A 230,686-nucleotide genomic window follows, 5' to 3' on the forward strand; every position below is an offset into this window, starting at 1 on the left:
GCCCCGGCCATTACACCGGGGACATTCCATATCCCTGACCTGCTTGACCTCCTTGTCACTGTATTTATCAGGAATTAATATTAATGTATGCCTTAATACGCTCATGCTACAGGCGATTAAAAGATGGTTCCAGCTTCTTCCATACGCCCAGACTATTTTTCTCGGAAAAGTAGAAGTTCGTGGAAGTCCCTTCAACCAAATGCGACTCCTTGAATAACGTCATGATAGCTGAATATTCCGGATCATTGAAACGTTCTTCCAGTTCATACAACTTACTGATTGACTTATAATCCAGATCACCGTACTTATTACGCTCCAGAAGTGTCATTGCTAACTGGTACATCGGATTATTCTGGCCGTCTTCCTTGCCTTCAATCCATGCCTGAAGGAACTCGATCAGCCGGGAGGCGGCGGCATCGGCACGTTCATCAAACTTTTTCACTTTACAGGATTTTACCTCAATACAAAAATTACCTTCCTGAATTTTGAAGTTCATCTGCCCGGAGTTACGAAGCTGTCCATATTCGGCCAGTACTTGGCGAAATGCCTCCAATTCGTCCACGCAAAAATCATGTAACCCTTTTACTTCTTCACACACGGAGCGTACCTTGTTTTCTACTTTCTGAACCAATTCTGCTCGGATACCTTCATAAGCGGCACGTTTTTCGAGTGCGGCCTTATGTTCTTCCTCTCTCTTTTGAGCCAATAGAGCTTTCAGCTCTTTACTGGATAATTTACTAATGTCTGTCATAACTATGTTTTTTATTGTTAATGAATTTATCTCCTAAAATCCTCATTCACCTCCAGCGCGCTTTCACCTTTAAGGTCGAGTACTTTTTTATCTATCCAATTCAGACGACTAATCAGCTTGCCATTATCCTCTGTCGGATGGTCGAAAATCCAATCCAGGATACCATCGCTTTCGGTCTCCAGGGATTTAACCTGTTCCTCTTCCTCCGGAGTAAGGATTTTTACCGGTTCTTGCTTCATTCGTCCCATTAGTTCTTCGATATTATGTAATCCAATGCCGGGTCACCGTTTATATCGATGCTGTTTTTCTTGCAATACAAGCTGTAAATTGCCGTTAGCCGGCTTTCGGGAATCTTGTTAAAATTTCCGCAATTGGCCGCCCGGCAGGCAATGGCCATCGCATACCGGATTTTGTCGGCAGGGGTATCGAACTTATATCCCAGTTTGTCAATCCAGGCACAGATTGCAGCTATGACACGTTTGGCAGCTTTGTCGCGCTCTTCGTCATAGCGCGCCAGACGTTGGTGGCTGTCTCCCTTCATCGCCTCAATCATCATGCTGTAACGTTCCGGATACTTCCGATACATTTCCGTAAGCGAACAGGTAAGACCATCGCTGTATTGGCTTACCAAGCCTTCCTTTATCACGTCCTTGTATTGTTCCTTATAACCGGGAACATTACGAATAAGCGTCCAGAACAAAGAGTGAGAGATACGTTGTGTTGTTTTCTTTGTTGCCATAATAATTCTAAATATCTGGTTTATCAATGCTTAAACACTCTTTTAACTGTACCTTTGCCATAGCTTTCTTCAGGACTCCGGAGGTGTTTAACTGGATACCCGCCTTGGGTTTTCCGTCTTTATCTTTCCTTATTATTGCAGAAAGGGTACAAAAATCCGTAATCTCTATTTTGGAACCATCTGCCAACATTGGGGTAATCTCTTCAAAGAAATTCCATAGGACACGCATGGTATCAATGGCGGATACGTTTCGCTTCGTTTCTATCCGTTTTGCAACCTCGCGTAAGCTGACCGTTTCTTTTTGTACTAAATAATAGCGCGTACTCTCGTTTGTAGACGACTTTACTGTTTCTTTTCTGTATTTCATATAATTATGCTTTAGGTAAATCGTGTATGATGCGGAAAAAATCTTCTGTAAGCATGACGCCTTTTTCATCGGCCTTGCGAAGTGCCGGCTCCATATAATCGGAGAGGCTGCGATAACTCCTACATATTTTCAATACCAGTTCCTTTAATCCCGGTTCGAGCGTAATGGTGGAAAGAAATTCCGAATAAGTACGGTCTATCGGTCGTAAATACCGCAATCCGCTACTGAACCTGTCGTAAAATTGCGGCATGCCCTCTTTGTTTTTTTTACTCAACACCTCAAGCTTGTCCAATAATTGGTCCGTGCCAATCAATACAATTCCACATTGTCCTTTCAGATAATCATAGATTGATTTTACAGCCTTGAATGTGGGCAGTCTTAAATTCTCGGCTTCATCCAGGATAATGAGTGGTTTATCACCTGCAAGTTGCCGGTTTCTGATTTCTGCGGATATCCTATCCAAGAGAAAATCACAATTACCTTTGCAATCCATTCTTAAGGCCTGTAAGATTCTGCGGATTAAAGAGCTTTGGCAGGTCTGCCCACTACAGGTTATCACGTATGTTCCCTTGGGATTACTCTTCCGGAAACGGTCGATAGAATAACTTTTGCCGCATCCTGTTTCGCCTATTATCATGCGGATACGCGCATCTTCCTTGGCCCCTTTCAGTTCCGCCACGATTGTCTTGAATTGAGAAGTCAATACCGTTGGCCAATAGTCCTTTTGTATTTTATAGCCAATGTAATCGGCCAGCTTCTGAAACCATTTGTCCGGAATGTTTCCTATATCACCCGAACGGCTGTTTTTGTAAGTGTAAACACCGTTCATCATGGTACTTAGGTAGGATACCCCCGAACGGCTTTGCAATTCGTTCTGTGAGATGCCTTTTTGAGCCATATAGATACGGGCAGCTTCAACTACGCAATCTTTGATCTCTTTTGTCATGATATTTGTTTTATAAGTATTCGTTAAAATCGACTTCACTTTCCAGATAGGCAGCACGCGCTTTTTCAAACTGCACACGCTCTTTCCTTTCCTCTTTTTTCTGCTGTTTAACCACCGTTTGAGCAGTTTTTAATGAGAGTTTTTCAGCTATTTCAGCGGCTAAATCTTCCTCCGACTTTATTAGGGAGGAATGTTGTAACCAAGCTTTCTGTTGTCCTCGACTGTCGGAGAGCATGGTTACCGTATTTCTGCCTTCCAATTCACGGGGTTGTATCATCATATTGGAAATGATTTCTTCATCTTTGGCGACCGTCTCGACAACAAATGGTTCCAACTTTTTCTTATTGAACTCATCAACCTTACGCAAAGCCTCGAAATCACCTTCTTTCCGTTCGTACAGAGCCATCGGTTGTTCATATACAGAGTTGAGTAGAAACCGTTGTTTTTCAGTATCATCGACAACAAGGATAGAACTCAGGTCTCGTTCATCGTAAATTACAGTCCAGCTTTTAAGCGGATTTTTGCGAAAATCGAGGTCAAATGTATCGTATGCCCGTTTAGTACCCATGATTGTTGGTTCCAAACAACCGGCTTCAAGACGTTTGGTCCGTTCGTTTCGGTAACCGAAACGGAGGAGATATGTTTCCCGGTCCATAAGAAGGCGGTTTTCCGTTGGCATGTTATTCCAAGCCTGTATCCAAGTGGCGTGTTTCTTTTTTCGTTCTTCCCGAATAATCCAGTCGACCTGTTCTATAACGCCGTCCTTATCCGGGAAATGTGTCTTATTATGGTTCAGAACGTCGATATTCGGCTGGTTTGACCGTTTGGATGTGATACCGAAGCCACTCCAGTTGAAATTGCCGAAATGCTTCTGGCAGTATTCACGGTTTAAGTGGAGAAAGTAACGCTCAATCGGTTTCGATTTGGCATTCTTTACCCGTGCAGGAGTAAAATACTCGGCCAAATCTCCGTAGATTGTACCCATTGACTTGATACCGAAATGGTCACTTTGTATCTGATAAGGCCGATAATAATCTCCCAACATATCCTGGCAATGGTCTATTGCATTCTTGACAGCTGTCCGGATTAGGGATACGCTTTCATTCTCACCGATGGCATACCCTACCGGGTAATTGCAACTTGCATCCAACACGACGACTGCCGTCAAACGGTTTTGATAAGTACGAATAACCTTCCCTTTACTGTCTTTTACCTCTTTTTGGTAATACAGTTCAACGGTCCAACCGTCGAGCGTCCAAAAAGATAGCGCGTGTGAAGGGCGTTTACGTCGAATTTGCATTGACAGTTTGTTACGAAATGCCTCTGAACCGTCACGTCCGGCTTTAATAATCAGATGGTATTCATTCTTATAATTAAGTGCGCTCCGACGGCTGATTTTATCCCACCCCCGAGCCTCCGCTATTACATTGTAGAAGTCAGCTATCTGCTGGCTGTTGTAACTTGCACCTTTGCCACAAATGGTACGTAGAACGGCTGTTTGCTCTTCATCGTAAACTTTGGCCGCATTCTTATTGCCCTGTCCACGAAGGTCCAAGCAACAGGCTGCTCCGTTCGTCATATAATCACGTATTTTTTCTCGCAATTTGCAGTAAGCTGTAGGTAATTGTATTCCTTTGTTTTTGATAAGGAATACCACGTCATCATAAAGCTCCTTCGATGTCTCATATCCTAATTGCTTGATATCTGTCTTTTTCTGGAATCGTACGAAGAAAGATAACCATCGGCATGCTTCACGGCCTTTTTCTTGCTCTTCAAGCGGTAATTTGGCCCCATTGGGGTATTTGGCCGTATCGAAATACACCTCATCTTTTGCTGAAAGAAACAGGTAAGGTTCCAAGCGCTCCGTTATGTGTTTGACCCGTCCGTTCCTGTCATACCAGGCATCAGGTGTAAGTCCGTCCATCAACACGGCTTGAATTGTTGCCTGATAAGTAGGTTTCAACCCTTCATAGTGCAGATAGATAGTTTTACCTTCCTTGTGGTGGGGCCAACAGGAATAAGAACCTTCACGATGACCACATAAAACTTTCCATAAATATGTTTCTGATACCCCACATTTCACCATCTCCGGAACTGTCAGGCACAGCGTCCGTTCTCCCGGCCTTGCCACCGTTGAGTAGCAAGCCGCATCTATCGGTATATTTCTATATTCAGGCATCGTATTTCTATTTTTTATTTATTGTTCCCGGACCAGGCTTCGAACCTGGGACTATATCGTAAGTAGTTACCGACGACTGTTCTGCCAACTGAACTATCCGGGATACCCTCGTGCCGCGGGTCGCGTACCGTGAAAACCAAACCAATCTTTTCTAAACCTTTACCTGATTGTTTATCTTGTATTTCCGAAAGTCCGCTCAAACCAATGGTCAAATTCATCGGCTGCTTTATCTGCTTCTTTTTGGTATTTAATCACTAAGAGGCAGAAAATCACAAACACCATAAACATGAACAAGCCCAGAATAAACACTGGTTCACCCGTTTCCATCGCCCATTCCATAGTGCCTAGTCCACCAATCATCAGAATCCAGCTTAACAGCCATCCGTAAAGGATTATCCTGCCTTTCATATCATTCGCCCTCCATTAATTGTGCCTTTGCCAAAACTTTTGTCTCCAATATCAGTGCCGGATCAGCCAATTCCATCCAGCCGAACCTGTTCTTCAGTAGTCTATCCAGTACCGCCCAGTTTTCTAAGCTAACGCAGTCGTTATAGTTATACCATTGGCTTTCCCCTGTCTCCGGATCAAGTCCAACAATCCCCCAAAACAGTTTTCCAGCCGTCCCGATCCTGACCTTGCAGCAATCTGTGGCATATACCATTTTAAATACCGGACGTTCCTCTTCCTTCTCACCCGTATAGACCAACATTTTAAAATTGATACCATACGAAGAATCCATTTCGAACGGGGCTTCACACAACTCTTTGTAGTTCATTTTTTCGACCATCATGCCAATTCCTCCTTATTATAAAGTTCATATATAAATCCATTCACCTTTTCCGTCAGCTCCTGCTTACTATTCCAATAAGCCTTAACCACCTTCCGGAACAACCCCGTACGTTTACGCTTGTTATGAAACATATAGTTCACATAGACCGAACAATACACCCCCTTAAGAGCTTCCCTGATTGCTAATCGGTCATATTTTGTTAATTCGTTTATAATTTCTTGCGTATTCATATTGAATGACTACTTTTGTTTTTGTTTACGCAACAAAGATATGTTACATTTGTTCGCAAAACAAATAAAATGCGAAATATTTTCACATAACAACTTACATTTATGGAATTACATCTGATTATTAAGGGAATAAGAAAGCATCTTGGATTATCACAAGAAGATTTTGCGAATAAACTTAGCATGACTCGTTCAAATCTTTCCCAGATGGAGATAGGAAGAAATACTCCAAGTGTGGCGCTCCTTAATGATATTGCGAATATATTTCACATAGATATCCGTATCATATTTCAGATGATTAATTCAGACGAAAGTGTTTTTTCTTCACTTTTACCACTATTATTAATCGATCTAGATGATGGTAAGGAGAATGGTAAGGAGAATGGTAAGGAAAACATTAATTTGCCTCCTGAATCGTGCAAATCAAAAAGTACATCTTTTGAAAAAGAGAAAAACGATGCCCCTCCTTTTTTACCCAATAGTGGCAAAACGACAAGTACAAATATCATAGAACTACCAGTGCCTGCAGGAGACGATTCCTCAATGACTAAGATACCGGTAGTTGACATATCCGTAGCGGCCGGCAGTGGCTTCTATAACCCTGACCAGCTTAGCGAAATCGACTGTATACACTTTCCTAAGTCAATGATTAAAGGCAATTACACCTATCTTTGCGTGCGTATAAAAGGAGAAAGTATGGTACCAACATTACAGGATGGTGGGTATTTAATTATTCGCTTGTTGGATCGTTGCGAATGGCAAGATGCACGAGATGAACATGTATATGTAGTTTCCGATACAGAAGGTCGTGCCTTTGTAAAACGATTAAAAAACAGACTTAGAGAACATGGTCTCATCATTTGTAAATCCGATAATCCTGACCCGATGGGCTACCCTGACTTCAATCTACTGGAACATGAGATTAATACAATCTGGCATGCCGAATGGTATGTAAGTGCCAAGATGCCCAATATCCATGCAACCTATTATAACAAGGTCAGTGAAATGGAAAATGAGATTAGTGATATACGCAGAACTTTTACCGAAGAACTCCGGCAGGTAAGGAAAGAAATAAAAGGTTTACTGCAACCTTCATAAATAAACAGCGCTTAAACATGGACGTTTTAATGTTTAAGCGCTGTTTTTTGTATCAATACTGAACCTTAATTAAAATAATCCGTCAAAACTCATCTGAACACAGGCTGTTTATTAAGCCTCAATTCAAGTAAATTATACTTTTTGTTTTGCATGTCCTCATTAGTATTGTATGTTTAACTTGTTGACATCTAACACATTTACTATCATACTTGTCTATTCGGTATTTATACTTCTGGTTCTTCCCCCCATACACCTAATCCTTTCCTCTTTTCTTCCTTATCTATTATCTCTTTGCTACCTATCTATTAATCGTCCGCCAGTTGGCGAACGAACGTTCGCTTGCTGGAGAACGACCGTTCGCCAATTGATGAACGACCGTTCGCCAACTGGCGGACGATTAATAGGTGGGGACGGAATGGATAAAAGATTGGGAGGAAATCAACAAAAGATTGGGAGAAAAAGAACAAGCTTGCTTTTTCTCTCTGATGCGGATGTGTTGCCGTGAACTTCCGTTGTCCGTGAAGTAGGATAGAAAGGTATTAACCCAATAGGGCTTCTATGTCGTCTAATAATGCTACCCTTTCGAGCGAAAAGGTGTTGTCGTGTACCTGTATGTATTGGAGCAATTCTTTTGCTTTCAATAGCATATCCCTTTGTTTGTCAGGATAAAGATAACTTTCTTCAATCAGTGTTTTGATAGCTATTTCAAGGCGTTGGATACCACCGTCGTCATCTTGGTCCAAGCGGCTGACGAGCTCTTCGGGAGTGGAGTTCATCAACGTTTCCCGGTCGAGTTTCAGCGAAACATAAACCGTTTGTATCATGGCCGGAATTTTGCGGGCCGCACCTGTATGGCGGTTCAGGATTATTTGAAGAACTACTTTGGCCAGTTCCTCTATCTGAACCATAATGAAATCTCTTTTTAGCATCTTATATTACTTTTACTCTGATGATGCAATACTTTTTCTCATCGTTTTTATTCTTTCGCGGGTAAAGATATAATATATGTTGTAAAACACAAACTAAACCGTTATCTTTGTAGCCTTTTTAAAACAAGATAGAATATAAACTACACATAGTATTATGAATTGGATCAATGATTTGTTGTGGGGGGAAGGTATAGGCCACTCCATACTTTTACTTTCCTTTGTGATTGCAGCTGGTATACAATTGGGGAAAATAAAGGTTTTCGGTGTCTCTTTGGGCATTACTCTGGTATTGTTCGTCGGTATTATTCTCGGACATTTTGGTTTTACGATTAATCACAATGTGATTCACTTTTTCAAGGAGTTCGGGTTGATACTCTTTGTCTATTCGGTAGGTATGCAAGTGGGACCAGGTTTCTTTTCTTCTTTCAGGCAGGGAGGAATTACGTTGAATATGCTTGCTTGCGGGATTGTCTTCCTAGGGGTCGCAGTGGCAATCGCATTGCATTATATTACCGGTATTCCGATGCCGACAATGGTGGGCATTTTATCTGGCGCGGTAACGAACACTCCGGGGCTGGGTGCCGCTCAACAGGCTTTTTCCGATATGCATGGTGTAGCAGATAATACGATTGCTTTGGGATATGCGGTTGCGTATCCTTTAGGTGTGATTGGCATTATTTTGGCTATTATTTTTATCCGTTATGCTTTTCGGGTGAACTTCGATAAAGAGAATGAACAATTGAATAACGAGGAAGCTTCCCATACAAATGAAGCGAAGCCTGTCTCGCTGGTTGTGAAGAACCCGGCTATTTTTGGCAAGACGGTGGGTGAATTGTCTAATTTGCTGGAACATCGGGATTTTGTAATTTCCCGTATCTGGCGCGATAGCGATAAGAAGATAGAGATAGCTTCTGCTAATTCTGTTTTGCATGAAAATGATAAGGTTTTTGTTATTACTACGGAAACAGATGAAGAAACGATAAAGACTTTTATCGGAGAGGTTATCGATATGGAACGTAAACAATGGATTCGCATGGAGAGCCAGTTTATAAATCGCCGTATCCTGATTACGAAACCGGAGTTGAACGGCAAGCATCTCGGACAATTGCAACTCCGCAGGCTTTATGGCATTAATATTACTCGTATTACTCGTGCCGGAATGGATTTGGTAGCGACTCCGGGGTTGACTTTGCAGGTGGGTGACCGCGTGAATGTAGTGGGAACGGAGACTGCTATCTCGAATGTGGAGAAGGTATTGGGAAATTCGATGAAGCGTCTGAACGAGCCTAATCTGATTACTATATTTATAGGTATCGCATTAGGTATCATTCTGGGAAGTATTCCTATTACTTTCCCCGGTATTCCGCAGCCGGTTAAGTTGGGATTGGCCGGAGGCCCGTTGATTGTTGCTATCCTAATCAGCCGCTTTGGATATAAATATAAGCTGGTCACTTATACAACGCAGAGTGCAAACTTGATGTTGCGTGAGATAGGTATTACCTTGTTCCTGGCTTGTGTGGGCATTAGCGCGGGTGACGGCTTTGTCGATACGATTGTGAATAATGGCGGTTTTGCCTGGATTGGTTACGGGTTTATTATTACGGTTGTTCCCCTGCTGATTATCGGTTGTATCGGGCGTTATTTCTATAAAATCAATTATTTTACATTGATGGGGCTTATAGCCGGTAGCACAACCGATCCGCCAGCGTTGGCATATTCCAATGCTACAGCCGGAAATGATGCGCCATCCGTAGGATATGCAACGGTTTATCCGTTGACAATGTTCCTGCGTGTGTTGACGGCTCAACTTCTAATATTGTTCTTTGCTTGATAGCTTTATTAATTATCTCTTGAAAGAACGTTCTGTCTTTTCTTTCAAGAGATAATTAGTAGATATTAGCCATACTCACCAACGGTTCATATAGCATCTCTATGTCTTGTGCGTCCAATTCGATTGTCAATTGGTCTCCCGCCTGAATAGTCATGCCTGCCGGCGGGAAATCCTTGCGACTCCGGTGGACATTGATAATATCGCAATGATTGGGGAGCTTTAAAGTATCAATTCCCTTCCCGTCAAAGTAAGCTCCTGCCATTACTTCGACGTTCAGTATGAGTCGTTTTTGTTCTTTAAATAACGGCTTGTTTATCATCTCTTCGTAAAACATGACATTGAATGGCTTGATTTCCAGCAATTCGGTGAAATAGTAGGTCAATCCTCCTACCACAATGGAAGGGTAAAAGACTTCGAAATGTTCTGTGATTTCCGTAATCAGGATGATTGCTGTGATGGGAGTGCGTACCACCGCAATCAGAAAAGCTGCCATGCCGATTAACATGACATAACTGATATTTTCAGGAGCGATGACTCCTTGTTGCACTAAAATCAGCGCACACAGCTTTCCTATTAGCCCGCCTGTCACCAGTGTCGGAATGAAACTGCCTCCCGGCAATCCGGAGGAGAAAGAATAGACCGTGAAAAACATGTGCAACAGCATCATACTGCCAATCCAGTATAAACTGTTATTACCTCCCAATGCCTGCTCGGTAAGGAATTGCTCGCCACCTCCGGTCAAATCGGTGACGGTCAGTGAGATGACATAAGCCATCGTCACTAATCCCAACAGTTTGATATATTCCGGCTGTTTGATGGCCGGGTATAACCGTTTGACATATAGCATCAGCAAAGAATAAAACTTGCCGAAAATAGAGACGATAACGGCAAATATCAGAAACAGCTTTATTTGCAGGGGAAATGGAATATCCGGAGCTATAGCCTGTATCTGATTGTAAGGATTGAAAGGGTACATTATACTGGCAATAGCTCCGGCTACGACACCGGCCAGTATCGTGGTAATAGCCGTCTTGGGCGCGTCAAACCGCTCGATTGATTCGATTACCAGAGTCGCGGCAGCCAGAGGAGCGGCAAAAGCGGCAGCCAGACCGGCCCCTGCACCGGCAGCCAACAACTGTTTGCGCTCTCCGCTCAGGATATGCCCCCATTTGCTTATTAAATCGCCGATGTAGGAACCCATCTGGACGGATGGGCCTTCACGGCCCATCGAGAGCCCGCTACTGAGTGTCAGGACGCCACCTGCAAATTTAGCCAGCAATTGCCGGAACGAATGAATGTATTCGATTCGTCCGTTGATAGCTCCGCGTGTTTGGGAAATTCCTCCTCCCGAAATATATGGCCATCGTTTCACCAACCATGCAACGAACAGCAATATGCCCCAAAGCACTAAAAAGAGTAATATATGTAGATACCAAGGAGGAGAAGAATCGAAAAAGCTTTTTCTCAGGCTATAAAAAAACTGTAATAAATAGTGATAGGGGACGGCTACAATTCCGGTCAGCAGTCCGACAATAAGACTCACAAAATAGAGCCTTGCATCTACCAGTTTCAGCTTTAATATGTTCTTGTCTACTTTCATAAGCTCGTTTAAAACAAGCCGGAAAGTAGTTTGGTTGACATCTGCCGGTGTGTTTATTTAGAAACAGCGTGTATAGCCCAACGAATACGATTCATACAAACGGTCCTTCATTCCGTGAGTATACCGGAAAGAGAGGATATTCTTTTTCAATTCGTAACTGAGTTTGTTCCGCCAGTGGATGGGACGGTCACCGTTATTCTTATATCCGCGGATACCGGAGATGTCGGAACTTAGCGTGAAACCTTTGTAGGTCCCGGTCAATCCTCCTCCGTATGCCATCGCATCGTTTTGGCGGTGTACCAAGTCATTTGTCATCCAGCAATAGAATCCACCTAAAACCTGCATACGAAGCGAGGCTTTTCCATCTGTACTTTTCCATAAGTTACGGGCGATATTGAGGTCGAACCAGTAAGCCGCCGCATCCGTGTAACGGGCATCGCAAAGTCTACCTCCGCTGGCTGTCCTGATAGTACCGCTTAGTACGATATCAGCCCATTTCTCGCTTCTCAAGACTTGAAAAAAAGAGGTGAAGATAACATCACCGGTACATCTGATAGGACTTTCCGTAGCTACGGCAAAACGTTCGTCGCGCGTCTCGGGTGTCATTTTATATTTTTCCAATACAACCAAGCTTACTTCGACGCCGGCACGTCCTTTAACGAAAGGGACCAGGACGCGGGCATAAAGGTCTTTTGTCTTGTCTCCTTTATAATAATGATATTCACCTCTGACTTCAGCCTCGATGCGCTTGCTGACATCCCCGTTCCTCATTTCAGGCAGAGGAAAAGCGTTCGGTCCGAAATAGCGGGGAGAATATATTAATAGTTTTGTCTTGTCTCGCCAATCTTCCGCATGTAGCAGGGGAATTGTAAAAAACGAAAAAAGGATACAAAACAGGGAAATATAGGCAATATGGACAATTTTCATGAGATATACTTTTTTCTTAAGCGAACAAAAGTACATAATTCGTATGAATTTATTACATTTGCCTCTACAAATCTTTAAACCATACAATACCATGAAGCATTTATCTGTAGGGAAATTGTTGTTTATAGTTCTTTCCCTGTTCTTTACATGTACAGTTTCGGCGAAAAAACCGATTAAAACCTTGTTGATTACCGGTCAGAATAACCATAATTGGCAGGTAAGTCATGTCGTCTTAAAACAAATTCTTGAAAATTCGGGCCGTTTTGATGTGGATTTTGCCATTTCTCCTTCCCAGGGAAAAGATATGTCCGGTTTTGTGCTCGATTTTACTCCTTATCAATTGGTAGTCTTGGATTATAACGGAGATTCCTGGCCGGAAGAAACGAACCGCCGCTTTCTGGATTATGTAAATAAAGGTGGAGGCGTACTTATTTATCACGCAGCGGATAATGCTTTTTCCAAATGGGTGGAGTTCAATAAAATCTGTGCGTTAGGCGGCTGGGAAGGCCGGAATGAAACTTCCGGCCCGTATGTTTACTGGCAGGATGGCAAGCTGGTAAAAGACAGTTCGGCAGGTGTGGGAGGTTCTCACGGACAACAGCACGAATATGTGCTGAACGGACGCGATAAAGTACATCCGATTGTAAAAGGATTGCCGGTCAAATGGCGTCATGCCCAGGATGAACTTTATGACCGTATGCGTGGTCCGGGCAATATAAAAGATTGTCTGTATACAGCCTATTCCGATAAGTCGACAAACGGTTCGGGACGTGAAGAACCGTTAATCTTTACGGTTGATTACGGAAATGCCCGCATTTTCCATATCATGATTGGACATGCCGGTCCGACACCTGAGGACAATACGGCTATGCAGTGTACGGGATTTCAGGTTATGGTGCTTCGTGGAGCCGAATGGTGTGCAACGGGAAAAGTGACGCAAAAGGTCCCGAAAGACTTCCCAACGGAAAGCCAGGTGTCTTACCGAAGAGATTATAAGGAAAAATAAAGAAAACTTCAGGAAGGTGTTGCATAATTACCATATCTTTGCAACACCTTCATTTTTATGAGTGAAGTGGCACCATTGATACTGATGGTGATTAAAAATAATAATGATGCGTTTACGCCGGTTAGGAGTTATAGGGGGAATAATCTTGGTAGGAGTTGCAGTTATAGCTCTTTTCGAGAAGTATAATAATGCAGTAAGTTTTGTAGAAGATGTATCAGAGATAAAGAAAGATACATCGCTCTATGCAGATATTTCACTCCGTTATTCGGATGAATATAAGTCATGGAAAAATACGACAGATACTACATTTCAAAGTCTTTATAATGGAAATCAATCCGTTGATGTTTTGGAAAGCCATCCGGAAATGGTTATTTTGTGGGCCGGTTACGCATTTTCTAAAAGTTATCAGACTCCTCGCGGGCACATGTACTCCATTCGTGACCTCCGTGAAAGTTTAAGAACCGGAGCTCCTTCAGGGTCAGATGATGGGCCTCAAAGAGCCGCTTGCTGGGCATGTAAAAGTCCCGATGTATCCCGTTTAATGGAAACGATGGGAGAGGACGCTTTTTATCGTAAATCATGGGCGGTATTGGGAAGTGAGATAGTGAACCCTGTCGGGTGTGCCGATTGCCATAATCCTGAAAATATGAGTTTACGGATTTCCCGTCCGTTTTTTTCAGAAGCCTATAATCGTCTGGGAAAAGATATCCATAATGCATCTGAGCAGGAGATGCATTCGCTGGTGTGTGCCCAATGCCATGTCGAATATTATTTTGAAGGAGAACAAAAAGCAGTGGCTTTACCTTGGGAACGCGGCTTGACTGTTGAAGATATAGAAGCTTTTTATGACCAATCAGATTTTTCGGATTTTACTCATAAACTGAGCCGGACTCCTTTGTTGAAGGCGCAACATCCTGATTACGAACTGGCGCAAATGGGGATTCATGCACAGAGAGGAATTTCGTGTGCCGAATGCCATATGTCTTACATCGGAGAAAAAGAGAGACGGTTCAAAAATCATCATATCCAAAGCCCATTGGCGATGATTGACCAGACTTGCCAGGTTTGTCATCGTGAGACGAAGGAAACCTTACAGAATAATGTGTATGAACGCCAGGAAAAGGTAATGGAAGTGCGGAGTCATTTGGAAAAAGAACTGACAAAAGCGCATATTGAAGCAAAGTTTGCATGGGAGCGTGGTGCTTCGGCCGAACAAATGAGAAAATCCTTACAGCTTATTCGTCAATCCCAATGGCGTTGGGATTTTGTCACAGCCTCGCATGGTGCATCTTTTCATGCGCCATTGGAGGTTTTGAGGATTTTAAGTGACGGTTTGTATAAGGCTCAACAGGCCCGGATGAATATAACGAAAGTGTTGTTCAGCCTAGGATATAACCAAGAAGTTCCGATGCCGGATATTTCAACGAAAGCGAAAGCTCAGAAATATATAGGTCTGGATATGTTCTCCGAAAATGAAGCCAAACGGAAATTTCTGGAAACCGTGATTCCCCTGTGGACGGAAGAAGCAAAAGCAAACCATCGTTTTAATGAAGAATACGAATGGTGATTATATCTTAATTTCTTCTTTTTCAATCAGATTGGGGGTGTAAGGTAATGCAATTGTGAATGTGCTTCCTTTTCCTTCCTCCGATTCTACCTGTATCGAGCCGTTGAATGTCTGGATGATACTTTTGCTTATGGCTAATCCTAACCCAGTTCCTTGTGCAAACTCATTCAATTTTTGGAAACGTTCGAATACTTGTGCCTGTTTTTCTTTAGGAATGCCGATACCGGTGTCGGCAATCATAATCAAGATATATTTATTGTCCGGACTATAATCGTAACTGACTTCAATGTATCCACTATTTGTAAACTTTGTCGCATTATTAATGAAGTTTGTCAGAACTTGTGTCAGTCTGAACCAGTCCGTATGGATGATGGCGGGAGTCTCCGGCATTTTTTTTCGCAACTCCACATTTTCCGGCATAAGCAGATGATGAGTATTGTATACATCCTCAATTAATTTGCTTAGGTTATGGTTTTCGAAAGTGAATGATATGCGTCCGGACTCAATACGGGAAAGGTCCAGTATGTCGTTGATTAATTTCAATAACAAGTCACTGTTTTTACTTATCAAATCAGTGAATTCCGATTTTTCCTCCGGGTCAAATGCCATATCCGAACCTAACAATTGAGAGAAGCCGACTATGGCATTCAGTGGAGTACGTATTTCGTGACTCATATTGGCAAGGAATAACGATTTCATGTGATCTGATTCTTCTGCCTTTTTACGAGCTTCAATCAGACAGGCTTCATTTTCTTTAATTTGCTGTATATTCAGACAAAGACCGCTCACTTTAATATCCTGTTTTTCCGATGTATCATCATTTAGAGTTTGGGCATAACGGAATTCCCACCAGGAATATCCTTTTTTGTTGAAATCATATCTACGTCTCGTTATTTGCCGTGAGGGGAAACCATGATCCAACTTATACCGGTTTTTGATAAAATCGGCTTGTTCGTCAGGATGGATAGCTTCTTGAAATTGTTCGGCGGTCATTGGCTGTTCCGGGATACCTAATGTATGGTAAAACTCTTTGTCAAATTCAAAAATACCGTTTTTGTAGCGGAAAGCGAAAATGTTGCCGCTTTCTAGGGCGAATGACAGGAATTCTTTCTCTTGTTTGAGTCGGTTTTGAGCCTCTTTTTTGTAGGTAGCTTCCCGTTTATATTGTTTGCGTTGGTAGATGATAGTAGCGGTGATTAACAGGAGTGCTAAGATTATAAGCGTAATCAGCCCATTTTGATAACGTATATAAAAAGGCATATTGAGATATACGGCACCTACCGGTAGATTATTGCTGGGTATATGCCATTCTTCCAAAGCTTTGTAATTGAATATATAGCTTTTGTTTGTCTCCGTGATTTGCGGAAAACCGGTTACCGGCATTCCATTTAATATATCAGCAACCCGGTTAGCTGCCAGCTGTACCTGCTCGTGGACGGAAGTAATGTAACCACCGACAATCCGGTTGTCATATCCCACCATTTCGTTAATTGTAGAAAAGCCTGGAAAAGCACAAGTTCGTCCGAGGGTTGCAGTAGCATTATTTCTTTGCGTGGCCAAGTAAGCTTTGTTATAATAATTTTCTCCTGTCCCTTCCATGATAGAGCGAGCGCATTGTGCATCGATAGTACTGATGTACGTAGATTTGGGATGTATTTTAGGAATATTGGCAAGGAAGGTTCCAGGCTTACCGGACAGACGGACACGGTCCGGTGAAAAAATATCGTTGGTAGGGCAAATATCTTTAATCTGTTCGTCCATATCCTCAACAATAAGCTTGTCTACCAATGTATTATCCATAATTCTGACTACAATACATTTTCCGATAAGCTGTTCGATAAGCCGGATATTCGTTTTGTAATCCGGCTTGTCGTGAAATCCTGTTATGTTTGGATACTTTTGAATTTGAGAAATATTTGGATAGTTTACCCCCATAAACACAATCGGCAAGCTATCCAGAGCCGGATGTTTGGAAGTCAGCAAGGCTTCAAGAGCTTCATCGTCATTTACTAAGATAAGATCCAGGTTGCGTGAAGAAAATTTTTCCAGCTCATTATAGATGTTCAATCTTTGATTTTTTACCGGATTTTGCAGAGCATCCAGATAGAACATATAGATGTCAGCTGCAATCTGTCTTTGATTTAAATTCGCCGCCAGCATTTTTTTTGTTTTATCATAAACAGGAAATCCCGCTTCATAGGATTGAATGAAGAGAATTTGTTTTTTTATTGTGCCTGTAGTACAAGCGGTTAACGTTCCCAGTAAATATAAAATAATAGCAACATAACGGATTGTACTCCCCCAACAATGTGACATTACACCTATACTTGTTTAAATTAGTCCTCAATATTACTCATTTTTTTTGAAACGGACAATTGAAACCGAAAAAACAGTTTGATTTTCAATACTACTATAGTTCAATTAATATAGTAGTCACTCCGGTCGGTATTGTACCAACAGTCGAATTTCAATACTACTATAGTTCAATTAATATGGCATTATTTGTGTTGGACCCTCCATATCTTTCCACATTTCAATACTACTATAGTTCAATTAATATTCCGGAATGTCTTTTCGAAGAAACATTCCGTCTAAACATTTCAATACTACTATAGTTCAATTAATATCTTTCAATCGGGCATACAACTTATTTACATCTCCTATTTCAATACTACTATAGTTCAATTAATATGTAATTGCATGGACAAGTAAACATCTGTATATCCCTATTTCAATACTACTATAGTTCAATTAATATATTCATATCAGAGCAATTAATGTCGAGATTTACATTATTTCAATACTACTATAGTTCAATTAATATTCATCAATTTGCAGGCCGTTTGCATCTGCATACTTATTTCAATACTACTATAGTTCAATTAATATATATCCAATATGATTAAATACACTATTGTTAACATAAATTTCAATACTACTATAGTTCAATTAATATACTATCTTTAAGTTATATAAGTGCATCAATATCCCTATTTCAATACTACTATAGTTCAATTAATATTTATCAGGTTCGATGTCCACATACAATTCATCGTGATTTCAATACTACTATAGTTCAATTAATATGTATATACGGAAGATACCGTATGCCACGCTCGTCAATTTCAATACTACTATAGTTCAATTAATATTCATAAAAATTCGTTAAGAAACTATTGGCCTCTTGTATTTCAATACTACTATAGTTCAATTAATATGCGACATAAACGTCTGTTATATTGTGCCCAGACTTAATTTCAATACTACTATAGTTCAATTAATATCTGGATAAAGCCGGTTCCATCATAGACATACTCTGATTTCAATACTACTATAGTTCAATTAATATCTGTGTTCACCGAAAAAAGTTCACTATCCCGAAAAACATTTCAATACTACTATAGTTCAATTAATATTCAGACTTCCCGGTGTGACAGAAATAGTTTGATTAAATTTCAATACTACTATAGTTCAATTAATATCATTACATCCTAAATCCTTTTTCAACCTCTTTATTCATTTCAATACTACTATAGTTCAATTAATATGACTCTACCGGCCAATTTGAAGTTCCTACCCTTTAATTTCAATACTACTATAGTTCAATTAATATTCCGCAGATGCGAGAACTCATGTGTCCGCTCCTTAAATTTCAATACTACTATAGTTCAATTAATATTTCCGAATCAACCCATGATCTACCTTGTAAATCAAAATTTCAATACTACTATAGTTCAATTAATATAGAACGCGACAACGAACAGGTCGGGGGTAAAATCGTATTTCAATACTACTATAGTTCAATTAATATATTATATCTGTATGAAAATACATCCAACGTATCCTTATTTCAATACTACTATAGTTCAATTAATATGATGAAAAAGCGAAGGTGGCCGAGGAACAAGCTGCATTTCAATACTACTATAGTTCAATTAATATAGTGACATAAGAGAATTTTCCGGATTAGTTATTACCATTTCAATACTACTATAGTTCAATTAATATAATCGACGAAGGTCACCATCCATCCTTTATATTTGATTTCAATACTACTATAGTTCAATTAATATCGTACAACACGACGCTTATCTATTGTCAGCCGCTCTATTTCAATACTACTATAGTTCAATTAATATCCGTTCATGTATTTTTTATAATTATCAATAAATCAATTACTTAATAGATTTGGATTTTGTTTTTTTATAACTGTTTGCAGTCGACCTCTAATTATGTGATATCCCTGGGAAGTCGACTGCAATATCTAAATGTCTTATTATCAATATGTCAAAGAACTTTTTTAATTAGTTTTCTTTACTATCATCTTCTGAATATTCGAAATTCTCAAAGGTTGACGCTACAGGAAATTGGATACACTGGCTTTTTCGTCTCCGATTATTTCTTTCTCCAGCCACTTTTCTACTCTGCTCTTGAAGAGGATCAAACTATCTTTTTCCTTCATTATATCCTGAGCTTCTATAGTTAACTGCTTTAATTGAACCTCCGATATTTCTCCTTCAAAGACACTATTATGTATCCAAGAAAGGTAACGGCGACATAATTTTAGCATCTTTGTAGTTCGCTTCTGATCTACATCATACATTAAAATTACATACATTACCACCACATTTTTAACGGTTTATACTCTTCCATTCCAAGTAAATGTTTTGTCAGTTTATAACATTCTAACTTAATTAAATGTTTATAACTCACACTTCGACCCAATTTCCGATGTTTAATCGTTTCTTTTGTTCGTTCCTCCCATTCATGTACTACTTTTTTCATCGAAGACTGCTTAAGAAGGCAACCATTCAAATGACTGTCGAAGTCGGAACTTCGCAATTGTTTTCGGTTAAACATGCTAAATATTAAACGGTCTGCCAATATTGGTTTAAATATTTCAGCAATATCTAAAGCTAATGAATAACGTCGCTCACCAGGTTCATGTAGGAAACTAATCGTAGGATTGAGTTGTGTATGGTAAATAGCATCTAAACATATTGAATAACACATACTGTTGACAAAAGAAATCATTGCATTTACTTCGTTGGAAGGTGGCATTTTACTTCGGTTTCCCATAATAAATCCATCAATAATAGTATCAAATGCCTCATAATAGGTTTGCCGTATATTTCCTTCTATCCCCATAAGGGTAGGGATATCGTTTGCTGTGGCAATCAGAGGAATATATTTCTCTATCCGTTCTATCTGTAATGAACTATCTTTGCCTCTATTTGTATAATATTTCAAATTCTTCAACATGTTGAATGCTGCCGCATCAATAAAACTTCGAGCAATTGTCATACGTTTATCAAGGCGAATGTGATGTTTCATTTGTGCAATCTGCATTTTTCCAGAAAGTAAGTATTCTTTGGGCATAAATGAACCTGTATAGTGTTCATAGTAATCAAAAAAATGAACACTAATCTGGTTCTTACCTAAAAAATTATACATTATAGAATTCGCATCCAAGTTTCCAAAAATAAACAAATTATCTACCGTCTCTATCGGTATATAACGCGGTAACCCTTCCTGTCCATCTTCATTCACAGGAGTAAATTTTAGGGTATTATCCTTTCGGTTTAACCGACCAGGATTAAATAGATAATAACTCCGTTTCATATATTTATTATTAAATCAATTCTTTTTTCAACTTATCTCATCTTCTCCTGCATAACAAAATTCATAATAGGAACAAGCAGTACATTTACTCTTTGATAAAGCCGGAGGACACTTTTCTTTTTCAATTATTTCTCGTATTTCGCTCTCCAGTTCTAACAATTCTTTCCTGTCTCTGTCTTCCAAATTTATCTGCAATGTCTCTCTCAGCAATGGATACTCCAAAACTCCCTTTACATTTTCAATTCCTTCCCGTTCGAATAACAGGATGTAATATTTAACCTGCCAAATATGTGCATTTTCTTTAGACGATGATTTTTTGATTTCATGAATCACTTTTTCCCGTGGATCATAAAAATCAATGACTGAACCGCCGACTCTAACCTCCTCATATCGTGCAGCCCGGTTTGGATATGAACTTTCATGTACCAATTTCCCTTCCGTCACTAGGTCAGAGGTATGTTCCATCCTTACTCCATTGGCATGTAGCCACATCTCCCGCTTACAAATCCAGTAAAGCCCTATTAAAGTTCCTGTAATATTCATCATATGAAACCAATATCTTTAAATGCTTTTGTATTTATTCCCATTTTATAATCATAAATCGGACCATCATCTCCCTCTTCAGACCAGTGAGAGAAATAGAAGTACCCTAGTGTTTCTTCCCCCATACCACACCTCAATTGTTCAGAGTCGCGGGAATGATACATTAGAGAGAAAGTAAACCAAGACATAATACGCTGAATAATTTTAAAATTGATTTGTCTATCAAGATTGAATCCTTTTCCGGATGAATTAATTATTAACTGTTTATACACATCCCATACCTTTTTACCATCCAACAGTCCCTGTTCAGGTACAAGTCCGAAGCATTTCAGAAATTCTAGTTCTGTATCGGAAAACAATTTTTCTTTTACTCCTTCCTCGTCAGAATCAATCTCTAGAGGGATATTCAAGGGTACAAAAATGGATATATTGTTTTGCTCTTCTATAATTTTAAATTCCTTATCAACATCAGTAAAATTTAATTTTTTCAGGTTTTGTAAAAAATTTGAATATAAATTCCGTATCCAATCTGACTGATTTGTGAGATCAATTTTCTCAAATACTAATTCATATACCCGGGCAAAATTCTTGCAAGTCAGAATCTGTTCATAGTCAGCAAATGATATTTCTTGCATAATTTTGAATCTCTCATCTTTTTCGTACAATACTCTGGCTTCGTCCAGTCGGAAAATGTAAACTTCGCATTCTTTTTTTAGTGAATTTCGATTGACCCGACCGGCTAATTGTTCATCACTGTCTACTAAGGAACTATTCTTAAACCCCAAATCCATGTCAATATCTACGCCTGCTTCTACCACTTGAGTGGTTATGAGCAGAATATTTTTATTACGATTGCAAGGATTTTTTAAATAATAGATAACTTCTCTTCTTCTGGATTCTAATATTGTTCCCGATAGAACCAACACCTCATCAAAGAACGCATCCATTTCTTGTATTTGAGAATAAAATTCCGATGCTGTTTTTTTATAAATAAATTCTACAATTGTATGTACGGTACCATGAACTGATTTTGTTATGGCATACTCTTTTGATTGTTCAATGAGAAATTTAGCTAAATAGGCAATATCTATTTGTTTCTCAAACAAATCAAAACGAAATTTCACTCGTTCTGCAAAATTTGAATTTAAAATATACTTTCTGGCATGTGGCAACAAGTTCACAAACTCAGTTTCAGCAGGCATCGGTATATTCAATTGTCCGATTTTAGGTAATGTAGCTGACATGACAATAAAACGCATATTGAACAAATGAGCATATTGTCCTATCATGTAGTACATTTTATCCCATAAAAGCGGATTGTATGTTTGCAACTCATCAATTATAACAACTGAATTAGCGAGTCTATGAAACAGATAATTAGCCTCTTTCTTATTCGTTTTCAGTATATCGAAGAATTTCACATGTGACATAACGCAGACCGGATAAAGAGCAAATAGTCGATCAATGTAATTTTTTCTTTTTTCATCATACAAGCCATCATTTACACTCTCTTCCGATTCATCGAAAGCTGCTTTAGAATGAAGCTCAGCTAACTCTTCAATTGTCAATCCTAAAGTCTTCTGAAGAGTTTGAAATGTTTGTGTAATCAAAGTCGTAAAAGGGAAAACATAAAATATTTTTTGGATATCCAAATTTTTCTCTAATAACTCAGTCACTGCGATCATTGATAAATTACTCTTTCCTCCACCTGTTGGTGCTTCTATATAAAATAACCGTTGCGCCGGATTATTCCGAATCGTTTGTATCACTTCTACTGCCATTTCTGTACGTAGATGGTTTAAATTTGCACCGGATTGCTTAGTTGGATGCCGAAAAATAAAACAATCCAAATTGTCATAAACTATTCGGTTATGTTTATATTGTCTCAAATGGTTGATTATTTCAATGATTCTTTCACGTTCCTCAAATAGTCCCCAATTTTCAGGAAGACTTCCATTTATATACTCGTAAGTAGCAAAGTAATCAGCTGTGGTTAATAAGGATGAATTCAGCTTAACTATTGCATATAATGAAACAGAAGCCCGTCTGTTTGCTTCTGTTTCCTTACGAATACCAATTATATTTATGAATAGTTTTTTTATTCGTTTCCAATCTCCTTTATATCCCCAAACTGTCAGATAATCTTGTAATTCGTCAAAAGAATTTGCAAATGATTTAAAGAAATTATCTTCATTTGCATATCCTAATGCGGAAGCATGATGCTGTTTGATGACATAAGAGAAGAAAAAAGCATATATCCAAAGTTGCTTCTTTTCATCATCAGACAGATAAGGATCATCCCAAATCTGATCCAAAATAAAAGAGAGATACAACCATGAACCCAGAAAAGAGTGGCCATGGGGTGGTTGCAAAACATCAGTCTTCCGTTTATGAAATGCTTTATTGGACATACATTGTGATTGAAAATTTTCATTTACTTTGCCACTGTCATGGAACACAAAAGTGTTTATGAACATTCGTTTCACCCAACAACAATAGAGCTCATTCTCATTACCTATCCAATCTGTAATTAATTTATCAATTATGGAGTCAAGATGATGTTTTCTAACCAGTAAGCAAGCGCAGTTGATTACGCGGACAATGTGTTCCTTTAATGTCTCCGGTTTTTTCCCTTGGCAAATATGTGCTCTATAAGAGTTGTTGTTCAGATTTCTGAACAACAACTCTATTTCTTCACGGGCGATATTTTCAAAAGTACGCATTCTTTAAAAAAATTGAATGATCTTTTCTTCCTGTTTATAAGCTATTTGATATAAACTGCTGATTTTTATATTTGCATCCAGCCACCAATCCATAAAAACAAATTCAGCCAATTCATATTGCATCAGTTGAATGTCGAAGCTTTTCGGCAAACGTTCGAAATAAATAAAATTTCCTTTATTTTCCATTTCCCAGCTGGTCATTGAAAAACTTTCGTTTACAGTTTTCTCTTTGACAATGTCCTCTTTTATGAATAAAGATGATATTCTGAAGTTACTGAGGGGGTGAAATTCTGTAAATTCATATTCACGAAAAGATTCACCAAACCAGGCCGGATATTCATTTTTCCCCAGATACGGAATATATTCCGCCCACCCACGTCGTAGATACTCATACAACTTCAGGTGATCTTCATTTTCTTCGGACAATAGTAGATAACAACGATAGGCCGGTTTTATCAGCAAACTCTCTTCAATGAGTAAATTGCCATCCTGATTTGCATATCCAACCGTGTTCGTGTACTTTACTACTGACTTCCTGAAATTACCTTTGTCATGGTAGGGAGACAAAGGCTCTATTCCAACCTGCAGAGTCGCCAAACGCTGATAATATTCAGGTAACTCTCTTTTTTTCCTGTATCCTTGCAAGCCGATCACTGCACCCAACAAACCCAGTAATGCCGGTTTATGAATCATATTATAGCTTAATAGTATTCCATCATTATAATCCGGCTTTTTGAAAAATGCAAAATCAGCATGCAAATCAAATGAAATCAGTCGTTGACCTCTCATAACTACCTCCCATTTAACTCTAGTTCCACAGTCCCTTCCGGGAGATGTGTTACTTTCGTGATACCTTTATTGTAATAAAGTTCAATCTTTGCAATTTCCTCTTTTATATACTCTTTCTGCAATAGCAAACGTATTTGATTAAAATCAATCTCACGTTCTTCGTTTACACTGATTAGTTCAACAAACGAGGGCAATACCAGTTTTGATCCTTCTTTCAGTTCCACCCATAATAATGCTTCATTTTCCGTACCTGCTTTAGCAGAAGAATCGTAGAACGTAGCACCGCAGCACAGAGCTTTTTTCAGTTTCTGAATATCTTCTACCGAAACACCTTCATTTGCAATAAATTCTGTTATATCTCGTAAATTCCCGGGGTTTACAGAAAAATGATGCACATAATGTCCCTCTTTCAGCTTGAACTGAGTACCTAATGTTGTTTGCATTGATTCTGTACTTTTGTTATTAGAGTTACGGAATGGGGAGGCAATCTGTTCCGAATAAATAATTCCTTCTACAAAACGATTTATCCCATGAGTAGGCTGCACTACTCCATGAATAGAAAAGTTAGCATTTTTACTGGCAAATGTACCTCCAAACAAACGAACATCCAGACAACTCATCAGATTTTCCAAAATAATCTTTCGTCCTTTCATTTCCTCTTTTTTGTCCATTTTGGGATATTCTCCGAAAAGCTGAATGTAAGTTTGATCCAGATCTCTCGGTTGCATGTCTTCATTCAGACTTTTAAAATAGAATACTTTTTCCTCCGGCCACACTTTATCCATGTAGTTACGAACGGTATATTTCAATGCTTTATCTGTTGCATATACCGTACCATCAGGCAAAGTTCTGGGCTGATGAGAAAAATCTGCGTTGTAATTCGAATTTGCGGATTTGATAATGGCACAGCCAAATACTCTGTTTTTAAATAAATTGTTCATAATTGTATTATATTAATTAGTTTTCATCATCGTTGACTACATCTGATTTATCTTCTGCAAAGAGTTGATTTTCCGAAAAGAAACCTGCAAGCATCATAGGCATATATTCCCGCATATTCACTTTTGTTTCGTAAGCCATAACCGAAGCGAAAGGATATTTGAAATTTGCCGAAAAATTCTCATGCTTGTAAGTGTCAAAAAGTCGCGCAATAGCTTTATTCAATTCGGATGCATGTACCTGTTGCAAGAATGGTTCCAGCCGTTTGTAACTTTTATCACTTGTTTTACTTTTACTCAACAGATAATAAATTACCTGTCCGACAGCGAAAGCATATTGTGCATCATTCTGCAATTTTACTTTTCCTTTCTTTAAAGCTGTCATTAATTCTCTGTTTTCTTCCAATTTATCAGCCATAGTATCTTTATTTTTAGTTTGTAAGTCAAATTTTTCAGCTAAACTGAACCATATATTCATTTTAGCCAGAATATTATATCTCTCATCTTGTCGAATGTCATCTAATATTCCTGAAAGGAGGATTGATTCAAATATAGAACGCGTAATCGCTTGTGTTCTTGATTTATAAATATAATCGTAAAAGGCTTTCCGGTATTTTAGTATCAAAAGATAATTATTTTCTGATTTACAGTATTTCGCATCTAGTTCATCAAAATACTTACATAACAGATCTCCTGTTTTTGTTGTAACTATCAATGAATTGTTAAACAGGATACGTAATACTTTCTCTTCCAGTTCGAACACATTATATATCTTTTCTCTGAAAGATATATTGAAATGATCTTTTATTTCCCAATACTCTTGTTCCTTGCTAAACAATCGATAACGGAATTTTGAAACAAAATCAAAATCACAAATTGTTCCTCCGTAATAATAAAGCAGGTAATAATTTTTTAAATCTTCCTGATGATTGGTATATAGGCTGCGAATAATATCCCGATATCCAATCCGAGTTCCTTCTTTCAAAGATTTATCAAAAATCCTGATATATTTTTCCTGTAACTCATCTTGATAGATAAATAGGGGTAAGGGGCGAGGTAATATATTCCTTCCCATGAGATCTTGAAATTCATATAAGTTACGAGCCATTTTTCCTGAAATACGTCCAGCAATATTGAAACTGGCCGATTGATGTGATAAAAAAGGCTTTTTCGTAGGAAAACCATTCAAGAAATCACTGGTTCCAAAAATCTCACCATCGACTTCAATATTATATTCATTGGTATTGAAAAGTTTATCACTCAAATACCGCTCATTTACCCGGTTGTATTTATCGATTTCTTCATCCAGATACAAAATGATATATTCTTTATCCTTGATTTCATTGAAATCAATTTCTGACTTTCTTAACAGATTTTCCAGTTTTTCTTTTGAATTAATGAAATTCTGAAAGACTTTTAATCTTTCTTTTTCAGAATCATCCTCTACAAGAGCCAAAGCATTTGCAAAATAAGAATTGATACGATCATATATTTTTGTCTTGTCTTTCGTATATTTTCCTCCGCCTTCTAAAGATTCTCGTTTTAACGCTACACAATAAGGGGAACAAGAATGAATTCCTTTTGCCGGCAAATCAAAACATTTATTGGTATTTACACACCAAGCTACTTGTACCAGTTTTGCACATTTTTGCAAAAACGCTCCATCGAACTCTGTTGCTTTTCGTGTTAAACATACTTTTTCAACAGAATTCTGGTCCATAAAAATCCTCCCATCTTTTTCCTGTATTTTTAACAGAACATGCAATCCCTCTTTTGCCTTCAGTCCTATTTGTTTCAAATCGGGAGAAAGAGCATTCATAAAATTGTTAATTTCTAGAATCATATTATTATTGTGATTTATTTTATTTCTGTATTCTTTCTATGATTTTCACACATCCAAATCCTTGGCTGTTCAATCGTCCGAATCCACCCGCATAGCCGAGGCGTAAAAGTTCCGGTTCACTTTCCAATCTAAAGGAGAACAGATAACCTTTCATGCGAATTTCCTGAGGTGTTCCTGCTTTAAGAGTTATTGTTTTAGATTTGGGAGGCGACAATATGGCTAAATGAGACATTGACCAAGAAGGATTTGGCTCCAGATTATAGAAAGCACGATATTTATCCAGCAAATTAAGATGTAACAGTTCTATAAACTTCGGATCAGAAGGGGACAAATGAATTGTGCGATTACTATCAGGAAATTGTTCCTCTATAAATAAGGGTGAGATGGTTTTAAAAGTCATGCAAGAAGTAAACGTAGGTTCTGTCTCCTGCTCCACGGCAGTAACTTCAAATACCACATGTGACTTTTTGTCACCAATCTCTAATCTGCGGTTTCGGAAGATACCTAACACAAAGCTCTCTATTGCTTTGATAGGAAAGAAGGAGACTGTTAGCTGGACATAATCCGCTAATAGATGAATCCGGTCCTCTTCAATCTGGAAACGAGGAATGTGTAAATGTGAAAATGTGAATAATTTAAATGCTTTCTTTTCTTTACAAAATCCTGTATCATGTAACCAAGTTGCAAATTCAGTATTCCCTTCGTTTAATACTCTGTATAAGCAGCTTGACAATTCGTACATGTAATTGCAAGGTAGTGTATTTCCTGTGACTAATTGTAATGTTAGGTTTAATCTCATATTGTACTAAATTTAGATTGGTTGTTTATACTTGAACGCTATTATGATTAAAAATTCTTCACTTTGTGAAAAAGAATGAGAAATTATAGTTCCTTATATAAGGATAAATCAGATATAAACAAAAATACTATTATATCCACAAAGTTAAAAGAATAAAATAATATATCCAACAGATTGAGCTGATAAATTACAAAGAAATGATTTTTATTTTTGATCCATGTGGTTTTTTAGTTTAAATTGCTGTTCCTTTGATTATTATAGGTGAAAGACTCTGTCATGACTTTCTTTCGGAAATGTTGGTTGGGAGAAAAATAATATTTTAAGAATATCTGTTTCCCGGATTAATTGAAAAATTAAACTCCTCCAGAACTACATAAAATAAAGTAATCTGAAGGAGCGTAGAGAAAATATAGTTTTCGTAATTCTTTTTTACTTTTCTGCAGGGAAAAGTAACATGAGTGCCGGAATACCTGAAGCTGAATAGCTCTCGATTTTAGCTCCGTTCTCCCATTTTTTAGAATAGTCGCCACCTGTCAGGTTCCGACTTTCGTCACGGTTCATCCAACCGTAATTTATGGTGCGATGGATGAAAGGCAGATATTGTGACTGTCCGCAATCATAAACTAACATAGCGATGTATTGAGAGAAAATAGTCGTATAAATACCTTGTTCGACGCCTTGCTTGAAAGGTAGCAAACCTAATGGGGCTGAAAGAACATTGAGGATATGGTCGGCTGCAAGAATTGCATTCTTCAGATATTGTTCCTCGTCGGTAGCCTTATATAACAGGACGGAAGCTCCGATAAAAGTTGCTTGGTTATACACCAAACAATGTCCCCATGCTGGTTCGCCATTCCCGTGACGACCGTCGGCTATAATGCCTGTATGAGGGTCGAACAGATTATCGACACCCCATTTATAGATGGCTTTCGCTTTTTCCAAGTATTGCTCTTTTGTCTGATATTCCGGACGGGGGGAACCGGTGATTGCTTTTCTACCTTTGGGGACATTGTTGTATAAGGTCATGGCTGCCACTACTGTCGGGAAATTGATACAAGCACTTTGATAGTGACCGGTATTGTCTCCCGGATTTTTCTGGTCCCAATCCCAAAACATACCGCCGGTTTTTGAATCGTACGAACCATGGTCGCCTATGCCGCCTAATTCTTTCGGGGAACCGTACCATACGCGGGCGAAACTCCTTTCCGAGTCTTCCAAGTAACTTCTATCGCCTAATGTTTCGTATGCGCGTGCCAGTGTAATGGTCCACCACATGATATCGTCATAAATGAACCATCCTCTGGGTATGTTTTGGTCGTCGAAGTTGAAGTTTACGTAGTGTGCTTTATTACCGGCAAGCAAATCTTTCGAAAATTTCTTATATTTCTTGGCTAGTTTCCTGTTGCCTTCTTTCTTGGCCCGTTTATAGGCGTTTAGTGCCATATCCACGTACATCGGTTGCGTCCAGATGGCGGCAGCTCCTTTCAGGCGTTCAACTGCGGCTGCGTCTGTTGTGAATTCCTTGTAGATATTCTTTTCTGGGTCAAGCAAATAGGTGTTGAATGCCTCATAAGCCGCCCATGTATCCGCATTTGTGTAAGAGGGTACGCTCTCCGGCATGTTTACTTTGTTCTGAGCATTGCCGGATGCGGATATACAAAAGGTGGTGGCGAGGCATAAAGCTGAAAATATAAGTGTCTTCATTTTTTTGTTATATGTTTATCTTAAAAACAAATATGAGGAAATATTAGAGAGGGTATTCTTCAAATGCGTACAAAACTGTCGATAAGTATCTCTCGCCTGTGTCAGGAAGTAATGCTACAATCGTTTTTCCTGCATTTTCCGGGCGTTTAGCCAATTCCACAGCTGCGTAAACGGCTGCTCCGGAAGAGATACCGACCAACAGCCCTTCTTTTTGTGCCAGTTCACGGGATGTACGGATGGCGTCGTCGCCTTCCACTCGGATAATTTCGTCGACTACAGTTCCGTCATACGTTTTCGGTATGAAACCTGCACCGATGCCTTGTATCTTGTGCGGGCCTGGTTTCCCGCCTGAAAGGACCGGTGAGTCGCTGGGTTCTACCGCAACGATTTTTACATTAGGATTGTGTGCTTTGAGTCCGCGGCCAACACCGCTGACGGTTCCGCCCGTACCGACACCAGCAACGAAAATATCGACATTGCCGTCTGTGTCGCGCCAGATTTCTTGTGCCGTTGTTTTCATGTGTTTGGCCGGATTGGCCGGATTCTCAAATTGTTGAAGGATAACGGAGCCCGGAGTTTCATCCCGTAAGGTTTCTGCTTTAGCTATGGCTCCTTTCATTCCTTCGCTTCCTGGGGTTAGGACAAGGTTTGCACCGAGTGCCTTCAGCAGATTACGACGTTCGATACTCATCGTTTCCGGCATGGTTAATATAAGTTTATATCCTTTCGCTGCTGAAACAAAAGCCAGCCCTACACCTGTGTTTCCGCTGGTCGGTTCAATAATAGTTGCACCTGGTTTTAAGAGTCCATTTTCTTCCGCATCTTCAATCATGGCTAAGGCAACACGATCTTTTACGCTGCCTGCTGGGTTAAAATATTCCAGTTTGCCGATTACTTTTGCCTTCAGCCCTGTGCCGGCGTTGAAATTGGAAAATTCCAGCAACGGTGTGTTGCCTACCAAATCGGTTAATTTTTTTGCTATGTTTGCCATAATCTTTATTTTTAGCTGTCATTTATTGTTTTCCTCATACAAAGATACAACTTAAAAAACTTTGTAGTCTTTGTCTCAATCGAATTAACTTTTCATCGATATGTTTTTTTCATTTCTTTCCGTTATATTTGTAACAATTTAAATGAAATATTTTATGAAGACGCGTCTGCTTATTTTTCTGTTATTTCTTTGGGCTTTCATTCGTCCGGATGCTGCAGAACTTTTTGTCGAAGCTGAAAGTTTTGAGCACAAAGGGGGATGGGTGGTCGATCAACAGTTTATGGATTTGATGGGGTCGCCTTATCTGATGGCGCATGGGATGGGGGTCCCGGTAGAAGATGCTCTGACAAAAGTGATTTTTCCCGAAGCGGGTATCTATTATGTATATGTACGCACGTTTAATTGGACTTCTCCCTGGAAGAAAGGGGAAGGCCCCGGAAAATTCAGTTTGACGGTCGGTAATAAGAAATTGCTTTCTCCTTTGGGTGCAGAAGGAACGGCTTGGATGTGGCAACTTGCCGGGAGGGTTTCGATAAAAGATTGTCAGACTGTTTTGAAATTACATGACCTGACAGGTTTTAACGGGCGCTGCGATGCTATTTATTTTACAACGGAAGAGGGAAAAATACCTCCGTCGGATGTGGCGGCATTGGATATTTTTCGCAGAAAAGCCTTGAACATGCCGGAAAAACCGGTCGATGCCGGAAAGTTTGATTTGGTGGTCGTAGGGGGAGGAGTTGCCGGTATCAGTGCGGCTGTATCTGCTGCACGTCTCGGCTGTAAGGTGGCTTTGATAAACGACCGTCCTGTTTTGGGAGGAAATAACAGCTCTGAAATACGTGTACATTTGGGGGGCAGGATTGAAACTGGCCCTTATAAAGAATTAGGTAATCTTCAGAAGGAATTCGGCCCGACGAAAGGAGGAAATGCCCAGCCGGGTGATTATTATGAGGATAACAAGAAGGCCGAGATAGTGGCTAATGAAAAAAATATCACTTTGTTTTCCAATTACCGTGCTATCGGCGTTGATATGGACGGACAAGCAATTCGTTCCGTGATAGCCCGGCATATAGAGAGTGGGGAGGAACGAAGTTTTGAAGCACCGGTCTTTTCCGATTGTACGGGCGATGGGGCGATTGGTTATCTGGCTGGAGCCGACTACCGGATGGGACGCGAAGCCCGTGATGAATTCGGTGAAAGCACAGCTCCTGAAAAAGCCGATAAAATGACGATGGGGGCTTCTGTTCAATGGTATTCGGAGGATGATAAGAAGCCTGTACCGTTTCCATTCTTCAATTACGGGGTGGAGTTCAATGATAAAAACTGCGAAAAGGTGATGATGGGCGAATGGACTTGGGAAACCGGCATGAATTATGACCAGATAAAAGATTTCGAACGTATCCGTGATTATGGTTTGCTGGTAGTTTATTCCAATTGGAGTTTTTTGAAAAATGGATTGAAAGAAAATTTGCAATATAAAAATCGTAAATTGGGTTGGGTCGCGTATATCTCCGGTAAGCGTGAGTCTCGTCGTTTGATGGGGGATTATATATTGAAGGAAGATGATATTCGTAAAAATGTTGCGCATGAAGACGGTACGGCGGCTTCTACCTGGAGCATCGATTTGCATTATCCGGACCCTAAAAATACGGAGAATTTCCCCGGTGAAGAGTTTAAATCGATAGCTAAACATATTGATATTTATCCATATCCAATTCCATACCGTTGTTTGTACTCCCGGAATATAGATAATTTGTTTATGGCAGGCCGGAATATCAGTGTGACGCATGTTGCTCTCGGTACTGTCCGTGTGATGCGTACAACAGGTATGATGGGCGAAGTTGTAGGAATGGCAGCATCTTTGTGTAAAAAATACGAGGAGACTCCCCGCGGCATTTACCGTTCTCACCTGAATGATTTGAAGGAGCTGATGAAGGAAGGAGTCGGCAGGAAGGGACTTCCCAACAATCAGCAGTACAATGAGGGTGGAACGCTTACAACCAAGCCGGTTCTGAAATAAAACGGGTAAAAACGGATTATTTTTTTAATTGCAGGGCCAGGAATGAAGCTCCCGGTATCAAAATAATCCCGGCAGACACCAACAGAGCCATTTGTAACGAATACATATCATTCAGCCAACCGATAAACGGAGCAATAGCGGCAAACATCAACCGGATGATGAAATTACGTATGGAGAGTACTGTTGCTCGCATTTCCGAAAAAGTCATCTGGTTGATATAGCCTTTCAAAATGGGCGTTGCGAAGCCCCGGCAGACATAAAAAATCATCAGAATGCCTAATCCGGCATACGATAGATTGTAAGCCAGAGCAATATATCCGCCTACGATAACCGTTAAAATCAGAATGCCCATCTTTTTCGGTCCGAAATAATTGTCAACCCGGTCCGACCAGAGAGCGGCCAGACCTACCGTCAGATTTAGTACGGTCCAGATAACCCCGTACCAAGAAACCGGGGTTTTCAGATACATTAAAACGGGCTGTACGAACCAAGCCATAGTCAAAGTCGCAGCTCCGATAATACCTGAAAACATAATATTATAACAAAGTTTTTTATTGGTGACCAGTGAATATTTAATAATCCGGATGATTTCGTTTATCGGATTTTGTATTTTATTGTTTCGGTTTACTTCTTTTAGTGCAAGCGCGGCCGGAATACCGGTAAAAGCTATAATAGCTTGTCCATAAAAAGGCAGGCGCAGAGAATATGCAGCCAGCAATCCGCCGAAAATACCGGCAATTGCTTCGGCAAAATTACCAATCATGGTGATACGTCCTTCATAACGAAGATAAAGGTTCTCTTTTTTATATTGTGCCGTCGTATCGTAAAGCAGGGCGGAGTCGGCCCCGTTCACTAAAGTTTGACCGGTACCCAACAATATTTCCGCAAATAAAAAAGCTTCGAATGTAGAAGTGAAAGAGTAGCAAAGATACCCGAAAAAGAAGAGGATACAACCAAGTATCAGGCACTTGCGTCGCCCCCAAACGTCCGCCAGGTAACCGGATGGTATTTCCAGTGCGACGGCTGCTACCGAATAGACACTTTTCAAGATAAATACATCCTGTAATCCTAATCCGTGTTTTTCATAGAAAAGCACGATAATAGGCATTACCAAGGTGAACCATTTGGAAAGCTTTATCAGGTAAAGTGCCAATATATTTCGTTTCATAATGTGTCTTTTAAACTACAAAGGTATTAATCCTTTGGGTTTAGTGTTGCAAAAAGAACCTTATTCATTGCCAGTTTCTAAAAAAGTTATTACTTTGCAGTTGATTTAGACTACTAACAATTAAAAGATAACAGACTTAATACCATGATTTGGAATGAAACAATTGAATGTATGGACCGCGAGGAAATGCGGAAACTACAAAGTATTCGCTTAAAGCGAGTTGTTGAACACGTTTACCATAATTCTCCATTTTATCGTAAGAAAATGCAGGAAATGGGAATTATACCGGACGACATTCAATCGATTGACGATATTGTTAAGCTCCCGTTTACCGTTAAACAGGACTTACGAGATAATTATCCCTTCGGACTGATGGCCGTGCCTATGTCTGAAATTGTACGTTTGCATGCCTCTTCGGGTACGACAGGAAAGCCGATTGTGGTAGGATATACCCGGAAAGACTTGTCCATTTGGTCGGAAGTCGTGGCACGATGCCTGACAGCTTACGGTTTGACTAAGAATGATTCCGTACAGGTTTCCTATGGATACGGCCTGTTCACCGGAGGTTTGGGTGCACATGGAGGTGTGGAAAATATCGGAGGAACCGTTATCCCGATGAGCAGTGGAAATACGCAGAAACAAATACAATTGATGCATGATTTCGGAGCGAAAGGTTTGGCTTGTACGCCTTCGTATGCGCTGTATCTGGCCGAAACAATTCATTCATCGGGTATTCCTTTGGAAGAATTCCAATTGCGTGTCGGAGCCTTCGGAGCCGAACCTTGGACGGAAAATATGCGGAAGGAACTGGAAGCAAAGCTTAATATCAAAGCTTATGATATTTATGGTTTGACGGAGATATGCGGTCCCGGAGTAGGTGGAGAATGCGAATGCCAGAATGGTACGCATCTTTGGGAAGACCACTTCTTTCCGGAAATTGTAGATCCGGTAACTTTACAGCCGGTAGAACCTGGACAGGAAGGAGAATTGGTATTTACTACGCTGACAAAAGAAGGTATGCCGATGATTCGTTACCGTACGCGCGACTTGACGCATCTTGTCTATGAAAAATGTACCTGTGGCCGTACGGCCGTACGTATGGGACGTATTCTCGGACGTAGTGACGATATGATGATTATCCGTGGCGTGAACGTGTTCCCGTCGCAGGTAGAATCTGTTATTCTGGAAATGCCGGAGTTCGAACCGCATTACTTGATTGTAGTGGACCGTGTAAATAATACGGATACGTTCCAGATACAGGTGGAAGTTCGTCAGGAATATTATTCGGACGAGATAAACAAAATGCTTGCACTGAAAAAGAAAATCGCAAACCGTATGCAGAGTGTTATCGGCTTGCAACCGGATATTAAGATTGTCGAACCGCGTAGTATCGAACGTAGTATGGGAAAAGCCAAACATGTAATTGACAATCGTAAATTAGTATAAACCATTAAAGATTAGAATGCTATGTTAATCAAACAATTATCAATCTTTCTTGAAAATAAGAAAGGCCGTTTTACGGAAGTGGCAAAGATATTAGGTGAAGCCGGCGTGAATATGTCTGCTTTCACAGTTGCGGAAAACTCGGATTTCGGTATCTTGCGTTTGATTGTGTCGGATACAGATAAGGCTATCAAAGTGCTGCGTGATAAATTATATGCCGTAAGCATAGCCGATGTCGTTTGTTTGCATTGTCCCAACCAGCCGGGCGCGCTGGCTAAAGCAATGGATATCATAACTTCGGCCGGTATTTTTATAGAATATATGTATGCGTTTTCGCAAGGAGAAGCTGCAAATGTAATTATCCGTCCGGATAATGTGGAAAAGTGTGCGGAGGTTCTAAAAGCCAATAAACTGGAGCTTATTGCTGCCAGCGACTTATATAAGTTGTAAATATTAACGTTAAGCGCTTCGTTTATTTGTTGGAAAACCGTAACTTTGCGCGCTAAAAGTATGTGAATGAAAAAGGTTGTATTTTTATTGATGATGATTGGTGTCTTGTTGACTTCCTGCGGGGAGTATAATAAGATATTGAAAAGTACAGACTATGAATTGAAATATTCGTATGCGAAGAAATATTTTAATGCTAAGCAATATTCAAAGTCTGCCACTTTACTGGATGAATTGGTTCCTATTTTTAAAGGAACAGCTTTTGCCGAAGAATCATTGTATTTGCTGGCGCAAAGCTATTACGGCCAAAAAGACTATCAGACTGCTTCGCAATATTTTAATACTTATTATACAACTTATCCGAAAGGTGAATATACCGAAATGGCACGTTTCTACTCCGGATATGGTTTGTATTTGGATTCTCCGGATCCTCGGCTGGACCAAGCACAAACGTATGAGGCTATTAATCAATTGCAGCTTTATCTGGAATATTATCCGCAGAGTGAACGGTCCAAACAAGCCCAGGATATTATGTTCGAATTGCAGGAAAAACTTGCATATAAGGAATTACTGGCTGTCCGTTTGTACTTTAACCTCGGTACTTATATGGGTAACAACTATTTGTCGTGTGTGATTACCGCGCAGAATGCTTTGAAGAATTATCCCTATTCCAAGTATCGTGAAGAGTTTATGTTTTATGTCATTCGCTCGAAGTTTGAATTGGCTGTTGTCAGTGTGGAAGAAAAGTTACAGGGCCGTTATCGTGATGTTGTGGATGAATATTACAATTATCTGAACGAGTATCCTGAAGGTAAGTATATAAAACAGGTGCAGAGGTTCTATGACTATGCCAATAAAAGAATAACAGATACGTATTAACGAAATTAATCAATAAAAGTAAGTATGGATTACAGAAAAACTAACGCTCCGTCGAATACTGTTACCCGCGACATGATGAAGCTGTCGGCTGATACGGGCAATGTGTACGAAACAGTTGCAATTATTGGTAAGCGTGCGAATCAGATTTCTGTTGAGATGAAACAGGATTTGGAAAAGAAGCTTCAAGAGTTTGCTTCTTTCAACGATAACTTGGAAGAGGTTTTCGAAAACAGAGAACAGATTGAGATTTCACGTTACTATGAGAAGCTCCCGAAACCAACTTTGATTGCTGCTCAGGAGTATGAAGAAGGGAAAGTCTATTATAAGAACCCTGCTAAAGAAAAAAATAATTTCTAATAATTGGAATTTTAGAGTTGAAAATTGAAAACTAAACGTTTTGGTTTTCTATCAGACATAAAGAGCAATTGCATGGCAAGCAGTAATTTAAAAACCGGCTTGGTTTGGGCAATTGCTCTTTTTTCAATTTCCGACTTTTGATTCTATACTTTCAATAATAAGTATATGTTACAAAGAATACAAACTATTTATTTGTTGATAATCGTGGCATTGTCTGTCGCCATGTTGTTTTTGCCTCTTGCAGTGTTACAGATTGGCGAAGAGTTGTTATCATTCGATGCTACCGGGCTGAGCACGATGGCTGTCCAGCCGGAACTTGTTTATCCCACTTGGGGACTGTTTGCTCTGACTGCCGTTATCGCTTTACTTGCACTTTTGACGATTTTCCTTTTCAAGAAAAGAATACTTCAGATTCGTCTGTGTGTGTTTAATGCCATTTTAATGTTGGGCTTTTATGGAATGTTTGTTTTTTTCGTTTGGACGATTAAAGGAGAGATGGATATTACTTTATCTGTAAAATTTGCACTCTCATTTCCTCTTATTAGTTTGATATTAGATTATCTGGCTATCCGGAATATTGGAGCGGATGAAGCTTTAGTCCGTTCGTTGAACCGTTTGAGATAAGGAGTAAGCAATAGGAGGCTATTTTTTATTTGAAGAGAGGCAACATATAAGTAATTTTGGCAGATATCACTTGGTTGGATGATTTTGCAAAATAATCTTCATTACGGCTATTGAAAATATCTCCCAATGCGTAATAATAGCGCCCTTCCAGTAAAAAATAGCCGATACCTGTACGTAGTTCGATACCCGGTCCGCCGCACAATCCCCAATCGAATTTTTTCTCGACAGGTATTCCATGTTGTGTGTTCTCATTGTTGGGAGTAGCTCCGTTCAAGTTTTCATCCGTACTTTCGCTAAATGCATAGCCTATTTTGGGCCCTAAGTTGACAAATACTTTAAAACGTTTGCTGCCAAAATAAATATGGGTAAAAATGGGAAGTTCTATATAGTTAATCGTACGTGTATATTTATATTGCGGGTCGTCGAATTGTTCATCCCAACCTTGTTGAGTGAAATTTAGTTCTCCTTGTAATCCCAAATTCTTTTCAGTATTCCAACGAAGGGTCAGACCACCGTTATATCCGAGCTTCATTTTGGTATTGACCCGTGTCTGGGCAAAGCTCACGGTCGAAAAGTTCATGCCGAAAGAGGCTCCGAGAGCCAGTTCTTGTTTGAAAGTATTATTTTGTGCCTGGATGCCGGCAATAGCAATCAGGCAGATAATAGCTGTTATAAAAAGTTTCTTTATCATCTTACTTCGCTTCGGGTTACGTTATAGTCGCTCTGATAATGAACAATAAAGATATTCGTGTTTATAAAACCTCCCCAGTTGTTGACCCGTTGGAAATCAAAACCAGTTTGGATACTTTTGTAATGAATTTTATCCAGATTGTTTTCAAAGTTTGAGCCGTATTTCTGCATGGCACCGAGGAAAAACATTCCGGTATCAAAACCGAGTATACCATATTTCGGGTATATGTTAATCAGATTTTTGCTGTACCAAGTTTTATACTTGGTGTAAAAGTCGGATACTTCTTTCGAAAGATTGTCCGCATAGAAGTTGCTATAAATATAAGTGTTTAATGCATAAAAGTCATCGAGGCATTCACGCGTGTAAGTTTGCCATTCCGGATAGCCGAACATTGTCAGTGTATATTCCGGTTTTGTTTCAGTCAACATCCGTAGCGGTGATTTGATTTTGTTGAGTGCCTCCAGTGAACTGGAAGTCGGGACAATGACGTTCCGCTTGTCTGTTTTCAGCATTGCTTCTATGTCGGTCGGGAAAGTCTCGCCTTCATAACTCATTTCTGTAAATGAAATATTACGTTGTTTCATTTCGGCCTTAAAAGCTTTGATGAAATCTGTTTTTTCTTTATCATCTTTGATATTCAGCAAAATGATATTATCATTGGCGAATAAGTCGCATCCGGCCTGTGAAGCTTTTGCATACAGATAGGAGTGAGGCGTATTTACCTGATAAACATACGCATTTGAGAGCACATCATCATTTTTCGATGTAAAAGGTATGATGTATTTGATATTATTTTTTTGTGCGAAATCAGCAACTGGTCCAATCTGGTCGTTTTGTACGGCTCCAATAATCAGGTTTGCTTCTTTCAGAGCATCTTCCTTCAGAATTTCTTTTACTTTTTTTGTACCGTTTCCGGTATCGTATACAGATAGGTCGATGGAACATCCCTGATTACGCAAACTGTCTATCGCCAACAAAAATCCTTCGTAATATTCGATAAAACGAGCCGTTTCCGGTGATAGTTGGGATTCGTTTGTCATGAAAGGCAGCAATATGACTACTTTAATCATATTTACCTGTTCGATGTTTTTGGGTGCGGAGAGTAATGCGTTTACGTCTCTTTCGTTTGACTGGTGAATCACCGGTTCGGTTGTAACGCTTTCTTCCGTTTTTACAGGAACCTTAATTACCATACCGGCTTTCACACCTTCCTTCAGTTGTGGATTCCGCTTGATGAGCTCATAGCTGGAAATATTAAACTTCCGGCAGATACGATACATCGTTTCCTTTTTTGCGATAGTATATTCAATTTCTTTCTCTTTTGTGACTGTTTGAATTTCCGTAGCCGGGAGTTCTTCAATATGAGTTGTCGGGATACGAATGATTTTACCGATGTTGAATGTCGATGTGGACAAACCCGGATTAGCTTTTATTATGGCAGTACCCGGAACATTATATTTTATGGACAATGAATACAGTGTCTCTTTCGGTTGAATAGTATGGAAAAGATAATTTTCATTGTTTTTTCCGGTTGTTACTTTGGTCGCTTGATTTCGTTGCGGGATTTTAAGTGTTTCTCCGGCTTTGATGGATTCTTTACTACCCGGATTTAAGCGATAAATATCGTCAACGCTGACTCCGTACATAGTGGCAATCGCGTAAACGGTCTGTCCCCGTTCGATTGTATGATAAAATATATTATTGTCTTGTCCGTTACTAATAATAACCCGCGACTGATTATTTTGTGCATAAACAGACGTACAGGCTAAGCTTAGGAAGAACATTAATATGTATGTGCTAATCTTATTCATTTGCTGATTTGGATTATTTTCCGGACAAAGATAGAAATAAAAACTGAAAGTATATCTAGTATAAAATAACAAGGGTGACAGGATGTTCATGATTTGAGTGTTTTGCAATCGAATTGATATGTTAAAAAGGGTTACATGTGCGGGTAATTATTTTTACCTGCCATATTAATCCTGATTTGCCGCTATACTAGTGTCATTTTGATATTCGACTCTTTTTCTTTGTGGCAGGAATAGTGTATATAAGTATAAAGTATTAATTTTGTAAACTAATTGGTTCATGTATATGCGAAGGAAAAATGTAAGAAGATTGGGTGGGGTACTCTGTTTCCTATTTGTGATGATGACAATCCATGCACAATATACGGTGTCGGGAGGGCAGGGAACGCCTTTGCTGGCAATAACGGAAAAACCTTTGCAGGTCTATCTGGTGAACGGTATGGAAAATGTTTCAATAAGTTACACTTCTACCTCTTCTTCCCATCAATGGTACCGATATAAGACGAAAGCGCTGGAACGTGAACCGGTCACTTGTGAACAGAACGGTACAACATCTGTTATACGTAATATAGAGGATGGCTATGGTTATTATGTGGAGGAGCCCGGAATGAATGGTTGGTATGTCTGGATTATCGATTATAGTAAATATATATTTAATCCGCAGAGCCTGACCGTGAAATACGGAGATTGTTCCAGTGTCCGTCTGACAGTTTCACCGGCAGTAGCAAGTATGTCATATCATTTGCCGGCCAATGGATTAACAAGAAATCTGACACGTCAGTTCGATGTCTCTTATCAGACCTTGAAATGGATGGAAGACAGTAAGCAGTTTGTACCCGAGACGAAACAGATGACCATAGAGGGTGCAACGGCTGATAATTTACTTATCCAGGATAAAGGCAGTGAAAGAAATGTTCCTCTTTGTGATACGGAATTCACTTTGACCGGTGACCAGTTTGCCCGGCATTTTGGTTTGGAAAAGAGTATTACGAGCGATATTTATACGGCGGTCGCTATCGATGTGCATGCGGATACGACGTTAATTGCCGATCAAGTAGCAGAAGATGGGCGTATGTCTGCACCGGTGGAAGTTCATTTTGCTGCGTATGCCAACGAACCTGTGGCTTCTATGTTTATCTGGAAAATATATCGCTCTGCCGATGAAAACGGTCCGGAAAATCCTTTAGTGCGTTTCCCTGGTGAGGAGGTAGATTATACATTTAGAGAGTTTGGAAAATTCACCGTGGAGTTGGAGGTGAGCGACCGGTCCGGTGTATGTACAGACAATTCGGTCTCATATGAATTAGATATAATGGAATCAGGTTTAGAGGTTCCGAATGCATTTTCTCCCGGGACTACTCCCGGTATTAATGATGAATTTCGGGTGTCCTATAAGTCCATTGTAAATTATAAGTGTTGGATATTCAATCGTTGGGGCGTGGAAATGTATCATTCTACTAATCCGGCAGAAGGATGGGACGGAAAAAAAGGGGGGAAATATGTACCACCGGGCGTTTATTTCTATATTATAGAAGCAAAAGGGTCTGATGGTTATAAACACAATAAAAAAGGTTCAATTAATATTCTTAGACCGAAAACAATAGACGATGAAATTATCGAAAAATAGTATAATAGGTTTTTTAGCAGGTAGTGCTATATGCCTGACAGCTTGCCTTTCTATCGGCTCGGCCGATTCTGAAAAAGTGAAAGAAGAACGTCCTCTTATTCCTTCGGTGACGATGTCGCCGGATGTTCCTTCATCCGTATTTTTTTGTGGAAAGGAAATGGATATTACCCGGTATAACATGCATGAAGGTTTAGATAGGGAATTGAGTAGTTTTACCTATTATCATTCGACCACTATGCTGCTGCTGAAGCGTGCCAACCGTTATTTTCCTGTAATAGAACCAATATTGAAGGAAAACGGTATCCCCGACGATTTTAAATATTTGGCGGTTATCGAAAGTAATCTGGACCCGCGCATCGTTTCGCCGGCACGTGCTGTAGGAACTTGGCAAATGTTGGAAGGTACGGCGAAGCAATATGGACTGACGGTAACATCGACTGTCGATGAGCGTTGTAATGTGGCAAAAGCAACCAGTGCTGCTTGCCGTTATCTTAAAGACGCCTATAATAAATATGGTGATTGGGCAACGGTTGCTGCTTCTTATAATGCCGGTATGGGACGTATCTCTGGTGAGCTTTCCAAGCAGGACAGTGACAATGCGCTCGATTTATGGCTGGTGGAGGAAACATCCCGCTATGTATATCGAATCTTAGCAATCAAGCAAATTTTTGAAGCTCCGTACAAATATGGTTTTGTTCTCCGGGCCAGTGATTTGTATAAACCGATAGATTGTGAAGAGGTGACCATTTCTTCCGATATTCAAAATCTGTCGGATTTTGCAAAGAAAAACGGCGTGACTTATGCCGATTTAAGGCGTTTCAATCCTTGGTTGCGCGACCGTCAGTTGCTGACCGGTGGAAAAACATATAAGCTTCAGATACCAAAAGAAAATGATATGTATTATAAGATTCCCAATACGTATGTTCACAATCCGGATTGGGTGGTAAAATAAGTTTTCGTACAAAAATAAAATGAAAAACGATAAAAATGCATTGGAAGGCGGCCGTATTGCTGTTTTAGGGGCTCGCGTCCATAATTTGAAAAATATAGATATCGAGATACCCCGTAATAAACTTTCCGTTATAACAGGAATGAGCGGCAGCGGTAAATCATCGCTGGCATTCGATACAATCTTTGCGGAGGGACAACGTCGTTATGTGGAAACTTTTTCTGCTTATGCCCGTAACTTCTTGGGGAATATGGAGCGTCCGGATGTGGATAAGATTACGGGGTTGAGTCCTGTTATTTCCATCGAGCAGAAAACGACTAATAAGAATCCCCGTTCAACAGTCGGTACGACTACTGAAATATATGATTTTTTTCGTTTGCTGTATGCTCGTGCCGGAGAAGCTTATTCATATTTGAGTGGTGAAAAAATGGTGAAATATACGGAGGAACAGATACTAAACCTTATCCTTGATAAATACAGGGGAAAAAAGACTTATTTGTTGGCTCCGCTGGTTCGTAACCGTAAAGGGCATTATAAAGAATTATTCGAACAGATACGTAAAAAAGGATATCTGAATGTTCGTGTGGACGGTGAATTGAAAGAGATTTTCCACGGAATGAAGTTGGACCGCTACAAGATGCACAGTATCGAGGTCGTTATTGATAAAATGGTTGTTTCCGAAACAGATGAACGCCGTTTGAAGGAAAGTCTCCGGATTGCAATGAAGCAAGGGGACGGTTTGGTACTCATTTTGGATGCCGAAACAAACGAGGCCCGCCATTACAGCCGTCGTCTGATGGACCCGGTTACCGGACTGTCGTATAGTGAACCGGCTCCGCATAATTTTTCGTTTAATTCTCCGCAAGGGGCTTGTCCGAAATGTAAAGGGTTAGGACAAGTTAATTTATTGGATATGGAGAAGATTGTACCAGACTCTTCGTTAAGTATTTACAACGGTGGTATCGTTGCTCTTGGAAAATATAAGAACTCGCTTATTTTCTGGCAGATAGAGGCTATTTGCGACAAATACGGCGTAACTATCAAAACGCCTATTAAAGATATTCCCGAAGAAGCCATAGACGAAATCATGAATGGTACGGATGAACGTTTGCAAATAAAAAATGATTCGTTGGGGACTTCCAATTATTTCTTGTCTTATGAAGGAGTTGCAAAATATATCCTAATGCAACAGGAGGGGGAAGCTTCCGCTTCTGCACAGAAATGGGCCGGACAATTTATCAAGATGGCAGCTTGTCCTGAATGTCATGGTCAGCGGCTGAACAAAGAAGCTTTGAATTACCGGATTGCCGGTAAAAATATTGCGGAGATTTCCAATATGGATATTTCCGAATTGTATGAATGGGTGAACGGGGTGGAAGACAAATTGGCTCCGAAGCAGAAACAGATTGCTGTGGAGATTCTGAAAGAGATACGTTCGCGCCTGAAATTCCTGCTGGATGTGGGATTGGATTATCTGGCTATGAGTCGTGCCTCGGCTACTCTTTCCGGAGGAGAGAGTCAGCGTATCCGCTTGGCTACGCAGATTGGGAGCCAATTGGTGAACGTGTTGTATATTTTGGATGAACCGAGTATCGGTTTGCACCAACGTGATAACGTCCGTTTGATAAACTCTTTGAAGGAATTGCGTGATACGGGAAATTCCGTTGTAGTGGTGGAGCACGACAAAGATATGATGTTGAATGCCGACTATATCGTAGATATGGGACCGAAAGCAGGGCGTTTGGGCGGTGAGGTCGTGTATGCCGGAACACCTGACGATATGTTGAAAGCGGATACTTTGACTTCGGCTTATCTGAACGGACGGATGGAAATAACCGTGCCGAAGGAACGGCGTAAAGGGAATGGCTTGTCTATCACCATTAAAGGGGCTAGTGGAAACAATTTGCAGGATGTGGATGTGTCGTTTCCCCTTGGAATGTTTATTTGTGTGACAGGGGTGTCGGGGAGTGGTAAATCCACTTTGATAAATCAGACCTTACAGCCTATCTTAAGCCAGCATTTCTATCGTTCATTGGAGGACCCGATGCCATATAAGTCGGTTGAAGGTATTGATAATGTGGATAAAATCGTAAATGTGGACCAATCACCTATCGGTCGGTCGCCACGTAGTAATCCGGCAACTTACACCGGTGTTTTTTCTGATATTCGTAATTTGTTTGTTGAATTGCCGGAATCGAAGGTAAGGGGATATAAGCCGGGGCGTTTCTCGTTTAATGTTTCAGGCGGTCGTTGTGAAACTTGTAAAGGAAACGGTTACAAAACGATTGAAATGAATTTCTTGCCGGATGTTTTGGTTCCGTGCGAAGAGTGTCACGGTAAGCGCTATAACCGGGAAACACTGGAAGTCCGTTTTCGCGGTAAATCCATCGCTGACGTATTGGATATGACAATCAATATGGCTGTTGAATTTTTTGAAAACATACCATCTATTCTTTCCAAAGTAAAAGTTTTACAGGATGTAGGTTTGGGTTATATTAAACTGGGACAACCCTCCACGACATTGTCTGGCGGTGAAAGCCAACGTGTTAAGTTAGCTACCGAGTTGGCTAAGCGCGATACGGGTAAAACGCTTTATGTACTGGACGAGCCGACTACCGGATTGCATTTCGAGGACATACGCGTCTTGTTGGGTGTTCTGAATAAGTTGGTAGAGAAGGGTAACACCATCATTGTTATCGAACATAATCTTGATGTTATTAAATGTGCTGACTACCTGATTGATATGGGGCCTGAGGGGGGGCGTGGTGGCGGTAAAATTCTCTTTACCGGTACTCCGGAAGAGATGATAAAGGCAAAAACGAAGAGTTATACTGCTCAGTTTTTGAAAGAAGAATTAAAGAGCTTGAAGTAAGATTGCCGGATATTATAAATTGAAAATTATATAAAAAGAGAAATTAGAGGAAATGAAGAATCCGATTCAAATGATTAAGCAGTGTGTAGAGAAGGAGGAACCGTATTTTTTGCTTCGTGGACAGGATATATGCGCTTTGGCTGCTATTGAAACCTACTACGAAGAGGTAAAGAAGAAGGTGAAAGATCCCTATTTCATTGAAGAAATCGAAGAAATAATGAAAGACTTCCGGGCTTTCCGTGAAGAACAGCAAACTCATATTCCTGATTGATGAATGGCAGACGACAGTTACAAAACTATTAAGCAAGTAGCCGAAGGGTATTATACGGAAAAGCGTAGTCGTTTTATTTCGTATGCTATTCCGGTGCGTACGGTCGAAGAGATAAAAGAACAACTGGATAAATACCGGAAACAATATTATGATGCCCGCCATGTGTGCTGGGCTTATATGCTGGGGCCGGAGCGTCAGATTTTTCGTGCGAACGATGATGGCGAACCTTCTTCGACTGCCGGTAAACCTATTCTCGGGCAAATAAATTCTAATGGATTGACCGATATATTAATAGTGGTAATCCGTTATTTTGGAGGCATAGAGCTGGGAACCAGTGGACTGATTGTGGCCTATCGCACAGCTGCAGCCGAAGCTATAGCCACTGCTGAAATAGAAGAAAGGACTGTTGATGAAGATATCACAGTCGCTTTCGAATATCCTTATCTGAACAGTATTATGCGTATTGTAAAGGAGGATAATCCGACAATTATATCTCAAAAATTTGAAATGGATTGCGAAATGACGCTCCGTATCCGTAAAGGAGAAGCCGAACGGTTGAAGGCTCGATTGTTAAAAGTGGAAAGCGCTTATTTAGTTTCTCAAGCTTGATTCAATAAAAATAAAATGAACTTGCTTTAGGGGGGCTGTTCTATGAAGAGAAAAGTAACAAAATCATTTAATAGTTTGTTATATATTATAATTCTAAACAAAAATAATTTGTGAATAATGAAGAAGATTCTTTTGTTTTCTTTTTTTCTGATGCTGGGGTTAATCGTCTCCCAGTTCCTTCCGGCAATAGTCGGTGAAAGTTATTCTTTAGTGAAGACACTATCTAATGCATTATTGTATATATGTTTGGCATTTATTATGATTAATGTCGGACGAGAGTTTGAAATGGATAAATCTCGTTGGCGTTCATATACGGAAGATTATTTTATCGCTATGGCTACAGCTGCTTTCCCGTGGATATTTGTAGCTTTATATTATATATTTATCCTTCTCCCCGATATATATTGGACAAGCGGAGAAGCTTGGAAAGAAAACCTGTTGTTAAGCAGGTTTGCCGCACCGACTTCTGCCGGTATCCTGTTTACTATGCTTGCCGCTGCAGGTTTGAAAGCTTCTTGGGTATATAAAAAAGTACAAGTATTGGCTATTTTTGATGATTTGGATACAATTTTATTAATGATACCTTTGCAGATAATGATGGTTGGACTGCGTTGGCAATTAGGTGTTATTATTTTAATTGTAATGGTTCTTCTGATAGTAGGATGGAAAAAGATGGGTATTTACAATATGCGTCAGGACTGGAAGGCTATCTTATTATATTCTATTGTCACATTGGCTATAACTCAAGGTATTTATCTGATTTCCAAATATTTTTATGGAGAAGATGCCAGTATTCATATAGAAGTGCTATTACCGGCTTTTATTCTTGGTATGGTAATGAAGCATAAACATATTGATACGAAAGTTGAGAATAATGTGGCAACCGCAATTTCTTTTTTGTTTATGTTTTTGGTCGGAGTCAGTATGCCCGTATTTTTCGGTATTGATTTTGTAGCCCAATCAGCGGAAGCTGTAACAATAACCGGTTCACAGCCAATGATGTCGTGGCCGATGATTATTACACATGTGGTTATCGTCTCTTTATTATCAAATATAGGTAAATTATTCCCATTATTTTTCTATCGCGAACGTCGGAAACGCGAACGTTTGGCACTTTCTATCGGTATGTTTACCCGTGGTGAGGTAGGGGCTGGCATTATTTTTATCGCATTGGGATATAATTTAGGGGGACCTGCACTTATGATTTCTGTACTAACTATAGTGTTTAATTTAATTTTAACTGGTATATTTGTCATCTGGGTAGAAAAGCTGACCCGTAGTGCTTATGAGCTGGAACAAGCCGGTAAGTAGTTATTGTTAGGAAAAAACACGGAAGGGGATGGTTGGCAAGCTGTCTCCTCCTATACAAATACCAGATATGGACCATACGATTAGTATCCTTAAACCTTTGCGTCGCTTTGCAACACAAAAGGCGAATGCGAGTCTGTTGTTGTTTATGGCAACCATTTTGGCAATGATATTTGCTAATTCCCCGTGGGCAGAGTCTTATCATAGCATATTATTGCACCCGATTGATTTCCAAATCGGAAATTTTAAGCCATTCGACCATCATGGAACTTCCATGTCTATGTTGGCTTTTGTGAATGATGCCCTAATGGCTATTTTCTTTTTTGTGATTGGTTTGGAAATTAAACAGGAGATTTTGATAGGAGAATTGAGTTCTTTCCGAAAAGCTCTATTGCCTGTCGTTGCAGCATGTGGGGGGATGATTGTTCCCATCCTATTCTATTTTTTTGTCTGCGGTTCTGATCCCGAAGTGCGCGGTGCTGCGATACCAATGGCTACCGATATTGCATTTGCTTTGGCTGTGCTTGGATTATTGGGGAAACGTGTACCGTTAAGCATGCGTATTTTTCTGACTGCCCTTGCCGTAGTAGACGATGTTGGGGGTATTATAATCATTGCTTTGTTTTATAGCAGTGATATAGCTTTCGAACCGCTTTTGATATCATTGGTTTTACTAGCCTTGTTGTATGTTGGAAGTAAGATGCGGGTACATAGCAATGTCTTTTACTATATTGTTGGTTTCTTTGTCTGGATGTTGTTTCTGGAGTCTGGTATCCATCCGACCATTGCTGGTGTATTGGTTGCCTTTATTGTACCGGCCCGTCCGGTTGTTAAGTTGGATGATTTTACCACTGAGATGACCGACTATCTGGATATGCTCGATTATACTGAAGTCCGTCAGTCTAAAAAAGCAGAGGTCCTGACTCCTACACAAATACAGGTGCTAAACAATATTCATTTATTGGCAGATAAAACGATTAGTCCTTTGCAAAGTATTGCCGATAAATTGCATCCGCTGGTGAATTACCTGATATTACCGCTTTTTGCATTTGTGAATGCCGGGGTTACTTTTGGGAATATTCAGCCCGAATCGCTTCTTGAAGTACCGTTGGCTGTATTTGTAGGATTATTTGTCGGTAAGACGTTGGGTATTTTCCTGTTTACGTCTCTTTTTATACGATTGGGACTGGCAAGTATGCCGGTAGGTATTAACAAACGGAATCTTTTTGGTGTGTCTATGTTAGGGGGGATTGGGTTCACGGTAGCTCTTTTTATTGCTAATCTCTCTTTTACCGGAATATCTGATGTAGGAATAGAACTCTTGAACCAAGCTAAATTGGGCGTGTTTGTAGGTTCCTTTGTTTCGGGATTATGCGGATATGTGGTTTTAAGAAAAGTATTACCTAAAAAAGAATAATATGGATAGACGTAAATTTATTCAGACAGGAATTGCCGGAGTAGCAGGTCTGTCTTTGGCCGGACCGGCTCTGGCTAACGTGAGATGTCTGCTTTCTGCAGATACAACAGTGGATAAAGTGAAATTGGGCGACACAGGTCTGACGGTTTCCCGTATTGCAATGGGAACAGGTACGCACGGTTGGAATTATGAATCCGACCAGACTCGATTGGGATTGGATAATTTTGTTAAGCTGGCTCATCATGCTTATGACAGGGGAATTCGTTTTTTTGATATGGCCGATACGTATGGTTCTCAGCCTTTTGTAGGAAAAGCGATAAAAGAACTGCCCCGTGAAAATCTAACTTTGATGACTAAGATGTGGACATACGATGAAGGAGATGAGAAGCGTGAGCCTGTACAAAAAACGCTGGATCGTTTTCGTAAGGAAACCGGTAGTGAATACCTGGATATCCTTCTGTTGCATTGTATGGTAAAAGGGGATTGGAATGAAACGCGTAAATTTTATATGGATGGATTGTCGAAGGCCAAGCAAGATGGAATTGTAAAAGCTGTCGGTATTTCCTGTCATAATTGGGATGCCATGGCTCAAGCTGTCGAAAATCCATGGGTTGATGTATTATTAGCTCGTATCAATCCTTTCCAGACATTGATGGACGGAACTCCTGAAGATGTAAGCAAGCTTTTGGCTAAAGCACAACAGAATGGCAAAGGTGTTCTCGGTATGAAAATATTTGGAGAAGGCAAGAATGTTTCCGACGAAGAACGCGAACGTTCTATTCATTTTGCGCTTACTCAAGGGCATATTCATGCTATGACATTAGGAATGGCATCTATTGCCCAGATGGATGATGCGGTTGAACGTGTGATGCGGTTGGCAAAAGGTTGAAATTTTGTCCCGTTATTTGACTTCAAACTGTATTTTTCGTTGGTTGCCCCAAGTATCGATTAGAGTGAGCAAATGTTTGCCGGGAGTGGGGGAGCAACTTATCTGGTGATTTTCTGTTGTTTCACCTAAGTACGTATTGTCGATATGCCAGTATATGGTGGCATCCGGACGGGCGTGTGCGGCCTTGAAGATAAATTTTTCCGGTTTATCGGAGAAACCTTTTGGTAAAAACAAAATAGCATTGTGCTCTGGATAAATAAGTTCAATCTGTCGGCTTTGTTCCTGTTCGCATCCTGGTTTAATAGGGGGAAGCGGAGCGTAATCCATATGATAATTCTTGTAATAATATTCTTGTGAAGGGGGTAAGACAAACCAAGAACGAGTAATCATCCTATCAACGGATTCGCAAGAACTATTGACACGGAAACGACCGTCAACTGATAAATGTACCAGTTGGTGATAAGGGCAAAGTGGCGTATTATTGCCTGAACACGGCATGTATAAGGTATCTACCTGGTTGCAAATAGAAGAAGCCTTATGTCCGCTGAGCCGGCAGATGGCCATTGGTTCCAGTTCATCATAAGGCATTTCGAACCAATTGCTTCCCGGAAGAAGAGAGAATAGGTCAAATAGGACAGGAGCGGCGTTTCCTACCCCTGTTAATCCCGGACGACCTTCACCGGAAGCATTCCCGGCCCATATACCGACTACATAGCGTGGGGTTATGCCAATAGCCCAGGCATCACGACCTCCATAACTGGTTCCTGTTTTCCATGCAATTTGTTTCATGGAATTGAATTGTTGCCAGTCTGCTTCTTCTTCAGGACGGTTTAAAGCGGACATGGCTTCGACTGTAAACCAAAGGGAAGCCGCTGATAATATCGGTTTATCTGTAAGTCGTTTGTCGTTGATGGATTGTATGGAATTGTTTTCTTTTACGACAAAGGAGGTTAACGGATGAATATCAGAAGGATTGTATCGTCCGTTGTATTTTCTGTAATGGGAAAGGACACGTGCCATGGATGCATACATGCCTGCCATGTCCCAGAGTGTACCTTCTGCTCCTCCTAAGATAAGGGAGGCTCCGTAGTGATCTTCCGGAAAACGTAATGTGGTCATGCCGTAGGATTTGAGCAATGACATAAAACGCCCGGTGTTATATACTGATAACATCCGGACCAGAGGTACATTCAGTGAGCGTTCAATGGCACGATGGGCAGGTACGGCTCCGTAAAATGTCTTATTGTAGTTTTGTGGAGTATAACCGTTTATATTCAAGGGTATATCCGGAACGAGCATATTGGGTAGTAATTGTCCGTCGTGCAACATTGCTGCATAAAGAAAAGGTTTCAAAATACTGCCTGTACTACGAGGTGCAGTAATTACATCCACCTGATTCCCTTTACGTTCGTCCGCTTGAAATGTGGCATTGCCCGCATAAGCAAGTACTTCTCCGGTTTCTACGTCTGCAATGATAGCCGCTAAATTGTGAATATGGTTGGAACTATATTCATGTGCATATCGGTTGACAATTTCCTGAGTTTGCTGTTGCAACATTTGACGGATTGTCGTAGCGATGCGCGTTCCGGGAGTATTGGCTGCAAGTCGTTCCAATAAATGGGGAGCATTGTCCGGTAGGGGAACAGGTGCATCGGGTAGCGGTTCCATACATGCCAATTCATATTCTGTCCGGTTAATTATTCCGTTTTTTTGAAGAATAGTCAACAATTTATCTCGTTTTGCTTTTAATTGTTTTCGATTGCGTCCCGGGTGGATTAGGGCAGGAGAATTGGGGAGAACAGCCAAGGTTGCATTTTCCGCCCAGGAAAGATTGGTTATACTACGTCCGAAATATCTCCAGGCGGCGGTTTCTACTCCGATGACATTCCCGCCGAAGGGAGCATGTGAAGCATATAAATTCAGAATTTCTTTTTTACTATGTGTCGTTTCTAAAAAAAGAGCCCAGCAGACTTCAATTCCTTTTTCATAAAATGTCCGTTCCCTGTTTCCTCTGGCAATACGAGCAAGTTGCATGGTCAGAGTGCTTCCTCCGCTGATGACTTTGCCGGCTTTGGCATTTAACCGGAAGGCCCGCAGAAGTGCGGGTATGTCAATTCCCGGATGCCAGTAAAAGCGTTTATCTTCGTAACTGATGAGACAGGTTACGAATTTATCCGGCAATGTATCTGTTGCCGGAAACCTCCATTGCCCGTCCGGTGCAATACGTGCTCCCAGTAAACTTCCTTCTGCCGAGTAAAGCAAAGTTGAGTAGGGTACATTGAATAATTTCCGTGGTACCGATAAATACATGAATCCCCAGAATATCAATAGAGACAGGATTAGGAGAAAGAAAATCTTTTTCCATCTACTCCTTATCTGCCAAGAGGTTAATATTGTTGAAAATGTCATTTAATTCATTTGTTTAGGACGCTAATATAAAGAATTTAATTTTACATTTGTTGAATTTCAATAAATTAGATGACCGTTTATAAATCTATCTGTTTATGGCTAAATATATTTATTACCTATGCTTCTTTTACATCCTTGGTTTACTGGGCAGTTGCAGTTCTGCTGGCGATAGAGATGAGGAATTATCATTCAGTCCTTATGTGGAAGCCTTTACATCCGGACAAGTATCCCGGTTTACTCCTGTTTATCTGATTTTAAACCAGGAATTGTCTGCGGATAAGCTTAAACAGGCTGATTTAGGAAAACTGATAAAGATTAAGCCTGAAACAGCGGGTGAATTTTCGTTTGAGAATAATCGGACTCTTGTCTTTAAGCCGGCAAAAGGCTTTGAACGGAATACCGACTATAAGATAGAAGTTGATTTCTCCAAATGGTTCGATACCAAGGAAAAAGACAAATATTTTAAATTCGGATTTTCAACTCTGCCTCTTGCCATACGGGCTAATGTACAGTCAATGGATATCAATGAGAAAAATGAGAATGGTTATGATGTGGTTTGTGCACTTTTCACGCCGGATAAGGAACAGCCTGAGACCGTAGAGTCTTTGGTGTGTTTTTCTGAAAAAGTAAAGGCGGTCTGGCAACATAGTCCGGATGGTAAGAAACATCAGGTCTCTTTGATAAATATACCGGCAGGGACAGAAGGGACACGTGCTTTTTCTCTGTCGGTCGCACCTAACAAACAAGGGGTGAAGGAAGAGAAGCTTCTCTCTGTGGATATACCGGATATGAACGACTTCAATGTTTATGATGTACAGTATATTTCTGAACCGGAACGTTATGTAGAAGTTACTTTTACGAAGCTTCTGGATGCGACTCAGAATATGGAAGGATTGGCATATATAGACGGCAATAAGTCAGAGACGGTGAATGTGGACGGTAATAAACTCCGTTTATACCCTGATGCACAGCGTAAAGGTGCTTTGAACATACATTTGGCTAAAAATATACGCAGTAAGAACGGATTGAATTTGAAAGAGAGTGTAGTTCGTCAAATAAGTATCAACCAAGCACTTCCGAATGTCCGTTTTATCGGGCAAGGTACAATAATACCACAATCAACTCAACTAACGATTCCTTTCCAGGCTATTTATTTGCGAGGGGTAGTCGTTCGTGTCATAAAAGTCTTGGAACAAAACATCGGACAATTTCTTCAAGTTAATAATTTGGATGGTACAGCCGATTTGATGCGTGTTGGTCGCTTGGTGGCAAGAAAAACAATTTTTCTGGATGAAGACGGAACACAGGATTTATCTCGGTGGAACACTTATGCGATAGACCTTAGGGATTTGATGAACCCGGAGCCTGGGGCTATTTATCGTATCGAGTTATCCTTTAATAAGGAGCTTTCCGCATATCCGTGTGCCAATGGCGAAAAAGTATCTAAGGAACAAATTCTGGCAGAAGATGAAATAAAATTCCGGGAAGAATGTAACCGTTTTGATGAAGGTGGTTACTATTATTATAATGGTGATTTAGATTGGTCTAATTATAAATATTTAGAGCGTAATGACCCTTGTTCCGATAGTTATTATTATAAATCTGCGGCCGGAAAAAATGTTTTGGCTACGAACTTGGGATTGATAGCAATGTCGGGTGAAGATAATGAAATGACGGTGCTGGTTCATAATCTATTGAATACACATCCGGAACAGGGTGTAAACGTGGTGGCTTATAACTATCAGAATCAGCAATTGGCTTCGGGTACGACTGATGATAAAGGAAAAGTAAAATTACCCTTGAAGAACGGTAAGCCGTTCTATCTGATTGCTTCGTTGGGCAATCAGCGTTCTTATCTGCGTGTGGACGGAGGTTCGGCACTTTCACTCAGCTCTTTTGATGTCTCAGGGGAGGTTGTCCAGAAGGGCATCAAAGGGTTTATCTATGGCGACCGGGGAGTATGGCGTCCGGGTGATACGCTTCACCTTGGTTTTATGTTGAACGACCGTGTAGGTAAATTGCCGGCTAATCATCCGGTTATCATGGAACTTTATAATCCGTTGAAACAATTGTATTTGCGTAAGACACAAACACATGGCGAACAGGGATTGTATGCCTTTGACATGCCCACTGAAGCGGATGCTCCGACCGGAGCTTGGAATGTGAATGTAAGTGTGGGAGGCGTGACTTTTACTAAACGCATACGTATCGAGTCTATAAAACCGAATCGGTTAAAGATAAATCTTACCATGCCGGAAAAAGTGCTTCGCGACGAACCGTTGGACGCTCGTTTGCATGTAGCATGGTTGCAAGGTGCTACAGCTCGTAATCTAAAATATGATATACAAGGTACTTTTATTTCGACTCCCACTTCTTTCACGGGTTATAAGGATTTTCACTTTGATAATCCGGCCTGTGTGTTCAATAGTGAGGAGAGTAAACTGGTTTCCGGCACAACCAACGATGTTGGTGATGCTGTTATCCCAGCTCGTTTCGAGGTGGGTGCTTCAGCTCCGGGTATGTTGCTGGCTAATTTTGTTACACGTGTATATGAAGAGTCAGGTGATTTCAGTATCGATGCTAACCGGTTGCTTTATTCACCATACAAACGATATGCCGGTATCCGTTCTCCGCAAACGGATAAGAAACAACTGAATACAGACCAAGATTATACGTTTGAAGTTGCTTCTGTCGATTATCAGGGAAAACCGGTTGCCGGAACAGAACTGGAAGTGAATATATATAAAGTTTCCTGGTATTGGTGGTGGAGTTCAGATGATAATCAATTAGCTAATTATGTGTCTGATTCCTATAATAAGCCGGTTAAGAAACTGACTGTCCGTACGGGGGGAGACGGGCTTGCTACGTTCCCGCTTATGTTTGGCAAAAGTGACTGGGGTACTTATTTTATCCAGGTGAAAGACCTGGATAGCAAGCATTCGACCGGTATTATGAGTTATTTCGACTGGCCATATAACGAAGGTCGACGGAATGTAGACGGTTCGTCTGCCGCCAACATGCTGACTTTCAAAACAGATAAGGATGATTATAAGCCGGGAGAAAAGATGGTGGTAACTTTCCCATCTGTTGCTGGCAGCCATGCGATTGTAAGTATTCAGAACGGAACGAAAATTCTTTCTGTTTCCGAATATGAATGTGCAGATAAGGAAACAACGGTGAAAATAGATGTAACATCAGAGATGCAACCTAACGCTTATGTCTATATCACTTTGTTGCAGCCACACGGTATCACGAAAAATGATTTGCCTATCCGCATGTATGGTGTGGTTCCTTTCACGGTGACTTCGCCGGAAAGTCATTTGATTCCGGTTATTAAAATACCGGCAGAGATTAAACCTGAAAATAAATATGAAGTAACTATCTCCGAGAAAAACGGTAGTGAAATGGCCTATACGTTGGCAATTGTAGATGAAGGTTTGCTGGATTTGACTCATTTTCGCACGCCTGACCCGTGGAAAGCGTTCAATGCTCGCGAGGCATTAGGTATCAGCACTTGGGATTTATATAATTATGTGGTCGGAGCCTATGGCGGACATATAGAACAAATATTCAGCATCGGAGGTGATGACGCTCTGAATAAGGGGCCTAAAGCGATTGTCAACCGCTTCAAGCCGGTTGTGCAATTTGATGGTCCTTTCTTGTTGAAAAAAGGGGAAAGCCGGCGGCATGTTTATACGATGCCGAATTATAACGGTCGCGTAAGAGTGATGGTTGTTGCCGGTAATGGCAGTGCATACGGGAATGCGGAAAAGAGTGTGCCGGTTCGTAAGCCGGTAATGTTGCTGGGTACTTTACCGCGAGTAATAGGGGCGGATGAAGAAATGGTCGTTCCTGCCACAGTTTTTGCCACTGAAGATGGAGTGGGAGATGTACAAGTGAATATCTCTTGTTCTCCGAATATGGAAATTCAGGGGAATGCTTCACAGATGCTTAATTTCACATCAAAAGGCGACAAACAGGCCTTGTTCCGTATTCGGGTAAAAGAGAAGCCGGGAGCCGGAAAAGTCACCCTTACAGCAAGTTGTAAGGGAGATAAGTCGGTCTATGAGACAGATATTGAAATTCGGTCTGTCCGCCGTCCGCAAGTGAAAGTTTTGCCGGTAACATTAGAACCGGGCAAAAATTGGAAAGAAACAGTGAAGATGCCGGGAGTGGATAAGACGAATTCCCTGACACTCGAAATATCGGATGTACAGCCTGTCAATCTTTCCATGCGATTATCTTATTTGCAGGGCTATCCGCATGGTTGTTTAGAACAAATCGTATCTAAAGGTTTCCCGCAATTGTATTTGAATGAGTTTGCTGCTTTAACAGAATTGCAGGAAACATCCTCCGAAGATGCTGTGAAAGAAGTTATCCGGCGTTTGCGCTCTTATCAGACGGTAGACGGAGCCTTCTCTTATTGGCCGGGAGGGACGAGTAGTGATGCCTGGGGAACGGTTTATGCGACTCATTTCTTGTTGAAGGCTGGCTTAAAGGGATATTTAATACCGGGTGCTATGAAACAGGACGTATTGAATAATCTGCGGCGTATTGCCCGAAACTGGAAACCGGTACAGTCCTATTATGCCGGTTCGGAGGAGATGGCGCAAGCTTATCGCTTATATGTATTGGCCTTGGCGCAATCATCGGAAGTGGGAGCGATGAACCGCCTGAAAGAGATGGAGTCGCTTACCCCGATGAGCCGTTGGCTGTTGGCAGCAGCATACGCAATGGTAGGACGAAGCGATGTTGCGAACGACTTGATTGAGAAGACAACGGTATTGGCGAATAACTATTCCGAATATGATGAAACTTTTGGCAGTAGTCTGCGTGATAACGCGATTCGCTTGATGACACTTTGTTTATTGGATAACAGCAAAGAGGCTGCTACCCTGACGAATGAAATATCGAAAGTCTTGTCGTCGGACGAATGGCTGAGTACGCAATCAACAGCTTTTGCATTGGTCGCTCTATCTGATTATATGCAGAAATATAAGGTATCGGATACAATGGACTTTTCTTATACTTATTCGGGAAAAACAGAGAATGTCAGTACGACTCAAAACTTCTGGGCTTCAACTTTGGCAGATAAGGCTGACTCATCCTCTGCCCTGGAGTTGAAGAATACCGGTAAGGCTACTTTATTTGCCCGCATTATCACCGAAGGTATTCCGGCACAAGGGGAGGAGGCCGCCTATTCGAACGGACTCTCATTAGCTGTCAGCTATATGGATATGAACGGACAGCCGGTCGATGTGAATGATTTACCGCAAGGTACAAACTTTATAGCGGCTGTAACAGTCAAGAATCCGTCACCTCGGAATTATAATCATTTGGCTCTTTCTCAAGTCTTTCCGGCCGGTTGGGAGATTCTAAATACCCGTTATCTGAATGCCGGAGTAACGGATACGACAGTTGCAGGTGTTAATTATCAGGATATTCGGGACGACCGGGTTTACAGCTATATCGATAATTTGCCTGCCGGTAAGCAGGTGACGGTGAAAATCAGCCTTTGCGCCGTATATCCCGGCCGTTTCTACTTGCCTCCTGTTTATTGCGAGGCTATGTATGATTATTTGATACGGGCTAATACGGAAGGTCTGTCGGTGGAAGTAAAATAGGGAGACTGGTTTTCCGGTTATTCCTTCCTTACCCTTTAATAGTGCCACAGTATTGGCACTCCAGTGCCACTACGATGACACTCCAGTGCCAATACTGTGGCACTGGACTTACCTTGCGCCCTTTGTGGAAAGCTTCTCAAGGAAATATACAATAGCATAGCCTACAATCATCAAACCGACAGCTTCCCAAATCAATTGGTTCGGCATGATGTTGGTCTCAACGAGGGGTTTTACAATACCATGGCTATCCGTGTAAGTTTCGATTGTTTCTTTCCACGGCCAGACTTTATTCAGTGAGCCTAACATAAAGCCTGCCAATACGGATATCGTGATGTCGTGGAACTTGCGAAGGGCAAAGGACAAAATCCTTGAAAAGCTGGTAATACCGATGACCGCCCCACAAATAAAAACGAGCATGACCGATATGTTGAATGTCTTTACCGCTTCCATGATATAGAAGTATTTCCCCAGCAAAACCAGAATAAAACTACCGGAAATTCCCGGTAATATCATGGCACAGATAGCGATTGCCCCGCAGAGAAAGATAAAAAACAAATTACTCGGGGTCTCCGCCGGTGTTGCTACCGTTATATAAAAAGCGATTGCGATGCCGATTATATAACTAAGTACGGTTTTCCAGTTCCATTTTCTAATATCTTTCGATACAAACCAAGTCGAAGCAAGTACCAACCCGAAAAAGAATGACCAAACTAAAATAGGATGGTCTGTCAACAGCCAGGTAATTATTTTTGCCAGTGAAAAAATACTGATTCCTATGCCTCCAACTATCGATAGCAGAAAGTTAGCGTTGATAGCTTTCCAGAAAGCGGCTATTTTCCCGGATAATAACAGTTTTAGGCTGCTTCCGTTGATGCTTTTGATGGAATCAATCAATTCTTCGTAGATACCTACAATAAAAGCGATTGTACCGCCGGATACACCGGGAACGACATCTGCCGCTCCCATACCCATGCCTTTCAAAATCAATAGGCCATAGTCTTTTAGATTTCTGTGCATTTTTAATTCTTGTTATCTTTGTTTTTGAGGAATTCTTTTGTTAAATCTTCAGGAGCGATATGTTTCCGGGTTTCTTCCACAAGGTCCTTGAAGTTTATTCCGGACTTTTCCAGATAATCGATTAATTCTTTAGGGGAAGTCTGGCTATAATGTTCTTCGAAATGTTGCATATCTCCTTTTGCCAGGTAGGCCATTGCCAGATGAAGGTGTATATAGGGCATATCAGGATGTACTTCGAATACCTTAGTGTAGTATTCAATAGCTTTATCTATTTCGCCCTTCATATAAAGATACCGTCCGGCATGGAAAAGACTTTCAAAATCTTCTGTTTTCTTTTCATCCGATTCGTCGAGTGCGAAAAATAAACGGTCCGTTATTTCCATTGCTTCCTTGTCACAGCCTTGTTCGATATATGCTAATGCCAATAATGAGAGGATGCGGATATTATTCGGATATAGTTCGTAAGCCTTGAGGAGCATTTTGGACGCTTCCTCGTTGTATCCCATTTCTGCACAACTGCGGATATAGGTGATGTAAGTATTGACATCTTCAAGTTTGCCTTTCTTCGTGACTATATCTGTTAATAATGTATATGCTTTTGGATAGTCTTCCAGCTTGATGTAACATTCGGCAAGAAGCGGAATGATACGTTGGCTGTTTTCCTCGTTTATGGGGATTTCGTTATAGACTTCGATAGCCTTTTCATAATTTTCATTCATGTAAAGGCAAAAAGCTTTCAATATTTTGATTTCGTCTTCCGAATCATCGCAGGTAAGGGCAAAGTCGAATGCTTCGATTGCTTTTTCGTATTCTGCATTCATAGAGTAGAGGCGTCCTAATGTGGACCAATAGTCGTATGAATAGGGATTTTTGTCAATTAATTCGTTGCAGATTTCAATAGCTTGTTTAGTATAACCTTCAACTTCAAGAACAAAACATAACTCATCTTTCAAAACCAGGTTTTTAGGGAAAAGCTTTAGGCCACGCGTTATATAATCTTGGGCTTCTTTGTACATTTCCGCATCGTTCAGGATAGGAGAGATATATTCGAATATGGATTCCAGGTAGTTGCATCCATCATGGATAAGTTTCTCGGTATATTCGATTGCTTGGTCATAAGCGTCCAGCATGCAATAACATTCCAGACGCAGAATATCCAAATCCATATTTTCGGTTTCAGCTATCGTTTCAATCAGGGCTAATGCACTCTCGTATTCCTCTTCGTAGATAAAAAACTTGCATTTCCTAATTTGTAAATCAGTATTACCGGGATGAAGTCTTAGCCCGAGGGCCAAGACTTCTTCATAGTAAGTATAATCTTCAGATTCTTCAAAACTGTCCAATAGCTCGTCTATCTCATCGGCATCGAAGTAGGCATCTTTTCCTTCCTTATGGCTAGATAGGTAGCGTTGCAACAGACGTAAAATCTCTTCTTTCTTCATTCTTCTCACATTGATTTATTACTGAGTTTGCTCCAAGTGTCTTTGAGGGACACGGTACGGTTGAATATCAGCTTTTCGGGAGTAGAGTCCCGGTCCACATTGAAATAGCCGATACGCTGGAATTGCAAGTAATCGAGTGGCTTGGCGTTAGCCAGATGCTTTTCGACGTAACAACCATTTAACACTTTTAACGAGTCCGGATTGATAATTTCTTTCATCGCTTCGAGTGCGGAACAGTTTTTAGCTTCGCGGATGGCTGCCAGCTCGTCGCGCGGGTTTTCCACCTTCCAGAGACGATCGTACAGGCGTACTTCTGCGGGCAGGCAATGTGCACAGCTTAACCAGTGTAATGTGCCTTTTACCTTACGGTTACTATCGGGCATGCCACTTTTGGTATTCGGGTCGTATTCACAGTAGATTTCAACCACTTCTCCTGCATCATTCTTCTTACATCCTGTGCATTTTACAATATATGCGTTTTTCAAGCGTACTTCCTGACCCGGTGTCATGCGGAAGAATTTCTTCGGGGCATCTTCCATGAAATCATCTTTTTCTATCCATAATTCACGGCTGAATTCGATGGTGTGTGTACCGGCTGTTTCATCTTCGGGATTATTGATTGCTACCATTTCTTCAACCTGTCCTTCCGGATAGTTCGTGATGATTAGTTTAACCGGATTGAGTACGGCGGAAACACGAGTGGAACGTATGTTCAAGTCTTCACGGACAGCACTTTCCAACAATGCAAATTCATTCAACGCATCATAGGTCGTATAGCCGATTTTATCGATGAACTTATGGATAGCTTCCGGTGAGTAGCCACGGCGGCGGAAACCGCAGATAGTCGGCATACGCGGATCATCCCATCCGTCTACCAATCCCTCTTTTACCAGCGTGAGCAGATTACGTTTGCTCATCAGGGTATAACTTAGATTCAACTTATTGAACTCTGTCTGGCGCGGACGGTTGTCGTTCAGGTCTTTTTCCTCTTTCAGCCAGTCGATAAAGAGGTCGTAAAGAGGACGATGTACGACAAATTCCAACGTACAAAGCGAGTGGGTGACACCTTCGAAATAATCGCTTTGTCCGTGGGCGAAATCGTACATCGGATAAGCTTTCCATTTATCTCCGGTACGGTGATGCGGGGTTTTAATGATGCGATAGATAATCGGGTCGCGGAAGTGCATGTTGGGGTTGGCCATATCAATCTTGGCACGCAGTACCATTGAGCCTTCTTCCAGTTCGCCACTGTTCATTTTATGGAACAGCATCAAGTTTTCCTCTATCGGGCGGTCGCGATACGGGCTGTTGATGCCGGCTTGTGTCGGAGTCCCTTTCTGGGCTGCGATTTGTTCGGAAGTTTGTTCGTCGATATATGCTTTTCCTTCTTTGATTAACTGGATGGCAAAATCCCAGAGCTGTTGAAAATAGTCGGAGGCATAATATATATTGTCCCAATGGTATCCCAGCCATTCAATATCTTCTTTGATGGCATCCACATATTCCATGTCTTCTTTCACCGGGTTGGTATCGTCAAAGCGAAGGTTACAAATGCCGCCATGTTTTTCGGCAATGCCGAAATCCATGCAGATAGCTTTTGCATGTCCGATGTGGAGATAACCGTTTGGCTCGGGCGGGAAACGAGTTTGCACACGTCCTCCGTTCTTACCTTCTTCCAAGTCTTTCTCGACCATCGCTTCGATGAAGTTCAGGCTTTTTTTGCCTTCTTCTTCGTTTGTTTTGATATCGCTCATATTTCTCTTATAATGTTGTTTCTTTTAGGGTGACAAAGGTATGTATTTAATTGCAATTACTGAAATATCCGGATTGGGTATTATATTTCCGTAACCAATTACAGATGGAACGGTATAAATTTGTGGTTGTATCTTTATTTATTAGCTGTTTACGGTTAATCAAAAAGGATGGATTTGTTTGGTAAATGCCGGACAATTCTTAAATTTGTACGTTTAGAGACAGATAGGCTAATGTAAATGATTGCTTAAATTTAATGCTAAAAGTATGAGGTGTAAATTATTATTCAGTTTAGCGTTGGGGATTGTGGGTGTTTTTTCTCAGGCGCAAGAGTTCAAACTTAGTCCTTCCGGTTATTTCCAGAATAAAGGAGTAGACGTGATGGCCTTTGATGATATATATCCGGAAGGGCATCAGGGGGGTGTTTGTCTAATCATGCACGGTCATCGGGTAGCGACGAACGGAGATATCCGGTTGGAAGCTACGCCGGGGCAATGGCAACCCGTACCTATCCAGAGAGACCGGAAAGCAGATGTTTCGTCGAATCAAATTACTGCCTGGTTGAGCTATCCGGATTCCTCCCGCCACATGACCGGATTCAATCCTATGATTTATCCGGATTTGCAGTTTAATTATACGGTGCATGTGAAAGGAGAGGGTGGTTCGATTATCGTGACTGTCGACTTGGACCGTCCTGTCCCTGAGGATTTTATCGGTAAAGTGGGGTTCAATTTAGAGTTATTCCCGGGTGCTTTGTTTGGGAAACCTTGGATTATGGATAATGAAAGTGGTATTTTCCCGCAGCAACCCAATGGCCCTACCATTGAAGTGCAAGCGAAGCATAAGCATCAGGGAAATTATAATCAGTATGACTCCCCAAGCGGAAGGGTGGCGGATGTGAAGGTTTTAGCCGGAACCGGCGGCTATAACCCTATTATTGCAGATGATATAATCTCGGCTCCTTATGCAGTGGGTCGCCGGTTTACGGTTCGGCCGGACGATTCCTACAACCGTTTTACAATCGAGTCCAAGACTTCCGAGTTAAAACTATATGACGGCCGGATGAATCATAATAACGGATGGTTTGTTGTGCGAAGCGAGGTTCCTGCAGGAGCAACAAAAGGGGCTATCCAATGGGTTATCACTCCTAATGTGGTAAACGATTGGCTTTACCAACCTGTAATCCAGACTTCCCAAATCGGTTATCATCCGGCTCAACCCAAGACAGCGGTAATAGAATTGGATAAACGGGATGCACAGCGGTTATCCGCCGATTTATATAAAATCACACCGGATGGGGCCAAACTGGTTCTTACTTCCAAGCCTGCGGATTGGGGACAGTTTCTTCGTTACAACTATCTGAAATTTGATTTTTCCGACGTGAAAGAAGAGGGATTGTACGAAGTCCGTTATGGTGAATCCGTGTCATCTGTTTTCCGTATCGCTAAAAATATATACGACAGGGGCGTTTGGCAACCGGTGTTGGAGTATTTCTTGCCGGTCCAAATGTGTCATATGCGTGTGAATGAGAAATATAGGGTCTGGCATGATTTCTGTCACATGGATGATGCCCGGATGGCTCCGACGTTGAATCATATAGATGGATATGCACAAGGTTCCTCTACCATGACCAAATATAAACCGGGAGATGTTGTTCCCGGACTGAATATCGGCGGATGGCATGATGCGGGAGATTTCGACCTTCGCGTGGAATCGCAAAGTGGGGAGGCTTATATTTTGGCCTTGGCTTATGAGGCTTTTAATGAGAATTACGATGCTACATCTATCGACCAGACGAAAAGGATTACAGAAATTCACCAGCCGGACGGTAAACCTGATATGTTGCAGCAGGTGGAGAATGGTGCTTTGACGGTAGTTGGTGGTTATCGTGCTTTGGGACGCTTATACAGAGGCATTATTTGTAATGACCTGCGGCAATATGTCCTGTTAGGGGATGCGGGTGCGATGACTGATAATATTATAGGGAATAAGGATGACCGTTGGGTATTTACAGAGGATAATCCTTCCCGTGAATTGAGTACGGCAGCCCATTTGGCAGCAATCTCCCGGGTATTGAAGAATTTTAACGATACGTTAAGCGTGCAATCTTTGGAGGCAGCCCGTGCATTGTTTGATGTTACTCGTGAGGAGTCCTATTCAAAAGGGGCTAAAATACAAGCAGCAGTCGAATTATTCTTGACTACGGGAGAGGCCCGTTATAAGGATTATTTGCTGAAGGAACAGAAATATATCGTAGAGAATATCGGTCGTTTCGGATGGTTTTTAGGACGTGCGGATGCAAAAATGAATAATGCGGAATTTTCTAAAGCGGTGCGTGGAGCTTTGGCCTCGTTCACGACAGAATTGGATAAGCAAGGAGGAGAGACTCCTTATGGAATACCTTACCGTCCTCATATCTGGGGAGCCGGATGGGATATTCAGTCATTCGGGTATCGTCATTATTTCTTGTATAAGAGCTATCCGGATTTGTTCGGTCCCGAGTATATTTATAATGCATTGAATTTTGTGTTGGGATGCCATCCCGGTTCGAATACGGCTTCCTTTGCTTCAGGTGTTGGAGCTGTCTCTGCAACAGTCGGTTATGGCTTGAATCGTGCGGATTGGTCTTATATTCCGGGAGGTGTGATTTCGGGTACGGCTTTGATTCGTCCGGACTTCCCGGAATTGTTGACTTTCCCGTTCTTATGGCAGCAAACTGAATATGTACTGGGAGGCGGTTCTTCTCATTACATGTTCCTCGTTCTTGCCGCTCGTCAGATATTGGAAGGGAAATAATTGATGAAAACAGATATGGAAAGGAGCTGTCTACGGCAAATAGGCAGCTCCTTTTACTTTATCCGGGATTTATCAGCTTAATCCTTCAATTAATCCGTCTACAATATCGATACGTTTTGCCTGCGGATCTTTCGGAAGTCCCGGCATACGCATGATTTCACCCATGATAACGACTATCATTTCGGCTCCATTGTTGATGATGATGTCGCGTACTTTCAGTTCGAAATCCTTCGTCACTCCGTAAGCTTTCGGGTCGGATGAGAACGAATATTGTGTTTTGGCAATACAGATAGGATAGTGGGAGATACCCAGACTATCGATTTGTTTGATTTTCTTATCGGCTAAGGTTGTATAAACAACGGAGGCAGCACCATAAATGTCCGTGGCTACTTTTTTGATTTTCGTACGGATGGATTCATGGTCGGAATAGATATATTTGAGAGGAGCCGACGGTTTCTTCTCAATTGTGTCTACTACCAGTTTGGCTAATTCAACACCCCCTTCACCGCCGTCTGCAAATACACTGTTCATGGCAAAGCCGACTCCCAGTTCGCGGCAATGTTCGGCAACCAGAGCAATCTCTTCGTCCGTATCGGTCGCAAAACGATTGAAGGTGACGATTATTTCCTGTCCGAAACGTTTCATGTTTTCCACATGTTTATCCAAGTTGGCAAAACCGTTTCGCAGACCTTCTATGTTTTGTTCTTTGATTTTGTTTTCAGGCACACCTCCATGAAGTTTCAGGCTTTGTGCCGTAGCAACAATAACTGTCAGCTTTGGGAGTAAACCGGCTTTCCGGCATTTTATGTCGAAGAATTTTTCAGCTCCCAAATCCGCACCGAACCCGGCTTCCGTAATGACATAATCACCGTAGGTCAGTGCCATTTTAGTTGCGAGGATGGAATTGCAACCATGTGCAATGTTGGCAAACGGACCGCCGTGTACAAAGGCAGGTGTATTTTCCGTTGTCTGTACCAGGTTGGGGAGGAGAGCATCTTTCAGAAGTACGGTGATAGCTCCGGCCACTCCCAAATCATTTACGGTAAACGGCTTGTCCTCATACGTATAGCCCAGCAGAATATTACCGACACGGCGTTTCAAATCCTCCAAGTCTGTCGCCAAACAAAGAATGGCCATGATTTCAGAGGCCGGTGTAATATCGAAACCTGTTTCCGTAGGTATGCCATTAGCTGTCCCCCCAAGCCCGGAAACAATGTTACGCAAACTGCGGTCGTTGACGTCCAATACACGTTTCCATTTGATTTCTTTCAGTCCTTCACATGTATTACGAGTCTGATAAATATAATTATCCAACAAAGCTGTAATCATATTGTGTGCGGAAGTAACAGCATGGAAATCACCTGTAAAATGCAGATTGATATTTTCCATGGGTAAAACTTGCGAATAACCACCTCCGGCAGCTCCCCCTTTCATTCCGAAACATGGTCCGAGTGACGGTTCGCGTAAAGCGACTACGGCATTTTTCCCTATTTTATTTAATCCGAGGGCCAGACCGATGGAGACAGTTGTCTTTCCGATACCTGCTTTTGTCGGGGTAATGGCTGTTACAAGAATGAGATTGTGTTGTTTGATTTTTGCTTCATCAATCAAATGGAGAGGTATTTTGGCAATATATCTGCCATAGTTTTGTACTTCTTCGCGTGGGATTCCGAGCTTTGTCGCAATTTCTTTTATTTTACGCAGAGAGACTTCTCTTGCAATTTCTATGTCCGATTTCATGCTTTATGTAAGTTTTATAAGGAAACAAAAGTAAATAAATTTCTATATTATAACAAAATGCAAGGTTGTATAGTTGTGTGACTCTGAATAGAGGGTAAAACTTGTAACAGTTTGGCAAATGATATAAAAAGAGAGCTTTGACTGTTTATTTGTAATGCTTATATGATGTTTTGTTGTGTTTTTGCTAACTGGACTTGACAAAATGTGCGCATTTAGTAATCTTTTGTCTTAAAGAATTATAAAATAATACATATATCTGTTGTGGTGTGATAATTTGATTAATTTTGCATCGTGATTATGATAAAATGAAATCGATATTAAGGTTTCGTGTGATAAAAAGAAAGCATAAAACAATAATAACAACTCTGTAGTACTTTAAGAAGGAGATATGGATTATGTCAACAGTCAGATTTAGTTTAGTAGGAATTGCGGCAAAAGTGTTTGAAACGGAAACATGGTTAAAAATGGTATCAGAATGTTTCGGGACCCGTTCGGTTGTTAAGGAAAACTGTTCAGACGAGCAGGAAACGAAATGGGAGACTACCTTGAAGCGTCAGCAGCAGGAAGCTCATTCACTATGCCATCAGGTGATTCATCAACTAATTCCGCAGGCTGGTGCTTGTCAAATGGCAATGTTAGACGCTATCTCTCAAGCGAGTACGGTTTATGCTCCCGATGAGGCTGAGATTATTTTCTATGAAGGGAATAAGATGATGGAAGAGATTAGCGGCCATATCGCCGGTATACTTTATAATACCCGTAAAGTGCGTGAAGCTAACCGTAATACCGGTAAAATGAAGGATGCTCATTTGAAAGCAGTGATGTATCATAATTCCGTGATGCCGTATTTGGACACACTTCGTTTCCATATTGACAGATTGAATGAGATAATATGTCTGGCATGATGTTTTGAAGTGTTGGATTTCCCCTTTTCATTTTATTTAGACAATCTTTCTCACTCATGTAAATCGTCACAAATTTGGCGTTCGCTTTCAGGTCTTGTTCCTTTTGCTGTCCTGTTTTTAGGGATATTCAGTAAATGTTTCTATTTTATATAAAATGAAGAGTAAACCAATCTTTCACTAGTCTTTACTCTTCATTTTTTATACTTTTATCCTTTTTCCGCCCCAAATAGTTTAGTAGGGATATCCCTAAAGTAAACTTATGCTATTCGGGAGGATAGGCGGCATTCATCAATGTACTCCATGACATATGAGATTGTCCGAGTCCTTCGATTCTACTATTTTTGAGAGCTTCCTTTGTATGAGGCATCTCCAGACCCATACGATCGTGAAAATGATGATAAGCTCGTTCGTAAATCGGAGAATATTTTCCTCTGCCTTTGGGGGATATTTCCGGTCCGAATACTTTTTCCCCTTTATAGTTTGTATATTGTACATAAGGAACTTCTGCTCCGGATAGATACTGGGCTGTATATTCGTATCCGGCAGCCAAACGGTTGTTGTACGCTCCGTAAAGATTGAATCCTTGTTTCCAAGCAATTTCGGCTGCTGCGCTTAAAAAGCCAAGCCCCATTTGTGTGTGGAACTGGTCGCGTCCGCTTTCTTGGCATTGTCCGTTGGGCATAAAGTAATAGGCAATGGATCCGTTCGAATTTCCCTTGAGAAGATGTTCGTATGCTCTGTCGAAAATATCATGCCGGTCAAGGTAGATCCCTATGCATAACATCGTTTGTCCGATGGCCGCATCCCAATTTCCGTTATAGCTTGGTTGAAAATCCTGGATAACCGGATACCATATATTCAATATCATGGACTCAAATACTTTTTGTTCTTTTTCGGGCCAGCCTTTGTAGGTGTGTTTTATTATTTCTGCAGCATTGAGATAATGAATACCTGCCATTCCTATCAGCAGTTTGCGATCTCCCATGGTTATGGAATCGAGTGCTTGTGACCAGCCGTTTATAATTTCTATCGCTTTTTCTGCATAAGTAGGGTCGTCCAAGACAATCCATTGAAGGGCCATTGTATAAGCTGCGGCTCCATCTTTCATGAAAGCCGTGGCTCCAATGTCGGGTTTATTATAAGGACCGCGTGCTACGTGGTTTTGCGGTGCCATTTTATACGATCGTTGAGCAGCCGGCGATTCACGTAATTCATTCCATGCCGATATCCAGGGTTCTGTCTTTGCATTTACTTTTTCTTTCAAAAAGTTTAGTTCGGATGAGGAATGCAACATTCCCGGATGTATGAATGTTCGTTTGGCCAACGGATGTTTGTCATTCCGTTTAAAATGAAACATCAATGCCCGGGAACCGTTAAATTTGAATCGAAATTTTCCCGAAATATTTTTGGCTATCTGCTTTTCTGTTTTTGTTATTGCATCATAAGATTTCACGTTCCATCGCCGTGAGGTAATTGTGCTGTTAACGATTCTTCGGATGAACTGCATGCAACAAGATATTCGTATCCGGGATATTCCATTATTCGTATTCGAGATCCATGATTTCCCTTAATAATGAAGTCGGTATTCATAATTTCAACCGGAGCCATTTCCCAGAATGAAATATTTTTATCTATTATTTCTCTAAACCATTTAATGTTGTCGGATGCAGTATGTTCTTCCGGGTTAAAGTTCCCGGAAAAATAGTGCCCGTCTTTATTTGCGGGTTTGTATCCGGTTGAAGCATAACCTCCTCCCATGAAAGCTCCTGTAAAGGCCTCAATAACATCTTGTTCTGTCCATCCGTCTCCTTTACCCTGGTAAGCAAGCTCATCGTTTACAACAGGATGGTTACTTCCTCCCTGATGATAATTCCAAATAATTTTATCCGCACTTTTATCGAGTTTTTTTAGTTTGGATTGAACTATTACATGATCGAACCAAGAAGTGGATGAATTTAATTTTTTATTCCAATCGGCTACGGCATGAACACTTACGGGAGTGTTATATGGTAAGTATTTGTGAATTGTTTTTCCAAATTTAATAATCTCTTCGGGTTTATACAATGGTTTTTTGATGTCGAACTCGTTCGACAAGCAAATCCATACATTAGGATAGCTGCCATAGCGTGCGGCAATATATTTTAAAAAAGGAGTTGCATCTGCATTATTTTTACCGGCTTTCAATACCGATCTTGACATTTCCGTATCGGGGCCGTTTAGAATCAAGTCTGCAATCAAATCTTTTTCATATGCCGTATTTATGGCTAGATCCACTCTATTGTAAAACCATTCCGGATTGGGGCGATATGAATAATTCCCATCATCTGTCGGTTTTCCGTATTTATCCAGAAAAGGTTTGGATACCGGATTGGGATATCTGTCTGCCGTAACGGCAAAGCGGATCTTTTTATAGTACGGACTATTATTCAATATATCGTCTTTTATTGTGCAGCCTGTTGGTTTATCTTTATAGAATTCCGACAGAAATGTATACATAGTATTTCCTGTTATGTATGGATGAGATCCATCGCTTCGTTTATACCAACGGTGTCCGGAACTCATGGCATCGACTATCCAAAAACCTGGATTTTTTGATGTAACAGCCTGGACTGTTAACCCTACATGTTGTCCTTGCAATTTTTTATCGTTGGAAGATACGCGCATGAGGATCCATTCGCCTTTTTTATCCGGACAAAATCGTGTTTTAAAACAGTTTCCTACAGGTGAACCTTTTCCGTTACCGTCATAAAATCCGTAAATTTCTATGGTTTCGCGACTTTGTGTATGTTGCCAGACTGTCACCAACTCTATGTCCCGGACTGGGTTTGATTCTATTGAATAATGTTCGCCTTGAAAAGTTACTTCATATACAGACCAAACCGGAATTTCAGCTGCAAAAATCCGATGATCATGATAAAGTATTATTAATAAGCTTATAATAAGCATGGGTCTTAATGCCGTTGTGAGGTTGATGCGTTTTTTCATGTGATTTATCCGTTATTTGTTTTTTCCAGGTGCAGGATATTTCTTTGAAGCATCATCAAGTACCAGTATCCAATCTACCATCTCTCCCAGATCAGGAGAGATAAATGTCTTTTCTCCTTTATTGGGATAAGTGCCGGCATGAGTGGCTTTTCCTGTTCTGGGATTGTACCACCAGGCTTTTATTTTACTGCCACTCAATACGTTCATACGTACCGTGAATTCTCGTCCGACTGGCGCATATACCATAGCGTATGAACATTCCTGATCACAAGTTGCGACAAAACGATACCGACCTTCCCCAGGCATAGATGTCGGGACTTTTCCTGTAACAAGAAGCTTATCTGTTGCAGGTATGCGTGAAAAGAATGGTCGGGATTCTATAAGCAAGCGTCCGTAAACCATTTGTTCTGATCCTTGTTGGTGAATTGCATCATACCAAGGTAGTAACGGATTATTGATTGGTTTGAATTGCTCAGGATTGTACATTTGCCAAACTGAATGATGCCCGTATGTATGTCCGAAAGCCCCGTTGAATAAATCCCAATATAGAGCGCGGCGGATATCCGATGCAATGGAATGTCCTCTCCGGTTGGCCTGAAAAGCAATGGGATGATCTTCATACAGCGGTTCGCCGTCTATAATGGGCTTAACCGGAGTTCTATTATAGTCTTCTGCAGTTTTTGAATAGCTTGTATACTCTACTTCGTGTCCGTTTTGACGCATATTAAAATCCAACCAGTTTTCTGTGTGAAAAAATTGGGCGGAACCATGCCCTCCTGTAGGATGAAATGTTCGGAGATGGATTCCTTCATCTCCTTTTCTAAGTCCTTCAGCCATAGCACGTATTACTTCTTTTTGATTTTCATTATCTGGATTCCGGTCTCCTCCCAGAATCCAGATAATTTGTGCATTTTTATAACGTCTCCCTAAAAATTCTCCGTAACTTCTCGCATTCTGTTTATTGAAAACAGGAGTACCATCATGCCAGTATCTTCCCCATGTGGGAAGGAAGCCGATGTATAGATTTAACTCGTTCGCTTTTTTTACAACGTAGTCCACATGATCCCAATAATCATTGCCAAAACCTTCTTTTATTAAAGGTTTGGAGGGATCATTATTTTCAAAAGGTAAAAAGCCGTATGCGTTCGGTTCATTGATTCCGTTCAGTTCGGCCAAAGCGACAGCTTGGATAACAGTGAATCCTTTTCGTGCCCGGTCTTCAAGGTATAAGTCTACCTCTTCTTTATCTAAGCGGTGGAATAATTCCCAAGCAGTGTCACCTAAATAGAAAAAAGGTGTACCGTCGTTATATTGTAAGAAGCGTTTGTTTTCAGAAATTACAAGTCGGCTTTTCATAAACTCTTTTTGTTTTTTTGAAAATTTACTTATTTGGGCTTCTATACATCCAACAGATAGAATCAATGCTCCCAATATTAGAATTCGTTTTCTATTTTTCATATATGTGCTGATTTAAATGATATGAAACAATATAAGTTTGTTACTGTATGGATTGATTGTAATATACCGGAAGATCGAATACGCTTAACCCTTCTACTGTAAATTCATTTTGTAACTCTCTGTGTTCGTTTGCATCCACAAGTTGCAAGGTGTAAGTTTCTCCTTTTTTTCTATTGTTTATCTTCTGTAGTCCTAATACGATCCATTCTTTCAGAATCAGTTCTTTTCCGGCTGGTAATTGAGGGTTTTCTGACTCTATGATTCGTATATGTCTTGTCGTCAAACAACGTGAATATCCTTGTTCTTTGATTTGTTCTACACTGGGTTCCGCGCTATTTTCTAGGATTAATACTTTTAATCTGGTACTTTTTTCCGGCAGCAGCGTCGACAGAGTCTTTTTTGAAGATTTGTACCTATCTTTCATTTGTTTTGGCGAAAAAGCGTATGCATATATATGTACTTCTTGTATTTCTCCGTACCAACGACGCTCTCCACTCCACTCATCTCCAAAAATAAAAGGTAGGTTTTCCCAATTATTTAGATTGCCCGTTAAGCTTGTACTTTGCATTATTTCTCCATTTAAACACCAAAGAAGCATACCGGGGGTATATGAAATAATTAAATGGTAAGGCATATTTTCTTCTACTTTACCAAGCTCGATTTCATTATTTGTTCCGTTTATTCCATTTTGCGGGGTACGGAAACGTAATATGAGTTTATCTCCTTCTTGTCCAATTGTCCAGTTTCTAGAGCTCCAGTCTTTTGAAGAGGAGGCTATTCGTGCCGGTCCACTTACTTTGTTTGAAAAAGAAACAAATTGTAATTCCAGAGTTATCTGATTCTGTTTTTTTGCAGAAACAGTCATGGCATCTAATGTTTCTTGGTCGTTCGTTTGGAAAGATCCGCCGGCCAGACGCATGCGTCCATTTTTTCCCAAATGCGCTAAACCGTACGGAACCAGACGGCAAGACCGTAAAAACTCTCCCTTTGAATTTATAATTCGACTATCAGCTGCATCATTTATCCATGTAAAAATTTCTCCTTTTTTATTTATAGGAAGTTTGTCAAACATTTCTTTAGAAATACCTTTGTATGTATTGGCAGGGGCTGAGGTAAAACCTTGGGTCATTAATTTTTCATGACGTTTACGATTTAATTTTGCGGCTTTGTGCGAAGCCCGGTCGTCGTAAACATGAATGTCTATAAATCCGGCCATGTCACTGATTTTTACGGCTTTTTCAGTGTCGAAGCGGAAATCTGTAGCATATAATGTACATAGCCAAGATTCTCTCCCTTTGTTTATTATTGTATTATCTCCTTCTGTACGGGTAACGAACCAGTTCATGTCGTTGGATGAGCCATAATGGTACAATCCGCCGGCTCCGGCTTCTCCTCTGGCGCTTCCATCGGAACGCACGGCATGTCGGTTTGCGTGGTAAACCCATTTGCTATCGGCAGACACATGGGGATGGCAACCTGCTGTCATTAAAATGCTTTTCCCTTTGTTTGGCCCTTCAAACCAATATGTATAAACTGCTCCACTTTTCCGATAAGCAGCAAATTGACCATTTGGGGCTGTAAAAATAAATCCTTCATATCCTTCTTCTGGAATGTTTCCGACTATCTGTTGTGGTTCTGTTATTTCTCCTTTATCATTGATCTTTATTTTACAAACACACGTTTTTTCATGTACAGAAAAGTATAGTGTTTTTTCCTTTTTATCAGTAGAATCCTCTCCCCATGAAGGGAAATAACCATGGGCAATCCGTATGGGTTCTACCGGTAAATCGCCATCTACCCTTGCAATATAAATATCCCAATTACCGAAATCAGCGTAATTATTTCCTCCGCTACCTGCGTCTTTTCCTGATAAACTACGTGCGAATGCAACCCATTTACCATCAAATGATATTTGGCTTGTTATATCACCTCCATAAGGTCCTTTTTTTGTAATGAGGCGTTCTGTTGCATGAATTTCATCGAATGTCATACCGGGAGCTATTTCCGCACGGCATAATTCTCTGTTATAATTTTCTCCTCTACTATAAGTTACGAAGCCATGAGGCAGTGTTATGTCTTCGATTGTTTGAGCGACACATCCCCAAATGAAAAAAAATGGAGAAAAAAGAATTGCGATTAATCTTTTCATGATATTTTATTTAAATTTTATGTTTTTCATTTTAAAGGGACAGTTGGATTCCAGCTGTTGGCTTCTGTAAATTCGCGTGCGGTGAAACACCATACAAAAACTTTTTTCTGTTTCAAAAAATCTTTATCTTGTTTACTTCGGCGGTACACATTAATGCGTGCTGGTGTTGCTCCCGAACCCCGGACCCCAATAACATCTATCGGCATTTTTAATTGAACAGCCAAATGGGATGCAATGCCTGCATTTTGAGCGAATAAGTCCCCCCCTATGTCAAAAACAAGAGTGTGGCTATCTCCCAAAAGCAAAACTGGGCTTGTTTTGTCTTTTGTATCATTCCCTGATACTATATATACGAGTCGGTTTTCATTGGCAGGCATGTTTTGTGCTATTTTATACAAGTCGCCGATTATAGTAATATTACCGGAGCTAACAGTGTATTGTTTATTTCCTTTTAATTTGATATGTTCGGCTATTTTCCCGGCAACAAACATACATCCTTCTCCTGATAAATGGGAGTCTCCCAAACAGAATAAAGGTTCTTGGAATTGATTGCGTCCTTTTATCAAATCATCTGTCAAATCAAGAACTTCTACTCCTTTTGTTCGTAATAATTGATAAAAATCCTGTAATGTTCTATCGTAGCGTTTCACTTCAAGATTTTCTCCGGCCAGTTTGTCGGGATAAATAACTGCTTTGGGAGGAATTGGAACAAATAACAAATCAATGTTTTCTTTTTTCAGAACTTCCTGATAGGCCAGTATAGTTTTCAAAGGGTCCCTTTGTTCCGGGTTTTGGGCTTGGGAAACTTGTTGGGCTTTTTCTCCCCAAAATACTCCTGCACTCAAATGTCGTAATTCACTTTTCAAGAAACACCAATGTTCTTTCCCGTTTACAACAGTGGTAGTGCTTTGGGCTCCTTTTCTGCAGATTGATTCAAATGTTGTGCTTTGAGCATGTGTGTTACATATGCTCATTAAGAATAAGCACAAAGTACATCCCAATAGAAATTTTACTGTTTTCATATAGATTTATTTTATTGAATAGCGATTATTATTTATTGGATCATTGCAGAATTTTCAATACCGGGTAATCTTTGCCCAAAAGAACGGACAGAAATAGTCTGCAATTATATATTTATATTTTGTACATGGCTTATTTATTTGACTTTAACCAATGTACCCCAAAGAGGTACTTCCAATAACAAGTCCGGATTATCCAATTCGTTTCTATTGTAAGCTCCTTCTATTGTTTCGTGTAATTCCCAGCTCTCCAGTTGTATAACGATGACATCTCCGCTTTTTAAAGAGGCGGCAGGAGTGAGCTTTCGTCCTTTCATTGCTTGCATGTAAACAAATGCTTCTTTTCCCAGCAGCTGTTTTTTCTGGTCTGTGAGATTAGTTAAATGCAATGCTATAACATGATCTTCATATATAACCTTGTCTGGCTGCGGAGCTGCGGAATGTTCCGCAACTGTTGCTTCTACAAGGATTGTTTCATTTCCTGTAAGAGTTAAGAAAGAAGAGGTTTGTACAGGTTCGACGGTAGCCATGTCTAAAAGTGTCCAATTCCCTTGTGTGAGTTCACGCATGGCAAACTCCCATATTACGACTTTTTTACCCGCCAACCGGTCCCGTCCTCCTTTTTGCTCTGCCTCTAATATTTTCCGAGTTGCAATACTAGCTTCGTCATTGCGGCGAATGACGTCTATCGGTTGCTGTAAAAAATAAGATAGATGCTCTGCTAATCCTGCAACTTTGCCCCAACCCATACCTTCCAGTGAATATATGTTGCTGAAACTGTCTCCTAAAAACAATATATCTGCATTTTTAGATGGTTGCCAGAACTCACCATTACTATTAAGAATGGAATGAACGGTAACTTTCTCGGGCGGAAAAGATGAAAAAGTTTTTTTTAATTCCAACATTGTATATATATCTCCGTTCTGTATAATATCAGCTGTTTTTTTCTGATAAGGATAAGTCCCTTTTTCTATGGAAACCGTATTTGTTAGAAAGTCGGAGAGGGCCTCTGCTGTTTTTTCCATAGCTTCGGGAGTCCAGTGGGTATCAGTTTTAAGGAAAATATCCTTACCGCTTTTTTTCATTGAGTGAAGAATTGTAGTCGGATCAAAAATAGAGACACCTTCTTCTTTCAACTCTGTGATGAACCGGGTATATCCTTGATTTTGCAAGATTTCTGATTGCGAGTATGTAGTGTTTAATTTTTCCGGATATAAAACTGGTTTCACAGGTATGGGCATGATAACCAGTTCGATTCCCTGATTTTTAAGTTGACGGGAGAAGTCGATAATGCATTCCGACGGACTAATCGTATTTCCTTGGAAAAGGTTGTTTTGGATTGGAATATTACCGTTTGTAAGATAGAAAATATCTTTGTCATAAAACATCCAACCGTCTTTAGCGATAATGGCTTTTTCATTTCCTGTATGAAATATTTCAGTTAAAACAGATTGGAATAATACGGAACTATAATTTTGTAAAAAAGAAATGTCTTCCATTTTATCTTCCCATTCGGATTTAAAACGAATACAATAGTTGTTGTAACTTAATAATTTATTTAAGAAAGATGAAGTCTTTTCGATTTCTTGACTTGGCAAGAAGTTGAAATATTCCTTTTTAAAAGGAGAATTCCAAAATAATTGAATGAATGGAACTCCTGCCAAAACAATAATAAAAGACCATACGGCTATACGAGCCAAAGGCAAACTCATTTTTGTATCGTTAATCTCTTCATTCGCTTCGATCTCTCTACTCAATGTGTATTTTTCTCTTTTCATAAATATTATAGGATATTAGAATATAAAGTAGATAAACGGATTGTACGATTGGGCCATTAGAGCTATGACAGCTAAAATGAACAATAACAATAAGCAGGACCATTTCAGTTTGCCCATCACACGAGTCCATTCCCAGGCAGAAGGAGCAATGGCCACAATGAATCCGGCAAGAATGAAACAGAATATATGAAATGGGGTCGAAATCATAACACTCACCAAGGCCGCTGAAGGATTATCAATACCAATTCCGAATAATGAACCGATATAGGTTATAGCACTGTTCAGGGTTGGCGCACGAAAGAAAACCCATGCTATTAATACGATTAAATATGTGTATGTCCAGTAAAGCCACCCCAAAGTTTTACTTCGGTTTTTAAGACCGATATATCGTTCCACGGCTAAAGCAATACCATGAATCGCTCCCCATATCACAAAGTTCCAAGATGAACCGTGCCATAATCCGCCCAATAACATGACTAACATCAAATTTATGTACGTACGGCTTGCTCCTTTTCTGTTCCCACCTAATGGGATATACAAATAATCGCGTAACCAAGACGAAAGGGATATGTGCCAACGTTTCCAAAATTCCGTGATTGACAATGAACGATAAGGATAATCAAAATTCTTAGGAAAAACGAAACCCAGCATCAATCCCAATCCTATTGCCATATTTGAATAGCCGGCAAAGTCGAATAATATTTGAAATGAATATGCAATTATCCCGATCCACGCATCCAACAGTGTTCGGCCGGGAGTGTCGAATGCCAAATCCGCCATTTTTCCACAAGGATTGGCTAATAATACTTTTTGCCCCATTCCCAAAATAAAGAATGCAATGCCTCGCGCAAATTTTTCATATGAATAAATTCGCGAAGTTAATTGGTCTGCGACTTCTTGGTAGCGTATAATCGGTCCTGCTACCAATTGGGGAAACATAGATACATAACAAGCAAAATTTATAAAAGATGTAGTCCCTTTAGCATCACCACGGTACACATCTATTGCGTAGCTCATGGATTGAAACGTATAAAAACTTATCCCTAAAGGTAAGATGATATGTAAAGAAGGTAATAAAAAAGAGTCGGAAGTGAAAATCATTTGCATCATCATATTCCAGTTCTCAATGCCGAAATTACCGTATTTAAAAAATGCCAATAATGAAAGATTGGCTAGTATGGAGCATGTAAGAGCTGCCTTTTGCTGATAAGTACGTTTTCCTCCTCTTTCTAATAATGGAATATTATCTTTTGAAATATGTGGATACCCGATTAAAACAAGTCCGCAAATATAATCTATACAGGTTGACAGGAATAGCAGTACTACAAATAATGGATTTGTCCAGCCGTAAAAAATGTAGCTGAATAGTGTCAATATCCATGCCCTTGATTTACCTTTTACTAAATAGTAGACTGAAAGTGCAATAGGTAAAAAACAAAACAAGAAAATATAACTGCTGAATACCATGCTCTTATTTTATTAAAATTTTAGTTTTTCTTTTTACAAACTTCCTCGATCCATTAGTCGCCATTTATTGGCGATTCTTACCGTTTTTTTATCACGTATCAAAGATGCCGCCAATCGGCCCATTTCTTCAAAATCAGTACTTAGAGTAGTAATTCCGCCGACCAGAACTTCTTTCAGAGGTGTATCATCCAAACTCATTATGCCGATTTCTTCTCTGATTTTCAAACTTTTAGCGTAGATGCTTTTTATAATGGCAGCTAAGTCTCTCTCCGAAACAGCCAAATAACAGTGTCCTTTTTGTATTTGCTCCGTGTCAAAATTTGGTTCTACAAATACCGGTACCCGAAATTCTCCCGAGAATCGGTAAGCTCCGGCAAAAAAACTGCTCGGCATGTACTGAAACTTGTCATTGTAAATAATATGTAATGCTTCATATTTGCGAAGTTTATCAACGATGCTTTTTAAACCTTCATATGAATCGGATATAAAATTTTGATATACCGCAGCACAATTCCGTGAATATCCATCAGGATATGCATCGAGCAACAACAATGAGCTTGCTGGTATTTTATCCAAGGTTGCTGATACGTCACAATCAAAGTGTGGCATTAGTACGTAATGATTATATTTGCCTTTTGCATTTGTTACCATCGTATCAAAAAGTCTCGGATTATAATAATGGAAAGCTATGTCTAACTCATACCCCTCTCCTAGATTGTCAACCAAAGAGCGATATAAGGTTTCCTTATATTGATTCATTGCATCAAATAGAATAAACACACGGCAAGAGTCCATTGTACGGCATCGATTAACAAAAAAGCCTTTTCCAGGAATGGATACTATGATGCCTTTTTTTTGTAAAATTTTATAAGTTGTTATGATGCTGTCACGAGATATTCCATACGTTTTGCTTGCTTTATTTACGGAAAGTAACTTTTCTCCAACCTGTAATTGTTTAGTATGTATGGCCTCTATTATATGTTCGACCAATTGGTTGTATATTGTTTCCTGAGAATGAGTATTTAATATGAATTTCATGTTTTAATTGTTGTTTTGTATGGTCTGTTATGTTTATCTGTTATGTACTGTTATGGTACAAATATAGTATATAGATCAATATGGATATTTGGAATAACATAAATTAACCAATATAGAGCTGTAGCCTTTGTTTTTGTGGATGAGAGTTCATTTTTCTATTGAGCTTTGGGGCAACGTTTTATATATGGGTGGTGTAAAGTACTATATAATCACTTTTGCTTAGTTTTATCTGGCAGGTTTCCTGACTTACCCTGTTAGAAGCGACTTCCTCATCCGATTTATGGACAGTGGTATGAAGAATTTACACATATATAGGGCACAGTACATGACAAAAAATATATAGTATAAAACTATCAGTTAAAAAATAACGAAGAAACCTCTTATCCATTTCCTGTGTATCAAACAGATAGTACTTTCCCCCTGTCTCGGCAAATTGACAAGATGTTCTCCATTTCGGTGTTTCACTATCGGATTGATATGTTAAAAAGGGTTACATGTGCGGATAATTCATTTTACCCGCCATACTAATCCCATTTAGTTGCCTTACTAATGACATTTTGATAGTCAGGAAAACTGACTTCCGGGACTTTCCGTCTACGTCCTTACAGAAACTTTTAAATATGTTTTTGTTTCATAAACGACAAGGGGAAAAGGGACCTGGTGGTCATTGTTTCGCTGGACAAAGAGCCGAATGCCCTGGAACTATACAGGGAAAGATGGCAGATTGAAGCGATGTTCTGGGGGTTAAAGACCAGTGGCTTCAACCTTGAGGATACCCACCTGAGAGACATCGAGAGGGTTGAAAAATTACTGGCCATCGTCATGATTGCTTTTACATGGGCATATATCATAGGCATTTACTGCAATAAACATTTTATTCCTATCAGAATCCTTAAGCACGGAAGAATGGCTAAATCTTTTTTCAAATACGGACTTGAGTTCATCGCTACAGCACTTATGAATCCAAACTGGGATAAGCTATTTTACATCGCTTTGAAAATTTTGTCGGGTACTGTGAGGGGGATATTATCAACTATAATTTTAACGTATTCTTAATCCTGTTTAACGCAACAACTTCTTTCTTCAGCGTGTTTCATTAGCAATTCTTATTCAACGCCAAAAATATGATATATGGAATGGTTTGTTAATTTACTCCGGCATTATCCGGAATTGGCTATTTTTCTTACGCTGGCTTTCGGGTTCTGGATTGGTAAGTTCAAGATAAAAAAGTTTACATTGGGGACAGTCACCAGCGTATTGTTGGTCGGTGTAGTGGTTGGACAATTACACATAGAAATCGGGGCACCGTTGAAATCCGTTTTTTTCCTGCTGTTCTTGTTTGCGGTGGGATATAGTGTTGGTCCGCAGTTTTTCCGTGGGTTGAAAAAAGAGGGGTTGCCACAAGTTTTATTTGCAGTTGTGATGTGCTTGTTTTGTTTGTTTATTCCGTTTTTGCTGGCAAAGTTAATGGGATATCGGGCGGGTGAAGCTGCTGGTTTACTGGCTGGTTCGCAAACCATTTCAGCGGTATTAGGGGTGGCGGAAGATACCATTAATCAGTTGGGAATAGCCGATACGGATAAGACCGCGATGATTAACGTCATGCCTGTAGCCTATGCTGTCACCTATATCTTTGGTACGGCAGGTTCAGCTTGGGTGATGAGTGATATTGCTCCCCGTCTGTTGGGTGGCATTGAATCTGTAAAAAAAGCTTGTCGTGAGTTGGAAGCTAAGATGGGGACGGATGATGAAAGTGAGCAACCCGGTTTTATGCCGGCTGCCCGTCCGATTACTTTTCGCGCTTACAAAATATCAAATGATTGGTTCGGTGCAGGTAAAACGGTCAAGGAATTGGAAGATTATTTATTACAGCAAGGTCGTCGTTTGTTTGTGGAACGTGTCCGTATCAATAGTGTTATCCGCGATGCTACTCCGGAACAAATGCTGATGAGAGGTAATGAAGTAGTGTTGAGTGGTCGTCGTGAGTTTGTAATTGGTGAAGAAAATTGGATTGGCGATGAAGTGAACGATATCGATTTGCTGGATTTTCCGGCCGAAACACTTCCAGTTCTGATTTCACGTAAGAAAATAGCAGGTATGACTGTAGATAAACTTCGTCGCCTTCCTGTGATGCACGGTGTCAGTATTAAAAGTATCAAACGTACCGGCATTAATATTCCTGTTTTGGTAGCCACTCATCTCGATCCGGGCGATATGCTGGAATTGGTCGGTACAAAGCTGGAAGTAAATGCGGCAGCTCTTGAACTGGGGTATGCTGATAGGCCGACTAATCAGACTGATATGATATTTGTGGGATTCGGTATTTTCATAGGAGGAATAATCGGTTCGCTGGCTATTCATTTCGGAGGAGTTCCAATTAGTTTGAGTACAAGTGGAGGAGCACTGATTGCCGGACTGGTATTCGGATGGCTACGTTCGAAACATCCGACGTTCGGTCGTATTCCGGAACCCTCTCTTTGGGTATTAAATAATGTAGGATTAAATATGTTTATTGCTGTTGTCGGGATAACAGCCGGACCCAGTTTTGTGACCGGATTGAAAGAAGTTGGGATAAGTCTGTTTTTTATCGGGGCATTAGCTACGACTATCCCGTTGATAGTCGGGGTTTTGCTGGGACGATATGTTTTTAAGTTCCATCCGGCCATCATTCTTGGTTGTACTTCCGGAGCACGTACGACTACTGCTGCTCTTGGAGCCGTTGAAGATGCTGTAGAAAGTCAGACTCCGGCTTTGGGATATACGATTACTTATGCAGTCGGCAATACGCTTTTGATTATTTGGGGGGTTGTGATTGTTTTATTGATGTAGAAATTATTATATGATAGAAAGATATGAATACAAAGAAAACAAGAGTTATCACACGTGAATATGAAAGGAAGATGTCTGAAATCAGTCCGTTTGAACTAAAAAACATTCTGATAGAACTGGCTGATGAAAGTGCCCGTAAAAGTACCCATATCATGCTGAATGCCGGACGTGGTAACCCGAACTGGATTAGTACAGTCCCTCGTGAGGCTTTTTTCCTGCTTGGTCAGTTTGCTCTGGAGGAGTGTAAACGTAGTACGGAATTTTCGGAAGAGATGGTCGGACTTGCCGGTGTTCCGGATAAGAAACGCATTGCTTCGCGTTTTATTCAGTTTTTGAATAAACATACAGATTTCTCCGGAATGCCTCTTTTGAGGGATACATATAATTATATGGTGATGCAAAAAGGGGTCGATGAAAACGACCTTGTTTTTGAGTGGGCGGAAGGTGTTATCGGCAGTCAGTATCCCGTACCTGACCGTATCCTGAAATATACGGAAATATTGGTTGAAGATTACCTGAAACAGGAACTTTGTGATAATCGCTTTAAAGGTCGTTTTGACCTTTTCGCTACGGAAGGGGGAACGGCTGCCATGTGCTATATTTTTGATTCCCTGCAACAAAACTTGTTGCTTAATAAAGGAGATAAAATAGTCCTGTTTGCTCCTGTTTTTACTCCTTATATAGAAATACCCGAGCAGGCCCGCTACTTATTCGATGTAACCGAAATCCACGCTTGTAAAATGACACATGACGGTTATCATACCTGGCAATATCTGGAAAAAGACCTTGATATATTAAAAGACCAATCTGTAAAAGCTGCTTTTATCGTGAATCCCAGTAATCCGCCTTCGTACGGACTGACCCCTGCTTTGATGAACCGGATTGTTGAAATTGTGCGTCATGACAATCCAAACCTGATGATTATAACGGATGATGTATATGCTACATATATCCCTGATTTTTGTTCTATTATGGCTGAATTGCCGGAAAATACGCTTTGTGTCTATTCTTTTTCCAAATATTTCGGAGCAACGGGGTGGCGTCTGGCTGTTGTAGCACTCCATGAAGATAATATTTATGACCGCATGATAAAGGAGAAATCAGCCGATCAGAAAGAGATTTTAAATAAACGGTATAGTAGTTTGACACTTCATCCGGAAGAGATGCGTTTTATTGACCGTATGGTTGCCGACAGTCGTCAAGTAGCCTTGAATCATACTGCAGGACTTTCGCTTCCGCAACAAACACAAATGGCACTTTTTGCAGCCTTTTCCCTGCTTGATAAGGAGAATGCTTATAAAAAGAAAATGCAGCAAATTATTCACGACCGCCTGCATACATTGTGGGAAAATACTGGATTTACTTTGTTGGATGATCCGTTGCGTGCCGGTTATTATAGTGAGATTGATATGTTGGTATGGGCGGAGAAGTTTTACGGAAATGATTTTGTGGAATATCTGAAAGCGAACTATGAGCCGGTCGATGTCGTATTCCGTTTGGCAAAGGAAACATCACTTGTTCTCCTGAATGGTGGCGGTTTTGATGCACCCGAATGGTCTATTCGTTGTTCATTGGCTAATCTGAAACGTGATGATTATGTCCGTATCGGTAAAGGTATTGCTGAAATATTGCATAGTTATGCCGCCCGTTGGCAGAAAGAAACCGGGAGGCTTTGATAATTTTCATCGACAAATAAAATATCTGACTGTCTCTTAAACAAAACGGGTTCTCCTTGCGTTTTAATAATAGAACGTGACAGGAGGCCCCGTTCCGTTATAAACGTACTCTATCACCCCATAGATATTATTGAACAAAAGGTATTGATATAAATGCTATTTTTGTTAAAAATGAAAAGATTAAACAAATAGTGTGAAGTCGTATATATGATATTCCGGAGAAAGGGAGTCGATATATTTGCAGAAAACATTGCTAACAAATAAAAACAGACTAAATATGGTGTATGACATTGAAATGCTGAAAAGCTTCTATGCTAATTTTCCGAAACGAGTAGATGCAGTCCGTTCCTATATCGGTCGTCCGATGACGTTGGCCGAAAAAATTTTGTATGCACATCTTTATGATGAGAATGGTATCCGTCCGTATAAAAGGGGAGAAGATTATGTGAATTTCCGTCCTGACCGCGTTGCCATGCAGGATGCTACGGCACAGATGGCTTTATTGCAGTTTATGAATGCTGGAAAAGAAAAATCAGCAGTTCCCGCAACGGTTCATTGTGACCACTTGATTCAAGCTAATATCGGAGCAAAAGCGGATATTGAGACAGCTACTTCCGGCAATCGTGAAGTATATGATTTCCTGAAATCCGTTTCCGATAAATATGGTATCGGTTTTTGGAAACCGGGTGCCGGTATTATTCATCAGGTTGTACTCGAAAATTATGCATTTCCCGGCGGCATGATGGTTGGTACGGATTCGCATACGCCGAACGCCGGTGGTTTAGGTATGGTGGCTATAGGTGTTGGTGGTGCGGACGCTGTCGATGTGATGACCGGGATGGAATGGGAATTGAAAATGCCGAAACTGATTGGTGTGAAACTGACCGGAACATTGAACGGATGGGCTTCTGCAAAGGATGTAATTCTGAAATTGGCAGGTATTCTTACCGTAAAAGGTGGAACAAATGCCATTATTGAATATTTTGGTCCGGGTGCTTCATCGCTTTCGGCTACCGGAAAGGCTACTATTTGTAATATGGGGGCTGAAGTGGGAGCAACAACATCACTTTTTCCGTTCGATGCTAATATGGCAACTTATCTGCGTGCTACGGGACGTGACAGTATTGCGGCCTGGGCGGAGGCTATTGCGGAATATCTTGAAGCCGATATGGATGTCCGTGCTAATCCGGATGAGTTTTATGACCGTGTAATTGTCATTAATCTCTCTGAATTGGAACCGCATATCAACGGACCGTTCACGCCGGATGCAGCTACACCGATATCTGAATTTGCTGCTAAAGTAAAGGCTAATGACTGGCCTCGCAAGATGGAAGTAGGGCTGATAGGTTCTTGTACCAATTCCTCTTACCAGGATTTGAGTCGTGCCGCTTCAATTGCTCGTCAGGCATCTGAAGATAAAATTCCGGTAGCTGCTTCACTTATTATTAATCCTGGTTCCGAGCAAATACGCTATACCGCCGGACGGGATGGTATTATCGGCGATTTCGAGAAAATAGGCGCAACCATTATGGCAAATGCCTGTGGCCCCTGTATCGGCCAATGGAAACGCCATACGGACGATAATACCCGTAAAAATTCCATCGTTACCTCCTTTAACCGAAATTTCGCCAAACGTGCTGACGGTAATCCGAATACACATGCTTTTGTTGCTTCTCCCGAGCTTACATTGGCATTGACCATTGCCGGCGACCTTTGTTTCAATCCGCTTACCGATACTTTAAAAACGGAAGATGGCCGTGAAGTTAAACTGAGAGAGCCGGAAGGCACTGATTTTCCCCCGAATGGTTTCGATGTGGAAGATAATGGTTATCTGGCTCCTTCCGGAAAGAATGTAGACGTAGTGATTGCTCCGGATTCTTCCCGCTTACAGGTTCTTCAGCCTTTTACTCCTTGGGATGGCAATGATTTGCTTCAAATGCCGCTACTTTTGAAAGCTGAGGGAAAATGTACGACAGACCATATTTCGATGGCTGGTCCATGGCTTCGTTTCCGCGGTCATCTTGAGAATATATCCGATAATATGCTAATGGGCGCGGTAAATGCTTTCAATGGTAAAACAAATAGTGTATTGAACCAACTGAATAATGCGTATGAAACGGTTTCGGCTGTAGCTAAGCAATATAAAGCGAAAGGTATTTCATCAATTGTTGTTGCCGAAGAAAATTATGGGGAAGGTTCATCCCGTGAACATGCCGCTATGGAACCGCGTTTTCTGAATGTAAAGGTCATTCTGGCTAAGAGTTTTGCCCGTATTCATGAAACGAACCTGAAAAAGCAGGGAATGCTGGCTTTGACATTTGCCGACAAGGAGGATTATAAGAAGGTTCGTGAAGAAGACCGTATTTCTATCGTGGGTTTGAAAGACTTTGTTCCGGATAAACCGCTGACAGCGATCCTTTATCATGCTGACGGGACAGAAGATTCGTTTGCCGTTGAGCATACTTATAATGAATTGCAGATAAAATGGTTTAAAGCCGGTTCTGCATTAAATACAAATAAATACTGATTTATATGAGTAAGATAACAAAAGAAGGCGGATGCCTGATTGTACCTGAGCAGGTAACGATTCCCTATATCGAAGGGGATGGTGTGGGTGCGGAAATAACTCCGGTTTGTCAGCATATTGTAAATATTGCCGTGAAGAAAGCTTACGGCAGCAACCGTCATATTGAATGGAAAGAGGTGTTGGCTGGCGAAAAAGCTTTTAAACAGACTGGTAGCTGGTTGCCGGATGAAACAATGGACGCATTTCGGACCTATATGATTGGTATTAAAGGGCCGCTTACAACTCCGATTGGCGGCGGGATACGTTCGCTGAATGTCGCATTGCGGCAGACCCTCGATTTGTATGTTTGCCTGCGGCCTGTCCGGTGGTTTCAGGGAATTGTGACTCCGATAAAAGAACCGGAAAAGGTCGATATGTATATCTTCCGTGAAAATACGGAGGATATTTATGCCGGTATCGAGTGGCAACAAGGAACACCGGAAGCCAATAAGTTTTATCGTTTCCTGACGGAGGAAATGGGAGTTACGAAGGTACGTTTTCCGGAAACTTCTTCATTTGGTGTGAAACCGGTTTCTATTGAAGGAACAGAACGTTTGGTTCGGGCTGCTATCGAATTTGCTATAACGAATCGTTTGCCGAGTGTGACGCTGGTACATAAAGGAAATATTATGAAGTTTACCGAAGGTGGCTTCAAACTTTGGGGATATGCGCTTGCCGAACGTGAATTTCCAGGTCAGACATTTACTTGGCCTCAATATGAAAAGATTAAGAAGGAAAAAGGGGAGGACGCTGCCGCTCAGGCTTTGTTGGATGCCGAAAGTTCCGGCAAAGTGGTGATTAAGGATGTTATAGCGGATGCTTTTCTGCAAAATACATTGCTTATACCGGAAGAATATTCTGTGATTGCGACGTTAAACCTGAATGGTGATTATATTTCCGACCAGTTGGCAGCTATGGTTGGTGGTATCGGAATTGCTCCGGGGGCTAATATTAATTACGATAGCGGGTATGCTATTTTTGAGGCTACGCATGGGACGGCCCCCAATATTGCCGGAAAGAATATCGTGAATCCTTGTTCATTGATTTTATCTTCTGTCATGATGCTCGAATTTATGGGTTGGAATGAGGCTGCTATGCTGATAACGGCAGCTCTTGAGCATGCTTTTTCCGAAGGAAAAGCAACACACGATTTGGCCCGTTTTATGCCGAACGGCCAATCTCTCGGCACCAAGGAGTTTGGTGAATATATCGTAAAGATTTTATAAAGAAAAGAAGAATTTAACGGTATTTGTTTTTATCCCGGTAAATTATCTTTCCAGTCAAACAATTCATTCATTAATAATTAAATAGAATACAATGAAAAAGGAATATCTCATTTATAAATTGTCCGATGCATCCAGAGATGCTTGTAAAATAGACAATGATTTGTTTCCGAAATATAATGTGAAGCGTGGTTTACGAAATGAAGACGGTAGCGGTGTGCTGGTTGGTCTGACCAAGATTGGTAATGTGGTAGGGTATGAACGTTTGCCTGAAGGTGGTCTGAAAGCCATTCCCGGCAAATTATTCTATCGGGGTTATGATGTTGAGGATATTGCACATGGTCTGATTAAGGAAAAACGTTTCGGTTTTGAAGAAGTTGCTTACTTGCTTTTGTCTGGAAAGTTACCGGATAAGGAGGAATTGGCTTCCTTCAAAGAATTGATTTGTGACAATATGCCGCTTGAACAGAAAACTAAAATGAATATTCTTGACCTGGAAGGGCAGAATATTATGAATATACTGGCTCGTAGCGTTCTCGAAATGTACACTTTCGATCCGAATCCGGACGATACCTCACGCGATAATTTGATGAGGCAATCTATTGAACTGATTTCCAAGTTTCCGACTATTATTGCATATGCTTATAATATTTATCGCCATAGTACGCATGGCCGTTCCCTGCATATCCGTCATCCGCATGAAAATCTATCCATTGCTGAAAATTTCCTGCATATGTTGAAACGTGATTTTACGAATTTGGATGCCCGTACGCTGGATTTGTTGTTGGTTTTACAGGCAGAACATGGAGGTGGTAACAACTCTACCTTTACTGTTCGTGTGACCAGTTCTACCGGTACGGATACATATTCGTCCATAGCGGCCGGTATCGGCTCTCTTAAAGGGCCGTTACATGGTGGTGCAAATATTCAGGTTGTGGATATGTTCCATCATTTGAAAGAGAATATTGCCGATTGGAAAAATGTAGATGAAATAGATACCTATTTCATGCGTATGCTGAATAAGGATGCCTATAATAAGACTGGTTTAATTTATGGTATCGGTCATGCTGTTTATACTATTTCCGACCCGCGTGCTGTTGTATTGAAGGAATTAGCTCGCGATTTGGCGAAAGAAAAAGGCCGTGAAGAAGAATTTAATTTCCTTGAATTGTTGGAAGAGCGTGCCATCGAATGTTTTGCAAAACATAAAGGTACTAAAAAACGGGTTTCTTCAAACGTGGATTTCTATTCCGGCTTCGTTTATGAGATGATAGGTCTGCCACAGGAAATATATACACCATTGTTTGCAATGGCCCGTATTGTAGGTTGGACGGCACACCGTATCGAGGAATTGAATTTTGAGGGTAAACGCATTATTCGTCCGGCTTACAAGAATGTACTTGAGGAACAAGCTTATGTTCCGATTGCCGGACGTTAATTGTTGAATTTTGATTAACGGTTGTTAGAAAGGGAGTTTTCGTATTGAGATATACGGGAACTCTTTTCTTTTGTAATAAATGGAATTATTGTGAATGATAGATTTTTAAAGTAAACTAATCGTATTGATTATCTCATTCAAACCGATATATTCAGTTTGTGTCATTACGATTTTTCCATCTTTTCCGGCTAGAAACAGGCGGGGGATTGTATTATCGGCAAAAAGCGAATAGACTCGTCTGTCGGGATCGGTAAAGAATGGTATATTATATTTATTGTCTTTAAAATAGCGGAGTACTTCTTCTTCGGTCTGTTCTCTTGCTATTAGGATAATTTGTACGGAAGGGGTATCGGTGTATTTTTCATATAAGGCCTGAATGTCGGAAAAAGCTTTTTGGCAATCCCGACAGGTCGTGCTGAAAAAGATGATGGCTGTAATTTTTCCTTTCAGGTTCGCGGTGGAAATAGTCTCTGTTTCATTTTTAATTGAAAATTCAGGGAGCATGTCACCTTCTTTTAATGTAAAAGCATTTTTATCCGGTCCGTCTTCTTTTATGCAAGATAAGAGGAACAAGATGAAAAATAAGGATGTAAAAAACTTAGTCATAATTATTTTTTTAACAAATATACTGATTTCTGACAAATTATACCATAATTTAGCTACACTCTGTTTTTGTTGTATGGCTATTTCCGGATAATATGTATATTTGTCCATTAAAATAAAGAGAGAAGGATAAAAAAGTTATCTGGACATTGACGATCAGTAGAAGATAAAGGAGCTGTTAGTAAATGCTTTCCGGACAAGTCGATTGGGAAAAATATAGAAAGATAGAGTGAGAGAAATGAAAGAATCTGTGCGCATCATCCGTTTTATTTTGGTAGGTACGCTTAATGCACTTATTGCTGCTTTGGTTATCTGGCTGATGATGGAAGAGTTGGACTGTAATTATATAGCCTCTAATATTACGGCTTACATAGTTGCACAGATTAATAATTTCTTTTGGAGTAAATATTGGATATTTACTTCTAATGCAGGGAAATTCCAACGTGAGATACCTTTGTTTTTGCTTGCTTTCGGTTGTGCTTACGGAGCCCAGTTCTTGGCACTCCTATTGATGGTGGAAGGATTGGATTTGAATGAGTATCTGGCTCAATTTCTCGGTCTGTTTGTGTATGGAGCTGTTAATTTCTTAATGAACAAAAAGGTTACTTTTTTACGTCGTTGACCCGGTTTTTAAGATTGCGGGATGTCTATTAATTATGGATGGGAAGCCTTTCCCATAAATAGGGCGGTATCATTTTCCAGAAGAAGACTAAAATAGCATAACGCCAGTCAATAATTACACGACGCTTTTTACGGGTAAGTGCTTGTACGATTTTACGGGCTACGTAATCGGGGGACATTAATAATGGATAATGGTCGTTTTTCAATAAATCCGTTTTCACGAATCCAGGACGGATGTCGGTAAATGTTATAGAGTGTTTTTCCATCTTTGCCAACTGCGCAATTGCATCTATATAAGTGTTTTGAAAGCGTTTCGTTGCTGAATAGGAAGGTGCTGCGCCTAATCCTTTGGTCCCGGCTATGGAACTGATAACAGCTAAGTGGCCTCTGCCTTGTTTGGCGAAATAATGGTAAGCTGCCGTTACCATACGCGTGAAACCGAGGGCATTTGTTTCGATTGTAGATAATTCCGTAGCAGGGTTTAATTCCCTGTTCTGACTACCGATACCGGAGCATAACAGGAATATATCCATTCCTCCTGTTTGTTCGATGAGAGTCTGTAGTTCTTCGGTAGAATTTGGTCGTGTGATGTCTATTTGGCGAGCTTCGGTTTGCTCCGGAGCTTGTGCGGCAAGTTCTTTCAATTTTTCGAAGCGACGCCCGGCAATGCCTACTTTCCAACCTTTTTGTTGGTAAATACGGGCTATTTCGTAACCGATGCCCGATGTTGCTCCTATTATAATGATTCTTTGTACAGTTTCCATACGTTATTTATTAACAAAGAACTGATTGTTTCTGTTTTAAATAATTCGATTTGTTCCAGTAGACAAATATACAACAAAAACATGTTTTTGAAAGTAGTTCTTTTGCGAAAAAGAAAAAGACAGACAGTTTATCTGGCAGAATAATTGGTTTGTAAAACAGAAAGTTATATCTTCGCAAACTGTTAACAAACGATAGTTGTGGAAAAATGAAAAAGTGTTTTTATCTCATTATGACCTTATTGTGTTTTACCAGTTCTATTATGGCTGCTCCTTCTTTTCGTATAAAAGGAAAAATTGTGGATGCTAGTACTAGTAAACCAATCGATGTGGCGGATGTGCTTCTCTTTCAGAAAGGGAGTACAGATCCTGTGTATAATACTTTGCCCGAAGAGGATGGCTCCTTCGCCATTCCTGATGTAAAAGATGGGGAGTATAGTTTATTGATTCGACAAATAGGATATGACCTCTATTCGAAGCAGGGTATCGTATTAACCGCTTCTTCTCCTATGCTCGATTTAGGAACAATAGCGATGAAGCCGCTCGAAATCGGTTTGTCCGAAGTAGAAGTGGTGGCGCAAAAGAAGCAAGTCATCTATAAGTTAGACAAGAAGGTCATCGAAGCTTCTTCCAGTTTGTTGGCGGGGGGAGGATCGGCCGTGGATATCTTGGAGAATACTCCTTCTATCCGGGTAGATGCCGAAGGCGAAGTAACTTTCCGTGGAAGTAGCGGTTTTGCTGTTTATGTAGATGGAAAACCGAGTGTGTTCAGTGGCACACAAGCTCTGGAGCAAATACCTTCCAGCCATATTGAGAATATCGAAATTATCACAACCCCTTCTGCTCGTCATGATACGGGAGGAGATGTGGGAATTATCAATATCATCACAAAGAAACATAGTCAACATGGGTTCAGCGGTATGGTAAATCTGACCGGTAGTACATTCTTGTCGCGTGGTATAGATTTTCTGCTGACGCAACAAAACAAGGCTTCACGTTGGTATGTGGGGGGAAGTTGGAATGACCGTTTGCGTAAAAGTCATTTCGAACAGGAGAAAACGACTATTGTAGCTGATACTGCTACAACCTCCCATTCTAAAGGACCTCGCGAAAGTAATAATCGGGATTATTCCCTGAAAGCTGGTTGGAGCTACGCTTTGCCCAAGACAACCTTGAGCGCCGATGTACAGGGGGGCTATGGCGGACGTTTGCGTAATGGAGATTTGGACTATACGGAAGTTCGTTCGGCAAAAGGAACCGAATTTGAAAAAGGCGATTATTATAGTCGTGACGATTACGATTTGCATGAAACTTATTTTCAGGGAACTATAGCGGCCGATCATAAATTTAATGACCGCGGGCATCAGTTAAGTGCCAGTTTCTATCTGAAATACGGAGGTAATGCCATGGAGTATTTTCAAAGTGACCTGTATAATAAAAATAATGAACGTGAACAGGGTCATCGTGCCTGGGAAGATGAGCATCGTTGGACTGTCCGTGGTAATGTAGATTATGTCTATCCATATAGTAAGACCGGACGCCTGGAAAGTGGTTACCAGTATTTTTCCTATCTCGAAGATGGCGATTACAGCATGCAGTTCTGGAATCCGGAGAAAAAAGAGTTTTATTGGCGTGAGGATATTTATAATACATTTTATTTCCAGCACGGTATCAATTCTATTTATGCAATTGTTGCCGACAGTTATAAGGCATTCGATTTTCAGGCCGGTGTAAGAGGGGAACATACTCACCGTGTATTACGCAGTTCGATACCTGGTAAAGACCGTACTTATAACAAGTTCGAGTTTTTCCCGTCTGTGCATCTGGGATATAATTTCCCGAAGGAACATAAGTTGATGGCATCTTATTCCCGTCGTATCACCCGTCCCGAACTGTTCTTTATGGAGCCGTACATCACATATCGCGATTATTATTCGGCAGAAATCGGCAATCCGGATATCCGTTCGGAATATATCAACTCTTTTGAACTGAATTATAAAAAGAATATCGGTGAACATACTTTATCGGCTACTGTTTTCCATCGTAGCCGTAAAGATAAGATTGAACGTCTGCGCGTTCCTTATGAAGCAGGTGTGACACTGGATTCGATGGCCAATGTGGGGCATGATTATTCCACTGGTCTTGAATTGAGCGGACAGCTTCAACTGACTCGTTGGTGGAGTACCACATTGAACGGCAGCTTGTATCATTATAAAGTGAAAAACCAGTATAAGCTGGATGGAAAGAATGAGACCAGTACCAATTACGATATTGTATGGAACAATGGTTTTGATGTCCTTAAAAATACTCGTGTCCAGCTGGATGGAAACTTTGTCGGTCCGTCTGTTACAACTCAAGGTCGTACGGATGCATTCTGGTATGTGAATCTGGCTGTTCGTCAACAATTGATGAATCGGAAACTTTCGGCTACATTGGCTTTCCGTGATGTGTTTAATTCTGCTCGGTATATAAGTAATATCACGACTTCCAATTTACAGTCGATTACCCATATTCGTCCTAACTATCCGTTGATAACGCTGACTTTGAGTTATACATTCAATAACTTTAAAACTAAGAGTTCTCAAAATAAAGAGAATCATGATTTGTTTGAAGGAACAAACCATTAATGCCTCTTTTATTCCGTAGAAATGTTATTTTTCATGTCTTGAAGTAACATTTGTTTCGGGTTTACGGATAGTTTCCGTGTTTTTCTTGAATATTTTACTATTTTTGGCGGTGATATTATTTCAATAGGTTAGTATATAAACTCTATTTTATGAAAAAGGTACACATCCTTGGGATATTAACCGCCATTTTGTTAATGTTAATATTCTCTTGTAGCAAATCTGTTACGAAGGATGCTGATATTCAGTATATCCCGAAAGGAGATAGTATTTATATGAAGGCTCAGGATACTCTTTTATCCAATCCGCTCGTTGCTCGGCAGATGCTGGAAAAGGAGATGCGAATGCGCTCTGTAAGCGACAGTACGGAATGGTATTTCCTATATAGCCTTTATATAAAAACATTCTACTTTACTTCCGAAATTGATACCATCCCGCAGTTATGCCGTAGAGTTGAACAATATTGCGACCGGAAGCCGGTTCTGTCGCCACGCGAACATTACCTGATGGCGGAAATGTACAATATACAAGGTAATGCCTTCACTTTGATAAGCAACAACGATACTGCCGTTTGTTTTTATAAAAAAATGCTCGAACATGCCCGTTTGTCTCGAAACAACCGGCTTCTTATTAATGTTTACAACAATTTGGCAAATGCCTACGTGAGAGGTGGTCATTACGTAGAAGGTTCCTCGTATTATCGGCAAGCTCTTTTTATAGCCGATTCTTTGAAGCAAGAGGCTGGAAATATTATCTCTCTCTATACCGGGCTTGGACAAACTTATCTGGAATTGAGGGATTACGAGTCGGCGCATCATTATTACGACCTGGCTTATCAACGGTATGACGAAATGGACCTGAATAACAAATTCATCTATTTTACAAACATGGGAAGTCTTTGTTATTTTGAGGAAAACTATCCTGTTGCGCTCGAAAATTTCAAACAAGCTTATCAGTTGGTCAGTCCTTACCCGGAATTGCAGTACGAACATAATGTGTGTGCTATTAATATGGGTGAATTATATTTGTTAATGGGAAAGACTGATTCCGCCCACCACTATTTGTATAAGAGCTATGACTATTTCAAATCCGTTCATAACGAAACTGCTATTTATCATACGGAAACCCAAATGCTGAAACTGGCACTGGAAGAAAAAAATATTGAGAGGGCTACTCAAATACTAAAAACTTCGCTCGATACACATTATACGGAACCTCGTATGATAAATATCCGTAATAAATACCTGCAAGATTATTACGAAAAAACAGGTGATTACCGTAAGGCTTATCAGTATCTGAAAGAAAATGTGCAACTGGATGACTCAACCCGCAACGAACGTATCAAAATGCGTGTTGCCGAAATAGACCTCCGTTACAAACAAGATACGACATTGATGAAACAGACGATTTTTATTCAACAACAACGAAGTGATATGCAATCGTTACAATTGAGCTTTTTCATCTGGATTGTCGTATCTCTTCTCATTCTTGTTACAACAGCCTTTCTTTATTTTTATCAAAAGAAACGGTATGCTTATGTGAAGATGCAGCACAGAAATAAGATTATCGAATTGCGTATGGAAAGCATTCGCAACCGGATTTCACCACATTTTATTTTCAATACGCTGAATCGTGTAATCAGTAATTATAAGGAAACGGACAACGAGTATAAGGAACTTTATAACTTGTTGAAAATTATGAGGTTAAATTTGTGTCTGACCGAAAAACTTTGTGTATCGTTAGATGAAGAGCTCGACTTTGTCCGGACATATCTGGAACTGGAGAAACAACGCTTCGATTCGTCCCTGCACATTCATATAGATATCGATTCGGAAATAGACACTTCTCAATTTTTGCTTCCTTCTATGATGATACAAATTCCGGTCGAAAATGCACTTAAACATGGTTTGCGAAGTAAAGAAGGAAAGAAAATATTAGAGATTTCCGTTCATAAGGATAAAAATGAAACTTGGATTTGCATTGAGGATAATGGATGCGGATTCGGAATTCACATAGGGCAACAAGACACACAAAGTACGGGTATCGGCCTGAAGGTTCTTAATCAAATTATCCAGCTATTGAATTCAGGTAACGATGTCCCCATCTGTTTGTATATAGAAAGAAGTTTGCATGGAACCCCGGAATATCCGGGCTGCCTTATAAAATTTGTTATTCCGGACAACTATTCTTACGTTCTTACGGATGAAAAATAATCCGTTTAATCCTATTTTTCGGCCGGATGTACAGAAAAAATAAATAATAACCACATAAAAGGTTATACAAAGCAGAGAAAGTCTACGCAAATATTAAATTTGTAAAAAAGAGTGAGAGAAGGTTTATGAAAAATATCTACAAAATAGTCATTATAGACGATGATGAGCTAGCTATCGATAATCTTGTTTTCGAGCTTAAAATGTATGCTCATATTAAAGTCGAAGGAATTGCTAAGAACGGAGTTACAGGAAAAAGATTAATTTTTAAGACGATGCCGGATTTGGTGTTTCTGGATGTCGAGTTGCCGGATATGAAAGGTCCGGAACTACTTTCGTTAATCCGGCACGATGTAAGCTGGAATATGCAGGTCGTTTTTTATACGGCTTACAATAAATATATGTTGGATGCTATCCGTGGCTCCGCTTTCGATTACCTGTTAAAACCTATCGATAAAAATGAACTCTCGAAAATGTTGAAGCGTTTTGACGAAAAGACAATGGAGGAACAGCAAACACAAAACATACCTTTCCATGTCCAGTTGCGTAGTTTATCACCGTTGGAACAGACGATAATTCTTCCTTCACCCACCAACGACTTGCAGTTTCTGCGCCCGGAAAATATCGGTTTTTTCAAATATAACTCGGAACATAAGCAGTGGGAAGTTTATTTGAATAATACATCAACTCCTACTGCACTGAAAAAGAACTTGACCGCAGATCAACTTCTTAGTTCTTCTCCGTCGTTCGTACAAATTCATCAATCTTATATTATTAACATCAATTACCTGGTTATGATTAAGGATAAAAAATGTGTATTTTATCCCCCATTCGAACATATACGGGATTTACAAATATCGAAATTGTATATGAAAAAATTACAAGAACGCTTTCTGATGTTTTGAGCGTTACTTTTAAGTAATTTCAAAAGTAACGGGTCTTTTTATTTAATAAGGTTTGTATGGAGAATTCATCACGTTTAACGTTTTGGGAAGCCAGACACGGTATCGTTGCAACTTATCCCAAGTATTTCCGGCTGAAGCGAAGTCACAGAAATGAATTTGACGGGGGGTACGGTCACCTTCCAAATCCGTACCTAAAATCATTGGGGCTGTAAATGCCAGCCAAGCAAAAGCCGGGACTTCCACGGGTGTCAATTCTACAAAACCATCTTTGCTTACAATGACGGATGTTTCGTCTACAAAACCATCGTTAAAACGACTGTCACGCGCTAATACCAAAGGACCGCGAACAATTGCCTGGGCCTGGTTTTGTTCAATCAGGCGGGCACGCAAATCTAATTGGAGAGTTATCTTATCTCCTTTTTTCCATTTGCGGGTAACCGGAAAATAGCAGCCTTGCAATACGCCTTTTTCTGCTTGTCCGTTTATAGTCACTTCTGCGATTGTACTCCAAGCCGGTATGCGTAATGCAATTGTACAGACTGTTTCCTTTACAGGGCTGACCTCCAATTCTATTTTATCTGTGGCCGGATAGTCAGTCAGCTGTTTTAAAGAAATTTCTTTTTTACCCGGCAAGACAATCTCGGCTTCTGACGGAGCATAAAAATTCACATTGATGCGAGCTTCTTTCACCTGATAAGCAAATTGTGGTATCATGGCGAAAGCACGAGGGCCGTTTGCATTGCAACAATTAATGTGCATACCACATTGTTCTTCCCCTTCATGACGCCAACCTTCCAATGGACTATATTTGGCAATTTGCGAAGCATCGGCTTTCAAAGATGCCATCAACGCATTATAAATGGTTTTTTCCATATAGTCGGCATACAATGAATTTCCTGTCATCTGGAGTAAACGGTTACAAAGCTGCATCCAAGTAAAAGTAACACACGTCTCCATCGTATGATAAGTGGGTTGTGTTTGTCTGTCGTGTCCTCCATACCAACATTCGAAAGCACTTCCTGAACCGGCAATGTTGATTTCCTCTCGAATAATATGTCCAACCGTTTTCTCGACAACGGTGAGATATAATGGATTGCCTGTCACCTTGTAAAGTTCCAGCAACCCTTCATAACATGACATCATCTCGTAAGCCTTTTGTCCGTTTTCACGTGAAAACCAACTTTCCGGATGTGGAAAACGGTTGGCTACAGGAATGTCGGCGATTGCTTTGCTGATTAATTGCGGCCCTTCCGGTGTTTCCCATTGTTCTGCAATATAGTTGGCAAAATCCAAATACCGTTGCTCTTTTGTACGGTTATACAAGTACATCACCGGCTCCAAAATGGAAGAACTCGGCATACCAACATAATTACCGGTTGTTACAATATTTACTTTTTGAGGACCTACCTGTGTCATCAGATGATCAATCACTCGGCAAGCAGCATCAAGTGCTTTTTTGTCGCCGGAAAGGTCGTACCAGGCAATTAATCCTAATGAAGTATATTTACGTCCCCAAATATCCCATTGTTGCAATTGATATTCCGGAGCATAATTCCCGATATAACCATTTTCCTGCTGTGTTGCCATTAATGATTCTGCAGCGTCGCTGATAATTTTATAAAGTTCCGCATCCTGATTATAACGATAGGAGGCGATAGCTCCTTGAATCCATTTACCCCAAAACTCACTTTGCCAAAGATTTTTCTCTTCATGATGGCGGAATGGTTCAACTAAATGTTCCACATCCTGCGCTTTTACACGATGTTCGATACAATCGTCAATACGGTTGCCTATATAACCGGATATCTTTACGTGTTTGACGGATGAAGTACTATTATTTTGGGCTGTACCTGATAGTATACAAGAACAAAAGAAGATAATCGAGAGACCTTTTACAACAGATGCGGCATTCATAATTTCACGATTTAAAAATTTTGTAGTTTTACAAAGATAAGAAAAGGACTGACTTCTATTCTTATAAATTTGATATTTTAGTTACTAATTTTGCCAATAATAATTATCGGGTAGGCGGAACTGCTCCATAAAGAGTGTTAGGTATGTTTAGTGCCACAGTATTGGCACTGGAATGCCATCGGGGTGGCACTGCTGTGCCAATACTGTGGCACTCAGACAAGGTTGTATGTTAACGATTATCGTTGACTACTATCCGTCTTATATATAAGTCAGGTTGACTCGGTTAAAACTAAAACATAATAAAGGTTTGTATGTTAACGATTTTCGTTGTTAGTACTTTCCTACAAATACGGTATATGATAAAAAAAACGTTCCCAAGCTTAATAACTAGAGAGTTAAGCCTGGGAACGGGAGTTGGTAAATATATATTTGGGTTATTTTACCTTTTTATAAGTCATGACATAGTAATATTCGTCATCCTGAATATAGAGGACAAGTTCTGTGTTACTCAATTTTTCAATTTTGGCAGAGTCTTTATCTCCGTCTTCGTCGATAAGGGTCAGAATATTATTGTTGATTCGCCATTCTCCATTTATGTCATAATCTAAAATCTTTTCTCCATCCTCCGTATAATAACCGTAATTCCGGATAGAACCATCTTTTCTGAAAATAAAAACGTCCGACTCTTCGTCTACTGTGTAAGTGTCATGATATAGCACTTTGTCCTTGCTTGTATCATAACCAATATCGTCAACGATAACCCATGTACCGACTATTTTTGAGTTATTAACGCTTCCTCCATAGTCAATATCATCGTCACCATCGTTATCATCGCCACAGGAAGATAAAGAAAACATTAGACACAGGGATAACAGAGTCATAAAAGAAAGTAAATGCTTTTTCATACCAATAAATTGAGGGTCATCTAAGCCTGATTCGATGACAGTTAATAGTAATCGGCAATCAGGTTTGCCGTTTTTATACTCTTTATTACGTGCAAATCTATGGAATGGAGAGAATAAGAAAAAATACAAGAATTTATTTGGAGAATATTGAGCTACCAGAGAAGATATTCGGACGAAAAAAACAACTATTCGGATAAATTTATTCTTCTTAATAAACCGGGTCTTTCTGTTTTGTGAATTTTCGCGGGTAATTAAATAGAATGGCCAACAGTGCACCGGCGCCTAATAGATAAGGATAATACAAATATTGCATGATTTCGATGGGGGAGGTATGCCCTAAGCCGGCCGCCATCAGAAGTTGGGCTCCATAAGGAATGATTCCTTGGACAAAGCAGGAGAATATGTCCAGCAAACTGGCACTGCGACGGGGGTCTATGTGAAAACGGTCGGCTATGTCTTTCGCTATAGGTCCTGCCATGATAAGGGCTATCGTATTGTTGGCTGTGCAAAGATTTGCAAAACTAATCAGAGCGGCAATACTGGCTTCCGCTCCTTTTTTAGAACGAATGTGTGACGTTAGTTTCAGGATAATCCAGTCGATACCACCGTTGTAACGAATCATTTCAAGCATTCCACCCGCCAGAAGTGTGACAATAATAAGTTCGCCCATATTCGTGATACCCAACCCCATCGAGGCTGTCCATCCCCAGATATTGAAACCGTTTGTAAATAATCCGACAATTCCGGAAAGCACGATGCCTATCAGTAGGACGAGCATTACGTTTATCCCGCAAATAGCCGTTACCAGAACAACAAGGTAGGGCAGTACTTTCATCCATTCTATCGGTCCTGTTTCGTAGCTGCTGTCCATCCCACTTCCTATCAGAATATAGAGGAAGCCGGTAAAGAGAGCAATGGGAAGGGCTATGCGGATATTTACCTTGAATTTATCGCTCATGTTGCACCCTTGTGTACGGGTTGCTACAATAGTCGTGTCGGAAATGAAAGAAAGATTATCGCCGAACATCGCCCCACTGACGACAACACCCAGCATTAAGGCATCCGGCATCCCTGTTTTGTCGGCAATACCGACCGCTACAGGCGCCAGTGCGACAATTGTACCGACCGAAGTACCGACTGAAATAGATATGAAGCAGGCTGCAAGAAATATGCCGGCGGCAAGCAAATTGCCTGGTAAGATGGACATTGCCAGATTGACGGTAGCATCGACGGCTCCCATTGCTTTTGCTGTTTGGGCAAATACACCGGCCAAGATAAAAATAAGTACCATCAGCATGATGTTGCTGTTGGCGGCTCCCCGGCAGAATTGTTCGATGCGATTGCTCAATTTCCCTCCTTTGGAGATGGCAATAGCGACTATCGAAGCAATGACAAATGCGACAGTGATAGGCATCTTATAGAAATCGCCTGCAATAATCGATACGACCAAATAGGAGAGAAGGAATACTGCTAAAGGAATAAGTGCCCAAGCATTCGGTGTGTGATGAAGCGGAGAGTTCGTATTATCCATTTTCAGTCCTCAATTAGAATGTAAATCGAAGTGCAATGCGGACTCCACCTTTTTTTATACCCGGATGGTTCAGATAGGTCAGGCGACGATAGTAATCGATGCGCAATATTTTGAAAATGTTCTCTAAACCTATGCTGGCTTCCATATAAGGAGTCTTTCCTAACGGTTGCGTACCGTCGGGCAACAGGAATAAGTTTGGGGTAAGTGACGGATTATTCTTATCTGTCAAACCACCGTAAATACCGTTGAATGAAATTACTTCACGCAATCTGAACCATTTAATGCCCGGGATACGGTTTAATATCCAACCTTTCAGATAATAGGTAGCGTTGAACGAAACATATTGGTCTGTCACGAACTCCAACGCGCTCATCATGTGGAAGGCTTCGGGTTGGATGGTGATGGATTGGTTGGTATTAGGCAATATCAGAAGAGGAAAAGGAACTTTATTCCAGACTTTTCCGGCTTTTAACTGTGCATCGATATGACCGAACGAAGATAGCCAGATGCGTTTTTCGGCACTGATTTCCGTATGGTTGAAATTATAATCTCCGCCGAGTATACCTTTCACCCCTAATTGGTGGGTAAGTTTGAATACCGGGGCGTCTTTGGATAGATTGAATACGGATTCTTTACCTGTACGTCCGTTATAGGCACGTTCGCCCGGTGCAAAGCGTAATTGAGTCCCTACTTCGGATGTTGTGAAATCATTGATGCGGAATAAGTTTCCTTTGTCATTACGCAGGATATATTGTAAAGTCCCGGCAGCTTTGTTGTTTTGGTTAATTACCCATGATTTCCAAGTTAATCCGTTTAGCCATTCTTTTTCATATTGTAACATACTTTTCCGGATATACTGCATTTTAGTAACCGGTTCACCGACCTTCCAAGCGACAAAAATGTTATCCTTGCTGGTGAATAGGAAGTCTTGTCCGGGAGTATATACATCATATTCCTGAATGAATGAAAGGTTGTTGACCGGACTTTCTCCTTCATGATAAGCTTTTTTGTTGAAACTATGTGTTAGTTTCAAATTATATTTCAGCTTACGATCGTTGGTCCCATAAGCCAGATAGCCGCTGGCAAACCAGTAAGGACTGAGATTGGCTGTTGTCATACCCCCTACGCGCATACGGAAGCCTTCGAGATGATTGGCACTGAAAGTCGTGTTCATCGGTCCGAAATCGAATTTTGTAACTTTCTTATCGTTTGCTGTCGGGATGTAACCGGTAATTAGGATTTCAGCCGTTTTAATAATGGCATTGAAGGCAGGAACCTTACGCAGTTGTGCTAATAAATCTTTCAGGGCATCTTCCTTTTCTTTTAACGGAACAGGGCGGTTGTGTACCCAGAAGGTATCTGCTTGTATGGTTGCTTCCGGCAGGATATGTGTCGGACCAAGGAGCTGAAAGACAGAGTCCGCTTCTTGGAAATTGAAATTGTATTTATCGTAGTTACGTAGTTGATGGGCGTATAGTTGCTGAGCTCCTTTTACCACATAGAAGTTAATATATGTGTTTTCATTGCTGAGTACCCAGGTACTGTCAGGCAAGCGTTTGAACTCTTGTTCGATACGAAGTTTGTCTACCCAGTTCAGGTTAATGTTGACGGGGGTGTTGAGTAGAAATTTCTTCACGGCATAATTACCGTCCAGAGTAATATAAAGATGCCCGGTAAAACCGTAACTTTCACTGTTTACAGGGACAAAAGCCAAATCGACACATTTGTCTCCACCTATATCCAGCGTATCCATAATATAATACTTATAATAAGTGGTTGCCAGCGTAGAAGATAGCGGGCTGACGAAACGGTTCAGCAGGATAGGGACGTTATTATCGAAGATGTTGATACTTTTAAATATTTCTTCCAGATTGGAGGTGATACCGCCGCCATCATCGAGCGTTTTGTCGATACCTTGCATCCGTTTAGCCTTCGTGATAGTTTTTGTTGTTTTGGGACTTTTCCGATAATAAACGTCAGACAGATTTTCACGAACGGAGAGTGTCAGTATGGGCTTGCCGTTAAATTCGGATGTGTCCAGATAGTTCTTGATGAACTTGAATTTTTGAAGGAATTTGTTCTTGTCTAAGTTCGGATTGAAATTATCCAGCGACAGACTCAGTTTTTCGTATACTTCAGTTTTATATTCGTCCCTAGCTTCAATGCGGTTCTCATTCTTATGTTCGATGACTTTCTTGATAAGTTCGACAGCCGGATTGTCTTTACGGGAATATTTTTCGCGTTTGGGTTTGATTACGACTTCGGATATTTCAAAAGATGCCGGTTTAAGCAGAATTTCCACCCCATCGTTTTTTTGTCCCGGTTTGAGGGTGATTGTTTTAGTATCATACCCCAGTGAGGTGGCTGCTAACTTCGTGTATCCTTTATCGTTTTGCAAGGTGAACATCCCGTCATCATCAGTCATATCCCCGATAGTCGAGCCTTCAAAGTAAACGGATACGAACGGAAGGGGTTCGTTTGTCACGGAGTCTTTTACGATACCGGAAGCCGAGGTAATGCTCTGAGCATAAGTTATGGAAATACCTGTCACTGTCTGTAACAGGACTAACAGTAATATATAGCGGATAATTCTTACCATGTATTTAACGTTATTCCTTCTCGGATAATGCAGTGGACAAAGGTATGATTTTTATCGGGAAGAGCGATAGAGGCGATATTAATAATCTTTAATCGGAAAGCTTGTCTTTGCTCTCCTAAAAGTTCGACCGGAGCTTTTAGGAGAGCAAAGACTGATTCTTTTAATAGGCGTCGGCGATACTTTCGCTTCTCAATTGTTTATCGAATGTCGCTTTATCGAGCTTTGTGGTTACGTGGATAGTAACCGGCTCACCTGGCAACAGGTCGAAGTAATTGTCGGAGAAGAAGTTGTCGATACCATCAATGCTCAGGAAAACACCACGTGCAAAGACATCGCTCATGACGGTCACGTCATAACCGTCTCCTGCCGGAACGGAAGTCATTTGAATGTCGGCTTTCGGGAAGTCTATGTCTTTGAACCGGGTAAAAAAGTAGTTGTTGGATATTATTTCACCGTCCTTACCGCTTTCGGTAAAACGGGCGTTTACCACAACTTCGTTGGGGTTTTTACCGTTCAAAACGCTTTCAATGGGGGCGGAGAACTGCGATTTGCTTGTATTGGCGGGCAAGGTAAGATTAGTTTTCTTTTCGAACAGAATATTCCCTTTCAAGTCCATTACACGAATATCGAGTTGTCCTTTAGTCGGTTTCAAGCGGTCGGATACGATATAAACGTGCAACGTACCGTCTTCTGCAATCGGGGATACAAGGATATCGCGGTATGCTTTCTTCGCAAAGTAATGTTGTGCTTTCCAGCGTCCGTAATAATCGCGGCTGGACCAGGATGCTACCGGCCAGCAGTCGTTGTGCTGCCAAAAAAGCGTACCCATATTATACGACATCATGCGGCGATGTGCTTCAATAGCTGTCTTGATGGCATCCCCTTGGAGTAATTGTCCCATATAAAGAAAATTAGGGAAATCCTTCGGTTTGCGATATTCGTTCAGCAAATACCATTCAATTAGGCCGTTGGCATGGCTACCACCACGCTGATGAGCCATCATTACGTCCGAATAGATATTATGGTCGCGTTCTTCCGGTGCGTATTTCAATACAGACTGATATTCAGGGAAGGATTGGAAACCGTATTCGGAAAAGAAACGGGCACGTATCTTGTTATAATTGGCAATGCTGTCCTTGGCATGCCATACACCCCAATAGTGGGCATCGCCATTAGGATTCCAGTTTGTAGTGCCACTTTCGCATTTGGCATCCGGATTGCCTCCGTAAGGAGAAGACGGCCAGTAGAAAGCTGTCGGGTCATATTCCTTTACTACTTCGGGAAGGAGTTTGTGAAAGAGGTCTTTATCATCTTTACGCATTTCTTCCAATACACCCAGTTTTTCATATTTCGGCATCCAACCCCAGTTAAACCAAGCGGTATGGTTTTCGTTGTTACCGCACCAGATGGCAATACATGGATGGTTACGGAGGCGGACTACATTGTCGATAGCTTCCTGTTTGATGTTAGCCAATCGTTCCGGTGTCATAGGGTAAGTGCTGCAAGCAAACATGAAGTCTTGCCAAACCATGATGCCGTATTTGTCGCATAAATCGTAGAAAATGTCGTTTTCATAGATACCGCCGCCCCATACACGAAGCATATTCATGTTGGCATTGACAGCATCGAGAATCGTTTTTTCGTAACGTTCGGGAGTAACACGCGGTAGGAAATTATCTTGCGGAATATAATTGGCCCCTTTGGCGAATACAGGTTTACCGTTTAGTTCAAAATAGAAAGTAGTGCCGGCTTCGTCTTTTTTGCGGATTACTTTCAGACTGCGGATGCCGATATTGGTTGTTTGAGAGTCGGCTATTTTACCGTCTATGGTAACAGTGGCAGTGAAAGGATACAGGTGAGCTTCCCCCAGACCGTTTGTCCACCAGAGTTTCGGGTTATTTACGATGAGATTTATCTCTATCAGGTTTGTCCCTTTTTTGACAGGGGTTGTTTTAGTCCAAGTGGTTTTGATACCATCGGCTTTAATGGTCAAGGTCGCTTCACCGTCTTTATCGGCGATTACTTCCACACGTGTTTTAATATCGGCACGTTTGGTATTCACTTTTTCCTGAATGTATTGTACATTATCGATACGGGCATCGTTCCATCCAATTAAATAGGCAGGACGCCAGATACCGCTTGTTACCAGGCGAGGCCCCCAGTCCCAACCATAATGATAACCGGCTTTACGGGCGAAGACACTAACCTTTTTGTCGAAAATACCGCCGTTTTCGGATTGGTCGTTACCGGCTTCAACCGGATATTTCAGGGCATCGAAGTTCGGCAAATCAACTTTAATAGGGGAATGGAAATAGATACGAAGTTCATTTCCATCCTTTTTCAGTAAACTTTTTACCGAAACGACCCATTCGCGAAACATATTGTTTGCTTTCAGAATACAGGAGTCATTCAAATAAACGTCTGCATAAGTGTCGAGTCCTTTGAAATCCAAATCAATATTATCTTTATCGAATACTTCGGGAGCGACATCCAAGGTCGTTTTGTATTCCCAGTCTTCTTTGTCCACCCATTGAACACCGCGTTCATTCAGGCGGTAGAAAGGGTCTTCGATAATTTTATTATCCATTAAGTCTGTTTGGACTACTCCCGGCACTGTAGCCGGATACCAGTTATTGCCACGAACCTGTTTGAAGGTCCAGCCGCTGTCGATGTTTTGTTTAGCTACTCCATCAGCCTTTACCGGTGATGCCGCAACGAGTGCGGAAGCGAGGGCTAAAATGGATACTGTTGTTTTGTAACGCATAAATATCAGGTTTTAATGATGTGTTATCCTAAAGCTTTTTTATTCTCTTCGTTTATCGGATTTTTGCCTTCCGGTGTATATAAATATTCAATTCGGACAGCGTAGGCCTTTTCTACTTTGCCGCGTACGATTTTCATTGTACTGTTTACCATGCCGTTTTGTTCGGTAAAAGATTCCGGGAGAACAGCGAATGTGGTCGGCAACCAACGGTCCGGGAAAAGTGACGACAGGTCACCGCCTTTACGGAAACGGTTTATCTGTGTTTGGAGGATGCGGATGGCTTCCTCTTTACCTTTATCCGACGATAAATCCAGATGGGAGTGGGACAGAAGATTTTTCAGTTTTTCTTTGTTTGGAACTATAAGGGCTACAGTATACGGGTTTTGATTGTTATACAAAATAATCTGTTCAATGCAGGAGGAATGTTCTACTAAAGCCTCTTCGATACCTTCCGGACTGTATTTTTCACCGTCACTACCAATTAACAGGCTTTTGAAACGTCCCAAAACATAAAGAAGTCCATCTTTTCCCATATAACCCATATCGCCGGTATAGAGCCAGCCATTGCGAACTGTTTCGGTTGTGGCTATCGGGTTTTTCCAATAGCCTGCCATCACATTTTCGCCCCGTATTATGATTTCTCCTTTTTCGCCGATTGGAAGCTCGTTTCCGTCCATATCACATATTTTCAGTTCAAGCGGTTGGACAAGGATACCACTGCTACCGAATGTATGGCGTTTGGGACCGTTAGTGGAAATGACGGGAGTGGCTTCACTCAGACCATATCCTTGATACATGGGCAAACCGATTGCATAAAAGAACTTTTGTAAATCTTTATCCAGCAAAGCGCCTCCTCCGATAAAGAATTTAAGTTCTCCTCCAAAATTCTCGCGAACTTTCCTGAAAAGTATTTTGTCGAAAAGGCTAACTAACGGTTTCAGGAATATACGGAAACCTCGTCCTTTTTCTTCTCCGCCGTCACCGTTGTAAATATAGGCAGTGTGCAAGGCTAAGTGAAAAAGGCGTTCTACATTTTTACCTTGTGTACGGATACCTTGCTCAATACTTTTCCTGAAATTCTTGGCTAAGGCAGGAACGCTTAATATCAGGTAGGGCTTAAATTCTTTAATATTGACAGGTATATTCTTTAGTGTCTCCATGCCTGTCCGTCCCACTTGTACAGTTGCAACGGAAGCTCCTTTCGACATAAAAATATAGAAACCGACAACATGGGCAAAACAATGATCCAAAGGTAAAATGACCAATGTACGCCAAGTTTCGTCAATATCGACACATGTAAGTGCTTGTTCAACATTAGCCGTATAATTCCGGTGTGTCAGGATTACCCCTTTCGGGTCTGCTGTTGTTCCGGAGGTATAGGTAATGGTGGCGTAATCGTCATTTTGCAGATTTTTCCCGGTGGAGAGGAATTCATCCAGTGGATGTTTTGTTAAATATTCTTTTCCCATCTGCAAGACCTCGGATAGGAGGATTTCCTTTTCTTGATAGTCTGTTTGTTTATCAATTACAATTACTTTCTTAACAAGTGGGAGTTTATCTATAATATTCCGGATTTTTTTCAGTTGGTTTCCGGATACTAATATATACTTGACATCAGCGTGTTGCAAACGGAATAATAAATCGTTTGCTTCTTCCAATTTGATAGAAAGCGGAACATTTACCGCTCCGGCATAAAACATCGCTAATTCTCCGATAATCCAAGCATTACGACCTTCACTCAGCAGCGCCATATTGTCGCCTTTCTTTACACCGAGGGCAACAAATCCGGCACCTTCCGTATAGACTTGTTCTTTTACTTCCTTATAAGAGGTCGGAATAAATTTGTCTGTGAGTTTTTCCCACAGGAAGGGATTGTCGGGAAATTGCTTTACCGAACTTTCGAATAGGTCTACCAATGTCTTTTTCATTGCTTTGATATCTTTATGAGTTTAACAATCTATTCCTGTTTCTCCATCTCTACCATTATTGAACAAGCTGCTTCCACAGTCGGAATATTTTTAATTACGATACTCCGTTTTCCGTTCTGTTCTCTCAAATTACATTCACGAGGATGTTTCTGGATAAAACCGAGAAGTTTATCGAATGCCTCGCTTTGGTAATAAGGGCTGTCCGGGTTGGCAACCAGGAAGATGCTCATTTGTCCTTTCTTCAGTACGACTTTCTCCATACCTAGTTTTTTAGCCATACGGCGTAAGCGGACGATACGTATCAATTCCTTTCCTTCTTTCGGTACTTTGCCGAAACGATCTTTTAGTCGCTCGGAAAAGGCTAAAATATCGCGCTCTTCTTCCATTTTATCTAATTCGCGGTAAAGCGAAATACGTTCCGAATCATTTGGTATGTAAGTTGGTGGGAACATTAATTCCAAGTCACTTTCGATGAATGTTTCGCGGACATATTCGCTTCCCGTATTCTGATGTTTTTCTCCGGCATCCGAATACAGCTCGGCAAATTCTTCTGTTTTTAATTCATCTACAGCTTCTTCCAATATCTTTTGATAGGTTTCGTATCCCAAATCTGCGATAAAACCACTTTGCTCGGCTCCCAACATATTGCCGGCTCCTCGGATATCGAGGTCTTGCATAGCAATGTGGATGCCGCTACCTAACTCAGAGAAATTTTCAATAGCCTGTAAACGACGACGAGCCTCCTGGCTTAATGTCGACAAAGGTGGGGAAAGTAGGTAACAAAACGCTTTCCGGTTGCTTCGTCCCACACGTCCGCGCAATTGATGCAGGTCCGAAAGTCCGAATTGTTGTGCGTTATTGATAATGATAGTATTTGCATTGGGTACGTCGATGCCGCTTTCAACAATACTGGTTGCAATCAGTACATCATATTCGTAATTAACAAAATCGAGAATGATTTTTTCCAGTTTTTCCGGTTCCATTTGTCCGTGACCGACGGCAATACGGGCATCGGGAACTTCCCTTTTAACCAAGGCTTCCATTTCATAAATGTTCTGGATACGGTTGTTGATGAAAAAAACTTGTCCGTTACGGCTCATTTCGAAGTTGATGGCTTCCCGGATAATTTCCGGATTAAAACGTTCCACTTCTGTTTGCACTGGATACCGATTGGGCGGGGGGGTAGTAATACTGCTTAAATCACGTGCTCCCATCAATGAAAACTGGAGAGTACGCGGAATAGGAGTTGCCGTCATGGTCAGTGTATCGACATTAGCCCGGAGTTGCCGTAACTTTTCTTTGACGGAGACGCCGAATTTTTGTTCCTCGTCGATAATCAGTAATCCCAAGTCCTTGAATTGTACATCCTTGCTGACAATACGGTGTGTCCCAATCAGTATATTGATTTCCCCTTCTTTTACATCCTTCAGGATTTGTTTGATTTGTGCTGTTGTGCGGGCACGGCTGATATATTCTATGCGGCAGGGAAAGTTTTTCAGTCGTTCCGAGAATGTTTGGAAATGTTGAAATGCCAGTACGGTAGTCGGGACCAAAACAGCTACCTGCTTGTTGTCCGAAACAGCTTTGAAAGCGGCACGTATCGCTACTTCCGTTTTACCGAAACCGACATCCCCGCAAATCAGACGATCCATCGGACGGTCACTTTCCATGTCCCCTTTCACTTCGGCTGTTGCTTTCATTTGGTCGGGAGTATCTTCATAGATGAAGCTGGCTTCCAGTTCATGTTGCATAAAACTGTCCGGACTGTAGTTAAAACCTTTTTCCTGTTTGCGTTTGGAGTAAAGCAATATTAGGTCGCGGGCAATATCCTTTACCTTCGACTTGGTTTTTTCTTTCATCCTTTCCCAGGCGCCGGTTCCTAATTTATTGAGCTTGGGAGGTTCGCCGCTATCTTTTCCTTTGTATTTGGATAGTTTATGCAACGAATGGATACTGACGAATATAATATCATTATTCTGATAAATCAATTTGATGGCTTCCTGCATCTTTCCGTTCACTTCGGTACGTATCAGACCGCCGAATTGACCGACACCGTGGTCGATATGAACGATGTAGTCGCCTGTTTTGAACTGGTTCAGTTCTTTCAGCGAGAGTGTAATTTTGCCACTACGAGCTTTTTCACTCTTCAGGTTGAATTTGTGGAAACGGTCGAATAACTGATGGTCCGTAAACAGGCAAATATGCAATGTCTCGTCGGCAAAACCTTCGTGAATAGTTTTATTGACGGATATGAACGGTATATTTTCGCCTCTATCCTCAAAGATGGCACGGATACGGGCGGCTTGCTTTTCTACGTCACTTAAGATATATAGTGTATATCCGTTTTCCATATAATGAAGAAACGACTCGCTCACCATATCGAAATTCTTGTGATAGATAGGCTGTGGCTGTGTACTGAATGTAAATATCGTATCGGCCACTCCTGTGCAACGGGTACCGAAATGGAGACGGGAAAAGTTCAGGGCTGTATGCAGAAAGTCTTCTCCGGCAACCAGTTTGCCACGCATTTGGTCGATACCGGTAAATGACTCTTCATCTCCAACAACAGGTTCTTCATTCCAGATACTATCGATACGTTCCTTCGTCCAGGCCAAATCCTTGCAAGCAAGTAATGTCCGGGCAGGCAGAGAATCCAGCAGGGAAGAATTGGAGCGATTGCTTTTTGTCATTTCCGGTACGATATAGATACTATCCAACTTCTCTTTGGAAAGCTGGGTTTCCACATCGAACGAACGAATTGTTTCCACCTCGCTTCCGAAGAAGTCGATACGATAAGGAAATTCATAGGAGAATGAGAAAACGTCCAGGATACTGCCGCGCAAAGCATATTGTCCGGGTTCATACACATAGTCGACCTGCTCGAAACCATATTCATCCAGAACGTCCGAAACAAACATGTTATCCAGTTTTTCACCCACGCTGATTTTCAATGTGTTCTCTTTCAGTACTTCCCGGGAAATTACCTTTTCGGCCAGCGCATCCGGATAAGTGACGATTACGAATGAAGCATCTGAGTCTTGCAGAACACTTAATACTTCTGTTCGTAATATTTCGTTAGCCGGGTCTATATGACCGTATTTGATAGCCCGCCGGTAAGCCGAAGGAAAGAAGTATATAGCATCGCCACCGCTGAGTTGCACCAAATCGTGATAAAAGTAGCCGGCCTCTTCTTGATCGTTTAGTATACACACATAGCTCCCCCTTCTTTTTGAAAAAAGAGAAGCAATTGTCATTGCGGCCCCTGAACCGTTTAGTCCTTTCAGAAATATATTACGGGACGTATTGTTATTAAGCAGGGTATTTAATGCCGTTACCTGCGGATGAGCGGCATATAACTTCAGTAATTCTTGTACTTCCAACTTTATTAATTGAAAATTGATATTGTTGATTGCAAAATTACAGAAAATGTCTCAATCCTATTAGTTAAATCAATGAAAATATCTAACTTCGCATATCGATTGGCAATTGAATGTTTATTATGGAATATTCAGTTCCTGTTTATCAAATATCACTATAAAAAAAGTATATGTCAGACAGTATTGTTATTATTCCTACTTACAATGAAAAGGAGAATGTTGAGAATATCATTCGTGCCGTATTCGGATTGCAGAAAGAATTTCATATTCTGATTATCGATGATGGTTCTCCCGATGGTACAGCCGATATTGTGAAGCGTTTGCAGAAAGAATTTCCGGAACGCCTTTTCATGGTGGAGCGTAAAGGAAAATTGGGACTGGGTACGGCATATATCTGTGGTTTTAAATGGGCGATAGAACACAAATATGACTTCGTTTTCGAAATGGACGCCGATTTCAGTCACAATCCGGAAGACCTTCCTAGGTTGTATGCCGCCTGTACCGAACAAGGAGGAGATGTTGCTGTCGGTTCTCGTTATTGCAACGGGGTAAATGTTGTCAACTGGCCGTTGGGGCGTGTCCTGATGTCATATTATGCTTCCGTATATGTGCGCTTTGTAACAGGCATGAAAGTGCAGGATACAACTGCCGGATTCAAATGTTACCGTCGTGAAGTACTGGAGACGATAGATTTGGACCACATCCATTTCAAAGGATATGCTTTCCAGATTGAAATGAAATATACTTCTTATAAATGCGGTTTCAAAATCGTGGAAGTTCCAATCATTTTTATAAACCGCGTATTAGGTGTTTCCAAGATGAACTCTTCTATATTCGGCGAAGCTCTTTTCGGTGTTCTGAAACTGAAATGGTGGAGCCTGTTCCGGAAATATCCGCAAAAGGGACAAGCAAAATTGACGGCATAATTGCCGCTCACGGGCATTATTAACCCCGGGTATCGTCCGGCGATTCTTCTGTAAGTGCGGGGGATGGTTGTATCACTTTTCCATTCAGGGAAATGTATTGATAGAGTGCCTGATAAAAAGGATGTTTTGTCAGCGTAGGCGCATCCCCCAATATAATCAGTTTCATCCGGGCACGGGTAATAGCTACATTCATCCGGCGAAGATCATTAAGGAAGCCGATTTGTCCTTTTTCATTGGCACGTACAAGACTAATCATAATCACATCGCGTTCCTGCCCCTGGAAACCGTCGACCGTATGGACGGTTATCAACTTCCGGAAAGGTTTAAAAAAAGCATTACGCTTAATCAGGCCGCGGATGAACTGCACTTGCGATTTATAAGGGGAAATCAATCCGAAATCGATACTCTCTTCCAAAACTCGTTCCTTGCTGACCTTTTCAATATAAGCTTGCAGTTGAGAGACAAGTAAAGACGCTTCCTGCCGGTTGATACGGCTCAAACTGTCGGAAAGCTGGTCCTCTTCAAATTTGCAATCCGCCGTATCGAACCAGATGACAGGTGTATCATATTCTAAAATACCCCGATATTTTACTTCAGCTGCCGATTGTAGTTCGTTATGATAGAACCATCGGGACGGGAAACGCATAATATCATCGTGCATGCGATATTGTATTTTCAGCAGAGAAACCGTTTCCGGTTTATGAGCTGTTATTTTCTGCATCAGCGTATGGTCCAATCCGCCACGAGCAGCTTCTATACATTTGATAGTCGGAGGAAGCTGATGATGATCACCGGCAAAGACGACACGGTCCGCTTTGCTGATTGCTATCCAACAAGCTGCTTCGAGTGCCTGTGCCGCTTCGTCGATAAAGAGCGTGGTGAAATGATGGTTTACCAGTACGCGATTGGCGGAACCCACCAAAGTACAGGCAATTACACGCGCTTCGCCGAATAGTTCCGCATCAATCTTCATTTCCAGTTCCGTAGCCCGGAAACGCAGGCGGGAGAGTCGGTTGCGGGCAGTCTCTTTCTCACCGTGGCTTTTCCGCATCTGGGATTGTGTTTCACGGATGGCTTTCCGGACACTCCACAGTTCGGCGTAATCCGGGTGGGCTTCGAAGCGCCGTTCGTAAGTGAAGGAGAGCATTTTATCGTTTACCCGTGTGGGATTACCGATACGGAGAACATTGATGCCTCTATCCGTCAACTTTTCCGAAATCCAATCGACGGCCGTATTGCTTTGGGCGCAAACCATTACCTGATTTTCCCTATGCAGGGTTTCATAGATGGCTTCTACCAGCGTCGTAGTCTTTCCGGTTCCGGGAGGACCATGTACGATGGCAACATCTTTGGCAGCCAGGACATGGTTGACGGCTTCTTCCTGTGTCGTATTCAGCCAGGGGAAACGTACGGGAAAAAGAGTCCGTTTGCCGGCAGGAGATTTTCCGAGTAAAATATCCCGAAGTCCGGCCAATCGGTTATTCTTTGCTTTTATCGTGTTCTGGAGAGCATTGAACATGGTCTTATAGCTCGTCTCGTCGAAATATAATTGTACTCCGATTTCGTTTGTCCGCTGCAAATCGAAAAGGGCGGAGGGAGTAGGCAGGACCACTACCATCCGGTCGTCCTGCACATAACTGATGACAGCCGAGAAATTCATATATTGAGGTTTGCCTCCACTGTCGGTCGTGAAGAAACAGACCGGCCGTCCATATTCGAAATTGTGTTCAATTTCTCTGTCTTCCCGCCGTTCCACTTCGACGACGAGCTGGTTCAACGAATTATAGTAGCTTCTCCCCGGAATGACAGGATACCAGCATAATCCCTGCTGTATTCTTTTTTTTATCCCGATTCGTTCCGCCTGTTCTTTATACATTTCTTTCTCGTAGTTGAATTCTTTTTGCAGAAGAGTATACTGGTGCAAAAGGTCGGCAATGGGAGTCTGGAACTGATTTGTCATTCTTTTTTATTTATCGGCTGCGAAGATAGATAAAAGTCTGCTTTTTTGAATTGATTCAAACGAACATTCTATTATTTTGAAAGGAAAAGGATACGGATACATCATTATCTTTGCAATCGTAAACTAAAACGAGAAGGATATGAGAAACTTGATTATATCTGTTGTTGCATCCCTGCTGTTGTTGTCCGGATGTGGCTCTATGGACCAGACATCGCGCACGATTGTCGGTTCCCAGGTCGGTTCGCTTGCCGGCGGAATTGTCGGGGCGATAATAGGCGATAATTCGGGGCGTTGGGACGGAGCTGCATTAGGTTCTACAATCGGTTCGTTTGCCGGAGGTGCTGCGGGTGCCATAATCGGAGCCAATATGGAGACGGAGCAGGAGAAGAGAGAGAAGAGAAACGACCGCTATATCACGATTGACAGGAATGCCCCTTTTCTGGTAGTAGACGATATTTTCCTGGAAGACACCAACGGCAATCAAGCTATCGATGCGGGTGAGTCTTGCCGTCTGACTTTTATTCTGCTTAACAACGGTCGCCGGGATGCCCTCCGCGTGAAGCCGATTGTGACTGTCGAGAAAGGAAAGTCTCACCTAAAGATTTCCGATCCGGTGGTCATACGAAAGATTTCGCCGGACGACCGCGTGACTTATACCGTCAATGTCCGGGCCTCCCGCAAGCTACGTACCGGCAAAGCTGTTTTTGCCATCCACATGGAAGAACAAGGCGGGCATGGGATGGAGAAACAAACTTTTACGGTGGAGACACAAGGAATTAAAAATTGATAATTACCTTTGCCACGTAAACGGGAAAATTCTAAATCATGGAGCATACGACAAAAGCACAAATTCTTAAACTTATCAATCAGGAAGTCATCCCGGCCATCGGCTGTACCGAACCTGTTGCGGTTGCGCTCGCTGCCGCCAAGGCCGCTGAGGTGTTGGGCTGTAAACCGGAAAAGACGGAAGTCTTTCTGAGTGCCAATATTCTTAAAAACGCGATGGGCGTGGGTATCCCCGGAACCGGAATGGTAGGACTTCCGATTGCCATAGCCTTGGGTACATTGGTCGGAAAGTCCGCCTACGGGCTGGAAGTACTTCGTGACCTGACCCCTGAGGCGCTTGAAGAAGGAAAGGCGATGATTGAAAGTAAAAGTATCCATATCGCGCTGAAAGAAAAAGTGGACAAGCTCTACATCGAAGTCCTTTGTTTTGCCGGTGACGAAACCTCCAGGGTGATTATTTGCCACGAACATACCCATATTATATATGTAGAGAAAAATGGGACGGTACTGACCGACCTCCGCCAATCCGGGGAAACCGGAGAGGATATTTGCCATGTCGAAGAGGAGGAACTTAAACTCTCTTTTTCTACTGTTTATGAATTTGCCATGGAGATGCCGCTCGATGATATTCGTTTTATTCTCAGGACTGCCGAATTGAACAAGAAAGCTGCCCAGGCATCTGTCCGGGGGAATTACGGCCATACGGTCAGCAAGACTGTTTCGGGTGTTTACGGCCGCAAATATATGGGCGACTCTGCCTATACGCACATGTTGATTATGACGGCTGCCGCCTGCGACGCCCGCATGGACGGGGCTATGATACCGGTAATGAGCAATTCCGGAAGCGGCAACCAGGGAATTGCCGCGACATTGCCTGTCCTTTCTTTTGCCGAAGATATTAAATGCTCTGACGAACAACTCATCCGTGCCCTGATGTTGAGCCATTTGATGGTGATTTATATCAAGCAGAGCTTGGGCCGCCTTTCCGCCCTTTGCGGTTGCGTGGTGGCGGCTACGGGGGCCAGTTGCGGGATTACTTACCTGATGGGAGGGGATAAAACGCAGATTTCTTATGCTATCAAAAATATGATTGGAAATATCACGGGCATGATTTGCGACGGCGCCAAGCCAAGTTGTGCCATGAAGGTTTCCAGTGGTGTGTCGACAGCCATGTTGTCGGCTTTGATGGCGATGGAGAATAAGGTTGTGACTTCGGTGGAGGGGATTATCGATGAGGATGTCGATAAGTCGATTGCCAATTTGACTTCTATCGGTTCGAGGGGGATGGAGGAGACGGATAGGTTGGTGCTGGATATTATGACTAACAAATGAGATGTTACTTTTCTCTTGACAGAAAAGTAACCAAAAGGTCAAGGCTTCACCGGCCGGGCTACTTCGGCAAAAGACTACGCTCGACCAGCGGAACTCGCTTCGCTCAAACAGCCGCTGCTCTTTCCGCTCCGTCTTTTCCCTCCGCTTCACGCCCGCCCGCTGAGGCCCGCTGAAAGAAAGCTCCGCTTTCTCTTGGGATGGCCGACATCTTCATTTATCTGACAAGCCGACCCAAAATGTCAAAAGCGCCAATAATACCTGCCCCCATCACTTATATAACAAGCCGCCTCCATCCACTTGTAAATAAGCTGACATCATCACTTGTCAATAAACTGACACTAGTAAATAAGCCGATACCATCACTTGTGAACAAGCTCTTGTGAACAAGCTGCATCGGTCAATCCAAGTGCAGTTATCAGCCATCCTCAAAGAGCCGTTCCGGCTCTTTTCCCCGGCCTCAGCTGGTGAGCGTGAAGCGGAGGGAAAAGACGGAGCGGAAAGAGCAGCGGTTGTTTGAGCGAAGCGAGTTCCGCTGGTCGAGCGTAGTCTTTTGCCGGAGTAGCTCGCCAGCTGAAGCCTTGAACTTTTGATTACTTTTCTTTCAAGAGAAAAGTAATATACAAAATTTGTAAAATCCAATTGAAATGTCTATCTTGCCCCGCATTATAAATCAACGTTTGAAATAACAACTTTAAATAAACTATATGATGAAAAAGTATTTATTCTTTCTTTTTACAGTGCTCTGTACCCTGAGCCTGTTTTCCTGTAGCGATGACGACAATAAGGATGGTTCCAACCCGGACGAACCCTGGAAACAAATCTCGAACGACTATTCCGGAGACAAGCTGGACTTGCAACTTGGCGGAACAGCGTTGACCGGCAAAACGGTGACATTGGAGGCCACTTCGGCCGATAGGGTGAAGGTTACGCTTGAAAAAGTATTGCCGGGAACGGAAACTGTCACGGTGGATGCCACCCTGACCGTTACGAAAGCGGAAGTCGTAGCGACATCTTACCTCTTTCAAGGCGAAACGAAGGTCGACAGCCGCACCCTTGTTGTGAACGGCAGCATTAAATCCGGTGTTTTATCCCTCTCCATAGCCATTTCAATCGACTCTCCGATTGTCGGCAAATGGGCGTTGGCTCCGAATGTTTTGACGGATACGAATGGCGATGGTGTCATAAACGAAATGGACTATAACCCCATGGGCGGCGCATTCTTCCTGAGCCTCGAGACTGCCGACGGGAATATTACTTTCGAGGGCCAATCGGTTCCTTGCCCGATGTTCTGCCTGATGGCCGACAAAAAAGCGGAAGCTTTCCTTGAAGCAAGCTTGCAGGAAGTGTCTTTCGAAAAAGACGGAAGAGTCGTCTTTACTTATATGAAAGACGGACAAACCTTGCCGCTGGAGGGGATTGCCAACTATTACGTGAAGGAACAGATGCTTTATATGACACTGGATATAAAAACGATTATCGCAATGCTGATGACAAAATCGGATAATAATCCTTTCGCCGGTCTGGAACAGGTCATTGCATTGGCTGAAAACGGTATCCCATTGGGCCTCGCCTTCAGCGAAGACGGACAGAACGGCACATTGCTGATTAATACGGAAATGGCGCAACAACTGCTCCCCGCCCTGGCTCCTGTTTTCCAACTGTTGCCGACGCTGATGCCGGACGAACCGGAAAAGCTCGCCATACTCGAACAAATCGCCACCTTAGCAAAAGATGTTCCTACTTACAAAGAGTTTATCGTGGGAATGAATTTGGTAAAGAAATAGAATTTTAAAATATTTATTCCATCCAACCCCTTTGGCGGGGCCGAACGAGGTCGTCCGGACGTTCCAAAGCGGTTGGATGAAGCCAACCGAGGTCATTTGATGCATTCAAACTGCTTGGAAGCTATCAAATGACCTCGGTTTATTCTTCCCAAGTAGTTTGGAGAGGCTGACAGACCTCGGTCGGGCCCGCCAAACTGCTTGGACGGAATGTTTTCCGATTTTCATATTTTCCCAACTACTTGGGAAAACTAAAAATATTCATCTTAAATAAAATTGATTATGAAACAGATTTCAACTTTTTCCAAATCCCAGCTTCTAATGGAGCCGTCATTCCAGTTTTTTGCCGGTATCGACGCCCGCATCATCGCCGATACCCCGGCCAAATTGAGTATAACGGACGAGTATGCTCCTTTCAAATCCGCCCTGACCCGCATGGACCAAGCGCTCGAAAACATTTCCAAGAGTGCCTATACCGAAAAGATGAATGCCTCCGACTTGAAACGCGACCAGTTTTACCAAGCCATCCGCTCGCAGGTCAGTGCCGGTTTGTATCATTTCGATAAAGAGAAACAGGCGGCTGCCAAAGAGCTGAACATCGTGATGGATGCTTACAAGAAAATCGCCACCGCAGCACAGGAGAAGGAGACGGGAATGATTTACAACCTTGTCCAGGAACTCAGGAGCGAGAAGTATAAGGGCCATGTCACCACCCTCGGCCTTGATGAATGGCTGACCCAGCTCGAAGCGGCCAATAACGAGTTCAACGACCTTGTGGAAGGCCGCATCAACGAAAGCATCAACAAGGTGACCGGCGGTGCCACCGTCCCCCGCAAGGAGGTCGAGGCGGCCTATGATGGGATTGTGCGGAAAATCAATGCCCTGGCTGTCGTGAACGGTGATAAGGATTATGCGGATTTCATCGATTATGTGAATGCCCGTATCGTTTATTTCAAGACGATACTCAGCCACCAAGGCCTTAAGCAATCGGGCAATAAGCCGAACAATCCGGACAACGAGAACCCGGACCCGCTGGAACCTACGCCGGGCGGGGATGACGAAAATCCGGATGTCCTTTGATTTGCACCGGATATTCTTCGATTGACGAGTGATACATTTCCAATAAAAAAGGCGGACTCCTTTTCGGGGCCCGCCTCTCTTTATTATGTTTGGTATGATTTATTTCTTTACCAGAACTAAACCGGCTTCAAATTCAGTGCTTTCGCTAACGATACCGTTAACTGCGCCGAGAATAGCTATTACCATTTCAGCTTTGTCGCCTAGCATTCCACCAAAGGCCGGGAGGAGTGTATTCAGAATTGGCAGTAGGCCGGATACGACTTCATGATTTAACCAGATATTCAATGTTCCGCTTTCAGCAGTAAAATCAAAAGGTATACCGTCTGTCAAGAAGTTTGACGGATTCCATGCTTTTGTGGATAAATCAGCGCTCTTCAGAGAATTACTCATGGACATTAACGAGAAGATGTCGATTACCATGTATGCTTGGTTGTCTTTTACATAGTAATTCAGCATACCGGAGATTGTACTTACTTCTGTCGAACCCATTGCGGTATAAGCTATATTAATGCTACCGCCTTCTGTAAATTCGATATATTGCAGGTAAGGTACGTATTGACCTAACAAACCTTTAATGGTCGGAACCAATTGCGCGTCTGGCATTGTGGCTGGGAACATCGGTTTCAATTCTTCCGGAAGCATATTGATGATTGCATCAGGGAAAGTAACGCTTCCTTTCTTGCTTGCAAATTTGAAGATAGTTTCTGCACCCTGTGCACCCATCTTAACGCCCCATTTTCCTACAATCGGAGAAAGGATTTTGTATGTGAAGTCTCCCTTCATCGTTGATTCAGGGCTGACAGTGCCTTCGAAGCTCCATTCATATTCTTCTGTTTTACCGTTTCCGCTCAAAGTATAAGTTTCAGAATCTTCAGCCTTTGTCAATTTGATAGGCAGTTTGGCTGAACTGTTCGGGCCGACGATGAAATCGGAGCTTATGGTTCCTTCTGTTTCGGATGTGGCTTGAACTGTAATCGAACCGGTCTTCTTAACTTCTCCGTTAAATGTCAGCTCATTTGCTTCATCTGTTGCACTGTATGACTTATTGATGGTTCCATAGCCTGAAAGAATGAGGTCTACCGTCAATACATTGTTGGCAATGCTACCGGTTACATTTACTGTTTTTCCGGAACCTTCGTGCAAGGCGCTACCTTCCAATTTGTAACCTTCGCCTTCTTTCGTCATGGCAACTTCAACAGGGAAATCTATTGCCACATTCACTATTTTGCCGAATGTCAGGGTTGCTTTTGCTTCAGAATTTAAAGTTACGGTAACGGGATAAGCATTACTGGCCACACCATTCAATGTCATAGCCAGACTATCACCGGAATAAACACCGCCGATAGAACCCCAACCGGAAGTCGTTACCTTAACAGTCAGTTTGCCGGCTTTCGTTACGGAACCTTTAACGGTTACGGTCAGGCCGAGGTCTTCCTGTGCGGCAGCTTTTGTGGTGCCGTCTATATTTGCACTACCTTCGAAATCATAAGAATTTTCGTCAACTTTTGTCATCGCAACATTAACGGGGATTGAAGCATGTCCGTAAACAGCGTTTGTCAATGTAACAACACCGACTTCACCCGATTTGATTTCGATGGAAGCTGTTGCTTCGGCAGGCAGACCGCCGTTTACATCCAGTGTTACGTTTTCAGCCGGGATTTCGGTTGGAAATTCTTTCCAACTGGTGTCTTTTTCATCGTCACTACATGCCGTGAAAAGACTTGTTGAGCAAATCAAAGCGAATAAGAAAAATAAATTCTTTTTCATTTTACAATTAATTATTAGTTAATAAAATGGATACGAAACGAAGTCGTAAACACATATCTTGTATCCATGTTAATCTCTCTCAAATAAACAGGACAAAGTAACAATAATGTTTCTTCCCTGTAAAGGTCTATTTATTAGATTTTATATTCTATATTTAAGAATGTATAAAATTATCTCGGAGCTTTCCGGTATAGATAAATAGCGATGAACGTATATAAAATATTGGGTATCCATACCGCCATCCAGGGACTCAGGCTGCCGTTGATGGCAAAGGTAGACGTCACCGTCGTGAACAGGATATAGGAAAAGCTCAGCGCAAGTCCGATACCTATATTCAAACCCATCCCTCCTTTGATTTTACGTGAAGACAGTGATGCTCCGATGGAAGTCAGGATGAAGGCCGCCATGATGGAGGCAAAACGTTTATGATATTCAATCTGGAAAGTCTGGATATTCCCGATACCGCGTTTCTTCTGCCGTTCGATGTAAGTCTTTAGTTGAGGAGAGGTCATCGTTTCGCAATCGTTGACCGAAATCAGGAAGTCGGAGGGGACGACTGTGAGTATCGTATCTTTATAGTTGCCCTGCGTGATGGTTTCGTACATCCCGTCGAAATCGCATATCGTGTAATTCACGAGTGTCCAGTGATGCAAGGAGTCATATTTGATGGATTCGGCCGTCAGACGCGAAACGAGTTTCTTGTCCTCGAAACGGTCCAGTGAAAAACGGTGTCCCATGCCGGAACGTGAGTCATACCGATCGAAGTAAGCAATCACTCCCGGTTCTACTTCCAATTGGGCCGACCGGATATACTCCTGCTTCTTGTTTCGAATGTATTTATTCTGGAACTCGATACGCGTACTGTTGGATGGGGGAATGATATATGCATTCAAAATGAATGTGCTGAGTGCGATAAGTGCAGCCGAGATGGCATACGGGAGCATCAAGCGCCGGAAACTCATACCGCTTGACAGCATCGCGATGATTTCGGAATTGTCCGCCAGCTTCGATGTGAAGAAGATAACGGCAATAAATGTGAACAGCGGACTGAACAAGTTCGCGAAATACGGAATGAAGTTCATGTAATAATCGATAATGATAGCCTTCAGCGGAACATCCGGGCTCAGGAACTTATCAATTTTCTCATTTATATCGAACACGACTGCGATGGATATAATCAAGATAATGGCAAATACATAAGTGCCGATAAATTGCTTGATAATGTACCAGTCTATTCGTTTTAATTTGAATTTCATTTGCTTGTTATCTTATAATCGATTGGATAATTGACGGACCATTTCGCTTTTCCAAGTAGTAAAATCACCGGCAATGATGCGGCGACGGGCTTCCTTTACCAACCAGAGATAGAAGGCGAGGTTGTGAATGGAGGCTATCTGGAGCCCCAACATCTCGTTCACCTTAATCAGGTGGTGCAGATAGGCTTTGCTATAGAGGGTGTCGACGTACGAATTTGCGTCCGTGTCGATAGGGGAAAAGTCGTTCTCCCACTTCTTGTTGCGCATATTCAGTGTGCCGAAGCGGGTGAAAATCTGCCCGTTTCGTCCGTTGCGGGTAGGCATGATGCAGTCGAACATATCTACGCCGCGTTCGATAGCTTCCAGAATGTTGGTCGGAGTACCGACTCCCATCAGGTAGCGGGGTTTGTCCTTGGGTAATATTTCGTTGACTACTTCTATCATCTCATACATCTTCTCGGTCGGTTCGCCGACAGCCAGACCGCCTATAGCGTTACCATCGGCTTCTTTTGCAGCTACATTTTCAGCAGCTTGCCGTCGTAAATCGGTATAGACGCAACCTTGCACAATCGGGAAAAGGGCTTGTCGGTAGCCGTATTTCGGCTCCGTGGAATTAAAACGGTCGAAACAACGATTCAGCCAGCGTTCGGTCAGGCCGAGCGATTTCTTTGCGTAATCATAGTCGGCATCTCCCGGGCAACATTCATCGAAAGCCATTATGATATCGGCCCCGATAGAGCGTTGGATATCCATTACCTTTTCCGGCGTAAAGAGATGCTTTGAACCATCTATGTGGGAGCGGAACATGGCACCTTCTTCATGCAATTTACGGTTTTCGGATAAGGAAAAGACCTGAAAACCGCCACTGTCAGTCAATATCGGGCGTTCCCATGTATTGAATTTGTGCAGACCGCCGGCTTGTTCCAATATATGAATTCCCGGACGGAGGTACAGATGATAAGTATTTCCTAATATGATTTGTGCATGTATATCTTCTTTCAGTTCGGGCATGTGTACACCTTTGACGGTGCCTTGTGTCCCGACCGGCATAAAAATAGGCGTTTCAATTACTCCATGATCAGTGGTAATCAGACCCGCCCTAGCATTTGATTTCGTATCGTTGTGTTGTAATTCAAATTCCATGCTGCAAATATAAGGATAAAAGCATTATAAAAAACGAGTAAGGGCAAAAAGGTCCTACTTTCACAAGCAAGACCTTCTTAAATAAATGTTTAATCTTTAAAAATACTTATTATGAAAAATCGAAAAATTTAAAATCCAAAATCATCTACTTCAACTTCTTTAACCTCTTCCTCCTTGGGTTTCTCCACAAATTTGTGGACCTCGTTGGATTTGACAATGATAGCCCGCATCGGACGTACCGGACAAATGGACTCGCAACCGCCGCAACCGATACATAAATCCGGGTCTACGTGCGGAATGGTCAGTGTACCTTCGTAGGGGACCATGTGTACGGCTTGTGTCGGACAATGTTCCGAGCAAGCACCACAATCGTTGCCTTCCGTCTTGACGATACAACGGTTGATAAAGAAAGTGGCAATGCCGACCTGAGTCGTCATTTTTTCTTCTTTTGTCAAAGGCTTGATAGCACCGGTAGGGCAGACGTCGGCACAAACAGTACATTCGTAATTACAATAACTGCTGATGTAAGCCAGGCGTGGCTTCAGCATATAATCGAAACCATATTCCAATCCTGTCGGACGTAACACCTGACTCGGGCAACGTACCACACAAAGATGGCAGCCTGTACATTTATCTTTGAACCTTTCCAGGCTGATGGAGCCCGGAGGGGTAAGCGGCGGCCACTTTTTTTGACCGTGACCTTTACCTTTACCTTTATGATTGCCACAACTACCATCGCCTTTGCATGTTTCTACTTCGTCGGCTATCGCGGAGATAACAGGCAGGCTGGCTGCAACTGTGACTCCTGTTGCCAAAAAGCTGCGACGGCTGTTTGCTCCCGTTTGTCCGATTGACATCGTATCGGTTGCGTTTACTGCCGGTTGTGCTTTTTCTTTCTTTAGAGCAACAGGTTGGTAACGGTATTGCAATCCTCCTTTGGCGCAGGATGATACGCAATTGAAACAATCCACACAGCGGGAGGTGTCGATGGTCAGATTTTTGCTGTCGATGGCTTCGGCCTTGCACGTATGCTCGCAATTGCCACAATGCGTACAGGCTTCTTTGTCGAACGATATGCGGAAAAACGAATAACGCGAAATCAGGCTCAATAAAGCACCGACCGGGCAAAGCGTATTACAAAACAACCGCCCGCGGAAAATAACCAGGACAATGAAAAGAACCAAAGCGATAATTGCAGCTATCAGTCCGGCAGTCGATACTGTGCTGATTGTGACGTGATACAGGCTGTAATTATCCACCTTCATCAGCAAATCCGCCAGTATATTATTACTCCACATGACAACTGGCCGGAACAAGTTTGTTGCGATACGTCCGAAATTGCTGTAAGGGTCGAGCAACAAGCAGAGTTCGCTGAAGCCTAAAACGGCTAAAATAACGGTCAGGGCCAGTATTGAGTAACGTACCCAATTGGCCGGTTTATGATATTTAAAACGTCGTACCCCTTTTTTCTTTTTCTTCCCGATGCAAAAAATCCGGTTAATAATATCTTGCAATACACCGGCCGAACAAATTACCGAACAGTAAATACGTCCGAACAACAGGGCTAAAAGAAATTGAAAAACAATTATCCCTACCATGCCGCCTAAAATGGCCGGCATCAGTTGCGCATGCAATAATTTATGTATCCCACTGGGAAGTGCTCCCGCAAAGTCTACAAAAAATAATAGTATAGGTACGAAAAAGAGGATTGCGAGTAGAACCCGCAACCCTTTCAGGTAATTCGTTCGTTTCATCAGATTTTAATACGTTTGATTTTGATTTTATCCAGATTAGTCGTGCCTAATTTCAGAGCTTCCCCTTTTCCGATATGTCCGACAGCTTCCATATCCAGTTCTTTTACCTGATTGAACAATTTAAGGGCGGCTGTGTCTATGGCAATGATATCCGGGGATACAATCATAGATTTCAGCATAGCGACATCGGCAGCGCTTTTTCCTTGCGGGCCGTTCTGGTGCATCATGCGATAAGCATCCACAATATTAAGTACCGGTTTTTTCTGCCAAGCGCAGATATCGGCGATACATTGCTGAAGGTCATTCTGATGGAAGAATCGGCGGTCCCATACTATTCCCATCAGGTTTTTCATCGCGCATGACAATTTTGCTCCTCCGTGATTTTTCAGGATAGGTACGTTAATCCAAGCATCTGCTTCCACTAAAGCCTCATGGATTTTAGCATCTTTCAGTGTCACACCACCCGGGATGGATACTTCCTTATAATATTTTTCGTCATTACCCGGCATAATAATACCACCGGCTTCTTTCACTGCGGCAGCGATACCGCTTGTTTCATAACATTTTTGCCAATTGTCGCAAGTGTGGTCAAATACGGTTACTTTTTCAGCACCGGCAGCAAGGCATCTTTTTACCAAAGCTTTAATCAATTCGGGGTTGGTGTTTCCGGCCAGTTCTGGTGTACGGTCCCATCCGATATTGGGCTTAATCACAACCTTTTGCCCTTTTTTGATGTATTTTCCGATACCTCCGAGTGCTTCCAAGGCTTTATCGAGCATTACTTCCGGCTCTCCACCCATAACAGCTACCATGTCGGGCACCTGCTCTACGGTTACGGTATTTGATTTGAGAGCAGCTTGTAGGCCGTCAAAATTGAGCGATAAGGCTGCGCCTGCTACCACACTGGTCTTTAAGAAATCACGACGTTTCATTGTAGTTGGTTTTTATTATTATTAAAGATTTAACAAAGATAGATAATCAATAATAAATAGTGTATATTTGAGGTCAAAAAAAATAAAAAAAAGAATGAATTTATATTCTTATATTTCAGTGAATTCCTTTGTTAAAGGCTACGTTTTTTCTGAACAGTCCTCAATATTAAGGCTTAGAGTTCCCAATTTGATGTACGCAGTATCGGAAGAAGAAATAGAGTATGGTTTGTCTGTTTTGAGAGATTCGATTCGTTTGTATGAAAAGCGACACTCTATTTTGCCACAAGAGAGCAAACAGGAGATGCCTTTTTTTCGCAATAACCGTAAAATATTGATTGGACCGGAGATGGAAATGTACGCATGGATGTTTTATGAAGTTCCCGAAATCCCTCATAACCTGAAATTGTCTCATTTCCCTTTTCTTCGTTTGACGATAGATTATGAGGCGCTCGGTGAATATTGTTTATCGGAAAATTATTTCTTGCTACGTTGTAAATATGAGGAAGAGAAGAGTTTACATACATTTGCCGAACAAATGGAACAGGAGTACGATAAATTCTTTTTTGATGCGGAACATACCGGCTTTAAAGCAGATTCCCGGCTTTTCTCCCTGTTGTGCAATGCTTGTCTGGAAGTTAGAAATCCGCGTTTTGCTCACGAAAAGGAGTGGCGGATGGTTTTGTTTTCTGAACCGGCGAATGCCTCGTACGATTTTGCAGACGGACAATTGATGCCATATCTTCCTGTTTCTTTTCCTCTTAGCTGTATCCGCAGGATTGCATTGCCAAACCGGGAGGATAACAAGATGATTTATAGTGCACTGGCCGGCTTTCTACAGCATGCCGGATTAGCTCCGGAACGTTATCTGGAAGGTTTGATAGAGGAAGATTAAAGGAAATATCCTTTGCAATCCTTTACAGGACAGGTGGGTAATAGCTATTTTCTGCTTAGCTATTTGCCTTTCGACAATTGTGGTAAGGCCTTTTGATAACTGTCGTAAGGCCTTACCACAATTGTCGAAAGGTCTTGCGATAGTTATCGAAAAGCAAATACCTCGCGAACAAATTTGAAATGCAATGGGTTGCATTTTCAGAAAAGACAGGAGGTTGTTTCTTGTAATTCCAGTTCAATTACATAATCTATATCTACTGGAACTTCAGACAGAGTTAACAGAACGCCTTGTTTGTTCTGGCTGAATTTTACAGGGCTTTTGTCTTTAAACAAAGTTGCTTTTTTTACTTTCTGCGCGGTAATGGGTAGGAAGAGACCTTTATCTTGTAAGTCAAGTATATGCACATATAGTTTGTTCCCTTTTTGGGTAGTTACTCCCCAGTTACGCGGTGTGACGATACCACCTCGCGTACCATATATTGTTTCCCTGTATATATTCATCCAGTCCCCCATCTCTTTTAACCGTTCGATGGAAGTGGCAGGCAATTCGCCGTTGGGTTGCGGCCCGATGTTCATTAAAAGGTTGGCATTCATACCGGCGGCTTTTACCAGATAATGGATAAGTGTTTTTGTGGATTTGTAATCTTGGTCTGTGATTTTATACCCCCACATGCCATTCATTGTTTCGCAGGTTTCCAGTGGAAGTGGACTGATATTTTGACCGGAAAGACCGGCTTTGTTTTCACCGGGCAGGTCACGTTCGAATATCTGGATATCCTCGCCGGCAAAGGGTGTTTGGTGGTGATTGTTTCCGATAAGGCAAGCCGGTTGCAGCTTATGAATCATGGCATATTGTTCCGGTAGCTGCCAGTCGAAATCGGGATTCTGGTCCTGATCCCACCAACCGTCGAACCAGATGGCTCCAATCGGGCCATAGTTGGTCAGCAGTTCGGTTATCTGGTTGTTCATAAATTGATAGTATGTTTTCCATTCACCGTGTGTAGTACGCCCGGTTCCGTGGCCGGTTCTTCCCAGCGGATAGTAGTCGTCGCGCGACCAGTCGAGGTGTGAGTAATAAAAATGGAGTTTAATACCTTGTTTATGGCATTCGTCTGCCAGTTCTTTCACGATATCCCGTTTGAACGGAGTTGCTTTTACGATATTATAATCGGAATACTTCGTATTGAACATGGAGAAGCCGTCGTGATGGCGGGTAGTGAAGCAAATGTATTTAGCCCCTGAAGCTTTGATGGCAGCCACCCATTCTGCCGCATTGAATTTGGAAGGGTAGAAGCCCCCGGCCAGTTTAGCATACTCTTTGTAATTCAGGTTTTTGTTTGTCATTACCCATTCTCCGTCAGCCAGCATACTGTATATGCCGTAATGGATGAAAATTCCGAACTTATTGTCTTGAAATTCTTTTCTTGCTTCCTGATTTTCTTTGGAAGGCGTGTAATTTGTTTGCGCCAAAACCGGTAGAGCAAGGCTGGCGGCAAGTAACAGACTTAGCGTTTTCTTTTTCATTGGAATGATGTTATTTATGTACCACAAATCTATAAAAAAGGAATGAGTATCTATTATTATTTGGTTGCAGATTATAAAAAAATCCCTTTTTTATACCAAATTAGTAGTCAATTGGAATACAATCTGCGTAATTTGGAACATTTTAAGAAGAATATCTGTTATAATTTTGCGACGTTTATGTTTAGGGATATAGTAGGATAATGGGAATTAGTTAAAGTTTTGTGATGGGGAAAAAGATTATTTTTTTGCTGACATCCTTATTGTTTGTTTGGGTAACTAATGCCCAGGATACTGTATTGAAAGGGATTGTTACCGATTCGGTTACCGGAGAGGGACTTCCGTTCGTTTCAATCATCTTTAGGGGAACAACGATGGGTACGGCAACTGATGGGGATGGGAACTTTTCTTTTTCGGCAAGAACGAATGTAAGGCAAGTGGATTTTTCCTATTTGGGATATGATACAAAAACGATAGAGGTTGTTCCTGGGAAAATGAACAATTTAAAAATAGAATTGGTCCCTACCGGAATTGTCTTGGATGATGTGATTATAAAACCCAAAAAGGAAAAATACTCCAAAAAGGAAAATCCGGCTGTTGCTTTTGTGAAAAAGGTTATCGAGTCGCGTGAAAGCAATGACCCGCGTAATCATGATTATTTTCAATACGACCAGTATGAGAAGATGGTCTTTGCCATGAACGATTATAAGCCGAAACCTAAAAAAGAAGGTAAGACCGGTAGATTTGATTTTCTTGTTGACTTTATTGATACATTAGATATAGGAAAGACGATTCTTCCTGTTTCTGAAAAAGAAAAAGTGGAAACGGTTTATTACCGGAAGGAGCCGAAGAGTGAGAAAAGGGTTGTGAAAGGAAATAAGTCGGCCGGTGTGGACGAAATTTTCTCCCGTGATGGTATTCAGCAGATTTTGAACGAAGTGTTTCGTGAAGTCGATATTTTCAAAAATGATATTCCATTGTTTTTGCAGCGTTTTGTCAGTCCGTTGTCTACGATAGGACCGAATTATTACAAATATTATTTATTGGATACAATCGAGGTGAAGGGGCAAAAATGTGTGGATCTCGGTTTTGTGCCTTTTAACTCGGAGACATTCGGATTTACCGGGCATTTGTTGGTGACGTTGGATTCTACTTATTTCGTACAGCGGGTTATCCTGAATGTACCGAAAAACATTAATCTGAACTTTGTCAGCGGCATGACAATCGAGCAGACATTCGAACGGCTGCCGGACGGGACACGTATTATCACCAAAGATGATATTAATGTGGATTTTAAGCTGAGTGAAAAAACAAAAGGCATGTATGCCCGTCGACTAAATATTTATAGTAACCAGGTTTTCTCTCCTCCTGAGGATGTGGAAATCTTTAAGGAGAGTGCTCCTGTTATCACTTTGAAAGGCGCTTTTACCCAATCGGAAGATTTTTGGGACACCAATCGTCCGGAAGAGGCCGGGAAACGGAAACAGAATTCGGTGGAGAAGTTAATGGCGAAGTTTCGTTCTGTCCCTCTTTTCTATGTTACGGAAAAGATAGTTTCTATCCTTGTTTCCGGTTATATACCGACGAATAAAGATCCGTTGAAGAGTAAATTCGAGATTGGACCGATGAACACGGCTATTAGTGGAAATGCGATTGAAGGTGCCCGTTTTCGTGTGGGGGGAACTACGACTACCGCTTTCAGTAAGAATCTGTTTATGGACGGTTATATGGCTTATGGTACGAAAGACGAGAAGTTGAAGTATGATGCTTTGGTTGAATATTCTTTTAATGACAGGAAAGAGTACAGGAAAGAATTTCCTCTGAACTCAATCCGTTTGGAATATATGTACGATATCAACCAGTTAGGGCAGCAATATATGTATACCAGCAAAGATAATATGTTCTTGGCTTGGAAACGTCAAAAGGATACGCGTGCTACCTATCTGCGCAATGCGGAACTGACCTATTATCACGAACATTATAACGGTTTGGCTTACGGAGCTGTTGTACGTAACCGTCGGGAATATGCGACGGAATATGCTGTTTTCGACCGGATTGGTCCTGATGGTAGTATACAAAAGACTAAAGCGTATGATATGACCGAACTGGAATTGAAGTTCAGATATGCTAAGGATGAAAAGTTCTACCAAACTCGTAATATCCGCTACCCGATTACTTTTGATGCTTTGATTTTCAATTTTAGTCATGTGATGGCAAAGAAGGATTTGCTGGGGTCTTCGTATGACTATCAGCGGACGGATATCGGTATACAGAAACGTTTCTGGTTCTCGGCTTTCGGATATATAGATATTATAACCAAAGCTGGTAAAGTATGGAACAAGGTTCCCTATCCGTTACTTATTTTGCCGAATGCCAACCTTTCTTATACAATCCAGCCGGAGTCATATACAAATATGAACGCAATGGAATTTATTAGTGATGAATATGCTTCTTGGGATTTGACCTATTATATGAATGGTAACTTATTGAATCGCTTGCCGCTTGTCAAGAAGTTGAAATGGAGAGAAGTCTTTGCGTTCCGTGGAATGTGGGGACATCTATCGGACAAGAATAATCCGGCAAACGGTGGTGAAGGCTTGTATCTATTCCCGGACGGTTCTTATACTTTTGGAAAGGCTCCTTATATGGAAGCAAGTGTCGGCATAGAAAATATCTTCAAGTTTCTCCGTTTGGATTATGTTTGGCGTTTGAATTATCGGGACCATCCGGATATTCAGACCAAAGGAATTCGTTTTATGATGAGAATAACGTTTTAACAAGATGCTTTAATCATTTCGATGACTTCCGGTACGGCGGCTTCGACGGCCGGTGTCAATTCCATACCAACCTCGTTGATATCGGCTGCGGAAATGACTATGAGTTGGATATCAGGTAACTTTCCTGTTAGTATCATGGCCTCAATCATGTCGCGCAGACCGATTTCGTGAGCACTCATTAATGGTGGAAAATCGGATGCATATCGGGGGCGCAGTTGTCGAATCGTACCTGGTGGATTTTGGTCGAGCGTTGCATCCACCATAATAATCCGGTCATAATCCTGTATCCAGCTAAGCAAATGCAGACCGCCTGTGCCGCCATCCATCAGACTGACGTTGTCGGGTAATGTCTCTTTTTCCAAAGCTTGTATGACATGGATGCCGACACCTTCGTCTTTCAACAGGAGATTGCCGACACCTAATATTAACGTTTTATCCATATTCTTTCTATTCGTTTTTGCGTGCTGCTTTCGTAATGGTTTCTGCTGTTTCTGTTACTTCTTCTTCATTGGCACGGCTCTCTTCGACAAATTTCCATCCACCTATCATAGAAGAAGCTTCGCCACGACGTTCTATATAATCATGGTAACATACCAAATAGATATGAATGATGGCAAAGAGGATAAAGAACCACATCAGGAAATGATGTATTTCGCGTGCCACCAAGTCGCCTCCCAGTACTGGAATTGTCCAGGCAAAAAGCTGGGGAAAAAAAGATTCACTCATCTTTGCATACAGGCCGAAACCTGTAATACTCTGTAATAGAAAGGCCAGGAACATTACAAAATAAATCAGGCTTGCCAACGCATTATGGCCGATACTTTCTATCGGTTTGCTCTTTATCATCAGAATATCCACTTTTATGATTTGCAGAATCTCCTTCCATTGCGATTTCTTGAGTTGGATAAAATTGTTCCATCGAGCGAAACGATTTCCGACAAACCCCCAATATATGCGAAACACGAAATTGAAAAAGAAAACAAATGCTGTCACAAAATGAATAAAACGCACGATACCGAACCAATAGCTGAAGCTGGCTTCTGTTTCCGTCATAATAGCAGGCGGATCTGCGATTATGAATCCGGTGATGCAAAGGATGATGATGCAAAGTGCATTCAACCAATGGTAAAAGCGTACGGGAAGTTCCCATACATATACTTCTCTTAAACGTCTCTTTCGACTTTTCATAATAACTCGAATTGATAATTATCAGTTGTCTATTTTTATTTGATGGACGTGCGAACCTTGTTCATCATAGAGATGTACGGCACATGCCAGGCATGGGTCGAAGGAATGAATGGTACGAAGGATTTCGAGCGGTTGTTTCGGATCGTGGACCGGTGTGCCGATAAGGGAAGACTCGTAGGCGGAAAGGATGCCTTTTTCGTCTCGTGGGGAGGCATTCCAAGTGGTTGGAACTACCATTTGATAGTTTTTCACCTTCTTATCCTCAATCACGATGAAGTGGGCGAGGGCACCACGGGGGGCTTCCGCGAGACCGACTCCTTGTGCATGTTTCGGCCATGTTTCCTTTTCCCACATATAATGGTTCACCATACGGGAATCTCCATTTTCGAGGTTTTTGATAAGCTGCTCGTAGAACTCCAATGCCCAGTCGGCAGCCAATTTGCTTTCTAATCCGCGGGCAGCTGTGCGTCCAATAGTGGAGAAAAGTGCTTCGGGCGGCAAGTCGAGTTGCTTGAGTGTATTATCTATTAATGATTTCTGGGGTTCTTTTCCGGCAGCGTAAGCTACAATCATTCGGGCGAGCGGACCGACTTCCATCGGTTCTTCTTTCCATCTGGGTGTTTTTATCCAACTATATTTATCTTCCACATTCAGATGGGTGTAAGGAGGACGCGGACCTGTGTAATTCAGGTTCGTTTCGCCTTCGTATGGGTGCAAACCTGCTTTATTACCTTGTGTGTAAGTGTACCAGGAATGGTAGATATATTCCTTGATTTCTTCAGAGGAGTTAGCATCGACAGGGTGAACTTTTGTCAGGTCACGGTTCAGTACGATACCACGTGGTATTTTGTAGCTGTCTGTCGCTCCGTATTCGAACATCGGAAAGTCGCCATAAGAAAGATAATTGCTTACTCCACCCCCGATTTTAGTCCATTCATCTTTATAAACATTGGCAATCATCAGTAAATCGGGGATATAGACCTGGTCGATGAAAGTCTTGGCTTCCTGTAGTTTCTGTTTGACAAGAGCCAGTCGTTCGGTATTGACAGCATTGGCTTCGTTTAGGTCGATGGCACAAGGCATGCCGCCTACCAGGTAGTTTGGATGCGGGTTCTTGCCGCCGAATACGGCATGTACTTTCACAACCTCTTTCTGCCATTCCAATGCTTCGAGATAATGAGCTGTAGCAATCAGGTTTTGTTCCGGAGTTAGTTTGTATGCCGGATGTCCCCAATAACCGTTGGCGAAAATGCCGAGTTGTCCGCTTCCGACAAATTTGGTCAGACGGTCTTTCTGGGCTGTGAAGTAACCAACTGAACTTTTCGGCCAGGGAGAAAGTTTCTGGGCAAGAGCGGATGCTTCTGCCGGGTCGGCTTTCAGGGCGGAAACAACGTCTACCCAGTCGAGTGCGTGTAGCTGGTAGAAATGTACGACATGGTCGTGCATGTACAGTACGGCTTCCATAATGTTGCGAACCATCTGTGCATTGGGTGGGATAACGATATTGAAAGCATTTTCGACAGCTCGTACGGAACAGAGCGAGTGAATGGAAGTACATACACCGCAGACACGCCCTACAAATACCCAGACATCGCGCGGGTCACGGTCTCGTACAATTGTTTCGATGCCACGCACCATTGTACCGGAACTGAAAGCATCTTTGATTTTGCCGTTTTCTATTTCTGCTTCTACCCGGAGATGGCCTTCTATACGGGTAAGAGGATCTACTACTATTCTTTCTGACATGGTATAAGGGGTTTAAATGTTAGATGTATCTTCCGGTTCATCGTTGTCGATTAACTCTTTTTTCCGGATATTGGTGGCTATGGCATGTACGGCAATACCGGCGGCTGTGGCAGCACCGAGTGCCAGGCCGATTTGGTCGGCAGTTGCTTCAATGCCGAAACCGTGTACGTCGGGCAGACGTTTATAGAACGGACTCATATCCCAGAAACCAGCTTCACTGCATCCAAGACAGGGATGCCCACTCTGGATAGGATAGCTTGTACTTTCATTCCATTTGATAATACCACAAGAGTTGTATGTGTTCGGACCTTTGCAACCTACCTTATAGAGGCAATAACCACGTTTGGCATTTTCATCGTCGAAGCTTTCCACAAACAGGCCGGCGTCGAAATTGGCACGGCGGTAGCAGGTGTCGTGTACACGGCGGTTGTAGAACATCTTCGGACGGCCAAGGGCATCGAGTTGCGGCATCCGGTCGTAAGTAAGCATATAAACAATGACACCGGTCATCACATCTGCAATAGGCGGACAACCTTGTACGTTCATTAAAGGTTTGCCCTTGATAAGTTTATGAATGGCTTTCGCACCTGTCGGATTTGGGTTTGCGGCTTGCACACATCCGGCTGAAGCACAGTTTCCCCAAGCGATGATGGCTTTGGCGCCTTTGGCACATTCTTCCACAATCTGCATGGCACTTTTTCCGCCTACACAGCAGTAACCTTCATCTTTTGTCGGAATGGAACCCTCAATCATCAGGATATATTCGCCCCAATATTTCTTCATGGTCTCTTCTTTGCATGCTTCGGCTTGGAAACCGGAGGCTGCCATCAGCGTCTCTGTGTAATCGAGAGAGATGTTGTCGAAAAGGAGATTGCCGACAGTGGGATGGTAGGAGCGGATGAACGATTCGCTACAGCAGGTGCATTCCTGTAAATGAAGCCAGATGACCGGAAGGCGGGGCTTCGTTTCCAGCGCTTTGACTACTTGTGCGACACCGGTGGATTCGAGTCCTATCAGTGCGGCTACCGTCGTACAGAATTTCAGAAAATCCCGGCGAGAAATGCCATTTCGGCGACATTCTTCGTAAACGGAGGGTCTTTTTTCTTCCATAATTGTAATATATTAGTTTTTCAATTTGCAAGTATACCGCCTGCCTTTTAGGGAGTCTTGCCTGGTGAAGCTGTTGCGCCTTACCTAGTGAAGCTACGGCGTCTTACCTGGTGAAACTATTGCGTCTTACCTGGTGACGCTGTTGCGTCTACCCTAAGGTTTTAACAGATACGAGGCAACTGTTCGCCGCTCAACATGTCTATAATCAGATAGTTGCCGTATATTGTCTTCATCTTTACAATCGTATTGCCGGTGTCTGATACCCGACCGATTATAACAGCATCTTTCCCTTCCGGATAACGGTGCATGACAGTCAGCGCTTTTTCCGCTTCGGCAGCCGGCAGGATTACCAAAACAAGTCCTTCGTTGGCTACATAGAGCGGGTCGAGGCCCAATATCTCCGAGGCGCCGCGTACGGCATCGGGTATAGGCAACGAGGCTTCGTCGAGAATGATTTCCATGCCTGCGGCTTGTGCTATTTCGTTCAATGTTCCGCTTACGCCTCCCCGTGTCGGGTCGCGCAGGACATGGACATCCTCTATATTTGTCAACAATCCGGAAATCATATTGTTTAACGAAATGGTGTCACTTTTCAGATTTGTTTCGAAACCAAGACTTTCGCGGGCGGAAAGAATAGTAATGCCATGTACGCCGATTGGTCCGCTGCATATCACTACGTCATTGTCTTTTACACGATTAGGAGCGATGTGTATGTCTTTGGGAACGACTCCAATGCCACTTGTGTTGATAAACAGCTTATCACATTTCCCTCGTTCTACGACTTTCGTATCACCTGCAACAATCTGTACACCTGCCCGGTCGGCCGCTTTCTTCATGGACTGCACAATTCGGGTGAGGTCAGAAAGAGGCAATCCTTCTTCCAAGATAAATCCGGCGGTCAGGTATAATGGATGTGCTCCGCAACAGGCCAAATCGTTTACAGTGCCATTTACTGCCAAGTCGCCAATATCTCCGCCCGGAAAGAAAATCGGGTCTACGACGAATGAATCTGTCGAGTAGGCCATACGTCCGGTTTCCACGGGAAATACACATCCGTCGTGATCCTGTTCCAGCAGCGGATTGCGGAAGGCCGGGTAAAAAATGCTGCTTATCAGTTTATGTGTCATTCTCCCTCCGCCGCCGTGTGCCATCAATACGCAATCGGTGTCGTTGAAAGGAAGGGGACAGTTTGTTGTTATCATTGTTCAGTCGTTTATTTTATCTGTATTTATAATATGCCGCGCAAACGCCTTCTGTTGATACCATCGGAGCTCCGAATGGATGTTCCGGAGTACAACGGGTACCAAAGAATGGACAGTCGGTTGTTTGTTTTGTTCCTCTCATAATCTTTCCGGCAATACATTCGGATACAATATCTTTTTTGTCCGGGTGGAAATTAAATTTCGTTCGGGAGGAATAACGGTCGAATGTCTGCCGGATTTGTAAACCGCTGTTTGGGATAATACCGATTCCTCTCCATTCTTGGTCGCAGGGTTCTAATATTTCGTTTATCAGATTTCTGGCTGCGGGATTGCCATTTTCGGGAACGGCGCGTTTGTAGGTGTTCTCTACTGTATAAGTCCCTGTTTCCAGCTGGAGCAGGCAACGATAGATACCATATAATAAGTCCACCGGTTCAAAACCTGTGACAACCATTGGAGTCTTGTATTTTTCCGCCAGACGGTAATATTCCTTGTTTCCGGTTACGGCACAAACATGACCGGCAGTCAGGAAACCGTTTACTTTGCATTCCGGGTCGGACAGTATTGCTTCGATAGCCGGCGGTACGGTAAATAAAGAGGTTAATAAAGAAAAGTTTGTCAGCCCCCTGCGTTGCGCTTCTTTTAATGCCATCATGTGAACCGGAGCTGTTGTTTCGAATCCAATGGCAAAAAACACGATTTCTTTGTCAGGCTCAGTGCCGGCCAGCTCGACTGCATCCAAAGGGGAATACATCATGCGCACATCGGCTCCGTGTGCTTTGACTTGCATCAAATCTTCCCGGCTTCCCGGAACACGCATCATATCGCCGAATGAAGCCAAAATAACATCAGGACGTTTCGCTAATTCCAAAGCTTGGTCGATAATTTCTATCGGAGTTACACATACCGGACAACCTGGACCATGAAGCAATTTTACCTTTTCCGGCAACATTTCTTCCAGTCGGTAGCGGGCGATGGAGTGTGTCTGTCCTCCGCATATCTCCATGATATGCCAAGGGTGTGTCACTATTTTCCGGATTGCCCGGACGAGTGATTGGACTTGTTCTTTGTTTCTGTATTCGTCGACGTATTTCATCTTGCAATTGTCAGTTATCAATTGTCAATTTCTTGAGATCTTCCAATGTCTCTTCGGCTTCTTTTGCATTGAGTACGGAAATGGCCATTCCTGCATGGGCCAAAATGTAGTCGCCTTCGGAAGCGTCTACCCATTGGATACAGATATTCTTTACAATTCCACTGAAATCTACTTTAGCCATTGTAAGTTCCGGAATAGAACGGTCGATATGTAGTATTTTCCCAGGTATAGCCAGACACATATTATTAAAATGATTGTTATATTTTTATAACTTCAAAAGTAGAGATAATGTTTTGGATTAAACGTGGAAACTCAAACATTTCTATCTATAGTGTATATAGATTTAATTTATGAAGGTAATAGAAAATAGCCATTGTACCGGTTTGCTTATTCTGCGGAAAGAGTCTATATTTGTCCGAAAGCAGAAGAAAACATGAAGCGTGCGGAAGTGAAAGTAACAGTTTTGACAGTTTACGGTTTGGTACAAGGTGTCGGCTTTCGCCCTTTTATCTATAAGATAGCGAAAGAGATGGGAATAAAGGGAGAGGTGGACAACCGGAATAACGGAGTCTGTATCCGGGCCGTTTTAACACCGGAGTTGCGCGAATGTTTTGTTGCCCGTATCCGTAATGAACATCCTCCGGTTGCTTTTATTCATCGGATAGATGTCAAGGAAGCGGAAATACAAGTTCCATATACGGATTTTACCATAACTCCCAGCTATTCTGAGTCGGATGAAGTGACGCAAGTCGCTCCGGATATTGCTGTTTGTCCTGAATGTTTGCGCGATAGAGAGCAGCAGCAACATCGTTTGCATTATCCTTTTATCAATTGTACCCACTGCGGTCCTCGTTTCTCCATTATCAGCGATTTACCTTATGACAGAGAGCGGACAACGATGGCGGGATTTGAAATGTGCCAGGATTGTCGGAAAGAATATATGGAAATGACCAATCGTCGTTTTCATGCGCAGCCGGTTGCTTGTAATCATTGTGGCCCTGTTTACTATGCTTCGTATAATAACGTGAAACTAACTGAATATGAAAAGTTGTTGCAACTCTCTTCCCGCTTACTTCGTGAAGGTGAAGTGATTGCGGCAAAAGGTATTGGAGGATATCATTTGATATGCGATGCCACAAATGAAAAGGCGGTGAATCGCTTGCGTGAAATCAAATTGCGTGACAGCAAGCCCTTTGCAGTTATGTTTCGGGACATAGCGCAATTGAAAGATTATACAAATGTGAATGTTGCGGAAGAGGAAGCATTGTTTTCATGGCGTCGTCCTATAGTCTTGCTCAAGCAACGAAGGGCTTTGGCTTCAGGTGTCAATCCGGGGATGAAAACTTTAGGTTGTATGCTCCCTTATATGCCGGTTCATTATGATTGGTTTGAACATGTAGATACGCCGGCTTTGGTGATGACAAGCGGGAATTTGAGTGACTTGCCGATTGCCATCACACCTGAAGAAGCAGAAATGCAGTTGTTCGGCAAAGTTGCTCTGATTTTGCATCATAACCGGGATATTCGTAACCGGGTGGACGATTCTGTTTTACAGGTTTGCGGAAATCAAGCCTGCCTGATACGTCGTTCACGGGGATATGTGCCTGAACCTATCTTTGCGGATGTTCTGGTAGAAGGCCTTCTGGCTTTCGGAGCCGAAAAGGTGAATACTTTTGCGCTGGGGAAAGGAGATACAATCTTGCAGAGTCAGTATATAGGAGATTTGAAGAATTGGGAAACGTTTAGTTTTTATACAGAATCACTGACCCGTTTCCGGAAACTTTTTCGTTTTACGCCTTCGTATCTGGTCTGTGATTTACATCCGGATTATCTCTCTTCGCGTGAAGCGGAACGTATTGCAGCAGAGACTGATATCCCTTTATTGAAAGTTCAGCATCATCATGCCCATGCAGCGGCTTGTATGTTGGAATATGGTTTGTATCAACCGGTTATAGCTTTTGTTCTGGACGGAACAGGCTTGGGGGATGACGGAAAAGTATGGGGAGGTGAAGTTTTTCTTTGTGACCGTCGTTCCTACCGTCGACTTGCGCATTTAGAATATATTCCGTTGCCCGGAGGTGATAAGGCCTCTATTGAACCTTGGCGTATGGCTGTGGCTTGTCTTTGGCATTATTTTGGTGAGAATATCCCTTTTCCGGATGGTTTCGTGGAACGGATAGGTACACAAAAAATATCTATGCTTTTGAAAATGATGCAACAAGGAGTGAATACACCTTATACCTCCAGTGCCGGCCGCCTGTTTGATGCGATAGCATCTCTTTTGGGAGTGTGCGATGTATCCACGCATCAGGCGGAAGCTCCGGTCCTGTTAGAACAATTGGCTTCCGATGAACTCTTTGCGTATTATCCGGTTATAATAGAAGAAGGGAATATTTCTTTCCGTCCTGTTTTTGAAGGTTTGTTGGATGACTTGAAATCGGGAGTTTCATCTGCCGAGTTGTCTGCTCGTTTTCATAACTCGATTGCTTATATGTTATTGGAAAGAGCTAAATTGTTTTTGAAGCAAACAGGAGCTATGCAAGTGGTATTATCCGGTGGTTGCTTCCAGAACAAACGGTTGACGGAACATTTGCAACAACTGTTTGCTGCCGAAAATATCCCTTTATATGTGCCGGGACGCATTCCTTGCAATGATGGGGGGATTTCGGTAGGACAATTGGCCATTGCTGCTTCCAATCAAGCTGTTCGGAGATGTGAATCGATTTCGGTCGGACATTTCTAACTATTTGGAAAATTATAAATATGAATAGGAAATGCACGAACTATCAATAGCTCAAAGTATAGTAGAACTGGCGGAGCAACAAGCTTTAGACCATCATTCTTCATATATCGAAGAGGTCGAACTTGAAATAGGCCGTTTGGCCGGAGTTGAGTTGCAGACACTCGAATTTGCAATAGAGAGTGCTGTAAAAGGAACTTTACTGGAAAAGGCAGTTATCGTTTACCGTTATATAGACGGTGAAGGACGATGTGCAGAATGTGAAGCACTTTTTCCGATGGAGGTATTATTTTCTCCTTGTCCGGTCTGTGGTTCCTATTTTGTTAAAATAGAAAAAGGGAAAGAACTTCGAATAAAATCAATTGTTATAAAATAAAACAAACGCTTATGTGTGGAACTTGCGGATGCGGAGAGCATCACCATCATCACGAGCATGACCACGAACATGGTCATGGCCACCAGCATCCTCATCATCATGATGAAAGGATAGTTATTAATTTGGAACAAGATATTCTTCAGCGTAATAACCTGCTGGCCGAACGTAATCGCGGTTATTTTGAGGCCAAACATATTTTTTGTCTGAACCTGATGAGTTCGCCGGGTTCAGGTAAAACTTCTTTATTGGAAGAAACTGTTCGCCGTCTGAAGGAAAAACATCCTCTATATGTCGTTGAAGGAGACCAACAGACCTCGAACGATGCCGACCGTATTGCTGCTTTAGACATTCCTGTTTTTCAAGTGAATACCGGAACCGGTTGTCATCTGGAAGCCGATATGGTGAACCATGCAGTCAAACATTTAGCCCCAGTAGACAATTCTATCCTTTTTATTGAGAATGTGGGTAATCTGGTTTGTCCGGCCATGTTTAATCTTGGCGAGGCAAAAAAAGTGGTTATAGTCAGCACTACTGAAGGTGATGATAAGCCATTGAAATATCCGCATATCTTTGTGGAGGCAGATGTCTGCATTATTAATAAGGTAGATTTGGCTCCTTATTTGGATACGGATGTGGAAGTCTTACGTAAAAATATTTTAAACGTAAATCATCACATGCAAATATTCGAAGTTTCGGCAACGAAGGGAACCGGAATGGAAGCTTGGTGTAACTGGTTGACGGATGAATGTACAAAATGTAAATAAATCACCTTGTGTTTGATGAATAAACGGATAAATAAGCTACATTTGTTCCCATTCATTGAACAAAATTAATCAAAATGTTATGATTAACCGAGAATTAATCAATCCTCAGAGTATTGTTGTAGTCGGTGGCTCCAATAATGTACATAAACCAGGCGGTCGCTTGGTGCGCAATTTGCTGGATGGAAAATATCAGGGAGAATTGTATGTGGTCAACGCCAAGGAAGACGATGTGCAGGGTTTGAAATCTTATCATTCCGTTCATGATATACCGGATACGGAACTGGCTATTATTTCAATTCCGGGTTCCTCATGTCCTGAAGCAGTGGATGTATTAGCCAAGGAAAAGAACGTCAAAGCGTTTATCGTTGTCTCGGCCGGTTTCGGGGAAGAAACACACGAGGGTGCCATCCTGGAAGATAAGATGCTGAAAAGTATTAATGAGGCAGGTGCATCTTTGATTGGTCCCAATTGTATAGGTTTGATGAATACGTATTATCATGGTGTCTTTACACAACCAATCCCCGAATTTCATGCTGATGGTGTAGATTTTGTATCCAGTTCGGGTGGGACAGCCTTGTTTATCATAGAATCAGCTTTAACAAAAGGCTTGCGCTTCAACTCTGTCTGGTCTGTCGGAAATTCAAAACAGATTGGAGTAGAGGATGTGATTGAATATATGGACCGGAATTTTGATCCTGTTTTAGATTCGAAGATAAAGATGCTTTATATCGAACAGATAAAAAATCCGGATAAATTGTTGTATCATGCTTCTTCGCTTATTCGTAAAGGATGTCATATTGCTGCTATTAAGGCTGGAAGTACAGATGTCGGTAAGCGTGCTGCTTCTTCACATACGGGGGCAATAGCTAATTCAGATTCTGCTGTAGAAGCTCTTTTCCGTAAAGCCGGTATCGTTCGTTGCTTTAGCCGTGAGGAACTGACAACTGTTGCTAGTATATTTACTTTGAAAGAGGTAAAAGGTAAGAATTGTGCTATCATTACACATGCCGGCGGGCCGGCTGTCATGCTCGCTGATGCTTTAGCCAAAGGCCGCCTGAATGTCCCGAAATTAGAAGGACCTGTGGCTGCCGAACTAAAATCCAAATTGTATCCGGGGGCTGCTGTTGGTAATCCGATTGATATAATAGGAACCGGAACGCCGGAGCATTTGGCTACGGCAATCGATTTTTGTGAAAACCGTTTTGATGAAATAGATTTGATGATGGTTATTTTCGGAAGTCCCGGTTTGGTGAAACTGTATGATACCTATGAAGTACTTCATAAAAAAATGGAAGAATGTAAGAAACCTATTTTTCCTGTATTGCCTTCTATCGTTACAGCTGGTCCGGAAGTAAAGAATTTTGTTAAGAAAGGTCATGTCAATTTCTCTGACGAAGTAACGCTGGGGACGGCTTTATCACGTGTGATTAATACGCCGAAACCAATGAGTACGGATATCCAGCTTTATGGTGTGGATGTTCCGGAAGTCCGCCGTATTATCGATCGCCTGCCGGGAAGTGGTTATCTGAATCCTGAAGAAGTTCGTACATTGTTAAAAGCTGCCAATATTCCTTTGGTGGAAGAGTTTACTTCAACGGATCGGGATGAACTGGTTGCTTTTGCGAAGAAAGTGAAATTCCCGGTTGTCGCTAAAGTAGTCGGTCCTGTACATAAGAGTGATATCGGAGGTGTAGCTTTGAATATCAGGAGTGAAGAGCATTTGATATTCGAATATGAACGAATGATGCGTTTACCGGATGTTACAGCCATTATGGTTCAGCCGATGCTGAAAGGGCAGGAACTATTTCTCGGTGCTAAATATGAAGATCGTTTCGGGCATGTTGTATTATGTGGTTTAGGTGGTATTTTTGTGGAAGTATTGCAAGATGTATCATACGGTTTGTCTCCTTTGTCATATGATGAAACTTTTTCTATGATTCGTTCTTTGCGCGGTTATCCGATTATTAAAGGTACACGTGGGCAAAAGGGGATAGATGAACAACAATATGCAGATATTATCGTCCGTCTGTCTACCTTACTTCGTTTTGCGTCGGAAATAAAAGAAATGGATATTAATCCGCTGGTGGCAACAGAACGGGGATTGTTCGCTGTAGATGCTCGCATAAGGATAGAAAAGTAATCGGGAAATAGGTGTCCATAAATAAAAAGTCTCAATTACCATAAGCTTAGAGTAAATGATATGGTAATTGAGACTTTTTATATTCTTAGATTATTTCCTGTAGATTAGAGTCCACTGAAATCAACTTTGTCAAATAATAGGGACGGAATACGCCAGCTGGAGAATGTACGCGGGTCATTGCCGACCTCGACTAAATTACTCCATAAAGTTAGTAAATTTCCCGTTGCGTTCATTTCTGAAATCGGCTGTGTCAGTTTTCCTTTTTCAATCAGGAAGCCTTCTACTCCATAAGAGAAATCACCGGTTGTACTGTTACTGTTACCTCCATTAAAACCCGTAACAAAAATACCTTTATCCACAGTTTCAATCAGAGCATCTTGATTTTTATTCTCCATCTGCATCGTTAAAATGGAAGGAGAAGCTATGGTCGGTTTGATGCCCATCTTATTTGCTGAATATGTATCGATATAATAGGTTTTTAAAACTCCATTTTCAAATACAGGCATACGTTTGGTTGCAACCCCTTCACCATCAAAATAGCGAGCTCCGGATGATTTAACCAAATGTGGCTCATCGGTAAGTGTCATCTTATCTCCCAGCACTTTTTGGTTAAGCTTATCCAAGAGGAATGAATTTTTTTGTTGGATGGAAGAACCATATATGGCGTCAATAACCGGAGAAAGCAAACGGGCAGAATTCATATTGTCTACAACCATTTGGTATTTACCGGAAGCAACCTTTTTTTGTCCCAATTTACGAAGTACACGTTCCAATGCCTTTACCCCTAAATCTTCCTTTATTAGTGTGTCATAATACAGAGAAGAGTCATACCAATATGACTCCGGACGGGCATCACCGTCGCCTTTAATACTAAGACTGGCAGACAGACTATAAGATGAACCGGAAGCTTCTCCTTCAAACCCATTACTGGCTACCATATATTTAAAGTCTTTCTCATCGCTATACGAAGAATTTGCTGAAATGATACGGTTGTCTTTCCCCATCATTTCATTACATATATTCATGGCTAAAGCAACTTTGTCATCAGGCTGTATTGAATCGAATTTCGGGTCAATTAATTGTAAATCAGCCCCTCCTCCTTTGTAATAAAGTGAAGTGTCCGGTAATGTCCGTGCTTTATCTTCAGCCAAAAAGCGGGTAGATGCGACAGCGTTTTGAATGAAAGATTCTAATTCTTTTTTATCCAATCTGTTTGTAGAGAAGGAACCAAAACGTCCGTCCACAAATAAATGAATAACCAGACTGTTTTCGGATGCCTGTTGCAGACGGTCCATTTTCATATCACGTATTTCGAAGGAGCTGCTTGAACCGTTATAAATACTTACTCGTGAGGCCTGACAGCCGTTTTTCAGGGCAAATTCCATTGCCCACTGAGCCAGTTTCTTATTTTCGTTTGTTATCATAATATTCGTTTTTAATTTTCTCCTCCAACTGTAAGTTTGCTAACAAGGGCAGACGGCATGCCGCAGGTTACCGGACAGGATTGTCCGTCTTTTCCGCATGTCCAAGTGCCATTATCCATTTTATAATTATTTCCTACCATCGTAATATCGGCAAGAGCTCTCGGACCGTTGCCGATGATATTTATATCCTTAATAGGTTGTGTCAGTTTTCCGTTTTCAATCAGGTAACCGTCTTTTACAAAGAAAGTAAAGTCGCCTGCACCAATCTGAACTTGTCCGTTTGTGAAGCTAGAAGCATAAATACCTTTCTTGACAGTTGCAATCATATCTTCTTCTGTTACATTACCAGCTTCCATGTAAGTGGCGCGCATACGTGGAATAGGCATTTGGCGGAATGATTCGCGACGACCGTTTCCAGTAGAAGGGATGTCATAATGTTTGGCACTGATGCGGTCGTGCATGTAGCTAGTCAGAATACCTTCTCTCACCAGATATGTTTTTTGGCCTTCAATACCTTCATCATCAATATTGACAGAGCCACGATTGAACTGAATAGTGCCATCATCTACAACATTAATGTGCTCGTTACAAATTTTCTTGTTCAGCTGATCGGAGAAAATCGAGACATTTTTACGATTGAAATCTGCTTCAAAAGCATGCCCTATAGCTTCGTGTAATAAAATACCGGAACCTCCGGCACCCATTACAACAGGCATTTCACCTCCTTTAGGCTTGATAGCCTGGAATAAGATTGAAGTTTTATCTACCGCTTCCTTTGCTACTTCCTTGATGATATCATCTGTTAAGAATTCTGCTCCCATACGGAAGGCGCGTGAAGCATACGAATTTTCAATCTTACCGTTATCTTCCATGATACAAACAGCGCTCAATGTTACCATCGGACGATAATCATAATACATTTGTCCTTCCGAGTTACAGAATAAAATATGAGAAGTGGTATCTCCCAATGCTGCCATAACTTTATGAACACGTTTATCCAATGCAAAAATCTGATCATTCAATTTTTGCAAATAAGGGGTTTTCTGGTTGACTGCCAATTCGTCCCATGGGGTTTGTATACCGTAATAGTTCGTTTTAATCGGTTCTTCAGTCAGATTAACCGGAGCTTTCCCTGTCGAACCTGTAGCGATACGGGCTGCTGTACGGGCTGCTTTGAGCATTTCGTCAAGGGTTACGTTTTCAACGTAAGCATAACCGGTTTGATCTCCGGCCAGCACACGTACACCCATTCCGAAATCGATATTGGAAGATGCACGGTTTACAGCCCCGTCTTGCAATCCAATGTTGTTTCTGTACGAATGTTCAAAAAATAAATCGGCATAATCACCTCCTTTTTCCAGTGCTGCTGTCAGCACCTTTTTCATGTCGCTTTCGCTTACTCCGAAATGATTCAGAGCGAATGAGATACCGGTTGCTTTATCAGCAATGTTACCGGCACAACCTCCAAGTATTGAAGGAGCCGCTAATGAGCTAATCATAACCATACCTCCTGTTTTAATAAAATTACGTCTGTCCATAGTGCTAATAGAGGAATAAAAATTAAAGACAAGAAATAATAGTTTCCGATAGATACATTAATTCCCAACCTCATATTTGTATTTAGTTTATTAATTAATTCTCAATTGTTTTTGCCCAATCCATCACATTTGCCGGCGGGCGTTGAGCTAATAATTCTTTTTTCATGAAGTCCATATATGGGGCGACATGCTTGAAAAACTTTTTGTATCCTTTGCATAGGTAATTTAACCCTGGTTCACCATTTGCCGAATACAGAAAACGATTTTTGGGACATTCCCCGTTACAAGCAAACAGGAACTCACATTCTTTACATTGTGTTGGAAGTTTCTCATACTTGTCGGCACCGAAATTAAGTTGGCGTTGACTGTACATCATTTCCGTGAGTGTTTGTGTATGGATGTTTCCTAATTTGTATTCGGGGAATACAAAGTGATCGCAAGTATATACATCGCCGTTGAATTCCATCACTCCGGCATGCCCGCATGTTTTTGCCAGACTACATACACCCGGTTGTTCGCCTATCCAGTTGGCCAAAGTAGAATCGAATAGCTGAATATAATATTTACCCACATCCTCTTTTAGCCATTCGTCGAAAACGGCACAAAGAAAATCACCCCACTTTTCTGAATCTACAGAAAAAGGTGCCAACTTGATATCTGCATTTTCCTGTTCGGGAGTAGTTAATTTTGTCCCATCGGTATGTGTACTAATTCGTTCTACAATCGGGGCAAATTGGATGAAATTGCATTCTATTTCTTTAAAGAAATTATAAAATTCCAAAGGATAATCGACATTATAATCATTCACTACCGCCATCGCATTATATTCCACACCATGCTTTTTCATTAGTTCGATGCCTTTCATTACTTTATAGAAAGAGGGTAGTCCCTGCCGGTTTCTGCGATATTCGTCGTGAAAATCCTGTGGCCCGTCAATAGAAACGCCTACCAGAAAATTGTTTTCGTTAAAAAAACGACACCAGTCGTCATTTAACAAAGTCCCGTTTGTCTGGATACAATTGTCTATTTGTCGTCCATGGGCATATTTGCGTTGCAGTTCTATTGCTTTTTTATAAAAACTAATAGGACGCATCAAAGTCTCACCTCCGTGCCAAGTAAATAGAACTTGAGGCATCGTTTGACATTCCAAGTATTCTTTGATGAATTTTTCGAGCAATTGCTCGCTCATAACGTGATTTCTAATATCCGGATATAATTTCCCCTTCTCCAGATAATAGCAATATTCACAGGCTAGGTTGCAAACAGAACCTACCGGTTTCAACATCACATATATGGGTTTTGCAAATGGAGATATATAGGGATTATTCATGATTTTACCCAAAACGGTTTAATTTGACTTACAAATATAGTCTTTTAATATGAAACAATGTTTATATTCAGGCTTATATTTTTTTAGCAACGTTTATTTAATCTTTTTTTTGTAACGATTATAATCTGTAATAAAACCTTCGCATAACCAATTAGCCAGAGCTTGCCTATTATCACTTAAAATAATCCGTTGTTGGTCGAATGTATTTTGTATGTTTCCGAGTTCGACGAATACGGAGGGTGGGGTTGTATTGCGTAATACGTATAAATCGCGTCCGTCTACTGTCCCGGAAAAGCCTCGTCCCGGTTGGTGTTTTTTATATTTATGGGTAAAAGTGGATTTCATCGTTTTTGCCAGATGTTTACTTTCTGAGCTTTTCTCAGAATGATAGAAAAATACATCTGTCTGGTGGCTTTTACTTCGGCTGTCCACATGGACGAAAATGGCACGTTTATATAACTCGCGGTCTTTTGTGAATAAACTGTTGATTTTATCGCAGCGTTGTTGCAAACGGCGTACTTGGTTGAATGGTATCGGGCTTCCCATACATGTTTCCCGTTTGCTATTGGATAAATACCGGTCGTTCCGGATACCGTCTTTTGCATCTTGTATGATGATATGAACTTTAGCCCCTTTCGTCAATAGGTTACGGGCCAAACGAAGAATAATGTCGTACGCATATTCATCTTCGTGCAATTCCACATTGCCGATACGTCCGATAGCACCGGGGTCAGGACCGCCGTGACCGCTGACAAGATAAAAACAAGTACCTTTCAATTCGTTGGATTCCACTTTATATTGAGCCAGCTGCTTTCCGAATAGTGGTTCGTAATTATTTTGTTTAGGTGTTACGGTTTCTTTCCCTTTTAACGGTGGCAAAGTATACTTAACCCCCATTTGCAAAGTATTTCCCTTTCCTAATCTGGTCTTATTCAGCTGAATAAACTGCTTTTGATACTCAGCTCCACTTCGGTTATGGCGTTTAAGAAAGAGGGTAATGCCTTCTCCCTGTTTCGGAAAGGCTTTCTCTTGAGCCTGTAAATCACTGGCATATAGTAGGGTAAAGAAGAATATAAATATGATACCGATTTTAATTCTCATAAATGTTTATTTTGCAGACCGGACAAAAATACTGTTTTTTTAATTTTTCTCCCAATATATCTTTGCATGTACATGAATTCATCAATATCCTTTGTGGTGAATCCATGTACCCTGTCTCCACAAATATTCCAGTGGTCCCTGTTTGTGGCGGGTAAGCCAATATCGGCTGAAAAATAACTGGATAGTAAATATCGTTAACCCGATTAAAAGAGTTGCACAGGCACCTGTAGAGTTATAAAGTCCCAGACCGAAACCGTAGTAAATACATACCCCCATAATAGATTGTGAAATGTAGTTTGTTAAACTCATCCGTCCGTATGGGATGATTAAATTTTGCCATTTATATCCGTTATCTTTTTTAAACCATATTAAGGTGAACAGAGAAACTAAAATAGCCATGAATGTGAAATTAGCGAGACTGGGGATAGCTATATTATAAGGTGCCAGTATAGATGGATTTGCTATATAAGGAGGTATGAATGTACGAAGCATATAAAAAGGAATGAAGGCTATGGTAGCCGATAGAAGAACGCGCTTCCAGAAAAGAATGGAATTTTCGCTTTTTATAAAATACTTCCTGCGTCCTAATAACATTCCGAACATAAATAGGGCGGCTGTTTGGAATAAGCGCCCGTTTTCTACCTGCCAAATATTGCTGTATAGTTGTCCGTTCCAAATATTACTCCGTAATACGTCGAAGAATGTGCCATGTTGTGCCGCCTCCCCTGCGAGTATAGCATAAGGAATGAACTTGGCGTCTCCTATAACATAATCCGGATTCAATATGGCATATAGCATTCTGCCACATTCAAAAGGTTGTAATAATAGTATGAAAGCAATCCAAAATACAGCTTTATCTTTAAGTTTACAGACCAGAATTAAAACAAATCCGACTGCAGCATAAAGCAATAAAATGTCTCCGTCATAAAACAGAGCATGAAGTTGGGAAAAAAAGAAAAGCAATACTAATCTCCAGGCAAAACGTCCCCGGAAGTCTATTCCTCTTTTTTCAGCATTGTGATATTGTATGTAAAAGCTGAAACCGAACAAAAGTGAAAAGGTAGCGTATGCCTTTCCCGCAAACAGGAAAAAAAGCGTATCCAATACGTGCTTGTCAACAATGGCCAACCACTCTGGTCTGCCTTCTATGGGAACAAAGATATTATAATGTTCTAAATTATGGAGTAACACAATTGCCAATAATGCAAAACCGCGCAGTGCATCCACTACGCCCAGACGATGAGAAGTTTGAAGAGTCGTATTCATTGTTTTTTTTACTTTGGACAAAGTTCGAAAATTATTTTAAAAATACAATATCTTATCTATTTAAATGAATTATCAAAATGTCACTACCGTAGCGACTAAATGGGATTAATATGGCGGGTAAAATGAATTACCCGCACAGGTAATATATTTTAACGTATCAATCTAGCGGCAAAACACTCAAATAGTGAACATCTTGTCATCTGCTAGGGATATGGCAAAAAGGTCCTTTCTATTAATCTAAAAGAAGTGGATATAATAAATTATTTCCTGTAGGTAAGTTTTTTATCAGAATAACCGATTTATTGCTATATATTTCCAAAGTGGTGCAACGTGAAGTGCTTGTTTTATCTTGTCTTCATTCAAAAGTTCTTTCACTTCGTCAAGTGTAAGAAAATGTACACTTAAATCTTCTGTAGCTTCTAAGTGCTGGGTGGTGACGGGTTCTACATCGGTAGCCAAATAGCAATAGGTTAGATTTGTATGTGTACTCGGATTGACTCCTATAACCATTAATTCGCTCCAGTTCCCTTTACCATAGCCTGTTTCTTCCATTAATTCGCGCTGAGCGGAGATAAGGGGAGAGCCGTCTTCTTTTTCGCATACTCCGGCACAAAGTTCGTAATTCGCTTGCTCCAAGCCGTGTCGATATTGGCTGATAAAAATAAACTTCTTTTCCTTTGTGATGGCTATGACATTTACCCATTCAGGATATTCGAATACATAATATTCCGGTATTCGATTGCCGTTAGGTAGCTCTACCTCTTCGCAACGTACAGTGAACCACGGCTTTCTTGCCAGATATTCGCTTTTTAGGACTTTCCATTCTTTGTTTTTCGGATCTTCCATCTTTGTTTTCTTTTAATTTCGTTTTCGATTTAACTAACGAAGGCTACTCTATGGTATCTAATATTTTAGCTTTTATATTAAACGATGAAGAACGGGATAAATTGTAATTTGAGAAAGCTTGATACACCGACCTGAACATTTATCATTATCTTTGCCCTTTCGAAAGAAATAATTAAATGAATAAAGGTAATAATTTCGGCCGGCTTTTGCTCCTGTTGCTTATTACGTTAAGCTTTTGTTTAGGTATGTATTATTTGCCTGACTCGGTGTTCGGGATGAAAATAAAAAAGGTAGACCTGCTTTCCGATATTCGGGTAAAGCCGGAAGTGCTGTCTTTGGATTCGTTGCGCAAACAGTTGGAACAGCCTGATACTATTCAGATTGATACGGTAGCCGTTCGTGATTCTATTATAAAAAAGACAGGAATAGATTCACTTGCTCTCGCATTGCGTGATTCGCTTTATCGGGCGATGTATGCTGAAAAAGGGGCAGACTCACTGGGTATTCGCATAGAAGATTATTCGGTAGGACATATTGCTTTGAAGCGTTTCTTCGCGGCACTTAAAAACAATTTAAGCGTGGGGCGTCCTGTACGGGTGGCTTTCCTCGGAGATTCTTTTATAGAGGGTGATATTATGGTTGGTGATTTCCGCTCAGGTATGCAAAAAAAGTTTGGGGGACGTGGTGTCGGATTTATTCCGGTAACATCCGTTGCCGCCCAGTTTCGTCCTACTGTCGAACAGAAAACAGAAGGATGGATTACTTGGTCGATGCTGAAGGATCAGGAACATGCCTATACGCTTTCGGGTATGACTTTCGAACCGAAAAGTGAAAAAAATGTTTTGTCTCTTAAAACTACCAATCGTTATCCGGAAATCGAAACGGTATCTTCTCTGAAGTTACTGTATGAGGAAAATACAAATACGGAAATGCAATTGGTTTGCAATGGCCAAACTGATACAATCCGGGAAGCATTGCCGCCGACGTCGACCATTGTACAATACGAGAAAAAAGGAACATTTACCGAGGCCTCATTCGCATTTACCCGGACAGAAGGTTTTCAGGTTCTGGGAGTTGCCATGGAAGACAATGACGGGGTGATTGTCGATAATTATTCTCTGCGGGGTAATTCCGGTATGATATTGAATCGCTTGGATAGTACTCGTTGTCAAGAGTTGGATGCCATTCGCCCGTATGATTTGATTGTTTTGCAATATGGACTGAATGTGGTAAGCGATAGCGTGTTACAATACGGATGGTATACGAAACACATGGAAGAAGCTATCCGGCATATTCAGGTTTGTTTCCCGAAAGCTGATATTCTTCTTCTAGGCGTATCGGACCGGGGGCATCAGGTGGACGGAAATTTCGAGACAATGCCGGCTGTTTTGGCTCTGTTGCATGCACAACGGCAGACCGCACGTCGTACGGGGGTTGCTTTCTGGAATGTATTCGGGGCAATGGGAGGTGAGAACAGCATGGTTCGTTTTGTGGAGAATGGTTGGGCTAGTAAAGATTATACACATTTAAGTTTCAGGGGAGGCAAAGAGATTGCTACGGCATTACTGAATGCGATATTATTGGAAAAAGATTTTTATGATGAAGCAGAAAAGGTGGCTAATTAATATACTCATGATTTGCCTGATACCGGTGGCTATTATTCCGGGAATCAGAAGCTCTTTTATTGCAGAAGCTTCTGTTCCGCTCCCGCAACAACCGGAAATGCCCGATACGATAGCACTTCCTCCTTTATCTTATTCGATAGGGGCAAGGAAAGATTCCATTTTATTACCATTCTGGCCGGATAAAAAGAAGGATTTCTCTGTTTTGCAGAGTTTCTTTACCGGATTGGATTCTTTGCGTGCCGGAAAAGATACGGTCTTGACAATTGTTCATTTGGGAGATTCACATATTCAGGCAGGTTATTATTCCGGAAAAGTAATGCGTCTCTTGCAGGAAGAATTTGGTAATGCCGGCCGAGGCTGGATTGCTCCGTTCAAATTAAGTAAAACCAACGAACCGGATGATTATTATATCTCTTCAGCAGTAAAAGAATGGGTAGCAGGGCGTTGTATTCAAAAAATCAGAAAATCCCCGGTAGGAATAGGAGGGATAGGTATTCAGTCTGTTTCTCCGTCTATCAATCTGGACGTGATTATTGCTCCTAATAATGGAGCCGGCTATTCTTTTAATCAAGCGGTTATTTATCGAGGGGATAAATCCATGCCCATGCTTCCTGCCGGTTCTTTGAAAGATTCGGTTGATACGTTTCGGGCATCGTCACCGGCTGCACCGGGTATCATAGCCGACACATTCCGTATTTCCTTTCAGACGGATACGTTGCAGTTGCATAGTACGCGGCGTAAACCGGGTACAGATCAATTATTACCTGCGTCTTCATTCAAAAATATCTATTATGGTTTCAACCTGACGAACGGACATTCGGGCATTTTGTATCATTCTATCGGGGTAAATGGTTCTATGTATGTGAATTATACGGATGAAACATATGTCCGCCAACTGGCTTTGTTGAAACCGTCTTTATTGATAATATCACTGGGTACGAATGAAACTTTCGGCAGGCGGTTTAACAGCGAGGAATTTTCGAGTCAAGCGGAGGCTTTCATCTCTCTTATAAAGACATATATACCCAATACGGCTATTCTGTTGACAACTCCTCCGGAATGTTATAAACGGGTATATGTAAATAAGAAACGAACGTATGTACGGAATGCCAGTACGCAGTTTGCAGCAAAAGCACTTGTCAATGTGGCACTCCGGGAAAATATAGCATGTTGGGATTTATTTGCGGCTACAGGAGGTAAGAATTCTTATTCCAAATGGTATAAAGAACATCTGATGGGACGCGACCGTATCCACTTTACTAAAGAAGGGTATCGGGAGCAAGGTACATTGCTGTATCGTGCATTGATGCAAACATATAATGAATGGAAATCGAGAAACGAAAATATAGGAGAGAAAAAGGATGGTGAGTGATTTTTCAATTGATAAGCTTGGTGAACTTTTCCTTTATCAGCATAATGCGCCGATATTATTTAGTAGCGGTTTATTCTTTTTCCTGTTTATCGGTTTCCTGATTGTTTATATGTCTCTCCGGAAACATTTGTTGACGCGTATTATTTATGTAACGCTGTTTTCTATTTATTTTTATTATAAAAGTAGCGGATTATGGTTTTTTCTGCTTTTGCTTGTCGCTACAACCGACTTTTTGATTGCATTGGGACTTACTCGCACGACTTCTAAAACCGGAAGGAAATGGTGGGTTGTATTGAGCCTTTGCATTGACCTCGGCCTTTTGGGGTATTTTAAGTATTTTAATTTCCTGCGGGAAATTGTTTCTGTTGTGGGACACGAATTGGGATACCAAATAGGGAATACGGCTTTACAAAGCCTTAATTACCAGCCATTGGATATTTTTTTGCCGGTTGGGATTTCTTTCTTTACTTTCCAGACAATCAGTTATGTGATAGATGTTTATAGGGGCAGGATAGAACCGCTTCACCGTTGGATTGATTATGTCTTTTATGTTTCTTTTTTCCCGCAGTTGGTGGCAGGTCCGATTGTCCGTGCTCGTGATTTTATTCCACAAATTTATAAAGCTCCGTCTGTTACCCGTGTTCAGTTTGGTGAAGGCCTGTTTTTGGTACTTTGCGGTTTGTTTAAGAAAACGGTTATTTCCGATTATATCAGCCTTAATTTCGTAGACCGTGTATTTGATGCACCTTTGCTTTATACCGGAGTGGAAAATCTTTTCGGTGTTTACGGATATGCTTTACAGATATATTGCGATTTTTCCGGATATTCGGATATGGCAATCGGGATAGCTTTATTATTGGGTTTTCGGTTTAATATGAACTTTGATTCTCCTTATCAGTCGGCTACCATAACGGAATTTTGGAGACGCTGGCATATCTCTCTTTCTTCATGGTTGAAAGATTATTTATATATTTCATTGGGAGGTAATCGGAAAGGCAAAATCAGAACGTATATCAATCTGCTTATTACAATGTTATTAGGTGGATTATGGCATGGAGCGTCTGTAAGTTTTATTCTTTGGGGAGCATTGCATGGGGTAGCCTTGGCTATACATAAGTTTATAATGGGACATTTCAGCAGTTTTAAGCCTACAGGTTCCGATATGAAGCCATGGAGAAGGGTTTTAGGTGTTTTGATAACATTCCATCTTGTTTGTTTCGGTTGGATTTTATTCCGGGCGGACTCGATGCAAACGGTAGGAGAAGTACTTTCCCAGATATTTACGAATTTCCATCCGGAAGTATTTATGCAGTTTGTTTCCGGCTATAAAGGCGTTTGTATCCTGATGCTTATTGGTTATATATTGCATTTTATGCCGAAATCGGCGGAAAATGTATTGCGGGAAGGGGTGACTCGTTCTCCTTTATTGGTACAGGCGGCATTATTGGCGATTGCCATATTTGTTGTTGTACAGTTTAAGAGTGCCGGAGTACAGCCGTTTATTTATTTTCAGTTTTAGTGGTGTTTCATGGATATCAGAATATCCCTTTTTTATTTTTTCAAATTCCGTAGGTCGCTACCTGAGATATTTTGGAATACGCTGAGTCCGAATTCCGGTATAATGGCTAAGACATGGTCGAAAACATCTGATTGAATACCTTCGTAGGGAACCCATTCCTTGATAGAAGAAAAGAAATACAGTTCGATGGGGATACCTGTTTCTGTCGGTTGTAACTGACGGACCATGCAAGTCAATTCCTTACTGACGGCAGGAAGGCTTTTTAGATAATTAACCAGATAAGCCCGGAAAACGCCTATATTTGTCTGACGGCGTCCGTTGACACGGACTGAAGCATCAATATTATGTTCTTTATTATAGGTATCCAGTTCTTTTTCCGTTTTGTCAATATAATCGGTCAGTAATGAAATCTTGCGGAATTTAGCCAACATTTCCGGTGTACAGAAACAGACGCTGTTCATGTCGATATTAATAGAACGCTTGATACGTCGTCCCGGCGACTCGGACATACCACGCCAGTTCTGGAAGGCATCACTGACCAATGCATAAGGCGGTATCGTAGTGATAGTGTTGTCAAAGTTTCTTACTTTGACTGCATTTAGGGTTACTTCTATTACTGTACCGTCCGCACCATATTTTCCCATAGTAATCCAGTCTCCCGGGCGCAACATGTCATTGGCGGAAAGCTGGATACCGGCTACAAAGCCTAAAATGGTATCTTTGAATACCAACATCAAGATAGCGGCGGAAGCTCCCAAACCTGCAAATAAAGTAGTCGCAGATTTACCAATCAGAACACTGATAATCAGAATGAAGCCAATAAAAAAGACACCTACTTGCAATAACTGGATAAATCCTTTTAACGGTTTGTTCCTGAGTGACTCTTTCCTGTTATAGATTTCGTTAACGACGTTCAGGGAGGCATTGATAAATCGGAGTGAAACGGCTATGATATATATTTTGCACAGCATTTGGAGGATTGCCAGTATTTTGGGCGTTTCTTCGGGAGGAAAAGCCAATGGTAACATCACATATACCAATATAGCCGGTATCAGATGCATTAATTTATTGATGATTTTACGTTCTACAATTAAATCATCCCATTGGTTGCGGGTTTTTTTAGCAAGACGCTTAAACATGCCGAGAAAGATATACCGGCAAGCATAATCGATAAAGACCGTAACTAAGATGATTAACAGTAAGACAATTGCATTGTCGATTTCGTTAATTGAGTTACTGATAATTCCCATTCTCCATTCTGCCAGATGGTTGCTTATCCATTCTTGTATGTTGTGCATATACTTGTTTTCTTGTATGTTAGGGTGTACAAATTTACGAAAAAAACATTTATCTGTCAATTGGAATACTGATATACTTTCAGATTAAACTTAGGAACCATTGCAAAGATATGGTCGAAGATGTCCGATTGGATACGCTCGTATTCTTTCCATACTTTGTTGCGGGAGAAAAAGTAGATTTGGATAGGTACCCCGTATTCTGTCGATTGCAATTGGCTGATAATAAGGTCGAGGTCTGTATTCACAACTGGTAGACTGTTCAGATATTTTTCTATATAAATACGAAATATCTGCGAATTGGTGGGTATAACCCCATCATCCGGCTTATAGTCGGCAAGAAGGGGAATTTCTTTCCGGAAAGTATCGAGCATTTCCGGTGTGCAGAATGTGATTGTATTTAAATCCAAAAAGATAGATTTCATGACTCTCCGGCCACCGGATTCCACCATTCCGCGCCAGTTCTGGAATGAATTATTGACCAGCGTATAGGGAGGAATAGTAGATATTGTATTATCAAAGTTTTGGATTTTAACGGTATTTAGTGTGATTTCTTGTACGATACCGTTTGCATTGGAGCCGGGAACCGTTACCCAATCGCCGGGGCGAAGCATATCGTTGGCTGATAGTTGTATACCGGCTACAAATCCTAAAATTGTATCTTTGAACACCAGCATCAGGATAGCGGCCGAGGCTCCAAGTCCGGCGAACAATGTAGTGGGCGATTTACCTATCATGATTCCGATAATAACGATACCCCCAACGAAAAAAGCCAATACCTGTAAAACTTGCATAAAGCCTTTTATGGGTCTGTTCCGGTTTACCTGTTTTTGATTGTAAAGGTCGAGTATGACCAAGATAAAACCATTAATAGCCAGCAATAGGACGAATACTATATAAACCGCACAAATCTTTTGGGAGATGGCTAATAACCCTTTTCCGCGGATGAAAGCCATAGGCAATAAGGCATATACAAGTATTCCGGGAATAGTATGCACAAGGTTGTGTATGACTTTTCGTTTGATAAGCAATGTGTCCCACTGATAATGGGTGTGCTGTGCCAGTTTTCGCATACTACCGACAAAGATGGATTGGCATAAATAATCTATCCCGACGGCAAGTATCAATAGTAAAACTGCAATTATTGCTTCATCAAAAGTATTGGCAAACTTCGGGTCTACTCCCCAACCAATCAGGATTCCGTTCATCCAGCTTCCTAAGTTTATCATATCATATTCTGTTTTATGATAAATAACATTTATTGATTGATTTGGTTTATGTCAAAAATATTTGTAGGGAAATAAGGGTCTTTTGTTTAAGAGAAAGTTTATATGGAATTGTTAAAAATATATAGTTAAAGATTTGATAAGCTACAGGAAGTCTGTATATTTGTCATTTGTATTACAGTTGATTGATATTTCAATGAAATTAATGATATTGATGATGTTATGTGCATGTTGCTCTTATCAAATGCAGGCTGAGAACCTGAAAACTCTCCGTGTGGATGAATATAAGTTAGATAATGGATTAACCGTTTGGTTGAATGAAGATCATAGCCAACCGAAAATATTTGGTGCGGTGGTAGTGAAAGCTGGTGCGAAAGATTGCCCGGATACTGGAATTGCGCACTATTTTGAACACATGATGTTTAAAGGGACTGATCGTATCGGAACACTCGATTATGATGCGGAAAAAGTTCTTTTGGACTCGATTGTTATGAAATATGATGAATTGGCGGCTACCGAAGATGTTGTAAAGCGTGCACGTTTGCAACGGGAAATAAACGAGTTGAGTATTCGTTCGTCTGATTATGTAATCCCGAACGAATTTAATCGCCTGATTACTCAATATGGTGGTTCCGGCCTGAATGCTGCTACCTCTTATGATGCAACAATTTATTTCAATACATTTTCTCCTCAGTATATGGCGCAATGGGCGGAAATAAACAGCGAACGGTTGGTGAATCCTGTCTTTCGTCTTTTCCAGAGCGAGTTGGAAACTGTATATGAGGAGAAAAATATGTACGGTGATTTTATAGGAGGACAGGTTATGGACACTTTGTTGTCCCGCTATTTTCGTCCGCATCCGTATGCTTATCCTATCATTGGCAGTACGAAGAATCTAAAAAATCCGAGCTTAACGGAAATGCGTAAGTTTTTCGACGAATATTACGTAGCATCGAATATGGCATTAATCCTGAGCGGGGATTTCGAGACGGAAAAAGTTTTGCCTATTTTGCAGAGAACATTCTCACGAATTCGTCCGGGCGAAGCTCCCGATAAAAAAGTGGTCTCTCTTCCTCCGTTCAAGGGAAAGGAAAAGATGAAAGTGAAGTTTCCCATTCCTTTTCTGAAAGCGATGGGACTGGGATTCAGGGGTGTTCCGGCTAATCATGAAGACCAGGTAGCGCTGAAGATAGCTGTGAATTTATTGAATAATGCTAATGGAACGGGATTTCTGGATAAGTTGATGGTGGACCATAAACTATTGGGAGCTATTGCTATGAACGAGAGTATGAATGAAGCAGGAATTTTAGCCGTGGCAGCTATTCCGAAACCAATCATTCAATCGTATGCGTCGGCCGAAAAGATGGTCTGGAACCAGATAGAAAGAATAAAGAAAGGAGATTTCAGCGATGAAACTTTCAACAGTCTGAAGTTGGAACAGAAACGCTTGTATGCATCCGCGCTGGAGAATATAGATTCGCGGGCAACTATTATGATGAATCTGTTTTCACAAGGAAAGAATTGGGGGGATTATCTGGAGGAAGTGTCGAAGATTGAATCCATAACGAAAGAGGATATTATGCGGATTGCTACTAAATATTTCAGTAAGAATTATTTATGCGTAACGAAGAGTACCGGAAAATATCCGAAGGATAATTTGCCTAAACCGGACTTTGCTCCGGTTGTCCCGAAGCATGCCGAAGCTTCTTCCGAATATGCCAAGCAGTTGGAGCAGATACCGATAGAGCCGGTGAAACCTCGTTTCATTGACTTTAAAAAGGATGTGCAGATTTCACAGCTGACTCCGTTGGTTACATTGTATGCAACCCCGAATCCATTGAATGATATTTTTACTCTGAATCTGTCATTTGGGATAGGTTTCCTAGAGCAGCCTAAATTGATGCAACTTGCTAATTATTTGCAATTCCTGGGAACAGATTCGCTTACGTTCGACCAATTCCGTACACGCTTGCAAGCTATCGGTAGTACGATTTCATTTGATGTGACAACGGATCATTTTATAATTAAAATAACCGGGTTTGATAATCATATTGACGAGACAGTTGCACTTGCTGGTGATTTTCTCCTTCATGCGAAAGCCGACGATAAAAAAATCCGTCAACTTGTAGATGATGCGAAAGTAACTCAGAAGGCGTTCTTTAAGTCGAGCGATAATGTAGCAAATGCTCTGCTGGAAAAGGTAAGATACGGAGAACAGTCGCGATACCTGAAAAAACTTTCGCTGGCACAAATAAAGAAATTAAAAGGTAAAGACTTGTTGGATATTTTCGATAGAGTCCGTCGGGTGGAATGTAATTTGCATTATTGTGGTACGTTGCCTTCGGATAAAGTGATAACTCTAATCAAGCAACATATTCCGTTGGAGGATATAACTGTTGCTTCTCATTCACCCTATATCCAGGAATTACAGAGCTACGATAAACCATTCGTTTATTTTGTCAATATGCCGGATGCGTCACAGAGTATTATTTATAGTTATGTAAAAGGTAATGCGGTAGATGATAAACATTCCCGTCATGCTTCCCGCCTGTTTTCCGTCTATTTCGGAGGTGATATGTCGTCTCTGATGTTTCAGGAAATCCGCGAGTTCCGTTCGTATGCTTATCGGGCAAGTGGACGTTATCGCTTACCTTCAAATGCCCATAAAGGTAAACCTGGTGAATTTACCACTATTCTTTCTACGCAGGCTGACAAAACCCTTGATGCATTAGGCATTTTACATTCGCTTATCCGGGAAATGCCATTAAAACCGGAAAAAATGGAAGCTGTCAAACAAACAGTTACAAATCAATTAAATAATGATTTCCCTTCATTTCGTACTTTATCGGAAAAAGTAGCTGATTACCGGATGGATGGTTTTGAAAGTGACCCGGGAGAAGAACTATTAAATGATATTGCAACCATGGATATGGATGATATTGCCCGTTTTTATCGTGAAAACATCAGCAATCGTCCCATTGTTTACGTGATTGCCGGGAATGAGAGACGGATTGATATGGATAAGCTGGCATCATTCGGAACAATCATTAAGGTGAAAAAGAAAGAAATCTATAACTAATATTCAATTCCCGACTGGCAACATGTATAGTAAAGACGAACTGAAAAACCTGAAGCTGGAATTTTGGGAAAGTTTCGCTGCATTCTGCGAGGTACAACCTTATCTGAAAGGACGTAGGAAAATATGGACGTTGTACAATACGAAGGTAAAAGGGGTAGAATTGAAATTTGATGCGACGCGTGACGGAGCATTTGTTATTCTGGAAGTCAATCACCGGATAGAAGAGGAGAGGCTGGAAATGTTCGAACGTCTGACTTGGTATAAGGAAACGTTGGAAAAGGATTTCCCGGAAGGTTTGATTTGGGATATCTGTTTTGTCCGTGATACGGGTAAACAGGTTGCTCGTATCTATACGGAAAAGCGAGGTATTGATTTCCACCGTCGTGGCGATTGGGGAATGTTTTTTACTTTTATGGCAAGTCAGATGTTTTTGTTGGAACGCAATTTTATGTCGATTGCCGAATATTTAAGAGAATAGTATCTGTGTAAAATTGTTCCCCATAACAAAAAAACAGCATCTATTGGTAATCTTTTGTAAGATTTTCTTGCAAATCCAATTATTATTGTAACTTTGCAGCGTAAATAAAATAACAAATGAAAAGAATAGTACTGCATCATCACCATCATCATTACAACGGGCAATAGTTCGGTGGGCTGTTTGATATGTGGTACATATAAAGATAATGAATAAGGCTTGCCGTTATGCGGTGAGCCTTTTTTATTTCCGGAAGGGATTATTTAAATTGTATATTTATAAAAACAAAATAAGATGTTACGAATTGCAGTACAATCGAAAGGTCGTTTATACGATGAGACAATGCTTCTGTTGGAAGAAGCCGGTATTAAATTGAACAGAGGAAAACGTATTCTGTTGTTGTCAGCTAAAGGATTTCCAGTGGAAGTTTTATTTTTACGTGATGATGATATCCCTCAGTCTGTAGCCAATGGCGTGGCTGATATCGGTATTGTCGGTGAAAATGAATATGTGGAAAAAGGGCAAGAGGCCAAACTGGTAAAACGTCTGGGATTCAGTAAATGCCGTTTATCTCTGGCTATTCCAAAGGAGGAAGAGTATCAGGGCGTAGAATGGTTTGAAGGAAAGACAATCGCAACTTCTTATCCGGAGATTTTGGCTTCTTATCTGAAGGAGAAAGGTGTGAATGCCGATTTGCATGTCATCAGCGGCTCCGTGGAAATTGCTCCCGGTATCGGATTGGCGGATGCTATTTTCGATATTGTAAGTTCCGGCAGCACATTGGTCAGCAATCAATTGAAGGAAGTAGAAGTAATCATGCAAAGTGAAGCTCTGTTGATTGCCAATAATAATCTTTCGGCTGAAAAACAGGAAATCTTGGATGAGCTTTTATTCCGTTTCGAAGCTATCCAAGAGGCGGAAGGCAAGAAATATGTATTGCTGAATGCCCCGAAGGATAAGATGAAAGAAATTGTTGAAGTATTGCCGGGCATGAAAAGTCCGACTATTACGCCGTTGGCTGATGAAAACTGGGTTTCCGTGCAATCCGTAATTGCGGAAAAGCAGTTTTGGGAAATCATCGGCAAGCTTAAATCTTTAGGTGCACAAGGCATACTGGTTATTCCGATTGAAAAGATGATACTTTAATTTGTAAGACCCAATTAAAGAAATAATGGAAGTAATAAAATATCCGCCAAGAAGCGAATGGCCGGCATTGGCCGGAAGGCCGGCATTGGATGTTACGACTTTGTTTGATACGGTTCGTACCGTATTGAACGAGGTTCGGACGGAAGGGGATGCAGCCGTCAAACGTTACGAAGAGAAATTTGATAAAGTGGAACTCTCGACTTTCCGTGAACTTCAGGTTTCGGAAGAAGAAATAGCCGCAGCCCGAAATTTGATTTCCGAAGAATTGAAGCAGGCTATCCGTACGGCAAAGAATAATATTGAAACTTTTCACGCTTCTCAGTGTTTTACAGGAAAGAAGGTCGAAACAGCTCCGGGTGTTGTTTGCTGGCAGAAAGCGGTGGCCATCGAGAAAGTGGGTCTGTATATTCCGGGTGGGACAGCTCCTCTTTTCTCCACAGTCCTGATGCTGGCAGTTCCGGCACGTATTGCCGGTTGCAAGGAAATCGTACTTTGTACGCCACCGAATAAGGAAGGAAAAGTGCATCCGGCAATTCTTTTTGCTGCGGAAACAGCCGGCGTAAGTAAAATCTTCAAAATAGGAGGTATACAGGCTATTGCAGCAATGGCGTATGGAACGGAAACTGTTCCCAAGGTATATAAAATATTCGGTCCCGGTAATCAGTATGTGACAGCCGCTAAACAGTTGGTTAGCCTGAAAGAAGTCGCCATTGATATGCCGGCCGGCCCTTCGGAAGTGGAAGTGATTGCCGACGAAACGGTGAATCCGGATTTTATCGCGGCTGATTTTCTTTCCCAGGCCGAACATGGTGCCGACAGTCAGGCAATGTTGGTGACAGCTGCTGAAAGTATTGTGGAGAATGTTATCAGTGCTATCCGGGAACAATTGAAACAATTGCCCCGTCAGGAAATTACGGAAAAGGCTTTGAAACACAGTCGTATCATTGTCTTGAAGAATCGACAGGAAATAATAGACTTCACGAATTTATATGCACCCGAGCACTTGATTATCCAAACTGCCGATTATACCGATATTGCCGGACAGGTGGAAAATGCAGGAAGTGTTTTTATGGGACCTTACACTCCCGAGAGTGCGGGTGATTATGCTTCCGGTACAAACCATACATTACCGACTAACGGTTATGCAAAAGCCTATAGCGGTGTTAATCTGGATAGTTTTATTAAAAAGATAACCTTCCAGGAAATCACAGCCGGCGGCATTCGGCAATTAGGCCCGACTATTCAGGAAATGGCTGCCAACGAACAACTGGAAGCCCATCGTAATGCAGTAACAATCAGATTAAAGACGATATGAAGGATTTAAAAGACTTGGTGAGACCCAATATTTGGGAAATGCAGCCTTATTCGTCGGCGAGAGACGAATTTCATGGGAGTGCATCTGTTTTTCTGGATGCAAATGAAAATCCGTATAATACTCCTTACAACCGTTATCCCGACCCGATGCAGCTCTTGTTGAAGGACCGGATATCCGAACTGAAAGGGGTTGGAGTTGATTCTATTTTTCTGGGAAACGGGAGTGACGAGCCGATAGACTTGATTATCCGTGCTTTTTGCGAGCCGGCAATCGACAGTATCGTCAGCATCGCCCCCTCGTATGGTATGTACGAAGTTGCCGCCAATATCAACAATGTTGAATTTCGGAAAGTGGAATTAACCAAATCGTTCGAGCTGGATGCCGAGCGCGTATTGGAAGCGGCTAATGCTTGGGTAAAAGTCATCTATCTTTGTTCGCCCAATAACCCGACGGGCAATAGTCTGGAGAGAGAGAAGCTTTATAAGATATTGAATACTTTTTCCGGAATAGTCGTAATCGATGAGGCTTATATTGATTTTTCATCGGAACCTTCTTTCCTTTCCGAATTGGAGAGATTTCCGAATTTGATTGTTTTGCAGACTTTGTCGAAAGCCTGGGGAGCTGCCGGTATTCGTTTGGGAATGGCTTTTGCTTCTCCTAAAATTATTGCAATCCTCAATAAAATAAAATATCCGTACAATGTCAATATGCTGACGCAGGAACAAGCTTTGGAAATCCTGAATAATGAGGAACGGATGAAGGAACAATTGCGCTCCATCCTTTCCGAACGCATACGTTTGCAGGCCGCGTTGCCTCTGTTGAATTGTGTGAATAAGATTTATCCGACGGATGCTAATTTCATTCTGGCGGATGTGGAAAATGCGAACGCCACTTACAAAGCATTGGTGAAAAAAGGGGTGATTGTCCGTAATCGCAACAATGTTACACTCTGTCGCGGTTGCTTGCGCATCACGGTAGGTACTCCGAAAGAAAATGACGCTTTGCTGGCTGTTTTAAAAAAGTTGTAAATGATGAAAAGAGCCTTGTTTATTGATAGGGACGGGACATTGGTCATTGAACCTCCCGTCGATTATCAGCTGGATAGTCTGGAAAAGCTGGAATTTTATCCGAAAGTGTTCCGCAACCTGTATTTTATACGCAAGCAGTTGGATTTCGAGTTCGTGATGGTGACGAATCAGGATGGGCTTGGAACCTCTTCCTTCCCGGAAGATACTTTCTGGCCGGCACACAATAAAATGCTGAAAACACTTGAAGGAGAAGGTATCCTTTTCGACGATATTTTGATAGACCGTTCTTTTCCGGAAGATAACTCTCCGAACCGCAAGCCGCGTACGGGAATGCTGGGCCACTATCTTTCCGGAGAATATGATTTGGCGGAAAGTTATGTCGTAGGGGATAGGCTGACGGATATGCAATTGGCTGCCAACTTGGGAGCAAAAGGAATATGGTTACATGCCTTTGATGAAGAAGCCCGGCAGCTTTTATCCGGAAATCCCGCTCTTTCGCCGGTACTGATTACGGACGATTGGGATAAGGTAACGGAATATCTTTTTGCCGGCGAACGTCGTGCCGTCGTGCAACGTACAACGAAAGAAACGGATATTTACGTGGAAGTCAATTTGGATGGTCATGGCACGACCCGGATAGCAACCGGACTCGGCTTTTTCGACCACATGCTCGACCAAATCGGCAAGCACTCCGGTATCGACCTGACAGTAGAAGTAAAAGGAGATTTGGAAGTCGACGAACATCATACGATTGAAGATACCGCTATCGCTCTGGGAGAGGCTTTGCTGAAAGCTTTAGGAGACAAGCGGGGGATAGAGCGTTATGGCTATACGTTACCGATGGATGATTGCCTGTGTAGTGTGGCGCTCGATTTCGGAGGCCGCCCCTGGCTTGTCTGGGATGCCGAGTTCCACCGTGAGAAAATAGGAGAGATGCCTACCGAGATGTTTCTTCATTTCTTCAAGAGCTTGAGTGACGCCGCCCGTATGAATTTGAACATCAAGGCGGAGGGAACGAACGAACATCATAAGATAGAGGGCATTTTCAAGGCACTGGCCCGTTCCATCAAAATGGCCATCCGCCGGGATATTTACAAATATGAACTTCCGAGTACGAAAGGCCTTCTGTAAGTCCTGTCGGCAGGGGAACCGCCTCATGCTGGGCCTCTGCCGATAGAGATAATTAACTTGCGACTTTCGAAATAAATCCTTTCCTTTGGGCTTCGGTTAAATGAAGGTAAATAATATGATAAGAAATCTGATAATTATAGTCTTTGGTGTTTTTGTGCTTGTCTCTTGCAGCAAAGACGAGCAGGATAAATTGTTCGGGAAGTGGCAAATGCAACAAGTGGAGGAGAATGGTGTCGTGCAATCCGTCGATACCGTGTATTTCAATTTTGAACATTCCCTTTTCATGTATCAGATATATATGCCTTCCACTTCCGAATATCAGTTCAGGTATGGTTATAATACAATAGCGGGAGATTCCATCTTGTTGGAAATCGTTAGTAATCCCGCTCCGGTTCGTGATTTTCTTCCTTTGACGGACTGGACTTCCGATAAACGGACTTATGCGATTGATAAAATCTCCGGCAAGCAATTAATCTTAAGCAGCGAAGGGAAAAAATATACGTTCCGGAAATTCTGAAGGAATGTTTTTTCATTTTTACATGTATGAAAATGGTGTTTTCATTTTGAAAACAGCGATTCGGGCATCGAAAATGGCGTTTTCATTTTGAAAACAGCGTTTTTGGCATCGAAAATGGTGTTTTCGTTTTGAAAAACGCCATTTCGGGCATCCGATGGCTTTTCCCGATTTATTATTGTGTAATATCGCTGACGGTAGCCCGTGCTTCCCGAATTAAATCGGCCGGAGATACCTGTATTTGCAAGCCGCGCTGTCCGGCACTGACATAGATTTTGTCGAATTCCAAGGCTGTCTGATGGATATATGTGGGGAAATGTTTTTTCATGCCGATAGGAGAGCAGCCGCCGCGAATATAACCGGTCAGGGGCAAAAGTTCCTTGACGGGGACCATTTCGCAACTTTTATTGCCGGAAATTTTGGCCGCTTTCTTTAAATCCACTTCATCGGCGCCCGGAACGACACAGACGAAATATCCGCTTTTGTCCCCATGCAATACAAGTGTTTTGAATACTTGGGCTACATCTTCTCCCAATTGCGCCGCTACGTGGGTGGCGCTCAAATCATTTTCATCGACTTCGTAAGGTACCAGCTGGTAAGCTATTTTGGCTTTATCCAACAGGCGGGCTACGTTTGTTTTATTAATCTTCATCGTTTATAATCCTTTCATAGAGAGTTGTACACGTTTGCGGACGAGGTCTACGCTCAGAACCTTCACTTTGACATGCTGGTGCATGGATACTACCTCTGTCGGGTCGCTGACGAAGCGGTCTGCCAGTTCCGAAATGTGAACCAAGCCGTTTTCCTTGATGCCTACATCTACAAAACAACCGAAATTCGTGATATTGGTGACAATGCCGGGAAGAAGTTGGCCTTCTTTCAAATCTTCGATGGTTTTCACGGTTGGGTCGAATGAGAATACCTGGATTGCTTGCCGCGGGTCGCGTCCCGGTTTGTCCAATTCCTCCATAATGTCCAAAAGGGTGGGCATTCCGACCTTGCCGGTTACGTATGCGTTCAGGTCCAGTCTCTTTTTCAGCTCTTTGTCCTCGATAAGTTGGGCAACCGTACAGTTCAGGTCTTTTGCCATTTGCTCTACAATCGGATAACTTTCAGGGTGGACGGCTGAGTTGTCCAACGGATTTTTGCCTCCTTGGATGCGGAGGAAACCGGCACTTTGTTCGAATGCCTTTTCGCCCATGCGGGGAACTTTCATCAATTCTTTGCGGGATTTGAAAGGTCCGTGCTCGGTACGGTAATCTACAATATTTTGGGCCAACGCAGGTCCCAGGCCGGAGATATAAGTCAACAAGTGTTTGCTGGCTGTATTAACATTGACTCCGACAAGGTTTACGCAGCTTTCTACCGTCTGGTCGAGGCTTTTTTTCAATGCTCCTTGCTCTACGTCATGTTGGTATTGTCCGACACCGATACTTTTAGGGTCAATCTTTACCAATTCGGCCAACGGGTCCATCAGGCGACGGCCGATACTGACGGCTCCACGTACGGTAACATCATATTCCGGAAACTCGTCGCGGGCTGTCTTGGAGGCGGAATAAATGGAAGCACCGTTTTCGCTGACGACAAAAACCTGTACTTTCCGGTCGTAACGGATATTGGTAATGAATTGTTCCGTTTCACGGCTGGCAGTACCGTTGCCTATGGCGATTGCTTCTATGGCATACGTCGAAACCAATTGGGCGACTTTTGCGGCAGCTTTGCTCTTTTCGTTCTGAGGGGGATGCGGGTAAATGGCTTCGTTGTGCAACAAGGCTCCCTGCGCATCCAGGCAAACCAGCTTACAACCGGTGCGGTAACCCGGGTCGACACCCAATACGCGCTTTTGTCCGAGGGGGGGGGCTAATAGTAGCTGGCGGAGATTTTCGGCAAAGACTCGGATGGCTTCCGCGTCGGCTTTTGCTTTGCTTAAATTGGCAAATTCCGTTTCTATGGATGGTTTTAGCAAACGTTTGAACGAATCGTCAACGGCTGTGGCTACTTCTTCGGAAGTCTTACCGCGTCCACGGACGAAACGGCGTTTCAAGCGGTCTATACAGCTATCCGTGTCCGGTGAGATACTTACCCGCAGGATACCTTCCGCTTCTCCGCGGCGTAATGCCAGCAGACGGTGGGAACTGGCACGGTTCAAAGGCTCGCTGAAGTCGAAATAGTCCCGGTATTTGGCGCCTTCTTCTTCTTTTCCTTTTATTACTTTGGATGTGATGACGGCCGTGTGCGAAAATGAATTACGGACAGCGTTCCGGGCCTCCTCATTTTCATTAATCCACTCGGCGATGATGTCGCGGGCGCCTTGCAGGGCTTCTGCTGCGTTTTTCACTTCCCCTTTGATGAAGGAGGTGATGCGTGCGGCCAGATTCGGCTCGTTTTGCATCATTATGATTTTAGCTAAAGGTTCTAATCCCTTTTTGCGTGCGATTTCTGCTTTTGTCACCCGTTTGGGCTTGTATGGCAGGTAAAGGTCTTCTATTTCGGTGCTGTCCCATGACTCTTCTATCCGTTTTTTTAGCTCAGGGGTCAGTTTATCTTGCTCTTCGATAGAGGACAGTATCGTTTCTTTTCGTTTTTTGAGTTCGGTCAGTTTGTCTAACTGGTCTTTAATTGAACCGATTTGTACTTCGTCCAGGCCACCGGTAACTTCTTTCCGGTATCGGCTGATAAAAGGAATGGTGGCACCTTCGTCCAGCAAACCGATTGTTTTTTCCACTTGTTTCTCCGGAATATTTAAAATGCGGGAGATAAGGGAATGGAATGATGTTGTCATATCTTTTTTGTATTCTCTATTCGGAACGCAAAGATAAGAGTTTGGTTTTATTTTTTCTTTCCGGTATTGAGTTCTTTCTGGAAATATTTGTTACTCTCGTTTATTTTCAAGATTTTTGCGCAAATAAAAACATCAGTCTCTGAATAAGACACAAACTTTATTATATGATATTAGCTGACTCACAAAATAGCGGACTTGAACAAGATTATAAGGATTTATCTACTCTTCTTTCAAATATAGTGGATTTTGTACCGATGTATCTCTTTGTGAAAGACACGGGAGATAATTTCCGGTATATATATTCCAGTCCGATGGTGAATACCTTATTCGGACGTTATCATAATGATGTGGTAGGGAAAACGGATTTTGAATTGTTTCTGGATCCGGTCGTCGCGCAGTCATTTCGAGATATGGATGAAAATATAGTACGTTCTGGAAAAATGTATCGGTTTGTGGAACAAATGGTTGACCCGAAGGGTATTCTTCGTACTATAGATACGATAAAATTGTTGGTGCCCCGGGAGGGAAAAGCTCCTTATTTGTTGGGCTTGTCATGGGATATAACCAAACAGAGGAGTATTGAGGAGGAATTGAATGAAAACAACAAACGTCTGACTCTCTCTTGTCAGGCAGGGAAAATATATCCGTGGATATGGGATGTTATAAATGAAACGGCGGAACTTTCGGTTGTAGAAGACGGCAAGATGGTTCATAAGTTTATTCAACATGAAAGTTTTACGGAAAAAATCCATCCGGATGAACAACAGATGTATAGGAATATAGTCAATGCTTTTGCTTGCGGGGAGATTGATTCCTTACGCTTAAGTTTTCGTTGCCGTTATTTTTCCGATGAATATGTCTGGCTGGAAAAAGTGGGTGAAGTTCTTGAGTACGGTGAAGACGGAAGACCTTCAAAAGCGATTGGTATTTTGCGCGATATTACGGTCGATAAACGGCATGAGGAAGATATTCGCGCAAAGCGCTTGGCGGAGGAAAGTGACCGTATGAAGTCCGCTTTTATTGCCAATATGAGCCATGAAATTCGTACACCGTTAAATGCGATAGTCGGATTTTCCACATTGTTGGCGCAGGCGGATTCGGAGGAAGAAAAACAGGAATATCTGAATATTATACAAAGCAGTAATGAGTTTTTATTGCAGTTGATAGGGGATATTCTGGATATTTCAAAAATAGAATCCGGTAAATTGGAGTTTGTTTTTACGACATTCCGGCTGAATGAAATATTTGAACCACAACAATATGCTTTTTCTTTCCGCGCAGAGGAAGGGGTGGAAGTTCTATTTGAAAATGATGGTTCCGATTATACGATTGTATCGGAAAAAACTCGTTTGACGCAAGTATTAACTAATTTCTTGTCGAACGCGATAAAATTCACATCTTCCGGCTCTATTCGTTTTGGATATAAAGTGATAGAAACAGGTATTTATGTTTACGTGACAGATACGGGAACGGGTATCAGAAAGGAAGATTCGCAGGCTGTTTTCGAGCGGTTTGTAAAATTGAATAATTTCAAGCAAGGAACAGGCTTGGGACTATCTATTTGTAAAACCATCATAACAATGCTGGATGGTGAAATAGGAGTGGACTCTGAACCTGAAAAGGGTTCGACTTTTTGGTTTAAGATACCATGCTCTCCCATAAAAGTAGGTTGATTATTTATTCATGGCAGGTGTATTGATATAAATGATTTCATCTGCCAGGCGATGCAGTTCCTCCGGATTGTGGGAAGTAAATATTAGTATCTGTCCGGTTTGTTCCAACCGTTTACGGATACGTTCAATAATCCGGTATGATAATGCTTCATCCAGCCCTTTAAACGGTTCATCCATCAGAAGAATAGCTGCCGGAAAAATCAAAGCCCGGGCAATGGCTACACGCTGTTGTTGCCCGAAACTCAATTCGTCCGGATAACGGCCGGATAATGTATTTAGTTCCATTTCTTCCAATAAGGAAGCCGCTTTCCCGAGTGCGGTTTGTTTGTCTGTGAAAGAAGCCAGCGGTAATGCTATATTTTCCTTTACAGTTAGTTGGCTTAATAATACAGGTTCTTGAAAAACCGTAGCGATACTTTTTGACGTAAGGAAATGAATATTCCCTGCTTGAGGCTTTATAATACCGTTAATCAGATTTAGCAATGTTGTTTTTCCTGTTCCGGAAGCTCCTGTTATACCATATATCCGGTTTGTTTTGAATGTGTATGTGAAACCGGAGATGATTTTAGCATCTTCATATTGAAAGGAGATATTTTCCATTCGAATCGTTACTGTTTCCGGAAGAGGGAATATTTTTGTCTTGTTATAATGTATAGGAAAATTGTGTTTTCCCAGCCAGGATATGCCTTTGTCGAAAAAGAAGCTGACAAGAATAGCGACGATGGTCCAAGCTAAAAGTTCCGGGACAGCTATAAAACTTTGTGCACGTTTCATTTCTCCTCCGATACCAAACGAACATTGCGCCAACACTTCCCCCATGATGATAGCCCGCCATCCAAAACCGGAAGCGGAAGTTAATCCGCTAAATAAGAAAGGATTTATCTGCGGATAAATAACTTGTGTCAATTTGTTCCACCAGCCGATTTGAAACCGGTTGGCCATAATCATGAATTCTTTACGCTGACTACGAATGCCTTTCGTGATGTTCTCTGTGAGTAATGGGAACATAGTCAGAAATGCAATCATCAACGGAATACTTTCCGGATGGAGGAAAATAAGTGCCAGAAGAATAAAAGAAATAACCGGAACCGACCGCATAATTGCCAATAAAGGACGAAATAGTTCGTAAACTAATTCATTTCGACTGAAAAGACAGGCAATTCCGGTAGCTGCTATAAGAGAAAGAAACATACCGGCTACCCCCCGGATAAGGGTTGCCGAGACTGATTGATAGAATGTCACTGATGTAAATAATTCCGCTAAAGTCTGAATCAATCGTGGAACCGATGGTATCAGGTCCGGAAGATTGACCCAGATAGCGAATATTTCCCAACATAGAAGCAATATTCCGATGGAAAGTAGGGGGAGCAGGCTTTTTTTCATCATTCTTTTAGTTATAAAATCCTGCATCGGGTAATTTGCCACCTAATGCCTTGGGTTCATATTCTTCTATCAGTTTTAGAAAATCTTGAATACTTTTCCTGGATTGTGCAACCGGGTAATATTCTATTTTACATCTTTCGATACTTTCCTTGGTTAGCATACCGGGAGCAAATACTTGTTTATCTTCCAGTATATGAATGGCTTGTTCCGGATTTTCTGTAGCAAAGCTACAAGAAGCTTGCAACAAACTATCAAGGGATAGTTTTCTCTTTTTTAAAGATGGCGTACAAAGTATAGCGGTCTGGGCAAAGCCGGGAGTCGACTCATTTTGATAGTTCAGGTCTGCCAGAATATGCAGGGTACTGTCTTTTTTAAGTGCCATACTTAGAAAAGGCTCTCCGATGACGGCAGTCTTAATTTTTCCGGCTAATAATCCTTGCATAATCTCATGTGCTGTCGAAAATGTATAGTTCAGGGAATAATGCAAATGGTGTTGTTGCAGATAATGGCGGGTTAATATATCCGGAGTCGTACCTGCACCGAAAATATGAAGTGTTTCTCCGGTGGTATTTGTTTCTGTTTTTTGTTCCTGTCCGACCAGATAAAGCGTGCCCCATACAGGGCATCCCCAAAGCGGATACTTTATTCCTTTATTATATAAATTAGCTGCACTAATCATTGGTAATACGGCAATATCCGTTTCCCCTTTAATAAGAACTGCCTGCATTAAATCCGGAGAATCGATGACTTTCACCTGTATAGGTTTACCCTCAATTACCGGAGCTTTCTCCATCCATCCGGCGAAAGCGATGGCTGAAGGGCCACGAAGAACGGATACACGTATTGCTCCATCCTGTTTGGGTGAATGGCCGCAACTACATAAAAACAGCAGAATAAGGCAGCAAAATCGGATAATCATTTTTATTGTATTATGCTTCAGATATAAAAAGTACGACAAATGTACAATCTTTATGAATGAAAAGGAAGGAGGGGGTATAAAAAATTAAAGGCTGTCTCACGACAACCCCTAACCAAACTTTGTTAACCTTAAATCTAATACTATTATGAAAAAACCACGATGCAAATATACGGACCTTTATTGATTTGTCAAGAGTATATGTGCTAAATAGTGTTTTGTCATATATAATAAAAGCTAATAATGCTGTTTTTTATTGATTAACCACCTTTTTCTGTGTCATCAGACTGACAATAATGATTGCCAAAATAGACAAAGGCAGCGCAAATAATATCGGATCGATTGCAAACCAGGGATATGTATCAATCAATACATCCCGCCCGAATAATGCTTTACATAAACCTACGGCACTTGCTTCCGCCTTATGCAGAAACAACATGGCAAAAAGACTTGCAAGTGCTCCTATCCATAAACTGGCTAGGGCACCTTCCTTCGTCGCTTTTTTCCAAAATAAAGAACAAAAATAGGCGGGCAGGAAAGTTGCAGCACATATACCCATAAACAAAGCGGTTCCACGCGCTATGATACCGGCACTGAGCGTATAGCAAATGATGTAACTGACCAATATGGAACATAAAACACCGATACGGACTCCCATTGTCGAATTTGTATTTTTATTTCGCCCTAATTTAGTAAAGACATCTGCACCGAAAGCGGCTCCCATCGTATGGAATTGGGCACTTAGTGTAGACATACTGGCAGAAAGGATGCAAAGCATGAAAACGGCACTAAACCACTCCGGCATAGCACGGGAGATAAAAAGGGGAATGATTTTATCCATGTCTTTAATCGCCTCCGAGGCAACGACGCCTTCTGTCTTCAAAAAGAAAAGATTGGATAAAGCTCCTACATGATATATAGCTCCTACCGTGACAATTAGGAATACACATCCGATTAATACGCCGCGATTGAGCTGCTTAGTACTTTCTACCATCATAAAACGGACTACCAATTGAGGTTGTGCCAGGCAACCTATTCCGACACCCAAAATAAGAGAAGTAACCAATGTATACCATTGCGGAGAGCCTGTCACCGGCATTGCCGTCCATCCTTGATGTCCTAATTCCTTGAAACGTTCGGGAACAAGTGGAGCTATTTCCGTCAGTTTATAATTTGCTTCTATAAATCCCATATCCATTACCCGGTAAAACCAGAATAAAAGGAAAAGCATGCAGGCGAACATAATAACAGCTTGCAAAGCGTCTGTATACAATACGCCTTTAATCCCTCCCGTAATGACATATGCTGCTACTATCAATGTGAAAATCAGCAAAGCGAAGTGTAAATCGATATGAAACATCTGCTCGATAAAGACTGCGCCTCCTTTCATCACAACCGCTGCATAAAGTGGCATCCCGATGAAGATGATGGCGGCGATAAATATCTGTATGGCGCGCGAATTATAATGCAATCCCAGCAATTGCGGGAAGGTTCGCGCATTATGTTTCTCACCGAGTTTACGGGTGTTTCGTCCGAATATGATGAAAGCAATTACAACTCCCATGAACATATTCAGCAAGCATAGCCACTGGATGCCCATTCCGAAAGTGGCAGCCACGCCGCCGAAGCCGACAATAGCCGAAGCTGAAATAAAAGTTGCCCCGTATGAAAGTGCCATAATTATCGGGTTCACTTTCCGTCCGCCCAGCAGATAATCACTGGCATTTTTTGTTTGCTTATATCCTAAATACCCCAGCCACGCCAGAATAAACATATAGATGATAACGACAATTCCTAATGTAAGTGTGTTCATTTTTCTGGTTTTTGCGGGTTCGAATTATCCTTGTCTTCTTTGTTCCAGTGGGTTATACCAAACCAGATAGAATACAACAGGCAAATAAAGGCTAACAGGTAGGCAAGCCAGATTCCGGGATCGCTTATTCCGAACATATCATTTCTTTTTATAATTTTACTAAGTCACTTTCACAGATATATTCAAGACTGTTGCGACGAATTACTTCGCGTGCAGCTTCCCGGTTGTTTGTTCTCAATATTAGAATCGATTTTCCGTTTATGGAAAAACAATACATATATTCAATACTTAGTCCGGCTTTTGTGAAGCTTGATAATGTTTGGGCAAAACTTCCGGCGCAGGAATTGGTAACAATAGCCAGTACATCTGTCAGGTTTGCACTTACATTATTGCTTTTCAGTATTTTATAAGCCTTTTGAGGTTCGCTGACGATAATACGGAGAATACCGTATTCTGATGTATCGGCTACGGTTGCAGCGATGATGCGGATTTTCTCTTCAGCGAGCATTGCCAATATTTCGCTGAGCTTACCATATTTATTTTCCAAAAAGATGGAAATTTGATTGACTGTCATATTTGTTTTTGTTTATTCGTTTAATAATTAGATTAAGAGAGTTTACGCAGGTCTTTTACCCGGACAGCTTTTCCATCCTGTGTGGGTAAAGAGCCTTTTGCAACGAGTTTCAGATGCGGGGTAAGCAGCAGTTCGTCTTTCAACTGACGGGTGATTTCTTTGGTAAGACGTTGCAATACACTGTAATCGTCGGTAAAGAGGTCGCTCAATTCCACTTCAATCAGCATTTCGTCATTATTACCTACTGTTTCGATTGTAATCAGGTAATTGCTACCTAACTCCTTAAATTGCATCAGAATCTTTTCAATCTGGATAGGGAAAAGGTTGACGCCTTTCAGGATAATCATGTCGTCGCTACGTCCTTTGAAGCGGGATAGGCGTTTATGAGTACGCCCGCAAGGGCATTCACCGGGTAATACACAGGTCAAGTCGCGCGTGCGATAGCGGAACAAGGGCATTGCTTCGCGGTTGATTGTAGTCAGTACCAATTCGCCGACTTCACCCTCTTTTACCGGTTGCAAGGTCAGCGGGTCGATAATTTCTACAATGACATTGTCTTCCCAGATATGCAGTCCGTTTTGCTCTGTACATTCGAAAGCGACACCGGGACCGTTCATTTCAGACATGCCGAAACAGTTGTAAGCTTTTATTCCCATTAATTGTTCGATGCGCTGGCGTTGTTCTTCCGAATGAGGTTCGGCTCCGATACAGAAGGTATGTAGTTTTGTATCTCTGCGCGGGTCAATTCCCATTTCATACATCACTTCTGCCAGGCGGGTAGCGTAGCTGGGTATGATATGCAGGCAAGTTGTACCGAAATCCTGGATAAACTTAATCTGACGTTTCGTGTTACCGGCAGCAGCAGGAACAGTCAAGCAGCCCAATTTCTCGGCTCCATATTGGAAACCAAGTCCTCCGGTAAACATTCCATAACCGGATGTATTCTGGAATACGTCTGTATCGCGGATACCAACCATATACATACAACGTGCCACTTGGTTTGCCCATTGTTCCAAATCACGGGCGGAATGCAGCACTACGGTCGGATTCCCTGTTGTGCCGCTTGAGGAATGGATACGAACGCAATCTTTGATGGGAATAGCTGCCATACCGAAAGGATAGTTGTTACGAAGGTCGTCTTTTGTCGTAAAAGGTATTTTTTGTAAATCGTCCAGCGATTGAATGCTATTGGTTGTTATTCCGTTTTCTTTGAATATTTTACTGTAAAAGGGGGAGTTTCCCGCCAGTTCAATTGTTTTTTTCAATCGTTCTAACTGTAGTTTATTCAGTCCTTCACGATTGAGGGTCTCAATATCTTTCTGCCAATATTCCATAGCTTTTCCTGTTATATTGTGTTTATTCATGAATTTAGACTGCAAATGTATCTTTTATTTTGAATAAATTAGATATATTCTGTCAAAAATGTACTATAAAGAGGAGATGTGCTTTTTTTTGTGCATCTTTGTAGCAATATACAGATGCGATATCAGTGGAGACTATACTTATACACTGCTATTTTATAGAGTCAATTATGAAATAATAGAATGATTATGAAAGGACATTATCAAACATTTTTATGCGCAGCAACAAGTCTGTTGATTGCCTGCGGTAGCGGTAAACATCCCCATGCTGCTGTCGAACCTTCCCTGAAAGGGGCGATTGGGGATAAATTCCTGATAGGAACTGCTCTTAGTGTCGGGCAAACGGCCGGACGTGATAGTTGTGCTTTGCTGCAAGTCAAGCGCCATTTTAACGCTATTGTTGCCGAAAATTGTATGAAATCGGAAGTGATACACCCTGAAGAGGGGCGTTTCAACTTTACGGATGCAGATCGGTTACTCCGCTTCGGTGAAGAAAACGGGATGGTCGTTACCGGACATTGTCTTATCTGGCATTCACAGCTCTCATCTTGGTTTTGCGTCGACGAAAAAGGGGGAAAAGTATCTCCCGAAGTCTTGAAAGAACGTATGAAGAATCATATCAGTACCATTGTTGGGCGTTATAAAGGGCGCATCAAAGGCTGGGATGTTGTAAACGAAGCCATCGAGTCGGACGGTTCATGGCGTAAAACTCCTTTTTATGAAATTCTGGGTGAGGAATACTTGCTTCTCGCTTTCCAATATGCTCATGAAGCAGATCCTGATGCCGAACTCTATTATAATGATTTTAGCATGGACGGAAAAGCCAAACGCGATAAAGTTGTCGAACTTGTAAAGATGCTGAAAGAACATGGTCTGCGCATCGATGCTGTGGGGATGCAGGGGCATATGGGATTGAACTATCCCAAGATAGAAGATTTTGAAGCCAGCATTCTTGCCTTTAGCCGTGCCGGAGTGAAAGTGATGATTACAGAGTGGGATATGAGTGCTTTGCCGGATGTTTATACCGGAGCTAATATCGCAAATACCGTAGCCTACAAAAATTCCCTGAACCCTTATCCCGAAGGCTTGCCTGATTCCGTATCGCAGGTGTGGAACAACCGTATGAAGGAGTTTTTCAACCTTTTCCTGAAGCATTCCGATGTCATTACTCGCGTAACGGCTTGGGGAGTGTCGGATGGTAATTCCTGGAAGAATAATTTCCCTGTGCGTGGACGTGTGGATTATCCGTTGCTCTTCGACCGCAACTGCCGTCCGAAGCCGTTTGTGGAAGAATTGATAGAAAACGGGATTTAAAGTAAAAGCTTCATAAAAAGTTTATTCGTATCTTATGATAACCGGGCAGAGTGAAAAGGCTTTCGTTTTTGTCCGGCAGGTTGCCGGAACTTGCTGTTTTTGTTATCTTTGATGTCTTTTATATTATTAGAATGGAAACGGATAAAAGGAAAAAAGATATTGTGGCAGTGACGTTAGTCGGATCTTTTGCCAATTTTTTATTGTTGGTATTCAAGTTTCTGGCCGGTATTTTAGGACATAGTGCTGCTATGATTGCGGATGCCGTGCACTCTCTTTCCGATTTTGTCACGGATATGATTGTCTTGTTGTTTATCAATATCTCTTCCAAACCGAAAGATGAAAGTCATGATTACGGGCATGGCAAATACGAAACTCTGGCCACTTCCATTATTGGGATAGCTTTACTTTGTGTCGGTATCGGGCTGTTCTGGGAAGGCATTCATAAGATAATCGATTTTTATTTTAAAGGCGAGCAACTGGAAGCTCCCGGAAACATTGCTCTTATTGCTGCAATCTTTTCAATTATTGTGAAGGAAATCCTGTACCGGTATACGCTCTGTATCGGTAGGCGGAATAACAGTCAGGCTGTTATTGCAAATGCCTGGCACCACCGTTCCGATGCTTTTTCGTCGATAGGGACTACGATAGGTATCGGAGGTGCTATTTTGTTGGGAGATAATTGGCGGGTTCTGGATCCGATAGCGGCGGTGATTGTCAGTCTTTTGATTGTTAAAGTGGCTTTCCAGCTTATACTTCCGGCTATCAATGATTTGCTGGAAAAGTCGTTGCCTAAAGAAGTGGAGGATGAGATTTTATCGCTTATATGCGAAACTCCCGAAGTAAAGAATCCGCATAATTTATATACACGCCGTATTGGTAACGATTTTGCCATAGAAGTGCATATCCGGGTCGACGGCCGGACAACAGTTGACCGGGCACATGAATTGACACGTGAAATAGAGAATAAACTGCGTGCTAAATTCGGACAGGCTACTCATATATCATTGCATGTTGAACCGATAAAGAATAAAGATGATAAATAGAAAGGTGGAGTTGTTTCGCGGAGATATTTTTTATTTCACTTCTTCTCCGCTGGAAGATATACATGCTTATCGTTATATCCCGGATGGTGTATTGGCTGTGTCGGAAGGAAAAATATTGGCTACCGGTTCATTCGTGGAGATGAAGAAATGTTTTTCCGATGCCAGTGTGACCGATTTTTCCGGCAAATTGCTGATGCCGGGTTTTATAGACGCTCATATTCATTACCCGCAGTCTGAAATTATCGGGATGTATGGCCGGCAATTGCTGGATTGGCTTCATGAATATACGTTTCCGGCCGAGACCATGTTCTCTTCTCCCGAACACGCCGATTATATTGCCGATTTTTTTGTAAACGAGTTATTCAGGAATGGAACGACTACCTGCATGGCTTACGCGACTGTTCATCCTGAATCCGTAAATGCCTTGTTCACAGCAGCCTCGCAGTATAATATGTGTATGCTTACGGGAAAAATGCTGATGGATAGGAATGCTCCGGAGCAATTGACGGATACGGTGGAGCGGGGTGGAACTGAAAGTCGTACGCTTATCGAGGCTTGGCATAACAAAGGACGCAACCGGTATGTAATAACACCCCGTTTTGCAATTTCATGCACAGATAAACAATTGTCGGAAGCGGGACGTCTTCACCGGGACTATCCGGATACTTATATTCAGACACATCTTTCCGAAAATAAAAGTGAGATTGACCAAACACTTTCCTTATATCCCGATTGTAGCGATTATCTGGAAGTGTACGAACGTGCCGGTCTGGTAACGGAACGGACCGTTTTCGGGCATTGCATTCACTTGTCGGAAGCTGAATCCCATAGGTTGGCTTCGGCAGGTGCGGCAATAGCGCATTGCCCGACATCCAATTTGTTTTTAGGAAGCGGGTTGTTCAATATGCGGGAAGCCAATCGTTTGGGCCTGCAAACGACATTGGCGACCGACGTTGCAGGTGGAACCTCCTTTTCGATGTTACGAACAATGGGAGAGGCTTATAAGGTTCAGCAATTGAATGCTTATCCGATGTCGCCATTCGAGTCTTTATATAAATGTACGTTGGGTTCGGCAAGAGTACTAAAGCTGGAAGATGAAATCGGTAGCTTTAAAGAAGGTTGTTATGCTGATTTTATAGTGGTGGAAGATGCCGTAACTCCTTCACAACAAATACGTAAAGATTGTTTGCAACGTACAGGCAAATGGGATTTGGAGAACCGGATTTTCGGTTTGCAAATACTGGGAGACGACCGGAATATAGCTGCCACCTATATTGAAGGCAAGGCTGTTAAATTTAAATTCATAACGAGGGAATAGGATTTGGCTGCCATCCTTTTTGAAAATAGTTGCCATCTTATTTTGTTTTCGACGCCGTCAAAAACATTCGCGACGGCGTCGAAAATATTCACGACGGCGTCAAAAACATTTATGACGGCGTCGAAAACAAAATAGTACGTAGTCAATTTCAAACTTCCTTGTGTGTGATTTTCAAACTTGCCGTATTGTTTTTAGAATACCTGCATTGCGTTTTTAACAGTAGTCACGCCGATTAACCGGTCGTAACGGGTTCCCATCGGGCGATAGTATACATATATATTATATTCATTTTGTGTTTGGTAGAAATTACCCTCTATCGGTCCGGTTTCCCCGACCGTCGAACCTGTAGGAACGAAAAGATATTGGTAATTGTAGCTTCCTTGTTTTAACAGCACTGCTTTTTCGTATTGATTTGTTTCAGGGTTGTATGCCATTTTACTATTATCGTCCAATACATTATTAAACAGTTCACCGTTCAGGTAGACATTTCCTCCGGGCAATTCGTCGCAGGCAAGCGTAAAATGTACAATGTAATAATCAGCTTCCGTATCCGGGTCGTTACAATTACTGCAACGGATAAAGAAACGTCCGTCCTGATCCTGGTCGTATTGATAATTCTGGTCGGCGCGCTTATAATCGGTCATCAACTCCACATTATAGAATGGGTTATGGAATGAAATGTTTTCAACATGCATCCCGTTGTATTTGTTGCTCAGGAACTCCATCCTGCGATATTCGTTTCCTGCGGGAAAAATCAAATTCCGGTTGTTTGTGTATGAAATTTGATTTTCCAGAATACTCATCGGTTGGAGTCCTGTGACGGCATTGTCGCGGCGATTATCCTGATAAACGAATATTTTGAGGTCTGTCTGCGGGTAAGTGATTGGGAAATTGCGGGTGTTGATACTGAAACTGACTTGCTGGTGACTTTGGTTTGTATCGATATCCGTATTTCCGCTGACGGATGCAGAGATATTGACAAGTGGTTCTACAACGGAAAAACAAGCCGTGAAAATTATTTGGTCTGGATTGTCATCCTTATAGACCTGTACGGCATAATTCCCCGAAATCTTAAATTGAATATCTTCATTGGGAAGCAACAAACTGTAGTTTGAATATTGGGTGGTCGTTCCGAGGGAATTGGCAAAATCGTCGATAGTCATTCCCTGGAAACCGTTAATATACTCGATAGGAGCAAGTTGAGACTGTGTCCAGTCGCTGTTACAGTGTATGATATTATAGGCATACCGGGTGTATCCGCTACCTAAACCGTCGAAGTTTATTTCAATCCTGTCATCACCGCCCAGTGCGATGTAAGGTTCGGATATCATTTCACCGGCCACTTTCACCTGAAGGGTTTTAATTTGTTTGCTATTGACATTGGTAAAATACTTCACCTGTGCGTTCATCCCGATAGAAAGGACAAAAAGCAGCAAAAACAGTAAGTAATACATTCTCTTTTTCATATTTATTTCTTTGTCGATGCAAAATTATGGAATTATTTCTCTAATTATTTACTCATCCCTGCTTTAAAGCATAAAAAAATGCTTACTTTTGCGGGAAAATTACATATAAACAATTTTAGTTGTATCATGGCAAATGTGATTAAGATTAAAAAGGGTTTAGACATTAATCTGAAGGGCAAAGCTTCGGACGTACTGTTAAACGGGGGGAAAAGCGACAGTTACGCTATCGTTCCCGATTATTATAACGGTATTGTACCTAAAGTTGTTGTCAAAGTAGGAGAAAAAGTCAAAGCCGGTTCTACATTGATGATTGATAAGAACCGCCCGGAAATCAAGTTTGTTTCGCCTGTAAGTGGTGAAGTAACTGCCGTAAACCGAGGAGAGAAGCGTAAAGTGCTTAGCATTGTTGTGAAGCCGGATGCGCAAATCGAATACGAAGATTTCGGTAAGAAGAATGTGTCGTCTCTGAAAGGAGAGGAGATAAAAGACGCTATCCTGAATGCAGGTTTATGGCCTTTTATCAAACAACGTCCGTATGACATCGTGGCTACGCCAACCGATTCACCGCGTGATATATTTGTTTCCGCATTCTATTCGGCACCGCTTGCACCGGATTTCGATTTTATCCTGAAAGGTCAGGAGGCTGATTTTCAGACAGGATTGGACGCACTCGCAAAGCTTACAGCCGGTAAGGTTTATGTAGGTGTGCGTAAAGGTTCTTCTGTAAATGTGAAAGGAGTTGAAACTGTGGAAGTGGAAGGCCCGCATCCGGCAGGAAATGTCGGAGTACAGATTAATCGCATTAAGCCTGTAAATAAAGGAGAAGTTGTTTGGGTAGTAAATCCCGCAGATGTGATTATTATCGGACGTTTGTTCAATAAAGGAATAGCTGATTTCAGCCGCCTGGTTGTGCTGACCGGTTCCGAAACAACGGAGAGAGGATATATCAAGGCTATTTCCGGTTGTACAATCAACAGTCTGGTTGCCGGAAAAATTCTGGAAGGTAAAGAAGATATCCGCATCATCAGCGGTAATGTGTTGACCGGTACGAAAGTAAAGAAAGACGATTATCTGGGTGCTTATGATAACCAGATAACAGTGATACCGGAAGGTGACGAAACGTACGATTTTTTCGGTTGGGCGACTCCCGGATTCGGAAAATACAGCGTAAGTCATTCATTCCCGACTTGGTTGATGGGGAAGAATAAAGAATATACAATCGATGCCCGTATCAAAGGTGGTAAACGTGCCATGATTATGTCCAACGAATATGAGAGTGTGTTCCCGATGGATATTATGCCGGAGTATTTGTTGAAAGCTATAATAGCATTCGATATCGATAAGATGGAAAATCTGGGTATTTACGAAGTGGCACCTGAAGATTTTGCTCTTTGCGAATTTGTCGACACATCCAAAATAGAAGTTCAGAAGATTGTTCGTAACGGACTGGATTTGTTATACAAGGAAATGAATTAATAACATTAAAAACTTAGAATACATTGAAAGCGTTAAGGAATTACCTCGACAAGATTAAGCCTAACTTTGAGGAGGGCGGAAAGCTGGCGATGTTCCGTTCTGTTTTTGAGGGTTTCGAAACATTCTTATTTGTTCCGAACACAACTTCAAAATCAGGCGTGCATATTCATGATTGCATTGATTCAAAGCGTACGATGACGGTGGTCATTCTTGCTTTGTTGCCTGCTTTGCTTTTTGGTATGTATAATGTCGGTTATCAGCACAACCTGGCGGTAGGAACTGATCCGGGATTTTGCATGACTTTTATTTTTGGTTTTCTGGCTGTATTGCCTAAAATCATTGTTTCGTATGTGGTGGGTCTGGGTATCGAGTTTATGGTTGCCCAGTGGAAGAAGGAAGAAATTCAGGAAGGTTTTCTGGTTTCCGGTATTCTGATACCGATGATTGTACCTGTGGATACTCCACTGTGGATGATTGCCGTGGCTACCGCATTCGCTGTTATTTTTGCGAAAGAAGTATTTGGTGGTACAGGTTATAATATATTTAATGTAGCATTGGTGACTCGTGCATTTTTGTTCTTTGCCTATCCGGCTGCGATGTCCGGCGACCAAGTTTTCGTTCGGACAGCTGATACGTTCGGTATCGGTGGCGGACAGGTAGTTGACGGTTTCTCCGGAGCTACTCCGCTGGGACAGATTGCGATTGCAGGAAAAGAATTGATTGATTCTTTTCAGGCAGTGGATGTCTTGGGTAAACCGATTTCCACATGGGATATGTTTGTGGGTCTGATACCGGGTTCTATCGGTGAAACGTCTGTTCTGGCTATCCTGATTGGTGCGGTTATCTTGCTTTTCACACGTATTGCAAGTTGGAAGACGATGTTTTCCGTTTTTGTGGGTGGTGCAGTAATGTCGCTTATTTTTAATCTGATTGGTACTACTGTTTCTATGTGTGTTTCTCCGTTGGATCAGTTGTTCCTGGGTGGTTTCGCATTCGGAGCTGTGTTTATGGCTACCGACCCTGTTACTTCTGCCCGTACGGAAACAGGTAAATATATTTATGGTTTCTTGGTAGGTGCCATGGCTATTATCATTCGTGCATTGAACCCCGGTTATCCCGAAGGCATGATGCTCGCTATCCTGCTGATGAATGTATTTGCTCCGCTGATTGACTATTATGTAGTGGAAGCTAACATCAACCGCAGATTGAAACGTGTAATCAAATAAAGTAAGAAGGAGTATGGCAAAATATAAATGTAAAGTATGTGGATATATCCACGAAGGAAATAAGGCTCCGGATGTTTGTCCTATATGCGCGGCTCCCGCTTCGGATTTTGAAGAAGTAAAAGAGGAGACTGCCGACGGCAAGAAAAAAGGATTGGATAGGGATAGCAATGTCTATACTGTCGTTTACGCTTCTGTAATGGTTGTACTTGTTGCCGTTGTGTTGGCATTTACCTCACAATCGCTGAGAACTTTCCAGCAGAAGAATGAGGAAAACGACAAGAGACAACAGATTTTGCGGTCAATTAATGTCAATGTTTCCGCCAATGAGGCTGAAGCTAAGTATAATGAATTGATTAAAGAAGCATTTCTGGTTAATCAAAACGGAGAAAAAGTAGAAGGCGATGCTTTTGCCGCCGATGTGGTAAAAGCTGCTTCTGAACATGAATATCCGGTTTTTGTTGCAAATATCGACGGTCAGAAAAAATATATCATGGCTTTGCACGGTGCCGGCCTATGGGGACCGTTGTGGGGATATATTTCGGTTGATAGTGATAAAAATACAGTTTATGGTGCAGATTTCAGTCATCAGGGTGAAACTCCGGGACTGGGTGCGGAAATTGCAAAACCTGCTTTCAGTGGCGAATTTAAAGGTAAGAAGCTGTTTATGGATGGTACATTCAAATCTATAGCAGTGGTAAAACCTGGTAAAAGCGTTGCGGGTCAGGATTATGTTGACGGCATTTCCGGTGGTACAATCACAAGTAAGGGTGTCGATGCGATGCTGTTCGACAGTTTGAGTGGTTATGTTAAATTTTTAACCTCACAAAATTAAGTAGAAAATGGGATTATTATCGAATAAGAATAAAGAAGTTCTGTTAGGCCCGCTTAGTGCAAACAACCCTGTTGTCGTTCAGATGCTGGGTATCTGCTCTGCGTTGGCTGTAACATCGAAACTGGAGCCGGCTATCGTAATGGGTATTTCGGTGACGGCTGTTGTGGCTTTTGCCAATGTGATTATTTCATTAATCCGTAACACAATTCCTAACCGTATCCGTATTATCGTACAGTTGGTGGTTGTTGCTGCGTTGGTAACGATTGTTAGTGAAGTGCTGAAGGCTTTTGCTTATGATGTAAACAAACAACTTTCTGTGTTTGTGGGGCTGATTATTACCAACTGTATCCTGATGGGACGTTTGGAAGCGTTTGCTTTAGGTAACGGACCGTGGGAATCATTTCTTGATGGAATTGGCAACGGTCTGGGATATGCATTGATTCTGATAATTGTCGGTTTCTTCCGCGAATTGCTGGGTTCCGGTACATTACTGGGCTTTCAGGTTATTCCGCAGGCACTCTATGACTTCGGTTATGTAAACAACGGCTTAATGATTTTGCCTCCGATGGCATTGATTGTTATTGCTGTTATTATATGGGTTCATCGCGCAAGAAACAAAGAACTTCAGGAAAATTAATGCTAAACGATTAAATTAATAATAGAATGGAACAATTATTAAGCACATTCGTCCGCTCGATTTTTGTAGACAACATGATTTTCGCATACTATTTGGGTATGTGTTCGTTTGTGGCTGTTTCCAAGAATGTGAAGACTGCTTTAGGATTAGGTATGGCAGTGACATTCGTACTTGTTTGTACATTGCCGATTAATTATATGCTTGAAAACTATGTATTGAAAGAAGGCGCATTGAGCTGGTTAGGGCCGGATTTTGCAAATGTAAATCTGAGTTTCCTTGCATTCATCATCTTTATTGCCGTGATTGCTTCTTTTGTGCAGCTGGTTGAAATGGTTGTCGAGAAATTTTCTCCTTCCCTGTATGCTTCCTTGGGTATCTTTTTGCCGCTAATCGCTGTAAACTGTGCAATCCTGGGTGGTTCTTTATTTATGCAACAGAAGGCATTCCCGAATGTCGGAGTTGCAACTGTATATGGCTTAGGTTCTGGTATCGGATGGTTGCTGGCTATCGTTGGGATGGCTGCTATTCGTGAGAAACTGGCATATTCGGATGTTCCCAAACCTTTGAAAGGCCTTGGTATTACTTTTATTATCACAGGTTTGATGGGTATGGCATTCATGTGCTTCTCAGGTCTTAAGATTTAAGTATTAACGCATTAAATAATAGATAAAGATGATTTTATTAATGTCGGGCGGGCTTACAATCGCAGCCAGTGCAGTTGTTTTCCTGGTGATAACACTGATTCTTGTTGCTGCACTTTTGTTCGCTAAAGCAAAATTGGTACCATCCGGGAATGTGAAACTGGAGGTCAATGGGGAAAAAGATATTGAAACTCCGATAGGAGGAACACTGCTGGGTGCTTTGCAGAGTGGTGGTATTTTCTTGTCATCTGCCTGTGGCGGCGGTGGTAAATGTGGCCAGTGCCGCGCCCAGGTAATTGAAGGTGGAGGAGAAATTTTACCGACTGAAAAGGGCTTTTTCTCTCGTAAACAGATAAAAGAACATTGGCGTCTGGCATGTCAATGTAAAGTGAAAGAAGATATGGTCGTCCAGGTTCCGGACGAAGTATTCGGCGTAAAGGAATGGGAATGCGAAGTAATCAGCAATAAGAACGTGGCTACTTTCATCAAAGAGTTTATCGTGGCATTGCCTAAGGGTGAACACATGGACTTCCTGCCGGGTTCTTATGCCCAAATCAAAATTCCTGCATACTCCATGGATTATGACAAAGATATAGATAAGAGCCTGATTGGTGATGAATATCTGCCGGCTTGGAAAAACTTCGGTCTGTTCACGCTGAAATGCAAGAACGACGAACCGACAATCCGTGCTTATTCAATGGCTAATTATCCGGCTGAAGGTGACCGTATTATGTTGACTGTGCGTATTGCCACTCCACCGTTTAAGCCGAAACCAGAAGTCGGCTTCCAGGATGTAATGCCGGGTATCGCTTCTTCTTATATCTTTACGTTAAAACCGGGTGATAAGGTCACGATGAGCGGTCCTTATGGTGATTTCCATCCTATTTTCGACTCTAAGAGAGAAATGATGTGGGTTGGTGGTGGTGCCGGTATGGCTCCGTTGCGTGCTCAGATTATGCACATGACGAAGACTTTAAAGACTACCGACCGTAAAATGTCTTATTTCTATGGTGCACGTGCCCTGAATGAAGTATTCTATCTGGAAGATTTCCTGGAAATAGAAAAGGAATTCCCGAATTTCACTTTCCATTTGGCTCTTGACCGTCCTGATCCTGTCGCAGATGCAGCAGGTGTTAAATATACGGCAGGTTTCGTTCACCAAGTAATTTACGATACCTATCTGAAGGATCATGAAGCTCCGGAAGATATAGAATATTACATGTGTGGTCCGGGCCCGATGTCGAAAGCGGTAGAAGTGATGCTTGACAATCTGGGTGTACCACGTGAAATGTTGCATTTTGACGATTTTGGTGCTTAAAAAATACCGAAAACTGAATATTTGAAAAAGACAGAAAGAAAATTTATTTTCTTTCTGTCTTTTTTTTGTTTTTGAAAATATATTGTGTATGAGCGTGTTATGTCGTCGAAGTAGATGAAATAGAAGCGAATGAAAAAGAATTTCAAACAAAATGCATTTATTTTGTAATAACGTGCAGCGTTTTCCGTTTTAATAACATCTTAGTTAATATAAGATATTTAAAAAGCAAGAAAATGAAAGCGTTGATATTATCTTTTTTCGCAGTTATACTAACTTATTCTCTGTTTTTTGATGAGAAGAAGGAGACTGAGCAGCCTGTAATTAAGGATAGTAATTCCGTGTACGTAAATAAGCCTGTTAATATGCAGGTTGTGGATTCTGTTTTTGTATATAAGAATAATACTGCATTTGTTTATTGATTTTTACTAAAAAGTATTTGTTTATTAGAAAAAAAGTGTTATGTTTGTTGCCGTATTCTTTTTAACATACGGATATGCAAGATTTTAAATCTACTCAATATACAACATTCCAACTTTGGATAAGGTTAGCAATCATGCTGATGCAGGTTTGCTTTTTTCATTTTTCTAATCTATCGGAAGTTGCTTCACGGAAAGTTTTTGCGGGGAAACTATGTGGAGCAGTTGCTAAAGGTGTGAATGTTTTGTCCTTTTCGTATTTACAATCAAATTTTCAACGCTTGCTGTTCCCGGAATTTTTTGTTCGGGTCGTCCCTGACCGGTTGGGCTGAAGAACCCTTATCTGTCGGTTAACTTGCTGAAAGATAAGGGGAGAAGGACTTCGGGGTAATTGTTGTTACGGCTTACATCAGTGAGTTGTTTGGTTTTATTGTGCAAATTTTACTTCGATTTTTCTTCCAGCATATTATAATCAGGTATTTCTTTTAAAAAGGTATAGGTTTGGTTTTCGTAATCCATTTTGCAGCAAAAATGAGTAATACCGTTGCTAACGGTAAGGTAATTGACGTGCAGAACCATGTTATAACGTGCAATTTGGTCGAATACGGCGTTTGTAATGTGAATGTCGGGGGCTTTATACTCTACAATCATCAAAGGAGCTAAAAAGCAGTTATATGCAACCGTATCACAACGTTTGGCAGTACCGTTCAGGTTTATCAAAACTTCATTGGCTAAGAGTGCTTTTGGATAATTTTTTTGGGTCATCAAATAATTTACAAAATGTTGACGAACCCATTCTTCAGGAGTCAATGCCACGTATTTCCGGCGTACAGGGTCGAATATCGTACGTTTTCCATTTTTCTCAATCACTTTAGGAGCAAAACCTGGTAAATTTAATGGTTGCATTTAGTATATTTGTTGTTTTATTTTGCAAAAATAGACATCAAAGATAATAATTTATGAAAACAAAGCAAGAAATAGTCGAGAACTGGCTACCTCGCTATACGGAGCGAAAGCTGGAAGACTTTGATAAATATATACTGCTGACAAATTTTACTAAGTATGTGGAATTGTTTGCGGAGCATTTTAATGTCCCTGTACTTGGACTGAAAAATACGATGCCTAACGCGTCGGCACAAGGAATTACAATTATCAATTTTGGTATGGGAAGTGCAAATGCTGCTACAATCATGGATTTATTATCAGCAATTAAACCTATTTCGGTCTTATTTCTTGGAAAATGTGGTGGATTGAAAAAGGCAAATAATCTGGGTGATTATGTGATGCCGATAGCGGCCATTCGGGGTGAAGGTACATCGAATGAATATTTACCGCCTGAAGTACCGTCTCTTCCTGCTTTTTCAATGATGCGTGCAATTTCGTCTGCTATTCGTGATTGTGGAAAGGACTATTGGACCGGGACGATATATACGACGAATCGACGTGTCTGGGAATATGATAATGAATTTAAAGATTATCTCCGGCGTACTCATGCTACCGGTATTGATATGGAGACAGCAACATTGTTTACGGCGGGTTTTGCTAATAAAATACCGACTGGTGCTTTGCTGATGATTTCTGATAAACCAATGGAAGAAGATGGAATAAAAACAGAGGCAAGCGATCGTGCTGTAACAAAAAATTTTGCAGGAGAACATGTCATGTTGGGTGTTGAAGCTTTGCGTCAGATTATTGATGGAAAGAAGACGATTCGACATATTCGTTTCAGCTGGTAATTAAATCGCGAAGTATGGCTAAAAAAGAATATACATTTGAGGAAATTTGCCGGAATATAGTCGCAAAAGATTTTGCTCCGGTTTATATTTTGATGGGTGACGAGCCGTTTTTTATGGACCGGATAACGGAACTGTTGATTGAAAATGTTTTGGAAGAATCGGAACGCGATTTTAATCAAATTATCATGTATGGAGCGGATACTGATGCTGCCTCAATAATTAATGCTGCCAGAAGATTTCCGATGATGTCCAAATATCAACTGGTTGTCGTGAAAGAAGCTCAAATGATTCGTGATATAGAAGTTTTATCGGCTTATGTGAAAAAACCGTTAATCTCGACAGTCCTGGTCATAAATTATAAATATAAAAATTTAGACCGACGGAAAACATTAGCTGCTGCTACTGAAAAAAACGGTATTCTATTTGAATCAAAAAAAATACCGGATTATAAAATGCCGGGGTTTATTTCTTCATTTATGCAACAACGTTCCATTTCCATAGATAATAAAGCCGCTCAGATGCTCTCAGATTTCCTGGGAAACGATTTAAGCCGCCTGAATAAGGAATTGGATAAGTTGACTTTAATCTTGCCTGAAAACGCCCCAAAACGCGTCACTCCGGAACTGATAGAACAAAATATCGGAATTAGTAAGGAATACAATAACTTTGAGTTGATAAAAGCACTTGCAAGCAAGGATGTATTGAAGGCTAACCGTATTATACAATACTTTGAGAAGAATCCAAAAAGTAATCCCATACAGATGACCCTTCCTGTATTATTTAATTATTTTTCAAATCTTCTGATATGTTATTATACAAAGGATCGGTCTGAAACAGGACTGATGTCTGCGTTAGGATTGAGAGGTGCTTTTCAAGTTAAAGATTATTTGACCGGAATGAGAAATTACTCGGCAATGAAAGTTTTTAATTTGATTAGTGATATTCGAATGACCGATGCTCGTTCGAAAGGAGTAGATAATACATCTGTTTCGGATGCAGAACTCCTAAAGGAACTGCTTTATAAAATTTTGCATTAAAAATATGCCGGATTTTCACTAATTGGAAAAATAAAGATACTTTTTTCTAGAATGATCAAATGTCCGATGTCTGAAAAAAGGTCTTTTCTTTTTGTCAATCAGCTTGTTAAGCGCTTTTTTACCCATCTGAGAATTGAATACTTTTCTTTTTTTGTATTCCTGTCCACAAATATTACAAAAATAGAGCAGTTAGTCCTGATTTGATACAAAAATATACTGTTCTAAAAAATTCAATAAAAATAAATAGACATATTGTCAGGTTTCAACGTGCAGGTTTTTCCTGTTAAGATACTATTGTATACATAATAGGAGATATTACATATGTAAACGATTAAAATTGTTTCATTATTTATGTTTATTAAGTTACAAATGTGTCTTAATATGCTTTGTTTACAATGATAACAATTTACAATACTAAAGTGAACGTGCAAAAGAGAGTATGTAATCCTTCTTCTGATGTCTGGCATATAATTAATCATTATTCAGCAAATTAGAGTAAAATGTTAACTATTTACATTAATAATAATGGTTGCTTTTGTATACAATCTAATAAAAACGAAAGATTTGACCACTATATTATATTATTAATATACTAATAAACAATCATATAAGTTAAATTAGTGAAGTATCTCATGAACCTGTTTTTAAGCGTTATTCCACTAGTTACAAAAGTGAATGTTACGGATGTGTATCGAACAGCCACATTTGTATATGTAACTATTTATAAAAATAAATTGCACATTTGGAAAGTATTGTTTATTTTTGTGTATTCGTTTGCTGGTTACAAATTTATTTGTAAACCGACAGAATGTCAGTATTTTTGTAAACAAACTGAGGTATAGATGCAATGAAAGAGCGCATTTTAAAAATTATGGATCGAGAAGGCTTAACTCCTTCTAAATTTGCGGAATCTATAGGTATACAACGTTCGGCAATGTCACATATAATATCCGGGAGGAACAATCCGAGTCTGGATGTTCTTATTAAAATCCTGGAACGGTATACATATATAGATTCTGATTGGCTTTTATTCGGTAAAGGTGAAATGGAACGTAAACATTCCTCTACTCAGCCTGATTTGTTTACAAATACTTCGATAAATCCACCGGATGTACAAGTTGTTCCTGAATATCGCAAGGAAATGAGGGTTGAGATACCGTCTAATAGTCATGAACATCCTGTTATAGAGCAAATTACATATCCAGAAAGGTTGTCTAAGAATGTCACTAAAATAATGATTTTCTATTCTGATAATACATTTGAAACTTTTACACCTGAAAAGGGCAAGAAAGAATAGCTTACATACGTCTTATTATGTATCTTTGTATAGAATTTGAGTAATCATATTATATATGAAGAAGTACATGCTAGATATGAAGGTTACGGAAAATAGCCGCCTTCATAAAAATTATTGCTTACTAAAGTTAACATCCGAGCAAGCTTTACCGGAAATGCTTCCGGGACAGTTTGTGCAAATTCGAGTGGATAACTCCCCTACAACATTTCTCCGTCGTCCTATTTCTATTAATTATGTAGACAGGAACTCTAATGAGTTGTGGCTACTGATTCAATTAGTTGGCGATGGTACTCGCCGGATGGCTGCATATAAACCGGGTGATATTGTAAATATTTTATTACCGTTGGGGAATGGCTTTACTATTCCGGCTGATAAAAATCAAGAATTATTGTTGATTGGTGGCGGTGTCGGAACAGCACCCATGTTATATTTGGGTGCAATATTGAAAAATGCCGGTTATACACCGACTTTTCTATTGGGTGCTCGTTCAAAGGATGATGTGTTACAATTGGAACAGTTTGAACAGTTTGGAAAGGTCTATGTTACAACAGAAGACGGTTCTTTAGGTGAAAAAGGTTACGTAACTAATCATTCTATTCTAAAAAATATCCATTTTGATCAAATTTACACTTGTGGACCTAAGCCGATGATGGTTGCTGTAGCAAAGTATGCAGATTCAACATCTATTTCGTGTGAAGTATCTCTGGAAAACACAATGGCTTGTGGTATAGGCGCTTGTCTTTGTTGTGTGGAAAAGACTAAAGATGAACATCATGTATGTGTATGTACCGAAGGACCGGTTTTTAATATAAAAAAGTTATCATGGCTGAATTGAACGTAAATATAGGTAATTTGCAATTAAAGAACCCGGTAATGACAGCATCGGGTACTTTCGGATATGGAATCGAGTATTCAGATTTTATGGATATTGCTCGCTTAGGGGGGATTTTTGTAAAAGGTACGACAATTCAAGCGCGTGAAGGTAATTTATACCCTCGTATGGCAGAAACTCCCTCTGGGATGTTGAATGCTGTAGGTCTTCAAAATAAAGGAGCTCAATACTTTGTTGACCATATATATCCGGAAATAAAGGATATAGATACAAATATGATTGTAAATGTCAGCGGCTCCTCCGTCGAAACGTACGTTGAATGTGCAGAAAAGATTGCCGAACTGGATAAAATTCCGGCTATAGAATTAAATATTTCATGCCCTAATGTTAAACAAGGGGGGATGGCTTTTGGGGTGACAACTTGTGGAGCTTCGGAGGTTGTTAAGGCTGTTCGCAGGGTTTATCCCAAGACCCTTATTGTAAAACTTTCACCAAATGTAACTGATATAACAGAGATTGCCAGGGCGGTTGAAGCGGAGGGAGCGGATTCTGTTTCGCTAATCAATACAATGTTGGGAATGGCCATTGATGCAGAAAAAAGAAAACCAGTATTATCTACAATAACAGGAGGACTTTCCGGGCCTTGTGTTAAACCAGTTGCTCTTCGGATGGTATGGCAAACGTATAAAGCTGTCAAGATTCCTATAATAGGTTTAGGTGGTATTTCTAATTGGAAAGATGTGGTAGAATTTATGTTGGCCGGTGCCACTGCTATTCAAATTGGAACCTATAATTTTGTAGATCCTACTGTTAGCATAAAAGTTATAGAAGGTATAAATGACTATTGCGAACGTCATGGATTCAAGTCTGTAAAAGAATTAATAGGGGCACTTGATGTTTGAAATATGATAAATTAAAAATAAAAAGCTGGTATTATTTTTTTGGTAATACCAGCTTTTTATTTTATAATATTATCTTTCAATTTCAATTACCGCAGGACAATGATCAGAATGTACCGCTTCGTTCAAAATATATGCGTCTTTTAAAAATGGTTTTATTGACAATGATGTCATACAATAATCAATACGCCATCCTTTATTTTTTGCTCTTGAATTAAAGCGATAGCTCCACCATGTATATTCTTGTTTATCCGGATATAATAATCGGAATGAATCTATAAATCCAGCCGATAAAAACCGTGTCATCCATTCACGCTCTTCTGGCAAAAAGCCACTGTTTGTAGCATTTCTTATAGGATCATGGATATCTATTGCTTCATGACAAATATTATAGTCTCCGCATAAGATTAAATTTGGACGGGATTTTTGTAATTCAATTACATAATTCTGAAAATCTTCCAACCATTTCATTTTAAAACCTTGCCTTTCTTCACCGCTGGTTCCAGAGGGATGATAAACACTTACGATTGAAATATCGCCATAATCAGCTCTGATAAAACGCCCTTCATTATCATATATTTCCATTCCCATTCCATATTCAATGTGATCTGGAATTTTTTTAGTGAGAATAGCAACTCCGCTATATCCTTTTTTTTGAGCACTGAAAAGATAAGCTTTGTATCCCAGTTCTTCAAAAACATCTGCCGGAAACTGCTCCGGTTGCAGTTTTGTTTCCTGCAAACATAGGACATCCGGCTGAACTGTGGCAAGCCATTCGGGAAGCCCTTTTCCTACGGCAGCTCTTAATCCGTTTACATTATACGTTATGATTTTCAATTTCAGTTGATTTTTAAATTATTATATATTACAATCAAAGATACGAATCTTATCAGATATATGATTGATATTGCTGACAAATATTTTATCTTTGTTATGATTCATATTTATGAAGTCGGTTAAAAATATATATATTTGCGTATTCAGTTATAAAGAAAGAACGTTTATGTTGGAGCAAATAAATGACATATTACAGAATACGGTTATTACCCCGTATACCGCTGCCGTAAAGCTGGCTATAAGCTTCTTTTTGGGGGCAATAATAGGCATAGAACGGCAATTTAGAAGACGTGAGGCAGGGATGAGAACTTTCACTCTTATCTGTATGGGGTCGACAGCTGCCATGTTAATATCTATTTGGATTCCACAATGTTACCCCAATTTTTTGAACGGAGATCCGGGACGTATTGCAGCACAGGTCTTGACGGGGATTGGTTTTTTGGGTGCAGGAGCAATTATGCAGAGTCATGGGAGCATCCATGGTTTGACAACCGCCGCCTGTATATGGGTAATTGCTGTAATAGGGCTGGCTGTCGGAGCTGGCATGTATGTACCGGCTATGTTGGCGACTATGCTGACTTTGATAGTTTTGGTCAGTCTGGAAAGGCTTGAGAAGAGGATGTTTTTGAATGGAGTGAATAAAATATTGACAATCACATGTTCGACTGCTACACCGGATTTGAAAGCTATACGTAAAATACTGGAAGATAAAAATGTTTTTATTGTTAGCGTTTCATTTGAAACTTTGTATGAAGAGAATCGTTCTGTTATAACATATAAAGTAAATGTAAAAGCCCAATCTTCTTATATGAATTTATTTAATGATATAAGAACATTGGGCTATGTTTCACAAATCAGGCTGATGGCCTGATTATTAATCGAGCTCTCCTTTAAGCATTTTACCGGCAATACATGCGGCATCTTCCACGAATTTGCAGCAAGGACGCTTGGCATAATATTCTTTTGTGCGAATTTCCGGAGTAGGAGTGTTATCTGAAATGATTGAACCTAAAAGTTTCCGACAAATAATAGTTTCGTGCTTTTCTTTAAAAAGTCCACCCATTTTTTGTACCATTTCGTAATTTTTACTACGAGCTTCTTGGTCTGTTATATCCGATACCGGATATTTGAAACCAGCTAACATAGCCATTGCACAGACTGTTCCACAGACTTCACGCATCCGGCCAACACCACCACCGAAAGAAACCGACATTTTTTTTGCCGTTTCCATATCTAATTCAAAAACGTCTGAATATGCCAGAAATACTGATTGAGCACAGTTATAGCCTGATTTGAAATTTTGAACAGCCCGTTTCGCGCGCTCTTCCACCTCAAAGTCTTTCATGATATTCTATTCGTTTTTAACATTCATAGTCAACACATGCTCTATCAGCCTTTACCGGACCGATGATACCTTTGGATACAGCTACATGTTCCGGATGGTTGGCGTATGTATTTACATCCTCCAATGTGTTTAGTTCTGTTGTTAAAATGATGTCCCACGTTTCTGCCGGATTAACATTGAAATCGACCCGTATCATATGCAACACATCTATTTTATTAATCAAAGCTTCCAGTTTTTCTTTGATTTCTTGCATTTTGGCTTGTTTATCAGCCGAAGTTTCAAACTCTTTTAGTTTGAACATAACAATATGTCTAATCATTTTTATTATATTATTGGTTACATTTTCTCATCCAAATATGAATCTTTATAGCCTAAAAAATATAAAATGCCATCTAGTCCGATAGTAGAGATTGATTGTTTGGCTGTTGCTTTGACCTTTGGTTTTGCATGGAAAGCAATTCCCAGACCTGCTATGCTAATCATGGGCAAGTCGTTGGCTCCGTCACCAACGGCAACAGTCTGACGGATATCTACATTTTCAACCTGTGCTATCAGACGGAGTAATTCTGCTTTTCGTTTTCCATCTACAATATCACCTATATAGCGTCCTGTTAATTTTCCGTTTTCAATTTCCAACTCGTTAGCATATACATAGTCTATATTGTATTTTTGCTTCAGGTAATTACCGAAGTAGGTAAAACCACCGGAAAGAATCGCTATTTTAAAACCTACTTTCTTCAAAATGCGCATCAAACGGTCAACTCCTTCCGTAATTGGTAGATTTTCAGCAATTTCCTGCATAACAGAAACATCCAGGCCTTTCAGTAATGCGCAACGTTGACGAAAACTTTCGCAAAAATCAATTTCACCCCGCATAGCGGCTTCCGTTATTGCTTTGACTTGGTTGCCGACACCGGCACGAATAGCTAATTCATCAATAACTTCTGTTTCAATCAACGTGGAATCCATATCGAAACAAATCAGGCGACGCATTCTGCGGAACATACTTTCTTCCTGGAAAGAAATGTCGATTTCTTGTTCTGCGGAAAGCTTCATGAAGTCTGCTTTCATTTGTTCTTTATCTTTAGGAGTCCCTCTTACTGAGAATTCTACACTGGCTTTGGGAGTACGTGCGTTTTCATCTAAAGGGATACGGCCGGTGAGACGCTTGATGTCATCGATATTCATATCTTGCTCAGCAACGATACTCGTAACGCCTGCTATTTGTTTGGCTGTAAGCTTTCTGCCTAATATAGTGATGATATACCTGTTTTTCCCTTGCATGGAAACCCATTGGCTATATGCTTCTTCCGTAATCGGGTTAAAACGTATATTCACATCCAGCTCGTAACTTTTAAAGAGTAATTCTTTCAGAATTTCTCCGGAATTACCTTCACTACTTTGGAACAGGATGCCAAGAGATAAGTTGTTATGGATATCTGCTTGTCCTATATCTAAAATCACTGCATTATTTTTAGCAAGTATCTCAGTTAGAGCTGCTGTAACTCCCGGACGATCTGTACCATTTATATTTATAAGTATAATTTCGTCTTTTTGTCCCATTTTCATTATATTTGTGGGCAAAGGTACATAAGTTATGTACAAATTCCGATTGTTTGTAAAACAAAAGTTGTACTTAAAATGTTATTTATTTAGAGGTAATATATTATAAACAGAACCTGGCAACCTTAATAAGTCCTGACTGGCAGGCACATGAAGATGAAGATTCAGTTTGAAATTAAGGAAAAATTGCCTGAGATTATTGATGAAATAATGCATTCAGACAAATGGCAAACAAAAGTCGTAGAGAAAACAGGTAGCTTGGAACGTGTGACAATCAAAGATCAAACCTACGATTCTACGGCTTGTATTGAAATCTGGAAACATGAAATTCATATCCGGACTGCGTGGTCAAATTATACTTATCGTATTTTTATGCGAGGTAATTCGGTTTGGTGTGAATACATTGGTGCATATCGTGGTTTGTTGGAACAAAATTTATTGCCAACCTTTACACCTAAGATGAATATTTTGGACTCGGAAGTTACGGAAAGTTCACTTACTGGAAATAAACGAGAAACACTACGTACTTATGGTTCGGAAAATCTGAAATTGAAAAATTTTAGACGCGGAAACTTTAAAGAAGAATATAATATCGCTTCTCCCCAAGATCATCCGACTATTGTGTATGATGAATACATTAAAGAGGGGATGCCAATACCAGCACCGGAGAAAAAAACTTATAAGTAATTAAAGAGTAACCGGTAAATATTTTCATAAAAGCAAAATGAAGATATTTATCGGTTGTTTTTTATTTGCTTTTGTTCAAATAAACTTCTATCGACGATATGAGAAAGTCATATTCTGTTCATTGGGTTTAACAATTAACAGAAGTGATGTGTGACACGAAAGTGGCTATTACATTCGTACTTTCTTATGTTGTATATGTTATCAAACATGTTTGTTTTGTTAAATATATGCGGTAAAACATATAAAAAAACTTGTATTTTGTTCGAAAGATGTTATATCGTTTGGTAAAAAAGAAACTTTGCCCTTATCTTTGTAGCCGTTAAAAACAAGAATGTGATTTCTTAGCGAAGAAAAAGCTCTTGTTTGCTTCCTGAAAATCAGGAGTCGGAGTATGGTGGATGATGTTGTAAAGGCTTTTGTCAAAGCCGGTCAACTTTTGAGGCAATATTCCGATTAAGTTTAACATAAAAATGATGATATGAAAGTAAGAGCTTATGTTCTCTTTGTTGCGGCTGCATTGCTTGCAATTTCGGCCGGGACTAAAAACGCAAGACCTACAGAAGGTGCAAACCCAGGTGATCTTGCTCCGAGAATAGAGTCTTTAGGAAACAAAAATGATTTAAGTTTCCAAAATCATTCCGGACGTTACACTTTGCTTAATTTCTGGGCAGCTTACGATGCTGAATCGCGAGTCCGTAACGTTCAATTATGGAATAAGGTTAACAAGTTAGGTTCTGAAAAAATTGCCATGTATTCAATCTCAATGGATGAGAAAGAGTCAATTTTTGCTGAGACGGTAAAGGCTGATAAACTGGAAGGTACAATGCAATTTCATGAAGAACTTGGTAAAAAGTCAAAGTTGTATGGGAAATACAACCTGCAAAAAGGGTTTCGGAATTTCCTGATTAACGACAAAGGCGTTATTATTGCTGCTAATGTAACGCCAGAGCAGTTGACTGAAGTGCTGAAGAAGATTTAATTTCAAGATTATTATTAAAAAAGAGCTATTCTACTTTTAGGATAGCTCTTTTTTTGTGTATATACTTTTGCTTATAAAAAAGAATGTGTTTAAAAGTCAATACTACTGTTTCAATCACAGATATTTAATGTGATGATTTTTTTAGTCCGGCTACTTTCCCAGGCTGCTTCTATCAGCCGGATTGTCGGCAATACACTTGTAGCGTCTGTAGTAAGTGGTTCTCCATAGCGGATATGCCGTTGGATATTATCGTAAAAACCAGCATAGTTTCCAGGGCAACTCGGAAATTTCTCCCGAACTATCTTTCCTTCTTTTTCTGTGTGTAATATTCCCCAAATACTTTTGTCTTCTTCTCCCCAATTGGGTGTATTGGGCATCAGTCCGGCATTCAAATCTGCTTCCTGACGGTCCAGACCGTATTTGACAAACGAACCTTCTGTGCCGTGGAGCACAAAACGGGGTTCCGGTTCACACATCAAATAACTAGATTTCAGTGTTATTTTTATTTCCGGTATTTTGGATGGGCGTAAAAGATGGATGATAAAATAATCATCCACCATCCCATTTGTTCGTAATGTTGCAATATCCGCAAAAATAGCTTCCGGTATACCAAATAGCTGAACTGCTTGGTCTATTACATGAGCTCCCAAGTTGTAAGTTAGTCCGCCACCCAATTCGCCGGTTTCTTTCCATGTGCCTGGTTTGATGAAATTCCGATATCGAGGAAATGTTGATTCAAATTCAACCAAACGTCCTAAGTATCTTTTTTCTATGATTTTTTTTACGGTGAGAAAATCTGAATCCCACCGTCTATTCTGGTAAACACTTAAAGCCAGTCCTTTGGATTTGGCAAGGGCGACTAATTCCTCTCCTTCTTTGGCTGTTGTAGTAAAAGGTTTTTCAACAATTACGTGCTTTCCGGCTTCTAGAGCACGACGGGTATAATCATAATGCGTACTGTCTGGTGTATTGACTACAATCAGTTCCAATTCATCAATTGCGAGTAGTTCATCAAAACTGCGTACAATACGTGCTGAAGGATAACGTTCCTTTGACAGCTCCTTAGTTCGTTCCGTTATAGCGGTTAGCTCGAAATTCGGGTTTGTACTGATAAACGGAGCATGAAATATTTGTCCCGACATACCGAATGCCGCAAGGCCTGTCTTAATTTTTTCCATATTACCTGTTTATTGATTCATCTTTTCTTCTTGCAAAGCTAAAAGAAATAAAAGACTTTTGCCAAAATGCTTAGAAAAGTTTACCTTTGGGTTGAATAAATAGAAATTTACATCCATATAAACAATAGAATATGACAACAGAAAATCAACATGACATATATCTGGCAGGAGGTTGTTTCTGGGGTACCGAGCATTTTCTGAAGCAGGTACGAGGGGTAACATACACACAAGTCGGATATGCTAATGGTAATATTGAAAATCCGACCTACCAGCAAGTGTGTACCGATAAAACAGGTTTTGCCGAAACCGTTAAAGTGAACTATAATCCGCAACAAGTGGATTTAAGTTTATTATTGGATTTATACTTTAAAACAATTGACCCAACCAGTCTTAATCGTCAGGGAGGTGATCAGGGGTCGCAATATCGTACCGGCATTTATTATACGGACGTTTCCGACCTGCCTTTGATTCAAGCAGCTTTGGCTGCGCTGGCAAAAAATTATCAGGAGCCAATTGTTGTGGAGGTTAAGCCTTTGAAGAATTTTTATCCGGCCGAGGAATATCACCAGGATTATTTGGATAAGAACCCCGCTGGTTATTGCCATATCCATCCGGAATTGTTCGAGTTGGCAAGAAAAGCAAATATTAGCGGGAATGCATAAATAATCATCAGGCTAGAATATAAAATAGAGGTAGTAATGAATTTGTAATATAATTCTTACTACCTCTATTTTATATTGTAGCCTATTATTGATAAAAAAAGAAATAATCCTTTTTTATACTTTTATTCAGCAGTGATTTCAATTATGCGGCTATTTGTTCTATTACTGGTAAAAGGATGCAAGCCGACTTTCATTAGATAATCGCCCGATAGAGTACGACCGTTTTCTTTTAAGTTTGATTTTCTCCCAGTCATCAAATTGATTTCTTCTACTTTATACTTTTTTTGAGGATCAAGTCCTTGTAATTTTACAGGGAAGAGTTTTTCCTGATAACGAGGGTTGATATCAAATGTATAGAGTACCGCTTTATCCTGCCCTTGACCGACATACATGATTGCAGTGTGGTTGGTTTCATAGGGAGATACCAGGCGATATTGGTCACCATCGAGGATTGTCCCTTTTAAACGTTTAAAGTTAGCTACAGCATTTTGGCAATAAGCAAGTTCGTCAGCATTTAAGTCTTTTAAACCGATATCGAAACCTAATTTGCACATCATTGCTACATCAGTACGGAATTTAATACTCGTATTTCTGTTCCAACTTGTCACGTGGGCGCACATTGCTTTTGACGGGAAAAACTGAGAAAAGCCCCACTGGATATATAACCGTTCAATCGGATCGGTGTTATCGCTTGGCCAAAATTCCGTAAAGTATTTCAATGCTTCATAATCACAGCGGGCACCGCCACCGGAACAAAGCATCATGGGAATGTTTGGATATTTTTCTTTTACACGGTTAAATACATTATATATACCACGCACATGATTGATATAGAGCTGGTTTTGTTTCTCTTTCAAATAAGGAGAATATATATTGGTAATCGGGCTGTTGCAATCCCATTTAAAAAAAGCGACTTCCGGGTTTTCTTTCATGATTTTGTCGACGACGTCGAATACAAAATCCTGGACTTTCGGATTACTGAGATCGAGAACTAGCTGGTTACGGAAATAATAAGTTTCTCGATTAGGCTGATGGATAACCCAATCCGGATGTTTTTCAAATAGTTCGCTTTTCGGATTCACCATTTCCGGTTCAATCCAGATACCAAACTTTACACCGGCCTCTTTGGCTGCATTTACAAGAAAAGGAATACCATGAGGTAATTTCTTGTGCATGGCCTCCCAATCTCCCAGACCGGCATGGTCGTCGTTGCGCGGATATTTATTGCCGAACCACCCATCATCGAGTAAGAACATATCAACGCCCAAATGTTTGGCTTCTTTCATTAAGTCGCTAAGAATTTCCTCATTAAAGTTGAAAGAGGTATTCTCCCAATTATTCAATAAAGTCAGGCGGTCTCCTTTTCCATCTTTCAACTGGTAATTACGTGCCCATGAGTGGAAATTGCGGCTTGCTTTACCTGTTCCTTCCTGGCTGAAAGTAAAGATAAATTCAGGTGTTGTGAAGATTTCACCCGGTTTTAGTTCATAGCTTGATGCGTAAGGGTTGATACCGGAACTAACGCGCAGATTACCGACATTGTCCACTTCAAAAGTAAAACGGAAATTACCCGTCCAACCGATAGTACCCAATACAACATCTCCTTGGTGTTCGGATGCCGGTTGTCCCAATCCCAATTCGAAAAATGGACTGGTATGCATACCGGCACGTGAACCTAATTTGGTTTCAAGAATTTTTTTCCCAAACTTCAGTTCCTGTGTACTCATATTAACCTCTTTTGCCCAGTCCCCGCTAAATTCAGTCAGGAAATAAGCCGGATTTTCGAAATAAAGCATGGAAGAAGCGTATCGGTTCAGAATAATCGGCTTGCGCTCGCTATGTGAAATTTCGCTCCATGACTTAATAATATTTTCCTTTCCGTATGTGACATAATGAAGTTTTACGGTAATCGGATACACTTCATCTTTTAAAGTGATAATCGTTTCGGAAACATTCTCATCCTGTTTTTTTACTTCGGAAGATACGTACTTCAAGATGGTTGTCATATTTCCGTCTGCGTGTGTGATAGCCAAAGCCGACTCGAAATAATCTTCGGCTCCAGATGTCTGGTAGGCTTCTTTACCGTCAATGTTAAAGGCCGGAAGATTGGCCAAATCTGATTTTTGCAATAGTTTTGGGCCTAAATAAACCTGATAGAGGCGTTCGTTGGAACCTGTTCGGAGTAATAAATCCGTTTCGTCTGTGGAGATACGGATAAATTTAGAGTTGTCTGATACTGCTTTTACTTGCATAAAGAGCATACTTAAAAATAATAGTACAAAATGCTTTTTCATTGTATTTATAATAACTGAATTTGTGTGCAAAGAAAATTCGAGTACAAATATACGGTTGTTTGTCCGATTTTATTTGCTTATTTTTCTCAATATGATTATAAAACGTTGCATATTGTATTTTTTTATGGGATAAAACAGGTTTTGTTGCAAAACATCCCGGCGGTTGGTCTACCCGATTATCAAAATGTCACTAGTATAGCAACTAAATGAGGATAGCATGGCGGGTAAAATGAATTACCCGCGCATGTAACTCTTTTTAACATATCAATCCGATAGCAAAACACCCGAATGAAGAGCATGCTGTCAATCGGCTGAGATGGGAGAAAAATAATATCTCTTTGATGCACAAGAAATGGAAAAAGAGTTTCTCCTTTGTTTTTTAGACTGATAATTGCTTAATGCTAGATATTTTTTGTCAGGTATTGCGCTTTGTTTGTAGATTATTTTTACATTTGGATATTATTAAACAAAAAGAAGTGTGATAATGAACAACTATGCAAACTACCTTTATATAGCTATTCGTGCGGCAATAGATGCTGGGAATGCTATCATGGATATTTATACTGATCCGGAAGCTGACTTCGGTGTAGAGCGAAAAGCTGATAACTCTCCTTTGACACGAGCTGATAAAAAAGCCCATGAGATTATATCAGGGGCTTTGTCCGTAACTCCATTTCCTTTATTAAGTGAAGAAGGGAAGGAGATACCTTTCGCTGAACGCTCGACTTGGGATACGCTCTGGATTGTGGACCCTTTGGACGGGACAAAAGAGTTTATTAAGAAAAACGGAGAGTTTACCGTTAACATTGCCTTGGTGAAGGGAGGTACACCTTTGCTTGGCGTTATCTATGTACCGGTACGAAAAGAACTTTATTTTGCTGCCGATTCGATAGGTGCCTATAAATTAACCGGTATAGACAGTGCCAATCAACCATCGATGGATGAGATACGAGCCAAGGCTGTACGCCTGCCTTTAGCTATGGGGCATCAGGGGGTTGTCGTGGTCGCTTCACGTTCGCATCAAACAGAAGAAACGACAGCTTTTATCGAGAATTTGCGCAGACAGGGACAACCTGTTACGTTGATAAGCAGTGGAAGCAGCCTGAAAATATGTCTGGTTGCAGATGGTTCGGCTGATATTTATCCGCGTTTTGCCCCGACAATGGAATGGGATACGGCTGCCGGCCATGCAATAGCAAAAGCGGCAGGGTGTGAAGTCTATCATATTGATGAAAAAACTCCGTTAAAATACAATAAAGAAGATTTGCATAATCCTTGGTTCATTGTGAAGCCTAATGAATAGCTCCGGGAGGGAACGGTAGGCTTTGAGTCAATTTATTTTTAGCTTTTTTCTTGAATCTATTGGTCAGAATGGTGGATAATTGTTAATAGTCAATTGCCCATTGTCAATTGTTTATTACATTTGCACCTTATCTGAAAAACTTACACGAACAGATTTTAGGTAGGCATGAACTTTGAAATAATATTTGTGTTGCTGGCGCTGGTCGGCATGATTGCTGCGTTAATATGGGACAAATTGAGGCCTGGAATGGTGTTACTAACCGTTGTGGTTCTCTTTCTTTGTGTTGGTATATTAACGCCGAAAGAGATGTTGGAAGGCTTTAGCAATAAAGGCATGATAACGGTAGGAATGCTTTTTCTTGTCAGTGAGGGTATCCGTCAGAGCGGAGCTTTAGGACAAGTTATAAAAAAGTTATTACCGGAAGGCAAAACAACCGTGTTTAAAGCTCAGTTCAGAATATTACCGCCTGTTGCGTTTATATCCGCTTTCCTGAATAATACACCGGTTGTTGTTATTTTTGCTCCGATTATCAAACGGTGGGCGGAAAACGTTAAGTTACCGGCTACTAAATTTCTAATACCTCTCTCTTATGTTACGATTCTCGGTGGTATTTGTACATTGATTGGTACTTCAACTAATTTGGTGGTACATGGTATGATATTGGAAGCCGGTTTTGAGGGTTTCACGATGTTTGAACTTGGAAAGGTGGGTATATTTATTGCTTTGGCAGGAATTATCTATCTTTTTGTTTTTTCCAATAAGCTACTGCCGGATTCACGTACAGATACCTATATGGATGAAGAGGAAGAAGGAAATCCTGGTAATCTGCACCGGGTGGAGGCTGTGTTAGGCTCCCGTTTCCCCGGTATCAATAAAACTTTGGGAGAATTCAACTTTACCCGCCATTATGGAGCCATCGTAAAAGAGGTGAAGAGCGGGGGACAGCGTTTCACGCGAGACTTGGATAAAGTGGTCTTGCATGAAGGGGATACGTTGGTACTTTGGGCTGATGATTCTTTTGTTCCGACATGGGGGGAATCCAGTGTATTCCTTTTGCTTGCCAATGGTTCTGACGGAATAGAACCTGTTTCCCGCAAAAAACGCTGGCTGGCACTTGGATTATTGATTTTTATGATTGTCGGAGCTACGGTTGGTGAACTTCCGTCTGTAAGAAAAGCTTTTCCCGGTATCCGTTTGGATATGTTTTTCTTTGTATGTATAACAACCATTATTATGGCTTGGACTAAAATTTTCCCTCCGAAAAAATATACCAAATATATATCATGGGATATTTTGATAACCATTGCATGCGCTTTTGCGATTAGTAAAGCAATGGAAAATTCAGGTTTCGCAGCGTTAATTGCCAGCCATATTATCGGAATGTCTCATAATATGGGACCGTATGCTTTGTTGGCGATTGTTTTTATTATCACGAATATATTTACGGAGCTTATCACGAATAATGCGGCAGCGGCTCTGAGTTTCCCGATTGCATTGTCGGTAGCAACCCAATTGGGGGTGGATCCGACTCCATTCTTTGTCGTGATTTGTATGGCTGCTTCGGCAAGTTTCAGCACGCCGATAGGCTATCAGACAAATTTGATTGTGCAAGGTATCGGCAGTTATAAATTTACAGATTTTGTGAAGATAGGTTTGCCTCTTAACCTGATTACATTTTTAATTTCAGTATTTGCAATTCCTCTAATCTGGAAGTTTTAATCCGGGAAAATTTAACAACTCAAAATGGAAAAAGAACAAAATAATATCTATCCTATTTTCGATAAAATGCTAACGAGAGAGGATAAGGAATATTTGCTGAAGCAGCGAAGTGTGATGGTTTGGTTTACCGGCTTGAGCGGTTCGGGAAAAAGTACAATTGCGATTGCTCTTGAGCGGGAACTACATAAACGCGGTTTGTTGTGCCGTATTTTGGATGGTGATAATATTCGTAGTGGAATCAACAATAATCTCGGATTTTCAGCTGAAGACCGTGTGGAAAATATTCGCCGTATTGCAGAAGTAAGTAAATTGTTTATCGATTCCGGTATTATTACGATAGCTGCGTTTATCAGTCCGAACAATGCCCTCAGGGAAATGGCTGCTTCAATTATCGGAAAAGATAACTTTCTGGAGATTTATGTGAGTACGCCGATTGAGGAATGTGAACGACGTGATGTAAAGGGACTATATGCGAAAGCTCGTAGAGGCGAAATTAAAGATTTTACCGGCATATCCGCACCGTTCGAAGCTCCGGCTCATCCGTCCTTGACACTGGATACATCGATATTGAGTCTGGAAGAATCAGTCAATAAATTATTGGAATTAATTATACCTAAAATACAAATCAGTTGACGACAGCTGTCGAAAACATCTGCCAACTAAAAAAATAAAATTATGTCAGATTATAAATTAAGTCATTTACAGGAGTTGGAGGCTGAGTCCATCCATATTATTCGGGAGGTTGCCGCCGAATTTGAAAACCCTGTTATGCTTTATTCTATCGGTAAAGATTCTTCTGTAATGGTTCGCCTGGCAGAGAAGGCTTTTGCTCCCGGAAAAGTACCATTTCCTTTGATGCACATTGATTCAAAATGGAAATTTAAGGAAATGATTCAATTTCGTGACGAGTATGCGAAAAAATATGGTTGGAACCTGATTGTGGAGTCAAATATGGAAGCTTTTCACGCAGGTGTAGGACCTTTTACCCATGGGAGTAAAGTCCATACTGATTTAATGAAAACTCAGGCTTTGCTTCATGGTCTGGACAAATATAAATTCGACGCTGCTTTCGGTGGCGCACGCCGGGATGAAGAGAAGAGTCGTGCGAAAGAACGTATCTATTCATTCCGGGATAAATTCCATCAATGGGACCCGAAAAATCAACGTCCGGAATTGTGGGATATTTATAATGCTCGTGTTCATAAGGGTGAAAGTATTCGTGTATTTCCTTTGTCGAACTGGACGGAGCTGGATATCTGGCAATACATTCGGCTGGAAAACATACCGATTGTGCCTCTCTATTTTGCCAAAGAACGTCCCTGTGTTGAAATTGACGGCAATTTGATTATGGCCGATGATGACCGTTTACCGGAACAATATCGTGACCAGATAAAAATGCGTATGGTTCGTTTCCGTACGTTGGGTTGTTGGCCGTTAACCGGTGCCGTAGAAAGCGAAGCTGATACAATAGAGAAAATCGTGGAAGAAATGATGACTACGACGAAGAGCGAACGTACTACCCGTGTGATTGATTTTGACCAGGATGCAAGTATGGAACAGAAAAAAAGAGAAGGATATTTTTAATTCGTCATTTTCAAATAAGAAAGATTATGTCAACATTAAATATAAAGGAGTTTTTGGATAAAGACGAACAGAAAGACTTACTCCGCTTTCTGACTGCCGGTTCGGTAGACGATGGTAAATCAACCTTGATTGGCCGTTTGCTGTTCGACAGTAAAAAAATATATGAAGACCAGCTGGATGCTTTGGAACGTGACAGCAAACGTATGGGGAATGCCGGCGACCATATCGATTATGCCTTATTGCTGGATGGGTTGAAAGCTGAACGCGAACAGGGTATTACAATTGATGTAGCATATCGCTATTTCAGTACGAATAACCGTAAGTTTATTATCGCGGATACTCCGGGACACGAACAATATACCCGTAATATGATTACCGGCGGTTCAACTGCCAACTTGGCTATCATTCTGGTTGATGCTCGTACCGGAGTGATTACTCAGACACGTCGCCATACTTATCTGGTTTCTTTGCTGGGCATCAAGCATGTGGTACTGGCTGTCAATAAGATGGATTTGGTTGATTTTGACAAACAGATATTCGATAAGATTGTTTCTGACTATCAGAAATTTGTAGAGTCATTGAATATTCCGGATATTACATATATTCCTTTGTCGGCTCTTGATGGAGATAACGTTGTGGAAAAGAGTGGACGAACTCCTTGGTATGAAGGACTTTCGTTGTTGGATTATCTGGAAACCGTTCCGATTGACCAAGATCGTAATTTTGAGGATTTTCGTTATCCGGTGCAATATGTTTTGCGCCCGAATCTTGATTTCCGGGGCTTTTGCGGTAAAGTATCCAGCGGCATTGTCCGTAAAGGGGATACTGTTATGGCACTTCCTTCCGGTAAAACTTCTAAAGTGAAAAGTATTGTTACTTACGATGGCGAATTGGATTATGCTTTTCCTCCCCAGTGTATAACAATCACATTAGAGGATGAAATCGATGTTTCCCGCGGAGAAATGCTCGTACATCCGGATAATTTGCCTATAGCCGACCGTAATTTTGAAGCGATGCTGGTTTGGATGGATGAAGAGCCGATGGATATAAATAAACAATTTTATATTAAGCATACAACAAATCTGACGCGTGCCCGGGTGGATAGTATCCGTTATAAGGTGAATGTCAATACGATGGAGCAACTGACAATTGAAAACGGACAATTGTCGGAGGAAACATTACCAATGAAGCTGAATGAAATCGGACGTGTCGTTTTCACTACTGGCAAGGAGCTGTTTTTTGACCCTTACCAGAAAAACAAACAGACCGGAGCTTTTATTTTGATAGATCCGATAACCAATAACACATCGGCTGTCGGTATGATTATCAATCGGGTAGATGCCCGCGATATGGTTACGGAAGATGCGTTAGCAATCTTGAATTTACCGGAATTAGGAATTGCAACGGAACATTATGACGCTATCCTTGCAGTTTGTAAAGAACTGGAACGACAAGGTGTTCCCGTAAAATGTATAACAGAAAATAAATAAGTTATGGGATTACTCGAATTTGACAAGCTACCGATTAATACATTGGTTGGTGCCGATTGGAAAACATTCAAGGCTGTGACAGCCAATAAAACAATCGATAAAGGATTTCGAAACAAATACTATCTGACTAAGTCGGTTTGCCGTTTGCTTAGCCTGTTGCAACCGTTTGAGAATGCCCGTTATCGCAAGTTGTCGGACCAGCAACTGGAAATGGACCCGGTGTTCATACTCGGTCATTGGCGTAGCGGTACGACTTTTGTTCATAATGTATTTTCCTGTGATAAACATTTTGGATATAATACGACATATCAGACTGTCTTTCCAAACCTGATGCTTTGGGGACAACCTTTTTTCAAAAAGAATATGTCGTTTTTAATGCCGGATAAACGTCCTACAGATAATATGGAACTTAAGGTCGATTTGCCGCAGGAGGAAGAATTTGCTCTGGCAAATATGATGCCTTATACCTATTATAATTTTTGGTTTTTCCCGAAACACATGTTAGAATATTGCGACCGTTATCTACTGTTTGATAATATTACGGAACATGAATTGAATGTCTTTAAAGAAACATTCCTGAAATTGATAAAGATTTCACTCTGGAATACGCATGGGACCCAGTTCCTTAGTAAAAATCCTCCTCATACCGGGCGTGTGAAAGCATTGGTAGAGATGTTCCCGAATGCTAAATTTATTTATTTGAAACGTAATCCATATACTGTATTTGAAAGTACACGCAGCTTTTTTACCAATACGATACAGCCACTCCGTTTGCAGGATATTTCTAATGAACAAATTGAAAGTAATCTGATTGAAGTGTACCGGCGTTTATTTTATAAGTTTGAAGAACAAAAGAATTTAATACCGGAAGGCAACCTGATTGAAGTAAAGTTCGAGGATTTCGAACAGGACGCTTTTGCTATGACAGAGGATATTTACCGGAAATTAAACTTGCCTGGATTCGAAGAGTCTAAAACAGAGATTGAAAAATATCTTGGTAAAAAGAAAGGATATAAGAAGAATCAGTACAGATATGACGACCGTACTGTTCAGATTGTAGAAAAAAATTGGGGAATGGCCTTGGAGGCTTGGGGATATTCATTGTAATTGGCAATTGAAGATGAACAATTGACTGTCATGATGAATTGTATAAATATTAAAGAGAATGAAAATAAAACGGATTAAGTTTATAAGAATAATATTGCTTTTGATAGCCGTAGGTCAATTTGCGGTTGTTAAAGCTCAAAAAGTACTACCTATCGCTTTTGGTGATATGGATAATTGGGTAGTACGCGAGATACACGAATCCGGGATTATCGGAGGGAACACTAAATATTTGTACGAATTAGGCCCAACGGATACTATTGTTGGCAATACGGCTTATCACAATAAAGGCGGCTCTCCTTGGGCTAATTCGAATGTGATGGCAAAAGTGGCAGGTGTCGTTAAAACCAATACCTCTGTTTTTCCGGAAAGAAGAGGAGAGGGGTGGTGCGCGCGTCTTGAAACCCGCATGGAAAGCGTAAAAGTTTTCGGTTTGGTTGATATAGAAGTGGTTGCAGCCGGTTCGATGTTTCTCGGAACGGTGCATGAGCCGATAAAAGGAACAAAAAATCCACAAGCCATGTTATCCAGTGGGATTCCGTTTACCGAAAAACCGATAGCGATTTGTTTCGATTATAAAGTAAAACTGTCTCCTGAAAAAAATCGTATTCGGAGTACTGGTTTTAGTCGGAAAACGACTGTTGCCGGACAGGATTCAATTGCAGCAATCCTTTTTTTGCAAAAACGTTGGGAGGACGAGGATGGAAATGTTTTTGCCAAACGGGTGGGAACAATGATACAACGTTATACGGCATCCAGTGACGGGTGGGTAAATGAGGCTACTTATCCTATTCTTTATGGCGATATTAGTTCTCATCCGGATTATAAGCCTTATATGCAGATTCAGGTGGAAGAGCGCTATACTTTAAACAGCAAAGGCAAAAGTGTTCCTATTCAGGAAATAGGCTGGGCTGAGGAAGGAGAAGAACCGACGCACATGATATTGCAGTTTACTTCGAGTCATGGAGGAGCCTATATCGGTTCTCCGGGTAATACGATGTGGATAGACAATGTGAAACTTGTGTATTAATTTTTGGTATTCAGTTATGGAGGAGATTGAAGCAAAGATAAAAACACTTCGTGAGGAACTGGAGCGGCATAATTATAATTATTATGTGCTCTCTAATCCCACTATATCAGACCGTGAGTTTGATAGGATGATGAAGACCTTACAGGTTCTGGAAGAGGAATATCCGGAATATGCAGATCCTCATTCTCCTACACAACGAGTAGGGAGTGACCTTTCGAAGGAGTTCGAGCAGGTTGTACATAAATATCCGATGCTTTCATTAGGCAATACTTATTCAGAAGAAGAAGTTCGTGATTTTTATGAACGGATAGCTCGTGATTTAAATGAGCCGTTCGAAATAGTAGCCGAACTGAAGTATGACGGAACATCAATCTCTTTAATATATCAGAAGGGACGTTTAGTCCGTGCTGTTACTCGTGGCGATGGGACTCGTGGTGATGATGTTACGGCGAATGTAAAAACGATTCGTTCTGTCCCTTTGAAACTAATGAGCGCCGGCTATCCGGCTGAATTTGAGATACGTGGTGAAATATTGCTTCCATGGGCTGAATTTGACCGATTGAATAAAGAGCGAGAAGAGCAGGAAGAACCTTTGTTTGCTAATCCTCGCAATGCAGCTTCCGGAACTTTAAAACAACAAAACCCGACGATTGTGGCAGCCCGAAAACTGGATGCCTATTTTTATTATTTATTAGGGGAAGAGTTGCCTGCTGATACGCATTATGACAATTTGGAGGCTGCCCGTAAATGGGGATTTAAAATACCGGACGTTATTCGTAAATGTGATACACTTCAAGATATTTACGATTATATAGCCTACTGGGATACGGAACGAAAAAATCTTCCGGTAGCGACAGATGGAATCGTTTTGAAAGTAAATTCTTTGCGACAGCAGAAAAATTTAGGTTTCACTGCTAAAAGTCCACGTTGGGCGATTGCATATAAATTTCAGGCAGAGCGAGCTGTAACACGCTTGAATTCAGTATCTTTTCAAGTAGGACGTACCGGAACTGTCACACCTGTAGCGAATCTGGAACCGGTGCTGCTGGCCGGAACGACCGTGAAGCGTGCATCTCTGCATAATGCTGATATTATTGAGGGACTAGACCTACATCTCGGTGATATGGTTTATGTGGAAAAAGGAGGAGAAATTATTCCAAAGATAGTCGGTGTGGATATGGATGCTCGTTCCATGCTGTTGGGTGCTAAAGTTTGTTTTATCCGGATTTGTCCTGAATGTGGAACACCTTTGGTACGACCGGAAGGTGAAGCGGCTCATTATTGTCCGAATGAATCCGGATGTCCTCCGCAGATAAAAGGACGAATCGAGCATTTTGTTACCCGGAAAGCCATGAATATCAATATAGGTCCGGAAACAGTAGAGGATCTTTATAATGCAGGTTTTGTAAAGAATGCAGCAGATTTATATACATTGACTTTATCGGATTTGCTAAGTTTGGAACGTTGGGCTGATAAGAGTGCCCGGAATTTATTGGCTAGTCTCGAAGAGTCAAAGCAAGTTCCTTTTGAGCGAGTTTTATATGGTTTGGGAATACGTTATGTCGGTGAAACTGTAGCCAAACGACTGACTTCAGCTTTTCATTCTATGGAACAGCTGGAACAAGCTTCTTTTGAAGATTTGATTGAAGTGGATGAAATAGGTGAACGTATTGCTAAAAGTATAACTGATTATTTTGCCGATGCACGCAATCTGACTTTGATAAGCCGTCTGAAAGAATATGGTTTGCAGATGTCTGTAGATGAGGAAACGATAGCTAATCGTTCTGAAAAGCTGAAGGGGCTTACTATAGTAATAAGCGGTACGTTCAATCAACATTCGCGAGATGAATATAAGGCTATGATTGAGCAGCACGGAGGTAAAAACAGCGGCTCCGTATCCGGTAAAACAGATTATATCTTGGCTGGCGCTAATATGGGGCCGGCTAAATTGGAAAAGGCTGCTAAATTAGGAGTAAAGATTATTAATGAAGAAGAATTTTTAAATATGATAGCTGAATGAAATTGACTCATTACTTTATTAAGAAGAAAGTGCAATATTTGGCATCGAAGGCTTCTACCCGAAAACACCGGTTTTGCACATTGAAAGAAGCAAATCACATATTGGCTTTATTTCATGTTAATGACCTTGCGGTTGTCGAACCTTGTCTTGAAACATTGCGCATGCTTCATAAGAAAGTATCAGCTTGTGTATATGTTCCCGGTGATACTGTACCTCAAATGAATGATTCATACAAAGTAATCCATGTAAAAAAAGATTTGGATGCCTGGTATAGCCCTAAAGAAACTGTTGTCAATGAATGCAATGCTATGAAAGCCGATATTTTAATAGATTTGACCAGACCGGGTTGTTATCCGATGCAATATCTTATGCTTCAGCATCCTTGCCAATTTAAAGTAGGAGTGAAACATGAAAGTATGGATTTGTATGATTTAGCTATTTCAATAACAGAGCGTGGCGATATCAATCATTTATTCGGACATATATTATTTTATTTGCAAACAATTCGCTCAAAATAATATAAATTCTTTATTTTTGCAGGGCTAAATATAAAAAAAGGAAGATTTTTTCCATGGCAGACATAAATTTAAAAGGTATGGGGGTGGCTTTAATCACCCCGTTTAAAGAAGACGAAAGTGTAGACTATGAGGCTTTAGGTAAACTTGTAGACTACCAAGTGCAGAATGGAACCGACTATTTGGTTGTGTTGGGTACTACTGCTGAAACTCCTACTCTCACCGAAGAAGAAAAGAAGCATATCATCGAACTTGTAGTAACGAAGGTAAACGGGCGTATTCCTATCGTGCTTGGTTTGGGGGGTAATTGTACCCGCTCCATTGTCGAAAAACTGAAGAATGACAACTTTGACGGTATCGATGCGATACTTTCCGTCGTACCTTATTACAATAAACCTTCACAGGAAGGCATCTATCAACATTACAAGGCTATAGCTGAAGCTACAACACTTCCGATTGTATTATATAATGTACCGGGACGTACAGGTGTAAATATGACGGCCGAAACAACTTTGCGCATTGCTCGTGAATTTAAGAATGTTGTTGCTGTAAAAGAAGCATCCGGCAATATTACGCAAATGGATGATATCATCAAAAACAAACCTGCCAATTTTAATGTGATTTCAGGTGATGATGGCGTTGCGTTTCCCCTTATAACATTGGGGGCTATCGGAGTGATTTCCGTAATAGGAAATGCTTTCCCGCGTGAATTTAGCCGTATGGTACGGTTGGCACTTGCCGGTGATTATGAAAGTGCGCGTACGATTCATCATAGTTTTACGGAATTGTTCAGTTTGTTGTTTGTGGATGGTAACCCTGCCGGAGCAAAAAGTATGTTGAATGCAATGGGATTTATTGAAAACAAATTGCGTTTACCGCTGGTTCCGACCCGTATTACAACATTTGAGAAGATACGTGACGTACTGCGTCAATTGAGCATCAAGTGCTAAATTTTTGTTCCGAATGTATGAGCAGTGCCACTACGGTGGCACTGGGAACTTGTTTCAGTGTTTTTTTTACCACAGTTTTTCGGGTGAGTTGCTATGCTTGTGTTCGTTTTGCTTTGGCCCAAGCTCCGTTTCCCTTATTCCGGGCTAAGTAGAAAAATCCACAAATCACATTTATATTCATGAAGGTGAAGTAATAGGGTACAAACAGTAACTTATTTCGTGTGTTATGTTGCTCCATTTTATATCCAGCAAAAGCAGCTCCGTAAAAGAATATTTGTAATATCAACAGGGTGACATATAAAGGATTACCCGTATAGGCCAGTACGAGATTTAGTGGGAAGAGTAAAAACAATATCAAAGGAGTTATTGTCCATCTTAATACGCGATGACTTATAAATTGAAAACTAAATATCCCATACCGGAATATATTGAACAAACTACGTAGGCGCCAAACGGACTGTAGGCCACCGGCTGCAATCCGTATTTTTCTTTTTTCCTCTTCTTTCATATTGAGTGAAGCGCTTTCCGTGGCATAAGCTTCTTTGCAATAGGCAATTTTATATCCTTTGCTGACTATACGGAGCGAAAGAATGAAATCGTCTAATAGAGTATCCGATGGCATTTGTTCAAATAGTTTTGTCTGTATGGCAAATAGCTCTCCGGCTGCTCCGGCAGTCGAGTAGAGCCGGTCATCGAGTCTTTTTAGTGTCGATTCATATTTCCAATATAATCCTTCTCCTGCAGTTGCTCCTTGCGCAGTCTGGATATCGACTCGTTTTTCTCCTGCAACACATCCGACTTTCGGATTCGAGAATTGACGAACAATTTCTATTATTGCTTCCTTGTTCAACATCGTATTTGCATCAGTAAAAATGACGTATGGAGTTGAAATATACATCATACCCCGGTTTAACGCCGCGGTTTTGCCTTTCCGTTCCGGAGTGTGCAATATGGTCACATCGGCATATGCTTTTAGAAATTCGTTGGTGTTGTCATCGGAACCATCTGTTACCCAGACGATATGAAGCTTGTCTGCCGGATAATTCAATTCATCGCAATTCGCCATTTTTTTATCGACAATCTCTTCTTCGTTATAGGCAGCAATGAAAAGTGTAACGTCCGGTAAAGAGGCAGGCAATGATAACTGAACGGGTTTACAGAACAGTTCTTTTATTTTTACAAGCAGATATAATAATATGCCATATCCGGCGTAGGTATAGAAGACGATGAATAGTCCAATCCAAAATAAAAGAGAAAAAATGAAATACGTTTGCCCCATAGTATATAACTTAATTTGTATTTAGTGTTTGAAGAGTACAAAAATAGTGGCTTTTTGTATACCCTTATGTAATAGGATTGATTATTTTTTAAGAGAATATATAATTTTCAAGCATTATTTTAAAATACTTTTGGAATTATCGTATATTTGCGACCAAATGATTGATAAACGACAAAAAACAATTCTAGGGTAAAATAATGAAATCTATACTAGTGACGGGAGGGGCAGGATTTATAGGCTCGCATTTATGTAAACGTTTGTTGAATGAAGGAAATAAAGTAATATGCCTGGACAATTACTTTACAGGTTCAAAAAAACTTGTTCAAGATTTGCTAAGTTGTCCCAACTTTCGATTGGAAGAACATGATGTAACGCATCCATATCAGAAAAGATTCGATATAGATGAGATATATAATCTGGCCTGTCCGGCTTCGCCAATCCATTACCAGTTTGATCCGATTCAAACATTCAGGACCTCTGTTTTGGGAGCTATCAATATGCTTGATTTGGCATGTTGTTGCAATGCAAAAATATTGCAGGCTTCTACGAGTGAGGTTTACGGTGACCCGGTTGTGCATCCGCAGACCGAGACTTATTTGGGAAATGTGAATACAATCGGTATCCGTAGTTGCTATGACGAAGGCAAACGGGCTTCGGAAACACTTTTTATGGATTATCATCGGCAGAAGAAACTTCGTATAAAAATAATTCGCATATTTAATACGTATGGTCCTAATATGACGGTTCACGATGGAAGAGTGGTATCAAACTTCATAGTACAAGCCTTAAAGAATGAGGATATTACAGTTTATGGAACCGGTACGCAAACACGGAGTTTTCAGTATGTGGATGATTTAGTTGAAGGTATGATACGGATGATGTCGACAGAAGATGATTTTACAGGTCCGGTTAATATCGGTAATCCCGAAGAGTTTACGATGATTGAATTAGCACAACAAATTATACGTTTGACGGGTTCTCAATCTAAAATAGTATTTCGTCCTTTACCCTCAGATGACCCGAGACAGAGAAAGCCTGATATTTCTTTAGCACAAAAAAAACTGGATGGTTGGAAGCCTACTGTTTCCTTAGAGGAAGGTTTGAAAAGAACAATCCAATATTTTCAGAATCTATAAATCTTGCGACATGATTATTTTGAAAGCATTGGAGATACTCTTTTTTATCTGTTTCTCCATTAACATACTTTACTTATTCGTTTTTAGCCTTGCTTCTTTACGGAAAAAGAAAACTACAAAAACGGAAGGGAACATTGAGTTCCGCCGGATAGCTATATTGATACCAGCCTATAAAGAAGATAAAGTTATAATGGAATGTGTGGAGTCCTGTTTATTACAGGATTATCCTAAAGGACAATATGATATTGTTGTTATATCTGATCAGATGAGTGACGAAACCAATGAAGAGTTGTCAGCATTGCCTATCATATTGGAAATTGTTCATTTTGAAAACAGTACGAAAGCTAAAGCACTCAATTTGGCAATGAGCCATTTGTCCGGATATGATATAGCGTTGATTCTGGATGCAGATAACATAATTTGTCCGGATTATCTTCGGCAAATTAATGAAAATACGTTTAATGAGTATGTCGTTGCTTACCAGACGCACCGGATTGCAAAAAATAAAAATACAAGTCTTGCTTATCTGGATGCAGTAAGTGAAGAAATCAACAATAGTATTTTTCGCCAAGGACATACTAATTTAGGATTATCGGCAGCTTTGATAGGTTCAGGAATGGCTTTTGATTATGAAGTGCTAAAGAAGGAACTTGCAGAGATTAATGCTGTCGGTGGTTTCGACCGTGCATTGGAGTTGACTTTATTTAAAATAGGAAAACGTATCGGTTATTTGCCGGACGCGTATGTTTTGGATGAAAAAATTCAAAATCAAAAAGATTTTGCTCGTCAGCGTCGGCGTTGGTTATCAGCTCAGACTCATTATTTGGTGCAATTCTTAGGTGATCTTCCTCATGCTATAATGAATAGAAATTGGGATTTTTGTGATAAGATGTTTCAACAGATGAGTATACCTCGTCTTCTTTTGTTGGGAGGAACCTTTATCATCGCTCTGCTTATTTCCTTCTTTTCTTTGGGGCTGGCAGTAAAATGGTGGAGCTTGTTGTTTATTCTTTTATTAGCTTTAGCAATAGCGATTCCACGAAAATTATATACGTCCCAATTGCTTGTTGCTGTGATAAAATTGCCGGAGACATTCTTTAATATGTTCTTGAACCTTTTTAAGTTGAAAGGGGCGAATAAAAAATTCATTCATACGGCACATGGTTCAAATAATTAAAAGTAGAGGATAAATGATATGTTTATAGGTCGATGGAATAAAGGAGATGAACTTCCTGAAATGGCCGGAATGAACCGGAAGGATGGATTGATATATAGTGGTTCGTGTTCATTTTTTGAACAGAATGAAGTGAAAATCTGGTTTTTTGGTGAGCTTTATAATAAAAGAACCTTATGTTGCTTCCTGGAAAATAATGCAGAAGCATTTTGGGATGTGTACAATAGAAAAGGATTGGAAGGCATTGCATGTCTGGATGGGGCTTTTACTTGTATATTAAAAAAACCAGATACGATTTTGTTAGTCCGTGATCATCATGGTTTGTCGGAGCAGGTATATTATAATGATACTTATTTTGCATCATCTCTTTCTTTGTTGAGGATGACTCAGGGGTTTGATACGACTCCGGATTATCAGTCGCTGGCTACATTTTTGTCGGTGGGCTATATTGGTGTTCCTCATTCAGCTTTTAAGACTGTTCGTAAGCTGGGTGGAGGTGAGACCATACAGGCTAAAAATGGTCGTTTGGAATGCCATTCTTTATATAATACAACTTTGATAGAACCGGCCACATCGAATAAAACATTGGATGAATGTGCAGATGAATATGCTGCATTGCATGCAGAAGCGATAAAGAAACGTATTGGACAAAGTTCTAATGTGGGTATTTTGTTAAGCGGAGGGTATGATTCCGGATGTAATCTGGCTGCTTTACGCTCTTTCTATAAAGGGGATATTCATTCTTTCTCCATAGGATTCAAAGGAGATAATTGGACGGAGTTGCCTTTGGCCCGGTGCATGTCGGATACTTTTCATACAAAACATACCGAATACGAAATCGACGGAAGTGAGATAGATGCTCTACCGGATATTATACAGTATTTGGGTGATCCTTTTGTTGAAGGCGGCTTGATGGTAAATTATTCTGTAATGAAATTGGTTAGTGCGAACCGGCCGGATGTACTGTTAGGTGGTGATGGTAACGACCAGTATTTCGGGACATCAGGACGTGAGGTTGCTTTGCATTATCTTATTTCCCGTTATGGAATAAAGCCTTTTGCGAAATTGTTGTATGGTTTGCTGAATCGCTCCATGTTTGACAAAGACACTGAATTCTATCGGATACGTTTTCATTTGGATAAAATATTGCACATATTGGATGGTGATTTATTCGGTTTTTCCTCTTTCCAGTTAAAGCAATTATTAAAAGAGCCTGTTCAGAACAGGGCTTCTTCTATTTCTGCTGATATTCGTAGTTTTGAACATTTATATACACAACATCAATATAAGGGTGATATTGAGAAAATAATTAATCAGGTCATATTATTTAAGGCCTCGAAGTTGGCGGATATGTTTGGGAATCATTTGACATTCCCTTATATGGATTTGGACTTGTATAATTTTATAATGAAACTTCCTGTCTCATATAAATGTAAAGGTGAAAGTGTTTCCAGCATAGCTAAGGGGCAGGGAGCTTCCAAATTTTTATTGAAGTATCATTATAAATCCATGTTGCCGGAAGTCATCACATCGAAAAAGAAACAGGGTGGATTTGCTCCAATGCCTATTTTTTTCAAAGATGATGACCAGCGGAATCGGATTGCGGATTATATTCTGAGTTCTTCTGTTGTTTCTGACTTTTTAAACAAAAAAGCTGTCGAACATTTTATTAATCGGTATGATAAGGAGGAACGTGAAGGTGGCAACTGGTTCTGGTATCGACAAAATCGGGCTATACAGTATTTTAATTTGCTGGCGTTGGCGGTTTGGTGGGATGAATTTGTAAAGCAGAAATCGGTATCATTAATATAACATCGGTATGTCTGTCAAACAACAAGCTACAACGAGTGTTTTTTGGAGTGCCGTGGAACGTTTTTCTGTTCAGGGTATACAATTTTTGTTGAGTATCATCATTGCCCGGCTCTTGTTGCCCACTGATTATGGTTTGATAGCCATGCTCAGTATATTTATGGCCATAGCTCAGACTTTTATAGATAGTGGTTTTGCAAATGCACTGATACAGAAAAAGGATAGAACAGAGGTGGATTATAGTACCGTGTTTTATTTTAACATCGTGATATCTGCTATAATCTATTTGTTATTGTATGCAGCCGCTCCTTCCATCGCCGGATTTTATAATGAAGATGCGTTGGTCTCTATTACTCGTGTGGTAGGAATTACTCTTATTGTCAATTCGTTTGGAATTGTTCAACAGGCAAAAATGACTGTAAACTTGGATTTTAAACGATTGGCAATAGCCTCTTTGTTATCAGTGATAATAAGTGGTATAGTAGGGGTAACATTGGCCTATATGGATTTTGGTGCCTGGGCGCTTGTTTATCAATCATTGTTAAATAATTTGCTGCGAGTTATTTTTGTTTGGATTTTTTCGGGATGGAAACCTATGCTGTGTTTTTCGAAGGAATCGTTTAAGGGATTGTTTTCTTTTGGGTCAAAATTACTGGCATCTTCATTATTGCATACTATTTATACAAATCTGTATACGTTGATAATAGGGAAAAAGTTCTCTGCAGGAGATCTTGGTTTTTATAACCGGGCTTTTACGTTGGCACAGTTTCCCTCTACCAACTTGACGAATGTTATTGTAAGGGCTGTTTATCCTATTCAATGCCGGTTGCAAGATGATGCGGAACAATTGAATAGTATTTTTCTTAAATATCTGCGCATGGCTTGTTTCTTGATTTTTCCTGTCATGATAGGTCTTTGTGCGTTAGCAGAACCGTTGGTACGGTTGCTACTGACAGACAAGTGGCTTCCGGCCGTTCCACTGCTACAAATAATGTGTATAGCTTTTATGTGGGACCCGATTATGAAAATAAATCATAATATGCTGAATGTTAAAGGGCGTTCTGATTATTTTTTGTATGCAGAAATACTAAAAAAAGTCATTGCTTTCACTATATTGTTTTCAACTGTTCCGTATGGTGTGAAAATTATGTGTATAGGACTTATTCTTTATGCTATGGCAGATATGCTTATTATATCCTTTTATGTATGGAAAGTAACTAGGATTAGCCTTTCTACACAAATGAAAGTATTACTGCCGGTTATTTTATTTTCTTTCTCATTAGGAGGAGTCATGTATGCTTGCACATTACTGCCATTTCCTCCTATAGGAATGGTTTTAATTGGTGGGTGCTTGGGGGGTATCTATTATATAGGAGGAGCATATTGTCTTAAATTGAAAGAAATCAGTATGCTATATTCTGTGATACATGGTTTTTGGAATAGGAAGGGATAGTTTTGGATAGTTATACAAAATGAGATTTGTTAATTGATAGAACGTTTTGTCGACAAAATAGATTTTTTTTAATTGACAGGTATGCGTTTCTTATTTATTGCCAAGTATGAGAATACGCGTTAGTTTCCATTTCTTTCCTAGCATTCCTATTATAACAGGAAATAATATTGCAATTCCTAAGGCAAACAAGAAAACCGGAATTTCTGAATGAATACCAAAACGTGATAGCAGGATACGTCCGCCGGATGTTCCAAAACCATGGTATAGATAAATGACATATGCATAACTCCCTAGCCAAGTGAAAATCTTAAAAGAATGTTTTTGATGGAGTAATAAAAGTAATAGTGTCATAACCCAGATTGGCTTTAGCCATTGATATAAATGAATTTCTGCTATTGGAGAGAACCATTCGAATTGTAAAAGGATAATACCTATTAGAGCCAGAATAGAATATCCCCATTGTTTTTGTACAACAAATAATTTTTCTGAAAATCGATTAGCTCCCATTCCTATCATAAAATAAGGGAATAGAGCGATTGCACCCTTAAAACTGAACAAATTTGGTATGGTAGGGGGCATAATCTCTTTTGAAACAATAGCTCCTATATAAGCAATGATTATGCAGATGAGCCAACTTTGTACTCGATTTGCCCATTTTTGAATATCGATAACTGCGGCGCATGTGAACATGATGAAAAGAGACGGTAGATACCAGTAAATAGTATACGGGAAGATGTATATTCGCCAAATTTCAGATAAATGTCCTTTGTTATTTGTTCCGGGAATTATATATTGAACCAGAAAATACAAAGTTGCTGCGACAGCCATAGGAATAAATAGACGGTAAACTTTCTTTTTCAAGAATTTCTTTAACATATCCTTTTGAATGGGCCTTATCGCATAGACCCATCCGGCAATGGCTGTGAACAACGGCATTTGAATATAATCAATCCATAAATATAAATAACGCCAAGGTGAGGGGAAGTCTATTCTCATTCCACCTTCCGGAGTTGAGCCTATAACATGGCCGATTACTACGAGTAGAATCGCAAATCCACGTAAAGTTTCAATTGATGCGACTTTTTGCTGAACATTCATAGGGGGAAGCTTTTTTAATTGTTTTATATATGGATTTTGTCCATGAAACCATGGAAACAACCTTTAAGAAAAGATTTAAGCATAGCTTTTTCTCTATGTATTGAATATAAGAGAATGTTTTTGGGAATAACAATAGTTATCTGATAAGACAATGCCATCAATTTGTTCATAAAAGAATAGTTACGACGTGCAAATAAAATTCGACTTCGAGTCAGATAATATAGTCGGAATGAAGACCCGCGCTTAATAGTCATGCTTTCTTTATGAAAAATGCAGGCTGCAGGTTCATACCAGGTTTCATAGCCAGCCCGTTGTAATTGGCAACTCCAATCAAGTTCTTCGTAGAAGAGAAAGTAAGATTCTGTCATTGCGCCAACTTCCTCTATGATTTTTCGTGAAGTCATGACACAAGCTCCGTGAATTGCATCTGTAGGGTGAGCTATGTCGTATTGTCCATTGTCTTTTTGATTTAACCCAATCAAATTATAACTCACCCGTATTGGATTAGCCGCTATGTATCCTGCGTATTGGATGGTATCCTTTTTATATTCATATTTGATTTTAGGAGAAACAGCACCTATTCTGTCAGATGACTGTAGTCTGTCGACTAATGCCTTTAGAAAAGGAGCCGAGATGGTAATATCATTATTAATGTATACAATATATTCACCTGTAGCATACTGATACCCTAAATTATTTCCTCCTGAAAAACCTAAGTTTTTATCACTGCATACTACTGTCACATTGGCTAGTGATTTTTTGAGTAAAGGGCCATCACCGTTTGGAGAGGCATTGTCTACTACAATAATCTCAAAAGGAAAGTCTTCAAATTGCTGAAGACTTTCTATCAATTCACAAGTATCTTTGTATCCATTATAATTTATGGTGATAAGTGAAACCATATCTGCTATTTTTTAGGAACTTTAATCCATTCTTTTCGTTCAAAGTCATATTGTTTCAAAATACGGGCAGGATTACCGCCTACAACAGAGTAAGGTGGGACAGATTTAGTAACAACGCTACCGGAAGCAATAATACAATGTGTACCAATTGTTATACCTTGATTAATACATGAATTACCTCCAATCCAAACATCGTCTTCCACTACTGTTTGATTGGGAGTTACACCTTGTTTGGCTATTGGACGCGTTACATCTAAATAATTATGTGTTAATCCGGTTATTTGTGCCCCACTTCCAATAGTGACATAATTACCTAATTTAACAGGACCTACTAATTTTACCCGAGATGTTACATGAGTAAAATCTCCTATTGTTATGTCACCCATTCCATTGTTTATAATACAATAATCCTCAATTATACTTCTTTCCCCTAATGATATTTTCTTGGAAGGAATAATGTCTAATCTTGCTTTTCTTCTGACTATTGCTCCTTTTCCTTTTTTTATAACAAATGGAATAAGAAAAATTCTGGCCCATAAGCGTGGACGTGATGAATAAGGATGTACTAATAAATAGTGAAGAACCTTTTTAAGTTGGGGATATTTGTTTAGCATAATAAAGTGATTTTAGATGTTTATATGTGAATATAGTTGATTGACTGAATTTGCCCATGTATGAGTGTGAGCAAAATCAATTCTTTTTTGTATCTCCTCCTGTGAGTTGGTTTGTAAGGCTTCTTGAATAGCTTGTATATATTCGTCTACACCTGTACAATTCCATACGTATTTATCAAACATGCTCATTGCTTTTGTTTTAGTAGCTATAACAGGTTTTCCTAATGCTAAATATTCATCTATTTTACGTGGATAGTTACCTATTGTTATTTGATTAATTAGTTGTGGATTCATGCAAATATCAAAATGGGCAACATATGCAGGTATTTCTTCTTGCCTTTTTTCACCTAAAAAGAATACATTGGGAAGAGTGTGCAGTTTGTGATTTTTGAAATATTTATCTTCACCACCAACCATAATGAAAGATATTTGTGTACTTTTTTTTGCTACTTCAAAAATAAGGTCTGCGTCCAATCTCCGGTTAGTAATCCATCCTACATATCCTACTATAGGATGTGGAATGTCAGACATATCTTTAGGTTTTGGATAGTTTGCCTTGTAATCATATTTACTGAGGTCTAACCCTTGCCCTATATCATAACATTTTGAGTTGAATGGTAGAATTGACTCTGCCTGTTGGATAGAATTTACAGCTACTATATTACATTTCTTTGACAATATAGGTTCTAATCTTGGTGCATGTTTCTGCCAATAGGATGAGACCAAATTGTCTCTCCTGTAATAGATGGAGTAGGAGGGTGATAGAATTTCATTTGCATAGAAACTACGATAAATATCGTTATCAATGAATAGGATGTATTCGTTAAAGTGAATTTCTTGTAATATTTTCTTTACAAATGAATACATTCTATTGTTGTTAATTTTGTTGCCAATATCAAATAATAATCCATCAGGCAAAAAATTTATTGGCCAGATAGTAAATGGATAATCTAATACCCATAAGTTAGGATTGATTTGTCTTAATTCCGACCGCTTCTTATCAATAACGTTTTTACGCTGAATGAACTCAGGTGAGTTTTCATTATTTTTATAGCTTTTTTTGTCTAATGGAGTATTTATATATAGTACTTTGTTATGTTTGGATACTTCTGTTGCAATATCTTTAACATTTGAACCAATAGCCATATCCCAAGGTTGTAGACTGGTAAATATGAAATTTTTCCCCTTAATCATAATCTTTTATTATAAATTTGAATAAATAGAAAGTAAATTTAGAGCTGTTTTTTTCCATGAGAATTGTTGAGACTGTTTTAAGCCATATCTAATTTGTTCTTGGCGTAATATTTTATCGTTTTCCAGTAAAATAAGTTTCTCCGCAATCTCTCTTTCATCTGTTGGTGTTACAAGAAGTGCCTTTTCTCCTCCAATTTCTGGCATGGAAGAGGTATTAGATGTAATTACAGGTGTACCACAAGCCATTGCTTCTAGTAATGGGATGCCAAAACTTTCTCTGAGAGATGTGTATAGAAATGCGGAAGCACCGCTATATAAATATGGTAAATCAGTATTATGAATATAACCCGGACTGAAGATGAAAGGACGAATATGTTCAATCCTCATTTCTTTTAGCATTGAATCGAGAACATCATTTTTAATATCTGCAATTAATAAGGGTAACGGTTTTGAAGATTGTTCTCTGTATAGGCTATAGGCTTTCAGGGTTCGAGGTACATTTTTTTTAGGATCTGTATTGCCCAAGAAAAATAGATATTCTGAAGCCTGTATATATTTTTTTGTAATTGGAGAAACGTCTGTTCGAGGATAAAAATGATTGCTATACCCGTTATAAACAGTTATGACTTGTCCTTCAGGAAGTTGTAAAGTTTCTTTGATACGATTTCTTTCGAAATGGGATACTGTAATAATTTTTTTACATTTAGGTAATATGCGTGGTACAATTAGCCTACGATAATACCATCCCATATTTTGATATAAAGATTTATTTCCGCGTTGTCTCGACTCCAGGAAAATAATGTCATGCAGTGTTAAAACTAAGGGAACAGGACTGTGTATTGGAGCTGTATTGCTTGTACAATGTAATAAATCCGGTTTTATTTTTGCTACAGCTTTTGGTAAAGCTATTTGTTCCCATAAAGGATATGTGGGGCAATGTAGTTCAATAATATGTACATTTTCTGTCTCTTGCAAACAGCGATCTTCTCCCGGACTTACAAATATAAAATATTCGTTTTTTTTATCAATCTTTTGTAGCTCCCGGATACTTTCTAAGGCTACAAAATCCATTCCGTGTTTGTTAGGACGGAATATGCGTTGTGCTTCTATGGCTATTTTCATGGTTCTTCTTGTTTGTTGTTGTTGACTATGTGTTCCGTATGAATAAATTCTTTATTAGCTCCTTTCAGTCTGAAAAAATTAAAGAACATCAATACAAATAAAATCGGAATATTAAGAATTGCTTTTCTGAATTTGCTGTTGACCAAATAATCTGGAATAGCAAGACTGAATGTTACACATAGTAATAATAGTAATCCCCACCATTTAATGGACAATGTGAAATTGTACGCTGTAAATAGTAAAGTGAATAGTATAATAAATCCGAGAAGAATAATTCTTGGCGGCATCATCCACTGAAATAATTTGTCACAATAATCCCAGTTCCCTCTTAATATAGCTTTGGGCAATGAAGATAATCCCCAAAATAGATTCGTGAATTGGTTTGACAACCATCTTCTACGTTGATTATAAAATCCATTTTTCCCTCGAATCTTTTCGTCATAGGTAGGAACATCCTCTAAATAGTCGATATATATATTTTCTTTTAATAAAGACATTTCTAATTGTTTGTCTATTCCAACATCACTGGCTTTCATTATATTATCTTTAAAGAGATCATAGTCAAAAGCCATGCCTGAGCCAATTAATGCTGATGAGAAACCAAGAATAGTGTGTCCTTTTCTAAAGATGGAATTGTTTATTTCTTCGCTGACGGCATCTAAAACAGCAATGGAGGTGTCTTTATTTTTTGCCATGCGGTGAGTTTGTACAGCAGAACAGCCTGAGTAGAACGCATTGTTTATTTTTTCTAAGAAGTCTTTTTCAACTAAATTGTCTGCATCCATAACTACAATAATATCATAAATTGATTTTTGTTCTTCGATGTACCGGATTGCTGCTTGTAGTGCATAGGTTTTTGTACTTTTGGCGTTATTTAGTTTAAGTACAATCGCTGTCTGACTTTCCAATTGCAAATTCGTTGAATCTTTCATATGGTCAGAAATAACAAATACATCATACAAATCTCTTGGATAATTTTGTTTAAAGAATGATTGTGTCGTTTCTTTAATAATATTGTCTTCCTGATAAGCCGGAAATAAAACAGCGAAACGATATTTCTTTTTGGCTGTCGGATAAGTATCTTTTCGTCTTTTCAATGATGAAAATGCGAAGATAAGTAAATAGAGTACCGGTATTAAGAATAATAAAAATAAAATAGCATCTGCCATCAAAAAATATTTTTCCTGACTGTTTGTCCAATCTATTCCTATTACATTATTGATTAAGTCCATAGGTTATATAATATTTTTATTTTTAGATAGATTTTTATTGTTTTCAATTTCTTTATCAAAGTATTCTCCACACAGTACAAATGTGATGCCTGTAAATGCGATTATGTAAGTGGGATATTGCCCCCAAAAGGCATTACCGTAAGCACTTAAAAACATCCCAAATATACCACACAGGTAGCCCGTCAATCTACCTTTAAGTTCTGTATCCTTTATTTTAAACATTAAAATCCATGCGCCACGTGCAATTGCTCCAAAAATCATGGCTAAATGGAGAGTGATACCGACAATACCTGTTTCAACCCACACTTTTACATACCAAGAATCATGAGGAATTGCAGTTGTAAGACGTTTTGACAATTTCTGATTCTCTACACCGGACAGGCCTAACCCTTCGCCAAAAGGTTTTGTTTTGAGGTATAAACCCAATTTTTTTTGATTTTCTTTTCGAACATTAAAAGAAGCGTCTTCCGAAGGACGAAAAGCTGTACGCATCCTACGTATTTGTTGATTTCCCTGTCCAATCATTGTAAACGCAAAAAAGACATAGATGAACAGTAAACAAACTCCACCAAATGCCATAGCTT

Annotated in this window: 179 protein-coding genes, 2 pseudogenes and 1 CRISPR repeat array (1 of these 182 cut by a window edge); of the genes and pseudogenes, 86 read left to right on the forward strand and 95 right to left on the reverse strand. The window is 40.9% G+C overall.

The genetic code is table 11. The annotated features are described in order from the left end of the window. Positions 1-106: 106 nt before the first annotated feature. The 10 genes and pseudogenes from DW103_RS00005 to DW103_RS00050 form a co-directional block, all read right to left on the reverse strand. Entirely contained in the window at positions 107-751 is a 645-nt protein-coding gene (locus tag DW103_RS00005) for a DUF3164 family protein (RefSeq protein ID WP_122273625.1), read from the reverse strand. A gap of 26 nt (positions 752-777) precedes the next feature. Then, a complete protein-coding gene (locus DW103_RS00010; protein ID WP_122273626.1) occupies positions 778-999 on the reverse strand; it encodes a hypothetical protein in 222 nt (73 codons plus the stop codon). Next, positions 999-1,490 carry a hypothetical protein gene (locus DW103_RS00015; protein ID WP_122273627.1) on the reverse strand — a complete coding sequence of 164 codons (492 nt, stop codon included), beginning with the start codon at positions 1,488-1,490 and terminating at the stop codon, positions 999-1,001. Before DW103_RS00015 ends, DW103_RS00010 begins: the two co-directional genes overlap by 1 nt. A gap of 7 nt (positions 1,491-1,497) precedes the next feature. After that, a complete protein-coding gene (locus DW103_RS00020) occupies positions 1,498-1,857 on the reverse strand; it encodes an HU family DNA-binding protein (RefSeq protein ID WP_158576655.1) in 360 nt (119 codons plus the stop codon). Between the two features lie 4 nt (positions 1,858-1,861). Continuing rightward, a complete protein-coding gene (locus DW103_RS00025; protein WP_147381156.1) occupies positions 1,862-2,803 on the reverse strand; it encodes an ATP-binding protein in 942 nt (313 codons plus the stop codon). 10 nt (positions 2,804-2,813) lie between these two features. Next, positions 2,814-4,982 (reverse strand): hypothetical protein, encoded by a 2,169-nt coding sequence (locus DW103_RS00030; RefSeq protein WP_122273630.1) that lies wholly within the window; start codon positions 4,980-4,982, stop codon positions 2,814-2,816. A 24-nt stretch (positions 4,983-5,006) separates the two neighbouring features. Further along, a pseudogene (locus tag DW103_RS00035) lies at positions 5,007-5,085 on the reverse strand. Positions 5,086-5,153: 68 nt separating this feature from the next. Next, entirely contained in the window at positions 5,154-5,390 is a 237-nt protein-coding gene (locus DW103_RS00040; protein ID WP_122273631.1) for a hypothetical protein, read from the reverse strand. 1 nt (position 5,391) lies between these two features. After that, on the reverse strand, positions 5,392-5,772 hold the full coding sequence (locus DW103_RS00045) for a hypothetical protein (RefSeq protein ID WP_122273632.1): 381 nt from the start codon (positions 5,770-5,772) through the stop codon (positions 5,392-5,394). Next, on the reverse strand, positions 5,769-6,002 hold the full coding sequence (locus tag DW103_RS00050; RefSeq protein ID WP_122273633.1) for a hypothetical protein: 234 nt from the start codon (positions 6,000-6,002) through the stop codon (positions 5,769-5,771). Before DW103_RS00050 ends, DW103_RS00045 begins: the two co-directional genes overlap by 4 nt. Before the next feature lie 102 nt (positions 6,003-6,104). Between DW103_RS00050 and DW103_RS00055 the strand changes: the two genes are divergently transcribed. Further along, positions 6,105-7,097: an XRE family transcriptional regulator gene (locus tag DW103_RS00055; RefSeq protein WP_122273634.1), complete on the forward strand. Its 993-nt coding sequence runs from the start codon at positions 6,105-6,107 to the stop codon at positions 7,095-7,097. Between the two features lie 169 nt (positions 7,098-7,266). Continuing rightward, positions 7,267-7,602 carry a hypothetical protein gene (locus DW103_RS18030; RefSeq protein ID WP_147381157.1) on the forward strand — a complete coding sequence of 112 codons (336 nt, stop codon included), beginning with the start codon at positions 7,267-7,269 and terminating at the stop codon, positions 7,600-7,602. A gap of 34 nt (positions 7,603-7,636) precedes the next feature. On the opposite strand, the gene DW103_RS00060 is transcribed toward DW103_RS18030, so the two are convergent. After that, positions 7,637-8,026 (reverse strand): hypothetical protein, encoded by a 390-nt coding sequence (locus tag DW103_RS00060; RefSeq protein WP_122273635.1) that lies wholly within the window; start codon positions 8,024-8,026, stop codon positions 7,637-7,639. A 154-nt stretch (positions 8,027-8,180) separates the two neighbouring features. On the opposite strand from DW103_RS00060, the gene DW103_RS00065 reads away from it, so the two are divergent. Beyond that, on the forward strand, positions 8,181-9,857 hold the full coding sequence (locus DW103_RS00065) for a putative transporter (protein WP_122273636.1): 1,677 nt from the start codon (positions 8,181-8,183) through the stop codon (positions 9,855-9,857). 55 nt (positions 9,858-9,912) lie between these two features. Here the strand turns inward: DW103_RS00065 and DW103_RS00070 are convergent, their stop codons facing one another. Together DW103_RS00070 and DW103_RS00075 are read right to left on the reverse strand one after the other, a co-directional pair. After that, a complete protein-coding gene (locus DW103_RS00070; RefSeq protein ID WP_122273637.1) occupies positions 9,913-11,457 on the reverse strand; it encodes a ClC family H(+)/Cl(-) exchange transporter in 1,545 nt (514 codons plus the stop codon). A gap of 57 nt (positions 11,458-11,514) precedes the next feature. Next, a complete protein-coding gene (locus tag DW103_RS00075; RefSeq protein WP_122273934.1) occupies positions 11,515-12,384 on the reverse strand; it encodes a hypothetical protein in 870 nt (289 codons plus the stop codon). Positions 12,385-12,475: 91 nt separating this feature from the next. On the opposite strand from DW103_RS00075, the gene DW103_RS00080 reads away from it, so the two are divergent. Next, complete coding sequence (locus DW103_RS00080; RefSeq protein WP_122273638.1) at positions 12,476-13,390, forward strand: ThuA domain-containing protein; 915 nt, start codon at positions 12,476-12,478, stop codon at positions 13,388-13,390. A gap of 103 nt (positions 13,391-13,493) precedes the next feature. Further along, on the forward strand, positions 13,494-14,957 hold the full coding sequence (nrfA, locus tag DW103_RS00085; protein WP_122273639.1) for an ammonia-forming cytochrome c nitrite reductase: 1,464 nt from the start codon (positions 13,494-13,496) through the stop codon (positions 14,955-14,957). On the opposite strand, the gene DW103_RS00090 is transcribed toward nrfA, so the two are convergent. The 11 genes from DW103_RS00090 to cysK all read right to left on the reverse strand — a co-directional run bounded on the left by DW103_RS00090 (position 14,958) and on the right by cysK (position 30,909). Beyond that, positions 14,958-17,273: a HAMP domain-containing sensor histidine kinase gene (locus DW103_RS00090; RefSeq protein WP_122273640.1), complete on the reverse strand. Its 2,316-nt coding sequence runs from the start codon at positions 17,271-17,273 to the stop codon at positions 14,958-14,960. An 82-nt stretch (positions 17,274-17,355) separates the two neighbouring features. Further along, positions 17,356-19,096: direct repeats of the CRISPR family, unit length 30 nt; unit sequence ATTTCAATACTACTATAGTTCAATTAATAT. Between the two features lie 218 nt (positions 19,097-19,314). Continuing rightward, positions 19,315-19,575, reverse strand: coding sequence for a CRISPR-associated endonuclease Cas2 (gene cas2, locus DW103_RS00095; RefSeq protein WP_122273935.1), 261 nt, complete (start codon positions 19,573-19,575; stop codon positions 19,315-19,317). Further along, a complete protein-coding gene (gene cas1b / locus DW103_RS00100; protein WP_122273641.1) occupies positions 19,575-20,579 on the reverse strand; it encodes a type I-B CRISPR-associated endonuclease Cas1b in 1,005 nt (334 codons plus the stop codon). The genes cas2 and cas1b overlap by 1 nt, the downstream gene beginning before the upstream one ends. A gap of 27 nt (positions 20,580-20,606) precedes the next feature. After that, positions 20,607-21,122, reverse strand: coding sequence for a CRISPR-associated protein Cas4 (gene cas4 / locus DW103_RS00105; RefSeq protein ID WP_122273936.1), 516 nt, complete (start codon positions 21,120-21,122; stop codon positions 20,607-20,609). Then, positions 21,122-23,845, reverse strand: a complete 2,724-nt coding sequence (cas3, locus tag DW103_RS00110) for a CRISPR-associated helicase Cas3' (protein WP_122273642.1) — start codon at positions 23,843-23,845, stop codon at positions 21,122-21,124. The genes cas4 and cas3 overlap by 1 nt, the downstream gene beginning before the upstream one ends. A gap of 3 nt (positions 23,846-23,848) precedes the next feature. Further along, positions 23,849-24,634: a type I-B CRISPR-associated protein Cas5b gene (cas5b, locus tag DW103_RS00115; protein WP_122273643.1), complete on the reverse strand. Its 786-nt coding sequence runs from the start codon at positions 24,632-24,634 to the stop codon at positions 23,849-23,851. 2 nt (positions 24,635-24,636) lie between these two features. After that, entirely contained in the window at positions 24,637-25,575 is a 939-nt protein-coding gene (locus DW103_RS00120) for a type I CRISPR-associated protein Cas7 (RefSeq protein ID WP_122273644.1), read from the reverse strand. Between the two features lie 16 nt (positions 25,576-25,591). Further along, positions 25,592-27,415, reverse strand: a complete 1,824-nt coding sequence (locus tag DW103_RS00125) for a hypothetical protein (protein ID WP_122273645.1) — start codon at positions 27,413-27,415, stop codon at positions 25,592-25,594. A 19-nt stretch (positions 27,416-27,434) separates the two neighbouring features. After that, positions 27,435-28,214 carry a CRISPR-associated endoribonuclease Cas6 gene (gene cas6 / locus DW103_RS00130; RefSeq protein WP_122273646.1) on the reverse strand — a complete coding sequence of 260 codons (780 nt, stop codon included), beginning with the start codon at positions 28,212-28,214 and terminating at the stop codon, positions 27,435-27,437. Between the two features lie 429 nt (positions 28,215-28,643). After that, positions 28,644-29,918 carry a glycoside hydrolase family 76 protein gene (locus tag DW103_RS00135; RefSeq protein WP_122273647.1) on the reverse strand — a complete coding sequence of 425 codons (1,275 nt, stop codon included), beginning with the start codon at positions 29,916-29,918 and terminating at the stop codon, positions 28,644-28,646. Positions 29,919-29,961: 43 nt separating this feature from the next. Further along, positions 29,962-30,909, reverse strand: a complete 948-nt coding sequence (gene cysK / locus DW103_RS00140; RefSeq protein WP_122273648.1) for a cysteine synthase A — start codon at positions 30,907-30,909, stop codon at positions 29,962-29,964. 154 nt (positions 30,910-31,063) lie between these two features. Between cysK and DW103_RS00145 the strand changes: the two genes are divergently transcribed. Beyond that, positions 31,064-32,929, forward strand: a complete 1,866-nt coding sequence (locus DW103_RS00145; RefSeq protein ID WP_122273937.1) for an FAD-dependent oxidoreductase — start codon at positions 31,064-31,066, stop codon at positions 32,927-32,929. A 16-nt stretch (positions 32,930-32,945) separates the two neighbouring features. On the opposite strand, the gene DW103_RS00150 is transcribed toward DW103_RS00145, so the two are convergent. Further along, complete coding sequence (locus DW103_RS00150) at positions 32,946-34,097, reverse strand: MFS transporter (RefSeq protein WP_122273649.1); 1,152 nt, start codon at positions 34,095-34,097, stop codon at positions 32,946-32,948. 144 nt (positions 34,098-34,241) lie between these two features. Here DW103_RS00150 and DW103_RS00155 point away from each other — a divergent pair, with 144 nt between their 5' ends. From DW103_RS00155 to DW103_RS00175, 5 genes are all read left to right on the forward strand, one after another. Then, the gene (locus DW103_RS00155; RefSeq protein ID WP_122273650.1) at positions 34,242-35,543 is read left to right on the forward strand and encodes a phenylacetate--CoA ligase family protein; all 1,302 of its coding nucleotides are present in this window, start codon (positions 34,242-34,244) and stop codon (positions 35,541-35,543) included. 21 nt (positions 35,544-35,564) lie between these two features. Further along, positions 35,565-35,990 carry an amino acid-binding protein gene (locus tag DW103_RS00160; protein WP_122273651.1) on the forward strand — a complete coding sequence of 142 codons (426 nt, stop codon included), beginning with the start codon at positions 35,565-35,567 and terminating at the stop codon, positions 35,988-35,990. A 66-nt stretch (positions 35,991-36,056) separates the two neighbouring features. Beyond that, positions 36,057-36,866: an outer membrane protein assembly factor BamD gene (locus DW103_RS00165; RefSeq protein WP_122273652.1), complete on the forward strand. Its 810-nt coding sequence runs from the start codon at positions 36,057-36,059 to the stop codon at positions 36,864-36,866. Between the two features lie 24 nt (positions 36,867-36,890). After that, the gene (locus DW103_RS00170) at positions 36,891-37,223 is read left to right on the forward strand and encodes a DNA-directed RNA polymerase subunit omega (protein WP_122273653.1); all 333 of its coding nucleotides are present in this window, start codon (positions 36,891-36,893) and stop codon (positions 37,221-37,223) included. A gap of 165 nt (positions 37,224-37,388) precedes the next feature. After that, the gene (locus tag DW103_RS00175) at positions 37,389-37,847 is read left to right on the forward strand and encodes a DUF4293 domain-containing protein (protein ID WP_122273654.1); all 459 of its coding nucleotides are present in this window, start codon (positions 37,389-37,391) and stop codon (positions 37,845-37,847) included. A 25-nt stretch (positions 37,848-37,872) separates the two neighbouring features. Here DW103_RS00175 and DW103_RS00180 read toward each other — a convergent pair whose 3' ends face one another. Together DW103_RS00180 and DW103_RS00185 are read right to left on the reverse strand one after the other, a co-directional pair. Beyond that, complete coding sequence (locus tag DW103_RS00180) at positions 37,873-38,538, reverse strand: porin family protein (RefSeq protein ID WP_122273655.1); 666 nt, start codon at positions 38,536-38,538, stop codon at positions 37,873-37,875. Further along, positions 38,535-40,349: a LysM peptidoglycan-binding domain-containing protein gene (locus DW103_RS00185; RefSeq protein WP_122273656.1), complete on the reverse strand. Its 1,815-nt coding sequence runs from the start codon at positions 40,347-40,349 to the stop codon at positions 38,535-38,537. The genes DW103_RS00180 and DW103_RS00185 overlap by 4 nt, the downstream gene beginning before the upstream one ends. 283 nt (positions 40,350-40,632) lie before the next feature. Between DW103_RS00185 and DW103_RS00190 the strand changes: the two genes are divergently transcribed. The 8 genes from DW103_RS00190 to DW103_RS00225 all read left to right on the forward strand — a co-directional run bounded on the left by DW103_RS00190 (position 40,633) and on the right by DW103_RS00225 (position 50,288). Beyond that, the gene (locus DW103_RS00190) at positions 40,633-41,973 is read left to right on the forward strand and encodes a gliding motility-associated C-terminal domain-containing protein (RefSeq protein WP_233545573.1); all 1,341 of its coding nucleotides are present in this window, start codon (positions 40,633-40,635) and stop codon (positions 41,971-41,973) included. Further along, complete coding sequence (locus DW103_RS00195; protein WP_122273658.1) at positions 41,954-42,925, forward strand: lytic transglycosylase domain-containing protein; 972 nt, start codon at positions 41,954-41,956, stop codon at positions 42,923-42,925. The genes DW103_RS00190 and DW103_RS00195 overlap by 20 nt, the downstream gene beginning before the upstream one ends. 19 nt (positions 42,926-42,944) lie before the next feature. Then, positions 42,945-45,794, forward strand: coding sequence for an excinuclease ABC subunit UvrA (gene uvrA / locus DW103_RS00200; RefSeq protein WP_122273659.1), 2,850 nt, complete (start codon positions 42,945-42,947; stop codon positions 45,792-45,794). 52 nt (positions 45,795-45,846) lie between these two features. Further along, entirely contained in the window at positions 45,847-46,065 is a 219-nt protein-coding gene (locus DW103_RS00205; RefSeq protein WP_122273660.1) for a hypothetical protein, read from the forward strand. Between the two features lie 3 nt (positions 46,066-46,068). After that, positions 46,069-46,674: a YigZ family protein gene (locus tag DW103_RS00210; RefSeq protein WP_122273661.1), complete on the forward strand. Its 606-nt coding sequence runs from the start codon at positions 46,069-46,071 to the stop codon at positions 46,672-46,674. Positions 46,675-46,791: 117 nt separating this feature from the next. Beyond that, positions 46,792-47,985, forward strand: a complete 1,194-nt coding sequence (locus DW103_RS00215; RefSeq protein ID WP_122273662.1) for a sodium:proton antiporter — start codon at positions 46,792-46,794, stop codon at positions 47,983-47,985. Positions 47,986-48,052: 67 nt separating this feature from the next. Continuing rightward, positions 48,053-49,399, forward strand: coding sequence for a Na+/H+ antiporter NhaA (nhaA, locus tag DW103_RS00220; protein ID WP_122273938.1), 1,347 nt, complete (start codon positions 48,053-48,055; stop codon positions 49,397-49,399). A gap of 1 nt (position 49,400) precedes the next feature. Then, a complete protein-coding gene (locus tag DW103_RS00225; RefSeq protein ID WP_122273663.1) occupies positions 49,401-50,288 on the forward strand; it encodes an aldo/keto reductase in 888 nt (295 codons plus the stop codon). Positions 50,289-50,300: 12 nt separating this feature from the next. Here DW103_RS00225 and pbpC read toward each other — a convergent pair whose 3' ends face one another. Next, a complete protein-coding gene (gene pbpC, locus DW103_RS00230; protein ID WP_122273664.1) occupies positions 50,301-52,598 on the reverse strand; it encodes a penicillin-binding protein 1C in 2,298 nt (765 codons plus the stop codon). Positions 52,599-52,792: 194 nt separating this feature from the next. Here pbpC and DW103_RS00235 point away from each other — a divergent pair, with 194 nt between their 5' ends. Further along, entirely contained in the window at positions 52,793-58,321 is a 5,529-nt protein-coding gene (locus DW103_RS00235; RefSeq protein WP_122273665.1) for an alpha-2-macroglobulin, read from the forward strand. Between the two features lie 108 nt (positions 58,322-58,429). Here the strand turns inward: DW103_RS00235 and DW103_RS00240 are convergent, their stop codons facing one another. Genes DW103_RS00240 through DW103_RS00250 form a run of 3 tightly spaced genes read right to left on the reverse strand, consistent with a single transcriptional unit; the run spans position 58,430 to position 62,534 of the window. Next, complete coding sequence (locus DW103_RS00240; protein WP_122273666.1) at positions 58,430-59,338, reverse strand: DUF368 domain-containing protein; 909 nt, start codon at positions 59,336-59,338, stop codon at positions 58,430-58,432. A 2-nt stretch (positions 59,339-59,340) separates the two neighbouring features. Then, positions 59,341-60,780 (reverse strand): CDC27 family protein, encoded by a 1,440-nt coding sequence (locus DW103_RS00245; RefSeq protein WP_122273667.1) that lies wholly within the window; start codon positions 60,778-60,780, stop codon positions 59,341-59,343. Positions 60,781-60,785: 5 nt separating this feature from the next. Further along, a complete protein-coding gene (locus DW103_RS00250; RefSeq protein WP_122273668.1) occupies positions 60,786-62,534 on the reverse strand; it encodes a glutamine--tRNA ligase/YqeY domain fusion protein in 1,749 nt (582 codons plus the stop codon). A gap of 265 nt (positions 62,535-62,799) precedes the next feature. Here DW103_RS00250 and DW103_RS00255 point away from each other — a divergent pair, with 265 nt between their 5' ends. Beyond that, positions 62,800-65,328 (forward strand): glycoside hydrolase family 9 protein, encoded by a 2,529-nt coding sequence (locus DW103_RS00255; protein ID WP_122273939.1) that lies wholly within the window; start codon positions 62,800-62,802, stop codon positions 65,326-65,328. A gap of 72 nt (positions 65,329-65,400) precedes the next feature. On the opposite strand, the gene DW103_RS00260 is transcribed toward DW103_RS00255, so the two are convergent. Further along, positions 65,401-67,068: a formate--tetrahydrofolate ligase gene (locus DW103_RS00260; RefSeq protein WP_122273669.1), complete on the reverse strand. Its 1,668-nt coding sequence runs from the start codon at positions 67,066-67,068 to the stop codon at positions 65,401-65,403. A gap of 395 nt (positions 67,069-67,463) precedes the next feature. On the opposite strand from DW103_RS00260, the gene DW103_RS00265 reads away from it, so the two are divergent. Beyond that, complete coding sequence (locus DW103_RS00265; RefSeq protein ID WP_122273670.1) at positions 67,464-67,973, forward strand: glutamine synthetase; 510 nt, start codon at positions 67,464-67,466, stop codon at positions 67,971-67,973. 262 nt (positions 67,974-68,235) lie between these two features. Here the strand turns inward: DW103_RS00265 and DW103_RS00270 are convergent, their stop codons facing one another. The 8 genes from DW103_RS00270 to DW103_RS00305 all read right to left on the reverse strand — a co-directional run bounded on the left by DW103_RS00270 (position 68,236) and on the right by DW103_RS00305 (position 79,867). Further along, a complete protein-coding gene (locus tag DW103_RS00270) occupies positions 68,236-69,330 on the reverse strand; it encodes an alginate lyase family protein (protein WP_122273940.1) in 1,095 nt (364 codons plus the stop codon). A 92-nt stretch (positions 69,331-69,422) separates the two neighbouring features. Then, complete coding sequence (locus DW103_RS00275; RefSeq protein ID WP_122273671.1) at positions 69,423-70,958, reverse strand: DUF5060 domain-containing protein; 1,536 nt, start codon at positions 70,956-70,958, stop codon at positions 69,423-69,425. Between the two features lie 12 nt (positions 70,959-70,970). After that, positions 70,971-72,314: a glycoside hydrolase family 140 protein gene (locus DW103_RS00280; RefSeq protein WP_122273941.1), complete on the reverse strand. Its 1,344-nt coding sequence runs from the start codon at positions 72,312-72,314 to the stop codon at positions 70,971-70,973. Between the two features lie 142 nt (positions 72,315-72,456). After that, positions 72,457-74,565 (reverse strand): LamG-like jellyroll fold domain-containing protein, encoded by a 2,109-nt coding sequence (locus DW103_RS00285; RefSeq protein WP_122273672.1) that lies wholly within the window; start codon positions 74,563-74,565, stop codon positions 72,457-72,459. Positions 74,566-74,591: 26 nt separating this feature from the next. After that, positions 74,592-75,587, reverse strand: a complete 996-nt coding sequence (locus DW103_RS00290) for a hypothetical protein (RefSeq protein ID WP_122273673.1) — start codon at positions 75,585-75,587, stop codon at positions 74,592-74,594. Positions 75,588-75,721: 134 nt separating this feature from the next. Next, the gene (locus DW103_RS00295; protein WP_122273674.1) at positions 75,722-77,362 is read right to left on the reverse strand and encodes a hypothetical protein; all 1,641 of its coding nucleotides are present in this window, start codon (positions 77,360-77,362) and stop codon (positions 75,722-75,724) included. 15 nt (positions 77,363-77,377) lie between these two features. Then, positions 77,378-78,829, reverse strand: coding sequence for an MBOAT family protein (locus DW103_RS00300; protein ID WP_122273675.1), 1,452 nt, complete (start codon positions 78,827-78,829; stop codon positions 77,378-77,380). A 33-nt stretch (positions 78,830-78,862) separates the two neighbouring features. Beyond that, the gene (locus tag DW103_RS00305) at positions 78,863-79,867 is read right to left on the reverse strand and encodes a GntR family transcriptional regulator (protein ID WP_122273676.1); all 1,005 of its coding nucleotides are present in this window, start codon (positions 79,865-79,867) and stop codon (positions 78,863-78,865) included. 660 nt (positions 79,868-80,527) lie between these two features. Here DW103_RS00305 and DW103_RS00310 point away from each other — a divergent pair. From DW103_RS00310 to DW103_RS00335, 6 genes are all read left to right on the forward strand, one after another. Beyond that, positions 80,528-80,923 (forward strand): transposase, encoded by a 396-nt coding sequence (locus DW103_RS00310; RefSeq protein WP_122273677.1) that lies wholly within the window; start codon positions 80,528-80,530, stop codon positions 80,921-80,923. Between the two features lie 75 nt (positions 80,924-80,998). Further along, positions 80,999-82,696, forward strand: coding sequence for an aspartate-alanine antiporter (gene aspT / locus DW103_RS00315; protein ID WP_122273678.1), 1,698 nt, complete (start codon positions 80,999-81,001; stop codon positions 82,694-82,696). A gap of 23 nt (positions 82,697-82,719) precedes the next feature. Beyond that, positions 82,720-84,372: a bifunctional aspartate transaminase/aspartate 4-decarboxylase gene (locus tag DW103_RS00320; RefSeq protein ID WP_122273679.1), complete on the forward strand. Its 1,653-nt coding sequence runs from the start codon at positions 82,720-82,722 to the stop codon at positions 84,370-84,372. A gap of 277 nt (positions 84,373-84,649) precedes the next feature. After that, the gene (locus DW103_RS00325; protein WP_122273680.1) at positions 84,650-86,899 is read left to right on the forward strand and encodes an aconitate hydratase; all 2,250 of its coding nucleotides are present in this window, start codon (positions 84,650-84,652) and stop codon (positions 86,897-86,899) included. 5 nt (positions 86,900-86,904) lie between these two features. After that, on the forward strand, positions 86,905-88,164 hold the full coding sequence (icd, locus tag DW103_RS00330; protein ID WP_122273681.1) for an NADP-dependent isocitrate dehydrogenase: 1,260 nt from the start codon (positions 86,905-86,907) through the stop codon (positions 88,162-88,164). Between the two features lie 91 nt (positions 88,165-88,255). Further along, on the forward strand, positions 88,256-89,599 hold the full coding sequence (locus DW103_RS00335; protein WP_122273682.1) for a citrate/2-methylcitrate synthase: 1,344 nt from the start codon (positions 88,256-88,258) through the stop codon (positions 89,597-89,599). A gap of 105 nt (positions 89,600-89,704) precedes the next feature. On the opposite strand, the gene DW103_RS00340 is transcribed toward DW103_RS00335, so the two are convergent. Next, on the reverse strand, positions 89,705-90,205 hold the full coding sequence (locus tag DW103_RS00340) for a TlpA disulfide reductase family protein (RefSeq protein WP_122273942.1): 501 nt from the start codon (positions 90,203-90,205) through the stop codon (positions 89,705-89,707). A gap of 235 nt (positions 90,206-90,440) precedes the next feature. Here DW103_RS00340 and DW103_RS00345 point away from each other — a divergent pair, with 235 nt between their 5' ends. After that, on the forward strand, positions 90,441-90,824 hold the full coding sequence (locus tag DW103_RS00345; protein WP_122273683.1) for a GtrA family protein: 384 nt from the start codon (positions 90,441-90,443) through the stop codon (positions 90,822-90,824). A gap of 28 nt (positions 90,825-90,852) precedes the next feature. Here the strand turns inward: DW103_RS00345 and DW103_RS00350 are convergent, their stop codons facing one another. Further along, positions 90,853-91,587: an SDR family oxidoreductase gene (locus DW103_RS00350; protein WP_122273684.1), complete on the reverse strand. Its 735-nt coding sequence runs from the start codon at positions 91,585-91,587 to the stop codon at positions 90,853-90,855. A gap of 206 nt (positions 91,588-91,793) precedes the next feature. Here DW103_RS00350 and DW103_RS00355 point away from each other — a divergent pair, with 206 nt between their 5' ends. The 3 genes from DW103_RS00355 (at position 91,794) to DW103_RS00365 (ending at position 97,323) form a co-directional block, all read left to right on the forward strand. Next, the gene (locus tag DW103_RS00355; protein ID WP_122273685.1) at positions 91,794-94,211 is read left to right on the forward strand and encodes an outer membrane beta-barrel family protein; all 2,418 of its coding nucleotides are present in this window, start codon (positions 91,794-91,796) and stop codon (positions 94,209-94,211) included. A 149-nt stretch (positions 94,212-94,360) separates the two neighbouring features. Next, the gene (locus DW103_RS00360) at positions 94,361-96,421 is read left to right on the forward strand and encodes a histidine kinase (RefSeq protein ID WP_122273686.1); all 2,061 of its coding nucleotides are present in this window, start codon (positions 94,361-94,363) and stop codon (positions 96,419-96,421) included. A 125-nt stretch (positions 96,422-96,546) separates the two neighbouring features. Beyond that, the gene (locus DW103_RS00365) at positions 96,547-97,323 is read left to right on the forward strand and encodes a LytTR family DNA-binding domain-containing protein (RefSeq protein WP_122273687.1); all 777 of its coding nucleotides are present in this window, start codon (positions 96,547-96,549) and stop codon (positions 97,321-97,323) included. Positions 97,324-97,365: 42 nt separating this feature from the next. Here the strand turns inward: DW103_RS00365 and DW103_RS00370 are convergent, their stop codons facing one another. From DW103_RS00370 to mfd, 7 genes are all read right to left on the reverse strand, one after another. Next, positions 97,366-99,237 (reverse strand): glycoside hydrolase family 127 protein, encoded by a 1,872-nt coding sequence (locus tag DW103_RS00370; protein ID WP_122273688.1) that lies wholly within the window; start codon positions 99,235-99,237, stop codon positions 97,366-97,368. Between the two features lie 434 nt (positions 99,238-99,671). Continuing rightward, positions 99,672-100,142: a lipocalin family protein gene (locus tag DW103_RS00375; RefSeq protein ID WP_122273689.1), complete on the reverse strand. Its 471-nt coding sequence runs from the start codon at positions 100,140-100,142 to the stop codon at positions 99,672-99,674. A gap of 208 nt (positions 100,143-100,350) precedes the next feature. Then, entirely contained in the window at positions 100,351-101,673 is a 1,323-nt protein-coding gene (locus tag DW103_RS00380; protein WP_122273690.1) for a Na+/H+ antiporter NhaC family protein, read from the reverse strand. Positions 101,674-101,686: 13 nt separating this feature from the next. Then, positions 101,687-104,272: a DUF5686 and carboxypeptidase-like regulatory domain-containing protein gene (locus DW103_RS00385; protein WP_122273691.1), complete on the reverse strand. Its 2,586-nt coding sequence runs from the start codon at positions 104,270-104,272 to the stop codon at positions 101,687-101,689. 160 nt (positions 104,273-104,432) lie between these two features. Beyond that, on the reverse strand, positions 104,433-107,036 hold the full coding sequence (locus DW103_RS00390; RefSeq protein WP_122273692.1) for a glycoside hydrolase family 2 protein: 2,604 nt from the start codon (positions 107,034-107,036) through the stop codon (positions 104,433-104,435). Between the two features lie 23 nt (positions 107,037-107,059). Beyond that, positions 107,060-108,964 carry a long-chain fatty acid--CoA ligase gene (locus DW103_RS00395; protein WP_122273693.1) on the reverse strand — a complete coding sequence of 635 codons (1,905 nt, stop codon included), beginning with the start codon at positions 108,962-108,964 and terminating at the stop codon, positions 107,060-107,062. Positions 108,965-108,993: 29 nt separating this feature from the next. Continuing rightward, entirely contained in the window at positions 108,994-112,344 is a 3,351-nt protein-coding gene (mfd, locus tag DW103_RS00400; RefSeq protein ID WP_122273694.1) for a transcription-repair coupling factor, read from the reverse strand. Positions 112,345-112,511: 167 nt separating this feature from the next. Here mfd and DW103_RS00405 point away from each other — a divergent pair, with 167 nt between their 5' ends. Beyond that, on the forward strand, positions 112,512-113,267 hold the full coding sequence (locus DW103_RS00405) for a polyprenol monophosphomannose synthase (protein WP_122273695.1): 756 nt from the start codon (positions 112,512-112,514) through the stop codon (positions 113,265-113,267). Between the two features lie 19 nt (positions 113,268-113,286). Here the strand turns inward: DW103_RS00405 and DW103_RS00410 are convergent, their stop codons facing one another. Then, positions 113,287-115,227, reverse strand: coding sequence for an AAA domain-containing protein (locus DW103_RS00410; RefSeq protein ID WP_122273696.1), 1,941 nt, complete (start codon positions 115,225-115,227; stop codon positions 113,287-113,289). A gap of 139 nt (positions 115,228-115,366) precedes the next feature. Between DW103_RS00410 and DW103_RS00415 the strand changes: the two genes are divergently transcribed. The 4 genes from DW103_RS00415 to DW103_RS00435 all read left to right on the forward strand — a co-directional run bounded on the left by DW103_RS00415 (position 115,367) and on the right by DW103_RS00435 (position 120,206). Further along, entirely contained in the window at positions 115,367-116,014 is a 648-nt protein-coding gene (locus tag DW103_RS00415; RefSeq protein WP_122273697.1) for a glycine zipper domain-containing protein, read from the forward strand. A 38-nt stretch (positions 116,015-116,052) separates the two neighbouring features. Then, a complete protein-coding gene (locus tag DW103_RS00420; RefSeq protein WP_122273698.1) occupies positions 116,053-117,345 on the forward strand; it encodes a serine dehydratase subunit alpha family protein in 1,293 nt (430 codons plus the stop codon). A 704-nt stretch (positions 117,346-118,049) separates the two neighbouring features. Further along, positions 118,050-119,129: a DUF4925 domain-containing protein gene (locus DW103_RS00430; RefSeq protein ID WP_122273699.1), complete on the forward strand. Its 1,080-nt coding sequence runs from the start codon at positions 118,050-118,052 to the stop codon at positions 119,127-119,129. Positions 119,130-119,408: 279 nt separating this feature from the next. Beyond that, positions 119,409-120,206, forward strand: a complete 798-nt coding sequence (locus DW103_RS00435) for a DUF6261 family protein (RefSeq protein ID WP_147381158.1) — start codon at positions 119,409-119,411, stop codon at positions 120,204-120,206. Between the two features lie 99 nt (positions 120,207-120,305). On the opposite strand, the gene DW103_RS00440 is transcribed toward DW103_RS00435, so the two are convergent. From DW103_RS00440 to DW103_RS00460, 5 genes are all read right to left on the reverse strand, one after another. Next, entirely contained in the window at positions 120,306-121,973 is a 1,668-nt protein-coding gene (locus tag DW103_RS00440; protein WP_122273701.1) for a DUF4925 domain-containing protein, read from the reverse strand. A 170-nt stretch (positions 121,974-122,143) separates the two neighbouring features. Continuing rightward, a complete protein-coding gene (locus DW103_RS00445) occupies positions 122,144-123,229 on the reverse strand; it encodes an LptF/LptG family permease (protein WP_122273702.1) in 1,086 nt (361 codons plus the stop codon). 12 nt (positions 123,230-123,241) lie between these two features. Continuing rightward, positions 123,242-124,372 (reverse strand): tRNA guanosine(34) transglycosylase Tgt, encoded by a 1,131-nt coding sequence (gene tgt / locus DW103_RS00450; protein ID WP_122273703.1) that lies wholly within the window; start codon positions 124,370-124,372, stop codon positions 123,242-123,244. Positions 124,373-124,500: 128 nt separating this feature from the next. Then, positions 124,501-126,126: a 4Fe-4S dicluster domain-containing protein gene (locus tag DW103_RS00455; protein ID WP_122273704.1), complete on the reverse strand. Its 1,626-nt coding sequence runs from the start codon at positions 126,124-126,126 to the stop codon at positions 124,501-124,503. Further along, positions 126,126-127,058 (reverse strand): DUF362 domain-containing protein, encoded by a 933-nt coding sequence (locus DW103_RS00460; protein WP_122273705.1) that lies wholly within the window; start codon positions 127,056-127,058, stop codon positions 126,126-126,128. Before DW103_RS00460 ends, DW103_RS00455 begins: the two co-directional genes overlap by 1 nt. A 190-nt stretch (positions 127,059-127,248) precedes the next feature. On the opposite strand from DW103_RS00460, the gene DW103_RS00465 reads away from it, so the two are divergent. Further along, complete coding sequence (locus DW103_RS00465; RefSeq protein ID WP_233545574.1) at positions 127,249-127,950, forward strand: hypothetical protein; 702 nt, start codon at positions 127,249-127,251, stop codon at positions 127,948-127,950. Positions 127,951-128,147: 197 nt separating this feature from the next. Here the strand turns inward: DW103_RS00465 and DW103_RS00470 are convergent, their stop codons facing one another. After that, positions 128,148-129,473, reverse strand: a complete 1,326-nt coding sequence (locus DW103_RS00470) for an alpha-L-fucosidase (protein WP_122273707.1) — start codon at positions 129,471-129,473, stop codon at positions 128,148-128,150. Positions 129,474-129,697: 224 nt separating this feature from the next. Here DW103_RS00470 and DW103_RS00475 point away from each other — a divergent pair, with 224 nt between their 5' ends. Then, a complete protein-coding gene (locus DW103_RS00475; RefSeq protein WP_122273708.1) occupies positions 129,698-132,247 on the forward strand; it encodes a DUF5686 and carboxypeptidase-like regulatory domain-containing protein in 2,550 nt (849 codons plus the stop codon). On the opposite strand, the gene DW103_RS00480 is transcribed toward DW103_RS00475, so the two are convergent. The 7 genes from DW103_RS00480 to DW103_RS00510 all read right to left on the reverse strand — a co-directional run bounded on the left by DW103_RS00480 (position 132,244) and on the right by DW103_RS00510 (position 138,830). Next, on the reverse strand, positions 132,244-132,687 hold the full coding sequence (locus tag DW103_RS00480) for a HyaD/HybD family hydrogenase maturation endopeptidase (RefSeq protein ID WP_122273709.1): 444 nt from the start codon (positions 132,685-132,687) through the stop codon (positions 132,244-132,246). The two genes, DW103_RS00475 and DW103_RS00480, sit on opposite strands and share 4 nt — an antisense overlap. Before the next feature lie 7 nt (positions 132,688-132,694). After that, on the reverse strand, positions 132,695-133,435 hold the full coding sequence (gene cybH, locus DW103_RS00485) for a Ni/Fe-hydrogenase, b-type cytochrome subunit (RefSeq protein WP_122273710.1): 741 nt from the start codon (positions 133,433-133,435) through the stop codon (positions 132,695-132,697). 21 nt (positions 133,436-133,456) lie between these two features. After that, positions 133,457-135,181 carry a nickel-dependent hydrogenase large subunit gene (locus DW103_RS00490; protein WP_122273711.1) on the reverse strand — a complete coding sequence of 575 codons (1,725 nt, stop codon included), beginning with the start codon at positions 135,179-135,181 and terminating at the stop codon, positions 133,457-133,459. A gap of 12 nt (positions 135,182-135,193) precedes the next feature. Next, positions 135,194-136,291 (reverse strand): hydrogenase small subunit, encoded by a 1,098-nt coding sequence (locus tag DW103_RS00495; RefSeq protein WP_122273712.1) that lies wholly within the window; start codon positions 136,289-136,291, stop codon positions 135,194-135,196. A gap of 161 nt (positions 136,292-136,452) precedes the next feature. After that, positions 136,453-137,493: a hydrogenase expression/formation protein HypE gene (hypE, locus tag DW103_RS00500; RefSeq protein ID WP_122273713.1), complete on the reverse strand. Its 1,041-nt coding sequence runs from the start codon at positions 137,491-137,493 to the stop codon at positions 136,453-136,455. Positions 137,494-137,509: 16 nt separating this feature from the next. After that, positions 137,510-138,589, reverse strand: coding sequence for a hydrogenase formation protein HypD (gene hypD, locus DW103_RS00505; RefSeq protein ID WP_122273714.1), 1,080 nt, complete (start codon positions 138,587-138,589; stop codon positions 137,510-137,512). A 10-nt stretch (positions 138,590-138,599) separates the two neighbouring features. After that, complete coding sequence (locus tag DW103_RS00510; RefSeq protein WP_122273715.1) at positions 138,600-138,830, reverse strand: HypC/HybG/HupF family hydrogenase formation chaperone; 231 nt, start codon at positions 138,828-138,830, stop codon at positions 138,600-138,602. A 192-nt stretch (positions 138,831-139,022) separates the two neighbouring features. Here DW103_RS00510 and hypF point away from each other — a divergent pair, with 192 nt between their 5' ends. From hypF to DW103_RS00530, 4 genes are all read left to right on the forward strand, one after another. After that, the gene (gene hypF / locus DW103_RS00515; protein ID WP_122273943.1) at positions 139,023-141,332 is read left to right on the forward strand and encodes a carbamoyltransferase HypF; all 2,310 of its coding nucleotides are present in this window, start codon (positions 139,023-139,025) and stop codon (positions 141,330-141,332) included. Positions 141,333-141,363: 31 nt separating this feature from the next. Continuing rightward, a complete protein-coding gene (hypA, locus tag DW103_RS00520; protein WP_122273716.1) occupies positions 141,364-141,705 on the forward strand; it encodes a hydrogenase maturation nickel metallochaperone HypA in 342 nt (113 codons plus the stop codon). Positions 141,706-141,716: 11 nt separating this feature from the next. Next, entirely contained in the window at positions 141,717-142,469 is a 753-nt protein-coding gene (hypB, locus tag DW103_RS00525; protein WP_122273717.1) for a hydrogenase nickel incorporation protein HypB, read from the forward strand. A 79-nt stretch (positions 142,470-142,548) separates the two neighbouring features. Then, positions 142,549-144,609, forward strand: coding sequence for an acetate--CoA ligase family protein (locus DW103_RS00530; RefSeq protein WP_122273718.1), 2,061 nt, complete (start codon positions 142,549-142,551; stop codon positions 144,607-144,609). A 104-nt stretch (positions 144,610-144,713) separates the two neighbouring features. Here the strand turns inward: DW103_RS00530 and DW103_RS00535 are convergent, their stop codons facing one another. The 6 genes from DW103_RS00535 to DW103_RS00560 all read right to left on the reverse strand — a co-directional run bounded on the left by DW103_RS00535 (position 144,714) and on the right by DW103_RS00560 (position 152,114). Continuing rightward, a complete protein-coding gene (locus DW103_RS00535) occupies positions 144,714-146,033 on the reverse strand; it encodes a TldD/PmbA family protein (RefSeq protein WP_122273719.1) in 1,320 nt (439 codons plus the stop codon). Positions 146,034-146,044: 11 nt separating this feature from the next. Further along, positions 146,045-147,532, reverse strand: coding sequence for a TldD/PmbA family protein (locus tag DW103_RS00540; RefSeq protein ID WP_370453444.1), 1,488 nt, complete (start codon positions 147,530-147,532; stop codon positions 146,045-146,047). Between the two features lie 133 nt (positions 147,533-147,665). After that, positions 147,666-148,901 (reverse strand): anaerobic sulfatase-maturation protein, encoded by a 1,236-nt coding sequence (locus DW103_RS00545; protein WP_122273721.1) that lies wholly within the window; start codon positions 148,899-148,901, stop codon positions 147,666-147,668. Positions 148,902-148,994: 93 nt separating this feature from the next. Further along, on the reverse strand, positions 148,995-150,002 hold the full coding sequence (locus DW103_RS00550) for an N-acetylmuramoyl-L-alanine amidase (protein ID WP_122273722.1): 1,008 nt from the start codon (positions 150,000-150,002) through the stop codon (positions 148,995-148,997). An 81-nt stretch (positions 150,003-150,083) separates the two neighbouring features. Next, a complete protein-coding gene (locus tag DW103_RS00555) occupies positions 150,084-151,268 on the reverse strand; it encodes a DUF418 domain-containing protein (protein ID WP_122273723.1) in 1,185 nt (394 codons plus the stop codon). A gap of 285 nt (positions 151,269-151,553) precedes the next feature. Next, complete coding sequence (locus tag DW103_RS00560; RefSeq protein ID WP_122273724.1) at positions 151,554-152,114, reverse strand: NUDIX hydrolase; 561 nt, start codon at positions 152,112-152,114, stop codon at positions 151,554-151,556. A gap of 176 nt (positions 152,115-152,290) precedes the next feature. On the opposite strand from DW103_RS00560, the gene DW103_RS00565 reads away from it, so the two are divergent. From DW103_RS00565 to DW103_RS00575, 3 genes are read left to right on the forward strand one after another with little or no spacing between them, the layout of a single operon-like run. Then, the gene (locus tag DW103_RS00565; RefSeq protein ID WP_122273725.1) at positions 152,291-153,739 is read left to right on the forward strand and encodes a hypothetical protein; all 1,449 of its coding nucleotides are present in this window, start codon (positions 152,291-152,293) and stop codon (positions 153,737-153,739) included. Continuing rightward, the gene (locus tag DW103_RS00570) at positions 153,714-155,111 is read left to right on the forward strand and encodes a GDSL-type esterase/lipase family protein (protein WP_122273944.1); all 1,398 of its coding nucleotides are present in this window, start codon (positions 153,714-153,716) and stop codon (positions 155,109-155,111) included. Before DW103_RS00565 ends, DW103_RS00570 begins: the two co-directional genes overlap by 26 nt. Further along, complete coding sequence (locus tag DW103_RS00575; protein ID WP_122273726.1) at positions 155,101-156,630, forward strand: MBOAT family protein; 1,530 nt, start codon at positions 155,101-155,103, stop codon at positions 156,628-156,630. Before DW103_RS00570 ends, DW103_RS00575 begins: the two co-directional genes overlap by 11 nt. Before the next feature lie 32 nt (positions 156,631-156,662). Here the strand turns inward: DW103_RS00575 and DW103_RS00580 are convergent, their stop codons facing one another. Together DW103_RS00580 and DW103_RS00585 are read right to left on the reverse strand one after the other, a co-directional pair. Continuing rightward, positions 156,663-157,928 (reverse strand): mechanosensitive ion channel family protein, encoded by a 1,266-nt coding sequence (locus DW103_RS00580; protein ID WP_122273727.1) that lies wholly within the window; start codon positions 157,926-157,928, stop codon positions 156,663-156,665. Between the two features lie 56 nt (positions 157,929-157,984). Beyond that, positions 157,985-159,154, reverse strand: coding sequence for a mechanosensitive ion channel family protein (locus DW103_RS00585; protein WP_122273728.1), 1,170 nt, complete (start codon positions 159,152-159,154; stop codon positions 157,985-157,987). Positions 159,155-159,365: 211 nt separating this feature from the next. On the opposite strand from DW103_RS00585, the gene DW103_RS00590 reads away from it, so the two are divergent. The 7 genes from DW103_RS00590 to DW103_RS00620 all read left to right on the forward strand — a co-directional run bounded on the left by DW103_RS00590 (position 159,366) and on the right by DW103_RS00620 (position 167,842). Beyond that, positions 159,366-162,230 carry a pitrilysin family protein gene (locus tag DW103_RS00590; RefSeq protein WP_122273945.1) on the forward strand — a complete coding sequence of 955 codons (2,865 nt, stop codon included), beginning with the start codon at positions 159,366-159,368 and terminating at the stop codon, positions 162,228-162,230. Between the two features lie 22 nt (positions 162,231-162,252). After that, positions 162,253-162,708, forward strand: a complete 456-nt coding sequence (locus DW103_RS00595; protein WP_122273729.1) for a DUF4268 domain-containing protein — start codon at positions 162,253-162,255, stop codon at positions 162,706-162,708. A gap of 291 nt (positions 162,709-162,999) precedes the next feature. Next, positions 163,000-163,851: an ATP phosphoribosyltransferase gene (gene hisG, locus DW103_RS00600; protein WP_122273730.1), complete on the forward strand. Its 852-nt coding sequence runs from the start codon at positions 163,000-163,002 to the stop codon at positions 163,849-163,851. A 25-nt stretch (positions 163,852-163,876) separates the two neighbouring features. Further along, positions 163,877-165,166: a histidinol dehydrogenase gene (gene hisD / locus DW103_RS00605; protein ID WP_122273731.1), complete on the forward strand. Its 1,290-nt coding sequence runs from the start codon at positions 163,877-163,879 to the stop codon at positions 165,164-165,166. Beyond that, complete coding sequence (gene hisC, locus DW103_RS00610) at positions 165,163-166,194, forward strand: histidinol-phosphate transaminase (RefSeq protein ID WP_122273732.1); 1,032 nt, start codon at positions 165,163-165,165, stop codon at positions 166,192-166,194. The genes hisD and hisC overlap by 4 nt, the downstream gene beginning before the upstream one ends. A gap of 3 nt (positions 166,195-166,197) precedes the next feature. After that, a complete protein-coding gene (hisB, locus tag DW103_RS00615; protein ID WP_199652931.1) occupies positions 166,198-167,325 on the forward strand; it encodes a bifunctional histidinol-phosphatase/imidazoleglycerol-phosphate dehydratase HisB in 1,128 nt (375 codons plus the stop codon). A gap of 115 nt (positions 167,326-167,440) precedes the next feature. After that, positions 167,441-167,842 (forward strand): lipocalin-like domain-containing protein, encoded by a 402-nt coding sequence (locus DW103_RS00620; RefSeq protein WP_122273946.1) that lies wholly within the window; start codon positions 167,441-167,443, stop codon positions 167,840-167,842. Positions 167,843-168,014: 172 nt separating this feature from the next. Here DW103_RS00620 and ybaK read toward each other — a convergent pair whose 3' ends face one another. Further along, positions 168,015-168,491, reverse strand: a complete 477-nt coding sequence (ybaK, locus tag DW103_RS00625) for a Cys-tRNA(Pro) deacylase (protein WP_122273734.1) — start codon at positions 168,489-168,491, stop codon at positions 168,015-168,017. Between the two features lie 3 nt (positions 168,492-168,494). Next, entirely contained in the window at positions 168,495-170,621 is a 2,127-nt protein-coding gene (locus DW103_RS00630) for a Tex family protein (protein ID WP_122273735.1), read from the reverse strand. A gap of 164 nt (positions 170,622-170,785) precedes the next feature. Between DW103_RS00630 and DW103_RS00635 the strand changes: the two genes are divergently transcribed. Beyond that, entirely contained in the window at positions 170,786-172,294 is a 1,509-nt protein-coding gene (locus tag DW103_RS00635) for a PAS domain-containing sensor histidine kinase (RefSeq protein ID WP_122273736.1), read from the forward strand. Here the strand turns inward: DW103_RS00635 and DW103_RS00640 are convergent, their stop codons facing one another. From DW103_RS00640 to DW103_RS00660, 6 genes are all read right to left on the reverse strand, one after another. Further along, the gene (locus DW103_RS00640) at positions 172,295-173,677 is read right to left on the reverse strand and encodes an ATP-binding cassette domain-containing protein (RefSeq protein ID WP_122273947.1); all 1,383 of its coding nucleotides are present in this window, start codon (positions 173,675-173,677) and stop codon (positions 172,295-172,297) included. A 7-nt stretch (positions 173,678-173,684) separates the two neighbouring features. Further along, complete coding sequence (locus DW103_RS00645) at positions 173,685-174,593, reverse strand: ABC transporter substrate-binding protein (RefSeq protein WP_122273948.1); 909 nt, start codon at positions 174,591-174,593, stop codon at positions 173,685-173,687. Positions 174,594-174,846: 253 nt separating this feature from the next. Then, positions 174,847-176,406 (reverse strand): sodium:solute symporter, encoded by a 1,560-nt coding sequence (locus tag DW103_RS00650; RefSeq protein ID WP_122273737.1) that lies wholly within the window; start codon positions 176,404-176,406, stop codon positions 174,847-174,849. Further along, positions 176,403-176,543: a symporter small accessory protein gene (locus DW103_RS18215; RefSeq protein WP_199652921.1), complete on the reverse strand. Its 141-nt coding sequence runs from the start codon at positions 176,541-176,543 to the stop codon at positions 176,403-176,405. Before DW103_RS18215 ends, DW103_RS00650 begins: the two co-directional genes overlap by 4 nt. Positions 176,544-176,554: 11 nt before the next feature. Continuing rightward, on the reverse strand, positions 176,555-176,980 hold the full coding sequence (locus DW103_RS00655; protein WP_122273738.1) for an acetolactate synthase: 426 nt from the start codon (positions 176,978-176,980) through the stop codon (positions 176,555-176,557). Positions 176,981-177,012: 32 nt separating this feature from the next. Continuing rightward, entirely contained in the window at positions 177,013-178,314 is a 1,302-nt protein-coding gene (locus tag DW103_RS00660; protein ID WP_122273949.1) for a phenylacetate--CoA ligase family protein, read from the reverse strand. Between the two features lie 216 nt (positions 178,315-178,530). Between DW103_RS00660 and DW103_RS00665 the strand changes: the two genes are divergently transcribed. From DW103_RS00665 to guaD, 3 genes are all read left to right on the forward strand, one after another. Further along, the gene (locus DW103_RS00665; protein WP_122273950.1) at positions 178,531-179,655 is read left to right on the forward strand and encodes an endo-1,4-beta-xylanase; all 1,125 of its coding nucleotides are present in this window, start codon (positions 178,531-178,533) and stop codon (positions 179,653-179,655) included. 131 nt (positions 179,656-179,786) lie between these two features. Next, entirely contained in the window at positions 179,787-180,698 is a 912-nt protein-coding gene (locus DW103_RS00670) for a cation diffusion facilitator family transporter (protein WP_122273739.1), read from the forward strand. After that, positions 180,691-182,016, forward strand: coding sequence for a guanine deaminase (guaD, locus tag DW103_RS00675; protein ID WP_370453445.1), 1,326 nt, complete (start codon positions 180,691-180,693; stop codon positions 182,014-182,016). Before DW103_RS00670 ends, guaD begins: the two co-directional genes overlap by 8 nt. A 191-nt stretch (positions 182,017-182,207) precedes the next feature. Here the strand turns inward: guaD and DW103_RS00680 are convergent, their stop codons facing one another. Further along, entirely contained in the window at positions 182,208-183,482 is a 1,275-nt protein-coding gene (locus DW103_RS00680) for a DUF5103 domain-containing protein (RefSeq protein WP_122273741.1), read from the reverse strand. 126 nt (positions 183,483-183,608) lie between these two features. Here DW103_RS00680 and DW103_RS00685 point away from each other — a divergent pair, with 126 nt between their 5' ends. Genes DW103_RS00685 through nqrF form a run of 6 tightly spaced genes read left to right on the forward strand, consistent with a single transcriptional unit; the run spans position 183,609 to position 189,612 of the window. After that, positions 183,609-184,958: a Na(+)-translocating NADH-quinone reductase subunit A gene (locus DW103_RS00685; RefSeq protein ID WP_122273742.1), complete on the forward strand. Its 1,350-nt coding sequence runs from the start codon at positions 183,609-183,611 to the stop codon at positions 184,956-184,958. Between the two features lie 23 nt (positions 184,959-184,981). After that, positions 184,982-186,184, forward strand: a complete 1,203-nt coding sequence (locus DW103_RS00690; protein WP_122273743.1) for an NADH:ubiquinone reductase (Na(+)-transporting) subunit B — start codon at positions 184,982-184,984, stop codon at positions 186,182-186,184. A 13-nt stretch (positions 186,185-186,197) separates the two neighbouring features. Beyond that, entirely contained in the window at positions 186,198-187,016 is an 819-nt protein-coding gene (gene nqrC, locus DW103_RS00695) for an NADH:ubiquinone reductase (Na(+)-transporting) subunit C (RefSeq protein WP_122273744.1), read from the forward strand. Positions 187,017-187,023: 7 nt separating this feature from the next. After that, positions 187,024-187,653 (forward strand): NADH:ubiquinone reductase (Na(+)-transporting) subunit D, encoded by a 630-nt coding sequence (locus DW103_RS00700; RefSeq protein ID WP_122273745.1) that lies wholly within the window; start codon positions 187,024-187,026, stop codon positions 187,651-187,653. A 26-nt stretch (positions 187,654-187,679) separates the two neighbouring features. Further along, positions 187,680-188,297, forward strand: a complete 618-nt coding sequence (gene nqrE / locus DW103_RS00705) for an NADH:ubiquinone reductase (Na(+)-transporting) subunit E (protein ID WP_122273746.1) — start codon at positions 187,680-187,682, stop codon at positions 188,295-188,297. Between the two features lie 28 nt (positions 188,298-188,325). After that, the gene (gene nqrF / locus DW103_RS00710) at positions 188,326-189,612 is read left to right on the forward strand and encodes an NADH:ubiquinone reductase (Na(+)-transporting) subunit F (protein WP_122273747.1); all 1,287 of its coding nucleotides are present in this window, start codon (positions 188,326-188,328) and stop codon (positions 189,610-189,612) included. 857 nt (positions 189,613-190,469) lie between these two features. Here nqrF and DW103_RS00725 read toward each other — a convergent pair. Further along, the gene (locus DW103_RS00725) at positions 190,470-190,934 is read right to left on the reverse strand and encodes a type I restriction enzyme HsdR N-terminal domain-containing protein (protein ID WP_122273750.1); all 465 of its coding nucleotides are present in this window, start codon (positions 190,932-190,934) and stop codon (positions 190,470-190,472) included. 53 nt (positions 190,935-190,987) lie between these two features. Here DW103_RS00725 and DW103_RS00730 point away from each other — a divergent pair, with 53 nt between their 5' ends. The 5 genes from DW103_RS00730 to DW103_RS00750 all read left to right on the forward strand — a co-directional run bounded on the left by DW103_RS00730 (position 190,988) and on the right by DW103_RS00750 (position 195,832). After that, positions 190,988-191,764 carry an AMP nucleosidase gene (locus DW103_RS00730; protein WP_122273751.1) on the forward strand — a complete coding sequence of 259 codons (777 nt, stop codon included), beginning with the start codon at positions 190,988-190,990 and terminating at the stop codon, positions 191,762-191,764. 14 nt (positions 191,765-191,778) lie between these two features. Beyond that, positions 191,779-192,801, forward strand: a complete 1,023-nt coding sequence (gene holA / locus DW103_RS00735) for a DNA polymerase III subunit delta (RefSeq protein ID WP_122273752.1) — start codon at positions 191,779-191,781, stop codon at positions 192,799-192,801. 847 nt (positions 192,802-193,648) lie between these two features. After that, on the forward strand, positions 193,649-194,098 hold the full coding sequence (locus DW103_RS00740) for a helix-turn-helix transcriptional regulator (protein WP_122273753.1): 450 nt from the start codon (positions 193,649-193,651) through the stop codon (positions 194,096-194,098). 55 nt (positions 194,099-194,153) lie between these two features. Further along, a complete protein-coding gene (locus DW103_RS00745; protein WP_122273754.1) occupies positions 194,154-194,933 on the forward strand; it encodes a dihydroorotate dehydrogenase electron transfer subunit in 780 nt (259 codons plus the stop codon). Then, positions 194,921-195,832, forward strand: a complete 912-nt coding sequence (locus DW103_RS00750) for a dihydroorotate dehydrogenase (protein ID WP_122273755.1) — start codon at positions 194,921-194,923, stop codon at positions 195,830-195,832. The genes DW103_RS00745 and DW103_RS00750 overlap by 13 nt, the downstream gene beginning before the upstream one ends. A 69-nt stretch (positions 195,833-195,901) precedes the next feature. Here DW103_RS00750 and DW103_RS00755 read toward each other — a convergent pair whose 3' ends face one another. Next, positions 195,902-196,666: an exodeoxyribonuclease III gene (locus tag DW103_RS00755; protein ID WP_122273756.1), complete on the reverse strand. Its 765-nt coding sequence runs from the start codon at positions 196,664-196,666 to the stop codon at positions 195,902-195,904. A gap of 166 nt (positions 196,667-196,832) precedes the next feature. Between DW103_RS00755 and DW103_RS00760 the strand changes: the two genes are divergently transcribed. Beyond that, positions 196,833-197,537: an MgtC/SapB family protein gene (locus DW103_RS00760; RefSeq protein WP_122273951.1), complete on the forward strand. Its 705-nt coding sequence runs from the start codon at positions 196,833-196,835 to the stop codon at positions 197,535-197,537. Between the two features lie 3 nt (positions 197,538-197,540). Here DW103_RS00760 and DW103_RS00765 read toward each other — a convergent pair whose 3' ends face one another. The 3 genes from DW103_RS00765 to serB are packed head-to-tail and all read right to left on the reverse strand — an operon-like array spanning position 197,541 to position 199,574. Next, positions 197,541-198,011 (reverse strand): C-GCAxxG-C-C family protein, encoded by a 471-nt coding sequence (locus DW103_RS00765; protein WP_122273757.1) that lies wholly within the window; start codon positions 198,009-198,011, stop codon positions 197,541-197,543. A gap of 16 nt (positions 198,012-198,027) precedes the next feature. Continuing rightward, positions 198,028-198,330 (reverse strand): Dabb family protein, encoded by a 303-nt coding sequence (locus tag DW103_RS00770; protein ID WP_122273758.1) that lies wholly within the window; start codon positions 198,328-198,330, stop codon positions 198,028-198,030. Between the two features lie 17 nt (positions 198,331-198,347). Continuing rightward, positions 198,348-199,574, reverse strand: coding sequence for a phosphoserine phosphatase SerB (gene serB / locus DW103_RS00775; protein WP_122273952.1), 1,227 nt, complete (start codon positions 199,572-199,574; stop codon positions 198,348-198,350). A gap of 156 nt (positions 199,575-199,730) precedes the next feature. Here serB and DW103_RS00780 point away from each other — a divergent pair, with 156 nt between their 5' ends. Both DW103_RS00780 and DW103_RS00785 read left to right on the forward strand, forming a co-directional pair. Next, positions 199,731-200,261 carry a hypothetical protein gene (locus DW103_RS00780; RefSeq protein ID WP_122273953.1) on the forward strand — a complete coding sequence of 177 codons (531 nt, stop codon included), beginning with the start codon at positions 199,731-199,733 and terminating at the stop codon, positions 200,259-200,261. Positions 200,262-200,739: 478 nt separating this feature from the next. Continuing rightward, complete coding sequence (locus DW103_RS00785) at positions 200,740-201,240, forward strand: thioredoxin-like domain-containing protein (protein WP_122273759.1); 501 nt, start codon at positions 200,740-200,742, stop codon at positions 201,238-201,240. 110 nt (positions 201,241-201,350) lie between these two features. Here DW103_RS00785 and DW103_RS00790 read toward each other — a convergent pair whose 3' ends face one another. After that, positions 201,351-202,418, reverse strand: a complete 1,068-nt coding sequence (locus DW103_RS00790) for a Gfo/Idh/MocA family oxidoreductase (RefSeq protein WP_122273760.1) — start codon at positions 202,416-202,418, stop codon at positions 201,351-201,353. 131 nt (positions 202,419-202,549) lie between these two features. On the opposite strand from DW103_RS00790, the pseudogene msrA reads away from it, so the two are divergent. Further along, a pseudogene (gene msrA, locus DW103_RS00795) lies at positions 202,550-203,062 on the forward strand (peptide-methionine (S)-S-oxide reductase MsrA); the annotation flags it as partial. A gap of 140 nt (positions 203,063-203,202) precedes the next feature. On the opposite strand, the gene DW103_RS00800 reads toward msrA, so the two are convergent. After that, complete coding sequence (locus DW103_RS00800) at positions 203,203-205,374, reverse strand: alpha-galactosidase (RefSeq protein WP_122273762.1); 2,172 nt, start codon at positions 205,372-205,374, stop codon at positions 203,203-203,205. A gap of 484 nt (positions 205,375-205,858) precedes the next feature. Between DW103_RS00800 and cysQ the strand changes: the two genes are divergently transcribed. The 10 genes from cysQ to dapA all read left to right on the forward strand — a co-directional run bounded on the left by cysQ (position 205,859) and on the right by dapA (position 217,089). Next, positions 205,859-206,677 (forward strand): 3'(2'),5'-bisphosphate nucleotidase CysQ, encoded by an 819-nt coding sequence (cysQ, locus tag DW103_RS00810; RefSeq protein WP_122273764.1) that lies wholly within the window; start codon positions 205,859-205,861, stop codon positions 206,675-206,677. A gap of 165 nt (positions 206,678-206,842) precedes the next feature. Next, on the forward strand, positions 206,843-208,396 hold the full coding sequence (locus DW103_RS00815) for an SLC13 family permease (protein ID WP_122273765.1): 1,554 nt from the start codon (positions 206,843-206,845) through the stop codon (positions 208,394-208,396). Positions 208,397-208,420: 24 nt separating this feature from the next. Continuing rightward, a complete protein-coding gene (gene cysC, locus DW103_RS00820) occupies positions 208,421-209,029 on the forward strand; it encodes an adenylyl-sulfate kinase (protein WP_122273766.1) in 609 nt (202 codons plus the stop codon). Between the two features lie 39 nt (positions 209,030-209,068). After that, entirely contained in the window at positions 209,069-209,980 is a 912-nt protein-coding gene (gene cysD, locus DW103_RS00825; protein ID WP_199652935.1) for a sulfate adenylyltransferase subunit CysD, read from the forward strand. 26 nt (positions 209,981-210,006) lie between these two features. Then, entirely contained in the window at positions 210,007-211,470 is a 1,464-nt protein-coding gene (gene cysN, locus DW103_RS00830) for a sulfate adenylyltransferase subunit CysN (protein ID WP_122273768.1), read from the forward strand. A 3-nt stretch (positions 211,471-211,473) separates the two neighbouring features. After that, positions 211,474-212,577, forward strand: a complete 1,104-nt coding sequence (locus DW103_RS00835; protein ID WP_122273769.1) for a sulfotransferase — start codon at positions 211,474-211,476, stop codon at positions 212,575-212,577. Positions 212,578-212,635: 58 nt separating this feature from the next. Beyond that, positions 212,636-213,604 (forward strand): PCMD domain-containing protein, encoded by a 969-nt coding sequence (locus DW103_RS00840; RefSeq protein WP_122273770.1) that lies wholly within the window; start codon positions 212,636-212,638, stop codon positions 213,602-213,604. A 16-nt stretch (positions 213,605-213,620) separates the two neighbouring features. Further along, positions 213,621-215,624 (forward strand): NAD-dependent DNA ligase LigA, encoded by a 2,004-nt coding sequence (gene ligA / locus DW103_RS00845; protein WP_122273771.1) that lies wholly within the window; start codon positions 213,621-213,623, stop codon positions 215,622-215,624. Beyond that, complete coding sequence (locus DW103_RS00850; RefSeq protein ID WP_122273772.1) at positions 215,621-216,142, forward strand: hypothetical protein; 522 nt, start codon at positions 215,621-215,623, stop codon at positions 216,140-216,142. Before ligA ends, DW103_RS00850 begins: the two co-directional genes overlap by 4 nt. A 53-nt stretch (positions 216,143-216,195) precedes the next feature. Then, on the forward strand, positions 216,196-217,089 hold the full coding sequence (gene dapA / locus DW103_RS00855) for a 4-hydroxy-tetrahydrodipicolinate synthase (protein WP_122273773.1): 894 nt from the start codon (positions 216,196-216,198) through the stop codon (positions 217,087-217,089). A 91-nt stretch (positions 217,090-217,180) separates the two neighbouring features. Here dapA and DW103_RS00860 read toward each other — a convergent pair whose 3' ends face one another. Next, on the reverse strand, positions 217,181-218,368 hold the full coding sequence (locus DW103_RS00860; protein ID WP_122273774.1) for a glycosyltransferase family 2 protein: 1,188 nt from the start codon (positions 218,366-218,368) through the stop codon (positions 217,181-217,183). Between the two features lie 197 nt (positions 218,369-218,565). Between DW103_RS00860 and DW103_RS00865 the strand changes: the two genes are divergently transcribed. The 4 genes from DW103_RS00865 to DW103_RS00880 are packed head-to-tail and all read left to right on the forward strand — an operon-like array spanning position 218,566 to position 223,940. Beyond that, positions 218,566-219,504 carry a UDP-glucuronic acid decarboxylase family protein gene (locus DW103_RS00865; protein WP_122273775.1) on the forward strand — a complete coding sequence of 313 codons (939 nt, stop codon included), beginning with the start codon at positions 218,566-218,568 and terminating at the stop codon, positions 219,502-219,504. Between the two features lie 10 nt (positions 219,505-219,514). Beyond that, on the forward strand, positions 219,515-220,681 hold the full coding sequence (locus DW103_RS00870) for a glycosyltransferase family 2 protein (protein WP_122273776.1): 1,167 nt from the start codon (positions 219,515-219,517) through the stop codon (positions 220,679-220,681). A gap of 18 nt (positions 220,682-220,699) precedes the next feature. Next, entirely contained in the window at positions 220,700-222,490 is a 1,791-nt protein-coding gene (locus tag DW103_RS00875; protein ID WP_122273777.1) for an asparagine synthetase B family protein, read from the forward strand. Between the two features lie 7 nt (positions 222,491-222,497). Then, positions 222,498-223,940, forward strand: coding sequence for a lipopolysaccharide biosynthesis protein (locus DW103_RS00880; RefSeq protein WP_122273778.1), 1,443 nt, complete (start codon positions 222,498-222,500; stop codon positions 223,938-223,940). Between the two features lie 90 nt (positions 223,941-224,030). Here the strand turns inward: DW103_RS00880 and DW103_RS00885 are convergent, their stop codons facing one another. The 7 genes in view from DW103_RS00885 to DW103_RS00915 are tightly spaced (at most 23 nt apart) and all read right to left on the reverse strand, a layout consistent with a single transcriptional unit that may run on beyond the window. Then, a complete protein-coding gene (locus DW103_RS00885; protein ID WP_122273954.1) occupies positions 224,031-225,038 on the reverse strand; it encodes an acyltransferase in 1,008 nt (335 codons plus the stop codon). Between the two features lie 23 nt (positions 225,039-225,061). Further along, positions 225,062-225,940, reverse strand: a complete 879-nt coding sequence (locus DW103_RS00890; protein ID WP_122273779.1) for a glycosyltransferase family 2 protein — start codon at positions 225,938-225,940, stop codon at positions 225,062-225,064. Between the two features lie 5 nt (positions 225,941-225,945). Continuing rightward, the gene (locus DW103_RS00895; protein WP_122273780.1) at positions 225,946-226,554 is read right to left on the reverse strand and encodes a DapH/DapD/GlmU-related protein; all 609 of its coding nucleotides are present in this window, start codon (positions 226,552-226,554) and stop codon (positions 225,946-225,948) included. A gap of 12 nt (positions 226,555-226,566) precedes the next feature. After that, on the reverse strand, positions 226,567-227,748 hold the full coding sequence (locus tag DW103_RS00900) for a glycosyltransferase (RefSeq protein WP_122273781.1): 1,182 nt from the start codon (positions 227,746-227,748) through the stop codon (positions 226,567-226,569). Between the two features lie 9 nt (positions 227,749-227,757). Further along, positions 227,758-228,870 carry a glycosyltransferase family 1 protein gene (locus DW103_RS00905; protein ID WP_122273782.1) on the reverse strand — a complete coding sequence of 371 codons (1,113 nt, stop codon included), beginning with the start codon at positions 228,868-228,870 and terminating at the stop codon, positions 227,758-227,760. Continuing rightward, complete coding sequence (locus tag DW103_RS00910) at positions 228,867-230,102, reverse strand: glycosyltransferase family 2 protein (RefSeq protein ID WP_122273783.1); 1,236 nt, start codon at positions 230,100-230,102, stop codon at positions 228,867-228,869. Before DW103_RS00910 ends, DW103_RS00905 begins: the two co-directional genes overlap by 4 nt. A 3-nt stretch (positions 230,103-230,105) precedes the next feature. After that, positions 230,106-230,686 carry the final stretch of an O-antigen ligase gene (locus DW103_RS00915; RefSeq protein ID WP_122273784.1) on the reverse strand. Its footprint extends 880 nt past the window's final position, so the window shows 581 of its 1,461 coding nt (coding positions 881-1,461); the start codon falls outside the window, past its right edge; it ends in the stop codon at positions 230,106-230,108.

The organism is Parabacteroides sp. AM08-6, assembly GCF_003473295.1.
In the GTDB taxonomy this organism is placed as follows: domain Bacteria; phylum Bacteroidota; class Bacteroidia; order Bacteroidales; family Tannerellaceae; genus Parabacteroides.

Bases quoted from the DNA above. Each gene is read 5' to 3' on its own strand.
- DW103_RS00005 (WP_122273625.1), bottom strand. From the start codon at position 751: ATGACAGACATTAGTAAATTATCCAGTAAAGAGCTGAAAGCTCTATTG.
- DW103_RS00010 (WP_122273626.1), bottom strand. From the start codon at position 999: ATGGGACGAATGAAGCAAGAACCGGTAAAAATCCTTACTCCGGAGGAA.
- DW103_RS00015 (WP_122273627.1), bottom strand. From the start codon at position 1,490: ATGGCAACAAAGAAAACAACACAACGTATCTCTCACTCTTTGTTCTGG.
- DW103_RS00020 (WP_158576655.1), bottom strand. From the start codon at position 1,857: ATGAAATACAGAAAAGAAACAGTAAAGTCGTCTACAAACGAGAGTACG.
- DW103_RS00025 (WP_147381156.1), bottom strand. From the start codon at position 2,803: ATGACAAAAGAGATCAAAGATTGCGTAGTTGAAGCTGCCCGTATCTAT.
- DW103_RS00030 (WP_122273630.1), bottom strand. From the start codon at position 4,982: ATGCCTGAATATAGAAATATACCGATAGATGCGGCTTGCTACTCAACG.
- DW103_RS00040 (WP_122273631.1), bottom strand. From the start codon at position 5,390: ATGAAAGGCAGGATAATCCTTTACGGATGGCTGTTAAGCTGGATTCTG.
- DW103_RS00045 (WP_122273632.1), bottom strand. From the start codon at position 5,772: ATGATGGTCGAAAAAATGAACTACAAAGAGTTGTGTGAAGCCCCGTTC.
- DW103_RS00050 (WP_122273633.1), bottom strand. From the start codon at position 6,002: ATGAATACGCAAGAAATTATAAACGAATTAACAAAATATGACCGATTA.
- DW103_RS00055 (WP_122273634.1), top strand. From the start codon at position 6,105: ATGGAATTACATCTGATTATTAAGGGAATAAGAAAGCATCTTGGATTA.
- DW103_RS18030 (WP_147381157.1), top strand. From the start codon at position 7,267: ATGTTTAACTTGTTGACATCTAACACATTTACTATCATACTTGTCTAT.
- DW103_RS00060 (WP_122273635.1), bottom strand. From the start codon at position 8,026: ATGCTAAAAAGAGATTTCATTATGGTTCAGATAGAGGAACTGGCCAAA.
- DW103_RS00065 (WP_122273636.1), top strand. From the start codon at position 8,181: ATGAATTGGATCAATGATTTGTTGTGGGGGGAAGGTATAGGCCACTCC.
- DW103_RS00070 (WP_122273637.1), bottom strand. From the start codon at position 11,457: ATGAAAGTAGACAAGAACATATTAAAGCTGAAACTGGTAGATGCAAGG.
- DW103_RS00075 (WP_122273934.1), bottom strand. From the start codon at position 12,384: ATGAAAATTGTCCATATTGCCTATATTTCCCTGTTTTGTATCCTTTTT.
- DW103_RS00080 (WP_122273638.1), top strand. From the start codon at position 12,476: ATGAAGCATTTATCTGTAGGGAAATTGTTGTTTATAGTTCTTTCCCTG.
- nrfA (WP_122273639.1), top strand. From the start codon at position 13,494: ATGATGCGTTTACGCCGGTTAGGAGTTATAGGGGGAATAATCTTGGTA.
- DW103_RS00090 (WP_122273640.1), bottom strand. From the start codon at position 17,273: ATGTCACATTGTTGGGGGAGTACAATCCGTTATGTTGCTATTATTTTA.
- cas2 (WP_122273935.1), bottom strand. From the start codon at position 19,575: ATGTATGTAATTTTAATGTATGATGTAGATCAGAAGCGAACTACAAAG.
- cas1b (WP_122273641.1), bottom strand. From the start codon at position 20,579: ATGAAACGGAGTTATTATCTATTTAATCCTGGTCGGTTAAACCGAAAG.
- cas4 (WP_122273936.1), bottom strand. From the start codon at position 21,122: ATGAATATTACAGGAACTTTAATAGGGCTTTACTGGATTTGTAAGCGG.
- cas3 (WP_122273642.1), bottom strand. From the start codon at position 23,845: ATGCGTACTTTTGAAAATATCGCCCGTGAAGAAATAGAGTTGTTGTTC.
- cas5b (WP_122273643.1), bottom strand. From the start codon at position 24,634: ATGAGAGGTCAACGACTGATTTCATTTGATTTGCATGCTGATTTTGCA.
- DW103_RS00120 (WP_122273644.1), bottom strand. From the start codon at position 25,575: ATGAACAATTTATTTAAAAACAGAGTATTTGGCTGTGCCATTATCAAA.
- DW103_RS00125 (WP_122273645.1), bottom strand. From the start codon at position 27,415: ATGATTCTAGAAATTAACAATTTTATGAATGCTCTTTCTCCCGATTTG.
- cas6 (WP_122273646.1), bottom strand. From the start codon at position 28,214: ATGAGATTAAACCTAACATTACAATTAGTCACAGGAAATACACTACCT.
- DW103_RS00135 (WP_122273647.1), bottom strand. From the start codon at position 29,918: ATGAAGACACTTATATTTTCAGCTTTATGCCTCGCCACCACCTTTTGT.
- cysK (WP_122273648.1), bottom strand. From the start codon at position 30,909: ATGGCAAACATAGCAAAAAAATTAACCGATTTGGTAGGCAACACACCG.
- DW103_RS00145 (WP_122273937.1), top strand. From the start codon at position 31,064: ATGAAGACGCGTCTGCTTATTTTTCTGTTATTTCTTTGGGCTTTCATT.
- DW103_RS00150 (WP_122273649.1), bottom strand. From the start codon at position 34,097: ATGAAACGAAATATATTGGCACTTTACCTGATAAAGCTTTCCAAATGG.
- DW103_RS00155 (WP_122273650.1), top strand. From the start codon at position 34,242: ATGATTTGGAATGAAACAATTGAATGTATGGACCGCGAGGAAATGCGG.
- DW103_RS00160 (WP_122273651.1), top strand. From the start codon at position 35,565: ATGTTAATCAAACAATTATCAATCTTTCTTGAAAATAAGAAAGGCCGT.
- DW103_RS00165 (WP_122273652.1), top strand. From the start codon at position 36,057: ATGAAAAAGGTTGTATTTTTATTGATGATGATTGGTGTCTTGTTGACT.
- DW103_RS00170 (WP_122273653.1), top strand. From the start codon at position 36,891: ATGGATTACAGAAAAACTAACGCTCCGTCGAATACTGTTACCCGCGAC.
- DW103_RS00175 (WP_122273654.1), top strand. From the start codon at position 37,389: ATGTTACAAAGAATACAAACTATTTATTTGTTGATAATCGTGGCATTG.
- DW103_RS00180 (WP_122273655.1), bottom strand. From the start codon at position 38,538: ATGATAAAGAAACTTTTTATAACAGCTATTATCTGCCTGATTGCTATT.
- DW103_RS00185 (WP_122273656.1), bottom strand. From the start codon at position 40,349: ATGAATAAGATTAGCACATACATATTAATGTTCTTCCTAAGCTTAGCC.
- DW103_RS00190 (WP_233545573.1), top strand. From the start codon at position 40,633: ATGCGAAGGAAAAATGTAAGAAGATTGGGTGGGGTACTCTGTTTCCTA.
- DW103_RS00195 (WP_122273658.1), top strand. From the start codon at position 41,954: ATGAAATTATCGAAAAATAGTATAATAGGTTTTTTAGCAGGTAGTGCT.
- uvrA (WP_122273659.1), top strand. From the start codon at position 42,945: ATGAAAAACGATAAAAATGCATTGGAAGGCGGCCGTATTGCTGTTTTA.
- DW103_RS00205 (WP_122273660.1), top strand. From the start codon at position 45,847: ATGAAGAATCCGATTCAAATGATTAAGCAGTGTGTAGAGAAGGAGGAA.
- DW103_RS00210 (WP_122273661.1), top strand. From the start codon at position 46,069: ATGGCAGACGACAGTTACAAAACTATTAAGCAAGTAGCCGAAGGGTAT.
- DW103_RS00215 (WP_122273662.1), top strand. From the start codon at position 46,792: ATGAAGAAGATTCTTTTGTTTTCTTTTTTTCTGATGCTGGGGTTAATC.
- nhaA (WP_122273938.1), top strand. From the start codon at position 48,053: ATGGACCATACGATTAGTATCCTTAAACCTTTGCGTCGCTTTGCAACA.
- DW103_RS00225 (WP_122273663.1), top strand. From the start codon at position 49,401: ATGGATAGACGTAAATTTATTCAGACAGGAATTGCCGGAGTAGCAGGT.
- pbpC (WP_122273664.1), bottom strand. From the start codon at position 52,598: ATGTATTTATCGGTACCACGGAAATTATTCAATGTACCCTACTCAACT.
- DW103_RS00235 (WP_122273665.1), top strand. From the start codon at position 52,793: ATGGCTAAATATATTTATTACCTATGCTTCTTTTACATCCTTGGTTTA.
- DW103_RS00240 (WP_122273666.1), bottom strand. From the start codon at position 59,338: ATGCACAGAAATCTAAAAGACTATGGCCTATTGATTTTGAAAGGCATG.
- DW103_RS00245 (WP_122273667.1), bottom strand. From the start codon at position 60,780: ATGAAGAAAGAAGAGATTTTACGTCTGTTGCAACGCTACCTATCTAGC.
- DW103_RS00250 (WP_122273668.1), bottom strand. From the start codon at position 62,534: ATGAGCGATATCAAAACAAACGAAGAAGAAGGCAAAAAAAGCCTGAAC.
- DW103_RS00255 (WP_122273939.1), top strand. From the start codon at position 62,800: ATGAGGTGTAAATTATTATTCAGTTTAGCGTTGGGGATTGTGGGTGTT.
- DW103_RS00260 (WP_122273669.1), bottom strand. From the start codon at position 67,068: ATGAAATCGGACATAGAAATTGCAAGAGAAGTCTCTCTGCGTAAAATA.
- DW103_RS00265 (WP_122273670.1), top strand. From the start codon at position 67,464: ATGTCAACAGTCAGATTTAGTTTAGTAGGAATTGCGGCAAAAGTGTTT.
- DW103_RS00270 (WP_122273940.1), bottom strand. From the start codon at position 69,330: ATGTTTCATTTTAAACGGAATGACAAACATCCGTTGGCCAAACGAACA.
- DW103_RS00275 (WP_122273671.1), bottom strand. From the start codon at position 70,958: ATGAAAAAACGCATCAACCTCACAACGGCATTAAGACCCATGCTTATT.
- DW103_RS00280 (WP_122273941.1), bottom strand. From the start codon at position 72,314: ATGAAAAGCCGACTTGTAATTTCTGAAAACAAACGCTTCTTACAATAT.
- DW103_RS00285 (WP_122273672.1), bottom strand. From the start codon at position 74,565: ATGAAAAGATTAATCGCAATTCTTTTTTCTCCATTTTTTTTCATTTGG.
- DW103_RS00290 (WP_122273673.1), bottom strand. From the start codon at position 75,587: ATGAAAACAGTAAAATTTCTATTGGGATGTACTTTGTGCTTATTCTTA.
- DW103_RS00295 (WP_122273674.1), bottom strand. From the start codon at position 77,362: ATGAAAAGAGAAAAATACACATTGAGTAGAGAGATCGAAGCGAATGAA.
- DW103_RS00300 (WP_122273675.1), bottom strand. From the start codon at position 78,829: ATGGTATTCAGCAGTTATATTTTCTTGTTTTGTTTTTTACCTATTGCA.
- DW103_RS00305 (WP_122273676.1), bottom strand. From the start codon at position 79,867: ATGAAATTCATATTAAATACTCATTCTCAGGAAACAATATACAACCAA.
- aspT (WP_122273678.1), top strand. From the start codon at position 80,999: ATGGAATGGTTTGTTAATTTACTCCGGCATTATCCGGAATTGGCTATT.
- DW103_RS00320 (WP_122273679.1), top strand. From the start codon at position 82,720: ATGAATACAAAGAAAACAAGAGTTATCACACGTGAATATGAAAGGAAG.
- DW103_RS00325 (WP_122273680.1), top strand. From the start codon at position 84,650: ATGGTGTATGACATTGAAATGCTGAAAAGCTTCTATGCTAATTTTCCG.
- icd (WP_122273681.1), top strand. From the start codon at position 86,905: ATGAGTAAGATAACAAAAGAAGGCGGATGCCTGATTGTACCTGAGCAG.
- DW103_RS00335 (WP_122273682.1), top strand. From the start codon at position 88,256: ATGAAAAAGGAATATCTCATTTATAAATTGTCCGATGCATCCAGAGAT.
- DW103_RS00340 (WP_122273942.1), bottom strand. From the start codon at position 90,205: ATGACTAAGTTTTTTACATCCTTATTTTTCATCTTGTTCCTCTTATCT.
- DW103_RS00345 (WP_122273683.1), top strand. From the start codon at position 90,441: ATGAAAGAATCTGTGCGCATCATCCGTTTTATTTTGGTAGGTACGCTT.
- DW103_RS00350 (WP_122273684.1), bottom strand. From the start codon at position 91,587: ATGGAAACTGTACAAAGAATCATTATAATAGGAGCAACATCGGGCATC.
- DW103_RS00355 (WP_122273685.1), top strand. From the start codon at position 91,794: ATGAAAAAGTGTTTTTATCTCATTATGACCTTATTGTGTTTTACCAGT.
- DW103_RS00360 (WP_122273686.1), top strand. From the start codon at position 94,361: ATGAAAAAGGTACACATCCTTGGGATATTAACCGCCATTTTGTTAATG.
- DW103_RS00365 (WP_122273687.1), top strand. From the start codon at position 96,547: ATGAAAAATATCTACAAAATAGTCATTATAGACGATGATGAGCTAGCT.
- DW103_RS00370 (WP_122273688.1), bottom strand. From the start codon at position 99,237: ATGAATGCCGCATCTGTTGTAAAAGGTCTCTCGATTATCTTCTTTTGT.
- DW103_RS00375 (WP_122273689.1), bottom strand. From the start codon at position 100,142: ATGAAAAAGCATTTACTTTCTTTTATGACTCTGTTATCCCTGTGTCTA.
- DW103_RS00380 (WP_122273690.1), bottom strand. From the start codon at position 101,673: ATGGATAATACGAACTCTCCGCTTCATCACACACCGAATGCTTGGGCA.
- DW103_RS00385 (WP_122273691.1), bottom strand. From the start codon at position 104,272: ATGGTAAGAATTATCCGCTATATATTACTGTTAGTCCTGTTACAGACA.
- DW103_RS00390 (WP_122273692.1), bottom strand. From the start codon at position 107,036: ATGCGTTACAAAACAACAGTATCCATTTTAGCCCTCGCTTCCGCACTC.
- DW103_RS00395 (WP_122273693.1), bottom strand. From the start codon at position 108,964: ATGAAAAAGACATTGGTAGACCTATTCGAAAGTTCGGTAAAGCAATTT.
- DW103_RS00405 (WP_122273695.1), top strand. From the start codon at position 112,512: ATGTCAGACAGTATTGTTATTATTCCTACTTACAATGAAAAGGAGAAT.
- DW103_RS00410 (WP_122273696.1), bottom strand. From the start codon at position 115,227: ATGACAAATCAGTTCCAGACTCCCATTGCCGACCTTTTGCACCAGTAT.
- DW103_RS00415 (WP_122273697.1), top strand. From the start codon at position 115,367: ATGAGAAACTTGATTATATCTGTTGTTGCATCCCTGCTGTTGTTGTCC.
- DW103_RS00420 (WP_122273698.1), top strand. From the start codon at position 116,053: ATGGAGCATACGACAAAAGCACAAATTCTTAAACTTATCAATCAGGAA.
- DW103_RS00430 (WP_122273699.1), top strand. From the start codon at position 118,050: ATGATGAAAAAGTATTTATTCTTTCTTTTTACAGTGCTCTGTACCCTG.
- DW103_RS00435 (WP_147381158.1), top strand. From the start codon at position 119,409: ATGAAACAGATTTCAACTTTTTCCAAATCCCAGCTTCTAATGGAGCCG.
- DW103_RS00440 (WP_122273701.1), bottom strand. From the start codon at position 121,973: ATGAAAAAGAATTTATTTTTCTTATTCGCTTTGATTTGCTCAACAAGT.
- DW103_RS00445 (WP_122273702.1), bottom strand. From the start codon at position 123,229: ATGAAATTCAAATTAAAACGAATAGACTGGTACATTATCAAGCAATTT.
- tgt (WP_122273703.1), bottom strand. From the start codon at position 124,372: ATGGAATTTGAATTACAACACAACGATACGAAATCAAATGCTAGGGCG.
- DW103_RS00455 (WP_122273704.1), bottom strand. From the start codon at position 126,126: ATGAAACGAACGAATTACCTGAAAGGGTTGCGGGTTCTACTCGCAATC.
- DW103_RS00460 (WP_122273705.1), bottom strand. From the start codon at position 127,058: ATGAAACGTCGTGATTTCTTAAAGACCAGTGTGGTAGCAGGCGCAGCC.
- DW103_RS00465 (WP_233545574.1), top strand. From the start codon at position 127,249: ATGTACGCAGTATCGGAAGAAGAAATAGAGTATGGTTTGTCTGTTTTG.
- DW103_RS00470 (WP_122273707.1), bottom strand. From the start codon at position 129,473: ATGAAAAAGAAAACGCTAAGTCTGTTACTTGCCGCCAGCCTTGCTCTA.
- DW103_RS00475 (WP_122273708.1), top strand. From the start codon at position 129,698: ATGGGGAAAAAGATTATTTTTTTGCTGACATCCTTATTGTTTGTTTGG.
- DW103_RS00480 (WP_122273709.1), bottom strand. From the start codon at position 132,687: ATGGATAAAACGTTAATATTAGGTGTCGGCAATCTCCTGTTGAAAGAC.
- cybH (WP_122273710.1), bottom strand. From the start codon at position 133,435: ATGAAAAGTCGAAAGAGACGTTTAAGAGAAGTATATGTATGGGAACTT.
- DW103_RS00490 (WP_122273711.1), bottom strand. From the start codon at position 135,181: ATGTCAGAAAGAATAGTAGTAGATCCTCTTACCCGTATAGAAGGCCAT.
- DW103_RS00495 (WP_122273712.1), bottom strand. From the start codon at position 136,291: ATGGAAGAAAAAAGACCCTCCGTTTACGAAGAATGTCGCCGAAATGGC.
- hypE (WP_122273713.1), bottom strand. From the start codon at position 137,493: ATGATAACAACAAACTGTCCCCTTCCTTTCAACGACACCGATTGCGTA.
- hypD (WP_122273714.1), bottom strand. From the start codon at position 138,589: ATGAAATACGTCGACGAATACAGAAACAAAGAACAAGTCCAATCACTC.
- DW103_RS00510 (WP_122273715.1), bottom strand. From the start codon at position 138,830: ATGTGTCTGGCTATACCTGGGAAAATACTACATATCGACCGTTCTATT.
- hypF (WP_122273943.1), top strand. From the start codon at position 139,023: ATGAAGCGTGCGGAAGTGAAAGTAACAGTTTTGACAGTTTACGGTTTG.
- hypA (WP_122273716.1), top strand. From the start codon at position 141,364: ATGCACGAACTATCAATAGCTCAAAGTATAGTAGAACTGGCGGAGCAA.
- hypB (WP_122273717.1), top strand. From the start codon at position 141,717: ATGTGTGGAACTTGCGGATGCGGAGAGCATCACCATCATCACGAGCAT.
- DW103_RS00530 (WP_122273718.1), top strand. From the start codon at position 142,549: ATGATTAACCGAGAATTAATCAATCCTCAGAGTATTGTTGTAGTCGGT.
- DW103_RS00535 (WP_122273719.1), bottom strand. From the start codon at position 146,033: ATGATAACAAACGAAAATAAGAAACTGGCTCAGTGGGCAATGGAATTT.
- DW103_RS00540 (WP_370453444.1), bottom strand. From the start codon at position 147,532: ATGATTAGCTCATTAGCGGCTCCTTCAATACTTGGAGGTTGTGCCGGT.
- DW103_RS00545 (WP_122273721.1), bottom strand. From the start codon at position 148,901: ATGAATAATCCCTATATATCTCCATTTGCAAAACCCATATATGTGATG.
- DW103_RS00550 (WP_122273722.1), bottom strand. From the start codon at position 150,002: ATGAGAATTAAAATCGGTATCATATTTATATTCTTCTTTACCCTACTA.
- DW103_RS00555 (WP_122273723.1), bottom strand. From the start codon at position 151,268: ATGAATACGACTCTTCAAACTTCTCATCGTCTGGGCGTAGTGGATGCA.
- DW103_RS00560 (WP_122273724.1), bottom strand. From the start codon at position 152,114: ATGGAAGATCCGAAAAACAAAGAATGGAAAGTCCTAAAAAGCGAATAT.
- DW103_RS00565 (WP_122273725.1), top strand. From the start codon at position 152,291: ATGAATAAAGGTAATAATTTCGGCCGGCTTTTGCTCCTGTTGCTTATT.
- DW103_RS00570 (WP_122273944.1), top strand. From the start codon at position 153,714: ATGAAGCAGAAAAGGTGGCTAATTAATATACTCATGATTTGCCTGATA.
- DW103_RS00575 (WP_122273726.1), top strand. From the start codon at position 155,101: ATGGTGAGTGATTTTTCAATTGATAAGCTTGGTGAACTTTTCCTTTAT.
- DW103_RS00580 (WP_122273727.1), bottom strand. From the start codon at position 157,928: ATGCACAACATACAAGAATGGATAAGCAACCATCTGGCAGAATGGAGA.
- DW103_RS00585 (WP_122273728.1), bottom strand. From the start codon at position 159,154: ATGATAAACTTAGGAAGCTGGATGAACGGAATCCTGATTGGTTGGGGA.
- DW103_RS00590 (WP_122273945.1), top strand. From the start codon at position 159,366: ATGATGTTATGTGCATGTTGCTCTTATCAAATGCAGGCTGAGAACCTG.
- DW103_RS00595 (WP_122273729.1), top strand. From the start codon at position 162,253: ATGTATAGTAAAGACGAACTGAAAAACCTGAAGCTGGAATTTTGGGAA.
- hisG (WP_122273730.1), top strand. From the start codon at position 163,000: ATGTTACGAATTGCAGTACAATCGAAAGGTCGTTTATACGATGAGACA.
- hisD (WP_122273731.1), top strand. From the start codon at position 163,877: ATGGAAGTAATAAAATATCCGCCAAGAAGCGAATGGCCGGCATTGGCC.
- hisC (WP_122273732.1), top strand. From the start codon at position 165,163: ATGAAGGATTTAAAAGACTTGGTGAGACCCAATATTTGGGAAATGCAG.
- hisB (WP_199652931.1), top strand. From the start codon at position 166,198: ATGAAAAGAGCCTTGTTTATTGATAGGGACGGGACATTGGTCATTGAA.
- DW103_RS00620 (WP_122273946.1), top strand. From the start codon at position 167,441: ATGATAAGAAATCTGATAATTATAGTCTTTGGTGTTTTTGTGCTTGTC.
- ybaK (WP_122273734.1), bottom strand. From the start codon at position 168,491: ATGAAGATTAATAAAACAAACGTAGCCCGCCTGTTGGATAAAGCCAAA.
- DW103_RS00630 (WP_122273735.1), bottom strand. From the start codon at position 170,621: ATGACAACATCATTCCATTCCCTTATCTCCCGCATTTTAAATATTCCG.
- DW103_RS00635 (WP_122273736.1), top strand. From the start codon at position 170,786: ATGATATTAGCTGACTCACAAAATAGCGGACTTGAACAAGATTATAAG.
- DW103_RS00640 (WP_122273947.1), bottom strand. From the start codon at position 173,677: ATGAAAAAAAGCCTGCTCCCCCTACTTTCCATCGGAATATTGCTTCTA.
- DW103_RS00650 (WP_122273737.1), bottom strand. From the start codon at position 176,406: ATGAACACACTTACATTAGGAATTGTCGTTATCATCTATATGTTTATT.
- DW103_RS18215 (WP_199652921.1), bottom strand. From the start codon at position 176,543: ATGTTCGGAATAAGCGATCCCGGAATCTGGCTTGCCTACCTGTTAGCC.
- DW103_RS00655 (WP_122273738.1), bottom strand. From the start codon at position 176,980: ATGACAGTCAATCAAATTTCCATCTTTTTGGAAAATAAATATGGTAAG.
- DW103_RS00660 (WP_122273949.1), bottom strand. From the start codon at position 178,314: ATGGAATATTGGCAGAAAGATATTGAGACCCTCAATCGTGAAGGACTG.
- DW103_RS00665 (WP_122273950.1), top strand. From the start codon at position 178,531: ATGAAAGGACATTATCAAACATTTTTATGCGCAGCAACAAGTCTGTTG.
- DW103_RS00670 (WP_122273739.1), top strand. From the start codon at position 179,787: ATGGAAACGGATAAAAGGAAAAAAGATATTGTGGCAGTGACGTTAGTC.
- DW103_RS00680 (WP_122273741.1), bottom strand. From the start codon at position 183,482: ATGAAAAAGAGAATGTATTACTTACTGTTTTTGCTGCTTTTTGTCCTT.
- DW103_RS00685 (WP_122273742.1), top strand. From the start codon at position 183,609: ATGGCAAATGTGATTAAGATTAAAAAGGGTTTAGACATTAATCTGAAG.
- nqrC (WP_122273744.1), top strand. From the start codon at position 186,198: ATGGCAAAATATAAATGTAAAGTATGTGGATATATCCACGAAGGAAAT.
- DW103_RS00700 (WP_122273745.1), top strand. From the start codon at position 187,024: ATGGGATTATTATCGAATAAGAATAAAGAAGTTCTGTTAGGCCCGCTT.
- nqrE (WP_122273746.1), top strand. From the start codon at position 187,680: ATGGAACAATTATTAAGCACATTCGTCCGCTCGATTTTTGTAGACAAC.
- nqrF (WP_122273747.1), top strand. From the start codon at position 188,326: ATGATTTTATTAATGTCGGGCGGGCTTACAATCGCAGCCAGTGCAGTT.
- DW103_RS00725 (WP_122273750.1), bottom strand. From the start codon at position 190,934: ATGCAACCATTAAATTTACCAGGTTTTGCTCCTAAAGTGATTGAGAAA.
- DW103_RS00730 (WP_122273751.1), top strand. From the start codon at position 190,988: ATGAAAACAAAGCAAGAAATAGTCGAGAACTGGCTACCTCGCTATACG.
- holA (WP_122273752.1), top strand. From the start codon at position 191,779: ATGGCTAAAAAAGAATATACATTTGAGGAAATTTGCCGGAATATAGTC.
- DW103_RS00740 (WP_122273753.1), top strand. From the start codon at position 193,649: ATGAAAGAGCGCATTTTAAAAATTATGGATCGAGAAGGCTTAACTCCT.
- DW103_RS00745 (WP_122273754.1), top strand. From the start codon at position 194,154: ATGAAGAAGTACATGCTAGATATGAAGGTTACGGAAAATAGCCGCCTT.
- DW103_RS00750 (WP_122273755.1), top strand. From the start codon at position 194,921: ATGGCTGAATTGAACGTAAATATAGGTAATTTGCAATTAAAGAACCCG.
- DW103_RS00760 (WP_122273951.1), top strand. From the start codon at position 196,833: ATGTTGGAGCAAATAAATGACATATTACAGAATACGGTTATTACCCCG.
- DW103_RS00765 (WP_122273757.1), bottom strand. From the start codon at position 198,011: ATGAAAGACTTTGAGGTGGAAGAGCGCGCGAAACGGGCTGTTCAAAAT.
- DW103_RS00770 (WP_122273758.1), bottom strand. From the start codon at position 198,330: ATGATTAGACATATTGTTATGTTCAAACTAAAAGAGTTTGAAACTTCG.
- serB (WP_122273952.1), bottom strand. From the start codon at position 199,574: ATGGGACAAAAAGACGAAATTATACTTATAAATATAAATGGTACAGAT.
- DW103_RS00780 (WP_122273953.1), top strand. From the start codon at position 199,731: ATGAAGATTCAGTTTGAAATTAAGGAAAAATTGCCTGAGATTATTGAT.
- DW103_RS00785 (WP_122273759.1), top strand. From the start codon at position 200,740: ATGAAAGTAAGAGCTTATGTTCTCTTTGTTGCGGCTGCATTGCTTGCA.
- DW103_RS00790 (WP_122273760.1), bottom strand. From the start codon at position 202,418: ATGGAAAAAATTAAGACAGGCCTTGCGGCATTCGGTATGTCGGGACAA.
- DW103_RS00800 (WP_122273762.1), bottom strand. From the start codon at position 205,374: ATGAAAAAGCATTTTGTACTATTATTTTTAAGTATGCTCTTTATGCAA.
- cysQ (WP_122273764.1), top strand. From the start codon at position 205,859: ATGAACAACTATGCAAACTACCTTTATATAGCTATTCGTGCGGCAATA.
- DW103_RS00815 (WP_122273765.1), top strand. From the start codon at position 206,843: ATGAACTTTGAAATAATATTTGTGTTGCTGGCGCTGGTCGGCATGATT.
- cysC (WP_122273766.1), top strand. From the start codon at position 208,421: ATGGAAAAAGAACAAAATAATATCTATCCTATTTTCGATAAAATGCTA.
- cysN (WP_122273768.1), top strand. From the start codon at position 210,007: ATGTCAACATTAAATATAAAGGAGTTTTTGGATAAAGACGAACAGAAA.
- DW103_RS00835 (WP_122273769.1), top strand. From the start codon at position 211,474: ATGGGATTACTCGAATTTGACAAGCTACCGATTAATACATTGGTTGGT.
- DW103_RS00840 (WP_122273770.1), top strand. From the start codon at position 212,636: ATGAAAATAAAACGGATTAAGTTTATAAGAATAATATTGCTTTTGATA.
- ligA (WP_122273771.1), top strand. From the start codon at position 213,621: ATGGAGGAGATTGAAGCAAAGATAAAAACACTTCGTGAGGAACTGGAG.
- DW103_RS00850 (WP_122273772.1), top strand. From the start codon at position 215,621: ATGAAATTGACTCATTACTTTATTAAGAAGAAAGTGCAATATTTGGCA.
- dapA (WP_122273773.1), top strand. From the start codon at position 216,196: ATGGCAGACATAAATTTAAAAGGTATGGGGGTGGCTTTAATCACCCCG.
- DW103_RS00860 (WP_122273774.1), bottom strand. From the start codon at position 218,368: ATGGGGCAAACGTATTTCATTTTTTCTCTTTTATTTTGGATTGGACTA.
- DW103_RS00865 (WP_122273775.1), top strand. From the start codon at position 218,566: ATGAAATCTATACTAGTGACGGGAGGGGCAGGATTTATAGGCTCGCAT.
- DW103_RS00870 (WP_122273776.1), top strand. From the start codon at position 219,515: ATGATTATTTTGAAAGCATTGGAGATACTCTTTTTTATCTGTTTCTCC.
- DW103_RS00875 (WP_122273777.1), top strand. From the start codon at position 220,700: ATGTTTATAGGTCGATGGAATAAAGGAGATGAACTTCCTGAAATGGCC.
- DW103_RS00880 (WP_122273778.1), top strand. From the start codon at position 222,498: ATGTCTGTCAAACAACAAGCTACAACGAGTGTTTTTTGGAGTGCCGTG.
- DW103_RS00885 (WP_122273954.1), bottom strand. From the start codon at position 225,038: ATGAATGTTCAGCAAAAAGTCGCATCAATTGAAACTTTACGTGGATTT.
- DW103_RS00890 (WP_122273779.1), bottom strand. From the start codon at position 225,940: ATGGTTTCACTTATCACCATAAATTATAATGGATACAAAGATACTTGT.
- DW103_RS00895 (WP_122273780.1), bottom strand. From the start codon at position 226,554: ATGCTAAACAAATATCCCCAACTTAAAAAGGTTCTTCACTATTTATTA.
- DW103_RS00900 (WP_122273781.1), bottom strand. From the start codon at position 227,748: ATGATTAAGGGGAAAAATTTCATATTTACCAGTCTACAACCTTGGGAT.
- DW103_RS00905 (WP_122273782.1), bottom strand. From the start codon at position 228,870: ATGAAAATAGCCATAGAAGCACAACGCATATTCCGTCCTAACAAACAC.
- DW103_RS00910 (WP_122273783.1), bottom strand. From the start codon at position 230,102: ATGGACTTAATCAATAATGTAATAGGAATAGATTGGACAAACAGTCAG.